The sequence below is a fragment of the Nocardioides sp. Root190 genome, from assembly GCF_001428565.1.
GTDB lineage: Bacteria > Actinomycetota > Actinomycetes > Propionibacteriales > Nocardioidaceae > Nocardioides.
In genome coordinates this window covers 55911-264401 of sequence record NZ_LMIA01000011.1, presented here as the reverse complement: position 1 = coordinate 264401, position 208491 = coordinate 55911, and the positions used below count along the sequence as shown (strand labels likewise).

Below are 208491 nucleotides of genomic sequence, written 5' to 3'. Positions count from 1 at the left end.
GGCGTCCCGCACCGACAGCGGCATGGTCGGGCGTCCCGCACCGACAGCGGCATGGTCGGGCGTCCCGCACCGACAGCGGCATGGTCGGGCGTCCCGCACCGACAGCGGCAGATGCCTTCAGTACGGATCTACGACCCATAACCCTTACGGAACGCGGGGACAGTACGAGCGAGCGCCACGGCCCACCGAACGAGGAACGGCAACCAGAAAAACCCGATCAAGACGAGAAGTGCCAGCCACTTCCAAGGACTGCCCACGATCAAGAGAACTGCGACCGCCGCCAGGAGCGACATTCCAAGCCACCACGGGCCGTCAAGAATCGGAGAACGGCTTCCGGCCTGAGCGTCGTAAACCTCGCGCGCAAGACGCTTCATTCGCGAGGCGGGCTGGCGCGCTGATTCGGACTCCACACCGCAGATCGTACGTGGGCCGTGCTCAGGGCCAGCATGACCGCGGCGCGGCATGGTCGGGCGCTCCACCCCGACAGCGGCAAGTCAGCGCGATTCAAGCGAAGGCTTCACCGATGTTGAATTGGGCGCCGCAGGCAGGGCATTGCGATGAGCCGAAGTAGAAGCGAAGGCTCTGGGCCACCGCTGTCCGTCCGTGGATGGTGGCGAGGTTCCAAAGCCGTGCCTCAGGTGTCCCGGCAGCCGGTTCAATGGCCACGACGTCTCGATTTCCATCGTCCGCGCTCCAGGTCGCAACCTTGGGTGGAACCTCATCCAACTGAAGGAGCAACTCGTCCGCGCACTGGTTGCAGGTGAGGGGCGCTTCGCCATCTGCGAGGTAATTGAGCGTCTGCTGCCAAACGCCCAAGTCCTCGAAAGCCGCCAGCGCTTCAAGTGCGTAGATGAACTCGGTGTCGCTCTCCGCCAGCGGCAAAGCGGCCTCCGCGATGTTCCGCAGTTGGGAGATCTCGGTGACGAAGGAGGCGCGCACCTCGTTCGGGTCTCCTGGGCCGTCTGTGGAAGCGAGGATCGAGCCTGCCAACTGGAGTCCTGGCATGTAGCCACGAACCGGGAGCCGCGAACACATGTCAGCTAGAAGCGGGACCGCCGCGTAGCTCGCGCTGTACACCGTTCCTTGGTGACGCAGGTGACTCCATGCGTCGTCCCAGGCGGGCCCGAACTCGACGCCAGATTCCTCCGCAGCAGCAAGCAGCGCCGGAACGCGCTCAGCCGAGCCATACGCGTCGCGAAGTTCCTCCCATTTGGCCATGCGCCGATGGAATCACGAAGCGCCCGACTCTCGGCAGAACCGCGCCATCCGCGGCGTGGTCGGACGCCTGCACGTGCAGCCACGTATTCCTCTAGGCGCCGTTCAGGATTCCGGTGGCGTCCCGGCCGTGGCACGCTGTCGACATGTTCTTCTGGTTCGAGACACCCGAGTCTGGAGCGGGATGGGTCTTGTGGAGTGCTCTGCTGGCGGTACAACTCTGGGCCGTCATCATCGTCATCCGCGATGTGCGTGGCAGCAAGCTCAACGCGTGGCACATCGCAGCGCTGGCGTTTCTTGTCATCGCGGGACCAGGCGGCACGTTGATGTTCCTTCTGGCCCACGGGCTCCTTGAACGCCGTGACAGACGCAAAGCCCAAGCAGCCGCCGCCGCGTCACTCTGACGCAAACCGGCTCACCCGGATGGTCGGGCGTCCCGCAATGAGCGCGAGCTGGCGGCCGATCTCGGAGAGATTCGACGACGCTGCTCAGTCGTCGAACGCGAACCCTGAGTCCTCGGCTTCGCGTATCACAGTCGCGACCTTCTCTCCGTCCCCCAAGTAAGGTTCGATCAAGCTCTGCAAAGCATCGAGGGCCGGGCGCTCGCCGTTAGCGGCGAACATGCCGCCTTCGGAATCTAGTTCCAGCTGTTCCGCAATCTCTGGAGCCAGGTACTGAACCATGCCCTCCCAGAAGTATCCGTTCGGCTCATGACCGGTCTCGACGATTGCCTCGTCTGCTGGGAGGTCACCGCAGTAGAACGTCAGGCTGAACGCTCCGTCGATCTCATGGATCGTGATCTGACTCGACACGATCTGGATCCTCGCAGGGCTCTCCGCGATTGTGTTCGGTTCGCCAGAATCACTGCACGCTGACGTGACACGTTGAATCGCCCCGGGTCTCGTGGAGCCTCCATCAGAACCGCGGCGATTCAGATTGTCCCGACTCCACTTCGACTGACCTGGCCGATCAAGTTCACACCGACAGCGGCATGGTCGGGCGCTCCGCCCCGACAGCGGCAGATGGGGCGGATGGCGCTACTCGCGTGGCCGTTTCCGGATCTCTAGAATCTCCCTGAACGCACGTACGGGATGTTTCGCTGGCCACCAAGGGTCTTGAATCGCGCGCACCATCCGCGTCATCACCTCGGGCGGAAACACCGCCCTGTCGCTTCCCAGAGCCTCTGAGAGTCGTGACTCCGCTTCGTCCGGTGGCAGGCTTCGGATCTCTTGGCGAACCGACTCGATCCCAGCACGACTACGGCCGGCAAGCGCGGCGCCGTATTCGTCGGCCGACGAGGTGGCGTGGGTCAGCTCGAGTTCCACCACCTGGGACCTTCGGGTGCGGGCTTGGAAAGTCCGGCGTGAAAGCGCAGTTGAGCCTTGGTCTCGGGCGACAGGCCTGCGCTTGCTAGAAGTTCCTCGATAGCAGCCTTCTCGCTGGGCAGCGGGCGCTGGTAGACCGTTGCCGCCCTGTACTGCAACCACTTCAGCAAGTCGCTTTCTGCGAGACCGCTGAGACCAGGGTCGGAATCTTGCATGGCTTCAAGGTCGCCCCGAACGCGGCTCCACGACCCAAGGCCCCGTCGCACGAGCCAAGCCGCTCGCCGCACGTTGGGCAGCTCGGAGGAGGCTGCCTCGTTCAAGTCCGAGTATCGAACCGACCCGTCCTTGGACAGTTCGGCAGCGACGTACTTGACGACCGCCGGCGCCTCGTCATCGAGGAGGTTGAAAAGAACCGTTTTCGATGGTCCTGGCTTCGGCCACAGCTGCAGGCCAGCCATCCGCACGCGCGCCTCACTGCTCTTGGACTTGGCCAAGGCTTCGTCGATGCCGAGTCGCTGACCTGTCTCGCTGAGACCGCTGAGGACCTGCGCAGCTTCTGCGTCCGGCGGATCCCCTTCCCAGCGGAGGCGGTAATACGAGGCGGGATCGTGGCCAGCCTGTCGATACCGCCACTGAGCGGCCTCGCGGACCCGGGGCGAGCGGTCAAGAAGGCGGCGCTCGAGATCTGCTTGGTTCATGACGGCGGCCGGAAGGTCGAAAAGTGCGATCAGTCTGCCTTCGACATAGCGGCCGTGGAGCAGGACATCCTTGGCACGCCCCGGGTCGAGCTTCACCAAGTGTTGCGAGAGCAGCCGACGAGACCACTGATCGGTTTCTCCCTCCACAGCGAACACAAGGTCTTCCCCCTCAAGCTGGCCTCGCGCCAGTACCTCGCCATAGGCGTAGCGACGCACGCGAATGTCAGTGGTCTCCAAAAGCCCCAACGCAAACGCCGGCCCTTCCAGCGACTCGAGCCGCGCGAGGAACTGGCTCAGAGCCGATCCACCGTGTGCTCGCCCTGAGACCCTCAGCAGCAACCCCACTACATCCCGGGCGTCGGTGACGGAGGCGCGGGCAAGAAGTGCCTGACGCGCCGGGGTACGAACCTCTGAAACGTGATCGGTCGTCCGCAGCATCAAAGCGCGTGTAGCCAGTGGAGCCGAACGGCCCGCCAAGGCTCGGACCGCTCGCTCGCGTAGATAGCCGTCGCGATGGAATGAAGCCACCGTCGCGACGACGAGGTAGTCCTCGACCCTCGTTCCCACAGTCCACCCCTGCCCAAGTCCAAGGTGAGGTGGCCGGGACCAGGAGACAGTTCGAGCAATGTCGTCCAGTCGAATGAGGTCCGATGGCTCAAGAGCAAGCAACCACGTTTCGGCATCGGTGAGGTCATCGAGCGTGCCACTCAGACACTGAGCTGCAAGTCGCGTCGAAGCTGCGTGCAACTCCGGCTCGGACATCATTGGTCGATCCTGACCGATACCCCGCGCGGACGCGAACGGATTCACACGTTCGACCGCAGTCGCTCGCCGCTGGCTCATCGGAGCAACCCTGCGCTTTGCGACAGTTCGGATGGACCCCTCGGCGTTGTCAGGTAGGCAAGGATTAGAGAGTTCCTACCGACCTTGAGCGACCTTCCGACTCATATGAACTGGCTGAGGTCGCGATCCTGACAGCCGTACGAGAAGGCCGAGCTCACGATGAACTTGGGGCAGCGGCCAGCCCGTCGCGGTGAAGGCTGCTCTGAGCGACTCATCCCCAGGAACAGTCGACCTGGTGGGGGCTGCAGAAATGCACCGGCACCCTGCTGAGGAACCCGACTCAACTCTTGCTGTCTGGGTCGCGCAGGTCTCGTGACCTACTGCTCGACCCCCTTCTGCATGAGCGCGCGCTTGCGGTGGACACGAGCGTGGCTTCCGCTAGTGGCGAGTGGGATCTGATCCTGGCGCTTAGCCTCGATCCACCGATGAGGTCGGTCGGGTGAGCGCGTCGTGAAGTGAGAATGCCCTTACGTACTGGGAAAATCGGACTTCTTCAGGGACCGATTCCACCAAGTACGAAGGGCATCTCGTAGATGCAACTGTGCCACACGTCGGCTGCGACCTCGGCGGTGTTCGACGATCCGAACCTCGTGTCGTCAGCCGGGCTGGTCCCGGTCCTCACCCTGGCCCGGTCTGCTGGCCTCCAAGAGCTGGTCCAGCAGCACCTCACGGTGCCGACCGACAAGGGCGCGAACGCCGGGCTGAAGGTCACCTCGCTGGTCGCGGGAATGGTCGCCGGCGCCGACTCCATCGACGACATGGCGCTGCTACGCCACGGCGGGATGAGCCGGGTGTTCGCCAACGCCTACGCGCCCTCGACACTGGGTTCGTTCCTGCGGACCTTCACCTTCGGCCACGTCCGCCAACTCGACGCCGTCGCCACCCGGTTCCTGACCCGGCTGGCCGATTGTGCACCGCTGCTCGAGGCATCCGCGGACACTGGTGAGCGGGTGATGGTCGACATCGACGACACCATCATCGAGGTCCATGGCTACGCCAAGCAGGGCTCTGCCTACGGCTACTCCGGGGTCCGTGGGCTCAACGCACTGCTGGCCACCGTCACCACCAGTCGCTCTGCGCCAGTGATCGTGGCCCAGCGGCTTCGGAAGGGATCGTGCGGCTCACCGCGCGGCGCCAAGCGGCTGATCGCCGACGCGCTGAAGACCACCACGTCGATGTCTGCGGCCAGGCCGTTGGTGCGCACCGACTCCGCGTTCTACGGTGCCGAGGCACTCAACGCCGCCCTGCGTGCCGGTGCCGATGTCTCGGTCACCGTCCGGATGGATCCCAAGGTCAAGGCCGCCATCGCGATGATCGCCGATGACGCGTGGACCCCGATCGAGTACACCGACGCTCTCTTTGACGAGCAGACCAACATCTGGGTCTCACGTGCCGAGGTCGCCGAGGTCCCCTTCATCGCGTTCACCTCGAAGAAGAAGTCCGAGCAGGTCACCGGGCGGCTCGTGGTCCGTCGGATTCCCGACCTCAACCCGCCCAAGAACGATGGGCAGGCCACGTTGTTCGACACCTGGCGCTTCCACGCCTTCTTCACCACCACCGAACCCCGCGAGTACGACACCGTGACCGCGGACAAGATTCACCGCGGCCACGCGATCATCGAACAAGTCCACGCCGACCTCAAGGCCTCCGCGCTCGCGCACCTGCCCTCGGGCAAGTTCACCGCGAACGCAGCTTGGCTCGTGCTCGCGGTCATGGCGTTCAACCTCACCCGAGCCGCCGCGACCATCACCGGCCCCGCACTGGCCAAAGCCACCACCGCCACGATCCGCCGCAAACTGATCGCCGTCCCGGCCCGAATCGCCTCCTCGGCACGCCGCGTGATGCTGCACCTCCCGGCCGCGTGGCCCTGGGAAACCGCCTGGAGCGACCTGTTCAACCAGACCTGCGGACCACCGCCAGCACCGACGACCTGACCACCCCGCCGACACGGCACGACGAACAACCCGGAACAACCTGGCAGCGAGGCCAGACAAACAACCACGCCCCGACACCCCAAGACCCGTCGTCAGCGACGGCGACCAGTCAGTCCCTGCTCATCGGTGGATCGAGGCTTAGAGTTGGTGTCTGTCCTAGATCGGGGTTGACGTGAGTCGCAGTCCGGTGATCGCGCTCTGCGCTGCCATGCTCGTACTGGCAGCGTGCAGTCCTGAGGAAGCGGGGGGAATCGCCCTCTCGGTGAGCGAGGGAGACGTCGTGGCGCACGTCGTGATCTGCGACGGAGAGCTCGACGGCGTGCTGGTCCAGACGGTCGAGGAAGATGTCCTCGACACATCGTTTGAAGTGCCCGCCAAGCGTGACCTGGACGCGCGACTCGCGTCGGTCAGCAGCATGACGGACCTGCTTGAGCCGGGGGAGGTCTACGAAGTTTTTGGCTATTCCGGCGACAACGCATGGAATGCCTATGGCCCAGAATTCACCCTCGAGGAGCTGACGGGGCTGAAGGCGGGGGAACTGCTAGTTGAGGGCGGCGTGATCACAAAGCCCCTGGACTCCTGGCGTGATGAGACCTGCTGATGACGGCGGCCAGTCTTAACTGTCACGCCGGGCGTCCCGCCACGACAGCGGCATGACCGGTCGCGCCTAGTGCTACTGCGATCGCCTCTGCTGGAGCCTTCGGGCCATCCGCGCGACCTGCTTCTCAGCGTCGTCCGAGGAGTCCATCAACTCGACGACCGCCAGGCACAGGAGTCGCTTCAGCACCGCACGGGGAAGATCATCGACCGTCTCAGCAAGAGAGTCCTCTCCACCGGCAAGTTCCGTGTGGCAGAGCATTGCCAGTTGCTCATCGACTTCGCGCGCTGCTATGGGGCCCAACCTAGAGCCGACATCGGCATGGTCCGGACGCCCCGCACTCGAGATGAGTGCGGTCGCCGGGTCTTATCTCGGCGGCACGAAAGGCATCGCGCGCCGGAGATTGTGCTGCGAGGATCGGGTCATGAGCGACTTCGACGAGCGCACCGTCATCGCTGTTGGCGGCTGGGATGGCCGCCTCGCGGTGGTGCGCGCCGTTCGGACGCTGGGCGACCGCGCGGCGGCAGTGGTTGACGCTAACGGCGACGGCGCGGATATCAACCTCGAGCATTTCCGGCGCGAAGCCGGGGTGTGGCAGTTGTGCTCCAGCGGAGGTGGGGCGGGCGACTGGGGTCGGGGCTGGTACGACGGGGTGTGGGCCGAGCACGACCGCGATGAGAATGGCTGGTGGCTGACGTTGGAGCCCGGCCCCGCCCCCGACGATTCGCCTGGCGACCTCCCCGGAGGAAACGGCGATTGGTGGGCCTACGTGCCCGGGAACTGAGTCGATCGGGAGTGACCCGTCTTGATGCCTCATCGGCAAGCGTGCGTGCTGCCCTAACAGCGGCATGGTCGGCGTTTCCTAGACCGAGGTGGACAATGACTCGGTGAGCGAATGCCCCGGATGCCGATTCAGGCTGGTCGAACAGAATCCATCGGAGTGTCCTGACTGCGGTCTCAGCTTCGAGGGCGGTCCAGACCTCGCTTTCACAAAGGAGCTGCGCCGGCTGACCGACCGCTGGCGCACCCCTCCCGAGGACTTGATGTTCGACCCACCGGAACACGGTCACCCGCTAATAGCCTGGATGGATATCTGCGCCGCGGATGGCTCAGGGTCGGTGCTCACAGTCGGCGTTCACTTCGATGGTGGATCGATACGCGGCGACAAGCTGCACAATCAGCTGTTTCACCTCCCAGCCACCCCAACTGACCTAGCGATCCATCAACAGGGACCGCCCGATCTCTTGGCGGGAATCGCTGCATCCTGGTTGTCGAAGATTGCCGACCGCCCCTTAGTTCGCTACGAATGGGACACGAACGAGCGCGTGGAGTACCGGGTTGTTCTAGCCGCAACTGGTGCGGGCCTCAGCGAGACGCGCGACTGTCCACCTCCGGGTACGCGGCCCGACCGGATCTCGCCTGTTCCTGTGCGCTACTAGGACCGGTCAGTCGCAGTCCCATGCTCAGCGGCACACCCATCGCGAGTCCGCACCGACAGCGGAATGTGAGTGCGTTGGGTCAGAGTACTTTCCTGAGGCGGCGGGCGTGATGCCTCAATGGCTGGGGTCGAGCACGTTGCTCCTCCAGGGTCAGCAGAGCATCGTCTAAACCTTCTCCGGGCGCGCCTTGGTCCAGCCACTTCAGGGCACGCTCGGCCCAGTAATCCGACGATTCCACGGCGTAGCGGATCAACTCACGCGGGTCGTAGGCCAGGACGACGTCGGGGTCGTATGGCGACTCCAGGTCGACAAGGTGCGGGAGCAGCGGATGCTCGGGTGACGACACGGCACAGAGTGTTCCACGCGCACGCACATCGGCAGGTCCCCACGAATCGAATCGCAGCATGATCCCCGTCTGCGAGCGCACGGGTCACGGTGTGCGCGGACGTCTGGGAAGATGTGCACATGGTCGAGCACCTTCGTCTGGTCAAGTACAGGCGTCCCATTGCTCTTGCCTTGAGCATTTCAGCGACCGTGTGCGCCGTCCTTGCCCTCGCGGACTCCCTCGAGTGGACAGATATCCCAGGCGGAGAGTTCTTCATGCTCGCAACGACTCTGCTCCTGACTGCCACATGGCTGTTCCGCGACGTCTCAAGCCGGTGGCGAACACCAAAGATCACCAAGACGAAACGCTGACAACGACACTCCCGCTCATCGGCATGGTCGGGGATCCCCCGGTGCAAAGGCGTCCGCACCTCTTCACACCTGAGCTGCGGAACCGCGCCCCTGCGGTCCGGCGATGCTGCATGCTGGCGCGATGGATGAGGTTCTGACCGATGCGATAGCACCGGTGCTGCGTGACCTCGAGAGTGCCGGCATCGAATCGCCGCAGATCAAGGCAGGGAGCTGGGTCGACGAGCCAGATATCGCATCGGCGACGCTCCTGAGTCCCGACGGCGGTCGGACCGGTGTGAGCTTCTCGCGACTGCTTTCGACGGTCGAGCGCGTCGCCTCGACTGCTGACCAAGTCCAGGCTTGGGTGATCGAGGAGCAGTGGACCGGAGGGTCGACGAACTGGCCGCCCTGTCCGCGTCATCCTCGAAATCACCCGATGACGGTTTCGATTCAGGGTGCGGTAGCTGCGTGGACTTGCCCAAAGGACAACGTCGTGGTCGCACCAGTCGGTGAGCTCTGATGCGTCTGATCCGCTTCGCAAGACTCTGAAGCGGTCGCTTCTACAGCGGCATGGTCGGGAAGGTTCGCTGGGATGCGGGTGGTTCGTCGATGCACCACGCTGTGCGTATGGAACTTCGGGAGTACGTCGGATTCATTTGGATTGATGAGGAGCCCGGCCGCCGGCTCCGGGTGCTGGCTTCTTCGCTTGAGGACGCCAGAGCACAAGTAGTTGCCGAGTTCGGAGAGGGTGTCATCTCTTTGCACAACGAGGATGACGCTGCACGACCGCGGTAGTTCGGGATGGGAACCCGCTCACCAAGGGCGGGCGTCCCGCCCCGACAGCGGCATGTCGGGCGCTCCGCCCCGACAGCGGCATGAGCGGACGGGTCACGTCACTGCATGGCCGCCGGTGACTACGCTCGGGACATGCCATCCAATGCGCCTGAGTGGGAGCGGTACGAGCGCGACCGCAACTGGCTGTGGGGCGCCGTTCACGAGCTTCCCGCGGGCGTCTTGTGGGGAGCCACCGGAGCCACTGCGGCGGAGTGCGCCGAGATGATGGCGGGCCTGGAAGAGTTCGCGAGCGTATGCGAGCGCTTAGGCCTATCGGAGGATCACACTGCATTCATCGAAGGCTGCCGATGGCACTTCGAGCACTACCCGCACTACCTCGGCCGGCGCCGGCACTTCGTCGACTATGCGACCTACGTCCAGGACCGCAAGGGCTCGCTGACTGTGCAGCTCCCCACCGCGCCTCGACGTTGAACCTTGCGCATTAATGGTCCGCCAGCACGGAACGCGGCAGAGTCGGGCGAGCGTAGCCGGTCTCAGAGCGGCATGTGGGTGCGGGATCACCAACCGAGCGAGTCCGTTGCAGAGTCACAGCGCCTTAGCGCGCAGATACGGCGCGACTTCCCAGTCTGCGGAGGTCCAGTAGCGAATTCGGTCCGGGGCTCGCGATGCGACGATCGCAAGAAGCCCATCTAGAACACCAAGATCGTAGGCCGAGTCTGATCGTCTGGCGTCACACGCGGACTCGAGAACCAGGTCGATGTACTCCTCGACGATCCATCGGGGCCATGCGCCGCTGTAGTGCTGGTGAAAGAAGGCGACGAAGTCCGGTAGTCGCTCTTCATCTGCTTGGCAGATTCCCCAGTCTTGGCTGTCCCAAGGCGGCAGGCTTAGAGCCTGTTCGAGATGCTCACGTGACGTCTCTGGGCCGAACATGCCTGGATCCTACGAGCGGGCAGCGGCTGGTCGGGCGTTCCGCCCCGACAGCCTGAGCCCGCAGGCATGAGCGGGCGTCTTCGAACTAGGGTCGGACCATGGCAGTCGAGCGCGGTCCGCACGACGATCCCTCGTTGTCCGACGACGAGCTGGTCACACAGCGAACAAAGTGGTTCCAGTCGTACATCGCACAGCAGAACGTATTCGCTGGCCAGCCCGGCGGCCCGTACTCGTGTCCGTGCTGCGGCCACTTGACCTTGGACGAGCGCGGCGGATACGAGATCTGCGAAGAGTGCGGCTGGGAGGACGACGGTCAAGACGATCACGATGCCCACGTTGTGAGGGGCGGCCCCAACGGACCGACCAACCTGGCTGACGCCCGCGTCGCTTACGTCGAGGCGGGCGGCACGCGCTTACAGCACCGGCCCCCGGCCGATCCGATCTGATTCGCAAACGGTGACCGCTGTGCTCTGACAGCGGCATGACGCGGGGTCATGTCAGTATGCGGCGCGTGGACATAGACCCGGAGTCCTTCGTCGGTCGCACCCTGACGGGCATGAGCAGTTCGTGGCACGAGTTCGAGGGGAGCCGTTCACCGGAGCCTGTCCATCTCTGGCTGTTCGTTGACGGGCTCGGGTCGCTGCGGTTTCACACACGGGACGGCTTGGTCATCACACGAGACGGCCCGCACGTGGCCTACGACATGGGCGAGCATGGGCGAGTTGTAGTGGAGCCCTCTGGCCCGCAGGCACTACTGGAACGTGTAGGTGAGCGCATCCGGTCGGTCGCACGACTCCACGCGTCACCACCGGGAATGACGGCGGGAGTGCTGCTTGAGTTCTCTGGCGGCTCGGTAGGCATCGCAGACGTAGGCGACGAACTCGTTGTCGCATCCTGGCCCGACGAGACGTGGTCGTCGCGGGACGTATCTGTACTGGGAGACTGATCCCCGACCCGCACGCTCATCGGCCCGAGCGCGCACGGACAGCGGCGACTTGTTTCATTGACCTCAGGTCCGGGTCTGGCGATCAGGGCCTGGGGACCTCCCGGCGATGACGCGGACGCGGGCTGAGAAGCCAACCTGACGCCATCACCATCAGACCAAGTAGAGCGACGATCATGCTCAACGCTCTCGCAGGAACACTGAGGTCAGTTGCCCAGATCGCGAAACTGAATCCCACCGAAGCAACGGACGATCCGTAGACCAAGCCGCCGAGGATCGGCCGACCATGCCAGGTGCCGAGGGCACGAAGGTACGAGTCTCGGACGATTGGCGTCCAACGGCGGGCTGACGGGTTCATGACGCTCTCGAATGTAGCTGGTCGCGAGACGAGCAGCCGCAGATCCGGGCGGAAAGTAGCCACCCTCAACGCGGCATGGTCGGGCGCTTGCGTTCCGACAGCGGCAGATCCGAGCGGATTCGAGAGGACGTCAGCGGCCGTAGTGCCGCGCCCGATGCACTGCAAGGACAGCGGCAACGATGGAGCGAATCGACTCCGCGTCGCCGGCCCAAGGCTCATCTGGACTCGGTCCGGGATTGAAAGTGACTCCGAGCCCAACCTCAGCAGGCATCTCGACAATCGTCGCGTGCCAGGTCAGCTCAGTGCCATCGGGCTCTCGAAGAGTTACGGCGTAGGCCTCGGACGCTTCAACCGCCTTCACACTCTCAAGCTTCGGGTGCGTCATTCCGCTCGGCATAGAAGCAGGATAGAACGGAGCTCCCGATCCGCGGTGCGGGCGGGAGCACGTCAGGTTGGTTTGCAGGCCTGGCGTTCGGCCAGTCGACGACGACGCCTCTGGATCTGCCCCACGAACTTGCGGCGCTGGTCAGGGACATCGTTTACATCTTCGAGTTTCTCGACCAACCTGTGTCTGTCGCTGTGCTCTTGCGCAGCCCAAGCGGGGCTCGGCTCGTCGATGGGCTCATCGAGACTCGCGATGGCATCGCGTCGCTCCTGTGCACGAGTCCTCCGACTCGCAAACGGCAGAGCCGAACTAGCGCGTGACGACTTCGGCAGCATTCGAGCATCATCGCACCGTCGCGGCTTGACGGCCTGAGCCCGCAGGCAGGACCGGGTGACATGACCTGGCGGCTCGTGCCTGAAGACCCCGCATGCCGGGCTTGTTCGTGGGCCCAGATACGGCGCCATGCCTGACACCACAGTGGACCATGTTCCGCTTGGACCTGTCAGCACCCAGCGCCCGCCTTGAACCCGGCAGGCTCTGTCACCCGGTGCCGGGGGATGCGACCAGCTACGTTCAGGGGATGGTTGACGGCCGCGAAGATCCGAGTTGGTGGCGGTTCGCTGTCGCGCTCGTCGCCATTGCGGCGGGTCTGACTTTCATCTTCAGATCTGATTTGGAGACATGGCAGCGCATCGCGTGGGCGGTTGAGGCGTCGATCGCATTGCCCTTCCTAGCGACGGCAGTTCGGCGTCAATGGCGCCTCGCCCGGCAACCCCCCGATGGGCTCCGGATTCCTCGTTGGCGGCGAGGCGGCGCGCGCAGGCGAGTCGACTAGCGACAACTTTAGGGCCGCGTGATGGTCGCCCATTCGCCTGCCCAGATCTCGCGGCATGAATCCGATGCTCGGCCACCTGCAGCGGCGTAGCTATGCACTCGCGTCGGGGGTCAAACGACCAGTAGGCGGTCCCCGATGCTGACCTGATAGCTCTCGTAGCGCGCCGAGGAGTCGAGGACCTCGATGACTGAACCGTCATCGAACTCGAGTCGAATGGTGCCGTCTGTAGGGACTGACGCGAAGACGACCGCGTGGCCGAGAAGCGGAAGCAAGGCGGCAGCGCCATCGACTGCTTCGTTGAACGTGGTGGCATCGCGGCCTGAGGGGGTGACGATGTAGTCGCCTTCGATCGAGACCGAGCAGGGCGTGTCGCCTGAGAAGGCCAGTTGAACCTGGTGCCGACCGAAGCCGAGGAAGGTCAGCTTGCAACCGTTCAGGGGGCTCAGGTCGGTCTCAGGACTCAGTCCGTACATGCGGTCATGTTGTCAGGCCGTGCGCCCGACTCTCGGCATGGTCGGGCCGGATCTGCGAGCATCTTTCACATGAGCGACGCGCCAGAGTTCGTCTGGGTCTTCCACGGCGATGGAGCACGGCACGCGAGCGGTGTCTTTGTCGGGAAGGGTGAGGCTCTCGCGTGGATTGAGCAGCACGGCTTGACGGGTCTGCTCACGAAGTATCCGGTTGGCGTTGGTGCCTATGACGACGCCGTCGCGCTCGGGCGATTCAAGCCGAGCCGCGACCACCATGGGACACCGCAGCACGTCGCCGCCTTCTCACCGGGCCACACCGAGCATGTACACGTGGCCAACGGCCACGTCGACGACGGACGTTGACCTCCGGGGCTGTTCCGCCCGGCCTTCGGCATGTCCGTGGGCGTTGGGTGCGGATTGAAACTGCGTCGTTGAGTGCCGAGATCTGCACCCTGGTCGGCTGGGGACCAATCGGGCTGCTGACGGACCCGCTACGTCGCGCCGGAGCCATGGCGACCTGAGGGGTCTAAGGAGCTGATCGGCATTGATGCTGCGACATGATGCTCGGTGTGAACGATGCATTCCGCGGTGATCCTTCGGTTGCCGTCGTCCCAGTCGACGGGTTCGTCACAATGGTGCGGTTCGATGGACAGTCGCCTGTCGTGTGGTGGGGTGCTGGCCCAAACGACACTGAACGGCTGGCAATCGAGGGTCGCCGTATCGCGGTGTGGAGCAGCCCGGAGGAGTGTCTTCGCACGGTTCTCGACCGCGGTTGGAGTCTTGCAGCGGACGATGACGGCGTGGACAGCACCGAGGTCACCGAACTTGACTTCGAACCAGCTCAGGCTTGGTTGCGCGGATCGTCCAGCTTTCTGGATCCTGACGCGGGCCTCAACATGTGGAACTTCGCTATCGATGTCTCGGCTTCCTTAAGAATGCTCTTCCGGCAGCGCGGACAGGTTGCCAACCGCTGCCACGACAAACTGACAGCGGCAAACATTCCTTGGGCCTGGGGGCTTGAGTCCTACGTGCCGCGCTGGACACCGGCCGAACTTCGGGTTCTCCGACGGGTGCTCGGCGAAGCTGTCCACGTCATCAGGTCGGGTCTCAGCAAACCCCACTGATTGACGGCGTCCTCGCGAGGGCTTGTCATCTGTGCCACAACGCTCCGACAGAGGCATGGTCGGGCGCCGTGATCCAAGACGGTGAACGCAGAGCCACAGTGGGTTTCTCGAACCGGGTCAACCCAGGGCAGTGAGCCGCTCGTGGACCTCGCTCATGATTTCTCGGGCCTCTTGGTTCCCGGCTTCCGCCGCCGAAGGCTGAGCCGCCGGTGATGGGACGTCCCTTCTGACCCCGATCTCGAGTGCCTGCCGCGAAGGACGAGAGATCTCGTGCGGGAATCCGCTGTCCACGCCTGGGGGGCACCAAAGGACAACGACGTCTATCGACCGGCGCCCGAGCTCCTTGCGGAGTTCTTGCCACAGGCGTTGCTGACTGCAGATCGCGGCCGCCTTGAAGACCCGCAAGAGGAACTCATCGGACATGAATGGCCAGTCCTGGACATCGGCACCACCGGCAAAACCTAAGTCGACCCTGATCCACGGCGATCCGTCCCGCTGAAGGCTCGCGGCTTTGCCGGAGAACAGCATGGGGTCGACTGTGCCAACCACACGTCCAGGATGGTCTACGGCCTCCGCGAAGCCGAGCCCTAGAACCTCGGCGCCGGCCTGATAGAGGTTTCGTTCATCCATCTTGTGACTGAAGGTCTTACGTCCGGCCAGCGCCAGGTATTCCACGGCACGGTCCACTGAACTGGGGTCGAATGTTGTCTTCCCGCCACGCCGGCTAAATAACTGCTCCACTTCATTGCGCAGGCCGGACTCTGCGGCAACCGTGTGCAGCTTCCGGACTTCGTCCTTGAAGGTTGCCACGCTGCGGAGACCCAGGGAGGCAACGAAGGCGCCAATGTCGGCGATGTCCTCGTCGCGGTTCATCCCGCCGGCCAACGAAACGGCAGTCCATAGAAAACGAAGGTCGGCCACACGCTTCGAAAAGGCTGCCATCTTGCACTGTCCTTCGTCTCGTGGTGGCTGAAGGGAAACACTGGCACAGCGCGGTCATTACGATGGCGGGATCGCGCACCAGCACATTAGGGCGTTTCGTCCCTGACCGCGGCATGGTCGGGCACTCCTGAGGCAAGATGCGGTCATGGCCCTCACCGCCCCGGAGTTCGTCTCCCGACTCTCGTCACGGGTGCCCGAGTCCTCGGCCACCTTGCGAGAGCACCTTGACGAGCAAGAAGGTGAACTGCTCCTGCACCTGCTGGTCGGAGACTTACGTCGGCTGGCGCTCGCCTGGTTCGGAGAGGGCAAGACCGACGCGCTCGCCCGCCTCCTTGATGAGGTGGACACGGCGCTTCGCGAGGGCGACGAGTACGTCGAGAACGCCGTTGCCGTGTCGTTTGTCGAAGACCTCGGCTTCTGGGAAGCGGAGATGCAGCCGTTCATCGAGATCCTGCCGGGCGAGTTGGCGTAAGAGGTTGAGCGGCAGCGGCGCTTCAGAAAGTGACCCGCCCGCCCATCGGCATGAGCGGGCACCTCGATCCTTCAATCCCCAATGGATCTATACCGCGCGACCTTGCCTTAGTCGTCGAGAGAGTGAAGGCGGCCGGCGTTGCTGGACCGAACGGAAGGCAGCGCAGTCCCAGACCTTGACTAGGCAGATTCCTCAGCTTCAAGACTCGGCGACAGCGGCAGTCCGGTTACCCAGCCCAGGACTTTCGCATTGACCCAGAGGTCGAGGCCCAGATGCCGCCCGAACAGCGTCCACACGAGGCTTCGGTCGGCCACGGATGTCCCGGCGCGTCCAGATTCGTCTACGCCGCCTCTACAGCCCCGCAGCCTCGATCCCCGCCCAGATTGCTGACGAATGCGGACGAACAGCGGTCGACGAACGCCGAAGGCGGCTCCCGGATCTCTCCGGAAACCGCCTCTGACCTGCTACTTCACTTGTAGCGGGGGCAGGATTTGAACCTGCGACCTCTGGGTTATGAGATCTACTCGCGGCCGAATTTTGCGCGTGTCATTGAGCGTGAGAGTTTGGTAAACTCGCAGGTCAGAGGCCAGTTTGGGCCCCATGCTCGTCCTTGGTCATCCAGCATCGTCCGGGCCGGGTTTGCGTACGAATGGCGTACGAGCAGGTTCCAGTTCCACCTCGGGAGGTTCCAACGTGGCATGGGTTATTACGCGGCAGGGACCGCGCGGAATCCGGTACACCGGTACCTATCGCGACCCAGACGGACGCACGCGCTCGGCTGGCTCCTTCAGCACCCGTCGCGACGCGCTGCGCGCTGCCAACCGCGAGGAGCAGAAGGTCCTCGGCGGGGCCTGGCACGACAACACCCAGGGCGACATCACCTTCCGGGACTACGTCGAGAAGGAATGGCTGCCCAACAAGCAAGTCGAGGCAAGTACGCGAGCTGCCTACATCTCCTACCTCGACAAGCATTTCTACCCCTTGTTCGGGCAGCGTCGCCTCAACAAGATCTCCCCCGCTCTGGTCCAGGACTGGGTCACTCAGGCCAAGGCCGACGGGCTCGCACCGCGATCGATCCGCAAGTACCACGTGTTCTTATCCTCGGTCTTCGGCCGCGCTGTGAAGGACCGCGTCCTGGTCTACAACCCGTGCGACCACACTGAGCTCCCCAAGGTAGTCACGGCCAAGGCCCGCACCCTCACTCCCGGTGAGTACGAGCGTCTCCAGTCCGCGCTCCCTGCCCAGCACCGGCTGATGATCGAGACCTTGATCGAGGCTGGATTGCGGTGGGGTGAGCTCGTCGCGCTCAAGCCCCGGCACATCGACTTCCTGCGCCGCACCCTGGACGTGGAGGAGACGATCGTCGAAGTTTCCAAGAAGCACTCCCCCACCGGGGAGCGCTACCTGGCCAAGCCCTATCCCAAGGACAACGAACCCCGCACCTTTGGTGTCCGGCAAGCCTGGCTCGACACGATCGCCGAGCACATCAGGTCCAAGGGCATCGGCCGCGACGAACTGCTGTTCGCGACCTCCGCCGGCACACCCATCTCACGGAACACCTTCCGCACCAGGGTCTGGCTCCCCGCGGTGAGGGCCAGCGGAGTGGACTTCCCCGTGCGCGTCCATGACCTCCGACACGCCCACGCTTCCTGGCTCCTCGCCGGCGGGGCAGACCTCAAGTCAGTCATGGAACGGATGGGGCACTCCCAAATCCAGACCACGCAGAGGTACCTGCACACTCTCCCCGACACCGACCAGCGCAGCCTCGACGCACTCACGCGCATCCAGAGCAGGGATACATGAGATGACTCCGACGATGTCACGTCGGTGTTGCGTCGACCGGGACACGTCGTCGGTGCGGTGCGAGGCAGGCAAGGATCTGCAACAAGGACGGTGTCCGAGTGTCTGGAGCAGGCCTTGGGCTCGAAGCATTTCTGGCGCATCTGATCGCTCGACGTCAGTTGTCTCCCCTATGTGAATGTCAGCGACGTCGCCGCCGGAGGAAACCATGAACGACAAACTGCTCTACAGAGTCCCTGAGGTCGCCAGCTACCTAAGCATCAGCCGCTCGAAGGTCTACGAGCTGCTGAAGTCAGGTGCACTCACGTCCGTACATATCGATCGCACCCGCCTAGTCCGAAAATCAGATCTCGAGGCGTACGTCGATTCGTTGGCGGTCGCGTCGTAACAAATGCGTTGGGCCCGAACCCACGTCTGTCGGCGACGCTTGAAGCCCTGCACAAATGCCAGGTGCGACCACCAGGCGAAATGCAGTCTATGCGCGGACTTCCTGGACGGGGTCGGGATCCAGGCGGTCAAGCGGCCGCGGGCTTCATTGCCGGCCAGTTCGCCACCATCCCGTGAACGCGATCGTCTGGTTGTCGGAGTGCCTCGCTCCACACGGTCAAACCCTCCCGGCGGGCGCCATCGCTCTCAGGAGCACTGACAGCCGCTGTTCCCCTTGAGACCGGCAGCCGCTACTCAATCGACATGGGTGCCGCGGGCACATTGACGGTCCACGGGTGACTCAGGCCACGATCTGCTTGCGCAACACGCAGAGCGTCCGGGCCAGAAGCGCCGAGCGGTCGTCGGCCCTGGTCGCGACCACGAGGTCGATCCGGGCACGGGTTGCCAGTGGCCGGTGGACCGCGCCCGCAACGACAAGTTCGGAAACCGGCTCGGGAACGATTGCCACACCCAGCCCCGCAGCCACGAACGTCACCAGGGTCGACGTCTCCGCAACCTCGTGACGGATGACCGGCTCGAAGCCCGCCTCGCGACACAACCCCACCACGGCGTCGTACATCGCCGACTTCCCATGGCCCGAGTGCACGATCAGCCCCTCGTCGCGCAGATCGGCGACGCGAATCCGGCTCCGAGTTGCCAGCCGGTGTCCGTCGGGTAACGCGACGACGTACTTTTCCTGCCTCAGTACTTGCTCCGTCAGGTCCGCATGCCCGGCAGCATCGCCCGACGGCCGCAGCAGGGCAAGGTCTATCGAACCGTCGCGGAGAGCAACGACTTGGTCCGACGTCAACATCTCGCCCCGGAACGCGAAGTCCACGCCAGGCAGTTGCGCGCGCAGCGCTCTGGCCAGCGCCGGAAGCAGGGAGTACGTCGCGGAACCGACACAACCGATCGCCAGCCGACCCTCCAACCCCTGCCCGATGCGCTGCGCTTCCGCCCCCGCCGCGTCGACAGCCTGAAGGATCGCGTGCACGCGGACGAGATACGCCTCGCCCGCGGGCGTCAGGTCGACGCGTCGGGTCGTCCGGTGCAACAGGTCAACTCCGAGCTCACCCTCGAGCTGCCGGATCTGTTGCGACAGCGGCGGCTGGGCCATGTGCAACCTGGCCGCCGCACGACCGAAGTGCTTCTCGTCTGCCACGGCCTGGAAGTAGCGCAGGTGCCGAAGTTCCACGCATCAAGACTCGCACAGTCCTGCTCGCCGCGGAATCATGACTTTTCGATATGAGTGGTCTTCAAGCCGATCGGAGTGTCAGAACGCGTTCGTCGTCGCGACCCAGCAGTTCACGGGCACCTGCAATGTCGCCAGAGGCCAACCGTCGACGCACCTCGGTTGAGGAGCAACGCTGCCCCGCAGCCTCCACCAGGTCCACGGCATCGACCGCGAATCCGTGGTTGCTGCCCAGGCCCATGAGTCGGGCGACGTCACCCTCGCCCCCACGACCGCAACGGAAGTTGTCGCCCACGACGAGCAGCCGGATGCCCAGGCGGTCGACCAACCCGTCGGCCACGAAGTCGTCCACCGACTGAGCAGCGACCGAAGCCGTGAACGGCAACACCACGACCGAGTCGATGCCGAGCGACAGTGCATGACGAACACGGTCGTCGATTGCCATGAGCTGCCGGGGCGCGGCCCCCGGAGCGAGGACGACGAGTGGATGCGGGCTGAAGGTCACCAGGACCGCAGGAAGACCTAGTCGCTGCGCGTGCCCGACGGTACGACGGACCAGAGCCGCGTGACCACGATGGAAGCCGTCGAAAACGCCCATCGTGACGACCGACCCGCGCCGGAAGGTGCCATCGGTGGGCCAGCCGAGGAATCCCTGGTCGTTGGCGAGGACATCGGCAGCGTGATTCATCATGACGGTCTCCGGGAACTGGAGGACCCGGTGGCCGACGCGCTGGACGCATCGGCCACCGGGACGGGTGGGGTCAGGCCTCGGACTGGGGCTGCAGTTCGAAGTCGTAGTTACTGCGGCGCACTCCGCTGCCGTCGTCTTGCGGGTCAATGACCAGCTCGGGTTTGGTGGCCTCGGCGACGTCGGAATCCAGCCAGTCGCCACGGGCGAAATAGAGCTGGGTCGTGATCGGCCGGTGTCCCTCGGCCCGCACCTGGATGTGCAGGTGAGCGGGACGCCACGGATGCCAGCCAGCCGCCTCGATCATCTCTCCGGTCGGGCCATCGGTCGGGATCTGGTAGGGCGCCGGCTGGATCGTGTTGATCTCGAACCGGCCCTCGGCGTCGGTCACGACAACGCCGCGCAGATTTCCGTTCGGCACATGCGGGGCGAAGCCCGAGTAGTAGCCGTCGGAATCGGCGTGCCAGAGGTCGACCTCGGCACCTCCCAGCGGAGAACCGTCGATGTCCCGGACCTGACCGGAAAGCACCAGCGGCGGCCCCTGCTCATCGTCTCGCCGGGGCAGTTGGCAGGTGCTCCCCAACTTGACCTGGTCCGGCAGGTAGTAGGGGCCTAGAATGGTCCCCTTCGTCCCCTGCTGGGAGCTCGCAACCTGCTCCTCCACGGCATGTTCCACGAACACGTCCATGAATAACGGCCACTCACCGCCGTCCCCGACCGCCATCAGCCACGCCTTGGCGGCCTGGAACTCGGGATAGGTGACGTCGTGTTCCGCGATGGCGTCGTGCACGCCCCGCAGGACCGAGGTGACGATCGCGGCGACCCGCTGGGGCGGGGTGTCGGCGACGTCGCGCGTGGAAGCAGCGGCCTTGAAAGCCTCACTGGCATTCGCGCCCGAGTCGGCGGCCGTGGGTGACTCCTGCATGGTGGTCATCTCGAACTCCCTCAGTTCCGGTTGAGGATGCGGCTGACATCCGTGGGGTTGACGAGGTCCGGGACTGTCCAGCCGTTCAGGTCGTACTCCGACATCATTGACTCGGCGAAGCCCTTCATGGCGTCGGTCTCCCCTTGAGCTTCAGCGGCGAAGAGGATCTCGGCCTTGACGTTCTCGTGGTTGCCGGAATAGTTACGTTCGTAGAGTTCGTGGCGCCCACCAAACTCGGTGCCGACGGCGTCCCAGAGCGCCTTCATGACCTTGACTCGGTCCACGGCGTCGTAGCCGTTGGAGCCGCGGACGTACTTGTCCAGGTAGGGACGGATCTCCGGGGTCTTGAAGTCGACCGCGTTGGAGTTGAGGTAGATCAGGCCCGACGCCACGTCCTGCATGATGATTTCCTTGACCCGCGGGTAGGCCTCGATCATGAGCTGGCGATACACGAGGCCGTAGTCGAGCTTGGGCAGGACTGTGCCGTTGGGGCCTTCGTCCGGGTTCAAAGCCATCGCGTCGGCCAGGGCCCGGAAGGCATTGCGGTAGCCGATCACCTCGCCGACACGCGTCTGGACGCCGCGGAAGTCCTTGCTGCCGGTCGCCTCCAACGCCTTGAGAAGCAGCCCGGCGATGAAGTCGAGCTTCACCGACAGGCGAATGCAGCCATGGAAGGTGAACCGAGGGATGAACCCGGACTGCGGGAAGAACCCGTTGATCTTGTCCGGGTCGCCGTACGCGAAGACGTTCTCCCAGGGGACCAACACCTTGTCGAAGACGAAGATGGTGTCGTTCTCGTCCATCCGGCTCGAGAGCGGGTAGTCGAACGGGCTGCCCATCACGTCGGCCTGCATCGTGTACGACGGTCGGCAGATCAACTTAACGCCGGGCGCATCCATCGGCACTGTGCAGACGATCGCGTACTCCTTCTTCTTTATCGGGAGTCCGTAGTGCGCAATGAAGTTGTAATTGGTGATCGCCGACCCCGTCGCCACGACCTTGGCACCGGAGACGACCAGCCCCGCGTCAGTCTCCTTCTCGACGCGCATGAAGACCTCGCCGGCCTCATCGGGCGGCAGGTTGCGGTCGACCGGCGGGTTGATGATGGCGTGGTTCCAGTACAGGAGTCGCTCCTGGCTCTCCTTGTACCAGCGCTTCGCGTTGTCTTCGAACGGAGCGTAGAAATCGGAGTTGCCCCCGAGCGTTCCGAGGAAGCTGGCCTTGTAGTCGGGACTGCGGCCCATCCAGCCCCAACTCTGGCGGGCCCATGCCTCGATGGCGTTCTTGTCCTGCACCAGGTCGGCGGAACTGTGCGGCGCGCGGAAGAACGGGTGGGTGTACCCACCGTTGCCAGTGTCGGTCGGCACGGCCAGGACTCCCGTGCCCTTGACGGCGTCCTCGTGCAGGGTGTCGTAGAGCCGGGCGGTCATGCGCACCGGATTGCGGAAGGCGGGGTGTTCGGTGACGTCCTTGACACGTTCGCCGTAGATCCAGATCTCGCGATCGTCCCGGATCGACTCGATGTATTCGTCGCCCGTCATCGGTCGAATGTCGTTGAGACCTTCCTCGACGGTACTGAGGCTGCGGTCCTGTGTGGCGGTCATGAGCGTTCCCTTCGGTGTGGATGGTGATGAGAGTGGTCAGGCGGAGGTCGGCATCGCAGACGACTTGGACAGGGGGGTGAAGACCGCGGTGGCGTCGAACCAGCCGCTGTCGGGGTTGTCGATGGATCCGGACCAGACGACGCCGGTTTCGAGTGGGCTCAGGTGACGGAAGGCGCCGCCATGGAACAACAATGGGTCGCGACCGGGGATCTGCACCTCGGTCACCTCACCGATGATGATCAGGTGGTCACCACCGTCGTACGTCCGCCACGGAAGGCACGAGATCGTGGTGGCCGTCCTGTCGAGCACTGGCGCGGTAGGGCCTTCCAGCCAAGCGGGCGCTTCCTCGGCGGCGCGTCCGGCGAAATGCCAGGCGACGTCGAGTTGGTCAGCGGCCAGGACATTGATCGCGAATGGCTTGCCGTTGAGAAACTCACACGCCTTTGAGTGGCGCGCGAGGGTGACCTGCGCAAGCGGCGGGTCCAGCGAGACAGCCGTGAAGGCGTTGACCGTCGCGCCATGCGGTTCGCCGGCGGCGTTGGTGCAGGTGACAACCGTGACACCGGTGGCGAACTGGCCAAACGCGTTGCGCAGTTCTCGCGGGTCCATCTCTTCCACCTCCGTGTACGCTGTGCGTACATTGCGCACGCTTTGCGGTCACCTGACTGTGTCTGTCGTCACAGGGCGGCGTCAACGGGTGAGAGCACCCCCATCCATACCCAGATCCACCCGATCGGAAGGCCACACCTATGAGTGCCGCGCCCGGTGTTGGCAACGACCGCGACTTCATCCAGAGCATCGAGCGCGGCTTCGCCGTGCTCCTCGCCTTCGACGCTGACCTCCCGACCCCGACACTGGCCGAACTGGCGACGCGGACCGGGTTCTCACGCCCCGCGGTGCGCCGGATCCTGCTCACCTTGCAGAAGCTGGGGTACGTCGCGTCCCAGGGTTCACGCTGGTCCCTTACCCCGCGGGTGCTGACGATCGGCCAGCACTACGCCGCCACTCACGGCATCGTCGAGGTGGCCCAGCCGCACCTGATGCGCATCGCCGAACGCACTGGTGAATCGGCCTCCCTGGCCCAACTGGACGGGAGCGATGTCGTCTACGTTGCACGCGTCCATGTCCGCCGCGTTCTCAGCCTGAACGTGGACGTCGGGACCAGGCTCCCGGTACATGCCACGTCGATGGGACGCGTGCTGGCGGCGTACGCCGACTCCGCGATCGTCGACCGCATCGTCGATGCCGGGCTTCCACGGCTCACCGAGTGGACAGTCACGGACCCCGTTGAGTTCCGCGACCGCCTCCACGACGTACGCCGTGCCGGCTACGCCATCGTGGACAGCGAACTCGAGGACGGCTTCCTCTCCGCTGCAGTGCCGGTCCGCGATGCGATCGGTGACGTCGTCGCCGCCCTGGCCTACTCGACGGCTCGAGGTCGACAGAGCGTCAGGGACCTCGAGGCAACGGTCATCCCGGTGTTGTTGGAGGTCGCCGGCGACATCGCCAGTGACCTGTCCACCCTCCCGGCGCGGTCGCAGCGCCTGCGGATCGAGGGACGCGACGGGTTCTTCTGAGGCAGCGCCTCAACTGGTTGCCTGCTGCTCGGTGGCCCAGATGGCCACCTGCGTGCGCGAGGAGAACTCGAGCTTGGCCAGGATTCGCTCGACATGGCCATCGACCGTTCTGTGCGAGATCACGAGGCGCTCGGCAATGGCACGGTTACTCAGGCCCTCGGCAATCAACCGGGCGACCTCGGTCTCTCTCGGAGTGAGGAGACTGTGGCCCGGCTGCGTCACGGCGCCACTCGGCCGTCCGCCGAGGGCGAGTTCCACAACGTCGAGCTTGCCCAGATCGGCGTACGTCGACCGCAGCCGCTCAGCGTCAACCGGCCCGAGCCGGGCGTCGATTCCTGCTGCTTCCCGGGTACTGTCAGCCAGGATGTCCGGCCCGAATGCGTCGATGGTCGTGCCGAGCTGCCGCCACACCGACTGGGCGCCGCCAGCCAGTTCGGCCGCGCGATGCACGTCTCCGGCGTCGACCGCCAACCACGACATCAGCTCGACGGTGAGCGCGATGCATATGCCGTCCTGGAACGCCCGCTGCAGGCCCAGGGCAGCGACGGCTGCCACTCGTGACTTCTCTACCTCTCCGCGGTGCCACTGGCACAGGCCAGTCACCCACAGTGAGTAGGCCCGGCACCACTGCTCGTCGTGCTCCTCGCTGAGTGCCAGCACCCGGTCGCAGGTGGTCAGGGCGGCCTCTCTCGCTCCATCGTAGGTCTGCGCCATGGCCAGTTGGAACAGGGCCGTCTGGGCAGCTGCCTGGTTCCCGACGCGTTCGAAGACCGCCACCGCTGCCTCGTAGGAGGCAATTGACGCGGACGTTTCGCCGCTGAACAGCTGCATGAGGCCGGTCCAGTGGTCCGCATGTGCGACCAGCACATCGTCGTCGAGGTCTGTCGCAACTTCTCGGCACTCGATCAGGAACGCGGCAGCCGCGCCGCGGTCCCCCTGGATGAGCGAGACCCACGCTGCCACCCAAAGGGCTGCGCCGCGCTCCGGCGTTGGCCGGGGGTCGAGTTGCAGAATCCGCTCCAGCCATCGTCGACCGTCGCTGAGGAAGCCACCGGCGATCCAGTGATAGCGCAACAGGGACCCAAGCTCCGCAGCTCGCTCGCCCTCCCCCGGCGTGCTCGTCGACCAGGCCAGGGCGGCCAACAGGTTGGCATGGTCCACGCGCATCGCGGCCAGCGCTACGGGCTGGCGGGGCCCGCACCAGTCGCGCACCATGACGGCGGCGCGTCCCAGGTAGTAGTCCCGATGACGGCGGTTGGCCTCGTCGACCTCCTCGAGCTCGGCGAGCCGTCGGGCGCCGTACTCCCGCATGGTGACCAGCATCCGGTAGCGCATGGCGGCGCCTCCCAGCTCCGAGGTGACGATGGATTTGGCCACCAGCCGGTCCATGAGGTCGAGCACGTCGACAGGATCCAGGTCAGCGTATCCACACACCGCTTCAACGGCGTCAAGGTCGAAGGTCGCCGGGAAAACCGACAGTCGGGCCCACAGCCGACGCTCGGGCAGTGAGCAGAGCTCGTGGCTCCAGTCGACCAGATCCCACAACGTGCGGTGGCGAGGAAGTTCGGCCCTCAAGCCTGTACTGAGCAACTTGAAACGCTCATCCAGGCGGTCAACGACCTGTTGCACCGACAGGGTCCTCAGGCGCGCGGCGGCGAGCTCGATGGCCAGCGGCATACCGTCGAGTCGCGTACACAGTTGCACGACCGCCGCGCGGTTCTCGTCGTTGACGGCGAAGTGGGGAAGGAAGGCACGGGTCCGTTCTACGAGCAGACGTACGGCCTCCGCGTTGTCGGCGCCACGACTGCCCCGGCCGTCGACCGCAGTCAGTGCGAGGGGGCCCAGCGGGAAGATCTGCTCGCCCGCCAGACCCAACGGCTCGCGACTCGTGGTGAGGACGGTGAGCCCGTCCACCGCGTCGAGCAGGTGGGCCAGCAGCTCAGCCGCCGCCCCAAGTACGTGCTCGCAGTTGTCGACCAGAAGCAGGAGACGGCGGCCCATGAGGTGGCGCGCGATCTGTTCGGGGACGGGCCGAGTGGACTGGTCCGTCACCGCGAGCGCCGTGGCTGTCGCGGAGGCGACCTCGGCCCCATCACCCAGCGCAGCCAGCTCTACGACGGCCACCCCGTCGGGGAAGGCCCGAGCCGCTCGCGCGAGGATCTCGGCCGCCAGCCGCGTCTTCCCGATTCCCCCCGTTCCCGTGATCGTGACGAGTCTCGCCGCCCCCAGCAGGTCTCGCACTTCGCGCAGTTCCTGGTCCCTGCCGACGAAGGTCGTGAGCGAGTGCGACGAGGTCATGAGCGCGAAGGCTACGCCTGAACACCATCGAGTGGGGTGAGCAAGGGGGTGATTTCCCCCGCGCCGAGTTGCTGTGACCGCCGTCACTGTAGGGCGTCGGATCCGCCGTACTCGAGGAGACCACCATGACCAGCACCGCTGCCCCCGCCGCCGACCACGACGTCATCGTCGTCGGCGCGGGTTTCGCCGGCATCTATGCCATCCGCAAGTTCCGCGACCAGATGGGGCTCAATGTCCACGCGTTCGACGCGGCCAGCGACGTCGGCGGAACCTGGTACTGGAACCGCTACCCCGGAGCCCGCGTCGACATCGAGAGCGTGCACTACTCCTACTCCTTCGACGACGCCCTCCAGCAGGAGTGGCACTGGAGTGAGCGCTACCCCGCGCAACCGGAGATCCTGCGCTATCTCAACCACGTCGCCGACCGCTTCGACGTCCGAAAGGACGTCTCGTTCAACACCCGCATCACCGCAGTCACCTGGGACGACGAGGCCAGCCTCTGGCGCGTGACCACCGACGACGGGACGGCACACACGGCCAGCTTCTTCGTCTCGGGTGGCGGCACGCTGTCCGTGCCGAAGACGCCGGACTTCCCCGGCATCGAGACCTTCGCAGGACGAACCCTGCTGACAGGCAACTGGCTGGAGGACGTCGACCTGACCGGACAGCGCGTGGGCATCGTCGGCACCGGCTCGAGCGGCATCCAGGCCATCAGCGAAATCGCCAAGGTGGCCGCCAGCCTCACCGTTCTGCAGCGCACTCCAAACTTCGCCACCCCGATCGGCAATTATCCGACGAACCCCGCCGAGGAGGCGGCCGAGAAAGCGAAATACGCCGACCTGCGCACGGCATCCCGCAACCACTTCCTGGGTGTCCCCTACTCCGATGTCCAGCCGTCAGCGCTCGCGGTGAGCGCTGAGGAGCGCCGCGCGATCTTCGACGACCGCTGGGATCGGGGTGGCTTCCGCCTATTCATCGACAGCTTCGAGGACGTCCTGCTCAACCAGGACGCCAACGACACCGCGGCCGACTACATCCGGTCCCGGATCCAGGAACGGGTCGCCGATCCGGCCACCGCCGACCTGCTCTGCCCGACGACGTACCCCTACGGCACCAAGCGCCCCCCATTGGAGACCGACTACTACGAGGCCTTCAACCGGGACACGGTCTCGCTGGTCGACGTGGCCGCCAACCCCATCGAGGCTGTCGTACCGGAGGGGGTCCGCCTTGTCGATGGCACTGTCCACGAGTTCGATGTGCTCATCCTGGCAACTGGCTTCGACGCCTGCACCGGCCCACTCCTTGCCATGAACATCACGGGTCGGGACGGCGTACGCCTTGCCGACGAATGGGCCGACGGTCCACAGACCTATCTCGGCCTGACAGTCAGCGGCTTCCCGAACCTCTTCATGGTGACCGGACCGCAGAGCCCGTCGGTGCTCTACAACATGCCACTGGCCATTGAGGACCACATCGATCTCATTGGCGACACCATCACCTACATGACCGAACACGGTCACTTCGTGATCGATGCCAGCAAGCAGGCGCAGGACCAGTGGGTCGCCGAGACCAACGCGATCTCGCAGATGACCCTGCTGCCGAAGTCGGCCTCGTCCTGGTACATGGGCGCCAACATTCCAGGGAAGCCGCGGCGCGTTCTCGTCTATCTCGGTGGCGCGCCCCGCTACCGCGCGATCTGCGACAACGTGCAGGCCAACGACTACCGCGGCTTCCGGTTCGCCGGGAGCTCGCGTGAGTTGGGCAGCGCAGGCTACTCCCGGGCCCTCGACCCCTCGGTCATGTTCATCGTCCAGGCACTCAAGGACCAGCAGTTCGGCGGATTCCGTGCGGCAGGTGTCGAAGGTTCCCGTGCGGTGGTCGGGTCGTTCGTCGATATGCAGGCTCCCAAGAAGGCGGTGGCCCGGGTGACCGAGGCGGCGTACGGTGACCACCCTGATCAGAAGGTGCGCATCTACACACCGACCGTCAGCGACAGCGCTCTGCCAGTTCTGGTCCAGGTACACGGTGGTGGCTTCGTTGGCGGCGACCTCGACGTGGCTGAGGAACCGGCCATGGATCTGGCCTCCCGTACGGGCGCGATCGTCGTGTCCGCGACGTATCGTCGTGCGCCGGAGGACAGGTTCCCGGCCGCCCACGACGACGCTTACGCGGCCCTGCGGTGGACCGTCGACAACATCGCTGACCACGGTGGCGATCCCGCCCGCGTCGCTCTGGGTGGGGACTCCGCGGGCGGCACGCTCGCTGCTGGTGCCGCCCTCCAAGCGGCCAGGGACGGCATCAACCTAGCCGCCCTGTTGCTGGTCTACCCGCTGGTCAACGCAACGATCTCGACGCCCTCGCGTGCAGAGTTCTCGACCGGGTATGTCATCGAGCTCGATGATCTGGCGTGGTTCGGTGAGCAGTACGTCTCGAGCGCGGAGGACGTGACGGACCCTCGCCTGGCGCTGGACACGGCCGATCTGTCGGGCCTCCCGCCGACTCTGGTGCTCACCATGGAGTGCGACACCTTGCGTGACGAGGCCGAGCAGTTCGCTGATCTGGTCAACGCGGCCGGGGTGGAGGCACGGTCAGTGCGCTTCGACGGCCTCGCCCACGGTGTCTTCTGGATGTCGTTGGCCGTGGCTCGCGGCAACGACGTAAGGCAGGCTGCGGCTGACTTCCTGGTTGGGCAACTCAGCCCGGCCAAGGTGGCAAGTCTGGTCTGACGCCCGCTGCAGCGTCACGTGGGGCTGAGACCCGGGGAACCGGGTCTCAGCCCCAGGCGGAATCCAGCAGGTCGACCAGCGGGCCACGTTCGATGGGCCTCGGGTTGGGGTACGGCGAGGCGATCACCCGGTCGGCGATCGCGATCATCCTGTCGTGCGGAACCCCCAGTTCGCGGAGCGTGGTTGCCCCATGATGGCTGCGAGCAAAGTCCTCGACCACCACTACCGGGTCACCACTGACAACACGTGACAACCGCGCGGCCACGCCGGGCGTGTGCGGCAGGTTGAAGCGCATGACGTGGGCCAACAACAGTGCATGCAACTCAGCATGCGGGAGGTCGAACGTGCCGCCGAGGGCGTGCGCGAGTTGATGGTGGAGACCCATCTGGGTCTGGGCGAGGCAGAGCCCAGCGAGCCATGCTCCGGTCTGCAGCCGCCGTCGGGCCTCGATGTCACGCAGGTCAGACAGCACGAGCGGCAGGGCGCCGAGGATGCGCTGGACGGACTCCGTCGCGAGGGCGTCACTGACCGCCGTCGCGTCAGGCGCCCAGAGTGCCTCGACCGAATGTGCGACCGCATTGAGCGAGCTGGTGAGGGTCAACCCGGCCGGCAGCGAAAGCGTCAGCTCAGGGTCGTAGACAACAGTGCCCGGCAGGAGTGTGACGTCGCGACGCGTGGTCTTCACCCCGTCCCGGGTCTCGCCCAGAACGGGAGTCACTTCCGAACCGGCATACGTCGTCGGTACGACGACCTGGGGCACGCCACTACGAGCCGAAACCGCCTTGGAGAGTCCGATCGCCGAGCCACCCCCGATCGCAACCACCGCGTCGACGTTGTCGGAGCCGACCTCGGCCATGACCTCGTCAGTCACCTCGACCGGGGTGTGCACTGCTGGTCGGTCGAAGCGCATCACCACCCGTTCACCGAGCGCACCCACCACTGTGTCCGCGACGGCAGTTGCGGATCGCGACGCTATGAGGAGCACGCGCGTGCCCCCAGCCCGCTCGACCTCGTCGGTGACCCATCCCAATGAGCCCGGACCGATCACGACCCTGTTCGCCGGCGTCTCGTGGATCCTCACCATGGACGCGACTCTCTCACGCGCACAGATTCAGACTCAACCAATATGGATGTCGCGAAAATCGATACTTCTCCATATTGGTAGTAGGGCTTAGCGTCATTGGCATGCCCGACATCGTGATCTGTGAGCCGATCCGCACGCCCGTAGGCCGCTACGGCGGTGCGTTCGCCTCACTCTCGGCGGTCGACCTTGCGTCGCACACCCTGCGCGACCTTGTCAGGCGCACCGGACTCGGCGAAGGTGATGTTGATGACGTGATCCTGGGCAACTGTTATCCCAGCGGCGAGAACCCGGCCATTGGACGGATCGCGGCCCTCGACGCCGGCCTCGGCACCGAGGTCCCCGGACTCCAGCTCGACCGCCGCTGCGGCTCCGGCCTCCAGGCTGTCCTGTACGCCGCCGGGCAGGTCGCCACCGGCGCCGCCCGGGTGGTGGTTGCGGGCGGCGTGGAGTCAATGTCGAACGTCGAGCACTACGCCCTGGGGCTGCGCGCGGGCGTACGGAGCGGTGGCGTCGAGCTCATGGATCGACTGGTCCGGGCGCGCGAGACCGCCGGCGGCAAGGACCACCCGGTACCCGGAGGGATGCTCGAGACCGCGGAGAACCTTCGGCGCGAATACTCCATCTCCCGCGAGGAGCAGGACATGTTTTCGGTGCGCTCCCAACAGAGGGCCGGCGCCGCGCAGCACGCCGGCGACTTCGCCGACGAACTCGTGCCCGTGACTGTCCCCGGCGCTCGGGGCAAACCGGACGTGATCGTCGACCGCGACGAACACCCCCGCCCCGGGACCACGCTGGAGCAGCTCGCCGCGCTGCGACCCGTCCGGGGCAAGATCGATCCGGAGTCCACCGTCACGGCCGGCAACGCGAGCGGGCAGAACGACGGGGCCGCCATGTGTGTGGTCACCACGCGCGAGGAAGCCGACCGTCGCGGACTCCGTCCCCTGCTGTCGCTCAAGTCGTGGGCCGTTGCTGGTGTGGGACCCGAGGTGATGGGCATCGGTCCGGTGCCGTCCACGGCAGCCGCCCTCGCGAGAGCCGGTCTCACGCTCATCGAGATCGACGTAATCGAGCTCAACGAGGCCTTCGCCGCCCAAGTGCTCGCCTGTCTGCGTGAGTGGAAGATCGACGCAAGCGACGACCGGCTGAACCCCAACGGTTCCGGCATCTCGCTCGGCCACCCGGTCGGCGCCACGGGCGGTCGGATCCTCGCGACCCTCGCCTACGAGATGCAGCGCCGCGAAGCCCGCTACGGCCTCGAGACCATGTGCATCGGTGGCGGCCAGGGACTCGCCGCCGTCTTCGAGAGGATTTCGGAATGACCGCCGTCGCGGTCCACTACGTCATCACCGGCGCAGCAGACGCGCCCGTCGTGGTGCTGTCCAACTCCCTCGGCTCGACGCACACGATGTGGGATGCCCAGGCTGACGCGCTCGCAGAACACTTCCGGGTGTTGCGCTACGACACGCGCGGTCACGGCCAATCCCCTGTGCCCGTGGGCCCCTACGACATCGACGACCTCGTTGACGACGTGGTCACGCTGCTCGACACCCTTGGGGTCAAGCAGGCCCACTTCGTCGGCCTGTCACTCGGCGGCATGACGGGCATGCGCCTCGCGGCTCGCAACCCCGAACGTGTCGACCGGCTCGTCGTCCTGTGCACGGGGGCGCATCTCACCCCGTCGAGCGGCTGGACCGATCGCGCCGCCACGGTCCGCGAGCACGGCGCCGGTGCGGTGGCCGAGGCCGTCGTCCAGCGCTGGTTCACTTCGGCCTATCTCGACGCCCATCCCGACGTGAAGACGACCTGCGAAGAAGGCGTCGCCGCCACCGCCGCCCAGGGCTACGCGTCCTGCTGCGAGGTCATCGCAGCAATGGATCTGCGCCCCGACCTCCCCACGATCACGGCACCCACCCTGGCGATCGCCGGTCGCGACGACCCGGCCACGCCGCCCCCCTCGCTGCAAGAGATCGCGGACAACGTGCAGAACGGCCGGCTTCTCGTCGTACCGGACGCGGCACACCTGGCCAACGCCCAGCAACCCGAAACCATCACCCCGGCGATCATCGCCCACCTGACGGGAGCATCCTCATGAGTCTCGACAAGGTCGTCCCCAACGCCGCTCACGCGGTCGCCGACATCGCCAGCAGTTCGAGCCTGGCCGTCGGAGGCTTCGGCCTGGTCGGCATTCCCTGGACCCTGATCGGCGCGCTCCTTGAACAGGGGGCCGACGACCTCACCGTCGTCTCCAACAACTGCGGCGTCGACGGTGCGGGCCTCGGACTGTTGCTCGAGCACCAGCGGATCACCCGGGTCATCGCGTCGTACGTCGGCGAGAACAAGGAGTTCGCCCGGCAGTACCTCGCCGGTGAACTGACCGTCGAGCTCACCCCCCAGGGAACCCTGGCCGAGCGGATGCGCGCGGGAGGTGCCGGGATCGGCGCGTTCTTCACCCCCACCGGCGTCGGCACCATGGTCGCCGAAGGTGGGCTGCCGTGGCGCTACAACGCCGACGGCTCGGTCGCACTCGCGTCGGAACCCAAGGAAGTACGCACCTTCCACGGCACCGAGATGGTGCTCGAGGAATCGATCGTCACCGACATCGCCCTCATCCGCGCAGCCAAGGTCGACCGCGCCGGCAACTGCGTCTTCAACGCCTCGGCCGGCAACTTCAACATCCCGGCCGCGATGGCCGGGCGCCTGACCATCGTCGAGGCCGAGCAGATCGTCGAGGTCGGGGAGATCGGACCCGACGACGTTCACCTGCCCGGGGTGTTCGTCCAGCGGGTGGTCGAACTGACCCACGACGAGGCCACTCACAAGGAGATCGAGAAACGCACCACCCGACCCCGAGAGGAGACGCTGTCATGAAATGGACTCACGACGAGATGGCCGCCCGCGCCGCCCTCGAACTCAACGACGGCGAGTACGTCAATCTGGGCATCGGTCTGCCCACGCTAATCCCCGGCTTCCTGCCCGACGACTCGACAGTGACCCTGCATGCAGAGAACGGCATCCTCGGAGTCGGACCCTTTCCCTACGACGACGAGGTCGACCCCGACCTCATCAACGCCGGCAAGCAGACCGTCACCGTGCTGCCCGGAGCCAGCTACTTCGACTCCTCCCTGAGCTTCGCGATGATCCGCGGCGGCCACATCGACACCGCGGTCCTGGGTGGCATGCAGGTCGCCGTCAACGGCGACCTGGCCAACTGGATGGTTCCGGGATCGATGGTCAAGGGCATGGGCGGCGCGATGGACCTTGTCAGTGGCGCGCGCCGGGTGATCGTGTTGATGGAGCACACCACCAAGAAGAGCGCCCACAAGCTGCTCGCGGCCTGCGATCTGCCGCTGACGGGCCGCAGAGTCGTGTCCCGGGTCATCACCGAACTGGGCGTCCTCGACGTTGCAGGTGACGCCTTCGAGCTGGTCGAGCTCGCGCCTGGCGTGACCATCGAGGAGATCACCGAGAAGACCGGCGCACCGGTTCGAGTCCCAGCCGGAGTCTGACCTGCCCTTCTACCGACGCCTGGCGACGAGGACCCGGCACGGCGGCTGATCAGGTCGGGCCTACCGCGCCATTCCTCCAACATTGATCGACCTGGCCTCTCAATCATGCCCAACTGCATCCTTGTGTCGACTCAATATTGAGACCTACCTTGAACCAAAGGCCGTCTGCGCGAGGAACGCACCATCCCGACATCAACGGAGGCACTCATGGAGTTGCGGCACCTGCGTTACTTCTCCGCGGTGGCGGAAACCCGTCACTTCGGCCGCGCCGCCGAGCGTCTCCACATGGCCCAACCCGCCCTGTCCCAGTCGATTCGCCAACTCGAGGCCGAACTCGGGACGCCACTGTTCGTGCGGACCACACGTCAGGTACGACTCACTCCGGCCGGCGAGTTCCTGCAAGCAGAGGCGACCCGCATTCTGGCCGCGGTGGAGGACAGCGCACGCGGCGTGCGACGGATCGCCGAAGGCCGTCAGGGCCTGGTCCGGATCGCGTTCACCGGCAGCGCCGCCCACACCCAGCTCCCCCGCGTGGCACGGGTTATCAAACGGGTGCTCCCCCGCCTGGCGCTGGAGATCCACGCTGACCTGTTGACTCCCGCCCAGGTCGACGGGCTAATCGATGGCAGCCTGGACCTTGGCGTCCTTCGCCCTCCAATGGCGACCCGCGAGGGACTCCGCCTACGCACCATCGCGTCCGAGCCTCTCGTGCTGGCCGTCGCCGCCGATCACCGACTTGCTACGGAGCCGGTGATCTCGATGACCGATCTGCGAACCGAGCCGTTCGTCCTGTTCGCAGGCAACAGTTCCGCTGTCAACGAAGCGGTCCTGCGCAGTTGCCACGAAGCCGGGTTCGTGCCGCACCGCGAACACGAGGCAGCCGGGATCTCCGTTCAGCTCCCGTTGGTGGCCGCCGGCCTCGGCATCGCACTGGTCCCAGGGTCGGTGCGGGCGGCCCCGCTCGCGGGCGTCGCCTTCCGCGACGTCACCGACGCGGCAACTGTCGATCTCGCCCTCGCCTGGCGCGCCGACGAAAGCAATCCCGCCGTCCTCGCCATCCTCGACGCCCTGGATGCGCCCGGCGTGTTTTCTGCTTCCCCCGTCCCCACCCCTTCGGAGGTCAACCGATGAAGATCACCCATGTCGAGGCGATCCCCTTTGCAATCCCCTACGCCAAGCCGTTGAAGTTCGCCAGCGGTGAGGTGCACGTCGCCGAGCACGTGCTGGTCCGGGTCACTACCAACGACGGCGTGGTGGGTGTTGCAGAAGCGCCTCCGCGGCCCTTCACCTACGGCGAGACGCAGGCTGGAATTATGGCCGTGATCGATGGCATCTTCGCGCCGCAAGTGACCGGTCTCGACCTGATGGAACGCGAGCAGATCCACGCACGCCTGAGCCGCACGGTGGGCAACCCGACCGCGAAGTCAGCCCTGGACATGGCGCTCTGGGACGCGATGGGCCAGTCGCTCGGCTACAGCGTCACCGAACTTCTTGGCGGATTCACCGACCGGATGCGGGTCTCCCACATGCTCGGATTCGACTCGCCAGCCGCGATGGTCGACGAAGCAGAACGGATGCGCGACACCTACGGAATCTCGACATTCAAGGTGAAGGTCGGCCGCAAGCCCTACCACCTCGACACCGCGGTCGTGCGTGCGCTGAGGGAACGGTTCGGCGACGACATCGAGTTGTACGTCGACGGCAACCGGGGCTGGTCCGCCTCCGAGTCCGCCCGCGCCATGCGCGAGATGGCCGACCTCGGCCTGACACTGGCCGAGGAACTCTGCCCAGCCGACGACGTCCTCGGACGGCGTTGGCTCGTGGAGCAGATCGACGTGCCCTTCGTTGCCGACGAATCCGTCGTGACACCGGCCGAAGTGACCCGCGAGATCCTCGGCGGTTCGGCCACCGCGATCAGCATCAAGACCGCCCGCACCGGCTTCACCACCAGCCGCCGTGTTCACCACCTGGCCGAAGGACTCGGCATCGAGGTCGTGATGGGCAACCAGATCGACGGCCAGCTCGGGTCGCTTGCCTCGGTCGCCTTCGGCTCCGCCTTCGAACTGACCTCGCGTCGCGCCGGCGAGCTGTCCAACTTCCTCGACATGACCGACGACCTGCTGGCCGAGCCGCTCGTCATTCGCGGCGGCGAGCTCGCCGTGCGTTCCGCACCCGGGCTGGGCGCCGTCATCGATCCCGACAAGCTCGCTCGCTACCGCCAGAACTGAAACCTCTCACCCACCACCTCACCCCAAGGAGCACCCTGATGAGCACGACCGTCAGCGAGACCGGCACCGCGACCGCAGCAGCTTCCGGCGCCAGCGCCACCGAGCGCTTCCACACCGACAAGTCGCCGTATGACGCGGTCAAGGACGTGCCCTGCGAGCGGGTGGACCTGCTTGCACGCGAGGTCCTCGACGCCCTGTACGCGACCGTCCGCAAGCACAAGGTCACCTATGCCGAATTCAACGCCCTCAAGGCATGGGTGATCAGTGTCGGCGAGGACGGCGAATGGCCGCTGTTCCTCGACGTGTGGCTTGAGCACGTCGTCGAGGACGTCAACACCGAGCACCGTGAGGGCAACAAGGGTTCGATCGAGGGCCCCTACTACGTTCCGAACGCACCGGAGCAGGGCGCCGATGGCACCGTCCCCATGCGCGCGGACGAGAGCGGTACGCCGCTGCTGTGGACCGGAACGGTCACCGCGACCGACGGCAGTGTCCTGGCGGGTGCGAAGGTCGAGATCTGGCACGCCGACAGCGATGGCCTGTACTCGCAGTTCGCTCCCGGCATCCCCGAGTGGAACCTGCGCGGCTCCTTCACGGCCGACGAGAACGGTGGATTCCAGATCCACACCATGCAGCCGGCGCCGTACCAGATTCCCACCGACGGCTCGTGCGGCAAGCTCATCGCTGCGGCAGGCTGGCACGCCTGGCGCCCGGCTCATATCCATGTGAAGGCCTCTGCGCCCGGCCACGAACTGTTGACCGCCCAGCTCTACTTCCCCGGCGACGAGCACAACGACGACGACATCGCCTCGGCCGTCAAGCCCGAGCTGATCCTCGCCCCGCAGACACAGGCCGATGGAAGCGTGACCGTGGCGTACAGCTTCGTGCTCGACCCCGAGAGGGGCTGACGGATGCTGTACCACGTGCGGATGGATGTACGGATCCCGCTCGACATGGATCCCGGGGTCAAGGCCGACCTCGTCGCCCGCGAGAAGGCCTATGCCCAGGACGTCCAACGCTCGGGCCGTTGGCCGCACCTGTGGCGGATCGTGGGCAAGTACGCCAACGTGTCGATCTTCGACGTCGAGTCGAACGATGCGCTGCACGACGTGCTGTCGGGGCTGCCGCTCTTTCCCTTTATGGACATCATTGTCACCCCGCTGGCCACGCACCCCAGCGACATCAACACCTGAGCCGCCGGGGTCCAATAGCGTCGGTCCGGCTTGACGAGCAAGCCTGGTCGTGACCGACAGGGCCGGCCACGACAGGTGCGCGACGTCGAGTTCGACCTTGTGCGTGAAGGTCCGCCAACTCCGGCTGTTCTCCCGGCGGATCGTGACCTAGCGCGGCAGCCCACCAGTCGAGCTGGACGCAGACTCCGTTTCAGCGGGCGTCGAGCCCCGACACCCGGATGCCGGAGTGGATCTTGTACTTCCGGTTGATCGCGATGAGTACGGCGGTGAAGGGCTCCAGCACACGGGCGAGACGGAGCTTGCCGCCGTCGATCCCGGGGCGGCCGGTCACGGCAGCGGCGAGGTCGATCGCGACCTGCTTGCCCTCGACCGAGTCGCCGACCACGATGACGTCCTCGTCGAGGAAATCGTCCTCGCTCCACAGGCCGATCGCGGAGACGTTGTGGAACGCACCGACGACGGTCGCCTCGGGGGCGAGCTCCTGGGCCGACTCGGCCGCCGATCCCTCGCCGCCGTTGATGACCTGCCCGTGCGCGCCGCGCTTGTCGAAGGCCAGCGGGTTGACGCAGGAGATGACGGTCTTGCCCGCCAGGTCCAGGGACGCGACGAGGTCGTCGTGGCCGTCGTACGGGACGGCCAGCAGGACGACGTCGGCGGCGGCGATCGCGTCGGCGTTGGTGGCGCCGCGCGCGACACCCGCACCGGCCACCCCCACGAGCCGCTCGGTCACCTCGGTAGCGGAGGCCTCGGCCTTCTCGGCAGCGCGTGAGCCGAGCACGATGTCGTGGCCGTGGCGCGCGAAGCGGTAGCCCAGGCCCTTGCCCTGGGGACCGGTACCGCCGATGACGGCAACGGTATAGCGGTGTGCCGGATGACCGCCGGTGCCAGGAACTGACATAGAACCAATCTCCTAGAGGATTGACCAGTCGCGAGCCTGGCTGATGTCCAGTGAAGCCGTGCCGACCACGGATCTGTTGCGATCCGCCTCCCGAAGCACGGCCACGCACGACCCAGACAATCGGACCAGCTCATTCAGCGCCGTCGCACCAACTTCCAGGACCGCCCGTATTGAGATCAGGCCGGTCTCCGTAGCTTTGTGTGCGACCTCGTGGCCTTCTGCGCAGTCGTACCATTCACGCTGATCAATCATCTTGGGCATGCCCCTTTCCCAGTATCAGGTCAGCGCAGACCTCACCGATCAGGAGCGCGGTTGCGTAGGTGTTAGCAGCTGGAACGACTGGCGTGATCGACATGTCCGCGACACGCAGGCCATCCACGCCCCGAACCCGGAGCTGCGGGTCGACCACGGAGTCCTCGCCGACACCCATACGGCACGTGCCTCCGTAGTGCTTGCCTGAAGTGACGCCAGCACGGAGCGTCTGCTCCCACGACGCGTCATCGTCGACACTCAGGCCCGGAACCAGCTCACGAACGACGTGCCCCGCAAGGGGTGGCTGACTAGCGATCTCTCGCATCTTCCGGCACGCGAGGGTCAGGTCCTGAACATCTTGCGGATCCTCGAGGTGCTCGAAGGAGATCATCGGGAGCTGACGAGGATCCTTCGACTGCAGCTTGATCTCGCCCCGCGGGCGAGCCCGCAGAAGTCCGACCCGGACAGTGATGGCACTCTCCGCCATCATCGACATCTTATGGCGCCCGCGTCCGTTCTCTTTCCGAGCGAAGATCCCGAAGGGCGAGAAGATTGCCCCGTAGTCGACCCGCTCGCCCGACAGACCGCCAAAGAGGACGGCGTGCCCGAAGGACGAGGTTGCAGAGCCCGTGCCTCGAAGCACCAGGTCCAGCCCACCCTTGATCACGTTGGCGGCGTTGAACTCGCGGTTGAGAGTGGGCACGTCGACCTCGAACACCAGCGCGTAGTAGACGTGGTTCTGCAGGTTCTTGCCGACTCCGCTGAGGTCGACCGCCGCCGAAATGCCAACGGACGTCAAATGGTCCCGAGGTCCGATCCCCGACCTCATGAGAAGTGCGGGCGAGCCGACCGCACCGGCACTCAGGACGACCTCGCGGTCGCAGAGGCTCCTGACTTTGCGCCGGCCGGACGTGTACTCAACGCCAGCGGCTCGGTTGCCCTCGAGAATGATCCGTTCTACCGTCGCTCCAGTAACGATCTTCAGGTTCGGCCGTCGGCGGGCCGGGCCGAGGTAGGCGCGAGCCGAACTGTGTCGAAGCCCGCGCTTCTGGGTGACCTGCCCCAGAGCGACGCCAGCTTGAGAATGTCCGTTGTAGTCCTCGTTCAGGACGTGTCCGGCTGCCTCGGATGCTTCGATGAACATCGACGTCGTCGGGTGGCTGACTCCTGGGAAGTCAACGCTCTGGGGCCCGTCGGAGCCGCGCCAAGCACTAGCAGGACCGACGAACGACTCCGATCGGCGGATGAAGGGAAGCATTGACTCCGAATCCCAGCCCTTGTTACCGAGCTCAGCCCACTCGTCGAGGTCGTCGGCGTTCGGGCGCGCCCACATCATGCCGTTGATCGCACTCGAACCGCCGAGGACCTTGCCGCTCTCCCACTCCTCGGTGCGACCATTGAGAGACTTCTCGGGTTCTGCGGGAAAGGCCCAGTCGTACTTGTCGCTGAGGCGGGCGCGTCCTGCGGGGATGGTGAGGTAGGGGCTGAGACCGCGCCCCCCCGCCTCGAGGAGCAACACCCGATTGGCGGGATCCTTGCTCAGTCGGTTAGCCAAGACGCAGCCGGCTGATCCACCACCCACAACGATGTAGTCGAAGACGCCATTCGTCCGGGGCGAACTGTGCTTGTCAGTCAACGCGTACCTCACTGGTGTTCTGTTGGGATCTACGGAGAGCATCGATGATGTCCACCTCGTCGAAACCACCAGCGGTGATACATGCGCTGGCAACATCGATGTCCTCGCGCTCAGCACCACTGATGCCCAGTCCACCAACCAGGACGCCCGACCGGAACAGCGGGAACCCACCGGCGATCGTGACGAGTCCCGGCGGCAGCACCGCACCGGCCATCGGTCCGGACGGCCTCATCAGGCGCGCCCAAGCATGGGTGGTCTGCCGGGTGCTGGCAGCCGTCTTAGCCTTGCTGATGGCCAAGTCGAGCGAGAAGAGCATCGCGTGGGGCATTCGGTAGAGAAGGACAACGTTCGCGCCGTCATCAACGATGCAAATTGACATCGCCACATCCAGACGCTCGGCGCACTGGCTGCCGGCGTTGAGGACCTTAGTGGCGTCCTCGGTCGTCAACGGATAGTTCGCGGGCAGCGGCCGAGTACCCGGCTTCCACCGATCAAAGTCAAAAGACACGAGCATCCCTTTCACCCCGTGAGCGGATCTCTGAGGCTCTGTCAGCAAAACATGTGACGACTGCTACGCAATATATATCAAGCGCTTGATCGAAGATCAAGGTCGCGAACCGCCTCCTACCCAGGCCTTGCCAGGGATGCGGACTCGCACGAAGCGGACCGCGAGACGCTCAGGATCACCGCGATGGTTCAGCGACAACGGTCCCTACACCCTCGCCGAGATCGGGCTCATGCAGGCCGACATCATCCTCAACGGCCTCAAGGTCGACGCGGGTTCATGAGGCGCAGCCGCCCGGCCCAGGTCTCGCCGCAACAAACGGCTCTTAGACCCAGTCGTCAAGGATGTCGGAAACAGCCTCGTCCGCGGTGGAAATCGCAGCCGGCCCACCGTAGATCATCCCCCACTTGATCGCGTCCAGAATGTCGAGCTTGGTCATGCCCAAGCCCTTGCCCATCAAGACACCTTCTCGGATACCTGGCGCAAAGCCCCGGGTAACGTTGAAGTGGGTCAGCAGATAGGGCAGGTACTGCGCCGGCGAGACCTTCAAGGCGAACTCAAAGCGACTCCGCTGGGCCTTCAAAAGATTCGGCTGATACTTCCCCAGAAATTCGACGTACCGAGGAACCTCACCCAGCACTCGCAAATTCCAATCGCGGATGAGGTCGAGTTCACCCGACAGCATGTCCGGATCGGTGAAATCAAGACCAGTGGACAGTAGGTCCGGGTCATGGTTCCAATGATCGGGCCACGGGAGACCTGGAGAATCCGAGTCATCAAACGCTTTGAGATAGTCGAGCGTGGACGTCCCGGCGTACCGCAGTCCCTTCGGTGCCGCGTGAATGAACGCCACGGCAATCGTGTCGATGACCTCGTCCTTGGTCGCTCCGTTCTTCAGAGCATGAGTCGACTCATAAAGGATCCCGTCCTCATAACCCTCCACGCAGTAGTAGTGAAGGAAGGCGAGCACGCTGAACGGCGCGTCCAGCATCTTGGGGTCGGGACTCTGACGAGCCTGCATCCGATATCGCTTGAGCGGGTCGGGCCTCAGCTGCAACCAGAACTCGAAAGCCGGCAAGACGCTGCCCTTGTTCTCCGCATACGTGTTGCGGAATGCCTCGATCTCATCTGGCGTGGTCACATCCGGACTCGCGATGTTCCAGCCCTTGTCCATCAATTCCATAGCATTTCTCCGTTCATCATTGGTTGGCAACTCCCCAGTCCGGCGGCGCCCCGGATCGCTAACTGGACTCGGGTAGGGCGTCGCCCGTCAGAATCTCGAAGCTCGGATATCCAGCTGCTCGCTCTTCCGCCAGTCGCTTGCGGTACCTCACGGCGCCGCCCGTATAGATGAGGACCCGCGGCTTGTCGCCACCGTCGACGTTCAGGTTGTAGCCGTTGAACCAGGACTTCGTCTTCGTGAAGAGAACCTCCTGATTGACCTCGCGCACGTGCTCGACCCAAGCCAACTCGGCCTCGCGATTGGCTCGAACCTCCGTCACGCCGTTCTCGCGGATGTAGATCGCAAAGTCGGTCATCCAGGCCACGATGTCTTCAATCCCGCGCGGGAAGTTCGCTGCGACAGAGCCCGACTGAGGCCCGACGCAGGTCAGCAGATTCGGGAACCCGGTGGTTTGCACACCAACACAGGTCTCCGGACCGTCTTTCCATTTGTCGCGGAGCTTGAGGCCGTTCTCCCCCACAAAGTCGATCCGGTCGAATGGTCCAGTCACCGCATCGAACCCGGTGGCATAGATGATGACATCGAGCTCGATGTCCTCAGCCGTCGTAGTGATTCCGGACGGTGTGACCCGTTCGACCGGGGTCTCCATCAAGTCGACCAGTCGGACGTTTGGGCGGTTGTAGACCTCGTAATAGCGCGTTTCGAGAGGCACTCGCTTGGTCCCGAACCCGTGGTCGTGAGGAATGAGCTTCTCGGCCACTGCAGGGTCGTCGACGCGCGCGCGGACCTTGGCGGCGATGAACTCCGAGAGCTCGGCGTTCGCGTCCTCGTTCATGAGGGTGTCTCGGAAGTTGCCGAGCCAGATTCCAAAGCCTGGAGCTCCATAGAGCTCCTCCCACCACGCAAGACGCTCCTCACGGGAGACATCAGTGCTGATGCGGCGGTCTGGACGGTGCAGAAATCCGTTGGGCGAGTTGAAGCAGCGCTCGAAGATCTCATCGTAGGTCTCCTTGAGCTGGGCCATCTCCGGCTCGGAGATGGGGGCATTGCCCAGGGGCGCGCACCAGTTCGCGTCTCGTTGGAACACCGTGAGCGTCTTGACCTTGTCCGCAATCGTAGAGATCACCTGGACCCCCGTTGCGCCAGTGCCGACCACGCCGACCCGCTTTCCTGCGAGATCGAGCCCAGCGTGGGGCCAGTCGAAGGTATGCAGCGAGGTCCCCCCGAACGTGTCGCGGCCCTCGAAGCGTGGCACGGTCGGCGCAGACAGGAGACCCATGGCCGTCATGAGGAATCGCGTCGTGAACGTCGCTCCCCCGGCAGTCGTCACCAGCCAACTGGGATTGTTCTCGTTGTAGACCGCCGAGACGACGCGACTGTTGAACTGGATGTGCTTCCGTAGCCCGAACTTCTCGGCCACGTGCTGGAAGTAGCGCAGGGTCTCCGGCTGGGCGGCAAACCTCTCAGACCAGTTCCACTCACCGAGCAGTTCCTTGTCGAAGGAGTACTGGTAGGTGTAGCTCTCCGAGTCGAACCGGCACCCGGGGTAGCGGTTGTTGTACCAGGTCCCACCCACGTCCGAGTTGGCTTCGAGGGCAGTGGCCTTCGCGCCGATCTCCAGCAGTCGGTGCAACTGGTAAAGACCACACACGCCCGCCCCGATAATCAGGAACTCGTAGTCCAGGCCATCGTCCGACCGAACCTTGTCAACCACGTTCGCATCCTCCGTCATCTCAACGTCCTATCGTCCGGTTGGATCTCGCCATCGCTGCCGCCGTCTTCACTGTCAAGCGCCTCCACGTCCAGGTGCCGCGCGCCGCCCGACCCTCACAACGACACGTACACGTTCTTCGTCCGGACGAACTCGAGCAGTCCCTCTTCGCCACCTTCACGTCCGAATCCGCTGTCGCCGCTTCCCCCGAACGGCACGGACGGCGCGAGGGGATTGATCCCGTTGACTGACACTGATCCCGCCTTGAGCGCCCCAGCCATTCGATGAGCACGTCGCACGTCGTTGGTATGCACGAATCCCGACAGCGCATACCTGGTGCCATGTGCAATCGACAGTGCCTCTTCCTCGGAGTCGAACCTCAGCGCACTGAGCACTGGGCCGAAGATCTCCTCTCGGGCGATCTTGGCGTGAGGGTCCACATCCCCGAAGATCGTCGGTTGCAGGAAGTAACCGTCTTCGAACTCGCCGCCGAGGCGTGCGCCTCCGGTGAGCAAGGTCGATCCACCAGACGCCGCGGCCCCGTCGATGATCGACGCCACCCGGTCTCGGGCACCCGAGCTGATGAGTGGACCCATCGCGGTGGCGCGGTCGAGGGGATCTCCGATCTTGACCGACTCGACAACGGAGACGACACGGTCCATGAAAGCGTCATAGATCCCGTCCTCGACCAACAGCAACGTCGGGAGCAGACATCCTTGGCCGGAGTTGACGACAGCCCCGTACATGCCGGCCATGGCAGCTGCCTTCTCGATGTCCGCGTCCGCACACACGATGTTGGCGGCCTTCCCGCCCAGCTCGAGAGCAACTGGGGTCAAGTTGACCGCCGCTGCCGCCATGATCTTCTTGGCCGTCGCCGTGCTTCCCGTGAACGACACCTTGTCGACACCAGCGTGCGATACGAGGGCGGCTCCAGTCTCCGGTCCGCCGGGCACGATGTTGACGACGCCCGGCGGGATGCCCACCGCTTCACAGAGCTCCGCGAAACGCTGGACCTGGAATGGAGCAAGCTCTGGCGACTTCACGACGACGGTATTCCCCGCGGCCAGCGCGGGACCGATCTTGCGACAGGTCGCGACCAGCGGACCGTTCCAGTTCACCATGGCCGCAACTACCCCGAACGGCTCAGGAACTGTGTAGTTGAGTGCGTCGCCGGGATAGCTGGGGATGACGAGGCCGCTCAGTTTGTCCGGCCAGCCCGCGTAGTAGTCGAGGAAGTCAGCGCCCCGTAGCGCCGCGGCGCGGACGGTCGCCCGGGTGTTCCCGTTGTCTAGCACGCCAAGAACTTCGAGGTCATCGATGTTCGCCTTGATGGCGTCAGCAAGAGAGCGGAGGAGCGAGCGTTTGACATCAGCCGGTGTCGATCGCCAACCAGCCAGGGCCGCCCTCGCGGCTGAGACCGCGTCGTCGACCTCACTGGAACCCGCGATCACGAGTTCACCCTGGACCTCCCCGGTTGTCGGGTTCCGGTGCTCCATCGTGCCCGAGGCGGTCGAGGACACCCAGTTCCCACCGGAATAAATGGCAGCTCTGCGGAGCGTCTTCTCGGCAAGATTCCGGTGCAAGTCGACATGCGCCCGAGAGTGCCCGCTGGCCGTCATTGAGCTCATCACTCGGTCCCTCCGTATCTGTCAATTCCTGCTGCCACTGGGTGTGCGGGTCGCACGTTCTGTCCCTTGGGGGCAATGCAATGCAACCAATAATCGATCAAGCGCTTGATTGAATCTAGGCCGACGTCGGTTCCACGTCAAGCCCTGCTCGATGGCACCGGGACGAGCCTCGGTCACGGCCGGACTTTGTGCTGCTGTGTGGCTGCCCTACAGTCGCGAGCTCGTGTCGGAGCGGCTCCGGACATACTCAGCCACCTGATTGAGGGCCAAGATCGTGAGAACGAGGAGCGCGGCCGGCACCAAGACCAGGTGGGGATCGGTTCGGAGCGCCTTCTGTCCTTCGGAGATCATGTTTCCCCAACTTGGCTGGGGCAACTGGACCCCGAGGCCCAGGAAGCTCACCGACGACTCGGCGAGGATCAAGACGCCGACCACGACGCCGGCGTAGGCGATCATGCTCGTCAACACGTTGGGCACGATCTCTAGGAACACCACCTTGCGGGGCGATGCTCCCAACCCTCGTGCTGCGAGGACATACTCCAGCGGAGCTACCCGAAGGGTGTTGGCCCGCGCCAGCCTCGCGAAGAGAGGGACGGCGACAATTGCCAGCCCCAGGGTCACACTTCCCACTCCGCCGCCAATTGTGGCCCCGACAACGACCAAGACCACGATGCCCGGGAACGAAAGAAGTGCGTCGATCGCGATGCCAATGGCGGTGTCGACCTTGCCCCTGAAGTAGCCCGCGGCGACGCCGATCGCTAGTCCGATCAGCAGGGCAGCTGCCGCCGCCCCGATCCCAGCCGCCAGGGACGCACGGGCCCCAAAGATGGCGCGGGCCAGCATGCTGCGTCCGAATCCATCAGTTCCGAGCGGCTCGCCGAGGCTCTGGAGGGGCGGGACGCGGATCCCTACCTCCGCATCGACGGTGGGGTCTTGGAGCGGCAGGAAGTCAGCAGCCAACGCGAGTAACACGACCAGGGCGATCCACGAAACGCTGAGGATGAGTCCGATCCTTCCCGGTTGGACCGCAGCGCCCAAGACTGCCCAAACGCGTCCTCGGCGGGCCGGGACGAGCTGCGCACCGTCGGCCTGCCCCAACGCACTCATGATCGGACCCGCGAACGTGGGTCAAGGAGGCCGTACATCATGTCGACCGTCAGGTTGGCGACAAGGAAGATGAAGGCCAAGAAGAGGACGATGCCCTGCAAGGTGATCAAGTCTCTATCTCCTACTGAACTGATGAGCAACGAGCCCACGCCCGGAAGGACGAATACCGACTCGACGATGACAGTGCCGCCGAGCGCGCGAGCGAACTGAATTCCCGCAACCGTGATGAGCGAGAACGAAGAGGGACGAAGGACGTGTCGGGTCATGATGCGACGTGTCGACAGACCCTTGGCTCGCGCAAGAGCAACGAAATCCTGTTCCAGGGTGCCGATCACATCAGCGCGGAGAACACGGAACACGACCGCCATCTCGGCGAAGAAGATCGTAAGGACTGGGAGTATCGCGTTTCTGAGATTTCCCGACGGATCCTCCGACAGGGGTATCCAACCCAGGACGGGGAACCAGCCAAGCCGTAGGGCAAACACAAGGACGAAGAGAATCGCGAGCACGAAGGCCGGCACCGAGGTCATGGCGGTCGTGACGTTGAGGCACAGTCGATCGAAGCGACCACCAGCCCTGAGCGAGCAGAACATCGCAAGCGGAACAGCGACGGCGAACGACAGGATCGTGGCCAGGAGCGCCAGCTCGAGCGTGACGGGAAGGCGCTGCCAGATGGCCTCCGCGACCGGCTGCTTCGTAACGAACGAGCTTCCGAGATCGCCCTGAAGAACGCCGCCTATCCAATGCAGATACCGGATGTAGACCGGATCGTTGAGTCCGTACTGCTTTGCGACCGCGTCTACTACCTCTGGCGTCGCGTTCTCGCCCGCAAGGAAGGCTGCGGTATTGCCGGGGACAAGATCAAGGATGATCGAGGTCAACATCGTCACAATGATCACGGTTGCCACGAAGCGCGCGGGGCGACCGAACGCCGCCAAACGGAGCCGATTCATGACTGCCCTCCCGGCGTTCCAGCGGCGGGCGCGGTCGCGCCGCCAAGCGGGAAATGGCAGGCCACGAAGTGGCCGTCATCGATCATGCGTATCTCTGGCTCCGTCGTCCCACAAATGGCTTGCGCACTCGGGCATCGGTCGCGAAACCGACACCCACGAGCGGCGAGGTCATCGGGGGTGTCGCGGTCGCCCTGGCCTTGCACGTCGACCTCAGTTGGCGACTCCAGGACCTCGCCAGGACCATGCTCGAGGTTTGCGGCGTCGAGGAGCGCACGAGTGTAAGGATGGCGAGGCTTGTCCGTCAGCGGGCCGCTCGGACCGATCTCGCAGAGCTTGCCGAGATACATCACGGCAATCCGGTCGCTGATGTACTTGACGACCGCGAGGTTGTGCGCAATGAAGAGCATCGTCAGCTCGTAACGCTCCCGCAAGTCGAGCAGCATGTTCAATATTTGCGCTTGGACAGAGACGTCCAAGGCGGATACGGCTTCGTCGCACACCAGCACCTCAGGCTCCATCACCAAGGCTCGAGCGATGCTGATCCGCTGACACTGGCCGCCGGAGAACTCGTGTCGCCGGCGCTTGGCCTCAGGCTGGTAGGGCAAACCGACTGCCTCCATCACTTCACGGACCTTCTCGGCTCGTTCCGCGCGGGTGCCTTTCTTCCAGACGTCCAAGCCCTGGCCGATGATCTGCTCAGCCGAGCGGCGTGGGTTGAGACTCGAGACTGGATCCTGAAACACCATCTGGAGATCGCCGCGGACTGTCCGCAACTCCCTGCCCCGTAGCCTGGAGATGTCATTGCCGCCAAGGCGAACCTGCCCAGCGGAGATTGGAACGTGTCTCACCACGGCTTTGCCAAAGGAAGACTTGCCGCAGCCCGACTCCCCGACGAGCCCGAGGGTTTCGCCACGCAAGATGTCCAGGCTGAGATCAGAAACGGCGGTGAACTTCGAGCGCCCGCCGACCGAGTAGGTGACGTCGAGATGCTCGACCGACAAGAGCGCTTCCTTTCGCAAGTGCGCGGTCCCGCTACCGGCCATTCTGAGCCACCTCCGCCTTCAGATCGGACACCGGAGCGCCCGGTAGTACTTCTTGAATGACACGCTTCGACAAATTGAGCGGGTGCCAACATGCAAAACTGCGATCGGCGTCGGGGACCGAAATCAACGGGGGCGCCTCCTCGCGGCACTTCTGGCTCGCGAACTCACACCGCGTCACGAAGCTGCACCCCGGCTGCTGCTCGCTCAAGGACGGCGGACGCCCCGGAATCGAAGCGAGCCGGACACCATCAGCAAGATCAAGCCTCGGAGTGCAGTTCAGCAACGCCGCGGTGTAAGGCATGTGCGGTGCGCGCAGTACGGCTGAAGCCGGGCCCGTCTCGACGATCCGTCCCGCATACATGACCGCCAGATGGTCGGCTCGATCGGCCACGACGTTGAGGTCGTGCGAAACCAGAATCATCGCCATGAAGAGGTCTTTGCGCATCTCGTCGAGGAGATCGAGCACACGGGCCTGCACAGTGACGTCGAGTGCAGTCGTCGGCTCGTCAGCGATCAGCAACTTGGGTCCGCAGGCGACTGCAGTGGCGATCATGACGCGCTGGCGCATGCCGCCCGAAAGCTCGTGGGGATACTGCATCGCTCGCGCCTCGGGGTCACGAATGTGGACTGCCTCCAGTAGTCGAACCGCCTCGACACGTGCATCACGGCGGGACAGTCCCTTGTGGACGCGGAGACCTTCGGTCACCTGGGCCCCGAGCCTCATCACCGGGTTCAGCGCCGTCATCGGGTCCTGGAAGACCATGGCCATGTCAGTCCCGAGCAGGCGTCGGCTGTCCTTGTCCGGCATGGACAAGATGTCGCGCCCCTCGAAGCGGATCTCGCCTTCGGTGACGACGTTCGCGCCTGCAATCAGTCGCATGATGGTTCGGGCGAGCACCGTCTTGCCGCTGCCCGACTCGCCGACGAGGCCGAGCGTCTGACCACGCATCAGCCGGAATGACACTCCACGTACGGCACGCACCGTTCCCCGGGTCGTTGCGAACGTGGTCGAGAGATCTACGAGTTCGAGAAGCGGACTCGAAGTGGTGCCCCCAGCCGATTCCTTGTCTAGCGACGCCACGGTGCTGCCTTTCCCTCAGATCGTGCGCTGTTTTGGGCCGGTTCACATGCTGACGGTGATTTCGAGCGGTCTTGTGAAGACAACCTTGGTATCCGGGACACCGAAGCCTAACCCTAGAATCAATCAAGCGCTTGATAAGCAATGTAACAGCGGTCACTTTGCCGGTCAAGGCCTCCTTCTCGGGAGTAGGGGCGCAAGCACTGACATGCCGTCACCACTGGCTTGGTCCGTGTCACCGCACAACTCGAGGACGACGCACCACTGCCCGGGAAGTGCGCATGTGCGCACTTCCCGGGCAGTCCCTTGCCGCGTCTACATCACCCCGAAATCACCCGATCGAGATCTGGGCCGGGTCAGGCACCGACGGGTTGATCATGGCGTCGACTCGAACCTCGTTGCTGGCAACAACGGACTTCTGCGCATAGGTCAACCCGACGAAGGCGGCTTCTTCCATCAGCCGGGCGCCAATCTCGTTCAGAGCCTTCTTGCGCTCGTCTTGATCGGCATACCCTCGTCCGGCCTCGAGGAGTTTGTCGAGCTCGGGATCCGAATAGTTCTGCGTGTTCGCCGCTCCTCCTGTCGACCACTTGTTCAGCCACTCCTCCACGAAGGTCCCGGGATCCGCGCTGTTACTGATCACCATGTCGAAGTCCTTCGCACCACGGGCGCTGACATAGGCTGCGACCGTTTTCTTATCGATGCTTATGTCGACATTGTCGAGCCGGTTCCAATTCTGCGTGAGAGCGCTGACCTGGTCCGCGGCCTGGTTGTCCGGGGAAAGGACCGAGCCCGTAATGGAGTCCTTGCCTGTGTCCTGGAGGTACTCGTCGATCAACTCCTGAGCCTGCTCGAGGTCGTTCGTCTTCTGGACCACGGCGGGGTCGTACAGAGATGACCCTTCCGGAAACAGGGTCGTGACCGGAGTCGCGAGCCCGGACTGCGCCTTATCAGAAATGTCCTTCGGATCGGTCGCGAGGACTAGTGCTCGGCGCACCCGCACGTCGTCGAACGGCGCCTTGGCCACGTTAAACGAGACGATCACCTGCTGCACGTCCGGCAGGAAGATGTGCTGCCCGCCCGCATCCGTGACGCGCTGTTCAGCCGGATCGGGGAAAGGTTGGTAGGCCATGTCCGCAGCTCCACTCACCACCGCATCGGCGTTGGTGCTCGCGTCAGCACTGAGCTTGAAGGTGATGCCGTCCAGGTAGGGCCTTCCCTCGTCCCAGTAATCCTTGTTGGCCACCAGTGTCATGTGGTCGCCCTGCACCCATTCCTTCAGTACGAAGGGACCCGCAGCGGCGAACGTCTCGACACTGGAACCGAACGCGTCCCCGCTGGACTCGACGACAGCCGGCGACGGAATCATGCCAAGCGAGGTGAACGCGAGGTCGTTGTAGAGGGCCGCACGGGGGTAACCAACGTCAACCTGAAGCGTCAGGGCATCCTCGACGGTGTAACTCTTGAAGCTGGTCAGCGTCGAGATCACGGGAGACGCATTCGCCGGAACCTTCTCGTGATCCCACCATGCCTTGATGGCCTCAGCGTTGAACGCCGTGCCGTCAGAGAACTTCAGGCCTTCGCGGAGTTTGATAGTCCACACGGACTTGTTCTCGTTCGGCGTCACCGACTCAGCCTGTCGGAAAATCGGGTCTCCTGACTTCGGATCGACCTGGACGAGGCTGTCGTACAAGGCGCTGTACTGGGGCACCAAGGCGCCCGTGTAACCCTTGGGATTCAACGTTGGCGGCTCACCCACAACGAGCCAGTCGAGCGTTCCGCCCTCCTTCGCAGGGCCGTCCTTCGAAGGGCCGTTCCCGCCGCCGCCGGATGGCCCCCCGCAAGCCGTGGCGACTACGAGCAACATCAGAGCGCCGACGACTGCGATCAGCCTCGACCGAAATCTGTGGATCATACGTGTGTCTCCTTGAGTGAAAGATTGGACTTCTTAGGCATCCCGGTCGGGGCAATGAGACCTGCCAAAACCCAGAGAATCAAGCAAGTGCTTGATAGATTGCCACGATAGTGGCTGCCGTCACATGCCGATGTCAATGGTCAAATCTGCCCATGGTCAGCAGACGCATGACGGCGAGACTCCGCGCCCCGCCGGGCGCGCCAGAAGACCGCCCCACAGGCAAGACGGCTGGCCCAGGAGGTCGGTTTCGGGGGTCGGGCGGATCAGAACGATGCGCGCCGGAAGAACAGCGCCCCGAGGAGCGGACCGAGCACCTCTCTTCGAAGAGTCGCTTCGATCGAGCATCAACACCGCGCACGGCGGTGCATCGTCAGGGCGACGAGATTGGACCCCGATCTCACCGACAGCCGCGTCGGCGCTCGACGGGACCCGTTCGTCATCAACAGGCGCCTTCGCGACGTTAAACGTGACGATGACCCGATGGACGGCGGGCAGGTTGATGTGTTGCCCGCGCGGCCACTACAGGGGACTGTCGATGTCCGCCGCTTTCAAGATCTTCTGCGCGCGCACCACCAGCGGGCCATCAATCATGTGGCCATCGATCTCCGGCGCGGACCGCCCATCGGCCAAGGCAAGGGCGTAAGCCTCGAGCAGGTGGAGCGACTCCGCTACCTCGACATCGCTCGGAGCGAAGGCGGTGTTCGCGAGTGCCGCTTGATGGGGGGTGACGCAGATCTTGCCAGTGAAGCCGTAGGACTTCCCCTCCATGGCGTCGCTGATGAACGCAGCGTCGTCCCGGATGTCGGTGACACCCTTGTCCGCGGAATGGATACCGCGGTTTGCGCAGGCAAGAGCGATCCTTGATCGGGCGTATTGCAGTTCCAGCCCGCCGGGGGTACGGGTCATCCCGACGTCTGTGGCGTAGTCCTCTGACCCGAAGTAGATACCTATCGCATTCTGGCTGTGGTCGAGGATGGCTCCAATATTCTCCACCGCCCACCCGGTCTCGATGCCCCAGAGGATCGGAAGTGGACTGCCCAGGTTCGCGAGCCCGTTCTCGATCTCGCGAACTTCGGCCACTGTGCGGATCATGGGCACCACGATGCCGTCGATCTCGGAACCAGCCGCCGCGCGAAGGTCTTCGGCGATCCACATCGACCCGGGAGCATTCACCCGCACGAACAAGGAGTCCAGGAGGCCCTCTTCACGGAGGAAGCCAACTGTTTCGACCGTCATCGAGCGGCCGAGATCCTTCTGGGAGTCTGGGACGCCGTCCTCGAGGTCGATGACTTTCACGTCGGCATCGAAACGACCGAGCTTGCGAGAAATCGGCAGATTCCCGGCCGCCAGGAGCAGGCTGCGGATCCGAGGGAATTGGTCCTTCGGTGTCATGGCTGCTCCTCGCGGGTCACGCTGTTGACAGCTTCGCGAATCAAACCCATGGTGTCTCGGCCCTGATCAAGGCTGGCCCACCCGAACCCGAACACGATCCGTTCAATTCCGATCGTGATGGCCTGTTCGAGGTACCCGGCAAGGTACGCCGAGCCCTTCTCCTGCAGTTGCCGCGCCGACACGGCAAGGTTGAGCGAGTAGTCGAACGGCTGCTCCGAGCGCTCACTGGTCGGCCTCGCACTCTGGATCTGCGAAACGACGGCCCGCAGCATCTCGAGCGATTCCGCGTCGACATGGGCCGCGCCGTACCAGCCGTCACAGCGTTCGACTGCGCGACGGATGGCAGCCTTGCTGTTTCCACCGCCTAGGATTCGCAGCGACGACGAAGGGATCGGAAAGGTCCTTACCCCCTCTTCAAGGTGGTAAGGCCCGTAATTCCCGCCAGCTGGACTACCCGTCCAACAATCTCGCAGCACGTCGATAAGTCCGTCGAGCCGCTTGCCGCGCTCATCCCAAGGAATGCCCAGAGCCGCGTACTCCTCAGCAAGCCAACCAACTCCTACCGCCAACTGGATGCGTCCGGACGACAGCCGGTCGATCGTGGCGAGTTGCTTTGCCAACAGCACCGGGGGTCTCAGTGCGGCGACCATTGTCCCGATCCCGACCCCAACCCTGGTCGTCGCAGCCAAGATGGCCGACGCCGTGACCGTGCTCTCGTACCAGTCCGCATCAGGAGGAAAGAACGCGACACCCTTCGACAGATACGGATAGGTCGAGTGCATGTCACGGTTCAACGCGACATGGTCACCAATCCACACCTCGTCGAAGTCGGCGTCCTCGACTGAACGAGCCATGTCCAGAACGTCCAGTTCGAGCCGGGGATTGCCGAAAGCAGGTACGCCGATTCCGAATGTCGTTGATGTCATGCAAGCTCCTCCAGGTCGGCGGTGGCGTCTCTCAACGCTCGACGCAGCGTCTTGCCGGCGTCGGTCTTCGGAAATGCGTCAGATGTGACGAAAATGTTCTTGGGAAACTTGAAGCGGGCGAGTTCGCCAGCCGAGTGCTCAGAGAGAGCGCGAGTGGTGAGCACCGCACCGTCGGAGAGACGCACCACCGCCCTGACACTCTCGCCCCATGTGGGATCCGGCGCTCCGAAGACCACGCACTCGAGAACGTCAGGGTGCGTCAGGATCGCCGCTTCGACCTCGGCGGGGTAGATGTTGTATCCGCCCGAGATGATCATGTCTCCGCTGCGGTCCGCCAGGATCACGCAGTCGTCCTCATCCATTCGACCAATGTCGCCCGTGTGGTACCAGCCGTCGCGGAGGACGTTGGCCGTAGCTGCGGGGTTGTTAAGGTAGCCATCTAGCAGGAACGGTCCGCGAACGACCAACTCCCCTGTTTCGCCACGGGCGACAGGCTGTCCTTCGAGATCGAGGATTGCGGTCTCCACCCATGGCATCGCCCACCCGCACGCCGGGCCGCGCGCCTTTGCCACGTGGCCGACATGGGCGGACTTCGGCAGACCGATGATCAGGCTGGGCGCTTCTGTACTTCCGTAGCCTTGGGTCAAAACTGGTCCGAATCGGTCGAGGGCCGCATCCAGGACGCCTGCCGCCATTGGCTCGCCCCCGTAGACCAAGGTCTTCAGGGAAGAGGCATCTGCAGTGCTCAGTGCCGAGGCCTGGGTCATCAGCATGTTGACCTGCGTCGGCATCAGTAGGACGTTCGCAACGTGTTGCTCCTGCACCGCGTTCAAGAAGTGATCTGGATCCCACTTCTTGAACGGAAGATGCGTGACGCCGTAGAGCGAGTGTCCGATGATGTTGAATGTGGAGACGTGACTGAACGGAATGACGTGCATCAGGACGTCGCCGGGGAGTACCGGGTCTTCCCACGAGTTGTGGACAACGTTGCCCAAGCTCGCCACCACCATTGCCTGGTGACTCGACACCGCGCCCTTCGGGCGCCCCGTGGTGCCGGACGTGTAGCGAATCTGGAATGGGTCCGTCGGCAGCAGATGCGGTCGAGACGACTGGCTGCTCGCCCGAATCAACAGCTCTTCGTACTCCAGTGCCTCCGCATCCCCGGGGGCGTCGATCGCGATCAGACGTGGACGTTTGGCCACGCCTTCTTCTTCAAGACGAGCAGCAATGCCGTCGAGCAGAGAAGCTTCACCGATGAGGACGTCGACATCGGCGTCAGCGAGGAAGTAGCAGTGCTCCGCCGGTGTGTTGCGGACATACAGCGGCACCTTCACAAAGCCGCCGCGGCCACAGGCGAACTCCACTTCGATGTACTCGGGGCAATTGGCTGCAAGGATGCCGACCCGTGCACCTTTCTCGTAGCCCAGACCGTTGAGCGCGTTGACCAGGCGCCAAGAGCGATCGGACAGTTCGCCGTACGTCCGCTTCTCTCCTGCTTCGGTCATCACTGCGACCCGATCACGATGGCGACGGCACGCGCGATCAACCAACTCCGCGACCGTGAGTGCTCCCCATTCGATCATGAACATTCCTCCGTCTTCATCACATGGACCTCGCCAGGTACTCCAGCTCCGACCGAAACTGCGGGGCCGCAATTGCGATCAAGCGTCTTGCTCGGTCAGCGACTGAGGCTGCACGAAGATCTGCGACGCCGTGCTCCGTAACGACGAAGTCGACGTCAGATCGCGGCGCCGTCACCACCGGTCCTCCCAGTCGCGGCACAACCCGGCTACGGGTGCCGTCACTGCTCGCGGCGCGCATCGCGATAATCGAGCGACCTCCTTCGGCTTCGACGGCACCCCGCCCGAAGTCAGGTAGGCCACCGATCGCGCCGATGTAGCGGTCGCCGGCGTACTCGGAGTTCACTTGGCCGTAGAGGTCTACCTCCAGCGCGAAATTGATAGCGGTGAAGCCTGCGATCTGCGCCAGAGTCCTGATGCCGTTGGTGTACTCAACCCGCCGGACGGAAAGTTCTGCGTTGTGGTCGGCCCAGACATAGGTCTCCCGGGAACCCATGACCACCGGCGTGACCACCAGACCCTGGTCGATCGGCTTCCGCGAGTTGGTCACGACTCCGCGGCGCACGAGGCCGACCAGACTGTCGGTCAGCAGTCCTGTGTGAATGCCGAGGTCACGATGGTTCGTCAGTGATTCACAGATGGCGGTCCCCAGTCCGCCGACGCCAACCTGAATGGTCGCTCCGTCATGGACGAGGCCGGCCACGTGGGTTGCCACCTCTCGGTCACGAGCCGACGGCAGAGCGTCAGGAAACTCGACGAGCTCTTGTGAGTAGACGACCGAGGCAGCAAACCGCTCCGGCCTGATCCTCGTATCGCCTTTGGTCACCGGCATCTGGTCGTTGATCTGGGCGATGACGATCGCGCCCGTCTCGATCGCCGCAGGAAGGTAGTCAGCGTTGACTCCCAAGGAGCAGGTGCCATCCGGTTGAGCGGGCGAAGCCTGGACCAACACCGCATCGACGGGCATCCGTCCAGTCCTCCACAGCACCGGAATCTGAGAAACCGGGACCGGAAGCAGGTCGAGAACGCCGTCCTTGAACAACTCGCTGTTCGTGCCCAGGGCCCCCGTTGAAAGGAAGCGCAGGTGATCGGCGTGCCGCGATGTCAGCGTATGACTGAGTGACATCCCTCGATATACGGTCGCGCCGGTAATGCGGTCCCGCGAACGCGCAACCTCGGCGGTCAGGAAAGTCGGCTCACCGGCGCACTGGCCGACGACAAGGGTGTCGCCCGCGTGAAGACCGGCAAGTGTCGTTGACATCGGGCCTCAGTCCAGCGTGTCGTAGTTGAAGATCTCAGTCGAAGGAACCAACGGAGTCAAACTCGGTCGAAGTGCTGCCAGTCCGCCGCTAATCAGATCGTTGGTGGTCCATCCGCCGCTGCGGACAGCGCGGGCGACGGGCCTGATCTGGGAGTACGCGATGATCTCGCTCCCCCGGACTCCAAAGATCTGCCCCGAGATGTCTGAGGACGTCGGGTCCACCAATGCTGCAACGAATGCAGCAATTCGCTCGGGCTTCATCGACGACAGCTTCGCCAATCGCGGGTCGTCGTCCGGCAAAGTCCCCGCCATACGGGTCAATGCAAACGGCACGACTGTGTTGGCCGTGACCCCGTGTCGCTCCAGTTCCAGGGCGAGAACCTTCGTGAAACCCACGACGCCGGCTTTCGCGGCCGCGTAGTTTGCTGATCCGATATTGCCGATGATCCCCGCACTCGAAGACATGGTGATCACCGATCCAGACTCCGCCTTCTTAAGATGCGGTAGGGCTGCTCTGGTGACGAGGAACGTCCCGCGGAGGTTGGTGTCGACGACGACGTCCCAGTCGTCGTCGGAGATGTTGGCAATCGTGTGGTCCCGGATCACCCCTGCGCAGTGGACAACCACATTGAGCGAACCGAAGGACTCGACAGCCAGAGCGACCATGCGGTTTGCGCCGTCGGGGTCGCTGACCGATGACCGATCGATGACCGCTTGGCCACCTGCCGACACGATCGCCTCGACTGTGCTTGCCGCGCCGTCATCAGCGCTCGGGCCTCCCTGAAACGTCGTGCCCAAGTCGTTGACGACAACCGCGAAGCCCTGCGATGCCAGCTCGATCGCAGTGGCTTGTCCCAGCCCGTTGCCGGCGCCGGTCACCAGGGCAACTCCGCGCTGCGCGCGAAGGCTCATCGCACTGCACCTCGGCGCATCGCCCTGCGCTGCGACTTCTCACAAGCTCCTGCCGTTGCCTGATGATCAGACAAGAACGAAATCAGGGCGGAACGGGCAGTGGGGGGACGCATGTCACTGATTATCGTCACGGCAAGGGCAACCGGTCAAGCGCTCGATAGAATTTTCTGTCGATGCGCTTCGGCTGCGGCTCAGCCCGTGATAGCCACCAGACCGACAGCAAGAACCGCTGCAACCGCTGCGGTCTCGTCGTTATCGGAACTGTCACCGGTGACGCCCACGGCGCCGATCAGGTGCTGTCCGTCTCGGATGAGCACTCCCCCGGGCACGGGGACAAGCGCGCCCCCGATGGCCGACGTCGCTGCGGCGATGAAGTAGGGCTGTTGCTCTGCCCGGGCCATAAGCGCCCGGGACCCGACCCCGAGCGCCAAGGCGCCGTGGGCCTTGCCGTGGGCGATCGCGAACCGCCCAATCGACGACCCGTCTTCACGTTCGCCGGCCACCACATGTCCACCGGCATCGAGCACGACCACGGTCACCGGATTGAGACCTTGATCGGCCCCAGCCTCACGGACAGCGGCAATGATCGCACGGGCGGTCTGGAGTGAAAGTGTCATGGTCGTCCTGTCGTCTTGTGGGTGATCCGGCGGCGGTGCAGGATCGGTTCGGTGTATCCGCTCGGCTGAGCCTTGCCCAGAAGCACGAGATCGCGTGCTGCACCGAAAGCGTCTCCGTCGAAGCCCGGAGCCATCGGCAAATATCCCGTGGCATCGGCATTCTGAGCATCGACAACGACCGCCATCCGACGGAGCGACTCCTCGACCTCGGCCTCGGTGACAACGCCGTGCAACAGCCAATTGGCGACGTGCTGCGAGGAAATCCGGCAGGTCGCGCGATCCTCCATCAACGGGGTGCCGTGAATGTCGGGCACCTTTGAGCAACCGATGCCCGCATTGACCCAGCGTACGACGTAACCGAGCGTTCCCTGGATGTTGTTGTCGAGCTCGACCTGCCGGTCCGCAGCGGGCCAGTCAGCCGGATCTCCCACGGGGACGGCGAGGAGGTCCTTAAGTGTTGAGCGCACCTGGCCGATCAGGTCGCGCTGGCGGTGCAGCACGTCGACCTGGTGGTAGTGAATGGCGTGGAGCGTTGCGGCCGTAGGTGAAGGCACCCAGGCACACGTCGCCCCTGCCTGCGGATGGCTAACCTTTTGCTCAAGCATTTCTGCCATGTTGTCCGGCGCGGCCCACATGCCCTTGCCGATCTGCGCACGACCCTGCATTCCACACGCGAGGCCGACGTCGACATTGGCGGCTTCGTAGGCGGCGATCCAGACCTCGCTCTTCATGTCGGCCTTGCGTACGACGGGGCCAGCAAGCATCGAGGTGTGGATCTCATCGCCGGTGCGATCCAAGAAGCCTGTGTTGATGAAGGCGACACGATCACGGGCGGCGTGAATGCTGGCCTTCAGGTTGACGGAGGTCCGTCGCTCCTCATCCATGATGCCGACCTTGATCGTCAGCCGTTCCATGCCGAGCGCTTCTTCGACGCGGGCGAACAGTTCACACGCAAAGGCGACCTCCTCAGGGCCGTGCATCTTGGGCTTCACGACGTACATCGACCCTGCCCGGGAGTTGCCGCCGGCGTGCGGGCCCCGCAGGTCGTGCAGACTGCCGAGTCCGGTGACCAACGCATCGAGGATCCCCTCGGGAACTGGATTGCCGTCGGCGTCGAGGACGGCGTCAGTGGTCATCAGGTGACCGACCTGGCGAATGAACAACAGCGAGCGGCCGTGGAGGGTGATCGCGTTTCCCAAAGGACCCGTGCAGAAGCGGTCGGAGTTCATCGATCGGGTGGAGGTGACACCACCCTTCGAGACCTGTTCGGTCAACGAGCCCTGCATCAGTCGCAGCCAGTTGCGATAGCCGAGCACCTTGTCGGCACCGTCGACAGCGACGACAGAGTCCTCAAGATCCATGATCGTGCTGACAGCTGACTCAAGGACAAGATCCTTGACTCCCGCAGCATCTGTGGCGCCGATAAAGTGCGTGCGGTCAATCTGGATTTCAACGTGCAGACCGTGGTTCACCAGAACGACGGCCTCTGGTTCGCCAGCGGAACCACGGTGCCCGACGAACTGCGTGCGGTCAGCCAAGATCGCAGCAGCGTCGCCCAGCATCACGACCAGATCGCCACCGACGACGGCGTAGGCATGGGCGTCAGCGTGCGAACCCTGGGCGAGAGGGAAGTGCTGGTCGAGGAAGCGGCGCCCACGACGCACGACTTCGTCGCCACGCACAGCGTTGTACGAACTTCCCTTTGCCTTACCTGCTCCCTCATCAATCACGTCCGTTCCGTAGAGGGCGTCGTAGAGCGAGCCCCAGCGGGCATTTGCTGCGTTGGTCGCGAAACGGGCATTGAGCAGCGGCACGACAAGCTGAGGGCCGGGCTGGCTCGCGACTTCACTGTCGACCCCCTTCGTTGAGATCGCGAAGTCCTCGACGGTGTCGACGATGTAGCCGATCTTTCGCAGGAAGGCTTCGTACGCCCCTGACTCAGGTACACCCGGACTCTCCCGGTGAAAGGCATCGATCTGACCCTGCAGCTCGTCTCGTCTCTCGAGGAGTTCACGATTGCGCGGGGTCAGATCAGTGAAGATCCGATCTGCTTCGAGCCAGAAGGTGTCGGGGTCGATCCCGGTGCCAGGCAGTGCCTCCTCCGACACAAACCGCTCGAGTTCCGCGGCGATGTCCAGACGTCCGACACGAACACGTTCATTCATGAGCACTCCCACCTCTTGCAATTATTTCCGAATTGTGGAAATCTATATCTGCTGAATGAAATTACGGAGGGAAGAGCCGGTTGTCAACCGATGCGGGGAGGGCCAGGTCCATCGGGGGCGTCCAATCGATCCATCGCGCACTCGACCTGCTGGAGATCGTGGCCGCCGCAGGTGGCCATCTGTCCATCGTCGAGATCGGCGCGGCATCGGCGATACCGTTGCCGACGATTCACCGATTGCTGCAGACCCTTGTTGATCGCGGTTACGTACGTCGTCTTCCCAACCGGGAGTACGCGCTAGGCTTTCGTCTGGTCCCGCTCGGGACAGCTGCGACGGCACTGGTCGGTCCTGATACTCAAGACGTGCTCGCCGACCTCGTCGCCGAACTCGGCGAAACTGCGAATCTTGCGATTGTCGCTGGTGACCATGCCCAGTACGTCGCCCAGGTCCCGTCACCTCACACGATGCGGACGTTTACCGAGATCGGGCGATCGGTCGAGATGCACTGCACCGGTGTCGGCAAGGTCCTGCTCGCGCAGCTCAGCGAGGCACAGGTTCGGCGGGTCGCAGCGCGGGTCGGCTTGCCTGCCTACACAGAACACACCTTGACGAACGAGGATTCTCTTGTCGAGGCACTCGCAGACATTCGCGAACGGGGCTGGGCTGAGGACTCCGAGGAGCAGGAGATGGGTGTTCGCTGCATCGCTGTTCCAGTGGCCGCACCAGGGCAATCATGGATGGCCGTGTCGGTTTCCGGCCCCGTTATCCGCATGACAGACGACCTCGTCGGCCGCGCAGTTCCCCTCTTGCAATCGGCTGCCGTCCGCCTCGGCGCCCAGACAACGTGAGCTGACGCGCCAGTCCCCAGCAGGCCACGTGGGCCAGCACCATGCGGGAGTGAAACCGGCCCAAAGGGTCGTAGACGACCGCGATGTCACCGGCGCCGAGCGCACGGCGAACCTCCGTCGCGGAGCACTGCGATTGCCGCGCCGTACAAGGTCAACGTCGGGCGCCCTGGTGAATCGGGCTCCGCAGGATCGTGACGAACCCCGACGACCTCGAACCGCGAGGGGCCGCCCTCTACGGCTGCTACCTCGCAGCGTGGCCTTCGCCTCCGCCGGGTCACGGCTGGACCACAAGATCTGTCGCATGCTCGGCGGCATCTTCGGCCTCCCCCACGCCCAGACACACGCCGTCGAGCTCCCGCCCGTTTTAGCACTCTCAACACCCCGGCGATTCCCGAGATCGCAAGCCGCCTCGCCGTTCTGCTAGGAGGCTCGACCGGCAGCAGGGAGGTACCTGTGGCTCTGGCGGCCGCCCTGACGGGCTACGGCTGAGCGATGGTCTCTCAGGCAGGCATGCCAGCGCCGACGCCGGTCCCTGTCAACGAGGTCAATATTCCGCGGGAGTCCCGCTCACCCACACCCGAAAAGCGAGAACCGGCGGATCAGAGACGACCTTGCTGGCACCTGCTGCTCTGGTGGAGTTGAGAGCTTGTTCGGGCAGGACATCCCGGACACATCTCGCAAGACCTGCCGACGGCCTCAGGCGATGTCGAAAAGCACGGCTTACCGACCAGTCTTGGAGCGCCGTCGATACGGCTGGTCATCATCGCGGTCAAGATCCAGGGACGCACCTTCACCGAGATCATCAACCCGCGGCAACGAGCGATTCCAGCGAACGATGAAGGACTACCTCGACGCTCAACCCGAACATCCACCACGATCGGCGAACTGCAGGGTCTGCTGCACCATGGATTCGGTGGGGCGTCCTACGTAGGTACATGGATAGGTATTCACGCGGTTTCGGTCGACAACCCCTTCAGCGACGATTCATTGAGTCCACAGCAGTTCTGGCACCGACCACGGTGCGAAGTTGGACTGTCAACGCAGCTCATGCGAACGCGCGACGAACGGATCCGGATGTCATCGATCAGACTCGACGCGCCCCCCAACGAGTTCGACAAAGCAGAGTCGAACCCTCGGCCTCGCGTCGGGATCGGAGTCCGTGTGATCGTGGGCGTCACGCCCGTGGCCGAAGGCAGGACGCAACTCACCGTCAGCCTTCCAGACCGCAGCCTGGAAACACTCGACCTAGACAACGCCCCGAACCCGTCGGCGGCCGAGAGCGAGATCCCGAGCGGGTCGTGGCCGCTAGCTGTCCGAATTGATGTCGACCACGCGGAGGTCGCAGGTGGTTGCTTGTGCACCTGCCTCATCAAGACCGAACGTGGCCCCCAGCGGATCCAACTCTCCGTCGCGGCCGGTCTTGCGCTTGTCGCCGCCGGCCGCCACGGAATCATCTGCGCTTTGCCCACAGCCCGCTCGTCTCGCGTCGCTCCGGATTCGAGCAAACTCACATCGACCAACCCGCAGGTGGGGACGTGGAGATAGATCTCGGAGCCGCGATCATCCGGCTGGCCATTGGACCAATGATCGTGCTCCACGGACTAATCAAGGTCTTCGGGCATGGCGGAATCAACGGGACCGTTCGATGGTTCGACAGCATTGGCTTTCGCCATGCAGCCCTGCACGCGCGGCTCGCTGCGGCCACCGAGGTGGTCGCGGGCCTACTGATCACTACTGGCTTCATCACGACCGGGGCAAGCGCTGCCTTCGTGGGACTGATGACCGTTGCCATCGTGACCGACCATCGGGGCAAGGGCTACTTCGTCTTCAAGGGTGGCTTCGAGTACGCGTTGCTCACGGCAATGCTTGCAGTCGCCATGGCGTCCATCGGGCCCGGCGCCTGGTCCGTCGATGCGACGCTGGGTCTCGATCTAAACGGTCCCTTGTGGGCGCTCGGTGCGGCCACTCTTGGAGTTGCTGCAGCTCTTGGCCTCCTCGCAACGTCGTACCGCCCCTCGAGGAACGAATGACCATGCCGCGATCCGACAGCGCCACACGATCTGCCCCACGCCACCGAAGGACGGCTTTGGCGCGTGAGCCCGCGTCACCATTGGTTGGGCCTGGACACGGCTGGGGTGACCCCGCATCGCCCCGAATCTCCGCGCTCGGCGCGCCGACGCTCGCGCACGCCAAGAAGTCTGTCGGGCGGCACCGCACCGACAGACGATCAGATCCGTTGGCTGCGAAACGAGCAAAGAGGACGAACACGTGATCATTGTCAACGTCAACACCAACGCCGATCCCGCTTCGTTGGAGGTACGCCATGCCGCTGCCGGCGAATGGGTTGTCGACCGAACCGCCATCGCAAAGTATGGAGATGGGCTCTTAGCTGTCCATGAAGGGCGTGTGGTTGGCGCCTATGTCATTCTCTCGCACTCATGTCGGGGACAGCGAACTACCTTCAAGATCCAAGAGTCATCTCGACTAGGCTTCTTGATTGGCCGACCGCTATTCATCAACCCTTCCGTTAACTCGGTGGACCACGCACAGTTCCTCGACACGGACTTCCTGTGCAATGACGCTTATCGCCACACCAATGTGGCGTACGAACGAGGGCGTCGACGCACGTCCCCGCGGGTCACCGCAACCCTTGCGAGGCGACACCCGCACGGTCCCGATCGCCCAAGAGCCTTTGGCGATCGGTCACCCAAGCCCGCGTAGGCCGACGCCATTGCCGCAGCGGTACTCAAGTCTGCGTCGCCCTCGGTGCGGTTTGCTGAAGTCGGGTCCTCGGCCAGACTCAACGCCGCAGGCAAGCAGCTTGCCTCTGCGGTCCTGGATCTACCTGCTACATACGCACGGCCGTCTCGAGCATGGGCCACCCGACCACGTGAAGAATGCGCCTGCGACTTTTTCGCCTTCAGGCGAACTTCGCGGCGCCCTCATCCCAGCCAAGATCGTGGCAGCTGTCGTCGCTTCTCTGTCAGGGACAAGCCTCCGAGGGCCAGGGCCCTCACACCGTGCAAAGTTGCGGGGAGCTAGCATGGCTACGAGATGACCGAATCGTTCGCCAATCGGCGAAACAGCAATCTGCCTGTCGACGTCACCACTTTCGTCGGACGCCGACAAGAACTTGCCGCCGTACGAGTCCAACTCCAGCGCGCCCACCTCGTCACGTTCACCGGCATGGGCGGAGTCGGCAAGACTCGTTTGGCCCTGCGTGCAGCTTCCGCCGTTCAACGCGCATTCCCCGACGGTGTCTGGCTGGTCGAGTTTGCGGGCCTCGACGACCCTAACCTTGTTGGCGAATCGGTGGTCGCTGCGTTGGGGGTCGTAGAGCAAGCGGCAGACTGGTCCGTCGCCGCAATTTCGGATCTGATTGCCGAGCGACGGATGCTGCTGGTTTTGGACAACTGCGAACACGTTCTCGACGCGTGCGCGGTGCTGGCCGATACCTTGCTCAAGACGTGTCCCAACATAAAAATCCTGGCGACAAGCCGCCAGCCGCTACGCATCCCGGGCGAGCACTGCGTCGAAGTTGAGCCGCTCGCGCCGCCCGGGCCCGATGCAGAAGCCTCACTCGAGACACTGGCCCGCAACGAAGCGGTTGCCCTATTCGTCGAGCGAGCTTCTGCAGTGCACCCCGACTTTCGCCTAGACCAAGGCAACGCCCAGACCGTCGCCAGCATCTGTCGACGAGTGGATGGTATTGCGCTCGCGATCGAGCTTGCAGCAGGCCGTCTTCGCGCCCTGTCAGTGGAGCAACTGCACGCACGACTGGACTCCCGGTACGACGTGCTCGCGGGCGGCAGCCGGACCGCTCTGCCACGCCAAAAGACGATGCGCGCGCTGATCGACTGGAGTTTCTCGCTGTGCACGCCAGCAGAACAGAGAGTGTGGGCTCGCCTCTCCGTATTCGTCGACGGGTTCAGCCTCCTCGCCGCCGAGCAGGTTTGCGCTGACACGGACGACCCGACGGAAACGGTATTCGAGCACCTTGAGGGCTTGGTTGACAAGTCGGTCGTAACGGCCGATCGAACTACGGGAGACACCCGATACAGGCTCGCGGAAACACTACGCGAGTACGGCGCCGACCGACTCGACGAGTTCAACGAGAGGGTAACCACGCGGCTGCGGGCACGGGATTGGTGTGGCCACCTGGTCGACAGAATGTTGACGGACTGGTTCAGTCCGAAACAACCGGAGTTGCTTCAGACCCTGCGGCTCGAACACGGCAACATCCGCGTCGCACTGGATTTCTGCCTGACCACGCCAGGCGAAGCCACACATGGACTGATCATCGCCTCTCGCCTGCGGCACTATTGGATGGCCAGCGCGCGATCCACCGAAGGCCGCCACTGGCTCGATCGACTCCTCGCTCATGATCCCCAACCGAGCCCCGAACGTCTCATGGCGCTGTGCACATGCGCACATCTGACGAATGGCCAGACCGGGAAACTTGGGGCCGTCGACCGCATGCTCAACGAGGCTGCGTCCCTTGCCCAGGACCTAGAAGATCCCCGGGGCTCCGCTTATGTGGCTCAGATGCGCGGCCTGGCCATGCTGTTCCGAAGGGACTTCGACCAGGCGGTCAAGGAGCTCCGTTGGGCCTCGGACGCGCACAAGCACCTCAACGACCAAGCCTCAGCAGCCTATGACCTTGCGGTGCTGGCCTCGGCCAAGAGCGCCAATGACGAGTCTGACGTGCAGGAGGTGCTCCATGAATGCCTTAGTCTATGCGCCGCTGCAGGCGAGGCTTGGATTCGTTCCTTCGCCCTGTTCACCTCGGGCGTCGAACGATGCAAGGCTGGCGACTTCTCCGGCTCAGTTGATGCACAGCGAGAGAGCCTCATGCTGCGCAAGGGACTCGACGTCCGAAACCTGATGGCGCTCAATATCGATGCGCTGGCTTGGGTGGCAGTTGAACGAAATGATGCCGAGCGCGCGGCGAGGCTCTTCGGTGCGACCGAAGCCATCATGTGCGACGCGGGCGGCACGCTCGTGACGCAAGGCCTGTCGGCACCCATGCATGAGACGTACCAAAGCCGAGCGCAGGCAGCACTGGGCCATCAGGGCTTCCAATCCGCGTTCGAAGCCGGCCTTCAGATGCGCATCGAAGATGCGATCGACTATGCCCTCGATGAGCGAGCTCTGCCCGCCGAACGAACGGATAAATTGGCTGGACCCGCAGGCACATCAGTTCTGACCGCGCGCGAGTTTCAAGTTTCGCACCTGATCGCGCGCGGTCACACTAATAAACAGATCGCAGCCGCTCTCGTGATCTCCCAGCGCACCGCAGAAGCCCATGTGCAGAATATCCTCAGCAAACTCAACTTCACGGCGCGCACCCAGATCGCGAGTTGGATCACCGAGAACGATTCGGACACGGGCTCGACCAGGCCAAGGCCGAGATAGGGGTCGCCCGCCTTCGACGTGATCGACTTCGAAGGCGGGGACCGCGGGTTGGGATCGACGGAGAGCTTCGATCATGTCCACGTCGTCGAAGCCACCAGCGGTGATGCATGCGCTGGCAACATCGATGTCCTCGCGCTCAGCACCACTGATGCCCAGCCCACCAACCAGGACGCCCGACCGGAACAGCGGGAACCCACCGGCGATCGTGACGAGTCCCGGCGGCAGCACCGCTCCGGCCATGGGTCCGGACTGCCTCATCAGGCGCCCCTTTCAGCCGGTGAACGGATCTCTGAAACTCGCCAACAATACCAAGCGCTTGATTGAGATCAAGGTATGCTCGCTGAGGACACAGCCACAGGCAGGTCCCCTGCAACCCCGCGCGGCACTCGAGGCCCGTCAGGCCGACACCTCACACCTATAGGATCTCCAAATGCCGAAGAAGGTTCCTCTCGCTCAACCCACCACGGGAGCCGCAGCAAGGGCTAAGCGCATCAAGATCTTGCAGGTGGCGGTAGAAACGTTCGCAGAGAAGGGTTTCCACGCCAGCACCACCAGACAGATCGCTGATCGTGCCTCTATGCAGTCAGGCAGCCTCTACTACCACTTCGCCTCGAAGGAAGAGATGGCGATTGAAGCAGTGTCCAACTACCTGAGAACGCTGACGGCAGGATACGAAAGTGCTATCTCGACAGACACTGCTGCTATCTCGAAACTTCGAAACTTGTTTCAAGTGTCACTCGAGACGTCCGAGCGGCATCGCAATGAAGTCGTGATTCTATATCAGGACTGGCAGGCACTGAATTCCATCGACCCCACGTTGAGTGAGCAGATGGATCACGTCGAGAATATCTGGTGCTCAGTGATCCGTGAAGGCGTGGGCAGTGGCGAGCTCCGTGACGACCTCGACCCGCGCGTCATGTATCGCACGATCATGGGCGGCCGCGATGGTTCAGCGACAACGGTCCCTACACCCTCGCCGAGATCGGGCTCATGCAGGCCGACATCATCCTCAACGGCCTCAAGGTCGACGCGGGTTCGTGAGTCGCAGCCGCCCGGCTCCCGCCTCGCCGAAACAACGGCTCTCAGACCCAGTCGTCAAGGATGTCGGAGACAGCCTCGTCCGCGGTGGAAATCGCAGCCGGCCCGCCGAAGATCATCCCCCACTTGATCGCGTCCAGAATGTCGAGCTTGGTCATCCCCAAACCTTGCCCATCAACACACCTTTCTCGAATGCCTGGCGAAGCCCCGGGTAACGTTGAAGTGGGTCGCCAGATAGGGCAGGTACTGCGCCGGCGAGACCTTCAAGGCGAACTCAAAGCGACTCCGCTGGGCCTTCAAGAGATTCGACTGATGCTTCCCGAGAAATTCAACGTACCGGGGAACCTCACCCAGCACTCGCGAATTCCCAGTGCCGCGCGCGCTCGCGGCGCCGTCCGGTACTGCGCTGGTGTTCGCGCCGAAATAGACCTACGGCGACAAGTCGTGGGCAAAGACTGGCTCAGCGCGCTGGCGCAACCACACGAACGGCCAGCCGCCGACCCGCGATCCCCGCCGACGCCACCCTGCGTTTGCGGCAAGACCGGCGAGCGGAGGAGGAAGCGGATCCTGCCTGGCACGACCCGCGAGGGACCTACGTCGGAGCCACAGGTTGACCGCAGCAACCCGACCTGCATAGTGCGGTCACCGACCTGACGATCCGCGACGGTGCAAGAGTGCGACCTGCCGAACAGCCGCGGTGACCAACGAAGTCACGAGGCACCGGGTCTCGCGTCCGTCTGCGACCCAGCCACGAGACATGCTGGGGCCAGACTGATTTCGAGAGTGGAGCAACTCGCAGTCCACGCGATGGCAAGGAAGGCGCGGTACCGCCGGTCCCAAATCGACCGAGCGGCCCGCGCCGGTGCCGAAGAAAATCGGGCGCCCTTAGACGACGGTGGCTACTTATATGCCTTGAACCGGAACACCCTCTCGGCATTCCCTCGCAGGATCGCGTACTGCGTCTTTTCGTCGAGGCCGTCGAGTTGCTTACGGGCAAAGTCGATACACGTTGGCCATGTCGAGTCGGAGTGCGGATAGTCCGTCTCGATCATCACGTTGTCCACGCCGATCGCCTGAAGGTTCTGGACTCCGGTGACGTCGTCGATGAAGCATCCGTAGACGTGCTCACGGAACACCGCACGCAAGTCTAGGGTCATAAGGTCGACCTCCAGTTCTCCGACGTTCTTCACCTTGCCGCTCGCAAGGTCGTAACGGACGTCCCCGTCGGATGCCCAGAACCGCTGCTTGTCCAAGACCTGTTCGGCGCGCTCCAAGAAATACGGGATCCAGCCGATTCCACCCTCAGAAAGCGCGATTTTGATTCCAGGAAAACGCACGAAAACCGGTCCGAACAACCAGTCGAGCAGCGTTCCACTGCTCTGGGCGCCGATTGCCCAAGACATGCTCGAGAGCTCTGGGCTGTCTTCACCCATGCGCATGCGCGTACTGGAAGATCCCTGATGCATGCACACAATCATTTGCGTGTCCTGAGCAGCCTGCCAGACCGGATCCCAGTATCGCCCGGCATCGTGAATACTCGGCAAACCCAAAGGTACGGGGTTTTCAGAGAAGCAGAGCGCACGTGCACCCTTTGCGGCACAGCGTTCAATCTCCTTGGCCGCGGACCGCGGGTCCCAGAGCGGGATAATGATGAGCGGGATGTAGCGGCCGGGAGCTGAGCCACACCATTCATCAATCATCCAGTCGTTGTACGCCTGGACGCAGATCATTGCCAGTTCCTTGTCCTTCGCTTCATAGAAGACTTGGCCGCAGAACCGCGTGAACGACGGGAAACACATCGATGCGAGAATCCCCGCTCGGTCCATGTCTTCCAAGCGAGCGACCGGGTCATAGCATCCGGGCCTCATGTCCGCATAGGAAACTGAATCCAGGGTGAACTGCTCCTTCGAGAGTCCCGCAACAGCCGCCAGCCCCAGCGTCGAGACTCGCTTGTCTTCGTACGTCCAGAACTCCTGACCGTCCTTGCGCACGATCTTGGGGGCGATGTCCTTGTACTTGGATGGCACCCGGTCTTGCCAGACATGCGGAGGCTCCAGTACATGGTCGTCCACTGAGACGAGCCAGTTGAGGTCGAAGGCTTCAGACATTTGCATTGCTCTTTTCGCGCGTAGGGGCCGTTAACCAAGAGGGGGCGCCGAATCAGTCAAGATCAATCGAGCGCTTGCTTCACTTTGCGTCACGGTCACTCTGGGGTGCTTGCACTGCTGTGACCTCATGAATCGTCGCTGAAGGGGTTGTCGATCGAAACCGCGTGAATACCTATCCATGTACCTACGTAGGACGCCCCACCGAATGCATGCTGCAGCAGACCCGACCTTGATCGCACAGACGTAGAGTCTCCCTTCCCGCGTGGGGTGTTCTGCGATGTCCCAGTGCCACACTTTGTTCGGTCCATCGGCCGTGAGCCCGTGCCGGACAACACCGTGTTTGTCGACGACGGCGAGCGGTCGTCATGCGGCGCAGGGCCGGTCGAGCCAGCCTTGGTGCGCTTCTTGTGATGCGACGTGGTGATGCCAGCGATGCGGCAGAGCCGGTGCACGCGGTTCTCCCTGACGGTGATGACGTGCTCGAGGTCGAGCTCGTCAGTGAGGAATCTGTAGCCCAGCGTGGCGTCGTCGCCGTGCAACTCATATGGGACATCCATGAGGTGCGCGCTGTCCCAGTCACGTTGGCACACGGGGTCCTTGAGCCACTTGTAGTACCCCTAAGCCGTCAGACCCAGGACCCTGCACGCCACCGCGACCGGCGCCCTGATGAGGGCACCGGTCGCGGCCATTTCACGGACGAGCGGGCAAGACTATTCCCCGGCAGGTTCGCCTGGGACAGATACGCAGCGGCCCGACGCAGGACCTCGTTCTCCTGCTCAAGGAGCCGGATCTGCTTCTTCGCTTTTGCCGAACTCGACACGGTCGGCGTCAGTGAGACCGGGACGGTCACCCGTCCTCGATGTCGGCCTTCTCGTCCAGTTCGTCAGCGAGCCCTCGGAGATCCCGAAGTCCTTCGCCATCTGCGCCAACGGGGCCTGGCCCTGACGGGCCACGGCCACGACGTCGTCGCGGAACTCCTTGGGATACAGCTTCGGCATTGACGATCCCTTCAACGATCTGAGCACAAGAGTTCCAGACTGCCGACTCCACCGAACCTGGGGCATATCAAGGCATCAACCAAACTCAGGGCAGCCCCATCCTCTAGTAGCCCAGGGTCTCAGGAAAACCGAGTTGCTAAACCTGCCGGCGACATCGACTCCGCCATCTAGCCGCGATTCTCACTGTTTCGGAGCAACACTGCCGATCCGAGGCCTTCGCGAGGACGCGACTGCTCCGCCACCGGAACTGCGCCTTCACAGAGCGTTCAGATTATCGCTCGCCCTTGCAGACTGATCGAGTGGAGAGATAACCCCAACTAGAGTCTCGGCGGCTGCCTGAGCCCACACAGAATGACCTCGGCCTGCATCGCGCCAATCTCGCGGAGACTGAACTCCCCGTCGTGGCGGTACCACCGGGGGACCCACGAGATTCCACCCATGATTGTACGGTAAGCAATCCGGGGCTCGACCTCGGCGCGGAGTTCGCCGAGCTCGATCCCCTTCTCGATGACATCGCACCAGATGGTCTCAACCCGATCCATTTGCATGGGAAGCGATTCATCGGTTGCGCTGAGGATCTGCCAATCTTGGTAGAGGATCACGACCTCGTCATGATGACGTTCAGTGATCTCAAGGGATAGGCGAAACAACTCGCGGAGCAGGTCAACTGCACTCTGCTGTGTTGCCAACGCTCGTTCGTACTGACCAATGAGATCGGTCAAGTAGACAGATACGACGTCTACAGCCATGTCCTCTTTGGACTCAAAGTAGTAGTACAGGCTGCCCGACTGCATCGAGGCCCGGTCCGCGATTTCCCGCGTCGTGCTCGCGTGCACACCCTTCTCGGCGAAGGTCTTGGCGGCTGCCCGCAGGATCGCCTCGCGCTGGTCGGGCCGCCCCCTGGTTGAGGCGGGACGTGGTCCGGCAGTTGACCTCTTTGGCACGTGGGAACCCTAACGTGGATGCCGCCCATTAGCACCCGACGAAGGACAGAAGCTCGCGCCTCATGTGCCTCGCGAGAAGGGAGGGCACCTGGTCGACACTTGGGGTCCGGAGTGGCTGCCCGCCACTAGTAGAAGGAAGGTCACGTCGGCTGGTCGATCGATGCCTCACCCACCGGCACGACGCTCGGCGCGGGCGTCCCGCAGCTTGCGCCGCATGAGCTTCCCGCTGGAAGTCGTGGGTAGGGCCTCGACGTAGTGGATGGCTCGTGGCACCTTGTAGGCCGACAAGTACCTCCGGCAGTGTGACAGCAGCGCTTCAGTGTCCTGCACGTGACCGTCGGCAAGAATCACATAGGCGTGGGCGACCTCGCCCTTGATCTCGTCCTGCTCCCGCCCGACGGCGACGAGGGAGACCGCTGGATGGCCGATCAGGACCCGCTCGATCTCCGCTGGGTAGACGTTGTAGCCGGCGGTGACGATCAGGTCCTTGAGACGGTCGACAACAAAAAGATGGCCCGAGCCGTCGCGGGTCGCGATGTCGCCGGTATGGAGCCAACCGTCAGGTTCGATCGTCTCCGAAGAAGCCGTGGGATTGTTGTAGTAACCCATGGTGACGATCGGACCACGCACCAGCAGTTCGCCCGGCTCGCCGGTGGCGCACTCCCGCCGGGCGTCTTCTGGGTCAGCCACCTTGATCTCGATGCCGGGAAGTGCGACGCCGATCGATCCGTGGACATTGGGCGCATGTACCGCGTGGGTGGTGCCCAAACCGGACAGCTCAGTCATGCCCCACAACTCGATCAGGGGAGCGCCACTGCGCTGCTCCCAGGCATCGATCACGGACTCGGCGATCGTCTGACCCCCGACGGTGCTTCGGGTCAGGGACTCGAGGTTCGCCCCATCGAGGCCGGGGTCGGCGAGAAGCAGGGCGTACATCGCAGGCACGCCTTCGAACAGGGTTGCCCGGTACCGGCTGATTCGCTCCAGAGCGCCAGCGGGGTCGAACCGCGTCATCAACACCACGGTCCCGCCGACCAAGAAGGTGCCGTTGATGGCCACGTTGCCGTACACGTGCGGCGCGGGCAACGCGGTCACCACCACGTCGTCGGAGTTCCGGGCGTGCATGGTAGCGGTGTAGGCACAGTTCAGCACCAACGAGCGGTGCGACTGCATCGCACCCTTGGGATGGCCTGTGGTCCCGGATGTGTAGGCGATGCAGGCGAGCTCCTCGGGCTCGACGGGGTGTGGACAGAACTCAGGGTCGTCGTCGAGGGAGAGGAAGTCACCGAAGGGCTCCGCGGCGTGGACAGTGTCGTCGAACGAGGCGACAAGGCGCAGCGATGCAACTTCGGCAAGTGCGGCGCCTACCGCGTCGAGTCGCTCACCGGAGGCAAGAAGGGCCGAAGAGCCGGCGTCGGACAGGACGAAGACAACCTCCTCTGCCGTGAGCATGACGTTGAGCGGGTTGACGACCGCCCCGGCCTTGAGCGCTCCGTGGTAAGCAACGATCCACTCCCATCGATTCTGGGAGAAGATGGAGACCCGATCACCCGGATCGACGCCGCGGTCGCGAAGGGACCTGGCCACCCGGCTCGACTCGCGGTCCAGTTCGGCGAACGTCAGGCTCCGCGTGTCGGTGATCAGCGCGACGTGGTCGGGGCGGAGCGCGGCGAGCCGCGGCAACAACTGGCCCAGTCCGTCAAGCGGGGCAGTCGCTGGGTTGGCGGCGTGGGGCCGGACCGGCGTTTCCAGCATTGTGAAGCTCCTAGAGATCGAGAGGGGCGTATGCCCGTTGTATCCCGCCAGAGGTGGAGTCCATCACCTCCCGATGGAGGGGATCACGGACGCCGCCGCGCGGATCATGTTGCAAATCCATGCCGACATGATCATCGGCTTGGGGTGGATCCGAGACCGGTCAGGCATTGGCCACGGTCAGAGGACCGGGCAGCACACATTGTGTGCCCCGATCACGAGTGACATCCCCGCCGCCATCGTCGCGTGCGACGCCATGCCCGTGGTGCGCGAAAGCGAAAATGGCAGCTTCTGGGCCCCACCGCCAATGGACGACATGCGCCGTAGGCGAACACCACGACAAGCCGCCACAAACCAGTGGCCCGCTGCCACAGCGAACGCTGCGCCAAGTACCAGCTCAGGGGATGGGAGCCAGTCTGATGCTCCGGGTGCGACCGTCGACGAGGCCGTGTCCGGCAGCTTGGCCATGGTTGCATCGTGGGCGTGCGCTGCGTGGTCGTGGCAATGCCCTGAATGGCCGCTTACTTGGCTGCCGGCAGTGGACGGAGCGTGGCGCAAATGAGAATCCATGCTGATGTTCATCCGGGCCATCGCGGCCATCATCCACGCGTGGTAAGCGTTGAGCATCCGGTGATGCGGCGTCGACACGGCGAGCTTCAGGAACATGCCACACGCCACGAGGAAGAAGACCATCAGAGAGACGGTCGGCAGGTCGGCACCGGCGGGCCAACCCATCGCGATCAATCGCGATCGACATGGCCACGTGGAAGGCATGGGCAACCCGCCTCCACAAGCCTCCATGGCTGGCGGCGAGAAGGTACAGACTCGTCGCCGAGCCCATGGTGAATGAGGGTTGTCACAAACCATCTGAGAAGCAAGTCATCAAACATGGTGGCTCGTATTTTCTGCTCGAGATGGGCGTACGAACGCTGCGTCGTGCGAGACGAGGGCGCTGAAAGCGAGGTGTGACCGGCGTCATTTCGGTTGTGCTCTTGAGTAGTTGGCGGTCGCAGCAACTGCGGGTAATTCGAATCTCCTAGCGCTGGCGTGGGCCCCGTCGTCGGTCTGGTTTCGACCGCGTCCTTTGGCGCCACTCACTTGCCGTGAACCAGGTCCGAGCTCATCCCGGCTGCTTGCCGCCCGTCGGGCTGGTGACAGCGTGGGTCCACCGCAATGCGCGATGGTACGTGTCAGAGCAGCCCACGCCGATAGGCCGATGCGATGGCCTCCGCGCGATTACGCACACCGAGACGTTGCATCGCCTCTTGCCAATATGCCTTGACCGTCGTGGCCTGCAGGTTCAACTCGGTCGCGATCTCGATCGTCGTCATGCCCGTTGCAACCCGTACCAGCACGTCTTGCTGCCGCGGCGTAAGCAGAGCAGTGATCGCATCATCCTCATCCAGCCGCGTTCCGACGGCGGCCGAACGGATGATTGCGCGGAGCCGAGCGGGCGCGGTGTCCTTCGAGACGGTGGCCACGGCACCGGCAGCCCGAGCGGCGCGCACGTACGGATGGGAGGGATCCGCAGTGAAGAGAACGATGGCAGCGCCGGGCGCGGCCCTCAGAAGATCCCGAACTGCCACGACGACGTCAGTGTCAGGGATGCGCACGTCGAGAAGCACCACGTCGGGCCGTGCGCCAGCGACAGCGGCGACGGCTTGGTGGAGCGTGGGAGCTGCGCCGACGAACTCCAGGTCCGGCTCGTCGTCCAACGCCCAGCCGACGCCTTGAGCGACGACCGGGTGGTCGTCGACGACGAAGACGCGCGTCAAACCGGGATCCTGGCTCGGACGGTGAATCCGACGTTGTCATCTCCCTGATGGTCAAGAGATCCCCCGAGGCGCGCGATCCGCTCCTCGGCTCCTCCAAGTCCCACCCCGGGGACGAGATAGGCAGGGGCGGGGCCGTCATTGAAGACGGCGACGGCAACCTGCCCAGGAAGGCCGGAAACGGTGACCGTGACGCGGGATGCCTTGCTGTGACGTTCCACATTGGACAGCGCGATGCCGACAAACCGCGTCACCGCCTGCATCCGGGCGGCATCGAGTCGCGGAACCCGACCGAGGAAGAGTGCGAGAACGTCGAAGCCGGTGCGCCGCTCGAAGTCATCGACTATGCCGGTCACCTCAGCACAGACGTCGTCGGTGGCGCTCTGATGCCATCCGCTGACCAGGGTGCGCACCATCGTGCTGACCTCCGCGAGCTCTTCCTGAAGGGCGCCGACCTCAAGCCCAACCTCGGTCTCCCCTATCCGGCGTTGCAGCCGCTCGGTGCGCGAGACGAGGGAGAAGAGCAGTGCGCCGACGCCGTCGTGCAGCTCTTCGCTGACGCGCCGGCGCTCGGCGAGCGCAGCCGCCGTCGCGTTCGCCCTGGCAGCTCTTGCAATCGCCAGGGCATTGCTGGCTCGACGGGCGAGCTGCTCGACGTCGCTGATGACCCGGTCACCGAAGACTCCAAAATCACGGCTGCCGACGGAGAGGACACCAAGGACGGCGTTGTCCACGCTGAGCGGTGCCGCAATCATCCGCCGGATGCGCTCAGCCTCGATGACGGAGTCGAACTCGTGGGTGATCGATGACGCGGCGACGTACTCATCGACCCAGTGCACGGCCGCCCGTTCGAAGACGTTCCCGGTCAGGCCCTGCCCCGCGCCGACCGAGAGCTCGGGAAGCTCCGATGTGCGCTCGCCCAGGACCTGTTCAATGACCAGGCCGCCGTCCGGTTCAGCCAGCGCGACCCAAGCCACGGACGAACGTTGGCCAAGAGCATCGAGAGCACCCCTCAAAGTGAGGGTGAGCGCGGACCCCGGATCAAACAGCGACCGGACGTCCAGGAGCGTGGCCAAGAGAGGATCGCTGGCCATGCCACCGTCCGTGTCCACTGGACCTCCTGTCCTCGCTCGTCGCGCGGGACATTCCATGTTAACCGCGCGAAGGTGGCGACATCACCCCCCTTTTGGAGGTGACCCCGGGGGGATCGGTTTCGGACGATGGGCAACCAACTGTCGGCGAGGAGCACGATGGAAACTCTGAACGCCACTCGGAGCGCGATCGCGGCGTCATGGTCGCGTGTCGCGAGAAGCGGACTGCGCCCCGACGGCGACGTCGAGGCGCCCGTGGTGGACGCCGACACGCAGAGCCGGTTGGTCCGTGCGGCAGCACCCGTCATCGATGACCTCGCCGAGCAGTTGGCCGACGCCGAGGTCGGGCTGCTCCTCGCCGACCGCCAGCAACAAATCGTCCTGCGCCGATTCAGCGCACTCGCCGTCGGGCGCGCTCTCGACAGCGTTGCAGCAGTGCCGGGTGCTGTGTACAGCGAGCAGTACAGCGGCACCAACGCGATCGCAACCGTGTTCGAAACGGGACGGGGCGAGTTCGTCGTCGGTGAGGAGCACTACCTCGACCGCCTGCAACGGTTCCGGTGTTACGGACATCCGATCCGGCATCCCATCACCGGGACCCTCGAGGGCGTTCTCGACATCACCGGCATCGCACAGGACTCGCAAGGCGTGCTCAGAGCCCTGGTGGTGACAGCCACTCGTGCCATCGAGGGCCAGCTCCTGCTCTCCAGCCCGACCAGCCACGTCCGCCTGCTGGCGGCGTACCAGGCACGAGCAGCACGAAGCCGGCACGTCGTCCTCGGCATCGGGCACGACATCGTCCTAGCCAACGGTCGGGCCAGCGCGTGGGTCGGCGAGTCGGCCGCCGCTGAGCTTCGCGAGCTGTGCCGGCTCGGACCCGAAGACAAGAACCGAGAATGGACGACCACAGTGTCCACTGACATCGACGAAGCCCCCGCCGAGGCGCGGCTGATACCCGTCGACGGCGCCCCCGGATCATTCGTCGTGGAGATCTTCGTCATGGGCGCTCTGCCCATCCCGCGTGGCGGTTCTGCCGTCGCGCCGCCAGCGCGCGAGAGCGGGAACTCACGCAGGCTGAGTCCACTGGAAGCAGCCGAGGTCCAGCTGATCTCGGAGAGCATGGAGCGGCACAAGGGAAACAAGTCCCACGTCGCCGAGGAGCTCGGAATGGGACGCAGCACGCTCTACCGGAGGATGCGCACCCTCGGACTTCGGTACTGAGCCTCGCCATCGCCCGTGGTGTGTGTCACATCGACACAGTTGAGGGGCGGCGCCGATTCCTACGGTGGAGGAGTCGGCACCGGTGCCGGCACGGACATCACTGGAGGACACATGACCCTGACCGAGGTCACCCGAACCGCAGCCAACTTCGACGATTCATGGACGATGACGATCGACGGCCGACAGGTCGCTGCGGACACCACATTCCCCGTCTACAACCCTGCCACGGGCGAGGTCATCGCCCAAGCGCCGGACGCCACCCTGGCCCAACTCGACGACGCGGTTGCGGCTGCTGCCCGAGCATTCGTCGGCTGGTCGGCCACGCCCATCGCTGAACGACAGGCAGCCGTGGCAGCCATCGGAGACCGCATCGACGAGCACGCCGAGGAGCTCATGGCTCTCCTGACCGGCGAGCAGGGCAAGCCACGCGCGGGCGCGGAGTGGGAGGTCTACGGATCTGCGATCTGGTGCAGGGAGATCGCCACCCAGCGCCTCGAGATGGAGACACTGGTCGACGACGGCGAGCGTCGCGTGGTCACCCGCTACACCCCGTTGGGGGTTGTCGGCGCCATCACGCCCTGGAACTTCCCCATCCTGCTCGCAATTTGGAAGATCGCACCCGCACTCGTTGCCGGCAACACGATCGTCGTGAAGCCGAGCCCCTTCACCCCGCTCACGAGCCTGAAGCTCGCTGAGATCGTGCAGGACCTCCTCCCGCCGGGGGTCTTCAACGTGGTGACCGGAGGCGACGAGCTCGGCAAGGCGATCTCCGCCCACCCCGACATTGCAAAGATCGCCTTCACAGGCAGCACCGAGACCGGTCGCCATGTCATGGCGTCCGCTGCAGCGACCATCAAGCGCGTCACCCTCGAGCTCGGTGGCAACGACCCTGCCATCGTCCTCTCGGACGTTGACCCTGCCGAGGTCGCTCCGAAGCTCTTCTGGGCGGCGTTCCAGAACAACGCGCAGTTCTGCAACGCGTCGAAGCGGCTCTACATCCACGAGGACGTCTATGACGCGGTTCGGGACGAGCTCGTCGCCTTCGCGCGGACCGTCAAGGTGGGCAACGGCGCCGAGGCCGACACCGACCTCGGCCCCATCCAGAACGCTCCGCAGTTCGAGAAGGTGAAGGAGTTCTTCACCGACTGCCACGCCAAGGGCCACACCTTCGCGCTCGGCGGCGAGATCGACGAGAGCCAGGAGGGCTGGTTCGTGCCGGTGACCTTGGTGGACAACCCGCCGGAGGACTCGAAGCTGGTCACCGAGGAGCCGTTCGGTCCGATCCTTCCGCTGCTGAAGTGGCGTGACGAGAACGATGTCATCGCTCGCGCGAACGACACCATCTGGGGCCTCGGTGCGAGTGTCTGGGGCCGCGACGACAAAGCGACTGAGCGCATCGCTCGGCAGATCGAGGCCGGCACGGTCTGGATCAACGAGGTCCACCAGTACTCGCCGCACCAGGCCTTCGGCGGACACAAGCAGTCCGGCATCGGGTGCGAGAACTCCCTCCACGGCCTGTACGAGTACACCAACTGGCAGACCATCACCCGCGACCGCTCCAACGCGGTCTGACCCGAAGGAAACATCTCCATGACCAATGCAACCGCGGCCGTACTCCGGACCGCCAACGGCCCCCTGACCCTGGAATCGGTCGAAACAGGCGCCCTCAACGACGACGAGGTCCTGGTCCGGATCGTCGGTGTCGGGATCTGCCACACCGACATCGGGGTCATCGGGGCCCCCGGCGAGGGCCAGACGCCCATCGTGCTGGGTCACGAGGGCGCGGGGATCGTCGAGGAGATCGGCGCCTCCGTCACCACGGTAGCCGTCGGCGACCGGGTCGCTCTGTCGTACGCCTTCTGTGGAAAGTGCGACGTCTGCTCCCGGGGACTGCCGATGCACTGCCGCGAATTCATCCCGCGCAACCTGATCGGCGCACGCATTGACGGAAGCACGCCTTTGGCTGCTGACGGCGAACCCGTCCTGGGCGCATGGTTCGGACAGTCCTCGTGGGCCACGCACTCGGTGACCACCGAGCGCAACTGCGTTGTCGTGGGCGACGACGTCCCGCTGGAGCTTCTCGGCCCCTTGGGCTGCGGCATCCAGACGGGTGCAGGCGCCGTGCTCAACACCCTGGATCCCGACCCGGGCTCATCCATCGCCGTGTTCGCCGTGGGCTCGGTCGGGCTCGCTGCCGTGCTTGCCGCGAAGGCCGCCGGCTGCGAGCCCATCATCGCGGTGGACCTCGACGACGCCCGGCTCGAGCGAGCGCGTGAGCTTGGTGCCACCCACACCGTGAACTCCTCGAAGGAGGACCCGGCGGCTCGGATCGTAGAGATCACCGGTGGTCTCGGCGCTCAGTACAGCGTCGACTGCATCGGCCTGCCTCAGGTCGTGCGCGCTGCCCTGGAGTGCTTGCAGACGCCGGGCGTGTGCGCCTCCGTCGGGTTCCAGGGCCTGCCCAACGAGATCACCCTCGACCAGGGGCATCTGTTGTTCGGGCGCACCCTGATCGGTGTGATCGAGGGCGACGCAGTTCCCGGCGAGTTCATCCCCAGGATGCTGGATCTCTACCGCGAAGGCCGCTTCCCCTTCGACCAGCTGATCACGACCTACCCGTTCGCCGAGATCAACAACGCCTTGGAGGACGTCCACCACGCCAAGGTCACCAAAGCAGTGCTCACGTTCGACTGATTCGCGACCACCAGAGTCAGATGCGGCCTCCGACCGAGCTCGACGCCCGGTCGGGGGCTGTCGTCGTGACGCCCGGGCGCTGCCGCACGTCGCGCTCGGACCGAGGTAACCGCCCGCGAGGGCCTCTGTCTGCGGTGGCAATGTGGCAAATGTCGGGCGGTCAAGTCCCGTGGCGTGGTGTACGAAGTTGATCCTCCGGTTGGGCGTGTTGGTCAGGCCGTAAGGGCCTGGAGTTCGGGTTCGGTCACCTCCTCGACGACGGGTGCGGTGTCGATGGCTTTGGCGCGGGCGAGGACGTCGAGTCCGAGGTAGCGGCGGCCCTCGACCCACTCGTCGTGCTGCTCGGCCAGGACCGCGCCGACGAGGCGGATGATGCTGGCCCGGTCGGGGAAGATCCCGACGACGTCGGTGCGGCGGCGGATCTCGCGGTTGAGGCGTTCTTGGGGGTTGTTGGACCAGATCTGTCGCCAGATCTCCTTGGGGAACGGCGTGAAGGCGAGGATGTCGGCGCGGGCGTTCTCGAGGTGCTCGGCCACGGCGGGGAGCTTCTCGTGAAGGGCGTCGACGACGCGGTCGAACTGCGCGTGGACCGCCTCAGCGTCGGGCTGGTCGTAGATCGAGTGGAGCAGTGCTTTGACCCAACCCCACGAGCTCTTCGGGGTCGCGGACATCAGGTTCGCGGCGTAGTGGGTGCGGCATCGCTGCCAGCCGGCGCCGGGGATGGTCGCGGCGATCGCTGCGGTGAGTCCGGCGTGGGCGTCGCTGGTGACGAGTTTGACCCCGGACAGGCCGCGGGCGGTGAGGTCGCGGAAGAACGCCAACCAGCCGGCCCCGCCTTCGCTGGAGGTGACCTGCACGCCAAGGATCTCGCGGTGCCCGTCAGCGTTGACGCCGGTCGCGACGAGCACATGGACCGGCACCACGCGCCCGCCTTCACGAACCTTCAGCACGAGCGCGTCAGCGGCTACGAACGTGAACGGGCCGGCGTCGGTGAGCCGCCGGGTGCGGAACTCAGCCACGTGCTCGTCGAGTTCCTTGGCCATCACCGAGACCTGCGACTTGGACAGGCCGGTGATGCCGAGGGTCTGCACCAGCTTGTCCATCCGCCGCGTGGAGACGCCGAGGAGGTAACAGGTCGCCACGACCGAGACGAGCGCCTGTTCGGCGCGCTTGCGGCGTTCGAGCAGCCACTCGGGAAACAGGCTCCCTGTGCGGAGCTTGGGGACCGCGACGTCGAGGGTGCCGACGCGGGTGTCGAGGTCGCGGTGGCGGTAGCCGTTGCGGGAGTTGACCCGATCCTCGGATCGCTCGCCATAGCCGGCGCCACACACCGCATCGGCCTGGGCACCGAGCAGCGCGTTGACGAACGTGGTGAGCAGATCACGCATCAGATCAGGGCTCGCCTGGGCCAGCTGCTCGTTCAGGAAGCGGGCAGGGTCGATACTGGGCACAGCGGTCATCGTTGGTGTCCTTCTTCGAGTTGGTTGTGAGAGATCACTCGAAGGATTCACCCGGTGGCCGCGCCTACGTTGGAGGCACGCGCTCACTCAGGTCCGTCGTACACCACTCTGCTGGACTCCACTTGTCGGGCCGGACCCATCGAGGTTGCGCGGTCGGTCATCGAACGAAACGGATCGCGCGGATCGACATTTCTGACCGCCGTGACGCCCGGGCGCCGCATCCGGTTGACCGGAACCTCACCGCAAACCGCGCCCAACCAGCCCGGGCCGTCGGCTTCACCGATCGCGATCACATGCGCCGCTTCCGGCGGCATTGAGTTCGTCGAACGTCCATCCCCGATGGATCGACCGGCTTCAGCGGGTTGCTGGCCGGCCGACTCGCTCGCCGACCTCAACGGTCGTTTTTCGCCTTCGTCCGGTTCCCATCCGAAACCCTGGCGGGATGTCGAAGGAGGCACACTCGGCCCGGTCGATCCCTCCACCCGCCCTTCACGTGGCGCTGGTCAGTGTGCAAACGCAGCTAGGTGTCGGCGCGCGATATCGGAGCCGAAGAGTTCAGCGGACAGCGCAACCGCGCCCTCCATCCGGTCATCGAGGTACATCAACGCATCAGCGTTCAGCAACCGTTTAGTCGCCTCGAGTCCTTGGCGTTCTCCGGCCGTCAGGCGCCCGACAAGGTCGTGCACAGTGTCGTCGAGCTGGTCGGAGGGCACGGCGTGAGTGATCAACCCGCTCTCCAGGGCCCTCCGGGCACCGAAGGTCGCGGCGGTCAGAAAGGAGGCGCCCACCTGGCGCGGGTCCATCCGTGACAGCACGCTGAGCGAGATCACGGCCGGAGTCAGTCCGAGTCGGACCTCGGTGAAGGCATAGGTCACGTCATCCGCCGCCACCGCCAAATCACAGGCGGCGACGATTCCGAGACCTCCGGCCCTCACGGGGCCGTGCACTCGGGCCACGATCGGCAGTGGGTGAGCCAGGATCATCCGGATCAAGTCCGCCAGCCGATGCGCGGTGGTCTCCATCCCCTCGCGATAGGCCTCCGAGAGGTCAGCCCCGGCACAGAACGCCCGCCCTTCGGCGCGCAGGATGACGGCGAGTGCGTCGTCATAGGCAGCGGCTTGGAGCGCGAGCCGCAGCTCCTCCAGCAACTGGGCGGAGAGGGCGTTGCGGTTGCGGTCCGAGTCGAGCGTGATCACCACATGGACGCGGTCGTCCGTGACGACACGGTCGTAGCCGACGAGCCGGGTCACGACCCGGCTCCGACGTTCGCTTTGGCGAAAGAAACTGTCATCGTCATGGTCACTGCCTTGGTCGTAGACTCAGCGGATAACTCCTTTCTCTACGCGGCTCGCAGTCCAGTCAAGGAAGTGGCCGCCAACCGGATGCAACCGGGCGTCGACGTCCGCTCAGTGGATGTGGCATGGGTAACGACGAGGCACGAACATCCGGTGTGGTCGACAAGGTCGCCGCGCTCCTGCGCGCCCTGTCCCAACACGAGTCCGGCAGAACGACCACCGAGGTCGCGACCGCGACCTCGCTACCCCGTGCGACCGCGCATCGACTGCTCGAGGCGCTTGCGGCGGAAGGTCTGGCGGATCGCGATACCACCGACGGCCGCTGGCACCTCGGCCCTGAGACCTACGTCCTCGGCATCGCCGCCGCGACACGGTACGACTTGACGAGCGAGGCACGGGCGAGCGTGCATCGCCTTGCGCGGGAGACGGGCGAGAGCGCGTTCTTCTCGGTCCGCCGCGGAGACGAGACCGTCGTCCTCCTTCGCGAGGACGGCGCCTTCCCCATCCGCTCCTACGTGCTACACGAGAGCGCACGCTTTCCGCTCGGCGTAGTCTCTGCGGGCCTCGCGATCCTCGCGCACCTCCCTGAGCGCGATGTCGAGGCATTCTTTGCCCGCGCCGATCTCACCGAGCCGTGGGGCCTGCAGCACTCGGAAGATCAAGTCCGCAAGCGCCTTGAGGCCACCCGCCAATCTGGCTGGTCACTCAATCCTGGCCACGTCGTGGAAGGTTCCTGGGGCATGGCAGCGGCCGTGTTCAACAAATCCGGCCGCCCCGAGTGGGCGTTGACCATCACCGGAGTCGAGCAGCGATTCCGACCTGAACGACAGCCGATGCTGGGACGGTTACTCCTCGAAGAGGCGCACCGGTTATCGCGCCTGGCCTGATTGCTGCAAGCTGAATCAGGGATTCAGGTCCACATTCGGTCGACTTAGCGCCAACTGCAGATCCGGTGCGCTCGGCGACTTACGCCGCAGCGGCTGACTAACCGCGCGACCAGCCCCCGTGAAACAACGGCTCCCGACACGAAGCCCACCTTGGTTACGAAGCGCGCGCTCCGCGTTGAAGGGGGCGTACGCCGCGAGTCGTCCTCCTCGGCGTCACAGCCCGGATTGTCGGAAGACATGGCACGCCTGTAGGCCGCCCGCGAGGAGCGGACGGCCTACAGATCACTGAGTGCGGCGCATTGGATGCGCCCGCCGGTCCAGCCGACTGGCCCGGGTCAGATCAGTACCCGCGTGCGCCCTCCGCGGATAGCCGGAGGCGCCGAGCGGTCAGTCACTCCGCCGCCAGTGTTCGCGGACACGATCAGTTCGCCATCCACACCTCAGCCGGATCGGGAACCCCGGGATTGACCATCGTTTCGGTCTTGACCTTGTTGCTTGCGAGGACGGATTGCTCGGCATAGGTGAGGCCGATGAATGCCGCGTGGGAGAGGAGATTGGCCCCGATCTCGTTGAGAGCTTCCTTGCGGTCCTCAAGATCTGCGTAGCCTCGACCGGCCTCGAGCAGCGCGTCCAACTCCGGATCAGAGTAGTTCTGGACGTTGCCGGAACCGTCGGTCGACCACTTGGTCAGCCACTCCTCAACGAAGTACCCCGGCTGAGCGGAGTATCCGATCGTGACCTGAAAGTCGCTCGCCGAGCGCGCAGTGACGAAGGCGGCGACGGTCTTCTTGTCGATCTTGATGTCGACCCCATCGAGTCGGTTCCAGTTCTGCACCAGCGCAGAGACCTGGTCAGCGGTTTGGTTGTCGGGGGTGAGGACTGATCCAGTGATGGAGTCGATGCCCTTATCAGCGAGGTACTCGTCAAGGAGCGTCTGCGCAGCAGGAAGGTCGTCGGTCTTTTGGATCACTGAAGCGTCGTAAAGGACTGAGCCCTCAGGGAAAAGCGTGGTCACTGGCTTGGCAAGACCAGACTGGGCCTTATCGGAGATGTCCTTCGGATCGGTCGCCAAGGTCAACGCTTGACGAACCCGTTCGTCGTCGAATGGTGCTTTGGCAACGTTGAACGTGATGATGACCTGTTGATCGTTGGGCAAGGAGATGTGCTGACCGCCCGCATCGACCACCCGCTCCTGCGCTGGGTCTGGAAACGGCAGATAGGCCATGTCGGCGGAGCCGCTTGCGATCGCATCGGCATTCGTGCTGGGGTCCGTACTGGTCTTGAACTCAAGCTCGTCGAGGTAGGGCTTGCCCTCGTTCCAGTAGTTCTCGTTCGCTTCGAGCAACATGTGGTCACCCTGGACCCACTCCTTCAAAACAAACGGCCCGGCCGCTGCGAAAGTCTCGGGACTCGAACCGAACGCGTCGCCAGCCGAGGACACCATCGTCGGTGACGGGATCATTCCCAACGACGTGAACGCAAGGTCGTTGTAGAACGCCGCGCGTGGGTAGCCGACATCGACGGTCATAGTCTGGTCGTCAACGACCTCGAAATTCTTGAAACTCTCCAGGGTCGATAGCACCGGGGAGGCGTTGGCGGGCACCAGTTCGTGATCCCACCAGGACTTGACTGCTGCGGCATCGAAGGGAGTGCCGTCAGAGAAGGTCAATCCGGGACGAAGCGTGATCGTCCATGCCGACTTGTCCTCGTTGGGCACTACCGACTCCGCTTGACGAAAAATCGGTTCACCGGTGCGCGGATCGATCTGGATCAAACTGTCGTAGAGCGCGGCGAACTGGGGAGTAAATGCACCAGTGATGATTCGGGGGTTCAGCACTGAGACGTCACCCGTCATGAGCCAGGTCAGCTTTCCCCCCTGTTGCGGCGGCCCCTCTGGACCTTCGCCGCCTTCCGTTCCGCCGCCGCAGGCGGCGGTCAATGTCAGGATCACTGCCGCGAGAACGCCCGTGACGCTCGATCGGTAGCTACGTGTCATGCGGGTTTCTCCTTAGCGAACTGGCAACTCGTCGAGCTGCCGAATACGGCGTGAGTACTAGAGAGGCGCACCTTCCAGTGTTCAAGCAAGCGCTTGATAAGCGAATGTAGCATTCGTCACACTCGGTCGTCCATGGCCATCCTTCCCTCAGTTGCTTGTCCACCGGATAAACAGACCTGACCGCGTCAGGTCCCTGCACGGTCCGACCAACCCTGGCCACGCGCAGCGCCGAGTGCACTCATCGTCGTTGCTTATTGCGGTGTCTCCTCAGCGCCCCGGGGCCGGTCGATCGGAGTTCGGCTGGGTGCGCAACTGGTCGCGAGGACGACCGATGGGCTTTGGTACGAAGGACTCGTCAACCTCGCGGGCCATGTCACGCAGCTGGGTCTGGTGCCGCTGCCACTCTCGAGGGTGAATGCCGTCCCGAAGGGCCGAGGCAACTACTGCCGCCATGGGATACGGGGGGTCGGCTGGAACTTGATCGAGCGCACACCACGCCTTCGCACCGTCACCGCGCATCCAGCAGGCGAAGCCGAGCAGGGACGCGGGTGCTGCGCGAACTTCGTCGGGGCTGCGGCGGGTGAGATCACTCCAGATTGCTACGTGGGCGCTGGTGTTCTCGGCACCGACGTCGTCCCATAGCGCGTCACGGGTGCTGAGCGTTTCCAGGGCCACCAGCATCCGGGCACCGTCGGCATCTGAGAGTCGGTTGCCGTCGGCGTGGAACTGGTCGAGCCGGCCTAGTGCCCACTCGTTCTCCGCCTCCGGGCGCCCGGTCCCTGCAGCGGTTCGCGCCGCAGGAATCAGTCGGGCAATTGGTGCCCGGTTACCGACCAGGGAGGCCACGAGGGCTGCCCGGCTGACTGCGGGCTGGGCGACACCGGCCAGCACGGCCGCAGCAGCGATGCGCTCGGCAGCCGCATGCGTGTGCGAGCCGGTGGCACCGCTGTTGAACTCTCGCCAGCGATCGCCATCGGACCACAACCGGAGGTGAGTAGTGATGCCCAGACCCGCAAGACGGTCAGACAGGTCCTCGCTGCCCAACCGTGCGAAGAGGCGGCCTTCGGTGAAGCAAAGAATTGCCACACGCGCACCGGGGCGGGCGTGGCGACCGTAGGGACCGCTCAGTGCGTTCCACACCTTCTCCCGGTCCAATGTCGACTTCGGCATGTCGACGCGGGTGACCGGCAACCCGGGATGGAGGGGAAGCAGCACGATCGACTCCTCGGGGTTGAACCCAAGGAGGTGCGGCACCGCGGCCAGCAGTTCATCCGGTGAATTCACGACCAGGTCCATCACGCACCTGCTCCCCCAGGGTGAGTGCCTGCCGCTGCGCTTGGCTCGTCAGTGAAGTCCAACTGCCGCAGCCGCCTGGCCTCACGCATAGTCAGGGACTCGCCGCACCATTCGACGGCCTCGCCTAACGACAGGCCCTCCACCTCGGTCAGCCCTCGCAACGCCGCCCCGGCGCGGTTCTCCGTTTCGGACACGGCCGCGTCTCGTTCGCCGATCGCGACCATGACCTGCTCGGCGAGTTCGATGACCCTCCGTTCGCGTTCGGCGCGTTCAGTCCGTCTTTTGTCGGCCATCTCGCGTGCCGTACGCCGTGCCTGCTGTCTGATGGTCTGCTGACTCATCCGGTCCTCACTTGTCTCCGAGGCAAGCCCACCTGGGGCTCTGACAGTCACCTAGGACACCGCCCGGCTTCTGTGCGATCACGAATGCCACGGATCTGTCTTCGCACCAGCGCGAATCAGCCCTGCGATCCCAGTCACCCGCTGCCGTAGAAAGGCGTACGCCTCGCCTTCACCGACCTCGTTCAGCGTCCCCCCAACTTTTTGAGATCGACGAAGTGCCACACACCTAGTGCATTCCCGGTACAGCCACCCGTGTGTCCACTCCAGGTTGACCACGGCGAACGCCCGGGTTGGCGTCTGAATTTCGATCGCAGCGCACGCGCTTCGGCCCCTTGTTGGGGGTGACGATGAGCCTCCACAAGCTGACCGCGGGGTCGGGGTACGACTACCTGACTCGTCAGGTCGCAGCGATGGATGCCACCGACAAGGGCCACACCGGGCTCGCGAGCTACTACACCGAGAAGGGCGAAACCCCCGGGGTATGGGTCGGCTCCGGCATGGAGGGACTCGAGGGGCTCGACGCCGGAGACATCGTCACCGCCGACCACATGCAGAGCCTGTTCGGCTCCGGCCACCACCCGCTGGCCACCCAGCGAACCAAGGAACTGGACCTACGCATCGGCCGCCCGGTCAGCGAGGCCGGCGTCGAAGTCAGTGTCGACCCACCGACCAAGGCGGACTACAAGAAGGCCGTTCGCTTGGGCACGCCCTACAAGGTCTACGACAACGACATCAGCCCGTTCCGGATCGAGGTCGCCAAACGGATCGCGGCCATCAACGAGGCCGCCGGCCTGCCCGGTGACTGGCCCGTCCCCGCTGCTGACCGGGCCAAGGCCCGCACCGAAGTCGGCACCGAGTTCTTCCGTGCCGAGCACGGACGTGACCCCGCCGACGCCCGCGAGCTGGCCGCCGCGATCGCCAAGCACTCCCGCCCGAAGACCAACGCGGTGGCTGGCTACGACCTGACCTTCTCCCCGGTCAAGAGCGTCTCCGTGCTGTGGGCGATCTCCGACCCGAAGACCGCCGCGGTGATCGAACGCTGCCACCAGGCGGCCATCAAAGACGCGCTGGACTTCATCGAGAAGAAGGCTCTCTTCACCCGCGAAGGCACCAACGGCGTCCGCCAGGTCAACGTCCGCGGCCTGATCGCCACCGCGTTCACCCACCGCGACTCCCGCGCCGGCGACCCCGACCTGCACACCCACGTCGCCGTGGCGAACAAGGTCCAGACCCTCTCCCCCGACGGCACCGGCAAGTGGTTGGCTATCGACGGCCGGCTCATGTTCAAGGCCAAGGTCTCCGCCTCAGAGACCTACAACACCGCGCTCGAGCGACACCTCACCGAGGCGCTCGGCGTCCAGTTCGCCGAGCGCCCGAACATCGATGCCCGCAAGCGCCCCATCCGTGAGATCACCGGCGTCGATCCCGAACTGAACACCCGCTTCTCCAAGCGCCGCGCCAGCGTCGAGGCGCGCCGCAAGGAACTCGCGACGGCCTTCCAGGCCACCCATGGCCGTCCCCCAACGCCCGTGGAGACCATCCAACTGTCTCAGCAGGCGACCCTGGAAACCCGCGAGGCCAAGCACGAACCGCGCACCCTAGACGAGCATCGTCAGGCCTGGCACCGCGAAGCACTCGACGTACTCGGCACCCCGCAGCGCATCGACAAGATGATCGACCAGGCGCTGAACCCGAAGGGCGCCGGCGCACCGCGGGCCGACTCGGCACGGTTCGCCAAGACGACCAACCGGATCCTCGCGACGATGGAAGGCGCCCGGTCCACCTGGCAGTACTGGCACGTCTACGCCGAAGCCCAACGTCAGGTCCGGACCGTGAGTGTGCCTTCCGACCAGGTCGATCAGGTGGTCACGATGCTCGTCGAAGACGTGCTCGAGAGCCAGTCCGTCCGCATCACTCAGCCGCTCGACTCCATCATCGAACCGGACGAACTCCGCCGCGTCGACGGCTCCTCGGTCTACACCGTGGGCGGCGTCCATCTGTTCACCTCGAGCAAGGTACTGGCTGCCGAGCAGCGCCTGGTTGAGGCCGCCGGCCTCCACGACGGGTACGCCGTTGAGTCCTCATCGGTTGACCTGGCGCTGCTGGAGTCGACCGCCAACGGCATCACCCTCAACGCCGGACAGGCCACGCTGGTGCGCGAGATGGCCACCTCCGGCGCCCGGCTGCAGCTGGCGATCGCACCGGCTGGCTCGGGCAAGACCACCGCGATGCGCGCCCTGGCCAGCGCCTGGACTGATGGCGGCGGAACGATCATCGGACTCGCGCCCTCCGCCGCGGCCGCCGACGCCCTGCGGTCCTCAATCGAATGCCAGGTGGGCTCTCAGATCGACACCCAGACCGACACCCTCGCCAAACTCACCCACTCCCTCCATGAGGCCCGCGAAACCGGCACTCCGCTCCCCGACTGGGTCGCCGACATCGACTCCTCCACCCTCGTGGTCATCGACGAGGCCGGGATGGCCGACACCCTCTCGCTGGATACCGCGGTCGCCTACATCCTCGAGCGCGGCGGCAGCGTCCGCCTGATCGGTGACGACCAGCAGCTCTCCGCGATCGGCGCCGGCGGCGTACTCCGCGACATCCAGGCCACCCACGGCGCCCTACAACTGAGTGAACTTGTCCGGTTCAAGGACCCCGCCGAGGGCGCCGCTTCTCTCGCTCTACGCGAAGGCAAGACCGAGGCGCTCGGCTTCTACCTCGACCGCGACCGCGTCCACGTCGGCGACCTGGCCACCATGACAGAGAACGTCTTCACCGCTTGGCAGTCCGACCGTGCCGAGGGGCTCGATGCGATCATGCTCGCCCCCACCCGCGACCTGGTCAGCCAGTTGAACCAGCAGGCCCGCGCCCACCGCCTCGAAGAGATCGCGGCCGCCGACCCACCCAGCCCTCTCGCCAACGGCCCGGTTCGCCGGCTCGCCGACGGCAACGAAGCCTCGATCGGCGAGCTGATCATCACCCGCGAGAACGACCGCCGCCTGCGAGTCTCGGCGACCGACTGGGTGAAAAACGGTGACCGCTGGAACGTCCTGGAGATCCACGACGCCGGCGACCTCACCGTCCAACACACCGGTCGCAATGGGCACGGGCGCATCGTGCGGCTCCCCGCCGACTACGTCGCCAAGGCCACCGAGCTCGGCTACGCGTGCACCGTGCACACCGCTCAAGGCGTCACTGCCGACAGCATGCACGGCCTGGCCACCGGCACCGAGTCGCGCCAGCAGCTCTACACGATGATGACCCGCGGTGCGCACGCGAACCACGTCTACCTCGAAGTGGTCGGCGACGGCGACCCGCACTCGGTCATCCACCCGACGCTGGTCCGGCCCCTCACCTCCACCGACATCCTCGAACAGGTGCTGGCCCGCGACGACGCGCCGCGGTCCGCGACCAGCCTGGTCCGTGAGCAGGCCGACCCCGCCATCCGGCTCGGCGAGGCCTCCCAGCGCTACCTCGACAGCCTCTACGTCGCGGCCGAGGACCTGCTGCGCCACGACACGATCACCGGCATCGACGGCGCCCCGGTCAACGCGGTCGACGCCTTGGACAACGCGGTCGAGACGCTGGTCCCCGGACTCGCCGACGAGGCTGCCTGGCCGACCTTACGAGCCCACCTGCTGCTGCTCGGCGCGGCCGGCGAGAACCCCGTCGACGCGCTTCGGGCGTCCGCTGGCGACCGGGAGCTGGGGAGCGCGCACGACCGTGCCGCGGTCCTGGACTGGCGCCTGGACGCGTCCGGCCTGCGCAACGCCGGCGCCGGACCGCTGCCGTGGATGCCCGCGATCCCCACACGTCTGGCTGAGGACCCGCACTGGGGCGCCTACCTCTTCCAGCGCGCACACCTGGTCGAGCAGGTCGCCGACCAGGTCCGCACCCGCACTACCGACCAGACAGAGAAGGGGGCGCTGCCGGCGTGGGCGCAGAACGGCCTGCGGCCCGAACCCGCCACGATCGCCAACGTCGAGGTCTGGCGGGCCGCCATGCAAGTCCCAGTCGACGACCGCCGCCCGACCGGTGCACCGCAGCTACAGAAGGCCTCCGCGACATGGCAGCGACGCCTCAACCGGTCGGTCACCGGCGATCACACGCCGGCGCTCAAGGAATGGCGCCAGCTGCTCTACTTGCTCGCCCCGCAGGTCCGCGACGACGAGTTCACCCCACTCCTGGCCGAGCGGCTCGCCGCGATGTCGCGCGCCGGCGTCACCGCCCACGACCTGCTCCGCACGGCGACCGCGCCCGACAACCCGGCCGGGCCGCTGCCCGACGAGCACGCCGCGGCGGCCGTGTGGTGGCGCATGGCCCGTCAACTCACCCCGGCCGTTGCCGCCCAGATCGGCGACGGCTCCCACGGCGAGAGCGTCACCACCGACTGGGCTCCGCGCCTCTCCGATCTGTTCGGTCCCGAGCGGGCCGCGAGCATCCAGGCGAGCATCTGGTGGCCCGCACTCGTCGCGAACGTGGACCACGGCGTGCAGCGCGGCTGGCAGGTCGAGGCCCTGCTGGGCGCCGGGCGGGCCCAGGCGGATCGGGCGAGCGACGGCGGGGATGACCCGCTCGATGGGGTTGATGAGTGCCAGGCCCTGGTGTGGCGGACCTCGATCGCACTCGAGACCGCCCCCGACGAGCACGCGCACGCGCACGCCTTCGACGAGCCGCCCGCAGACCTGTGGGACGGGACCGAGCCGGACCCGGCAACGCTCGTCGACCACGCCACCGACCCCGACTGGGCCGACTGGCCGCTCGCCGACGACCCGGTCCCGTACGACGAGCACCTTGTCGACGCTCCCGACAAGCACCTGGCCGACGTCGTCGCTGGCGACCTGGTCGACGTCGTCGCTGGCGACCTGGTCGACGTCGTCGCTGGCGACCTGGTCGACGTCGACGAGGACCAGTTCGTCGAGCCCGACCTGACGCTGGCCGCCTACATCCGCGACCGCAGCGGCAGCCAACTGGGCCTCACCGACGCCGACCTCCGGCTCATGTACCAGCGGGCCGACGACTGGCACTCCTCCCCCGTCTCACGTGAGCGCATGCTGCAGATCAACGACATGACACAAGCCTTCTTCGAGGCCCGGTTCCAGTCACCATCGGGCTCGTGGGGCCGCGACTACCTCACCAGCCGGTTCGGCGTCGACCTCGCCGGCAACGAGCGGTTCCGTCCCGGCCAAGCGCCGGCCGGGTGGACCAACCTGGTCGACCACCTGCGCGGCCGCGGGGTCAGCGACGCGGAGATGATGGCCACCGGCGTCGCCACGGAGGCCAGGACCGGTCGCCTCATCGACCGGTTCCGCGACCGGGTGATGTTCCCCGTGATCCACGACAACAACGGACAACACGAGGTGCTCGGCTTCGTCGGCCGCCTCCGGCCCGACCTCACCGACGCCGACCAAACAAATGGCAAGGGCGGACCGAAGTACCTCAACACAGCCGACACCCCGCTGTTCCACAAGGGCGCCCAGCTGTTCGGTGTCATCGACGAACTGCTCGCCGAAGGTGCGATCCCGGTGATCGTCGAAGGCCCGATGGACGCAGTCGCCGTCACGATCGCCAGTCACGGGCTCTACCTCGGCGTGGCGCCGCTCGGCACGTCCCTGACCGACGAGCAGGCCGCCCAACTGGCCTTGATCGGACGCGATCCGATCGTGGCCACCGACGCCGATCTCGCCGGCCAGGTCGCGGCCGAGCGGGACTTCTGGATGCTCACCCCGTACGGCATGGATCCCGGCTTCGCGCGGTTCCCCGACGGCCTCGACCCCTCCGACCTGCTTGCTCAGCGCGGGCCCGCCGCGCTCACGGCCGCGGTGGCCAGTGGCCAGCCGGCATTCCGCTCGCTGGGTGACCAGCTGCTCACAGAGCGGCTGGACAACCTCGCCCAGGAGCAAGCACAGCTGGCCGCCGCTCGGGTCATCTCGGCACGACCCAGCCGCTCCTGGGAGCCGGGCGTCAACCAGGTCCGGGCCCGCCTACAGCTCTCGCAGATGCAGGCGCGACGCGACCTGCGCGACGCGGTCAAGACTTGGGATGCCGACCCGCGCCAGGCCTCCCTGGCCGAGCTCCACAAGAGCAGCGAGGTTCGCGCACGGCTCGCGGCCGCGGCCGGAATGGCCCCGTCCGAGCGGTGGGCGCCGCTGGCTCGCGAGCTCGACCCGCGACTGCTCGAGCAGGGCGACTGGCCAGTCACCGCGGCAATGCTGCAGCAAGCCCACGAGCAAGGCCAGGACGTCGAAGCCGCGACCCGCGGGCTGGTCGCAGAGAAGCCGCTGGGCAACAACCCCGCACGCGACCTCCGCTACCGCATCGTGTCTCGCCTCGAGATCCCGATCGACCCGCCCTCGCCCCTCGACACCTCCACGGTTCGCCAATCCCACAAGGCGGATCCTCCTTGGTCAAGGCCGACTGGCGATCGCCGAACGCCACCGACCCGTCGGCGATGAGCGGCGTACATCGCCACGCCAATCGCCGGCCACGAGCGAGCTGCATAGCGCGCAGAATCGCCGCGCGAAGGCGCGGCGCTCATGAGCAAGATCCTGCCCGAGACGGTCAAGGCCCGACGGCAGGGCGCGATCGCCAAGCCGTAACAGCGCGCCTCGCCAACCGCCAGCCTTCACTCCAGGATGGCAGCGCCCCTCGACCGCGCCAAAGCCGCCTCGTACTCGCGCATATCGAGGGCCAGGACAGTCCCCAGCCTCTGCAACTGATCGAACAAGCGGATGGCGAAGTGGATCAGTTGGTCACCCTCGCTGCTGAAGGTGAGCGCGATGGCAGGCTCGCCACTCTCGCCATCGACGGGGACTGGCGTGGAATCGAAAGTGACCGTGTCCAGCGCGATCCCGAGGTCCAGCGAACCGTCACCACCGACCTCGGGAAGATGCTCGTGCAACTTCGCGATAGATCCCTCGTAGGTGGTCCATCCGGAGTGGGCCGTCAGGATCCCTCCGATGACGTGCTTCTCGGCTGGATCCGTCGCCCTGTAGACACCCCCAGCGTGCTTGATGGCGGCGGAGGTGCGGTGCAGCCGACGAACCGACGCAACCTTGGCTTGGGCATAGGCGAGGTAGGTCGCGTCCAGCGTGGGCTTGACCTCGAAGACCGCGTAGACGCCCTCCACAGGCACGAACTCGACCTTGTCCTTCGAGCCGAACCACATCGGCGAGTACTGCTTGTCGTAGACCGCGACGTCGATCTGATCGCTTATTGCGCCACGGCTGTCGATGGCGAAGATGGGGCCAACCGCGTAGCGGGCGGGCAGGAAGTCGCTGAGCATCTCCACCCAGTCGACCTCCGAGTGGTCGCCCAAGGTTCCGGGGTGGCCGGTGACAGATCGGATGCTCGCGTGCGAGTTAAGTAGACGCTCCTGCTGAAGTTGGAACGCTCTCGGAAGGTCGAAGACGACCTTTTGTTGGACCGCCGGCTTGGGGGTCTTGGGCTCTTCAGTCACGGTGTTTCCTCGACGAGTAGAAGGGGCGTGGTCCTGGCGCCGCGGCGGTCTACGACCCAGACCAGAGCGAGCGCTGCCTCGTCCTGGCCCAGGTCGGTCATGCGCCCGACGATGATGCTGATGAAGGTGTCGAAGCCGAGGTCGGGATCGGCGAGGTGCCTTGCGTAGGCGGCCATGTCGGTCTCGCTCGGAGTTGGTGGGCTGTAGGGGTGCGTATGCCATTCCCCGAGCCAGATTGCGCGGTCGTGGTTCCACGCCTGGTCGGCGAGCGTTTCGGCATGCGCGAGGTCGCGGCTGAACGCCAGTGGCTCCCTGGTGGCGGCGGGGCCGGGGCCTCCCGCGAGAGTGATGCGACAACCCGCCCTGCTCTCGTGGCCGAGGAGGATGCCTCCCGTCTCCAGGATCGGGCCGCCGAGCCGGACTTCCTCGCCGATAGCGTCGAACGACTTCAAGGTGATCTCCACCCTGAACGGCTCGGCCTCGCCGGAGGTTTCGTCGGTGAACGCGTCGTTACCCGCGGTGGTGGCGATGTCTCGATCAGTACCGCCGTCGATCGGGCGGACCTCGTCGTCGGTCATGCTGCGGTGCAGGTCGGGCAGGTCTCGCGCGGAGCGGGAACGTCGCCCCATTGGATCTGTTCGGCGTGCACGACGTCGAACGGTTCTTGTGCTCGGTCGGCCGACGGCCGGAGCCCGATCACCGCATGATCACCGGGGAGGCGGTGCGAGAGGTCACCGAACCGACTCTCCAGCAACGTCGCGACGGTCGCCTTCGCTGCCAGGTTTCCTACGAGCCACAGGTCGGGGCCGACCGCGGTCATCGGGCGGTGCGGGTTGCCGGTGCCGTAGTCCCGCTCTTGGAGGACCTCGACGTCCATGCCGTCCGCCGCTGCGAGCGCTGCCCGGTGGCAGAGCAGGCATCCGTACCTGGCGCCCGGGCGCAGCCGCAGGATCTCGCCTACCGCGCCATCCTCAAGTACGCACGCCAGCACTGCGGGGATCCCGGCTCGGCTCGCGAGGTGCGACACCACGCGGCGTGCTGCGATGCCGTCGGCGGCGCAGACCACCGCGTCGAGATCCCGAAACAGGGGGCGCATGAGATGCGCCTGAACAGCAACGTCCTCCAGGTGCCGGTGCACCACCGTTTCGGGCCATCGATAGCCGAGGTGCGCGTGCATGGCGTCGACTTTCCTGCGCCCGACCGACTCGGGCCCGAGGACGTGTCGGATCTGGTTGTGCCACAGGAACCAATCCGGATCGATGAGGTCGAGGGCCCCGATTCCATACCCTGCGAGATTGTCGGCCACCACGCCGCCGATGCTGCCGACACCGACGACACCGACCCGCATCGTCGCGAGCGAACGGACCGGCCACTGCGGGTCGAGGCGCTGGACCCCGATCTCGGTCGGCTCGATGGCGAGATCAACCGGAATGACCCGTTCACGAGTCACGTGCCAGCCTGCGTACTCGGCAACGCCAGCTTCGCGCCACTCGTCAGGGATGTCAGGCTCGTGGGTGATAAGTAGAAGGGCCCCGTCGCGTGGGTCGCGGACAAGCGGGACGGAGTCGCTGAATCCGTCGAAGGTGTACTGGGCCCCCGGACGGTTTCGGAGGTTGTAGTGGAGAACGTTGGTGCCGCAGGGAACATTTCCCAGCCACTGTCCAGCCGTCTGATGCCCCTCGGGCTGTCGTAGCGCCGAGTAGGTCCGCGGCGCCTTCGGATGCCGCCAATTGTCGGGGCCGACCTCGACACCCGTGATCACGAAGATGTCGTCCGTCGTAGAGCGGGTGGCGCGAAGTTCGCCGCCGCGAGCGGCGGCCTGCGATATGTAGTCACGAGCGTCAGCGGGGATGACAATCAGCGTCACGCTGCGCTCCCTTGCTCCGGCCCGGCATCGAGCGGCCGCGTCGACGGCTCAGATCCTTCGGGAGCACTCTCCCTACTCACCGGCGGCGCATCCAGGTCTGACGGCCCAGCGTCGTCCTCCGCCAGGCGAGCGGCCGCCGGGGCCACGAGGTGGTCGAGGGACGAGTCGTTCACGATGCCGCACTCGGTCATGGCTTCGACGACGCCCGCCTTCATCAACGCGTACTCGACCCGCCACCCCGCAGCCTTGATGAGCAGATCAACGAGACTGGTCTCGGGCTCCCACGCGCCGAGGGTCTGCATCAAGCACAGACTGGCGTCCGGCGCGACATGCCACGTGTGCTGACTACGCTCGAAGATCTCGGGCTCAGGATCCATCGGGACGATCCGCGGCGGAAGCATCGGATGGGCGGCCGAGCACCAGACGGCGCACGCGAGACCCTCCGGCACGAGATCGGCCAGCCCGTCGGGCTCGTCGCGGTCGAAGGGCCAGACCGGCAGGCGCCCGATCCACAGCCCGTGGTGCTCGAAGCCTGGTTCGTCGCCGGGACCGGCCGCGAAGGCCAGGCCGGGCGCGAACGCAGCGATCTCGTCGAGGTCGCGGTGCAGCCGAGCAGGCTCCGCTTCGTGCCACCAGATTGGCGTCAGATCTTTCGTGGCCTTAATGCCCGAGCCGCTTGTGTCGGGCTGGCTCATCCCTGCGGGCTGTCCTTGATCGGGCGCCGCTTGGGCGTCGTGTCGGGCTCGGTTCCTGGCGCGAACGGCAGGACGCCGGGGGCGGGGTTGGGACCGGCCGGCTTCGAGGGAGGCGGCGAGGGCGGCTTCGGGAAGCCGTCACCGAAGATCTCCCGCCACTTGGTGAGAGCCTTGTGCGTGTCGTTGTTCGACTGTGCGGCGACGGCCTCGCTCGCGAGGTCAGCCGCAGTGCGCAGGCGCTTGCCCAACTCGTTCATGTCCAGGTCGGGCTGGATCGCGCCGCACAGACCTGCCGGGTCATCGATCTCGATCAGGCACTCGACACGGTACGCCGCTGCGACAAAGAACGCCTTCAGCGCAGTCGGTCGGTTGTTGCCGTTGGGCATGTGGTCGAGAGCGAGGATCTCCATCACCAGCGACTTGATCTTGATGTCCTGCTTGGAGCCCCAGTCCTTGAGCATGCGGACGAGACCGGCGAACCGGTTCCACTCGGCATGCTTCTTGGCGACCTGCTCGATGAGTTCCTCGGGGTCGGTGTAGATCCACTCCTTGCTGAGTGCCTCAGGGACCAGGAGCTTTCCCTCGCGGCGCAGGGCAGGCATGGCGTCCACGGTGAACGCGTTGTCGTCGTCGGGGTCATCGAGGAAGCACTTGACGGCGTGATTGCGGGGCTTCGCGAGGCGGACCTCCTGGGCGTCGGTGCCGTTGGTCGCACCGAGCATCTCGTTGACGAGGGCCCGGGTGTGGTCGAGCGCGGCCGCCGCAGAGTCGCCGGGCTGGCCCCAGTCGGGGTGCTCGTTGCCGTCGTAGACGATGATCGTGTCGACGTCGTTGATCGGATCGCGGTGGGTTCCTCGTCGAAGCGATCCCGAAGCGATAACCTCCTTGACGTCAACGCGTTTCTCGAACGAGGTCTTGAAGAGGTCGCGGCGTCGGCGCGCCTCGACGACCTGGGCGTCCTCGGCGTTGACGTGGGCCTGGTAGTCGTCGAACGATCCGTTGACGCTGCTCATCGGACCGATCCGGGGAGGTGGGCCGGGGCGGCGTGCGGAGAGAGACCGGACGCAGTCCGGCAGAGGGCAGAGACGGAGTGGTACACGGTTTGGGTTCCTGTCATCGGTGGTGACGGGACCTGGCCGGATGACGACTATCTCCCAGAAAATTGCTCCCGATCTACCACGAGAACGGGTCGGTGTGCCTACACTGCAAGCGACCAAGCAAAACGGTGTGGGCCCTGAGATCAGACGTACGTCGACTCAGGGCCTACGTCTTTCTGCGGCATGTGAAGTTGTGTCCTCTACACGATACGGCCCGGGACCGACGAACTGAGTCCGTCACCATCGCGCATCCGGCTAGTACTTACACCGCTGTAGTTATCCACAGGCTACACCCAGCCATGTCCGCGCGGCACTAGATGTTGTGTCCAGGTGCTTGTAAACCCCCAGATGTCGGCGACCCTCCACGTGGGGCCGGCATTGCTTGTGGATGATCGCTACGCAGTCCCATGAGCCCCTGCCGGGGTCTGCTGCACGACTCGATGCCAGCGGACCTAGCTGTGATGCCCATTGCGCCGCTCGCCGGAGTAGCCGGTCGTATCACGATCCGGCGCCATTACGTCAGGGCTGCGCCCGCGCCAGCTAGCCCGCGCTGGTACTCGGTCCAGCCAGGCCCTACGTAGGTGAAGATGGCCACGACGCTGAAGAGGCCGGCGACGCCGTCGGTCAACTCCGCGACAACGGATGGCGCGTAGTCACTGGCGAAGGGCGCGCCAGCGATTACCAATATCAGGACCGCGCACCAGATTGCGGCGGTTCCGCGGATGGTGGTCGTTGCGTCGGCGAAGCCGGCGCCGGTGAGCCCTTGCGCGGTTAGTCGGGAGACCCATTGCACGGCAAACCAACTCCCGACTAGCGGCGGCAGAAGAGCGAGCGCGGATATGACCTCTGACGACGTGCGGGCCGTCATGGCCACGGTCACGAACGCAGCAGAAGCGCCGACAGCGGCGACGCCGTAAAGAGCGCAATGATTTCGGCGTCGAAGCTTGAGAAGCGTGACGTGAGAAGTCGCCGCTGCGACCCCGGAAATGACAGTGATCCCGGCGAAAGGGGCAGCACCTTCGAAGCGGCCCCCCGCCAGGAACACGATGGTGCAAACAAGACCGCAGAGGGTCGTATAGAGCATCAACGAGACGGCGGCGCGTCGCCGGAGGCTCAGGGCATTCCACCGGAGGCGATTTCGCGCGCCATCGGCGAGATCAACCAACGCGCCCCGCCGTCGTTGCAGCCGAGGATGGTGGATGCGGTTGTTGTTGACGTTGGACACCTTCAGAGACTCTCATCGGGCACCGACACTCGTTCGGCCCTGCTGATTTGCGGGCCTCCGCAGCGCCCAGCGGCGACCTGGTTGAACCCGGCGATACCGCCGCGTCTGCATCAGGTCGAACCGCAAGCACAGGCCGAGGTTCGCTCGGCGTCGAGCCGCCGCTTGCGGCCGCGGTCCCGGGTTGGGCAAATCTTGTCTGACCAACGATTCGTTTAGTCGGCCTTCGGGCACTGGTCGCGGTCGAAGCTTTCGCGGAGGCGGATGAGTTCCCGGGTTTCGGCTTCGTACCCGGGCTTGTCGAGGTTGCGGAAGGCTGACCGGTCTACGCCGGGTGGGTTGAACCTGTATGCGGCGTTGTTCAGTGGGACACCCGGAGTTCCTCTGCGCATCTGCTCCTCGACTTCTCGCATGATTCGGGTGAGTTCGGGGTCGTCGGTAGCGTCCAGGGTCCGGTCGAACAGGCCCATGTCGTCGTTGGTGACGGGTGGGGTGCCGGCTTCTTGTTCGTCTTGGCGTTTGCCTTCGATGTGTTCGCCGAGGCGAAGCTGCCAACCGATTTGGTGGACGCGGGAGATGACGTCGAAAAGGGTCGCTTCGTCGACGACGTCGGTGGGTGCCATGACTTCGCCAGACTTGGACAGTTCGACGTAGAAGCCACGCATCTTCAACCGGTCTTGCTTCTTGGACCAGGTGCGGATGGTGCCGAGATAGGCGGCGTTCACCGTCGGGTCGGAGGGTTCGGTGCCGAACCAGTAGAGCTCCTCGACGAGGAAGTCGTGGACCTTCTCGAGCTTGCGGTGGTGGCTGCCCCACAATCGGTCTAGGGCTTCGCATCTGAACGGTTCGCCGTCAGGAGCCCTGGTCATCTGGACGCGGCGTTCGTGGACGGCGATGGCTTTGCCGGACTCTTCCATCCCGAGGATGGAAAGCGATCTAGCGAGCGGCACCTGGCCCTGTTCGAGAACGGTCAAGGCGGTGGCGAGGAGGGTGTCGGCGTTCGAGAGCAACGCATCCACAAGCTCAACCACCTGGGTCGGCGTCAGGTCTGGGAGCTCGCGGATGTCCATGAGTCCAGTTTGCCGCCGCCCCCGACAACCGTCTGTAGCACCGGGCAGGATGGGGGTGTGCCCGACGCCGCGGAAACCGAACACCCAAGACCGACCGACTCGACGGTGCGCGAGCTGTACGCACACGCGTTCTCGTGCGCGTACGACAGGTGCGGCGAGTGGTTGTACAAGCAGGTGGAGGGTTCAGCGGAACGGGTCCTGAATAGTCGCACCGCCCACATTCACGCCCGCAGCCCTGGCGGTCCACGGTGGTTGCCTGGGATGTCGTCGGTTGACAACCGGGCACCGGAGAACCTCCTGTTGATGTGCATCGCTCACTCGTACGAGATCGACACCGACGAGACACGGTTCCCGCCCGCACTGCTCCAGGAGTGGCGGGTGGCGCAGGTGCGGGAGTACGAGGAGTTCCGTCAGGGCTGGGTCCTCAGCGACGCCCAGGTGGCAGAGATCATCGAACTGTCCTTCGGGTCCCCAGTGATTGCCGCACCAGTCATCACCGGAATCGTCGAATCAGTCGAGATGGCTGTCCTTCGGGCCATCTCCACCCGCAGCGGACCGGCAGGTGCTGCTGCGGTTTGGTGCGGCTACCGGAACCGCATCCGAAGCTCCATGATGGGTCGCGACCCTGTGACTGGGGAACGCATGTACGCAGAGCCCGGACGCGCGGACAGGGAGCGCTACGCAGCAACAATCCTTGGTCAGCTCAACGCCGTCCGAGGAGAGCTCGAACCCCTCACCGACGACGTCCAGGCCAAAACCGCGACCGCCCGCCACATCAACACCGCAACCGCACCATGGTGCGACTGGGTCACCAGATCTGCCGAAGAGCTCCTCGCTGCAGCATCCCACTGGCCATGGGAACCGCCTTACGAAGACAACGAACGTCTCAACGAGGCGGTCGCCGAACTCCGCGCATCTGCCAGCGCGCTCGCAGCAGCCCTACGCGGCGAGAACCCCGACCCTGCACCGGAACCCCCGGCCGAAGACGCACCGGATCCCACCGCCGTTGCGTTCGAGGAAGCAAAGGCACAACACCTCGAAACCCTCGAACGAGGCCGCGCCCACGCCCACGTCACAACCAACCCCTACAGCCAGGCCCTCCGAACCGAAATCGCAGATGCCACCGGCAACGTCGTCTCAATCTGGCCGGTCTGGCACGTCCACGAGTACCGCCTCGACACCGCAGCCCTAGTCGCAGCCGCCCTCACCAGGAACGCAACCGACGACGAAATCGTCGCAGCCATCACCGAAGACCAGGCACGCCGCCCACTCGCAGTCGCCACCGCACTACTCACCGAACTCTGGCGCGAAATGAACGACACCGGTCGAACCGACCTCGCCAACCAAGTCCGCGAAGCACTCCTCACCGAACTACGCACGCACGACTGGACCAGCGAAGAAGGCTGGACCGACAACACCATCAACGGCCGCTCCATGTTCGACCACTGGACCCACTGGACCACCCCAGACGAACCCAAAACCGTCCTCACAGATGCCCTCATCGCCTTCCCCGAACGACTCGAAGACATCGTCCGCGTCGGCGGAGATTGGATTCAGCACCACCAACAAGCCTTCGGCGAACCCGGCCCCATCTCCGCCGTGCTCGAGTACCGCGACAACCTCCCGACCTGGTTCCCCACCGCGGCCGTCATCACCACCGCAGCCACGCGCTACCCCCACGTCGACCCAGCCACCTCGAGGTTTGACCGCGGCTCCGGTCCCGAGGCACCACCCATCGAAGGCCTCATCGCCCAAGTCCTCCGCCTCGCCAACGAAACCGAAACCCTGTGACCGAACTTGTAGCCGCCCTTTACATCCTCGGCGCCGCACTCACCATCTATGGCGTCACCGCCGCCTACCTACGAGCGAAGAGGCGAAAGGCCGACTACGACGCCGTCAAAGTCCGCAGCGACCAACTCGAAGACCCGACCTTCACCGACATCTACGAAGCCGGTAAAGGCGAAGATGCAACAATCGCCCCCACTCTCAAAGCCCAGGTTGACCGAAACCAAGACGAGATCTCGAACCTCCTAGCAAGCATCGGCGTCACCGACCCTCCACCAAGCTGGGAAGACATGCGCTTCCCCGCCGAGTACTGGAGCCGCCGCGCAGCGCTCTCCGACGCACTCCTTGTGTTCAAGACCGACGGACTCCTGGCACTCTCGGGGGTCGTGATCTCGACGGTCGCATCGGTCATGTCGCTCTACATCTGAACCCGACCATCGAACAGCGCTAGACGCCCGTGTTACCTGACGTTTTTTGACGCTCCCTGAGCGTCCGGAGCCGGTGTCCGCGCCGCCGATCGGTCCCTGAACCAAATGGTGCGAGCGCGTGCGAGCATTCACCTCGTGAACGAGTTGAGTTTCGTCGTCGCTGACAATGAAGGCAGCGTCGAACTCATACCTGTGGTTGACGGCGTCTCACTGATGCCGCTTGTCGGCGAGTACGAGTCGGCCCACGGAATGAGGCCGTCAAGTGGCTACTGCGGTCTGATCCCCGCGCACTTCAACTTCGGTGACCTGAGGACCTACTACCTCGGACAAAACGACCGCCAATGGCCAGGCACGGGCCGCATGTGGTTGCTGGGCTGTGACTGCGGCGAAGTTGGGTGCTGGCCCCTCGAGGTCACGACCACGGTCGAGAACGGTCAAGTCACGTGGACAAACTTTCGGCAGCCGCACCGGTCCGCTTGGGACTACGCCGAGTTCGGACCCTTCATTTTCGAGGAGAACCAGTACCGGCATGCCGTCGCGGGTGCCGCCTCGGCTGCCTCGACCTGAGTGCGCTCGTCTGCCGCATTCCGCTCGGATCCAAGTTGCCCAATGCGCCGCGTGAGGGGGCCGCTGGTTGGAGGCCCTGTACACCCGAACCAGCCACCCGATCTGCTCCCAGTCGGTACCGTCGCCAGGTGCCCGCTTCCTCAGACGACAAGCAGATGCGGCTCCGATATGCCGGCACCTGTCGACTCTGCGGCACCACTGTGGAAGCCAGGGTTGAGGCAATCTATGAGCGGACGACCAAGACAGTCCGCTGCCTCTCCTGCTCCCCCACCGCCGCAGATCCTGATGAACCCAGCCCGGCCCCGGAGATCGAGCAAGCCCGGCCGCAGGCCGACGGGGCACCGCCAGCCGATCTCGGAACGGCAGGCGCGTCAGCCCGGCGTGAATACGAGCGCCGTCACGCCAAGCGCGAGGAACGCGTGCGCAAGAAGCACCCGAAGCTGGGCGGCTTCCTCCTCGCGATCACCAACGACCCACAGTCGACAACCGCTTGGGACACCGGAGCGCTCGGCGAGGAACGCCTCGGCCAACGCCTCAACGAGCTCGCCTCCGAAAGCATCCGTGTCCTGCACGACCGCCGCATCCCCGGCACTCGCGCCAACATCGACCACCTCGCCGTCACCCCGACCGGGGTGTATGTCATCGACGCCAAGCGCTACGTGAACAAACGACCGTCCCTGAAGGTCGAGGGCGGGCTCCTGCGGCCACGCACCGAGAAGCTTCTGGTCGGTGGACGCGATCAGACCAAACTCGTCGACGGCGTCCTCAAGCAGGTCGCCCTCGTCCAATCCATCGTCGGCGACCATGTGCCGGTGACCGGGGTTCTGTGCTTCATCGAAGCGGACTGGCCACTGATCGGCGGAGCGTTCGCGAGCCGAGGTGTCGAGGTGCTCTGGCCGAAGAAGCTGTACCCGCGCCTGTCCACCGAGGGCCCGCACACAGCACAGATTTCTGGACTTCACGAGTTGCTGGCGTCAGCCCTTCCCGAGGCATGACGTCACGAGTAATCAAGGTCCGCGTCGTTCCGCCGCGTTTGCCGAATCAGATTCGGGGACCCTTCTCCGTCCGAGTACGGGGCTGAGCACCAAGCGGGCCGTCAAGAATCTCGCCGGTGTTCTTGTCGACCTCGGCTAGGCGCGGCCGGAAGACCGGCCCGGGCTGCTCATTCGCGTGTAGGTAGACGTGCAGGGCGCCGATGTCGTTCGCGAAGGCGTTCTCACGCTGTTGAGTGCTGGCTTCGCCCAAGTGCTCGTTGTACCGCGGCCTGTTCGGCCAGTTCTTGTGCTCGTCATCGCAGTGAGTGCGGAGTCTGTTCCGCATGCGGTCCGTGAACATCGGCAGGGCGTAGCGGTGCCACTCCTCGAGCGCGTCGCTCGTCATCGCTAGACCAGCCCGCCGGCGCTGGTCGGCGAGGACTGCGATCTCGTGAACCAGGTGCGGGTGCAGGGGCCAGCAGCTGGGGATGAGCCCCGCGAGGTCCCAGGTGTACTCCCGGTTGAGCCAGATCACGACGTCATCGAGCCACTCCCACAGATCGTTGCGGAGCTCGGGCTGCAGGCAGGTCGCCGGCTCCCAGGGCCGCGGCAGCAGCGCGTGGTTGCCGAGGGCCTTCTTGTACTCCTCGGTACCGTTGATGGCCTTGTGGATTTCGCTGTAGGCGAGCCGGACTTGGTCCCCGGGGACGGGGAACGGGAAGACCATCAGTGTCGGTTGCGCCCGGTGCGTCTGCTCCTCGGCGGTCACAGTTCACTCCTTGCGTGGTTGGTTTCGTCTTCGACGAAGCCGAGACGACGTGCCTCGACGAGCGCGGCAGTGGCGCGGGCCTCGGGGGTGATGACCATGCGCCGGTCGTTGGTCAGGCGCTCGCGCAGCGCCCGCTGGTCGACCAACAGGCGCTGCCCTGCCTTGCCTTCGATGCAGCGGTGCAACTTGGCGATGATCGGTTTGCCGTTCTCGGCGATCACCAGGGCTTGGCGTTCGGGCAGTTGCCGGACTTCTTCGGGCCGCATGATCGCGATGTCGGCACCCTCGTACCCACCGCCGCTGCCGCGGTGCGTTCGTCGGCCGATCCTGACTTGGCCCAGGAGGTCGGAGATCTCTTGGTTGAAGGCGACGTCCTTGGAGCCGCCGAACATCGCCAGAGTGTTGGTGAGGCCGAGCAGTGCTCGGGCCTCGTGCTCTCCGAAGATGCTAGTCAGCTGGGGGCGGGTCTGGGCGGCCCAGATGAACGAGAGGCCTAGTGCACGCTCGTTGGCCATCCGGGTGCGCAGAGTCGGTAGCGGTGCGGTCGAAGGCAACTCATCGAGCACCGAGACCAGGGGCGGGCACAGCCGGCCTCCCCACGGAGAGCTGCTGGCCAACTGCAGGCCGGTGTCCAAGACGTGTTCAGCAACGGCGGTCATCAGGGGGCTGGCCGAGGCGTACGGGTCTTCGCGTCCGAGTAGGTAGATGGTGCCGCGGCGGCGGATCACGTCGGCCAGGTCCGTGGCGCAATGGCGGTGACTGGGCACGCAGCGGCGTCGGATGTCGGCCTGGAAGAACAGCGACACCGCCTGCTGCACCGTGGTGACGGTATTTCCGGCCGTTCGGTCGTCGCCGTTCAGCGCACCGTGTAGGAGGCCGTGCCAGAACGGCTCGGCGTGGGTGTGGCGGCGCAGGATCTCTATCGGCTGGCTGGCTGCGGTGGGGTTGGCGACCCACTGCAGGACGTCCTCGAGGGTCCTACCGGTCAGCGCCGCGGCGTGGAAGTAGCCCTGCAGCACCTTGGCGGACTCGGCAGCGTAGAACCTCGCAGCATCGTCGCCGGTCCCGCCTGTGATCGCGCCCTTGACGGTGCCGGCGGTGAACGCCTTGGCTCGCCGCTCGGCAACCTTGGGGTCGACGCAGCCGGCGATCGGGTCCCAGATCAGCTCGTCGACAACGCCCTCGGCCAGGCCGAAGGGGTCGAGCACCACGCAGGGGCGGTCGTCGCGGGAGCGTTCGGTAAGGCTGAGCAGCAGGTCCTCGACCTTGGTCAGTGTCACCAGGGCGGCGCCCGGAGCGCCGAGCAGAGCCGGGGTGAGCAGGTCGAGGGTCTTCCCAGAGCCCTGCGGGCCGATCACGCCGGCTGTGCGATCCCACGGCACCCACAGCTCGCCACCTCGCGGCTCGTGCGCGTGACCGATGCGCCATCCCACGTCTAAGGGGTGGAATCTGGGTGTCAACGGTCTTCCTTCGTTCGGCGGCCGTCCAGGAGCCACGGGCTGAGGCCGTGGCCCAACTGCGGGCCGGGTTGCTCGGTGAGGTCACCTGCGGTGCGCTGGACCGGTGCCGTGGCTCCGGGGGCGTGCTTGCCGTAGAGATCCGGGCGGACGATGCCAGCGACCTTGCGGAGCCGGGTGACGCCGAGCAGCTTCTCGGCCTCGGTGGCGGTCGCCATCCCGCGCATTCGGCCCGGGCCCCAACGCTGGTAGGCCCAGACGCCGAGCCAGATCGCCGCCACCAGCAGAGCGAGCTCGGTCAGAGCGAGGCTGCCCCAGACCAGACCGCGGCCGGCCAGGTCGTCGGGAGCATGCGTGGGCAACCCGGCGTCAGCGTGGCCGCCCAGAACGCCGGGCAGGCTGGTCCAAAAGGTGGTGCCGATTGGCGAGGGGAACGCGCCGGCGTTGGCGTCGGGCCATGTCCATCCGGCACCGGCGACCAGGTTGGCGACTGATCGGCCGAACTGGACGCCAATCACGATGACGAACAGGGCTGCCAGCGTCACCGCTAGGGGGACCTCCCAGGTCCACGGGTAGGGGTCTCGTCGTCGCTCGCGCTGCACCGGTCTGACCACCTCCAGTGGACGTAGGTCGGGATTTGCGGGGCCGTCCTGGTCACCTAGGTCTCGTCAGGGCTCCGGTGCGATCACCCGGCCATCAGATCGGACGGCTCGAACGCGATGCGTTCTCTGCGAGCCAGGTCGAGGGGTCGACGTTGTCGGGACCGTAGATCGAGCCGTTCTTGAGGTGGACCTCGAAGTGGAGGTGGCAGCCAGAGACGTTGCCCTCCTTGCCGACCCGGCCGATCGGTTCGCCGGCGGCGACTGTCTGGCCCCGGCTCACGGTGACGGTCTGCATGTGGGCGTACCAGGTGGTCAGGGACCCGGCGCCGGTCGTGACCTTGACCAGCTGAGGTCCGGCCCAGGAGCGCTGGGTGGTGACGATCTCAATGGTGCCTGCGTGGGCGGCATAGACGGTGGTTCCGCAGGGTGCGGAGAAGTCGGTGCCGGTGTGCCACTTGGACCAGTAGGGGCCGGTCTCGTGCCAGTTGTGGTTGTCGGTCCCGATGTACTGCGCGGGCACCGGGTCGACGACCTCGTCGCAGGATGCGCCCTCGAGGCCGACCGGTTGGACCGAGGCGCCGGGTTTGACGTTGATGTGGACATGGTCGAGGTGGTTCTCGGTAGCGCTCCCCCGGTCCTCCATCGACCGCCAGCCCTCGCCAGCGCGGGCGACCGACCAGATCCGCTGGTGCCAGATGATGTAGTCGATGCCGAGCTTGCCGGCATTGGCCTTGGCGTAGCCGGCGAGGCCGTCGCCCTGCGCCTTGCTCGAGGTCATGAAGTCAGCTGCGAGGCCGGCTGGGTGACCGTTGGGGTCGGTGGCGCTCTCGCGGTAGCCACCGACGGTCTTGATGTCGAACATGGGGCCAAGGATGTTGACCAGCCGGGTCAGCTGCGGCTTGACCGGCCCGAGGTTGTACTTGGCCTTCGCCGTGTCGGATTCGACTGCACACCCGGCGCTGCTGCCGGCGGTGGTGGCGGTCACCAGCGGGTGGTCGGCGATCTTGCTGGCCTGGGTACTGGTGTCAACCGCGGCGCTGGCCCAGGTGAGGTTCGCGCCGTAGACATGGTCGATCGGCGCGTCCTTCTTGGGCTTCTTGCAGGGCTCGGCAGAGCCGCCGAAGGCGTTGCTCAGCTCCGGGGTCAGGGCGCAGTGCGAGGCGTTGCTGCCGTCCTTGCCATCGTTGAAGTCGCCCAGGATCACCGCAGGGGTGCCGGTGCCGGCGAGCTCGGTCATCGTGGCCAGCTGGCGACGAAGCGCCTCTTGGCGGTGCCCAGCGGCGTTTCCTTGAGTGTTGGCCGGGTTGTGGATGCTCCAGACCCAGATCACCTGCCCGGCGCTGGGGCCGTCTCCTGTGCCGGTCAGTCGCACTAGGGGCATGCCGACGTCCTTGCCGCCGAAGTACGGGATGTCGACGAGTCGGGCGTCGGTCTGCTCCCACTCGTTGCGGTCCCAGATCACGCGGTTCTGTGTCTTCCCGCTGGCCGGGTACATCCCCCACGTGGCCGCGTACTGGTTCTCTAGCGCCTTGGCTTGCGGGCCATGCACCTCCTGGAGGCCGGCGATCGAAACGCCGGCGTTCTCGATCGTGCGCATCGCGCCGGGCAGTCGCTTGTCCCAGGTGTCGTACCCGGGCCGCTCCCCCGCCTTGTCGGTGTGACCTGCGCCGAGCAGGTTGAGGGTGCCGAGGGTGATCGGGTTGACGGTCTCACCCTGACAGTCGGCGGCGTTGGTGGTGGAGTCTTCGGAGTCAGGGCCGGGCAGGTCTGGCAGGTCGCCGCCGAGCAGATCGGTGATGTCGCCGGCGACGTCGGTCCACTGGGCGTAAGCGTCGGGGTAGCTCGAGGCCTGGACGGCCTGCGCGGCCTGCGTGAGTGGCATGTTCTGCCAGCCGGGGATGTCGAGGAGGCCGGGGTTGCCGGTGTGCTGGGCCTGTCCGAAGAACGCACGGGCCGCGAGGACGGGGTCGGTGATCTCGGCCCGGGTTCCCCAGCCGGCCGAGGGTCGCTGTTGGAACAGGCCGCCGGAGTCGCGGTCACCTCCGGTGAGGTTGACCAGCTTGGATTCCTGGATCGCGGTGGCGATCGCAATCTGCAGCCCGGAGCGGGGAATCTCGAGGTCGCGGGCGACCTGGGCGATGGTGATCGCGTTGCGGGCCTGCTCGGCGGTGATGGTCGGGTAGTTGGACGCGAACCGCAGGCGCATCAGTTGGGCGAGCACGTCGCCGGTCGGCGGTTCGGTGGAGCTCCGGGCGGTGTTCGCCGCGGGCACGATCCTGGCGGTGGTGGTTTCAAGGGCGGTCTCCGGGCCGGTGCCGTTCATCGCGATGCGGGCCGAGAGCCAGTGGTGGTCCGAGAGCATCGTGCCGTCCCAGCCTCGTTCGAGACGGGCGCCCTGGTCGTCGGGGAAGAAGATGAAGTCGACGCCGTGGTTGTGCCATCCGTAGCCGGCGGCCTTCATCTTCGCGGCCGCCGTCCATCCGATGTCGGTGTAGGAGGCCTGGGTGTTCATGTCGCCGCCGATGAGCACTGGACCGTGGGCAGCGAGGGAGTTGCGCAGCTGCAGCAGGATGTCCACGCCGGCGCCGTACTGCTGTGGCCGGGTCAGCGGCGGGTTGCCGTGCTGGTTCGGCCAGCGGTGCGGGTTGGTCATGTGGTGTGTGGAGACCACCGAGACCACCTCCTGACCACCGTGGCCGTCGGCGCGGCGCAGCATCACCCATGTCGCGAAGCGGTCCCACGTGACCGGATGCCCGTCGTAGAAGGTCTTGTCGTCGTCGACGAGCTGGACCCGGCCGCCGTTGACCTTGGTCCAGGTCGAGCTCTTCCAGAGCACGGCGTTGCCCATGGCCTGCTCGGCGCCGTCGCCGGTGCCGGCCGGTTCCGACACCCGGAAGGCTGAGTAGCCGGGGGCGGCGGCTTCGATCTGCTTCAGGCTCCAACCGGTGGCCTCGTTGAGGGTGACGAAGTCGGGGTTCTTGGATAAGACCTTGGGCATGGAGGCCCGGAACCCGTCGAGGCCGGAGCGGCGCGGGATGTTGGCCTGCGCCATGGTGATCTTGCCTTTGACCGGGCCTCCCACCGGGCCGTCGATGACTCCGAGGTTGCCGAGGTCGCCGAGTGGGGTGGTGGGCGCGGTGCCCTGACTGCTCTGGGTGCGGCACTCAGCCGCAGCTCCGGTGCTCATCGCGATGATGACTGCGGCGATCAGCGGCACGCTGGTCAGTACCGCGAGCAGCGAGAGCGTGGCGAAGAGGAGCTTTTTCACGGGGTCGATGGGCGTCTAGGACGCGGCTGTCTCGAGGGCTTGGTTGGTCCACGTGAGTTTCTGCTCCAGGGGGTGGAGGACGGTTTGGACTTTGTAGGTGGTTTCCCCCACGCTCCACAGCGCGCGGCCCTTGACTTGGCGGGCCCATCCGGTGACCAGGTCCTGGGCGATGGCGCCGAGGCCGAGCATCGAGTCGAGTTCGCGGGCCACCTTGGGGTTTTGTCCGCCGAGGATCTTGACGTCGGCGAGGTCGAGCAGGTCCTTGGCGATGGTGGCTGCCTGAGAGCCGGCGTCGCCTGCCGCGAGGAGGTCGGATGGTTTGTGGGCGATGGCAAATTGGATGTCGCCGCCTCGCCCGGCCATGCCTCGTGAAAGTCGTAGGTCGGCATCGAAGGACTTGACGGCTTCGGGCCCCAGCCGCAGTTGGCGCCATGATTCGTCGCGTACAACGATGCGTAGGTCGCCGGGCTCGGCGGTCTCGCGCATGCCGCGTCCCCAAGAGTTCAGGCACAGCAGGGCGATGCCCACTGCCTCGTCGCCCAGGTCGTCGAGTCGCGACAGGCTCAGCGACTGGATCGGTGCTCGCCAGTCGATCTCTATGTTGGTGTGGTCGTCGAACAGGCCAGCGAGCACGCCTTTGACCAGTTGGCCCAGGGCGTCGCGGAGTGTGCGGGTGTGATCGAGGAATTGTTGCCGGCTGGCGTGCCGGGACGTGTTCACCAGGTCATTGGTGGGGTTGTGGAGCAGGTGCCATAGGTGAGGGATCGTTGTCTCCCGCAGCGTGGTGGTGCCCTCGCTGTAACCGGTCAGTGCCTCGAGCGCGGTTTGGACGACGTCGGCGTCGGTGGGGCCGAATGGAACGTGGCTGGTTCCGATCCGCATGGAACCGACCAGGCCGCGTACGAGGGTGAGCCATCGCCCGAAGATGATCGTTGCCCTCCGGCGTGCTTCCGCTGCTGGAAGGTCATCCCACCCCTGGCCGAGCGGCCCCATGGCGAGTGGGTTGATTCGGGTTCGCATGCCGGGGCCGATGGCGAAGGGTTCGACCCCGTAGAAGCGGCACAGCGGCTCGTACTCGTCCTTCGGATCGCCAAGGATCAGGGTCCGGTATCCGAAGGGCATCATCCGGCCGCAGAACGCTTTGACCGTCGCTGACTTTCCGGTGCCCGGCTTGGCGAAGTAGAAGATGTTCGGGTTGGTGACGGGGATCGCGTCGTTGAGAACCCACCCGAAGGGATCGCAGTAGAACGACCCGCCGCTGCCCTCGTCGATGCCCATCTGTGCCCCGGTGGGCGGAAGCGCTGGGGCTTTGATGAAGGGCCAGAAGACCGGTGCCTGGTCAGAGGTCATCCGGTAGGTGTGAACCGGTGTCGTGGCTGGTGTCCAGCCACGTCCGGCTCTGGCCGCTCCTCTCCTGGGTGCGTAGTTGAACAGCCGCGGCGACTTACCGGCCGAGCGGATCGGGCCAGGCGTGGTCGGCAGGTCGTGTCCGAAGTCCGAGAGCAGCGCAGCCACGTCGCGACCCCCATGCCCACGACGCCGGGTCGTGGGCGCTGGCGTGGCGTTGTTTGATCGGGTCATCAGGCGTCGCCTCGTCGTGTCAGGCTGATGCCCATTGGGACTGTTGAGGCAGCGAACGCGACGTCTTGTGCGAGGTCCAGGCGCAGGGGTGCGAACCCTGCGCGGCGCACTGAGGCATCGAGTCGGCGTCCGAACTCGGTGATCCGCATGGTTTTGGGCACGGTGACGGTGCACACCGCGTAGGGGCGGGTGAGGGCGTTGCCGCTGGCGAGCTTCGCGTCCATGCCGCGGGCCTTGTTCGTCTGTTCACGCTGTTGGGCTCGGGTCTTGCGTTTGGTGGCCTCGTTCAGGCTTTCGGCGATGTCGGCGGCCCATTCGGCGTTGCCGGATTGTCGGTTGGCCTTGCCCTCGGCGACGATCGGGAACGCGACGAGGAACGAGCGTCGTTCGCCTTGTTCGTTGGGGGTGAGGATCGGTGCGAGGGCGCCCATCACCGCGCCCCGGGTGGGAAGTTTGATCGTCGCGGACACGCTGTTCCAGGCGTCGTGGCTGTAGTGCCGAACGGTGGCGTCGGCACCCGATGGGCCGGCCAGGGCCCAGGGGACGTCGGCGTTGACGTTGGGGTCCTTCTCGCGCAGTGCGAGCGCTTCGACGATCCCGGCACGATCGCCGGGTGCGAAGCCGGTGCGGCACGCCAGGGCGAGTTCGGGTGAGGTGAGCCAGCGCACCGATGTCATGCCCAGTGGGCCGCGTAGCTGTGCCTCGACTTCGCCCATGAGGAGGTAGAGCTCGCGGCTGCGACCCTCGAGGCCGCCGCCTGATTCCTTGGCGGTCTTGGCGATCTTGGTTTCGGGGACGACGATCGTCACGAATGTCTCGGTGCGTACCGAGGCGCTGGTGAGGCCGAGTGCGATGTCGCTGTTGATCCGGACTGCGGCTGCCGGCGCGCTGGCGCGACTGTGTTTGTCGACCCAGACTTCGCGCTCTGCACCGTCCTCGGGGACGGTGCGAACAAGGATCAGGATCTCGTCGATCTTCTCGGTGCGGCGCGCGACGTCGATCAGCTCGGCCAGAGCGTCGCCGTACCGGCGTCGTTCCCCGCCGTCCTGCATGCCGATGCCCGGGTGAACAACGGCAGCGGTGAGCGCCCAGGTCTTCCTCGCCTGGTCCTGGAGGACGGCGACTCGTTCGAGCTTGGCACCGTGGGGCGGCCCGTCATGGATCTGGATGCCTTGCAGGGCTCCGGGCAGGTCAGGGGCCTCAAGGTCAACGACAGCTCCCCTGGTCGCGTTGGCACGCCACCGGGTCCAGCCCAGGAGACCGCCAACCGCGAACGCGGTAGATGCCAACATCCAGCCTGTCGCCGAGCGACCTCGGACCGGAACGACGGTGACAACGACGAGGAGCAGCCACCCGATGGCGAAGACCAGCATCGAAAGCCACGCCTGGCGGCTCAGCGCCCAGAAGGCGGGCAAGGTGCCCAGAGCGAGGGCCATGAACTGCCCGCCGGTCAGGCCGAAAAACCAACCCAGACGATCCCGCTGGTAGTCGGAGTACGTACTCATGTCATGCCTCTCTTGTTGCTCGTCTAGACCGCGACCGGCGGTACACCGCCAGCGCCGGCCGCTGCTCCGCCACTCGATGCGCCGCCCGCTGCTCCGGTGCCGCCGGATCCACCAGCGGACGCAGGAGTGGGCGCTCCAGTGGATGCGGGAGTGCCGGTTGCGGGACCCGCAGGGCCGCCCGAGGGCACGGCGGGTGCGGGTGGGGTCCCGGACGGGTTTGCACCTGTGCCGGTACCGCCTTGGAAGTCGTCCTTGTCGCTGTCGGAGAAGTTGGACTCGCTCGGCGAACCACCGCCGGATCCTCCCCCGCCGGACTCGCCGCTGCCGCCGCCGTTGTCGCGGGCCAGATCTGGCCCGTAGGTGCTCTCACCGACGCCGGCCTGATTGGTCACGTCGCTGAACAAGGAGGCGCCCTGAGATCCCAGGCCGGTCATCACGCCGAGGCCTTTCGACATCGCCTGGCCGGCGGGTCCGAGGTTGCCGAGAACACCTTGGGCGGACTTGTTGAACCGCGCGCCGGTGGCTTCGTCTGCGCTTTGCTCACCGCCGGATCGACCGTTGGCGTCCGTTGCCGAGGCAGCGGTTGAGGAGCTGCTACCGCCGGCGCCACCGAGGAGGCCTTGGACACCGCCGACGGCAGCCATGCCTTGACGGAAGGAAGCCCCCGAGGGGCTGTTGGGGTCGACGAACGCGAGCATCTTGAACAGCGCCATGGGCGCGACAACGCTGATCAGGATCAGCATGACCGCGGGAAGTGCGGTGCCGACGGTCTTGGCCGTGTCGTCCGCCAGATGTGCAGACACACCGCTGGACATCTGCACCCCGATGCCCAGCACCATGACCATCAGGACCGGTGTGAAGGCAGCAGCGTGGAACCAGCGCAGCGACTTCCAGAACCAGGCCCGGGTGAACTCCGAGACAAGGCCAGCCGCGGACAGTGGACCGGTGGCGGTCAGGATCAGCAGCGCCGCGGCGCGAGCCAGGTACACGAGGATGTGTCCGATGGCGGCGATCCACAAGAAGACGCCGAAGAAGGCCAGCACCGTCGCGACCGTGGCGTCGCCAATGTCTTGGGCGCCCAGACCATTGAGGGGATCCCAGTCGGGCCAGGTGTTGACCTTCAACAGTGCCTTCATTAGGCCATGGGTCAGAGCCGAGCAGGCTGCCACGATCGTGACGCAGTAGCCGAACCAAGAGGCGCAGACGACAACGAACTGGCCGCAGCCGATCATCGCTCGGGCCAGACCCTTGCCTTCGCGTTTGAAGGCAGTTGCTCCCAGCTGGATCATCACGAGGATCACGACCAGTCCCAGTGCCAGCCACAACATGTAGGAATACACGTCCCTACCGGGGCCATCACCGCTGAGATCTGGCGTCATGAAGTACTCGCTGAACGTGAGCACAATACGAAGAACGAACAGGCCGGAGTTCCAGATCGCCAACATGGCCGCGGTCCACGCATCGGCGGCAGCCTTCGCGATCACGTCTCCGATCGCGGCGAACGGGTTGGGGATGTCGCCCAGACCCGGAATGCCGCCACCGAGCAGATCGGACATATCGGGAATCACCCCGGGCAATCCGCCAGGCAATCCGCCGGGCAGGCCTCCCCCGTCACACACGCGAACCAATCCACAAGCCGCGTTGAGTCCACCCGTGACACCGTCCGCGAGCCCTTCTGTCACGTCGTCAGCGCACTTGGTGGGCTTGGTCGCGCAGTCAACGAGCTCGCCGCCGATGTCGCACAAGGAATCAGGTCCCGGACAACCAGCAACCACCCGAACGCCCTCAGGCGTGGGGGTCTGGGTCCTATCGGCGGCGGGTGCGGCGGCGTGCATCCGCGTCGGTCCCACGACGGTGGACGTGTCAGCAACGGCGGACCGCGGCGAGGCGGCGGCAGTCGCTGGCAGCGTGGGCGCGGCACCGAGCAGTCCAGTGATCAACAGGGCCGTGAGAACCGCGATCACGACTCGCCTCAGCACGTGGCCGACGATCCGTCCTCGCGCGTGGCCGGTGTCGCTGCTCACGGTGACTCCGCGCTGAGGGAGATCCAGCCGTCCGCGAGAAACCGCGGATCCTCGGGGCCAACGGATGCGGGGAGACCTTGCGTGCTCAGGCGTTCAAGGTCGGCGGGTGCTCCCTGGACGACCTTCCAGTCCCCCTTGATCCACTTCACGAACTGGATGCCGGTGTAGTACCCGTCGCGGGGTTGTCCGGCGACCGTGGTGAACGTGATGTAGGACAGCATCGAGACCGCGTAGTAGTCGGGCCCGAGTTCCTCGAGTTGGTAGGCGATCGGGCTCATCGCGTAGGAGGCCGGCGCGGACGGCTCGCCGGTCTTGGACACTCCTGCTTGTTGTCGGCGAAGTGCAACCGATGCGCGGATCCGGTCCGCGAAGTAGCTGCGGTCCTCGTCGGCGACATAGATGTCGGTGAGGGCAAGTGCTTGGTTCACGTCGAATCCGGTTTGGGCATTGGTCACGGCCACCTGCAGCGCAATGGCACCGAGGTCGGAGTAGGGGAACTTCACCGGGTGCCCGTCGATCTGGTCGCTCCCTCCGGGGAGCATCACTCCGCCCTCGGGTGCCTCGGCCGGCGCGAGGTGGGCGATTGCGTCGGTGCGGGCCGCTGTTGAAGGGCTGGTTGGGTTGCTGGCGGAGTCCGCGTCGTCTCCGGCGCCCAGCCAGACGGTTGCTGCCGCAAGGGCGGCGAGCACGATCAGGCCGATCCATTGCCGCGGGATCGTGGTGGCGTTGATCTTGGTCATCGCACGTCCCCCTTGCCGTGGGTCGATTCCGGGTCGACGGTGGTGTCGGTGGTGTTGTCGGTGACCCAGGGACGCCATCCGGCTTGCTTGGCCAATGCCGTTCCGGGCCAGGTCGCGGGAGCGGGGGCTGGTGGGGTGCCGGGCGCGATCATCCAGCGACCACCGACCCACTGCATGCGCTCGCAATGGCCGAATCCGATCTGAGCCTCGGTTCGATAGGAAGCGGTGACGCGCATCAGGACGCAGACCGTGACCCAGTCGGCACCGTCGGTTCCTTTGACCAGAGCGGCCGCGGGCTCGAGCAGGACCGAGGAAGCCGGGTCCTTGACCTCTCCCATCTGGGTGCTGGCCAGGAACGCGCGAACGCTGGCGGCGATCCACCAGTCCTCGACGCTGACGCCGCCCGGCAGGGCCCAGGCGTTGTAGACCTCGGCTGCGGTGCTCGGGCTCATCGCCTGGAGAACGGCAAGGTCGAGCTGAGCGAGCTGGGCGATGGCGCCCTCCGGGGTGTGTGGGAATCCTGTTCGGATCAGTGCTGGGCCCACAACGCCAGTCCCGGCAGGGATGCTGATCGCCCGACCCGGTTCAGTGGTGGGTGGGCTGGGGAAAGCAGCCCCCTCGGGAACGTTCAACATCGGCTGGGCCGCGATCTCGTCGCGACGAGCAGCGCCCTGGGCAACACCTGACCGATGGTCTTCGCCGGTCGCCACGCTAGTGTCCGCGGCGGTGTCTGCACCGATACCGCTGGCGCCGAGGTAGATCGCATAGCCGAGGCCGGCGACGAGAAGCGCAGCCACGAGGACAGCGGCCACCAGGATCGCGAGGAGCCGGCCGCGGCTCCATCCGCTGACATCGACTGGTGTCGTCGTGGGTGCGTGGCGCATCAGACGCAGCCCTTGCCGAGGATGCCGTCGAGCATGCCGGGCACGACCAGATAGGCGATGGCGCAGCAGAAGATGACCACGAGCGAGATGACGCCAACCTTGGAGGCGTGGGGCATCGAGAACAGGCGCCCGGCAACGATCGCTCCTACGCCCACGAACACGCTGATCGCGAAGAGCGTGATCACGCCCCACAACACGTAGCTGGTGATCTCGTTGACGGGTCCGGTTGCCCCGGGAGGTGCCTTGGGGCACACCTTCGCGGCAGCTAGGGAGGCATGAGCGAGAACGTTCACGGGTGGTGCCTTTCGGATCGGTATTGCTCATGTGAATGGGTGTCGGGCACGGAGATGCGTGCTGCTGCCGTGAGCACTGCCGTGGGAATCGGTCGGGTGTCCAGGCCACGTATCTGCAGGTCGCGATCGAGGGGGACTTCGACGAAGCGATCACCCGAGAGCACGTGGCGGACGGCGGCGCCGCCGGCCTGCTCGACACCCTTCGGCCACTTCTTGCGGCGGGGGCCGAGGACCGCGACGGTGATCTGATCGCCCAGCCGGTCGCTCTGCCGATGGCCGAGGGCTGCGAGAACGCTCTCGAGACGCCGGACGCCAGGGATCGTCGCTGCAGCGACGAGGACCACGTGGTCCGCGCCGCGGGCCGCGTCAGCGAGCCAGCAGTCGGTGCCCAAGAGCTGGCTTGCCTCCCAGCCAATGTCGAGGATCGTCAGCTGGTGCTCTTCGCCGGTCATGATGGGTGCAGGTATGTCGCTGGGGCCGGTGAACATGTCGATGGTGCGCTCGATCAGGACGTGGTCTCGTCTGCCTTGGCGCCAGCCGCTCGCCTTCAAGCCGAGTTCGGCGGTAGCGGCAGAGGCGAGACCAGAGGTTGTCGCCGAGCAGCACTCCAGAACACGGACAGGGTTGGGGGCGTTGAGTGCCATCGCCAGGGCCAGGGTGCTGGCCCCGACTGATCCGCCGCAGCCGAATACGGCGACGGTCCTCTCCCCGGTCGCTGGCACCCACTCGATGTCACGACTGTTTGGGACGCTGACCTGGGGCTGTCCGGACCGGGGCGGGTTGCGGAAGTGTCCTTCGTCGAGTGCCTGCCATGCGCGCTTGAGTTCCTCCAGGGAATGGGGGCGCCGAACTGGCGTCGCGGTGCTCACGTGGCCTCCCGGAGCCTGCGAAGTTCGATGGCTCCTCGGATCTCGCATGGGCTCAGCGTCGCCAGAGTGTGCTTGGCCTCCTGGGCCTGCTGGAGCTGTTCGACGCATCCGCTCAGTCGGCGGATCGCGTCTGCCTCGCGGCTCGCGATCTTGAACAGTTCCGCGATCTGCTCGTGGCTCCGGGGCCCCGGCGCCGAGTCGCTCTCGTCGTGGATGCTCGTCATGGGCTTCACCACCTCCAACCGACTAAGACAGTTGCGGTGGCTGCGGCGATCACCGTCCATAGCCGAACTGCCCCGGTGCGGCCGCAGCGAGGGCCCTCATGCTGCGGGCTGCGTGACGGCGCACGGTGGCCTCCGCGACACCGACACGTTCGGCCGTGCGGCGCGAGACCTCGGTCGCCAGTAGTCCTCCGCAGCCCCTGCTCAGGTTGCGGGTTGGGACCCGCGATGCCTCGTCGACGACAACCAAGAGCAGTCGTCGGTCGGTGGCGCTGATGACGTCGCGGGAGCACGCCCAGTCCAGCAGTTCGAAGAGTTCGGCCTCGGCGTCGTCAGAGCCCTCTTCGCTCGTGTCGGCCAGTCTCAGGGTCCGCTGACTCAGCATGCTGGGCACGTGGTCGGCACGGGAGTACGAGTTTCCGGGGTCGGCCGTCGGTCGATCGCCGTAGGAGAAGATTTCGATGGGTGTGGTGTGGGCCCAGGTGCGATCGGATCGGCAAACCTGGACGAAGTCGCCGAGTTCCTTCAGGACGCCGTACTTGGTGCGCATCATGATGTTGGAAGCGACCTTGGTCAGTCGACGCCACGGGAAGGTCCGGATCTCGATCCACAGTTGCGCCGCGACCAGTTCGTTGATCCGTGTGCTCAAGGACCCTGAGCAGTCGAGGACCGGCTGACTGTCCTCGGGGGTCCAGCCCTTCGTCGGAAGGGACAAGAGCCAGCCGGCGAGTTGGCAGGCACCGGGCAGGAGGCACTTGGCAAGTGCTGCAGCCGCTGCGACTTCGTCGCCGCCGTCTGGGGCTCCCCGCATCGCCAGGGCAAGCAGGACCTGGTCTGCGGCTGCTCGCTCGACAGTGGACAGCCACGCACGAAGATCATCGAACTGCTCCACGACATCGAGGCGCGGATCTGAACGAACCCATTCTGGCCACCTGTTACGGGCCACGTCGAGCAGTTCGCTGTCCTCCTCGATCCCAAGCTGGTCTCCAACGCTCATGGTTGTGCGCTCCTTTCCGTCGGTGTCTTTGGCACGACGGAAAGGTCGCTAGGGGGCGTCCCTCGTTGCGTCCCCCCGGGCGGGATCTGGGCGGGGGGACCCACACGTTCTGGTCACATCTGCGCAGGTCAGAGGGCGTCCCCCCGAAAGTTTGAGGTCGATGCCCGGGGCTCTGGCAGGAAGGTGTGGTGGCTCGCAACAGTTCCTTGCCGAACCTCCAAACCGGCGCCTCGTGACAGGCTCAGCGGGACCGTGTCTGGGTTCGTTCACGCAGGCGATGGGGCGTCAGGAGACTCCGTGCACATCCGCTGGAGGCCGAGGATCGCGGCACCGGGTTGGGCCGCTGCGATCCACTGAAGTCGATCGGGCCGCTACCGGAGTGTCAGCTGACGGCGGTGGGGGTGCGCCCTTCTCAGGGGGCGCGGCCGGCCCACGACTATCGGTTTACGAACTTGGTTGTTGTGGTGCCTGGCGGCGGCGATCGGCGAACGAACGCGCGGCTGCCAGTTGCTCCACGTCGGTGCGCCGGAACCACAGCCGGCGCCCCTGGCGACGATAGGGAACCCGGTCCTCGGCAGCGAGCTGCTTCACACGGCTGACCGATAGACCGAGAACGATCGCTGTCGTGGCTGCGTCGAGCCAGACCTGCCCGTCCCTGGGCGGTTGTGAGAGGGCGGCGCGCTCGGCCTGGGCCTCCAGCCGTTGTACGGCTTCCCGCTGCGTTTCCGTGGTCAGCTGGGCCCGTTGTTGGGCGAAGGCTTGGACAGAGTGGCGGTCGAGCGATGCCGGCCCGCCGCGTTGACGGTTGGGTGCAGTCCGGTGAGCGATGTCTCCTCGGGCTACGGCTTTCGTGATGGTGCCTCGCGCGCATCCCACGATGTCCGCGGCTTCGGCGTAGGTGATCCATCGAGCGTTCTCGCCAGCACGTCTCTTGGCCTCGCGGGCAACCGATGCCCTGTCGAACCAATGGCGGCCCTCGCGTTGGACTTTCGTGATCGCGCCTTTTCGCGCGAGCCAGTGGACAGTGCTGGGTGTCAGGCCCAGCATGACTGCGGCTTCACGGCTGTCCACCAGGTCGCCCGAGATGACGCTCATGGCGACCAAGGATCGCAGTCAGTGGCTTTCGAGCAAACCCCGTCGGCCAGTGCCGCTCCGTGGACCAAGGTGACCGCCTTTAATCAGGCTGTCGACCAAGTGAGGCCGAGGATCCTCAGGGCTTCTTGGAACTCAGGGCTCTCGGGGGCGAGTGCGTGGTGCTCGATCGCCTTCAGCGCCCGACTGGTTGACGGGTCAGCGGCTCGCTCGAAGATTGCCCACAACGCGAGGTCGTCGCCGTGTCTGGATGCGAACGTGACGCCGTCGATCTCCGTGGTCGCGTGCAGGTAGGTGGCCACCGACTGGGTGAGTATTCGCGGCCGCCCGTCCTTGAGTGCGGCCGCGTCGAAGTCGTGCAGTTTGAGCACGTGAGCGAGCGCGACGAACTGCGGTCGCAGTGCCGCGATCGACTCTGCGGCGGTCACCGCGCAGAAGCGGCCGGTCAGCGTTGCACTTGCCGCCGACCTGGGCTCCAGCCATGCGTAGGAGATATCGCCGGCTCGGGCGGTCGGATGCATCGCGGCATCCTCGTCGTCCTCGACGATGTCGTCGACCTCGAGCGCGAGAGTGGGGTCAGGTCGAAAGCCAGCGAGGACCTCGAGCAGGCAGGCCAAGAGAGTCGAGCCGGCGTAGATGGTCCGGAAGTTGCCCTGGTGGTCATCCCACCGGCCGCCGAATCGCCCGTCTGCGCCGGCCCATTCCCACCCGGCCCAGGCCCACGGCTCGGGCTTGAAGCCGACCCGCCAGACCTGCTCGTCCGCGGCGACGATGACCAGCTGCGGCGAGGCGCTCGGCTCCGGTGTCATCCTGCGGCGGCAAACGCGCGCGCGGCCGCGAGAACGTTGGGGCCGACCTGCTCGAGGTCACCCTCTCGCAGGAGCCGTGCGGGGGCGACATCATCGAGGCGAGGGTTCATGCCCTGGAACCACGCTTGGACCACGGGCGCCGCGTCCTTGCTGCGCAGCAACGCTGCGATCCGGTAGGCCATCCGCAGGCGGTTGAGCACGTCCGTCGACGGGGTGCGCTGATCGTCGGCATCGGCCCACTGGCGCACCGCGCGGGTCTCCTGGACAGATCCCAGATAGGCAACCAGCTTCGCGCCGAGCAGTTCGCGCAGCCGCTCCACGAGTTCTGGAGCGGCCAGACGAAGTGACTCTTCGTACGCTCGCAGGTCGCCGCGTGCGATCGTGCTCTGGGTGCTCATGGTTGCCAGTGTGCCACCTGAAACAGTCAAAATCTACCTACCAATCACAGCCTGAATCACATCACAAACCACACCCATGATGACCGGACATGAGTCGCAAGGCCCCACGCATCGCATCAAATGAATCAATCACCGTCGCAGCGGTCTCAGTCAGCTGGCCAGCCACCGGTGGTTGCGGATGATCTCTCGAGTTCGCTCGGGGAGGTCGTCGGGGGCTTCGCCGTCGTCGGAACGGTTGCAGACGTCGTCGATCAGGATTCGTTCGGCTTCGGTTTGGTTTCCTTCAGCCTCTTCGACCCGGACTAGGCACAGTTGGGCGACTTCCTCCTCGGGGACCGCCATGAGCGCGATCTCGGCCGCGGCCCGTGCTCGGCGCAGGTCGCCGTTTGCGAGGCTGCCTGTGACGACGGTGAGCGCAACGTCCGCGATCGCCTTGACCAGGTAGAGGTCATGCCGTTCCCCCTGGAACAGCCATGCCCATCCTCCTTCTCTAAGGTGCGAGAAGGGGTGACCGGAGACCAGTTCGAGTGCGCATGCGAGGTCGTCGAGGCCCTCGCTGCCGCCGCGGGCCTGGCCACGCACCAGGAGGCGTTTGAACAGTTCGAGGTCAACCAACAGTCCGTAGCTGACTTGGTAGACGTTGACGCCGCGCGTCATTGCCGCGGGTGTCTTGTCCGCGTGCGGGAGGTAGGGCTCACCGGTTTCGGGGTCGATGCCCATCCACTCGCGAACGAGGTTGACGTACTTGCGCACCTTGGCGACGTCGTTCCAGCCGATCGCCTCTTGGAGTTCGTCGCGCATCGCACCGTGTCGTCGCCGCAGCGCCAAGAATGCGGCGATCTCAATGCACAGCGCCTGGTACTTGTCGCGAGGCTTGCCGCGGGTTCGCAGAGTGACTTCTCCGAGCAGTGACAGTTTCGGTCGCGACGAACTGCGGTCAAACCAGTCGGCGAGGTCCTGATCGAGATTGGGGTCGGCTTCCTCGATCTTGCTGCGGACCTTGGTGGGCACCGTCGGTGCAATGGCGTCGATGTCCGCTCTGACGAGCGGTGCATCGAGGACGTACACCTCGTCATCACCCTCCAGCAGACTGGCGACGGGCTCCTCGGCATCACTCGGTGCGTTGCGGGAAACGGTGTACTCACGCCGCAGGCTGCCGGCCTGATCGGCGTAGGCCTCCCAACCGTCGGTGACACCGGCGTCGACGGGCGCCTCGACACTGACGAGGTCTTCACAGTGTCGGTAGAGCATCGCGCACCCGGCCGCCTCGTCGCTGGTGAGGCTGACGGCGACCAGGTCGAGTCCGTGGCGTTCGAGTTCCATGCGACCGCCGCTGGTGATCCGGACGTTTGTCCCCATTGTGGGCTCGCGGTGTCCGGCCACCACGACTGCGGTTCCGGTGCGTCCGCGGTGGTTCTCTACCAACGCCACGAGCTCGCCCAGCATCGAAGGGACGACACTGGCTTCCTCACTAGTTGCGTCATCGGCTAGCTCAACGAGAAGGAGTCGCGCTGGCCATACGTCGTCGTCGACCTGGCCGGTGCGGGCGGTATGCACGTCGGTGTCGTGGCGAGCGGCGCGGTCAACGGTCCCGACTGCGGCAGCGAGCGTGTCCCTGACGATGTCGGCCGCGGTTCCGGGCGGGTGGTAGGTGATCCGGTCTCCCAATGCCTCGGTTTCGGCGGCGATCCCGACACAGTCAATGGTGACCGACCGCGACCAGGGGTTGACTGCCAGTTGGGCTGCGAGGTGGCGGGCGAAGTCGTGACCACGGCGGGTGTCGCCGACAATGTTGATCGTTCCGAGCTCTTCGCTGTTCAGCAGCCACAGGTGTCCCTCATCGGACTGCCCGACGGTGACCAACAGGGGGTAGGGCGCTTCGACCCACCCGGGTTGCGGGCCAAGCCTCTCGACGTCAACGTCCGTCGTGCAGGTCCAGTGCGTGCGGTCCGGGCTTCCCAGCCAAGGCTCAGGCAGGTCCGCGGGCGCGCTCAGGTGCAGGCACACCTCGTCGTCTCTCACCTGGACGGCGGCTACCGGTGGCATGGTCGTTGAGGCGTGGTGGGCGTGCGCTGCGAGTCGGCGCAGTGCCTCGTCCATGAACTCGATCGTGGCGGCCGCGGGCGCGCCTGCGGCGGCGATGGTCATCTCGGCTGGTGCAAGGTCCGGTGGCGGCGCAGCGATCGAATGGCCGGGTCGGCGTGCCCGGAACTGTGCGTTGCGTCGTTGACGCAGGCCGAGGAACAGTGCCCCGGCGAGGAGCACTCCCCCGCCGGTGAGGCCGGGGAGAACCCAAGGCGCGTCGAGAACCTGTCCGTCACTGTTCTCGTCATGGTCGTCGTTGTGGGCATCCACGTCGGCGACGGACTGATCGATGTCGGTGTTGGGCACCGTCCGTTCCTGAGGCGGTTCAGGTTCGTCAGGAACGACGACGCCGGGATCGTCCGTGTCGGGGCTCTGCCGATGGCCCTCAGGCAGCCTCGGCGCATCCGGGTTGTCGTGGGTGCCGGGGATCGTGACGGTCCAGCCGACAGCGATCACGTCGGGGTCGACCAGACGGCGTCCGCCGGGCTGTTTGATCGTAGTGCTTGCGGCGAAGATCTCGGGGTAGGCGGCGGCGTCGCCCATCTCCTCGAGCGCAATCCCCGAAAGGGTGTCGCCAGGCTGGACCACGACCTGATGCTCTGTCCTTGCCGCACTGGCCGACGCAGCCGGGTCTGCATGAAGGTTGGGATTGACGTCGGCGTCTGCGGGAACCTTCAACTCCCACCCGGGGCGGATCTGGTCGGCTGCAGAGAAGACCGTGCCGTCGTTCATGGTGTGGCCCTCGTTGAGGGCTGCGATCTCGGGCCAGCGCTCACCGTCGCCAAGAACCCGGTCTGCGATTCCCCACAATGTGTCCAGTCGCACCACTGGCACGGTCTGTGAGTGGGCCTCGAGTCGGCGGGCAGTGTCGGCGACGTGGTCGATGGCTTTGGCCGAGTGGTGTGCAGCACTGTGGATGCCGGGGGTACCGGGGGTGCCGGTCAGGGAGGCGGACGCGACCAGATCACCTGGTGGCACCGACGTGGCGACGTCGGCCCCGCCCCACAGGACCGACCCCGTCGGCACGACGGCCACGACCACGGCGGTGACAAGGCTGCGGGCGACCTGCTGCTGGATTCCGAGGGCAAAGCCCGTCGGCAGCTGGATCTGGTCACCAGAAATGGCAGCGACCGCCTCGACGAGGATGCAGCCCACGAGCTGTGCCCAGAGCACCCACACGATGGCCGCGAGGAGCCCGACCAGCGCCGAATCGGTGAGCTGTCCCGTCAAGGTGATGCCTTCATCGGGCCAGGGGTTTCCGATGAATGTCGCCAGCGCGACCGGCGGTCCAAGGGTCACCGCAAGGAGTGCAACTCCTGCACCGAGTGCCTTGATCAGTCGCATTGTTCTGCCTTTCTCCGCTTCATGCGCTCTGTGGTTCTCGGCGAAGAGAAGTACGCATGGGCCGTCTTCATTGGTGGTCCGGCCGTTCGTCAGTCGTTCTCATCGATCGACTCCGCGACGGCGGTGACTTCGACAGGCAGGTTCGGCACGCCGACCGCGGAGAGCATCACGGTGTCCGACGTCGAGGTCACGGTCACGCTGACCTCGCTGCCGTTGACCGAAACCGTTCCCTGGGCGCCGACTGAGCGCAGGTAACTCCTCGCCGCGACCGCCGCACGCTCGGGGTCGACGCGCACCGTGCCGTCGCGCAGCGCTCCTACAGCGAGCGCGTCGGCGCCGGCTCGCGCTGCCTGCTGGGCCTGCGTCATTGCCTCGCGGCGTGTGCTGAGCGCGTAGCCGCCGTCGATGACCAGCCCGGCGACCGAGAAGAGCGCGGTGGTCAGCAAGACCACGACAAGGGCGGAGACACCGCGCTGGTCGAGGTTCCTCATACGGTCCCGCAGCACTGGCCGCGCAGTGTCGAGGAGGCGGCGGATCCGTCGGGTAGCCCTGATCATGAACGAAGGCGCGGTCGTGGTCGTCATTCGGCCCTCCACGTTTCGATCGGCACGACTGCCGTTGCGGTGTAGACCTTGGACCCGGGGAAGCCGGCCATGGCGACGTCGCTGAGGTCGGTGGTGCAGCTGACGGTCACCGTGACCTGCCCGCCTGGCTGGTAGCTGGACAGGTCGGTGGAGACCTGCAGGTTCGTGCACGAGACGCCCTGCTCGCCCAGTTCGTCGTCGGCGGCCTGCCTTGCGGCGGCTCGCGACAGCTCGGTGTTGCGTTCCAGGGAGGCGGCTCTTGCGGCCGAGGAGGCCACTGCTTCGACTTTCTGGCTCGCGTGCGCCATGCGTCCGAGGCCGACCACGAACAGCAGGATGGTGATCAGCACCGGTGTGATGAGCACGAACTCCATCGCAGCGACACCGCGCTGGACGCGCGTGCGGCTAGCGGCTGCGGTTCGGCCGAGGATCCGCCACATTTCAGTCATCCGCCGGCGGCACGTAGCGCTCCACAGGCCCGGAGGCCGTCTCCTGGATCTGCAGGGCGAGCCCGGGGATCGGGATCAGCGACAGCGCTGTGCCGCGGACCGTGACGCTCGCCGTCTGTGTCCCCCGGTTCACCGAGACGGATCGCCCTTGCAGGGTGCTATCCCCCAGGGCAGACAGGTAGTCCTCGGTGACGCCCTTGGCTGAGCCCTCGGTGCCGTCGAACGCGCGGGCTGCTGCCGCGCCTTCCTGGGCGGCCTGCTCGGCCACGTTCTTGGCGTGGAAGTAGAGCCCGAACTGCACGATGGCCAGGAGCGCGAGGAAGAGCACCGGCGCGATCAGCACCATCTCCAACGCGGACGCACCGCGCTGGTCTCGCCGGCAGTTGCCGGTCGCTCGCCCTCTCATCACGCTCACCCCAGATTCTCTGTATCAACTGGTCACTGGGTGGGGATGGAGTTGGCCTTGCTGACAATCTTGGCGACGACGATCGCGCCCACGGCGATGACGCCACCGGCGATGATCGCGCCCAGGATCACGTACTCGGTCGAGACAGCACCTCGTTGGTCGCTGCGTCGGGCATGCGCCAGCCGCGACACGATGGTGGCCTCGATGAACGTTCGGAGCATCAGCAGCTCGGTCATGGGTTGGTTCTCCTTCTCTGGTTGGTGGTGTTGTTCTGGGTGGGCGGTCATGCCGCCCGATCAGACGGCCCCGACTTAGACGGCACAGTTCGGCGGCCCAGTTAGACGGCTAGGACGGCGTACAGGGCTGGGAAGCCGATGAAGACGAAGAACGCCACGGCGAGGACGACCTGGGCGATCTGCATGGACTGGTCGGCCTTGGCGGCTGCGCCCTGCTCCTCGGCCAGCTGACGGCGTCTCAGCGTTTCGGCTCGGGCCGCGAGGGTCTCCTTGACCTTCGACCCGTCCTCGGCGACCAGGGTGAGCGCGCCTCCCAGTTCGGTGAGGTCGCGAACCGCGGTCCGCTCCCCCAGGTCGGTGAGGGCAGACCAAGCGGTCTCGCCGGAGTAGCGGGCTTTGTCGATCGTGTTGCGCAGCAGCTCGAAGCTCCAGCCGGAGAAGATCCGCGATGTCGACTGCAACGCCTCCGGTACGCCGCGGCCACCGGACATGGACATGTGGACCTGGTTGAAGAACACTGCGAGCGCGCGGCGCAGGTCGGCGCGTCGCTCCTCGGCTTCTTGGGCGATGGTCAGGTCCGGGACGATGAACAGGACGGTCGCGGCCATGACACCGAACACCGCGGGGATCGTGAACGAGGGGATGCTCCCGGTCGCTGTGAACACGAGCGTGGTCAGCGCTGAGGGCAGCAGCAGCCCGATCAGCGCGAACACGCATTTGCGAAGCAGATGGTGCTCCAGTGGCCGCTCGAGCAGTTCGAGGTTGGCGCGCAGCTTGTCGAAGGTGAACCCGCGTCGGGCGAACCCGGTCACGAGTCGGCGGCCGAGCCGCTCGGACAGTTGGTCCTCCATCGACTGTTCGGCTGCCCTGGCCTGCCGTGAGCGGTCTCGCTCCCATCGGGCGAGGTTCTGGGCCAGCGAGGGCCGCGGCGGCCAGATCGCCAGCGCGAGCAGCACCAGCGCACCGCCGAACAGGCAGCCCAGGACGATTCCGAGTGTCATCGCGTGCCACCCCCGAGTGCGCCGTGCTGGGCGAGTTCGAGGGCCGCACTGACTTGGTCGACGTCGGCGAGGAACCGCTCCGGTGGCTTGCGGACGGCCGCGGCACGGATCCACATCAGCCCGGCGCCGAAGATCGCGATGACGATCGCCAGCACCAGCTGACCCGTCACGGTGGAGTACGGCGCGACGAAGTCGCGGGAGAACACGGCAAGGCTGCCCGCGAGGACACCGGTGACGGCGAGCACGATGGCGGCGCTGCGGCGCAGCACCTTGCGGCCCTCCTCGACCTTGCGGCGCATGTCGATCTCCTCGCGAGTCGATCCTGCGAGTTTGGTCAGCACGTCGACGAGACCGGGTCCGCGCAGGCGGGAGTTGAGGACTAGCGCCGCGATGACCGGGTCAGCTGAGGCGTCGTCGATCTGCTCGGCGAAGTCGGCCAGCGCTTCGGGCAGCGGGACCTGGACTCGCATCTGGCCCTCCAATCGGCGAAGGGCCGGGGTGATCACTGGCGGCGCAGTGGTGAGGGAGTGTCGGATCGCCTGCTCGAGACCAACCGCGCCCGCGGTCGAGTCCCGCAAGGTCTCGGTCCACACCGCCAACGCCTCGAGTCGCTCGAGCTGACCAGCTGCCTCTTTGGCTGCGCCGAACATGGTCGGCCACAGGTAGATCACCGCGGTAGATGCGATTGCTGCCACCGGCCACCGGGTCAACAGCGCCACGAGCAGCCCGACGCCAAGCGCGCCGAGCAGACGCCGACGAGCCGCACGCCCGGTGAACAGGCCATTGTTGCGGCCATTGCGGGCGCGGGGCTGCGGCCGCCAGCCGGTCAGGGTCGCGATGAGGAACAAGACGCTGAGGCCGAAGATGACGCCGAGCCCGATGCCCGTGATCGCCGAGAGGGACATGTGTCTTCACCAGGCCTTGGCGCCGGCACCGCCGGGCATCGTCCAGCCAGCGGCGGCGAGTTCGTCAAGCCGGGCAGGTGGGGTTCCGGTCCACTCCGCGTGGGCGCCGGCGCGGGGCACAGCGAATATCTCCGAGGAGAGCACGCGGCCCTCGTCGTAGCCGTTGACCTCGAGCACCGTCTCGATCCGCCGGTTCCCCGATTGCAGGTCGCGTTTGATGAACACGATGTAGTCGAGTGCGCCGGCGATCAGGCGGTAGGTGGCCTCGTGGGGCAGCCGCTCCTCAGCTTGGATGGCATAGGTGGCCATCCGGTCGAAGGCATCGCGTGCGCTGCGGCAGTGGATGGTCGAGAGGGACCCGTCGTTGCCCTGGCTCATTGCGTTGAGCATGTCGATGATCTCTGGTCCGAGTACCTCGCCCACGATGACCCGATCGGGGTTCTGTCGCAGCGTGCGGCGCACCAGCTGGCGGATCGTCACCGCACCCAGGCCTTCAGCGTTCGGGATCCGCTCCTCGAACTCCACGCAGTTGGGGTGCGACTCCTGGTTTTTCCGCAGAGCGAGCTCGCGGGCCTTTTCGATGGTGACGATCCGCTCCCGGGGATCGATCGCGCTCGCGTGTGCCCGCAGCAGGGTGGTCTTTCCCGCCTTGGTGGCGCCGCCGATCATCACGTTGAGGCGCGCCCGCGTCAGAGCTGCCAAGAAGTCAGCGACTTCGACGGTCATGGTGTCGTTGCCGATCAGGTCCTCGAAAGTGAGCTTCTCGAACCTGTGTCGGCGGATCGCGATCGAGGGCCGCTCGGCGACACTCATCACCGCGGAGAGCCGTGACCCGTCGCGCAGCTGAAGGTCGAGCTCGGGATTGGCCTCATCCCACGGTCGGGAGTTGAGGCCGGCATAGGAGGCCAGTGAGGAGATCAGCTTGCGCAGCTCTTCGTCGCTGCTGGCCACCGGCGCGGCGGGCTCGGCGTACGCAGCGCCGGCGCGAGTCACCCACACTTCGTCGCAGCCGTTGATGTCGATCTCCTCGAGATCCTTGTCGTCGAGCAGCGCCTGCAGGGCGCCGGCCGCGAACATTGCCGCGTAGACCGCCTCGCCGAGTTGCTGCTCCACCGTGGTGTCGAGTGGAGCCTGGCCGCCATCCATCCGCTGACGCGCGTGCTCACTGAGCACGTCGGCGATCAGTTTGCGCGCGTACTGGCGCTCTGCGATGCCTGCCATCTCGGTGAGGCCGTCGTTGCGGCGCCCGACCTGTGTCGTTTGCAACCGGAGGCCGACCTCGCGATGGATGCGGCGGACCAGATCGTCGTCGAAGCCTGCCCGTCCGGGAGTCGCTGTCATCAGATCATCACCTCGGAAGGCGCCAGCGACGCCGCAAGTGCGCGGCCGGCGCGCACCAACAAGGTGCGGTTCATCCGCCCTTCGGGCCGTTCGCCGTCCTCGATGCGAGCCAGGGCAGCCGCATCGACTGGGATCGACCGCGCCCGCTCAAGCGGAACACCGGACCGGACGAGCCAGTCGTCGACGGCCGCCCGGTCAGCGGCTGAGGACGAGTCGGGCCCAACGATCGCGGGCACGATGCGTGGTGCCGCGTGGGCACCGGAGATCGCGGCGGCGACCTCGGGCACTCGGTGCACCAGGTGCATCGCCGAATCCAGCCGAGCGGTGGCGACCATCAGCGTGACGTCCGCGGCCTGCGCGATCGGCATCGTCGCACTCGCCTGTTCAAGGCGTCCGAGGTCGGCGATGACATCGACCGACGCCGCGCGGCACGCAGCGGCGATCGCCGGCCACAGTCCGGTCAGCCCTCTGCCCTGGGTCGCGGACTCGACGCCCTGAACGAGGTTCACGCCACCAGCGAGTAGTTGGGCCTGGCTGAGTAGCGCGTCGCTGTCTGGTGCACCTGCACGGACAGAGGCGGCAAGGCGCACAATCCCGCGGTCGGAGTACGGAGCGCCACCGTGAGCTGCCTTGCACCGGTAGGCCAAGTCACCACCGGAGGAGTCGGCCTCCAATAGCACCGTCGGTCGCGGCCACACAGCGGCGAGGAGGAGGGCGAGCGACGTCGCGCCCGGGGATCCCTTCGCGGATCCGATTGCGATCAGCATGGCCAGGTCACCGCCTACTTCTCGGCCGCGGCGGTCTCGACGACCGCGACCCGACCGGCAGTGGAGTAGGCAGCGATCCGGGCGGCGTCGTTGGCCGGCACGACCAGGGTCAGAAACACCGCACCGTTGGCGGTGGTCTCGCCGTCGACGGCGTAGACGAGCACGTTGGCCGCGAGGATCTCGGGGCTGTCGATCGCCGACTCGACCTCCTTGGATCCAGTCCCCGACGCGTCAGCACCCGGGACCGCGACAACCGAGACGGTGTCGCCCGCCTCAAGGCCCGCGGCAGGGACGCGGGTCGGGTCGAGGGACAGGCCGATCGATGACTCCCCCACTCCCGGGGTCGGTGTCGAGGTGACCATGGCGTCGGTGAGGACCTGCTTCTCGACCAGATCGACCGCGGCGGTCTTCCCGACCACCTTGTCGATGTCTGAGACGGGGATCGTGTTGGCCACTCCGGAGACCGACACCGAGACAAGGTCGTCGCGTTCGATGACTTGGCCCTTGGCGATCGACTCCCCCACCGCCAACACCGAGGCCTTCTTGCCGGCGTTGAGGCCATACGCGGCGACCGCCAACCCGGTGCCGATGACCAGGAGCGCTGCCAGGACGACCAGTCCCCAGGACCGGCTGCGGTGCTGCCGCACACCCGGCATCGCCATCCGGCTGCCGGCCAATCCGTTGCCAGCGGCGCCAGGTCGACGCGTCCGTTCACTCAATGTGGTCATGCCCGAGTCCTTCCGCAATGCCTGTCTCTTGCTACGGCACTCTCTTGTTCACGCTTTGCCTCTCGTTGACCTCGATCGCTGCCGCGCCTTGCAGACTTGGCACGTCGCCGAGATCACCGTTCGGCAGAGTGCAGGCACCCGAACATGTCCAGGTCGCGGCGTAGATCAGCGTCGCTGTGATCGGATACTTCTCGTCTGGCTGGTCATCCGACAGTTTCGAGAAGGTGTAGGAGCAGGTCGTCTTGGCTGTCGAGGGCATGCCCTTGATCCACTCGCGGCCAGCTGAGTAGCACGACGTTGTCCCGGCGGTCAGGTCCCAATCGACCCGCTTCGGCGCAGCAACGACGGTGACTGATGTGTTGCCTGCGGTCACCGTGAGTGACAGGTCGCGCCACTGCGTTTCGGGGATCCAGAGCCAGGTCTCGAGCCCGACGTACGTGGCCAACGGCGGCGCCGGAGCCAGCTTGATGTCCGGCGTCTCGAGTTTCAACTGGTCCAACGCACTCTGCGCAAGCGCGCGCGGATCCGGCAGCGGCTCCGCACCATTCGCGACGAAGAACGGCACTTCACCGCCGACCCCGTCCTCGGCGCAGTAGTAGATCTTGCCTTCAGAAGGATCGTGATCGCCCCACTCCGGGTCATCCGCCGGAGGCTGCGGTGACAGCGGCGCCGCATAGCACCCTTGGGACGAGAACCAGACACCAAGTTCGGTGGTGCAGGGGATCACCTTCCCATCGCGCCGGCAGGTCGTGGGGCCGCTGCCACCGCCGTTCTCACCTCCGCCGCCCTCGCCGGGGCTGACCACGGGAACGCAGATCACGCCGCCCTTGGGGCCGGGAGCGGGTGCCGTCCCGGCCGGACAGTCACCGGCGGCAGCGGAGGCGGAGTGGACAAGAGCGAGACCAACTGCGACGAGCAGGCCCGCGAAGATAGTCGCTAGGGCTCGCATTTCTTAGGCCTCGTCTTGGATGTCTCGTCATGCAGTTCGTAGATCAGCCAGCCGTGGCCCTTGGGCTTCGACAGGGCGATCGTGCGGAGGCGCGGCTCCGTTGCCCATTTCTCGGCTTCGATGACCTTGCCGCCCTGGGTCGCTGTGCCGGTCGAGTAGTTGACGCACTGCTCGATCGTGACGCTCAGGGCGGTGCCACTGATCTCGATGGCCTTCGACCAGTAGACCTCTGCCTGCCCCTCGGTCTTGACCTCCACCTCCTCGTAGGTCTTGAGCTGCGCATAGACGACTCGCCAGACTGGGTCAGGGAAGTACTCCTTGAAGAGGTCCTCGGCCCGGGGGGTGGCTTTGCCTGCGGCCCAGACGGGCTCGGATCGGTTGAGGTAGGACTCCCAGCGTTGGAGCGCGGCGTCGTACCCCGTGAGTTGCTTCTCCGTGTAGGCGTCCCGCCAGGCCGTCGCGGTCGGCGTGGGCGTCGGTGCGGCTGACGTCGTCGAGTCGGTCGCTTTAGGCTCGGGATCCTTGGTGGCATCGCTGCAGGCGGCAAGTGCCCCGACCAGAGTCAACGCGGCAAGGGTGCTGAGGGTGCGGCGAATCATCGGTCGGACCTCCCGAGAAGGACGTTCTGATCTGGGTCGAGGGTACGTCCGCATCCCGGTGGAAGACCATCATTTGTGCCTGACGGCTTCCATCGCCCCACCGAGCCGCGCGGTGGCGCTGGCCGCAAAGCGCCGGCGGATTGAAGACAAGCCGCGAGGACTATCTGCTCCATCGCTTCCACCTTCCGCTCGCAACCTGCTCGGCAATTTGTCCACCGTCGCTCTACAAGGTCTCGCCATGACCCGCTGCGATCACGGGCAGCAGGCCTCGGGAACTCCCTCCCGAGTAGGCGCAGCTGGTGACCATCACGGTACCCAGCCAGACGGGTCAGGACTTCGGTGAAGCGAGAGGTCTGTGGACAACCACGTCTATCCACAGGCGACGCCCGGACGCAGCGCGCTCGTGGTCAAGATCGGTAACACTCGCTTCAGCCACACGGTGTGGAAGGAGAGTCACGATGAACGGCGACAACAAGCTCGTAGCAACGCAGCACGCTGAAGCGGTCTGCGATCACATCCACGGCCTCAACCGGGCCACCCTTCGGGCGAGCGGCCAAACCCCGTCTCAGACAGCCGACCAGGTGGCTCAACTGGCGGCAGCCGCCGCCGCGCTGCCCCAAGCCTTCGCTCAGCTTTCAGCGCTGCTCGAGGAGGCGATGGCAAGCCAGGTTCTCAGCATGGATGCGGAGAGTTTGGATGCGGATCCCGCGATGGCGGTGGGGGTTGCTCGCCTACATCTCGACGAAGCCCGCAGCTACGCGGTGGAGCTCTACAAGCGGCTCGATGCCGCCCACCAGGCGACCGCTCACATCGTCAGCGCCGGCGTCTGCGACAGCGATGACCCGACGCCGCGGGACCACGGTTGATCTACGGACGCGACTGAGAACAACGAGCGATCGGCGCTGATCGCTCGAGCCGATCGCTCCTCCTTTGGTGACTGAGACATGTCCAGTCCACCAGGAGGCACCCATGAACGAGCCCACCGACGCATCCGGGCGCGAGCCCAATCCCGACCCCGTCCAGGACGTCCGCGCCCACCTCGAACTGGCCCTGGCCGCCCTCGACAGGCTGCGCGAAGTATTGCCACCACCGCAGATGACGCGCGCGCCTCATGGCGAAGCTTGGGAGTCGGCATGACCGCCTCCGACACCGTGCTGCAGGCCACCGAGGCTGTCGTCGATGCCGAGCGGGCCATTGGGCACGCCCGCCGGGTCGTCGACGACCTCCGCACCACCATCGCTTCTGCGCTCCGTGTGCTCGAGGACGTCGAACTCGACGCAGCCAAGGCCAGGCTCACCGATCGCCGCGACTTCTATCTCGGTGCCGCAGTCGAACATGTTGGGCGGTTGCAGTCCCGTGTCGTTGACCTGCCGCATCAGACCAACGGGTTCTATGGCTACCTCACGTTTGCGGCCTCCTCGATCGCCGACGCACGCGACCATCTCAACCAGCCCGAATCCTCGAGCCTCTCCCTCGCGCGCGAGGTCGCCCAGCTGAGTACGCGGGTCGCGGTTGTCGATGAACTGATCTCGGTCGCCAAGCCGATAGCGCGCCTGGTTACCCGTCACGTCGACAGCGCGCTGGCCGCCTGCGAACAAGTCACGCAAGCGACGTTGCTGGAATCGATGGGCCTTGAGCGAAGCATCGAGACCGCCGGCAGGGAACTCAGCCGCGCCGACGAGGATGTTCGCGTCCTCGGCGACGTCGTCGACCATGCGGAATCCAACGCACGACAGGCCTCCCGTCTCGCTGGCGAGATTTCCGACGATGTCCAGCGACGAATGTCCCAGCACCGCCGGGATGCGGCGCCCAGCGCTTCAGTCCTGGACGTCCGGTCCCCGTCGCGCTGATGGCGACAGGTGGCGGCATGCAGTTCCACCGGGCAGCCCGGCGCCGACGCTCGGCTTCGGCTGGTCAGCGGGAACGACAGCGCACCGCCGCAGACTTGGCACCGGATGCCGGCCCGTCCAACGCCGCAGACGGCCGAGTGATCGCCGCGCAGCTGATTCGGACCTAGGAGGACAGAGGACGTGGCACAGCAGGTGCCTGTCCACGGATCGTTGGGAGAACACCATGAGCGACGACGCCAGGCACGAGGACACCGAGAGGTGGCAGCGATGACTACCACGATCACGCCGACCACCCTCAGCAAGTCGACCGTCCGGTGGGTCGATTGCTCCCACAAGCTCGGCCCGCTTCCGTGCCTCAACCACAAGCAGCACACAGGCAACGGCCGCCGCTGCATCCACCACTCCACCTCGGGCTTCCAAGACGACGAATAGGTCCTGAGACCCAAGTGGCTCAACCGGGAACGAGGTACAGCCGCGGCCGCTCATTCGGTGTCGGCGCCGACTCGAGGCGGCGCAGCCGCTCCAACGTGAGCGGATACCCGAAGCGTCGAAGCACCTGGATCAGCAACCCGCCCAGCCCTAGCTCGACCACGAACTGGTCGGCAGCGATCTCCGCGCGAGTTTCGATCGCGCGGCCAGCCGCCGGCACCAGATAGGTCAGGGCAATGACCGCCCCACCCAGAAACCCCGGCCACACCCGGCCTTCGGCGACTGACTGCGCCACGCAGATCACGCCCACGACGCCACGCAGCGCCCAGGCAGCCCGGGTGAGTGGCAGCCAAGCAAATGTGCGACCGACACTGCGAAACGTCGCGATCACGACCCGCCACGGCGCTGTGGCCAGGAGTACCGCAAGCTCGAGCCGCGGCTTGAGCGCCCGGCGTCGACCGACGGCATGTGCCAGCACCGCCTCGGCTTCTGTGCCCGTGATCCCACCGCAGTAGAGCGCCTCCACCAGTCCCAGCGTGACGACCAGTGCCCGGTGCCCGATCGCCACCACCGCTGGTGTTTGCGGATCCTGCACGCGCCGCACGAACACGGGCCCGACGTCAACGCCACGAGCACCCAGTTCAACAAGGGCCGGAGCCAACACCTGGAACTCGGGTGCCGTGGCCAGTCGGGACCGGGTCAGCATCCTGATCGCCACGACCTCGAACTTGCCCAGCGCCAGTGCCCCCGCCGCGGCGATTGAGGCCAGGAACAGCACTAGGCCCAATGCAGGCGGGAGCAGCGCGCACATCACCACGTCGAGGACGAAGCTCACCAGCAACGCAGGCCCGCGGATCACGAACTTCAGCATCGTCATCGGGACCGTCATCTCGACCACCTCCATCGGTCAGTACCTCGTGCGAATCCCCCATTTGGCGCTGGGTGATCGTCCGACGACCTCCGCGCGCCTTAGGTGAACGACACCAGTTTGTGCCCAGCCCCCGACACCACCCGGAGTTATCCACAGGCCCCGTCCACCCCAGGCCGAAGGACCGGCTGGGTGTGGGTTCATAAAGCACAGCCCTGAGCCGCCTCCGGACCAGGCATTGCGAAAGGAAGCGTTTCGTGGACAGCCCCGTCGCCGATGACACCTGGGGCCGCCTCGCCTCCATCTCTCGCCTCCTCGACCAGGCTGCCGCCCGGCTCTGGGCAGGGGCAAAGCTCGATGTCGCGTGGCAGTCCCTCGGTCTCGGCGTCTATCTGGCAGGTGCGCAGATCGGCTCGCGCCTCCCCGAGGGTTACCGACTGCCCGATGTTGACCAGAACGACCGCGATCCGCAGAGCGCACTGCAGTTGCTGACGGCCGCGCACGAACTCACCCGATCGCTGCCAGCCCATCGCGTCGATCTGGTCAATACCTCTCAGTTGGTGGTCGACCTGTGTGACCTGGTCCGGGAGGCACGCGACCTTGGATGCTGACCGCCTCCGCGATTTTGCCGACGTCGACGATGCGCTCTTCGACGCCACGGAAGTTCCGCTCACCACTCGCGACATCCGCACCGTCGGCGAACTTCTCCACGACGTCGACGACACCGCGCGTCGCCTGCTGATGGACGTTGCCGGCGAAGACGCGGGGCGCCTTCTTCAAGCCTGGCCCGGCCTGGTCACCGCGGCTGCGTCGGTGTGGAGCAGTCTGCCCGGGCAGGGATTCGGGGCAGGCGCGCGCACCCGCGACGAACCCATCACCCGCCTTGTCTCCCTCGCGGACACGATCACCAAGAAGTTGCGCCACAGCAGTTGGCCACCGGCCAGCCCGCCCGATCCGCGCATCGCTCAGATGACCCAGACCCTCGGCCACGCAGGCGATCTGGTGCACCGATACGGCCCCGACATTCCGATCCAGCGCGCCGATACCTTCCGCGACCTCGAGGCAGCGCGCGCTCGGATCATTCACGCCCTGTACCTCAGTGCACACGCCGTCGGCGTCTCTCTGCACCAGCACGGCCACAACCTCTACGCCGAAGCGCTCGGCACCGATCGCCCCGTCGCGCTCAACCCACTCCAGTCCCCCTACGCAGTGGCGTCGACCACCGCGTGGATCCACCGCATGGCGGTCTCCGAGGCGGCCGCCGGCCGATATCTCGACGGCCGGTTCACCCGAGCAATTGCCGGGGAAGTCAGACCACCGATCGAGGACGACGCGCGGATCGCCCGCGCTCTCGCCGGGTGGGACATCCAGGCCCACCGCACACTCGCCTCCGACGCCTGGAACACCAACATGGTCCTCATCACCAGAACCCAAGGACTCATCGCCGGAGCCGCGATCGTCATCCTCGAGGCCGCACAGCTCGCCGGCCACATCAGATCCACCGACCGACTCACGCCAGCAATCGCCGAGGCGGGCCAGGCGTGGAGCAACCTCGCCAGCCGCTGGGGCGACCTGACTGCCCCCGACGCCCGGCTGGACCCCGACCTGATGCGCGCCGCGGCAGAGGTCCGCGCCGCATTGCGCGAACTCACCCACGACACCACGACCCTGGCCAGCCTCAACACCATTGCGACGAGGCCCGGGCTCGAACTCGCCGCCACCGCAGCACTCCACGCACATGAGTCCGCATCCGAACTCGCCTACGTCATAGCGGACAAGGCCGAAGCGCCCAACCTGACCGGCCCCGCTCGAGAGTTGTCCATCCGAGCCCACAACGAAGCCGAGGCCGACCTCACCTCCCCTGGAGAGGACGTCGTCTGGGTCTCACCCGACGACATCCGAGCCCGACGAATCGTTCCCGCACCCCAACCCGTCATCGACGGCCTCCGACGGGCCAGCTTGAGCACTGTCCACGCGTGCACCACCGCAGCATCGGTTTGCGTCGCTCACTACAAGGCGCCCCACACGGGCGTCCTGCAGCACGCTTCGGGCGCCCGTGTGCGTGCGCCGGAAGAGCCTCCATCGGGCGAGCGCGTGCCTGCTGAGCGACGCAGGGGTCGATGAGGCCGTAGCCGAGCCGACCGGCGGCTTCCGTACCGAGCCCTGCACTCCTCCGGGTGCTGACTTCCGATCTCGCAACTCCCCGTCGTACCGGACGCCTATGGACGTCTTTCGCCGACTGGGTGTTTTCACGCGCAGTGCCCCGTGCCGGGATCCAGACGCGTCTGGGCGTAGCCGCGCCCCGACGGTCGATTGCCGCTGCACGCGAGCCGACTGTGCCGCGCGCATGCCGGGGGCGTCGTCGCAGGCCGCCCGTCATCTGTGGACATCAGTGGAAGGACGCTGCGGGGTAGCGAAAATCCGGATCTGTCCACGGTCGTCCGGTCGCATCCGTGCTGATTCGGACCGCGCCCACGTGGCAACGCTTGCGTACGAATTGCGTACGAGACGTCCTCGGAGATGCAAGAAGCGGTTCCCGGATCTCTCCGAAAACCGCTTCTGACCTGCACTTTTACTTTGTAGCGGGGGCAGGATTTGAACCTGCGACCTCTGGGTTATGAGCCCAGCGAGCTACCGAGCTGCTCCACCCCGCGCCGGTGATGTGAACATTACGGCACAGGCCCAACCCGGCCAAATCGACAACGACAGCGGCCCTTCGGCCCCTGAGGTCGGTGGTTCCCACACCCACAGAGAGCGCACAGGAACCTCAGAGGTTCGCGACATCCTGCTCCGGCCTACTGGTGGTCGTTCACACGATCGACACCAGGAGTTCAGTTCATGCCGACCTATGCCTTGTACGTCGCCGACGTGATCGCCATCGCGATCCTCGTCTTCGGCCTCTTCCTCCCCCGCCACCGCCGTCCGGAGCTGGTGGTCGCGTTCCTGACCGTCAACGTCGGAGTGCTCGCGGTCTCCGCCGCGCTGAGCAGCTCGACCATCGGCGCCGGACTCGGCTTGGGGCTCTTCGGCATCCTGTCGATCATCAGGCTGCGCTCCGAGGAGCTCGCGCAGAGCGAGATCGCCTACTACTTCGCCGCCCTCGCCCTCGGCCTCCTCAGTGGCATCGACCAGTCCCCGACCTGGGTGGACATCGCACTCATGACGGCCGTCCTCGCTGCGGTCGCGATCGGCGACACCATCATGTCCACGCGGCGCACCGAGAGCCAGCAGCTCCTGCTCGACCGGGCGATCACCGACCGGACCGCGCTCATCGCGCACCTCGAGGGACTGCTCGGCGCGGAGGTCGTCTCGGTCTCCGTCCTGCGCACCGACCTGGTCGACGACACCACGCTCGTCGCGGTCCGCTACCACCCCGGCACCTCGACCGAGATGGTCCCGCAGCACGGCATCCCCCAGCAGGAGATGCTGCGATGACCGTCGAACTGACGCCCACGCGGTCCGTCGACGAGCTCGCTCCGATCGGCCTCGCCGAGCTGGTCGAGCGGGCGGAGCTCCTGACCCGGGTCGATCGCAAGTACGTCCTGCCGATCCACCTCCTCGACACGCTCCTGGCCGCCCTGCCCGCCGACGCCCAGGTGCTCGAGATCGAGGGGCGGCGCCGATTCGGGTACCGCTCGACGTACCTCGACACCCCGGACCACCAGAGCTACCTGGTCGCCGGGCGCGGCCACCGTCAGCGCTGGAAGGTCCGCTCCCGGACCTACCTCGACACCCGCGACTCGTGGCTCGAGGTGAAGACCCGCACCAGCCGGGGGCACAACCTCAAGCAGCGGATCCCGCACCCCGACGCGGAGGTCAACGGCGGCCTCACCGTCGAGGGACACCAGTTCGCGGCCGGGATCATCGGCCGGAGCACCAGTGCGCTGCGGCCGGTCATCGTCACGGCGTACCAGCGCACCACCCTCTTCCTGCCGCAGTCCAGCAGCCGGGTGACGATCGACGTCGACCTCGGCTGGACCTCGCTGGCCTCGGGACGCGACCTCGACCGACCATCCCTGGCCATCGTCGAGACCAAGACCGGGTCCACGCCCTCCGAGATGGATCGCCTGCTGTGGCGACACGGCCACCGACCGATCCGGATCTCCAAGTACGGCGTCGGCATGGCCGCGCTGCACCCCGACCTGCCGCGCCTCAAGTGGCACCGCACCCTCCACCAGCACCTCGGCGTCCACCGCGCCGCCTGAACCGACCACACCGAAGGAACGCCCCATGAACCTCCAGCCCCTCCGCCGCCGGATCGCCGCCGCGGCGAGTGCCGCCGTCACCCTCGCTGCCCTCTCCGCGTGCGGCGCCACCGCCGACGACGCGACCACTGCCGGGACCAGCCTCGCCGCGGCGACGGTCTCCAGCATCGAGGCGACCCATGCCGACGCCGACGACGGTGAGTACGACGCCGCGGACGCCACCACGATCACGCTCACCGACAGTGCCACCGCCGTCGACGGCGAGGGCGCCGCTGTCGACGGCGACGTCGTGACGATCACCGCAGCCGGCACCTACGTCATCTCCGGCACCCTCACCGACGGCCAGCTCGTCGTCGACAGCGCCGGTGAGGGCAAGGTGGAGCTGGTGCTCGACGGGGTCGACATCACCTCGGCCACCACCTCCCCCGTGGTGATCGCCCAGGCCGACGAAGCCGTCGTGATCCTCGCCGACGGCGCCAACAACACGCTGGCCGACGCGGCCGCCTCGGCAGCAGACGACGAAGAGGAGGACGCACCCACGGCCACCCTCTTCTCGCTGGCCGACCTCACCATCGCCGGCACCGGCTCCCTGACCGTCGACGGCGCCAGCAACGACGCGATCGCCAGCAAGGACGGGTTGGTCATCCTCTCCGGATCCATCGACGTCACCGCCGTCGACGACGGCATCCGCGGCAAGGACTACCTCGTCGTCGAGGACGGCGAGATCACCGTCTCCGCGGGCGGCGACGGCCTCAAGGCCGACAACGAGAGCACCGAGACCTCCAGCGGAGCGACCAAGGAGCTCGGCTGGTTCCAGCTCGACGGCGGCACCGTCACCATCGCCGCCGGCAGCGACGGCGTCGACACCGTCGGTGCGCTCAACGTCGCCGACGGCACGCTGACGGTGACCAGCTCCCTCGAAGGCCTCGAGGGCAAGCAGATCACCATCGCCGGCGGCACCGTCGAGGTGACCGCGAGCGAGGACGGCCTCAACGCGACCACCACGAAGACCGACACCGAGGACGCCGACGACGCCGACAGCGCAGCCGGAGCCCAGCAGCAGGGACCCGGCGGCGGTGGCGAAGCGGTCCAGGACGGCGTCCTGCTGACCATCAGCGGCGGAGAGGTCCACGTCGACGCCGGGGCCGACGGCCTCGACACCAACGGCAACGCCACGCTGACCGGGGGCACCGTCGTCGTCGACAGCGCTGCCCGCGGCGGCGGCGACGGGTCGATCGACGCGAACGGCGAGGTCGTCGTGTCCGGCGGCACGCTCATCGCGGTCGGCGGCCTGTCCACCGCCCCGACCACCACCTCACCGCAGGGCTGGATCGCCGCCACCCTCTCCACCACCGCGGAGGCCGGCCAGGAGGTCTCGGTGCTCGACGCGAACGGCACCGTCGTCGCGTCGTACGCCGCGACCCGCTCCACGAGCGCAGTGGTCGCCAGCTCCGGCGACATCACCACCGGTGAGAGCTACAACCTGGAGGTGGACGGCACCGACGCCGGGACCGTCACTGCGGGCGAGTTCACCGGCGGTGGCCCGGGTGGCGGCGGTGGCGGCGGTTTCGACCGCGGCCGCCCCTGACCGCGCGAGCCGACAGGGCTCAGCGACCGGCTGGTGGCCGTTCGCGAGGCACCGGAGCAGCCCAGCCCCGGCGCAGCGCGATCAGTCGCCAGCCGATCGTCACGGCGGCGGCCGGCCCGACGATCACGGCAGGCTCCAGCCCGAGCTCGATGCCGGTCGCCGCCACCGCAGCGCCCGCCAGGGCAGGGATCGCGTAGAGCTCGCCGTACCGGAAGATCACCGGCACCCGCCCCACCATCAGGTCCCGGATGATGCCGCCGCCGACGCCCGTGACCATGCCGAGCGCGGCCGAGGGGACCGGTCCGAGGCCGTACTCCTGGGCCTTGACCGCCCCTGCGACGCAGAAGAGTCCGAGCCCGCAGGCGTCGAAGACGTTGATCACCCGCTCGAGGCGTTCGACCGCGGGGTGCCACCAGAAGGTCACCAGTCCCCCGACGGCGGGGACGAGCAGGTAGCGCCAGTCCTCGACTGCCGGCGGCGGCACTGCGCCGATGACGACGTCGCGGATCACACCGCCGCCGAGACCGGTGGCCATCGCGAGCACCACGACACCCACGATGTCGAGCTGGTTGCGCACCGCGACCAGGCCGCCGGAGACGGCGAAGACGAGGATGCCGATCAGGTCCAGGGTCAGCAGCACGTCGGGCACTCCGCGTCAGGCCGAAGGTGGTTCAGCGGGCGGCGCGGCGGCGGGCGACGGCGCCCATCGCGGCGCGACCCGCGCCCCGCACACCCGAGGCGAGGAAGGTCGGCCAGTCGAAGTAGTCGCGCCACAGGACGATCTTCCCGTCCCGGACCTCGAACGTGCCACACACCCAGAACTCCATCGAGAAGTTCTTGCGGCGCAGCACGTCGACCCGCTCGGTCAGCACCACCGGACCGTTGGCCGCGATGTTGACCATCTCGACCTCGAACCCGGTGCCGAGCCGGGTCATCGCCCGCAGCTGACGGCGCACGGCCTTGCGGCCACGCGCCGCCGGCAGCGGGACGTTCTGGTAGATCACGTCGTCGGCACAGAGGTCCACCGCCCCGGCGGCGTCCATCTCCTGCAGACGCCCCAGGAAGCGGTGGACGACCTCGATCTCGGCCGACATCGCCGACTACTCCGCGTCGCGCTGGTTGGCCAGGCTGACAGCCCTGTTGACCGCTGCCTCGGCCTTCTCCAGTTCGGCCGCCCACTTCACCGTGTCGTTCGCAGCCTGGGCCGTCTCCGCAGCCTTGAAGGCTGTGTCGGCCTCACGCAGCGCGGCGGCGATCCGGTCGTCCAGGGAACCGTTCGGCTCCGGGTCCGGCTCGGGATCGCCCGGCTCACCCGGCTCCGGGTCCGGCGTCGGCGTCGGCGTCGGGGTGTCGTCCTCGAGGTCGACTCCGAGTGCGTTGCCGAGCGCGCCCACCAGGCTGTCGGCGATGCCGACGTCCTCGCCGTACTTCACCACGACGAACTGCAGGATCGGGAAGCTCGACGTGCCCCCGGTCCGCTGTGCGTAGACCGGCTGGATGTAGATCAGACCGTCCTGGACCGGCAACGTGAGCAGGTTGCCGAACCGCGGCGGGGTGGCGCCCGATACGCGGTACTGCTGCAGTGCGTCGGCGACGGCCTTCTCCTGCTGCATCTGGTTGGCGACCTGGCCGGGGCCGGGGGTGTTCGCGTCGGTGACCTCGAGCAGCCGGAGCTTGCCGAAGGCATCGGAGGTCGCGTCCGAGTTCACCTGGAGGTACGACGCCAAGGTGCTCTTGCGGTACGGCACGAAGACCGAGGTCAGCGACCAGTCGTCGGTGCCGCCGACACCCGTCGAGAACAGTCGGTAGGGCGGCTGGAACACCGGACGGGAGGCGTTCGGGTCCTCGGGGACGTCCCAGCGGTCGTTGCCGGAGTAGAACTCGCCCGCGTCGGTGACGTGGTACTTCGCCAGCTGGTAACGCTGGACCTTGAACAGGTCCTCGGGGTAGCGCAGGTGCTTGGCGAGCTCCTCGCTGATCGCGGACTTCGGCTGCACGGCGTCCGGGAAGACCTTCATCCACGTCTTCAGGATCGGGTCGCTCTCGTCCCACTGGTAGAGGGTGACCGTGCCGTCGTAGGCGTCGACGGTCGCCTTGACCGCCGAGCGCATGTAGTTGATCTCGTCGGTCGGGATCGCCTGGAGACCGGTCTCCTGCTGCTGGGAGTCGTCGATCATCGCCTCGAACGACTCGCGCTGCGAGTTGGGGTACTTGTCGGTGGTCGTGTAGCCGTCGACGATCCACTGGACCCGGCCCGACACCACGGCCGGGTAGGGGTCACCGTCCAGGGTCAACCAGGGCGCGACCTTCTCGACCCGCTCGACCGGCGTGCGGTTGTAGAGGACCTTCGACTTGTCGTTGACACGACCCGAGAGCAGGAAGTTCGGCTCACCGAACTTGATCGCGTACATCAGCTGGTTGAAGGTGCTGCCCACCTTCACCCCACCCTTGCCGTCGTACGTGGTCCGCTGGTCGCCCTCATCGCTGTTGGTGTCGGCCAGACCGAGCTCGACACTGTCCGCACCCTCGCCCGACTTGCCGACCACGGAGTACGTCGGGCTCTTCTCGCCGAAGTAGATCCGCGTCTCGAACTCGCCCGCCTTCGTCAGGGCGTTCCCGCCGCCGCCGTCGTCGGTGCGCACGCCCTCGGCCCACACGATCTTTCCGTTGACCTCACTGGTGGACAGTCGGTTCGCGTAGGCCGCGATCAGACCCTCACCGTGCGTGTAGACCGTGTGCAGGTTGGACCAGTTCTGGTCGCCGGAGTTGATGCCGCTCTGGTCGAGCTCGCGCACGCCCATCACGAGCGGGACCTGCTCGCCCTCGATCTCGTAGCGATCCACGTCGAGCACGTTCGGCAGCGAGTAGTAGGCCCGCAGTGCCTGGCGCTGCTGGAAGGTCTCGCGAACCTGCTGGGGATCGACGACCGGGGTGTTGGTCAGCTGCGCGAGGACCGCCTGGCCCTCCGTCAGTCCCGTGTCCCCCGTCGGCACACCGCGGTACTGCTCGGTGTCGATCTCGTTGAGCTCGTAGGCCTCGAGGGTGGCTTTGATGTTGGCCTGGAGGTAGGACTTCTCCTTGTCCGCCTCCGACGGCTTCACCTGGAAGCTCTGCACCATCGCCGGCCAGATCATCCCGAGCAGCACGGCCGAGAGCGCGAGGAGCGCCAGGCCGACGGAGGGCAGCTGCCAGGTCTTGCGCCAGATGTTGAGGAAGAACAGCACGGCACAGATCAGCGCGACCCCGACGAGGATGTTGCGCGCCGGGAGCAGGGCGTTCTCCGCCGTGTAGTTCATGCCGGTGAAGAGCCGGTGGTCCTCGGTGACCAGGTCGTAGCGGTCGAGGTAGTAGTCGACCGACTTGGCCAGCACGAAGATGCCGAGCAGGACCGAGAGCTGCACCTGGGCAGCGCCCGAGAGCCGGTCGTGCGACTGCTGGAGGCGGATGCCGCCGTACAGGTAGTGGACGACGGCCGTGCCGATCAGCGCGACGACGGTCGCGGCCATCATGAAGTCGACGACGAAGTTCCACCACGGCAGGTGGAAGACGAAGAAGCTGATGTCCTTGTTGAAGTAGGCGTCGTCCTTGCCGAAGTCCTCGGCGTTGCGCCACAACAGGAAGGTGCGCCACTGACCGATCGCGGAGGTGCCGGCGAAGATGCCGACCACGAGCGCGACGCCGGCCAGGAGCCAGCCCCGGATCGGGGTGACGGCTTCGCGGTAGCGCTCGACGCTGGCGTCAGCGGGAGCCATCCGGAACATCGGCCGGAAGCGGTGCGCCAGGTGCATGTTGGCGGCCACGATCGCCGCCATGAGCGCGCCGAAGCCGACGAAGAGGCCGACCCGGGTCCACAGCATCGTGCTGAAGACCTGGCTGTAGCCGACCTCCTTGTACCAGAGGCGATCGGTGTAGATCGACGCGAAGGCGGTGAGCAGGAAGAAGCCCACCACGAGCACGACACCGGTGATGACCAGCGCACGTGCACGCCGGCCGGGACGCTCGGGCGCAGGGCGATCCGGGTCCTCGTCGAAAAGATTACTCATCGTTGCCACCCATCGGCTCGTCGTCCGCCTCGTCCAGCGTGCCACGCAGGAGCTCGATGAGCGCCGGCACCAGGTCTGTTCCGCCCATCACGGCCATGTCGTTGTCCTCGCTGCGCATCCGCAGCGCGCAGTAGGCGGCGCCGTGGCGGGTCACGGCGGCCACGATGCGCACCTCCTCGGCGTCGGGGTGGTCGCGGGCGAACTCGATCGCTGCGTCCCGGTCCTCCGGCACCTGTCCGTCCGCCGCCGGCGGGAGCACGAGGCGCTCGACCACCGCAGCACAACCCACGACCATGTCCGGCCACACGATGCCCGGCAGCACCTCTTCGAGCTCCTGGCCCTCGGGCAGCTCCTCCTGCTCGATCGGGGTCAGCGAGCCCCGTTCGCGCGGTGAGTCGAGGCCGAGCTGGGCGGCCAGGGCAGGCTCCTGCTCGACGAGCTGCCCGGTGTCGACCAGGGCGTACAGCCGGGCGGGCTGGTCCCAGCCCGACCGGGAGTGGTGCCTCTCGACCTCGAGCACGGCCGTTGCCAGGGCCGGGTCGACATCCAGCTCGTAGTCCATGGGGCTCACTTCTGTTCGTGCGGGTTGCTGGGGCAGCAGGTCAGGTCAACAGGTCGGCAGCTCGGCGTCGCGGTCGTCGGCCCACTTCTCCAGGGCCAGACGGGACTCGTGCATCGTGGTCGCCTTGACCAGACGCAGGTCGGGGTCCAGGTCCTTCACGTCCGGGCAGTTGGCCTCAGGGACCAGGAACAGCTCGGCACCGGCGTCCTCGGCTCCCGCGATCTTCTGCGCGATGCCGCCGATCGGGCCGACGGAGCCGTCCGGCAACAGCTCACCGGTGCCGGCGATGGTCGCTCCGCCGGTCAGCGAGCCGGGAGTGAGGGTGTCGTAGATGGCGAGCGAGAACATCAGGCCGGCGCTCGGACCGCCCACCGTCGGGTCGACGCGGAGCTGGATGCCGAACGGGAACTCATAGCCCAGGCCCAGCGAGATCCCCACACGTGGGGACCCCTCGAGCTCCTCCGGCTTGACCCGCACGGTCAGCTCGTCCTTGCCCCGCAGGATGCGGAACTCGACGTTGGACAGGTCCGCGTGCTTCTTGACCGCGTCCACGACGTCCTGGCTCTTGGTGACCGGGACCCCGTCGACCTCCTTGAAGATGTCGCGCACCTGGAGCTTGTCGTAGGCCGGTCCCTCGGCATTGACGGCCGCGACCTGGACCGCCGCCCGTACGTCGTGGCCCAGCTCCTCCAGCGCGATGGCCTTGGCGACGTCCTGCGAGGTCGTCATCTGGATCGCGCCCTCGGCCTGCTCGGCCTCCGCGGACTGCTCCGGCGGGTGCACGACGTCGTACGGCACGACCGCCTTGTCGGGGTCCAGCCACCGCGCCAGCGCGTCGCCGAGCGTGAGGCGGTCACCGTTGGAGGTGGCGATCACGGTGGTGAAGCGGATCTGGCCCTCGTCGTAGTAGACCTTCTGGCCGTCGACCTGCACGAACTCCGCCTCGTCGGCGTCCTTGCCGAGGATGTCGAAGGTCGGCCCGGGGCTGTAGGAGGCGTACGGCAGCGGAACCGACAGCGCGATCCCGCCGAGGATGAGCGCCAGTGGTCCCGCGATGCACACGGCGATCAGGCGCTGGCTCATGGCGCCTACCTTCTCAGACCGCGCCAACGTCGCCGCGGGTGAGGGTCGTCACGACGCGCGGCGGTCCCGGGTGACCTGCTCGTCGGGCGTGTCGTCCGAGGCGAGGGTCGGCTCGACCACCACGGGCTCGACGACGTCCGGCTCGCCGGACCCCGGCAGCACGACGGGGCGGACCTTCGAGGGCCGCAGCGCGACACCGCTGGCCGGGTCCACCTCACGCGGCGGTACGGCGTACCCGGGGCGGGAACCCCGCTCGCGGGAGAGCGCCTCGCCGAGCCGGCGGGCGGCCGTGTCGCGATCGACCTCGCCCCGGCCCTCCCTGCCCCACCAGCCGACCCACACCATCGCGAGCGTCGTCGCGGCGGCGGCGGGCAGCAGCCAGAACAGGATCTCCACTCCACGACCTTAGGTCGGCCGTGGGCGCGGATCGGTCAGGACACGCGGCGCACCGCCGGTTGGGGCGACCGGAGCCGCTACGGGCTGCCGACCCACTCGTCGCTGCCGTCCGCGAAGCGCTGGTGCTTCCAGATCGGCACCTCGTCCTTCAGGGTGTCGATGAGGGCCCGGCTCGCCTCGAAGGACGACCCCCGGTGCCCCGCGGTCGTCGCGACGACCACCGCGAGGTCGCCGATCGCGAGGTCGCCGACCCGGTGCACGGCGGCGACCCCGGTGACGTCGTACTCCTCCGCGACCCGGTCGCAGACCTCCTGCAGCCGCTCCAGGGCCGAGGGGTGCGCGGAGTACGACAGCCCGCTCACGCCCTGGCCGTGGTCGTGGTCGCGGACCCGGCCGACGAAGAGCACCAGGCCGCCCGCGGTGGCGTCCTCCAGGCTGTCGAGGACCTCGGTCACGGACAGTGGCTGGTCGGAGATCGCGACGAGCCGGACGCAGGGGTGTGCCATGGCTCGACTCTAGTGATCGATGTCCGGGGAGGCTCAGGGCTGTCCCCGAGACCACGGGTTGGCGATCGGGCGTAAATTCGGAGCATGACCAACAATCCGGGCGACCCGGGTGACGACCAGCCGAACCCCTTCAAGGGCACGCCGTTCGAGCAGATCTTCGGTGCCCTGGGCGGAGCGTTCCCCGGTGGAGCCAACCCGCTCGGAGCCCTCGGCGGCGCGGGCGGGATGGCGTTCATCCAGCAGCTCCAGTCGCTGATGCAGCCCCACGACGGTCCGCTCAACTGGAACGCCGCGAGCGACATGGCCCGCAAGCAGGTCGCCCAGGCCTCCGACCCGTCGGTCAGCCAGCGTGACAACGACCGCGTTGCCGACGCCGTCCGGCTCGCCGACCACTGGCTCGACGTGGCCACGGAGTTCCCCTCCGGCGTGAGTACGACGGCCGCGTGGTCGCGCACCGAGTGGCTGGTCGAGACCCAGCCGGTGTGGAAGGTCCTCGTCGACCCCGTCGCAGCGCGCTCGGTCACCGGACTGTCCAGCGGACTCCCCGAGGAGATGAAGGCCGCGGCCGGACCCCTCGTCGGGATCATCGGCCAGGCCGTCGGCGGCATGCTCGCCATGCAGGTCGGACAGGGCCTCGGTGCGCTGGCGGGCGAGGTGCTGACCGCCTCCGACATCGGGCTCCCCCTCGGAGCCGCCGGCAAGGCCGCACTGGTCATGAGCAACGTCCGCGCGTTCGCGGACGGACTCGACGTCAGCGAGGACGACGTCGTCCTCTACCTCGCGCTGCGCGAGGCTGCCCACCAGCGTCTCTTCGCCCACGTCCCGTGGCTGCGCGAGCACCTGCTGGGCGCGGTCACCGACTACGCCCGTGGCCTCGAGATCAACGCCCAGCAGATCCAGGACCGGGTCCAGGAGCAGCTGCGCGGCATCGATCCCACCAACCTCGAGTCGGTCCAGGGCCTGCTCGAGGGCGGACTGTTCGACCCGCCGCAGACCGCCGCCCAGACCGAGGCCCTCTCGCGCCTCGAGATCGCGCTCGCCCTCGTGGAGGGCTGGGTCGACGAGGTCGTCGGCCAGGCCACCGAGGAGCGGATGCCGAGTGCCGCCAAGCTCCGCGAGGCCGTGCGCCGCCGTCGGGCCGCCGGAGGACCCGCCGAGCAGACCTTCGCCGCACTGGTCGGTCTGGAGCTGCGCCCGCGCCGCCTGCGCGACGCCTCCACCCTGTGGGGCGGGCTGCGCGCCCGGTCCGGGGCCGAGGCACGCGACGGCGTGTGGATGCACCCCGACCTGCTCCCGACTGCGAGCGACCTCGACGACCCGCTCTCCTTCCGCGAGCAGGCCACCACCCCGACCGAGCTGTCCGAGGACGAGTTCGACGCCGAGCTGCGCAAGCTGCTCGACGGCCCCGAGTCGCCCGACTCGGACTCCCCCGGGACCGGCCCGGACCCCGCCGCGGAGTGAGCGGACTGCACGCCGACGCCCTCGCCACCCTGCGGGAGTGGGCGGCGCCGAACGCTGCCGAGGAGGAGCTGCGGGTCCGGATGGTCCGGCACCTGGAGTCCACCCCCGACGGGATGTGGCGGGCGTCGTACCCGAACCACCTGACGGCGGGCACGCTCGTCATCGACGCCACCGGCGAGCGGGTGCTGCTCAACCTGCACCGCAAGGCCGGACGGTGGTTCCACTTCGGCGGTCACGCCGAGGAGGCCGACCCCACGCTGGCGTCCGTCGCGCAGCGCGAGGCGCACGAGGAGAGCGGCATCGACCGTCTCGACTTCCACCCCGTGCCGTTGCAGCTCGACGCCCACCTCGTGCCCTTCTGCGACCCGCGTGGCGAGGTGAGCCACCTCGACGTCAGGTACGCCGCCGTGGCGCCCGCCGACGCCCGCGAGATCGTGAGCGTGGAGTCGCTCGCACTGCGTTGGTGGCCGGTGGACGGCCTGCCCGAGCTCGAGCCGCAGATGCACGACCTGATCGCCCGCGCCCGGGGCGTGCTCGTCTGAGCCGTCAGTCGACCGCGTCGCCGGCCGGGAAGATCTCCTCGGACGGTGGACGCGGCAGCCGCGACGCGTCGGACCAACCGGCCAGGTAGCCCTTGGCCTTCTCGGCCGCCGGGTAGTGCGCCACCCAGCCCCAGAACTTCTCGTCGTGGTGGGGCTCGATGAGGTGCGCGAGCTCGTGCACGAGGACGTAGTCGATCACCCACTCCGGCATCCGCTGCAGGCGCTCGGACAGCCGGATCGTGCGATCACGCGGCGTGCAGGAGCCCCAGCGGGACCGCTGGTTGGCCACCCAGCGCACCGATTCCGGCACCGCCAGACCACCCAGGTAGGCGTCGCTGAGCTCGCGGGCCCGCTCGGCGAGCGCGTCGTCGTCCCACCCGCGCGGTGCCGCGGTGCGCAGCTCCTTGCGCTCGACCCGGGCCACCATCTTGGTCACCCAGGCCCGCTCCTCGGGGGCGGTGAGGTTGTCCGGCACCAGGACGACGATCTTCTCGCCCTCGCGATAGGCGGACACCGTACGACGTCGGCGACCCGACCGTCGTACCTCCACCCGCGGTTTGCTCCGCCCAGCCATGGCCACGACCCTACGACCCGATCCCGCTGATTTCCGGGACCCCGGAGGCAGGATCTGCCTGCCCCGGTGGACCGCCGATCAGGGGCGCGCCCAGTCCAGCAGCTCCTCGACGGGCCAGGTGTTGACGATCCGGTCGGCGTCGATGCCGGCGGCCTCGGCCCGCTCGCAGCCCAGCACGGGGTAGTCGAGCTGACCCGGCGCGTGGGCATCGCTGTCGATCGAGAACAGGCACCCGATGTCGCGGGCCAGCTCCAGCAGGCGGGTCGGCGGGTCGCGACGCTCCGGTCGGGAGTTGATCTCGACGGCCACCCCCTCCTCGGCGCACGCCTCGAAGACGGTGCGGGCGTCGAAGCGCGACTGGCCGCGGGTGCCGCGGGCACCGGTGACCAGTCGGCCCGTGCAGTGGCCGAGCACGTTGGTGAAGGGGTTGCGGACCGCAGCGACCATCCGCCGGGTCATCGCGTCGGGCTCCATGGCGAGCTTGGAGTGCACGCTGGCCACCCGCACGTCCAGACGCCCGAGCATCAGGTCGGTCTGGTCGAGCCGGCCGTCGTCGAGGATGTCCACCTCGATCCCCCGCAGCAGCCGGAAGCCCGAGCCGGCGAGGTGCTCGTTGACCGCCGCCACGACGTCGAGCTGGCGGGTGAGTCGCTCGACCGACAGGCCGCGCGCGATCTTCAGGCGGGGTGAGTGGTCGGTGAGGACGAGGTAGTCGTGACCGAGCTCCATCGCGGTCATCGCCATCTCCTCGATCGGCGATCCCCCGTCGGACCAGTCCGAGTGCGAGTGCAGGTCGCCCCGCAGGTGTGCGCGCAGCTCCGCTCCCCCGGAGGTGAGCGGGGCGCCGTACTGCTGCTCGGCCTCGGCGAGCTTGTCCGGCAGCCTCCCCGACGCGGCCTGGCTGATCACCCGGGCCGTGCTGCCGCCGACACCGGGCAGGTCGGTCAGCGTGCCGGCTGCGGCGCGCGCGGCGACCTCGTCGGGCGTCAGCGCCAGCACCGCGGCCGCAGCCCCCCGGTAGGCCTTGACCTTGTAGCTGTCCGCACGGGCGCGCTCGAGCAGGAACGCGATCCGACGCAGTGCGGCGACCGGAGTGCCGTCGTACGGCTCCTCACTCATGTGACCCGCCTCACGTTCACGTTGTCGATCAACCTTTTTTCTCTCCACAACCAGTGGAGGAACCACGGAGCACCATTTCCGCAGGTCATCGTGCCGTACGGCGCCCAGCGGCGTCCGTGATCCACCGATTCATCCACAGGTAACCCACCATTCCCCCGCCTCCATCCACCGACAGGGCCGATCATCCACAACTTTTTCCACAGGCTTGTCCACAGGAGGTCGACCAGTCGGATTGACCGCGGTCGCCTCGCTGCCTAGCGTCGTCCCCGACGAGGCCCCCGGGCCCGCAGCACCTCGCTCGCAAGGGGAAGGCAAGCGAGGCGCAACGCGGAACCGGGGGCTTCGCCGTGTGGCCATCGGCCCGGGCCGAGTGTGTCCGGTGGGACCGGGAGCGCTCACCGATCCCGGAAGAGCGGCGCCCGCTTCTCCTGCGCCGCGGCGATGCCCTCGAGCAGGTCCTCGGTGGCCAGGGTGACCGGCTGCGCCAGGCCCTCCCACTCCAGGGCCGACTCGATCGAGGCGTGCCCCCGCTGCAGCGCCCGCTTGGTGAGGCGGGTCGCGATCGGCGCGGCCGCAGCGATGTCGGCCGCGGTGGCGAGCACGTCGGCCAGGAACGAGTCCGGCTCGCCCACGCGCGAGACGAGCCCGAGGCCCAGCGCCTCCTCGGCGTCGACCATGCGTCCCGTGAGGAACAGGTCCCGTGCCGCGGCCGGTCCCACCACGTCGGGCAGCAGGTAGGTCCCGGCCATCCCCGGGTGGATCCCGAGCTTCGTGAACGGGACTCCCATCCGCGCGCCCCGAGCGGCGTACCGGATGTCGCACGCCAACGCCATGCACAGGCCCGCGCCCACTGCGGCGCCGTTGATCGCGGCGATCGTGGGCACCTCGAGCTGTCGGATCGAGAGCCAGGCCCGGTAGAACGCCATCATCCGCGACCTCAGCTGGTCCACCGTGGCGTCCGGCTCCGAGGCCAGCCACGCCAGGTTCCCGCCGGAGCAGAACGCCTTGCCGGCACCGGTCACGACCACCGCCCGCACCGACGGGTCCTGAGCGAGGTGCTCCACCGCCCTGACCCACGACGCCGTCATCTCCTCACTCATCGCATTGCGCAGGTCGGGCTGGTCCAGCACCAACAGCGCCACCCCGTCGGAGGGCCGCTCCAGCCTCAGATGGCTCAGATCCGGGCCGTCGGGCGAGAGAGAAGAATTCGGGGCCGTTTCAGACATGCGGGGCAGGCTACTGCGACTCCGGGGCGGCGTGCCGTAGGGTCAGGGAGGTCCGGAGCCCGGCTCCGGACCCCGGCGGGCTTCCCCCAAGGTCCCCGTCGCGACGACCGATCAAACAGATTCAGCAAGGAGGCCGTCATGGCGGAGACCTGGAGCGGCGAGTTCTACTGCGTGAAGTGCAAGGCCAAGCGTGAGGCCTCGGGTGAGGTCAAGGTCAACGAGAAGGGCACCCGGATGGCCAAGGCCGTCTGCCCTGAGTGCGGCACGAACCTGAACCGCATCCTCGGCAAGGCCTGATCCAGGCCTGAGACCGAACCGTCGCGGGCGGCACCACGAGTTGGTGCCGCTCGCGGCGTTCTTTTTGCCGCGGCCCACCTCGAGCAGGTCTCAGCGCCTGTGGAGGAGCGCAGCGAGTCCCGGCGCTCCGGTGCGAGGCTGCTGGCATGTCGTCCACCCACGGGAGTGCCCCCGTCGCGCTGCGACCCGGGACGCCCGTCGTCGCCCGGTCCCCCGGCGTCCTCCAGATCGGCATCGAGCCCCCAACGCTCTGCGTTCCGGACGAGCCGGCCGTCCGCGAGCTGCTCGACGACCTGACGCGCCCCGGCGGCGCCACCGGCACCGATGCCGCCACGGCACTCCCTGATCCCGCACGGGACGTGCTCCAGCGCCTCGAGGCGCTCGGCCTGCTGATCCGGCTGCCCACCGCCGTCCGCGTGGCGGACCCGACCGATGTCGTCCTCCGCGCCCAGTTCGGCCCCGACGCCGTACGACGCCGGGCGAGCCGGGACGCGGCCGCCGTCGCGGTCCGGTGCGATCCCGCCACCGAGCTGGTCCTGGGACCACTCCTGGAGAGGGCCGGGCTGAGCCGCGCCGAGCTGAGTGACCTCGATGCCGCGGCGCACCTCGTGGTGAGCACCGGACCGGTCGACCGGGAGGTGCTCGATCACCTGGTCCGCGGCTCCGTTCCCCACCTGCTCGTGACGGGCGATGCCCGGCGCCGACGGGTGGGCCCGTTCGTCGAGCCGGGGCGCACGGCGTGCCTGCGCTGCGTGGACGCCCACGAGTCCCTCAGCGACCCACGCAGGCCGCTCGTCCTCGCCCAGGCTGCCCGGGCGGCCGTCGACAGTCCGCCGCCGCTCGACCCGGTCGTGGAGCAGCTCGTGCTGGCCTGGGCGGTCCGCGACCTGGTGCGCCACGTCGAGGGCGACGAGCCGAGCACCTGGTCGACCACCGTGGACGTGGCGCCGGGCGGCGCGCCCGAGGTGACCCGGTGGGGCCGGCACCCGGAGTGCGGCTGCGCCTGGGACGTGCTCACGCTGATGGCGTGAGGGCCAGGACCTGCCCGGTCACCACCACTCGCAGTCGAGCTTCGCCTCCAGCGAGCGCAGGTTGGCCCGGGAGCACTCGTCGCAGTAGCGGCGTACCCGCCCGCGCTCGAGGGACGTCGACCACGTCAACGGCGCGTCGCCGTCCGCGCGACGCCCGCAGAAGTCACAGGACACGGTCATGGACCTCAGCCTAGGAGCGCGCGCCCCGGGTCGACCGACGTCGTGACCGAATCGATGCCGAAGGGAGACGGCGTCATGACGAAGGGGCCGGACCCGACGGTGGTCGGTTCCGGCCCCTTCTGTTCTTCACCCGCGATCAGGTGATCCTCGTGAGGAGGTCCTCCGAGGACGTGCCATCTGGGTGGCTCCGCAGTGCGGAGCCTAGAGAGCGCGAGCGAGGGCGAGGCGAGCCTGCTGCGCTGCCCGCTCGGCCTTGCGGCTCAAGCGGCGGGCGCGGGCCATACGGGTGGCCTCGCGCAGCTGCTGCGCCTCTCCCAGGCGCGCGGACATCTGCGCGCGTGCCAGGTCTTCGTTCATCAGGTTGTACATGGTGGGAATCCTTGTCAGTAGGTCTGTCGTGAAATCTGGTGATCTGCTGCGATCACTTCGTTACGGGTTCGGTTCAGGCTGCTGCGTCTTTGCGCGGCCGGCCCCGGGGCCGCTTGCGCGGGATCACCGCGCCGGCCAGGAACAGCTCGCCACCCCACACACCCCACGGCTCACGCCGCTGGAGTGCGCCGGACAGGCACAGCTGGACCACCGGGCAGTCCAGGCACAGCGCCTTGGCGGACTCGACATCCGACGGCGACTCGGCGAACCACAGCTCCGCGTCGTTCAGCCTGCACGGCAGCAGCTCGTCCAACGTCGGCTCGAGAACACTGGTCGTCATCTGCTTTCACCTCCTCTTCGATGACCTGATCGCGTTGGTCGTTTTCCTTGTGGGGATCTGCGACTTCGCGCTCTCAGGTCGTGAGAAGCACAAAGGCCGCGGATCCCGGTCTTTCGGGTTCCGCGGCCTGGAGGCTGCCGAGCTGATTCAGATCAGTTCGGTGGACTCCAGGCTGGTGAACCCGGGACGCGGGCGACGATGGCGTCGCGGTTGCCCATGTAGGCGGGGATGCCGGCGTTGACGCGGTCCCGCTTGACGGCGGTCGGCTCGCCACCCGTGGCGCTGCCAGCAGCTTCGAACGCGGCAAATGCCGGGTGCGTCGCCGTCAGGCGCACGTCGAAGCCCTGGACCTCGAGGGTCGCGAGAGCAGAGGTGGCGCAGTCGAGCGCGAGCAGGGAAAGCTGCCAAGCGGACGTCATCGGGATGATCGTGATGTTCTTCATGTGTCGCCACCTCCTTCGGTGCCATGTGGGGCGCCAGCCGTGCCAGGGCTGTGATGCGCAGCGGATGTTGTCTGACGACCGTAACGGTCGCGTATCAGGCCGTGCAAATCATTTATCGGAGTTTTTTCAAGGATTTTCTGAAACGAGTTCGAGCACCGCTTCGCCGTACTTCTCGATCTTGTTCGGACCGACCCCGCTGACCTTCCCCAGCGCCGTGATCGAGGTCGGCTTCTGCTCCGCGATCAGCTCGAGCGTGGCGTCGGTGAACACGACGTACGCCGGCACCGACTTGCCGTCCTCACCACCCTCGCGCGCGGTCTCCAGACGCCATTGCTTGAGCCGCTCAAAGAGCTGCTCGTCGTAGCGCACCGGGTGGTGGGAGCACCGGCCCCGCTTCTTCTCGGCGGCGCTGCCGAGCGGCTGGAGACAGTCGCGGCACCGCGCCACCTTGGTCCGTCCCTTGGTGGCGTGCGGCTGCTGGGAGGCCGGCAGCAACGGGAGGAGGAAGCGCGAGGGCGAGCGACGGGCGGCCTGCCCGGGGTTGCGCGCGGCGGACCAGGAGACGCTGAGCTCGCTGCGGGCCCGGGTCATCCCGACGTAGAGCAGACGGCGCTCCTCCTCGACCGCGCCCGGGGGCGCGCCCTCCTGGCTCGCGTAGGTGATCGGCACCGTGCCGTCCTGCACGCCGCAGCAGAACACGGCGTCCCACTCCAGCCCCTTGGAGGCGTGGAAGGTCGCCAGGGTCACGCCGTCCGCGGTCGGCGCGTGCTGCTCGGCCGCGCGACGGTCGAGCTCGTCGACGAAGGTGCCGACCGAGGCCTCGATGCCCTGGGCGGAGGAGAACTCCTCGGCCTGGTCGACCAGTGCCTGGAAGGACTCCCAGCGGTCGCGGGACTGGCCACGGGTGGTGGGCGGCTCGGCGGACCAGCCCATCCCGGCCAGCACCGCCCGCACCACCTCGACCCACGGACCGCTCGCATCGGCCTCGCCGGAGCGCGCGGCGCCGCGCAGCCGGGTGACCGCCTCGCGGACCTCACGGCGCTCGAAGAAGCGCGCCGCGCCCCGGATGACGTAGGGGATCGCCCGGTCGGTCAGCGCGTCCTCGAAGGTCTCGGACTGGGCGTTGATCCGGAACAGCACCGCCATCTCGCCGTACGGCGTCCCGGCCCGGTGCAGGCGTGCCACCCGGTCGGCCACGGCCTTGGCCTCGGCCACCTCGTCGGACTCCCCCACGAACCGGACGGCGGACCCGGACGGCTGTTGGGAGCGCAGTTCCACACCAGCGCTGGTGGTCCCGGCCAGGAGCTTGTTGGCCTCGGAGACGACCTGCGGGGTCGAGCGGTAGTTGCGCACCAGCTCGATGGAGGTGGTGCCGTCGTACTTCTTCGGAAAGTTGCGGAGGTAGGTCGCATCGGCGCCCGCGAAGGAGTAGATCGTCTGCGCGGGATCGCCCACGACGCAGAGCTCGTCGCGGCCACCGAGCCAGAGGTCGAGCAGTGCCGACTGCAGTGGCGAGACGTCCTGGAACTCGTCCACGACGAACCACTTGTACTGCCGACGCACCTGCGCCGCGACGCGTTCGTCGGTCGCCAGCAAGCCTGCGGTGAGGAGCAGGACGTCCTCCATGTCCATCCGGCCCTGGGAGCGCTTGACGTCCTCGTAGGCCGCCATCACCCGGCCGATCGCCTCGGGCGTCTGGTCGGAGACGCCGCGTCCCTTGGCCGGCGCGATCCGGGCGTAGTCGTCGGCCCCGACGTTGCTGACCTTGGCCCACTCGATCTCGGAGGCGAGGTCGCGCAGCAGGGCCTGGTCGGTGCGCACCCCGATGGTCCGGCAGGCCGCCGCGAGCATCCCGATCTTGGACTCGGTGAGCTCGGGCAGCTCGGTGCCGTGGATGTGTGGCCAGAAGTAGCGCAGCTGCCGCAGCGCCGCGCTGTGGAACGTGCGCGCCTGGACGCCGGGCGCCCCCAGGGTCCGCAGCCGCTGTCGGAGCTCGCCCGCCGCCCGGGTGGTGAAGGTGACGGCGAGGACCTCGGTCGGGGCGTAGACCCCGGACATCACGCCGTGCGCGATCCGGTGGGTGATCGCGCGGGTCTTGCCCGTTCCCGCGCCGGCGAGCACCCGCACCGGCCCGCGCAGGGTCTCGGCCACCTCCCGTTGCTCGGGGTCGAGGGCGGAGAGCAGCTGCTCGATGGGCTGGGACACCGCGGACATCCGGTGGAACAACTCCTTCACGGGCGTGGTTGGGTGAGAGCACCGACTGTGCCGACACAGGACGTGGCGAAACAGACCCTAGACGCCGGAGGCGACACTTCGATGAGCTCCTTCACGATGTACACCACACCGTGGTGCGGCTACTGCAAGCGGCTCAAGAGCCAGCTCGACCGTGAGGGCATCGCCTTCGACATGGTCGACATCGAGCAGCAGCCCGAAGCGGCCGCGATCGTGGAGTCCGCCAACAACGGCAACCAGACCGTGCCGACGCTCGTGTACGCCGACGGAACCGCTCAGACGAACCCGAGCATCGCCCAGGTCAAGGCCAAGCTCGAGTCGCTCAGCGCCTGAGCCTCACCAGCTGCCGGGCAACTGTTCGCCGTACCACGACTCGATCAGCGACCGGCTGATCGAGACACCGCCCGGGAGCACCAGCGATCCGTCCTCGGCGCCGGCCCGCATCTGCTCGCGGGTCACCCACTGCGCCTCCTCCACCTCGGCGTCGTCGAGGTGGATCTCCTCGCTGACCGCACGTCCGTGGAAGCCGATCATCAGGCTCGACGGCAGCGGCCACGGCTGGTTGCCGAAGTACTCGACGTCACCGACCACGACGCCGGTCTCCTCCAGCACCTCGCGGCGTACGGCGTCCTCCAGGGACTCCCCCGGCTCGCAGAAGCCCGCGAGGGTGGAGAACCGGCCCTCGGGCCAGGTCGCACCGCGGCCGAGCAGGCAGCGCTCGTCGGGACTGCCCGGCTCACCCGCCGTGATCAGCATGATCACTGCCGGGTCGGAGCGAGGGAACTGCGGCTTGCCGCAGCTCTGGCAGACCTGCTCGTGCCCCGCCGCACGCGGCACGAGCACGCCACCGCACCGCGGGCAGTGCCGGTGCGCCCAGTGCCACTCGGCGAGCCCGAGGGCGTGGAAGACCAGCGGTGCCTGCGCGACCGCGTCACCCGACAGGAACGCCAGGAGGCCACGGAGCGGCAACCAGCGGTCCGGCTCGGCCTTCGCGAGGTCGCCGGGGACGATCACGCCCCACCAGGTGTTTCCGTCGCGCTCCCCGAGCAGCAGTCGTACGCCGTCGGGCGCCATCTCGCTCGGCACCCACTCCAGGCCCTCGGCACCCGGGCGCACCCGGGTCCCGGAGATGACCAGGACGCGGCTGGTCGGGTCGGCCCACCGCTCGTCGAGCCAGGCCTCGTCGGAGCGGTGCAGTCCGAGTCGTTCATGCGGGTCGGCGACGAGCGAGAGGTGCGGGTGGGTCACGTCCGCGAGCCTAGATGAGCACGTCCAAGGGCTGCCGCACGGCTGCTGGGCACCGTGGGTCGAACAGGCCGCCCGCGGCCGTGTCGACACGGCCCGCCGCGGTGCAGTCGACCTCGACGGCCGGGTGGGTGCACCGGGTCATCGGGTCTCCGGGGCTACCTTGGAACATGGACGCCACCTCGCTGCGAGCTGCCCAGGCACCCCTCAAGGAGCGGTACCGGTCCGATCCCGGCACCGCCAGGATCCCGAGCTCGGCGCGTGGTGACTACCGGGACACCGAGGTCACTGCGACGGTCGACGGCTTCGCCGGGCCGATCCGCGCCGGTCTCCACACCGCGACCGGTGGCACCGGCGAGGACGCGTGCTCGGCGGACCTCCTGCTCGAGGCGGTCCTTGCCTGCGCCGGTGTGACCCTGCGCGCGGTCGCCACCGCGATGGGGGTCGACATCCGCTCCGCGGAGCTCGCCGCCGACGCCTGGTGGGACGCGCGCGGCACGCTCGGTGTCGATCGCTCAGCACCGGTCGGGGTCCGCGACATCGAGGTCGTGATCACCCTCGACACGGACGCGTCGGACAGCGATCTCGAACGCCTCGCCACGGCGAGCGAGCGCTACTGCGTCGTCGGCCAGTCCCTGGCCCAACCTCCCCGGATCGTGGTCCGGCGGGCCTGAACCCACCGCCCGCAGTCTCCGCCCGCCGTCTCAGCTCGCAGTCACCGGTCGGGCTCACCCAGCAGGCGCTCGATGCCCGCCCGGTCGGGAAGGTCGTCGTGGACCACGAGCTGCCCGGAGCGCACGTAGTGGAAGGCGCCCCGCACCTGATCGATCGCGACACCGTGCAGCTCGGCCCACGCCAGCCGGTAGAGCGCGAGCTGGAGCGGATCGGCGTCCTGCCGATGGCTCGTCTTCCAGTCCACCACGAGGACCGAGCCGTCCGGCTCGTCGTACACGGCGTCGATCCGGCCGCGCACGACCTGGCGGGACCCGTCGGGCGCCGTCAGCACCAACGCGAAGGGCGCCTCGATCGCTGTCGGGACCCGCGCAGCGAACGGTCCCTTCTCGAAGGTCGCGATGAGCTCCTTGAGGTCCGAGTCGTCGTCGATCCCGGCGTCGGCGCGTCCGGAGAGGTCGTCGGGCTCGAACAGGCCCTGCTGGCCGAACCGGGCCTCGACCCACGCGTGGAAGCGGGTTCCGAACCTGGCAGCCGGGGCCGGAGGCCGCGGCATCGGCCTGGCGAGCTCGCGGGCGAACGCGGCCGGGTCGTCACGCAGACGACTCAGTGCGGTCGCGGGCAGGGACGCAGGCAGCGGCACCTCGACCTGCAGCACCCGCTCGGAACGCGCCTCCTCCAGCAACCGCTGGATCTCGTCGTCCCAGCGCTGCACCACGGGATCCTCGGACGGCTGCGGCGGGCCGGCAGCACGCACCGCCTCGGCCGCGGCGGCCCGGCGGACCACCTCGGGCGTGTGGTGGTTGATCGGCCAGTCGAGGTCCGGGTCGAGACTGGCGTACGGCGACGGCTCGTCGTCAGGTGCCTCGAGCCAGGCATCGGGCTCGGCGCCCCAGGTCGCCATCGCGTCGCGGGTCGTCGCCAGGTAGGCCGAGGGACCGACGCCCTTCTTCAGGCCGGGACGGAAACGCCAGCACGAGACGAGCAGCCGGTGCCGGGCGCGGGTCCAGCCGACGTAGCCGAGGCGCAGCTCCTCGAGCCGCTGGTGCGCGCGGCGGTCCTCGTCGTACTCCTTGATGCCGGCGGCGGTGTGTGCCCGGAGCTGGGGCATGTCCCTCGCGTCACCGCGCAGGGCTGTCGGCAGCACCCCCGGCGTCGTCAGGGAGGTCGGCCGCAGTCCGGTCACCGGGAACTTCTTGTCGCTGACGCCGGGGATCAGCACGACGTCCCACTCCAGCCCCTTCGAGCGGTGGACGGTCAGCAGCTTCACCGAGTCGGCCTCGGTCGGGACCGCGACGTCGAGGCCCTGCCCGGTGTCGTCCTCCGCCTCGAGCCAGGACAGCAGCGCTCCGAGGTCGGTCCGCCCGTCGAGCCCGGTGAACTCCGAGACGGCCTTGACGAACAGGTCGAGGTTGTCGCGCCGGGCGGCGGCGGCAGGGCTGACCGAGGACGCCAGCTCCACGTCGATGCCGGTCACCTCGATGATGCGGCGGACCAGGTCGAGGACCGGCTCGCCAGCAGCCGTGCGGAGGCGGCGGAGCTCGGCGGCCAGCAGGACGAACCGCTCCCGAGCCTCGGGCGAGTAGTCCGCCTCACCGGGCGACTCGAGGGCGTCGCACAGCGCCGGCACCTCGATCGGATCCCCCAGCGCCACGGCCTGCGCGAGCTGTTCCTGGAGCTCGTCGGGGCGGGCCGGGCGTCCGCCCGCCAGCTCCCCGGCGCGGCTGCCGAGCAGCGCGAGGTCCCGCAGGCCGATCTGCCAGCGGGGTCCGGTCAGGAGGGTGAGCAGCGCTGCATTGGCGGTGACGTCGTGGATCAGGGTCAGGCTGGCCAGCACCTCGGAGACCTCGGGCAGGCGCAGCAGACCCTTGAGTCCGACGATCTCGACCGGGATCTCGACCGCCGTCAGCGCATCGAAGACGTCCGCGGCGTGCCGGTTGTCGCGGACGAGGACACCGATCTTCGCCCAGTCCGTCCCGCTGGCATGGGCGGCTGCGACCTCCTCACCGAGCCAGACGAGTTCCTCGTCGTAGGTGTTGTGCACCCGCGCGCGGACCTCCCCCTCGCCCGCGTCCGGCTTCGCCTCCAGCCGCACCACACTGGGACTCGCGTCGAGCAGCGGCTGCGCGAGGTGGTTGGCCACCTCGAGGATGCGCCGGTCCGAGCGACGGTTGGTCGCGAGCTGGTACGTCGGAGCCGGGCCGTCGGCCAGCGGGAAGTCGAGGTTGAACTGCAGGATGTTCGAGACCGAGGCACCCCGCCACCCGTAGATCGCCTGGTTGGGGTCGCCCACCGCCATCACGGCGTGAGCGCCGCCGAACAGCCGCCGCAGCATCAGCGCCTGGGCGACCGAGGTGTCCTGGTACTCGTCGAGCAGCACCACCCGGTAGCTCTCGCGCTCCCCCGCGCCCACCTCAGGGTGCTCGTCGGCGAGGCGCGCCACGAGGGCGATCTGGTCGGAGAAGTCCATGAGCCCGAGGTCGGCCTTGAGGGAGCGGTAGCCCTCGACGAGACCGAGCAGCTCGGTCCGCCTGTCGATCACGGTGATGGCGTCCTGCAGCGGCTTCTTCGCCCGGCTCGTGAGCAGCTCGGTCGAGAACGCCTGTCGGTCCCGGCGGTCCTGCTCACGGACCATCTCCAGGCTGCACAGGTGCTCGGACATCTCCGCGTCGAGGGACAGCAACGCCTTCACGACGGTGTCCGGGTGGTCGCTGAGCAGGTCGATCGGCGCGTCGTACCTGCTGATCGCCCGGGCGGCGAGCTGGAACCGCTGGGCATCGGCGATCAGGCGCGTGTCCGGCTCGTGACCGATCCGCAGGCCGTGCTCGCGCAGCAGGTTGGAGGCGTAGGAGTGGTACGTCGCGACGGCGGGCTCGTCGTTCTCGTCGTCGACCGGGCGGAGCCCTCCGAGCAGGCCGGCGCGTTGCAGCGACTCACGGATGCGGTGCTGCAGCTCGCCGGTGGCCTTGGTGGTGAAGGTCAGCCCGAGCACCTGCTGGGGCTCGACCAGGCCGTTGGCCACCAACCACAGCACCCGTGCCGCCATCACGGCGGTCTTGCCGGACCCGGCGCCGGCGATGATCACCGCGGGTTCCAGGTCGGCGGTGACCGCGGTGAACTGCTCCTCGCTGAAGGTCCAGTCGACGCCCATCAGGTCCCGGAGCTGGTCGGGGGTGGAGTACTTCACGACAACACCGATCCGGTCGAGAACGCAGGGCAGATGGGCTGGAAGGAGCAGTACCGGCAGTGGCCGTTCTGCGGACTCGCGGAAGGGCGCGCGGCGAACTCCTCGGCACGAACGGCGGCCACCGCGCGCGTCAGTTGCTCCTCGATGAACTCGGGCTCACCCTGGCTGTCGATCCGCGGCAGGTCCTTGCCCAGCCGGAGCTGGACCAGTTCGGCGCCACCGGCGCCTGCGCCGTCCGGGACCCCCTCGACGTCCGCGAGCGCCCCCGCGTCGACGGCGAGCTGGTAGAGCCCGAGCTGCGGGTGCTCCAGGATCTCCTGCTTGGTCGGGCCGTACTTGCCGGTCTTGAGGTCCACGACGACGACGTCCCCCGCCTCGTCGAGCTCGAGACGGTCGGCCTCGCCGGTGAGCGTCACGCTGGTCCCGTCGGGCAGGCTCACCGTCGCGCGGACCTTCTGCTCGGTGGCGATCACGACGCGCGCACCCGGACGCGTGTGCCACGACAGGAAGCGCCGCAGGCAGTCCTGGATCGCCTCCCGCTCCCGGGCCGCACTCCACGGCGTACGGAACTCCATGCGCCCCCAGACCTCGTCGACGTGGGTCATCAGCTCGTCGAGGTCGGGCTCGACCTCCTGCTTGTGGAGCCGGTCGGCGAGCGCGTGCACGATCGTGCCGAAACCCTGGTTGGTCGAGCTGACCCGCGATCCGCCGGCCTCCCTCTCGAGGAACCACTTGGCCGGGCACTCGAGGAGGCCCGACAGGGCACTCGCCGAGAGCGAGATCGGCCGGTCGTCCGGACGGATGGGTACGACGCTCCGCGTGGCCGAACGGAGGCCCCACCACGAAGACGGGTCGGCGTAGGGCGCCACCGGACGCCCGCCGACCTCCGCCCCGGCGAGCAGGTGCAGCCGTTCGGCGGCCGAGGTCCGCAACGCCTCGGGGCTGTCGGGGTCGGCGACCACTCGGCGCAGCTCGGCGACGATGCCCTGCAGTGACAGCGGTCGGCGGGGCCGACCGACCACGTGCCGGACCGACGGCTGCTCGGCGTCGCCCGGCTCGAGCTCCTCGAGGAAGCGCGACGGCTGTTCGCCGTCCGGGTCGCTGGAGCGGACGGCGGTGACCACCAGACGGGTCCGCGCCCGGGTGACGGCGACGTAGAAGAGTCGGCGCTCCTCGGCCAGCAGCGCGCCGCGGGTCGGGAGGTCCACCAGTCCGTCGGCACCGATCCGGTCAGCGCCCAGCAGCGAGCCGCGCAACCGCAGGTCGGGCCAGCCCTGCTCCTGGACGTGGGCGATCGCGACCAGGTCCCACTCCAGCCCCTTGGCGCGGTGGGCGGTGAGGAGGCGGACCGAAGCTCCTCGCACACCACGCTCAGCCAGGGTGTCCCCCGGGACCTCCTGCGCGAGGAGGGTGTCGAGGAAGGTCTCGACCGCGGTGTGGTCGCGCTGCTCCTCGACCCGGGCGACCGCCTCGAACAGTGCGCACAGCGCATCGAGGTCACGGTGGGCCAGACGGGCGGCCGGGCCGCCGCGAGCGATGGCGGCGGTGAGCCGCTCCTGCCACGGCGAGGCATCCCAGAGCGCCCACAGCACGGCCTCGGCGCTGGCACCGTCCTCGAGCAGCTCCCGAGCAGCGGCCATCCGCGCGCCGAGTGCGGTCGCGTCGGCGTCGAACACCGCCGCGCGCAGCAGCTCGCGAACCGGCCGGTCAGGCTCGACAGCACGCAGGCGTCGGGTGAGCGCTCGGACCTCGGTCGCGTCGAGTCCCCCGAGGGGCCCGGCGAGCAGCTCCTCGACGCCTTCGCCCTCGGGGTCGGCCACCGCGCGCAGCGCTGCGAGGAGCGAGGCGACCGCAGGCTCCTGCACCAGCGGGATCTCGTCGCGCGCGATGTCCACCGGGACGCCGGCGGCAGCCAGGCCGCGGCGCAGGGCCGGCAGCGACGCCCGCCCGGACCGGACCAGTACCGCCATGTCGTCCCAGGACATCCCGTCCTCGAGGTGGGCGCGCCGGAGCATGTCGGCGAGGTGCTCGACCTCGGCCCGCTCGGTGTCGAAGGTGCGGACCTGGACCAGCCCGTTCACCTCGCTCTGCGAGCGCGGAGCCAGGAAGGCGGAGCGCACCTCCGCGGGGATCGATCCGTGCAAGGGGAGGCGCGCCGCGATCCGCTGGGCCGGCCCGAGGATGTCGGCCCCGAAGCGCCGCGTCGTCTGCAGCGCCACCACGTCGGCCGGTGCGCCGTCCGCCTGCGGGAACTGGGTCGGGAACTCGAGGATGCCGCGCACCTCGGCGCCGCGGAACGCATAGATCGACTGGTGCGGGTCGCCGACCACGACCAGGTTGCGACCGTCACCCGCGATGGCGCGCAGCAGCGCGACCTGCCCCGGGTCGGTGTCCTGGTACTCGTCGACGAAGACGTGCTGGAACCGCGCCCGGAGCTCCTCGCGGTGGTCCTCGGCCTCGATCCGGGCCCGGCGAATCAGATCTGCGTAGTCGGTGGCGCCCAGGCTGTCGAGCGAGTCGAGGTACTGCTCCAGGAAGAGCCCCGCGGCGACGTACTCGTCCAGGTCCTCGGCCTCGCCCAGCGCGCGCAGGTCGTGGCCGTCCAGGCCCTTCTCGCGGGCCCGCCCGATGACGGCATGGACCTCGCGGGCGAAGCCGCGTGTCGCCATGGCCTGCCGGAAGCGGTCGGGCCAGCGGACCGACTCGGGGTGATCGGTGAGCAGCTCGCGCAGGACGACGTCCTGCTCGGGCGCCGAGAGCAGCCGGAGCGGAGCCTCGTAGAGCTCTGCGGGGGCGTAGCGGCGCACCAGGGCATAGGCGAAGGAGTGGAAGGTCGAGCTCAGCTGCTGCCCGGTGGTGCGGCCGAGCCGCGCGCTGACCCGGTCCCGCAGCTGGTCGGCGGCCTTGCGCGAGAAGGTCAGCGCGAGGACCGAGTCGGGATCGGCACCACGGCGCTCGATCCGGTCGACGATCGCCTCGACGAGGGTCGTCGTCTTGCCGGTGCCCGGTCCGGCGAGCACGAGCAGCGGCCCGCCCGGGTGGTCCACCACGCTGCGCTGGTGCTCGTCGAGCTCGGGCGCCGGCCCCGGAGCCGGCGCCTGCTTCAGCACGTAACGGCGCTGCCCGCTCCCCTGGTCCACGGGCGTCACTCAACCATCCCGTCCCGACAGAATCCGATCAGGCCTGCCAAGCCACTCTCAGACCAGCTCGAAGTCGGCGAAGTCGAAGCCCGGCGAGACCAGACAGCTGACGAGGGCGTCGGCATCGGAGACCAGCGTCCGCTGCCACACGTCCGCCGGGACCAGCGCCTGCAGCGTCTCCACCCCGACCACCAGCCGCTCCCCGGGCTCGGGCGCCGACCCGCTCCCACCGAGCTCCACGGTCACCGTCCCCCGGTGCGCCAGCCAGATCTCGTCGGACCGCACCCGGTGCCACGCCGAGGACTCCCCTGCCGGCAGCAGGAAGTGGATCAGCGTCGCCGTGGGCCGCACTCGGCCGTCCGCGAGGGTCACCGTCGTGTCGGCCGCCCAGGTCCGGCGGTACCAGCCACCCTCCGGGTGCGGCTCGAGATCCAGCTGTACGGCGAGCGGCGGCTTCTCCATGCGCCCAGTCTGCCGTCCGGGCTCGCCCCTGGAAATGGACGAAGGGCCCTCGTGAGTATGAGTCACAAGGGCCCTTCAGGTGACCAGTACTGGTGACGCTCCCGGTCGACCCACTGGCTGCTCGGATCCCACGAACCTCGTCACCCGGCTCGCGCGGCCGGCGTCCCCGTGAGGGGCCGCCTCGCCAGCACCCCGAAGGGTTCCGGCCTGGCCGTCTGGATCCTCGCCTTCCGGCGGATCCCGCTCTCCCGGAGGAGTGCGTGGGAGAAGTTCTACGCCCGTCCGACGACTGTTGGCAAGGGGTTTGCCCTTTGTTTGACAGCCTTTCTCGCTCCTCCACCGATCGTCGGCGTGTCCTCCACAGGAAGCCGTCCCCCCTCCACAGGTTTCCCCTCGTCGTCCCCACCTTGGGGACTCACCTGTGGAGGAACGAGGTCCGCCACCGGGTCGGTCGACTGGGCTCACGAAACTGCCTCTGGGCACACGGAGTTTCATGCGCTCAGGGGCAGTTTCACCGCCTGGGCGGTGAAACTGCCCCCGCCCGCCGCCCCATTCCCGCCCGGGGTGAGTACGCATGCTCAGCGGGCCTGAGTCCCGAACCGATGCCACGGGGCCGCCGCGTCTGGCCCAATGGAGACATGCGCTACGCCGATCCCGCCCTCTGCCCCGACTGCCGGTCCTCCTTGCCGTCGGGCGTTCCCGTGTGCCCGACCTGCGATCTCCTGGTCCGGCACCCGCTCGCGGTCGACCTCTTCCGGACGCTGCGCCGCGCCGACGAGCTCGTCGTTGACCTGCGCGCGGCGACCGACGCGTTCCACGACCGACCCACGGCCGTCGAGGCGGGCGTGCCTGAGGCGACCCGAGTGAGCAGCCTCGGTGGTCCCCTGGTGCCGCCGAGCGCCGACCCGCTCCCCAAGCTGGCGCCGGTCGGGGTGGCACCTCCGCCGCTGCCGCCGACGTCGTACCCGCCTGCCGACGGCCCGCGCCCCGAGCGCAGCGGCGTCCTCGTCTCCTCGGTCCCCAAGATCCTGCTGGGCCTGGGCGCCTTCTGCCTGCTGGTCGCCGCGGTCATCTTCCTCGCCGTGTCGTGGTCGGCGCTCGGCGTCGGCGGGCGGACCGCGGTGCTGGGCGGGTTCACGCTCACGGCCAGCACGTCTGCGTTGCTGCTGCACCGGGCCGGCCTCCGTGTCGCCGGCGAGTCGCTCATCGTGGTCGCGCTCGGGATGCTCGCGCTGGACGTCTTCGGCGCCGGGGCCGCCGGATGGTTCGGTGCGGGCGGTGACGGTGGCATCACTCTCGCGGCCGGCCTGGTCGTCGCCGTCGCAGCCGTCGTCCTCTCCGTCGTCCGGATCGGCGACCAGCCCCGCCTCGTCGCCCCCCAGGTCATCGCCGGCATCGCGTTGCTCGTCGGGTACGCCGGCGCGGTCGACACCACCGACCACCGACTCATCGCCGGCCACCTGCTGACGGGCGCCGCGATCCTCACCGTGCTCGTCGGCCGCGCTGTCGGCCTCCCGGTCCTCCAGTGGTCGACAGCCGCGGCCGGCGCCATCGCCTGGTTCGGAGCTGCCTCACTGGCGACCTCGCAGGCACTGATCGATCCCGATCTCCACCGGCTGTGGTCGGACGGCAACGGGTGGTCGCTCCTCGTCACCGCTTCGGCGATGCTCGTCCCCGGCCTGGTCGTGCGCCACCAGCACCTTCTCCTCGCCGGTGCGAGCTGCGCGGCCATGGTCGTCACGGTCGTGCTGACCCTGCCGAGCGTCGACACCGATGCCTCCACCCTCGGGATCGTCGCCCTCTCCGTCACCGCCGCCTGGGTCGTCGGCCTGGCGGTCCTGCCGCGGCTGGTCCGGGTCATCGCGATCGCCCCTGCTGCCGCGGGCAGCCTGATCCTGATCGGCCTGTCCCTCACCACGGCCGCCGTCGCTCTCGTCCGCTGGGCGGAATCCACTCGGACCGCCTACGCCGAGCCCTTCGACCTGATCCTCACCGGGTCCGATCCGGCCACCGAGCCGCTGCTGCTGGTGCCGTCGGTCCTCGTGGTGCTCGCGTTCGTCGCCCTTCTTCCTGCTGACCGCGGCCGCTCCGCCCTGGCCGTGTGGGCCCGGGTCGCGGCGATCGCGGTCGGTCTCGGCGGCGCCACCACTCTCACGTCGTACGACGTGGCGCTGGCCCTGCCCGTCGCTGTCCTCGTCCTGACGGCGGCTGTCAGCACCACCTTCGCGTTGACGACCAAGGGCGCCCAGTCCGTCTGGTTCGCGGCGAGCGCCGCTTCCCTGGCGGCCGTCGCGAGCATCGCCGCCCTGCCGAGCGACGTGCTCGGCGCCGCGGTCGGTGCAATGGCCTGCGCGGTCGCCCTCGTCCTCGCGGTGATCGGCCGCGAAGCCGGAACCCGGGTCGTCGGCCGGCTCGCCGTCTCCCCCCTGGTGGCGATGGGCGTCGCCGCCGCTGTGCACGTGGCCGGAGGAGACGCGGCCTGGGTCTCCCTCCCGGTCCTGCTCGCCGTCGGTGTGCTGGCGGTCGCGTTCGCCAGCGAGGACGTCGAGATCCCCGCTGCCCTCACCGCGTCGGTACTGTTCCCGGTCTCGCTGGCCGCGACCGCCGACCCGGGCGGCTACACCGCGCTGTGGCTGGCCGTCCTGGGGTTCCTCGTGTGCGCCACCGCGCTGGTCAACAAGTCCCGCCGCGGACTCGCCTGGCTCGGGGGCGTGCTGCTCCTGCTCGCGACGTGGGTGCGCCTGTTCGACCTCGACGTGTTCGAGCCGGAGCCCTACACGCTGCCGCTGGCCGCAGGCCTGGTCGCCCTCGGCCTGTGGCGGATGCAGCACTCGCCCGCGGTCGGCACCGCCGAAGCACTTCTGCCTGGCCTGCTGCTCGCCACCGTCCCCTCGCTCCTGTGGGTGCTCGACGACCCGGTCTCGCTCCGCGCCCTGGTGCTCGGCGCCGCCTGTCTGGCCCTCACCGTCGCCGGTGCCGCCCTTCGCTGGAGCGCTCCGCTCCTCGTCGGCGCGAGCATCGGCGCAGCGATCGTGTTCCGCGAGCTCGGGCCCTATGCGGGCGACTTCCCCAAGTGGGTCTGGATCGGGCTGGCCGGTGCTCTGCTCACCGTCGTGGGCATCACCTGGGAGCGGCGACTGCTCGAGGTCCGCAAGGCTGTCGGCCTCCTCGGTCGGCTCCGGTGACGGAGGATGTCGCGCGACCTGCTAGACATCAGGGCATGGCTACCACTGCACTCGGGGGCAACCCCGTCAACACTGTCGGCGACCTCCCCGCGGTCGGCGCTGCTGCGCCCACCTTCGAGCTCGTCGGATCCGACTTCGCCGCCGTGTCCCTCTCCGAGGGTCAGCGCGCCGTGCTCAACATCTTCCCGAGCGTCGACACGGGCGTGTGCGCCGCGAGCGTGCGGAAGTTCAACGAGCTGGCCGCCGGCCTCGAGAACACGACCGTCATCAACGTCTCGCAGGACCTGCCGTTCGCGCAGGCCCGCTTCTGCGGCGCCGAGGGCATCGAGAACGTCACCACGGCCTCCGGCTTCCGGACGTCCTTCGGTGACGACTACGGCGTGAAGCTCGTCGACGGCAAGTTCGAGGGCCTGCTCGCCCGCGCGGTCGTCGTCGTCGGCGCCGACGGCAACGTCCTGCACACCGAGCTCGTCCCCGAGATCGCCACCGAGCCCGACTACGACGCGGCCATCGCCGCGCTCGGCTGAGCTCAGTCCCCCGTCACGGGATCCCAGAAGGCCCGTGACAGGTCGAGGCCGCCGCTGAGCTTCAGCGGCGTGCCCTCGGCCAGGTAGGCACCACGGGCCCGGTCGCCGTGGCTGGGCGGGAGCGTGCCATCGGCGCGCACCACCCGCCACCACGGCACCGGGCCGCCGTACCTCGCCATCACCGACCCCACCTGGCGCGGCCCGCCTCCGACGACGGCCGCCAGCGCGCCGTACGTCGTGATCCGGCCGGCCGGGATCTGCTCGACCAGCGCGAGCACCGCTTCGACGTACCCCTCGTCCACGGGGCCATTCAACACGTCCCGGACAGGTCCGCAGACGACAGGAGCCCCGTCCGGCGAGGACGGGGCTCCTGTGTCGAACCTCAGTAGGTGGGCTGGCTCGGGTCGATCTGGTTGACCCAGGCGACCACGCCGCCACCGACGTGGACGGCGTCGTCGTAGCCCGCGCCCTTGACGATCGCGAGGCACTCGGCCGAACGCACACCGCTCTTGCAGTGCAGCACGAGCTGCTTGCCGGAGTCGACCGACGGCAGCTGTCCCAGGGCGGATCCGTTGAGGAAGTCGCCCTTCGGGATCAGCACGGCACCGGGGATGTGGTTGATCTCGGCCTCGGCGGGCTCGCGCACGTCGACGAGGACGAAGTCACGGCTGCCCTCCTCGCGCTCCTTGATCATCGAGGCGAGCTGGGTGACGCTGATCGTCGCGTCGACGGCCGCGTCGGCCGCCTCCTCGGAGATCGCACCGCAGAAGGCGTCGTAGTCGATGAGGCCGGTGACGGTCGGGTTGTCGCCGCACAGCGCGCAGTTGGGGTCCTTGCGGACCTTCAGCTTGCGCCACTCGAGCTCGAGTGCGTCGTAGATGACGAGCTTGCCGATGGCCGGGTCACCGGCGCCGATGAGGAGCTTGATGGCCTCGTTGACCTGGATCGAACCGATCGAGGCGCACAGCACACCCAGCACGCCGCCCTCGGCGCAGGACGGGACCATGCCCGGCGGCGGCGGCTCGGGGTACAGGCAGCGGTAGCAGGGGGCGTCGTCGGCCATGGTCGGCGCGAACACCGAAGCCTGGCCGTCGAAGCGGTAGATAGAGCCCCAGACGTAGGGGATCCCGAGGAAGTAGGCCGCGTCGTTGACCATGTAGCGGGTCGCGAAGTTGTCGGTGCCGTCGACGATCAGGTCGTAGCCCTTGAAGACCTCGAGGACGTTGTCGTTGTCCAGGCGCTCCTCGTGGAGGTTCACGGTGACCAGCGGGTTGATCTCGAGGATCGACTCCTTGGCCGAGAGGCCCTTGGCCTTGCCGAGGTCCGACATGCCGTGGATGACCTGGCGCTGCAGGTTGGACTCGTCGACCTCGTCGAACTCGGCGATGCCGAGCGTGCCCACACCGGCCGCGGCCAGGTAGAGCAGGGCGGGGCTGCCGAGGCCACCGGCGCCGATGACCAGCACCTTGGCGTTCTTCAGCCGCTTCTGACCGTCCATCGCGACGTCAGGGATGATCAGGTGGCGGCTGTAGCGGCGGACCTCGTCGATGGTCAGCTCGGCGGCCGGCTCGACCAGCGCGGGAAAGCTCACGGGGTAACTCCTGTAGTTGTCCGGTCCAGAGGGGGTGAACGTCTCGGCGGTAACGCTGCGGCCCGCCCGGGTGTTCCCTTCCTCCCATGGTCCCTGCCGGTCCAAGTGCCGGACGCCACGTCCCACCGTCTGGACCACGGGGTCGCCGCAGGGGTACCTCTCCGGCCGGATGGCTACCAGCGAGTAGGCTCACGGCGTGGTGACCGAGCAGTTCGACCTGGACGAGACACGACGGCGCGGCGTACGGCTCCCCCGCCGTGAACGGCGCGCGCAGCTGCTGGCTGCAGCCCTCGAGGTCTTCGTGGCGCAGGGCTATCACGCCGCCGCCATGGACGACATCGCCGAGCGGGCGGGCGTGTCCAAGCCGGTCCTCTACCAGCACTTCCCGGGCAAGCTCGAGCTGTACCTCGCGATCCTGGACGCCGCGTGCGACGCGATCATCGACAACTGCCGCAAGGCGCTGGCCGCGACCCACGACAACAAGATGCGGGTGGCAGCCACCATCGATGCGTTCTACGCGTACGTCGGCCACGACACCGGTGCGTTCCGGCTCGTCTTCGAGTCCGACCTGACCAACGAGCCCGCGGTCCGCGGCCACGTCGACCGGGTGACCACCGAGTGCGCCGACCTGATCGCAACCGTCATCGAGGACGACACCTCGCTGCCCCCGGCAGCCTCCCGCCTGCTCGCCGTCTCCCTCGTGGGAATGGCACAGGTCAGTGCCCGGTTCTGGATGACGGACACCGACGGTGGTCTCGCAGGTCTCACCAGGGACCAGGCGACCACGCTCGTGTCCGGCCTGGCCTGGCGCGGGATCGGTGGGTACCCCCTCATCGACGAAAACCCCGAGTGAGGCAGGGTCCAGCGACTCGACCGGGTCCACATGGCCGGCGCTGGGCCTGCTGACTAGTCTGATGAGTGTCGACGGACCGCGAGCGCGGCCGTCCCCCGAACGAGGAGTGTGTCCATGACCGTCGAGGTCAAGATCGGCATCCAGAACACCGCCCGCGAGCTCGTCATCGAGGCCGACAATTCCAACGACGGCATCGCCGCGCTGGTCAACGAGGCCCTCGCCGCCGACAACGGCGTGCTGACGCTCACCGACACCAAGGGCAAGGTCACCGTCGTCCCCGTGGCGAAGCTCGCCTACGTCGAGATCGGCCGCAGCACCTCGGGCCAGGTCGGCTTCCGCTCGTAGTCCACGAGCGGAGTTCCCCGCGGGGAACTCTCGGCGCCACCATGGACGTTTGACAGGTGAGCGGGCACCATCGGTGGTGACCCGCTGGGGTCGTCCCTGACGCCTGGGAGGTACGCCGTGCTGCAGTTCCGATTCGCCGCGCTGAGCGACACCGGGCGCGTGCGCGAGCACAACGAGGACTCCGGTTTCGCGAGCCCCTACCTGCTCTGCGTGGCCGACGGCGTCGGCGGCGCGGCAGCGGGCGAGGTCGCCTCGGCCACCACGACGTACGTCCTGAGCGCCCGGGTGCTCGCCCACCCCGGACTCGAACCGGGCCGGCTGCTGCGGGCGGCGACCCGCGAGGCGCACGACCAGCTGGCCGCCGGGGTCCGCGCCGACCCGCGCCGCACCGGCATGGCCACCACCCTGACGGCCGTGCTCACCGACGGGGTCCACACCGTGCTGGCACAGGTCGGCGACTCACGTGCCTACCTGCTCCGCGAGGGCGCGCTCTCCCAGCTCTCGCACGACCAGACCATGGTCCAGGAGCTCCTCGATGCCGGGCGGATCACCGCCGAGGAGGCGAGCCGGTCGCCGTACCGCCATGTCGTGCTGCAGGCGGTCGACGGCGACCACACGCCGGAGCCCGTGGTCGTCCCGCTCGACCTGCGTGCGGGCGATCGCCTGTTGCTGTGCAGCGACGGTCTCAGCGACGTGCTCTCGCCGGCCGCTGTGCAGATGATGCTGGCCCTCGACGCACGCTCGATGTCGACCGAGTGGCTGGTCCGGGCCGCCCTCGATGCGGGCTCGCGCGACAACGTCACGGCGATCGTGGCCGACGTCGTCGATGCGCCGGGCATCGTCGGTTCCGGGCTGCTCCTCGGCGCAGGGCTCGACCTGGCCAACGTGGTGAATCCTGCCGCGGTACGTCCGCTGCGCTCCGCCTGAGCTGCCCCGGCTCTGCCCCGAACGTCCGCGCGGACGTCGGCGCAGCCGCCTACACTGGCAGGGTGAGCGTGAAGCGGGTCTACGAGTACGCGCGCCTGTGGGTGCCGTTGTACGACGCCGCCACGCTCGCCGTCACCCGCCCCGTCTACCTGATCGAGGCGGCCGACGGCTTCGAGGGCATCCCGGCGGAGAAGAACACCACGCTGATGGGCCTGTTCGACGAGCTCGGTCGCCACGGCTGGCGGATCGAGGGGACCGCACTGCGGGTCGACCACCCGTCCCCGGAGTTCCAGATGCTGATCGACGCCACCCTCGACGAGGCCGACCACGCCACCCTGCCCGCCGAGGTCGCCAGCGCGGTCGGCACCGGCGGCGACCCGGCCGGCGTGGTGACGGAGTTCGACGTCTACGCCATGCGTCGGCGCAGCGACGGGTGAGGACCGACCACGACGCGTAGGCGTCTCAGCCGGCAAACAGGTCGCCGTGCTCCTCGACCCGCTCGAGCACCTGCGCCATCGAGAACTGCTCGAGCCCGAGCGGATCCTCGGCGCCCGCGGCCACCTCGTCCCAGGTCACCGGTGTCGCGACCTGGGGTCGCGGAGTCCCCCGCAGGGAGTACGGCGACACGGTGGTCTTGGACCCGGCGTTCTGCGACCAGTCGAGGAAGACCTTCCCCCGCCGGCGCGACTTGGTCATGGTCGCGGTGACCAGGTCGCCGCGGGCGCCCTGGAGCTCCTCGGCGATCTCCTTGGCGAGGGCGCTGGTCTCTTCCGAGCCCAGCGCGTCGGCGAGGGGCGCGTAGAGGTGCAGGCCCTTGCTGCCGCTGGTGACGGGGAACGTCTCGAGGCCCCGCTCGGCGAGCGCGTCGCGTGCCAACAACGCCACCTGGCAGCACTCGTGCAGGCCGGCCGGTTCGCCCGGGTCGAGGTCGATCACGACCCGGTCCGCGCCAGCGGGCTCACCGTCGTCGTCGACCGTCCACTGGTGCACGTGCAGCTCGAGGGCGGCCAGGTTGACCGCCCACACCAGCGTCGCGAGCTGGTCGACGATCGGGAAGCGGAGGGTGTCGCCGTGCCGGCTCGGGCCGCGACTGCCGGTCGTCGGCACCTCGACGGTCCGCACCCAGCTCGGCGTGCCCGCCGGAGCGTTCTTCTCGAAGAAGCTCATGTCGCCGACGCCGTGGGGCCAGCGGATCCGGGTGACCGGACGGCCGGCGAGGTGCGGCAGCAGCACCGGGGCGATCCGTGCGTAGTAGTCGAGCACCTCGCCCTTGGTGGTGCCCGTCTGCGGGTACAGCACCTTCTCGAGACTGGTGAGACGCAGCGTGCGTCCGTCGACGTCGACGTGCACCTCGGTCCGTTCGTGCTCCGGCTTCTTCGGCATCAGCCCTCCCCCGTGGCCGCGAGGTCGTCAGGGGTCACGTCGCTGCGCACGCCCTGGAACGACGGCTGGCGCAGCCGCGCGTGCCCGAGTCCGTGGGTGTCGACGTCCACCACGATCACTGGCTCCACCCAGGTGGTGCCCTCGGCGTCGGTCCGCGGCACCTCGTCGACGAACGGACTCTCGGTCCGGACCAGCGGGGCGAGGAGATCGGCCAGGACCCGCGACTGCTTCGGGCCGATCCCGCTGCCGACCCGCCCGCGGTAGGCCAGCCCGTCGGCGGTCGGCTCGCCCACGAGCAGGGCCGCGAGCCGGCCACTCGTCCCGGTCTGCGATCGCCAGCCGCCGACGACGTACGACGCGCGGTGGCGGTGGGCGAACTTCAGCCAGTGCGGGCTGCGCTCCCCCGGCCGGTAGGTCGAGCTCCGGCGCTTGCTCACGATTCCCTCGAGCCCCTGTGCCCGGGTCGCCTGCAGCAGCATCGCCCCGTCGTCGTACTCCTGCGGGACCTGCCAGCCGGCCGCCGCGAGATCCAGGTCGGCCAGCATCCTGCGGCGCTCCTCCAGCGGCAGCCCGCAGAGGTCCTGGCCTGCGAGGCGGAGCAGGTCGAAGACCATGAAGGTCGCCGGGGCGCGCTCCGCCAGCCGGGCGACGGTCGCGGCCCTGCGGACGTGCATCCGGTCCATCAGGACCCGGAAGTCCGGCACCCCACGCTCGTTGAGCGCGATGATCTCGCCGTCCACGACGGTCCCCGCCTGGAGCCCCGGACGTCGGGCGACCTCCGGCCAGGCCGGCGTGATGGCGTTGCCGTTGCGGCTGACCAGCCCGACCGCGTCGGCCCCGACCGTGGCGAGGGCGCGGATGCCGTCCCACTTGACCTCGTGGGACCACTCCTCGCCGGGCGGGACGTACGTTCCCGGCGAGGCGAGCATCGGCAGCAGGGCAGGCACGTCTCCCATCATGCCGTGAGGATCTGCGCGACGACGTGCTCCGCGATCGCCAGGCTGGACGTCGCCGCCGGCGAGGGCGCATTCCGCACGCTCACCACGCCGCCGTCCCGGTCGATCCGGAAGTCGTCGACGAGGGAGCCGTCGCGATCGACCGCCTGCGCGCGGATGCCGAAGCCCGCCCGGACCACGTCCTCGGCCCCGATCGACGGGACGTAGCGCTGGGCGCTGCGCATGTAGCTGCGTGTCGACAGCGATCCGCGGACCTCGCGGACGCCGGTGCGCCAGTGCTGTCGGGCCATCTGCCAGGTGCCGGGCCAGCTCGCGATGCTGGCGACGTCGGCGGGACGCACCGCCGAGCGACGGTAGGAGTCGCGGTGCAGCGCGAGGACGGCGTTGGGGCCGACCTCGAGACCACCGTCGACCCGGCGGGTGAAGTGCACGCCCAGGAACGGGTACCTCGGGTCGGGAACGGGGTAGACCATGCCCCGCACGAGCTCCTGCTTGCCGGTGGCGACCGCCATGTACTCGCCACGGAAGGGCACGATGCGAGGCGCGGCAGCACCGCCGGCCAGCCGGCCGAGCCGGTCTGCCTGGAGCCCGCCGCACAGCACCAGCCTGTCGACGTCGTACGACGTCCGATCGGTCAGGACCCGGATCCGGCCGGCCTTCTGCTCGATGCCTGTCGCCCGGGTGGAGGTGTGGACCTCGCCCCCGGCAGCGACGACCTCGCCGGCCAGCTGGTCCGCGATTGCGACGTAGTCGGTGATCGCCGTCTGCGGCGAGTGCAGGGCGGCGAGACCAGCCGCCTGCGGTTCGACCTCACGGAGTCCGGCAGCATCGAGGCGACGCAGCCCCGGCACCGCGTTCTCGCGAGCGGTGCGCTCCAACGCCTCGAAGCGCTCCAGCTCGGACCTGTCGACGGCGACGACGACCTTGCCGCACTCGAGGTGGGACAGGCCGTGCTCGGCGCAGTAGTCACGCAGCAGGAGGCGACCACGGGCGCACAGCTCGGCCTTGAGGCTGCCCGGCCGGTAGTAGATGCCCGCGTGGACGACCCCGGAGTTGTGACCCGTCTGGTGAGCGCCGACCCGGTCCTCCTTCTCCAGGACCAGCACGCGGGCGCCCGGCCGCCGCAGGAGGAGCGCACGCGCCACGGCGAGCCCGACGATGCCGCCGCCGACGATCCCGAACGACTGGTCCACCCGCACATCGTCGCAGCCCGCACTCCCCACCGCTGTCGGCGCGTCGGCGTAGGCTTCGACCATGCGTGCGATCTGGAAGGGTGCCGTCTCGTTCGGCCTCGTCAGCGTCCCGGTGAAGCTCTACAGCGCGACCGAGAGCCATGACGTGTCGTTCCGGCAGGTGCATGCCAAGGACGGTGGCCGGATCAAGTACCAGCGCGTCTGCGCGATCGACGGCGAGGAAGTGCCGTACTCCGACATCGCCAAGGGCTTCGAGACCGAGGACGGCGAGATGGTCGTGCTCACCGAGGACGACATGGCCAACCTCCCGACGACCTCGTCGCGCGAGATCGCGGTCGAGAAGTTCGTGCCGGCCGACCAGATCGACCCGATGCTGTTCGAGAAGTCCTACTACCTCGAGCCCGAGGGCGCGGCGGCCAAGCCCTACGCGCTGCTGCGCCAGGCGTTGCTCGACTCCAACCGGATGGCCGTGGTCACGGTCGCGCTCCGGCAGCGGACCACCACCGCGGTGCTGCGGGTCCGTCCCAGCGAGACCGGCGACGTGATTGTGCTCCAGACGATGATGTGGCCCGACGAGATCCGCCAGCCGGACTTCAGCGTCGAGGCCGGCGACGTCAAGGATGCCGAGGTGAAGATGGCCCAGATGCTCATCGAGACCCTCTCCGGCGACTTCGATGCCTCCGAGTTCGAGGACGACTACGCCGACGCGGTCAACGCCGTGGTGAAGGCCAAGATCGAGGGCGGTGAGGTCCAGCGCACCGAGACCTCGGCCAAGACCGGCGGCGAGGTCGTCGACCTGCTCGCGGCACTGCAGCGATCGGTCGAGGCCGCCAAGTCCTCGCGGGGCGAGACCGACAAGCCGGCGAAGAAGTCGGCAGCCACGAAGGCACCGTCCAAGAAGACCGCCGCCAGGAAGAGCCCGGCGAAGAAGGCGGCCGCCAAGAAGACCGCCGCCAAGAAGACCGCGACCAAGAAGGCTGCGGCGAAGAAGGCCAGCTGATCAGTCGACCGCGGCCTCCGCGCGGTTGATCAGTCCCTTGACCGCGTCGATGGCCCGGATCCGGCCGCTCAGCACCGGTGAGCTCAGGTCCGGCAGCAGCGCCGTGGGGATGCCGATCAGCTCGGCATCGTTGTTGATGGCCATGCCACCCGAGTTGCCGGGTGCGATGCGGGCATCGGTGTCCAGCTCCGAGCGCGGCCCGAGGTCCGGGTCGTTGATGATCGTGGAGATCACGCCCGTGGTCACGGTGATCGAGTCCTCGGACCGGGCCACCGCCGGGAAGCCGAGCACCGTCACGTCGTCGCCGGCCCGCAGGTCTCCGGAGGAGCCGACGGGGACCGTGGGCAGGTCGAGGTCGTCCTCGAGATCGCTGCCGTCGGCGTTGGCGTAGACCTGGATGACCGCGACGTCGAGGTAGCCGTCGGTCTGCACGACCCGGGCGCGGAACTCCGCCGGGGAGTTCGTGTCCGTCATGCCGTCGGTCAGGTGGATCAGCAGGAACTCGGGGTTCTCGATCTGCACGCTCTCGCCGTACTGCTCGACCAGACCGGGCGACTCCGGTGCGGCCACGTGGGCGTTGGTCAGGATCAGGCCGTCCTTGCGGATGATCGAGCCCGACCCGCCGTAGCTCAGCTGCTGGCCGTTGTTCAGGGACCGGCTGTCGGCCGTGATCTTCACCGTGGCCGCCTTGGCGATGTCGCGCTCCGCGTCGGTGAGGACAGCCATCGAGGTGGTGGTGCCGTCGTCGCCGTCGCGCCCGATCAACCAGGCAGCGCCCAGCACACCGGCGATCAGGACCAGCCCAGCCGCGATCGCGCCGATCACGACGAGCCTCCTGCCCCATCGGCGTCGGGCGATCCGGCGCTCCTCCTCCGCTGCCGACAGGATCGGGACCAGCGTCAGCTCGGGACCCGCGACCGGGTGACCGAGACGCAGTGCGACCCGCTCGTCGAACCTGCGCTCGGTGATCTTGCGACCCTCGAGGTAGGTGCCCTCGTTCGACAGGTTGGTCCAGGACCAGCCGCCGGGGTGGGCGTCGACCCGGCCGTGGACCCGCGAGCAGGCCGGGTCACCGATCACGACGGTGCAGTCGCTGCGGCGTCCGACGGTGATCTGCGCGGGATGACGGAAGCGGTGCTCGCGCCCCTCGGCGACCAGCAGCAGGTCCGGTCCGGTCCGCTGCGCCGGCGGCCACGCGGCAGGGCCGCCGGCAGGACCGGGCGCACCCGGGTGCGGCGCCGCCGGCTGCGCGGCGAGGATCTGGGTGGCGTCGTTGCCCGCGACCGCGGGCGGCAGGCCAGGGGCACCGGGAGGGCGGGCGCCGGGGTACGCCGGCGGCGGCACCGCAGGCGCGACCGGGGCCGGCCCCGGGGTGGGCGGCCCGGCGACGGGCACCCCGGCGGCAGGAGTCTGCGGGGCGAACCGCTCGGTGCCCGGCACGGCAGCGGCTGGCGCGACCACGTTGGTCGCGGGGGTCGCCGGCGGGACGGCAGGAGCCGACGGGGACGGGATGCTCGTCGGCTCGTCGAGTGAGCCGGGCGCCACGATCGGCGGCGGCGGGGCGGGAGCGCTCGGCGTGGCCGTGGCGTCGTCGTACTGCTCGGCAGGGATGATCGTGAGCTCCGCACCCGGGGCCCGCGGTCCGCAGCGCACCGCGATCCGGCGCTCGATGCCGTAGTCGGTCACCCGCTCCTCGTCGACGAAGGTGCCGAACTGGCTCCCGGTGTCGACCAAGGTCCACGTGCCGTCCCTCATCTGGAGCTCGGCGTGCTGACGCGACACCGATCCCGCCGTGAGCACCACATCGGCCTCGATCGCGCGACCGATGCGGTAGACGGACTTGCCGTCGAGTCGCAGGACGCGTCCATCGACCTCGACCACCAGAGCAGACATGAACGGCACCTTATGCAGTCGGGGCGGGAGTCGGCGCGCTCGGGCGGCGAACCTGCACGGTGGAGTTGCGGATCTGGATCCGGGCACCGTCGACGAGCTCGATCGTGCGGTCGGGCTCCAGCAGGAAGCTCTGGCCGCCGGGATAGCTCACCGGCCACGAGAAGTCGGAGGCGTTGTGCAGGCCCCATCGATCGCGCGCCTCAGGGTGCTGACGGATCTGGGCCAGCACGGTCGGGTGGTCGATCCCCGAGGTCAGGTGGTCGGAACGGATCGTGGTCTGGGGGCCGACGGCCACGGTGCGGCGCCCGACCTGCAGGAGGTAGGGCGGCTCGACCTGGGTCTGGTCCTGCCAGCAGGTCACCGGCCCCTCGCCCGGACTCCAGAAGTTGGTGGTGCCGCAGGTCGGGCAGGCGAGGATCCCGTCGCGCAACCGGTCCATGGCCTTGATCCACTGCCCCTCGGTGACCCGGGCCGCGGGCTGGTCGAGCCCGTCGACGAACGCCTGGACGAACAGGTCGCGCAGGAACTGGGGATAGATGTTCCAGTACTGCTGCACGATCTGTGCCGGTCGGTTGTCGGTGCGGGTGGGGTGCATGCAGAACTGCGCCTCGGTCCCGAAGTGCGTCATCAGCCAGTGAGCGTCCCGCATCCCGGCATCGGTGCGGGCGCCCTCGAGGGGGTGGCCCAGGAACAGCGCGTAGAAGAGCAACACCGCGAGGGAGTGCCGGTCGGTGTCGGTGTTGGGCAGGGTGCGGTACGTCGTGTCCCGCACCACCTCGGGCGCCATGAAGTACGGCGTGCCGAGCACCCGGCCGGTGCCGTTGTCGATGCCGACGTTGTCGTTGTCGCAGATCAGCACGTCGCCGTTGCCGGGATCGAAGAACACGTTGCCGAAGGAGATGTCGCGGTAGCACAGGCCCCGGGCATGCAGCCGCAGGAAGCTGTAGCTCAGCTGGCGGCAGAGCTCGATGATCGACGAGAACGACACGTCGAGCGGCTGGCCGTCTCGGTCCGCGTTGAGCAGGAGGAAGCTGAGCTCGAGGAAGCGCTGGTGCCGCAGGTGCATGACGTAGCCGAAGCTCGGCTCGGTGGCGACCCTCGCCATGCTCAGCGGCCACAGGAAGCGCTGGTGGGGCGTCCCGATCTCGACCAGCTGCTGCATCTCGTCGTACTGCTGGGCGGTGGCGCTCTCGGGTTTGTACCACTTCAGCGCGAGGGGCTCGCCGGTGTCGCGGCGCACCTCGAACACGTAGCCCTGGCCGCCCTGTCCGAGCAGGGAGGTCACCCGGGCTCGTCCCAACGGTCCGAGATCGACCTCGACGCCCTCTGCCAGCACCATGGGTGTCCCCGACCTCCGTGTGTTCGTGCTGCTCGACCAGCCTCGCTCGACCTGCGTGACAATGTATAGCCTCGGCAGATCCGGGGAAGTTGAAACCCGGTGCTGGTGCCCGCGTGAGCGATAGCGTGGACCCGGCGGCAGTTCGACCCGGGAACCACGCAACAACTGAGGAGGGACCGATGAGCGATCGACTCGGTGGCGCACTCGCGCGCAAGCCGCTGCACTTCATCTTCGTGCTCGACGTCTCGGGGTCGATGATGCGCGGTGGTCGCATCCAGGCCCTCAACAACGCGATCACCGAGGTCCTCCCCCATCTCCGTGACGAGGCGCGCGCCAACCCGCACGCCGAGCTGCTGATCCGCGTCCTCGCGTTCGCGAACGAGCCGACCTGGGTGATCGAGGAGCCGACCCCCGTCGACCAGGTCCACTGGACCCGGCTCGAGGCCGTGCCGCGCGGGTTCACCGAGCTCGGCAGCGCCCTCCAGACCCTGGCCGGAGCGCTGGACCACCTCGACGAGAGCAACAGCGCCTTCCCTCCCGCGATCATCCTGGTCTCCGACGGACGCCCCACCCAGAGCAGCGGGATCACGTTCGCGGAGGGCTTGCAGTCCCTGCTCAACAACCGCTGGGGCGCCACCGCCGTCCGACTCGCGCTCGGCGTGGGCCGCGACGCCGACATGCACTCCATGCGTCGCTTCATCGGCGACGAGGACGTCCCGCTCCTGCGCGCTGACAACCCCGAGCAGCTGGTCGAGTACATCGTCTGGGCCTCCAAGGCCGCCAGCAAGGTCGCCTCGCGGCCGATCGTCGGACCGGGCACTGGCGTGGGCGCCGCTCCCCCGAACCCGATCGGTGACCCGATCTGGAGCACGCTCGGATGAAGACCAGCTGGACGACGTTGTCCGGCACGTCGATCGGCTCCGTGCACGTGCGTGATCGCCTGCCGCTGCAGGACGCCGTGCACACGTGGACGGATGCGGCCGCCGGCCACGCCGTCGTTGCCGTCGCCGACGGCCACGGCCACAAGCTCCACTTCCGCAGCGACACCGGCGCCGCACTGGCCGTGGTCAGCGCCGTCGAGGAGCTCCGCCGCATCCTCGCCCCGCTCGCCGACCTGGCCGGGCAGGGCGACCTCGCTGCTGCCACCGACCTCGTGCGCGCCGCGGGCGCGGGTCTGGTGGACACGTGGACCGCGAAGGTCGAGCACCACCTCGCAGCCCACCCCTACTCCGAGGCCGAGGACGAGCTGGGCGCCTCCGCGGACCACCTGCGGGCCTACGGATCGACCATCCTCGCGACGGCCGCCATCGGCTCCCTGGTCGTGTTCCTGCAGATCGGGGACGGCGACTCGGTGCTCGTCTCGGCCCGCGGCGAGGCCTCCCGTCCGCTCCCGGAGGACCCGGACCTGGACGGCCTGCACACCAGCTCGCTGTGCCAGCCCCGGCCCCTGGACGCACTCCGTGTCGCGGTGGTGGACCCCGACATCGAGGACGTCGCCCTGGTCTTCCTCTGCACCGACGGGTTCGGCCGGGCCCGCGTGGACAGCGACGGATGGTGGCGCCAGACCGGCGAGCAGCTCCTGGAGTTCAGCCGCAGCCGCGGGCTCAACTGGATCCACGAGCAGCTGCCCGAGTGGCTCGCCGAGCCCGCCCAGATCGGCGGCGACGACACCACCATGGCGCTCCTCGTCCGCTCCGACGTCGACGGGATCAACCGGCCCGACCTCGCGGACACGGTGCCCGTCCCCGAGTGACCTCGTGGGTGAACCTCGTGGGTGAACCTCGTGGGTGAACCTCGTGGGTGACCCGCGTGAGTGACCCGCAGGATCACTCCTCGTCGCTGGGCCACCACTTCTCGAGCTTCGACAGGTTGCCGTCGAAGCTCCAGGCCACGCCGTAGCAGTTGCACTCGGCCTTGTTCCAGTCCCAGTAGAGCGTGGCGGTGCCCTCGTCGAGGTAGGCGTAGTAGCCGCCCTCCGCCTTGCCCTCGCCGAACTTCCACGTGCCGCCGCCGCCCTGCTTCTTGGCGGCGTCGTACTTGCCCTTGTAGTACTTGCGGTCGTCGGTCATGCCCTTGCGGGTGGAGTAGCGCCCGACGTTGACCACGACGCCCTCGACGTTGGCCTTGCAGGAGCTCTCCTCGGTCTCGCCGGCGAAGAAGGTCCTCTGGCGGGTGCAGGTCGCGACGTCGAGGTTGATCTCGATGAACTCGCGCAACACCTCGTCCGCCGGGGCGGTGGGCTCCGCGACACGCGGCGAGGTGGCGGTGTAGAGGCTGGTCAACGAGTCGATCTTGACGCTGCCCTCACCGGTGATCGTCGCAGACTGCAGGGCGTTGGTGCTGTCCCAGTAGACGAGCGCGGGATCGGACGTGCCGCCCCGCTCGGGGTCGTACTCGTAGAGCGCGGTGGTGCCGTTGTCGGCCGTCAACGTGCCGGAGCGGTAGTCGAGCCGGGCGGTGCGGGCCGCCGTCAGCGAGGCGGCGTCGGCGTAGGTGACGAGCGCGAGCTTGCCCGCGCTGACGGTGCACTCGACAACCTCGGTCTGACCCGTGCCGGGCGTCCCGGCCGCGCAGTCGCTGGCGCCGGCGGTGACGTCGGAGGCCAAAGCGTCGTAGCGGGAGTTGATCGCCTCCAGGTCGACGTCCACCCCGGGGCTCTCGGAGCCGGAGCTCTTCGTGGGGCCGTCGGGGCCGGGGTCGTCGCCACCTGTCGCGAGCACCACGCCCACGATGCCGCCGCCCACGACCACCACGCCCGCGACCGCAGCAGCCACCCAGATCACGGGACTGCGGCGCTTCTTCGGCGGGGCGCCTCGATAGGGATCCGGCTGGTAGCCCTGCGAGGAGGGGTACTGCTGGAACGAGCCGTACGGCGCGGGCTGGGAACCCGGTTGTGCTCCCGGTTGGGGCGCCGAACCGTACCCCGGGAGCACCGTGGGCGGCCCCGGCTGGGCCGGCTGGGCCGGCCAGGCGGTCTGCGGCGGCGACTGCACCGGCGGTCGCGGCGGCGAGGTCGGGCCGGCGGTGGGCGGCGGCATCCGGGTCGGGCCCCGCTGGGAGCGGTGCCGGAGGACGACGGCCTCGGGGACCACGCCGACGGCGTACCCGAGAACGGCAGCAGCCCAGCTCGAGGCGACGAGGTCATCGCCACCGCGCTCGCGGGCCAGGCGTGCACCGGCCTCGTCGACAGCGCGGGACGGATCGGCACCGCCCGAGATCAGCGAACGGAGTGCGGGCAGCACCTCGAAGCGGACGGCGTCGGCGAGCAGGTTGATCTCGCCGGTGCTCGCCTGGTCCTCCTCGAGCACGTCGTCGAGGACGCCGCGGAAACCAGTCGCATCGGACAGCATCGCATCGCCGTGGCGGGTGACGACGTCCTTGATCGCGTCGTGGAGCTCCATGCCGCTCAGCCCTGGACGGCGGAGCCGAGCTCGGTCACCAGTCCGGAGACGCGCTCGGCGACCTCCGAGGCGGTGCGCGGACGGGCCGTGACGTCGGCGTCGAGGCACGCGGCGATCAGCGACCGTGCGTCCGTCGAGAGCTGATCCGACAGCGTGGGCTGCGAGGCGAGGATGGAGCGGACCAGGAGCAGCGGCTCGGTGCCCTTGAGGTCGCCGTAGACACCCTTGCCGGTGATCGCGAAGTGCAGGGAGGCGCCGAGCGACCAGATGTCACTGGCGCGCGAGGCCTGGGCACCGAGCATGATCGCGGGATCGGTGAACTCGAGGCCGATCTGGCCGAGTCCGGTCGTCACCATGCCGGGCGAGAGCAGCTGGGACAGGCCGAGGTCGGCCAGCCGACCGCCGTCCTCGGCGAGCAGGATGTTGGCGGGCTTGATGTCGCGGTGCGCGATCCCGCGCTCGTGCAGGGCGTGGGCAGCCAGCGCGGCGTCGCGGACGGCGGCCACCAACCGGTCGGCGCCGAAGTCGCCGTGCGGGCTCTCCAGCGAGCCGAGCGGCAGGAACTCCATCGCGTAGTAGAAGGCCCCACCGTGGCGGCCGGCGTCGTAGACCGCCACCAGGCGGTCGGAGTCGGCCACGCTGAAGTGCTTGAGCTCGCGGGTCGCCCGCCGGAAGGCGTCGTCGGACGTCGGACCCGCGATCACCTTCACGACGACCTCGTCGGCAGCGACACCGAGTCGCGCCGGCGCGGTGGCGAGGTAATTGGTTCCGTAGTTCGACTCGCCCAACGGGCGCACGAACTCGTAGTCAGCGATTCCCTGCACGCGAATCCTCCGTGGGTCTCGGTCCGGGCGGTGTGCCGCCGGCTCCAGCATGTCACGCTGCCACCGCCCCAACACCGGGAAACCATCGTAATCCGCGACGAACCCTCCAAACCGGGCCCGAGAGGTGCAAGGATTCAGGGCGCGGCACATCGGGTAGCCGGTGTAGCGTTCCCGACGCATTCAGCGATCAAGGAGGCACGTTGAGCGAGCCCGCTGCAGCATCCGTGGTGCCCACCACCGACCCGTCGACGTACCTGCCCTCGCAGCCCATCTCCGGTGACCTCACCGACCAGATGCTGCAGACGGACTTCTGGACCGACGAGCTGGTCGCCGCGGCCGGCATCCCGATCGTGGACATCCCCTTCGTGACGATCGGCGGTGGCATCGGCAGCTTCGTCACGGTCGACTACCTGCGGATCGCCGGCGTGCCGACATCGCAGATGCGGGTGCTGAGCACGCTGGACTTCCCCTGGCAGACCTACGAGTACCTCACCCGGGTCTCGCAGGTCCCGCGGCCCGAGCGGATCCGGTCCGACTCCGCGTCACGGCCCGACAACATCTGGGGCTTCCCGTCGTACGCCGTGAGCGAGGCCATCCAGAAGAAGACGCTCGCACCGCTGTGGAGCGTCTTCGCGGAGCCGATCTTCACCGACTACTACACGCCGAAGGCCGGCCACGTCTTCGAGAACCTCGAGCGCGAGTCCAACCGGATCGCCTACAACGAGATGCTGGTCAAGGGTCTCGTGCGGATCGTGCGACGCCGCTACGGCGGCGGCTACTTCACCATCCTCACGCCTCCGGAGGGTGCGTCGGCGACGAAGCGGGTGGCGTTCCGCTCGCAGTACGTCCACATCGCCGTCGGCTACCCGGGCCTGAAGTTCCTCCCCGAGCTGCAGCGCTACCGCACCGAGAACAACGACTACCGCCACATCGTCAACGCCTACGAGGCGCACGAACACGTCTACGAGCGGCTCGTCCAGACGCCGAGCACCGTGCTGGTGCGCGGCGGCGGCATCGTCGCGTCCCGGATCCTGCAGCGGCTTATGGACGACCGCGAGAAGTACGGCGCGCAGACCAACATCGTGCACCTGTTCCGCACCTACATCAACGGCACCAACGACGGCTACGGCAACGAGGGCGACGCCCGCCCGGGAGGCGGGCGCACCCGGACGTTCATGCGTCGTCGTGGGGAGAACGGCTGGGCCTACCAGGGCTTCAACTACCCGAAGTCGGTGTGGGGCGGACAGCTGAAGGCACAGGTCCGCAAGCTGGACGGCGAGCAGCGGGCCGAGCTCTACAAGCGGATGGGCGGCACGAACACCCCCTGGCGCAAGAGCTGGCAGCGCCAGATGAACCAGGGCCGCCGCGAGGGTTGGTACAACGTCGTCGTCGGCACCGTCGAGGACATGCAGCCCAGCGGCGAGCGGATCCTCAACCAGGTCCGCACCGCCCAGGGTGTCGTCCCGCTCGAGGTCGACTTCGTCATCGACTGCACCGGCCTCGAGGCGGACATCGCCGAGCACCGCCTGCTCAAGGACCTGCTCGACCACGGCGGCGCCAGCCGCAACCCCGTCGGGCGGCTCAACGTCGATCGCAACTTCGAGCTGATCGGCACCGCGTCCGGCAGCGGGACCCTGTACGCCTCGGGCGCCACCACGCTCGGTGGTTACTTCCCCGGTGTCGACACGTTCCTCGGGCTGCAGGTCGCTGCGCAGGAGATCTACGGCGACCTCGCCAAGCGCGGCTTCTGCAAGCGCATCGGCCCGGTCCGCTCGACGCTGCAGTGGTGGAAGTGGCTCGCCGGGAGCGCCCCGTGATGCGGCTCGTGCCACTGCCGTCCGCGAAACTGCGAGGAGATCGCTGATGTTGCCCACCCTGAACGGCCGGCTGCAGACCCGGATCTTCATGCTCGTCGTCTTCGGCTCCCTGGTCACGCTCGTCCTGACGCCTGTCCTGCCCGGCGACCCGGACCACGGGACCACCTTCATCATCCTGGCGACCGTGCTCGTGCTGGGCATCGTGTGGGAGCTGATCTACCACGGCATCCAGCAGTTCCGGTGGGAGAAGGACTGGCCCACGATGTTCGGCCTGATCACGATCCTCAACGAGGGCGCCCTCGTCTGGCTGCTCGTCGACGCAGGCGTCGTGCCCGGCATCGACGAGGGCAGCGTGCCCTTCTGGGCCTTCTTCATCGACTTCTCGGTGATCTGGTTCGTGATCTGGGTGTGGACCAACGGACCCATGCGAGTGCCGCTCATCCGCTGGCGCTTCTTCGGTGGAAGGATCGTGTGACGACCATGGCTGCCACTACTGCTGAGGACTGGTCGCGCGCACTGGTCGTGCCCGGGGCCGGGGACGGCACCCTTGCCCGGATCGGTCCGGTCACCCTCCTGGTCGGCTCCAGCGACGCCGAGGTCGTCAAGCCCTACCTCGAGCACGCCGAGATGGTGGCCGCCAACGGCGGCCAGGGACGTCAGCTGGTGCGTGGCTACGCGCTGATGCTGTCGACCTCCGTCGAGCAGTCCCCTGGTTTCGCCGCGCTGGCACCCCACACCACCGGCCTGGCCGTCTTCATCGACGGTGACGTCACCGTCACCGTCGACGGCGAGGAGATCTCCGGAGCCGACTCGCTGGCCTGGGTCGAGCGTCTGATCCCGTGGCCGGTCGGCTCGGTGAGCGTCGCGCTGGCCGGGAACGCCGTTCCCGCCGCCGGGTCGTCGTACCGCCTCGACGGCGGGGTGGTCCCCGCCGGTTCGTTCGCCGTGCCCGGCGACCTCGCTGCCGCCCAGGAGGTCGACCAGCATGTCAGCCAGGAGGTCGCCCCGATGGCGGCGGCTGATGGCCACGACGGTCACGGCCACGGTCATGGTCACGACGACACACCGGTCCCGACCGCCGAGGACATCCCCGTCGTGGCACCGGCACCGGTGGCCTCCACCCCCGTCGTGCCGGCTCCGGTGGTGGCGGCGCCCGAGCCGCCGGCTCCCCCGGCACCCGCCGCGCCCGTCGCCGGACGCCCCCTGCCGCCGCCTCCGGCGGACGAGCAGGTCAGCTTCCAGTCCGTGCTGATCGGCGACGTCGAGGAGGACATGGACGACTTCGAGCCGCTGCCGATCGTCGACAGCGCCGCTCAGGTCGTCAAGGACAGCCCGCAGGAGCAGGTGCGCGGTGTCTACTGCAAGAACCGTCACTTCAACGACCCACGCGTGCTCTTCTGCGGGATCTGCGGGATCAACATGGTCCAGCAGACGCCGGTGCTCGTGAACGGCGTCCGCCCGCCGCTCGGCGTCATCGTGCTGGACGACGGATCGGTGTTCCAGCTCGACAACCCCTACCTGCTGGGCCGCGACCCGAGTGCGGACGAGCGGATCGCCTCGGGTGAGTTCCGCCCGCTCCCGATCATCGACCAGTCGAACCAGGTCTCCCGGGTCCACGCCCGTCTGGAGATGCGGGGCTGGGACGTCGTCCTCATCGACAACAACTCGACCAACGGCACCTTCGTGCACGTCCCGAAGACCCCGGACTGGGTCCGGATGCCTCCGGGCACCGAGCAGGTCCTCGTCCAGGGCACCAGGGTCCGCATCGGGCACCGCACGCTGGCCTTCAACACGCACGCCGGCGCCAGCAGCTGAGCCCCGACGGCTCAGTCGCCGCCCGCGGCCGCCGATCTCCACGCCCGTGACCTCTCCTGACCGCTACGCCTGGCTCACCGGCCTCCTGCCCGTCACCGGGTGCGTGACGGTGGTGGGGGGCGTCGCGCCACCCGAGCTCGCCCGCCTGTTCGGGGCGGACCCGGATCAGCCGGTGGCCGAGGAGGACCTCGACCTTGACGTCGCGGCCTTCAACGCCGTGACGGGCGGTGCGATCGCCGTCGAACCCAACGGCTACGAGGGCACCCGGTCCGAGGTGCTGCTCCCGGCCTCGCTCGTGGCGACCGGCGAGCGGGTGGCGAGCGTCTACTGGAACGAGAACGTCGGCGTGAGCTTCACCTGCGCCGAGGCCGGCCGCGAGGTCGCGTCGGTCGAGCTGCCGCCGTACGACGAGGACGACCTGGCCGACCTCCCCGAGGATCTGCGGGCCCTGGCGCGTCCCCACCTCGACTCCGACGAGGTGGACCCGGTGGCGCTGGGCGCGGCCATGGTCGAGGCGTACACCGGTCTCGGGTTCGGTGAGCACGACCTCGACCTTGCCGTCCTCGTGCAGATCAACCCGCTCCCCGATGTCGTCGGTGCCGACACGACCGGGACGACCCGGCTGGCGCGGGAGTACCCCCGACTGGTCGAGGAGATCGAGCGGTGGAGCCCCGTGCGGCAGCGGGCGCTGGTGGCCTGGGTGCTCCGCCGCAGCCTCGCCACCGCCGGGGTCCTCGAGGACCCGGACTTCTCGGCGGTGCTCGACTGCATCGGTGTCCTGGCCCCGGATCCGCTCCCCGAGCGTTCGAGGTCCCGCTTCGCCGCCATCGATCGCGCCGTCAGCGCGGAGTCGTCGAAGGACCGGCCGCACGACTGGTCAGGCAGCGAGGGCACCTCGGACCCGGAGTGGGAGGACATCGTCGCCCGGTTGCAGGCGATGGAGCCCGAGGAGGGCCTTGCCGACCTCGGCGACGACGTCCTGGGGTCGGACGACGACACGTTCTCGGAGGGCCGCTTCCGGGCCGGCAACCTGCTGCAGTGGGCCGCAGGCGTCGCCCGGGCCGCCCTGCACCCCGATCCGGCCACGTCGGCCTGGCGCTCCCTGCACGCCGCGATGATGACCATGCAGGCAGCAGGCCGCGTCCACGGCGGCCCGCACCACGCGAGCTTCACCGCCGATCTCCTGGAGCAGTTCCTGCCCGACTCCCCCGCCGCGATCCTCACCCCCAAGCCCGACCCGGTCGACGCCGCGGCCGACCTGCCCACACACCTCCAGCGCGAGCTGGTCGAGTGGGCCGCGCGCTTCTACGCCGAGGTCGCGGGCGTCGCGGAGGACGCCGACTTCGCCGCTGTGCTCTCGCAGTTCGGCTCGGGGCGCCGACCGCACCTGCCGCCGGGCACGGTCGCGCGGTTCTCGCGGATCCACGAGGAGCTGCGCACGGCGTACGAACAGGCGGATCACCGCGGCCGGTCGACCGCGGCGTTCGACGACGTCGCCCTGCTGGCCGAGGTCGCCGAGGTGGTCGAACGCGCCTGCGAGGGAGACATGGCGCGCTCCGCCGCCTTCGTCGTCGGCAGCGCCGAGATGACCCTGTCCCAGATCGAGATCGCCACCGGGCAGGACCGCACCGAGGAGTTCTGGGGCGGGCTCCAGCGCTTCGGCATCGTGCGCTGAGCGCTCAGGCGGGGGTCGACACCTCGCCGAGGGCGACAACCGCGAAGTCGGTGGGCGCGGCGTCGAGCTCGGCACGCACGCTGATCCCGGCACCGCCCACGGGGAAGCCCGAGATCTCGAGGGGTACGGCGGCCAGCGGGCCCGTCTCCTCAGCAGTCTCGACCACGGCGATCCCCCGCGCAGCCAGGGCCGTGCGGGCGCTGGCGATCCGGCGTCCCTCGCCCCGCAGCTCGATCGTCGTTCCCCGCACCACGGCGAGCCGGGCACCGAGCACCGCGGCCGCGTCACCGTCGACGTCGGCGCTGCCGTGCACCACGACCGGCGCATCCGCGTCGGGGACCGGAGTGCCGGCCGAGGCGACGATGACCGGCGACTCGTTGGCGGCCACGACGGCGTCCAGCGCCGGATCGCCGGACCAGGCGACGAGACCCTGCGGTGCGAGCACTCCGACGAGCTCCACGAGGTCCTGCTGCACGTCGGCACTCGGGTGCGCGATGACCCGGACCGGGATGCCCAGGGCCTCGCCGTGGTGGACCAGGACCTGCTGCCGCTCCATGGCGGCGGCCATCTCGGCGAGGTCGAGGGACATGCCGCTGCCGACCTCGAGCGGGCGACCCTGGGGTGTCAGGTCGGTGATGACGATCTCCGCGGGCGAGGCTCCGGCGAGCGCCGCCCGGGCGAGATCGACGAGCAGGCGGTTGTCCTGTCCGTCCTGGGCCAGGACGAGGATCCGGTCGACGGCCTCCTCGCCGAGGGCGGCACGCTCCGCCTCGGCGATGTCGCGCGCCACCCGGCGCTGGGGGTAGGTGAAGCCCAGCAGCGGGCCGGTCATCACCGTGGTGACCAGCGCCATGATCACCATCAGGGTGAACAGCTCCTTGCTGAGCAGGCCCTTCTCGAGACCGACGTTGAGGATGATCAGCTCGGTCAGGCCGCGGGTGTTCATCAGCAGGCCGAGCGAGCTCGCCTGCCAGTGCGGCACCTTCTGCAACCGGGCGCCGACGTACGCGCCGACGTACTTGCCGACGATGGCGACCGAGAGGATCGCCAGGAGCGGGATGATGTGCTCGCTCCCGAGGCCCTGGATGTCGACCTTGAGACCGGAGATCAGGAAGAACACCGGCAGCAGCAGGAGCACCGAGATCTGCTCGAGCCGGACGAGGATCTCGTGGCGGAGCGCTGCGGCCTGCTCGTGCGGGATGATCGCGCCGAAGAGGAAGGCTCCGAAGATGTAGTGGATCCCGAGGACCTCGGTGGTCGCTGCGAACAGGAGCATGCCGACCAGGACGACCGAGAGGATCGCCGGTGTCAGCTCGCCGGCCTTGTGATAGGCCCGGGTGAGGCCGGTCAGGGCCGGACGCACCACGAAGATCGCGATCAGCACGAACGGGATCGCGAGGTAGATCGCCCAGCTCGGCAGGTGGCCGTGTCCCCCGTCGACACCGGCGATCGCCAGCACGACGGCGAGCAGGGTCCACGCGATGATGTCGTCGGTCGCAGCGCAGGCGAGGGCGAGCCCACCCGTCTCGGTGCGATGCATCCGCCGGTCGGTGAGGATGCGCGCCAGCACCGGGAAGGCCGTGATGGACATCGCCGCGCCCATGAACAGCGCAAAGGGCCAGAAGTCGGCTCCCTCGGGCTTGAGGGCCTCCGTCGCATCGCTGGTGACGAAGAGGTGGGCCAGGCCGATGCCGAGGGTGAACGGCAGGATGATCGAGCAGATCGACACCGATCCGGCGACCTTCTCCCGGCCCTTGATCAGCTTGATGTCCAGCTCGAGGCCGACGACGAACATGAAGAGCACCAGGCCGACGCGGGCCAGGACGTCGAGGAAGCCCCGCTGGTCGGTCGGGAACAGCTCGCCGCTGAGCTCGGTGCCCAGGAGGCTGGGGCCGAGCAGCACGCCGGCGGCGATCTCTCCCACCACCGGCGGGATGCCGATCTTGGCGACCGCCGCGCCGGCCAGGCGGGCGACGACGATGATCAGCGCCAGGAGCGCCAGGATGACCGCGATGTCGAGCACGGGGCCCGACGTGGCGCTCGCCAGCATCAGGTGGACGTCAAGCAAGGGATCCTCCTCGGACGGGGTGTGCCCGAGCAGCCTAGGGCGTGTCCACCCATCAGGTCAGGTCGTCTCCCAGCGGAACAGGCGTGCGGCGAGCAGCGTGACGACCACCGCGAAGCCGCCGAGGATCAGCAGGGGTACGACGGCGGACCCGGGGCCCTGCCCCCGGACCATCACGTCGAGCATGCCCTCGTTGAGGTGCTTGAGCGGCAACAGGTCGGACACCCGTTGCAGCCAGGCCGGCGAGCCGTCCAGCGGGAAGAAGGACCCGCTGAGGAAAGCCATCGGCAGGACCAGGAAGTTCGCCAGGTTGACCGCACCCTCCACGGTCTTCGTCACCGCCCCGGCGAGCAGCCCCATGGCCATGAAGCTGAGGGTGCCCATCACGACGAGCGGCAGGGCCATCCACCAGGACCCGGTGAGCTGCAGGTCGAACGCGACGGCGGCCAGTCCGACGAAGATCGTGAACTGCACGAGCGAGATGGCGAGGGTGACGGCGATCCGTGCGCCGACGACGGTCGGGGTGCCGACCGGCGCGAGCTGCAGGCGCCGCAGCAGCTTGGACTGGCGCCATCCCTGGATGGTCGCCGCGGCGCCGAAGGCGGCGCTCATGGCGACGGCCCAGCCGAGGAGGCCGGGCGTGACGAACTGGATGGTGGTCAACGAGTCGTCCTCGACCCGCTCCGTCTCCAGCGCGAACTTCGGCGGCTCGCCGCTCAGGGCGACGTTGGACCCGTCCACGAAGGCGCGCAGCGTGCCCTGCGTGATGGCCGCCTTGACCTGCTCCGTCTGCGTGTAGTGCGCCACCAGCGTGTCGCCGCGCTGCTCCAGCGCCACGTCGGCGTCGCCCTTGCGGACGTCCTCCAACGCTGTTGCCAGATCATCGGTCGTCGTCACCTCGAAGGTGTCCTCGAAGGCCGAGCGCTGCGCATCCGGGAGGTCCTGGACGAACGGGACGGAGCCGACCTGGACCAGGTCCACCTTGGACTGGTCCTGGTCGGCGAAGAGTCCGCCGAACAGGACCAGGAACATCAAGGGGAAGATCACGGCGAAGAAGACCGAGGCCTTGTCCCTGAGGAATCCCCGCAGGATCGCCACGGACAGTGCCCGGAACGGTGAGCTGCTCACGGGGCGGGTCATGCGCGGTACTCCCGTCCGGTGAGGGCCAGGAAGACGTCCTCGAGCGTGCCGGTCTTCACCGAGACCCCGTCGAGCTGTTCCCCCGCCGCGAGAGCGGTGATGACCCCGCCGGGATCCCTGGTCACCAGGACGACGCCCTCGACGCGTTCCTCGGTCTCGATCACCCCCGGCACGGCGGCGGCCTGCTCGACGGTGATCACTCCGGGAGCGACCGTGATCCGGGCGGGTGCATCGAGTCCGCGCACCAGAGCCGCGGGGGTGTCGTACTGCAGGATCCGACCGCGGTCCATCACGGCGACCCGGTCGCACAGGATCTCGGCCTCGTCCATGTAGTGGGTCGTGAGCACCACGGTGCGGCCGCTGTCGTTGATGGAGGACAACAGGTCCCACAGGTTGCGCCGTGCCTGCGGATCGAGTGCCGCCGTGGGCTCGTCGAGGAACACCAGCTCCGGGTCGTGCACCAGCGCGCAGGCGATCGAGAGCCGCTGGGCCTGACCGCCGGAGAGGTCCTCGACCCGGGTGTCGGCCTTGTCCGAGAGCCCGACCCGCTCGAGCCACTCGTCGGCGGGACCGGTGCCGACGGAGTACAGGCTCGCGAAGGTGCGGATCTGCTCGCGAGCGGTGAGCCGCTCGAAGAACGACGAGGCCTGGAGCTGGACGCCGATGCGCGACTGCAGGCCCGAGTTGCGCGGCCACACCGACTCGCCGAAGACCCGCACCTCACCTCCGTCAGGACGGCGCAGGCCCTCGATCATCTCGAGCAGGGTCGTCTTGCCAGCCCCGTTGGGCCCCAGCACACCGACGAACTCCCCCTCCCCGATCTCGAGGGAGACTCCGTCGACGGCCGTCAGCTCGGCGTACCGCTTGGTCAGGTTCGACAACTCAATGGCAGGCATCGAGGTCGACCCTAACCCCTGTTGGTGAACCCTTGGTGGACCGTCGTGGCTCAGGCGAGGAGCCCACGCACCACGCGAAGGCCGACCGAGACCTTGGCGATGTCGGTGGGCTCGTCGGTGCACACCGCGGTGAGCGCACCCACCGCCTGCTCGACCACGCCACCCGCCGCGGCCTCCCACACCGCGACCCGTCGCGCGGCCAGCTCCCGGGCGTCCTCGTCCGGCTCGGCCGCCAGTTCCGCGGTCGTCGCGAGGACCTGGCCGGTCAGCTGGACGTGCACGGCGTGCAGGTCGTCGCGCAGCGCGGCCCGCGCCATGGTCTGCCACTGGTCGGCACGCGGCAGGTCGACGATGCGCTGCTGCAGCGAGGAGACCAGGAGGCGCTCCCCCAGGGCGAAGTGCACCCGGGCGACCTCGGCCGGCTCCAGCTCCTCGCGCTCGGCGATCTCGACGACCCCCAGCAGCGAGTACGCGACGTCGTACGACGCCACGCGTGCCGCGAGCTCCGCGGGCACCTCCTGCGACTCGAGCGCCTTGCGACGGGCTTCGTAGGAGGCCAGCTCCGCTCCGGTCAGCAGCGTCGGCAGCTCGAGCATCGTCTCCTGCACCGAGGTGGCGAAGAGCTCGACGTTGCCCTGGCTGTCCAGGGGCGGACGCCGGTTGGTGACCAGCCAGCGTGACGCACGCTCGACCAGGGTGCGCATCTCGACCCGCATCCGGGTCTGCACGGCCGCGTCGAGGACGTTGTCGTACTCCTCGAGCTCGCGGCGCAGGTCGAGCGAGGCGAAGATCTCGCGGGCCACGAAGTTGGCCCGGGTGAGCTCGGCAGCGCTCGCCCCGGTCTCGGCCACCAGCCGCGGCCAGTAGGTCATCCCTGCTCCGTTGACCAGGTCGTTGACCACCTGCGTCACGATGATCTGGCGGCGCAGCGGGTGAGCACCGATCTGGGCCTGGAAGCCGGTCTGCACCGGCACCGGGAAGTAGGACTCCAGGTCCTGGACCAGGTAGCCGTCCTCGGGGAGGTCGGAGGCGAGCAGCTCGTCGGCCAGCACGATCTTCGTGTAGGCCATCAACACGGCGAGCTCCGGCTGGGTCAGTGCCCCGCCTGCCTCCAGGCGCCGCTTGACCTCGCGGGTGGGCGGCAACGCCTCGATCTCGCGGTCGAGCAGACCCTTGGTCTCGAGATGGTGCATCCACTGCTCGTGGACGTGCAGCAGCGACGGTGCGTTCTTCGCGGCATTGGCGAGCGCGAGGTTCTGCTCGTAGTTGTCGCGCAGCACCAGCTCGGCGACCTCGTCGGTCATCGAGGCGAGCAGCTCGTTGCGCTGCTTGCCGGTCAGGTCACCGTCGAGCACGACCCGGTCCAGCAGCACCTTCAGGTTCACCTCGTGGTCAGAGGTGTCCACCCCGGCGGAGTTGTCGATGAAGTCGGTGTTGATCCGGCCACCGTCGATGGCGTACTCGATGCGTCCGCGCTGGGTGCAGCCGAGGTTGCCCCCTTCCCCCACGCACCGCACCCGGAGCTGGCCGCCGTCGACGCGGATGGCGTCGTTGGCCTTGTCGCCGGCATCGGCGTGGGTCTCGGTCGAGGCCTTGACGTAGGTGCCGATGCCGCCGTTCCAGAGCAGGTCGACGGGTGCGAGCAGGATCGCCTTCATGAGCTCTGCGGGCGTCATCCGCTCGACGTGGCCCGCGATGCCCAGCGAGGCGCGGATGTGGTGGTTGATCGGGATCGACTTCGCACTGCGGGCGAACACCCCGCCGCCCTCGGAGATCAGCGACGTGTCGTAGTCCTGCCAGCTGGAACGCGGGAGGTCGAAGAGCCGGCGGCGCTCGGCGTACGACGTCGCGGAGTCCGGCTCGGGGTCGATGAAGATGTCGCGGTGGTCGAACGCGGCCACCAGCCGGATGTGCTCCGAGCAGAGCATGCCGTTGCCGAACACGTCGCCGGACATGTCGCCCACGCCGACGACGGAGATGTCCTCGTTCTGGCAGTCGATACCCATCTCGCGGAAGTGGCGGCGTACCGACACCCAGGCGCCCCTGGCGGTGATCCCCATCGCCTTGTGGTCGTAGCCGACCGAGCCACCGCTGGCGAACGCGTCGCCGAGCCAGAAGCCGTAGTCGGCGGCGACACCGTTGGCGATGTCGGAGAAGGTCGCGGTGCCCTTGTCGGCAGCGACGACGAGGTAGGAGTCGTCGGCGTCGTGACGGACCACTAGTCGCGGCGGCACCGTCTCCCCCGCCACCAGGTTGTCGGTGACGTCGAGGAGTCCGCGGATGAAGGTGCGGTAGCAGCCCACCCCCTCGGCGAGCCACGCCTCACGGTCCGAGGAGTCCGGGAGCTGCTTGGCGTAGAAACCGCCCTTCGCCCCGACCGGGACGATCACGGTGTTCTTCACCATCTGCGCCTTGACCAGTCCGAGGACCTCGGTGCGGAAGTCGTCGCGCCGGTCCGACCAGCGCAGGCCGCCGCGGGCCACCGCACCGAAGCGCAGGTGCACCCCCTCGACGCGCGGCGAGTAGACGAAGATCTCGAAGCGCGGCCGGGGCTCGGGAAGGTCCGGGATCGCGGAGGGCTCGAGCTTGAGCGAGAGGTACCTCTTCGCCGCGCCGTCCTCGTCCTGGAAGTAGTTGGTGCGCAGCGTCGCCAGCACGTGGGTCAGGTAGGACCTGAGGATCCGGTCGTGGTCGAGGCTGACGACGTCGTCGAGGGCACTGCGGATCTTCGCGACCAGCCCCTCCTCGCGCTCTGCGCGGCCGGCGTCGGCACCCGGGTCGAAACGGGTCTCGAAGAGCAGCACGACCAGGCGGGCCAGGCCGACGTTGTCGACCAGGGCCTGCTCGATCGAGTCGAGCGCGAACGGGCTGTTGCCCTGGCGCATGTACTTCGCGTAGGCACGCAGCACCATCGACTGCCGCCAGGTGAGCTGCGCGCGCAGCACCAGCCGGTTGAACCCGTCGGTCTCGGTGTAGCCGTCCCACATGGCGCGCAACGCATCGGCGAACAGCTCGCGCGCGTGGTCGGGCAGCGCACCGTCGTAGCGCAACCCGAAGTCGTAGACGTGCGTACGACGGTCCAGGCCGGCGAGGGAGTACGGGCGCTCGTCGACGACCTCCACCCCCATCGAGGACAGCATCGGGAGCACGCCGCTCAGGGAGAGCGGCTCACCCACCCGGAACACCTTCAGCCGGGCCTCGCCGTCAGCGGCGTCCAGGTCGGCGTACAGGGACTGGTCGATGCCGCTGTCGCCGGTGATCCCCTCGATCCGGCCGAGGTCCACGGCGGCCGTCCGGGCGCTGAAGTCCTCCTTGTACGCCTCGGGGAAGGCCTCGACGTAGCGGCGACCGAGCAGGGCGCCGACCTCCTCGCCGTACTCCGCGATGACGGCCTGGAGGAAGTCCTCCTGCCAGGAGCGCGACGCCTCGATGAGACGGCGCTCGAGGTCGGCGGTGTCGACGTCGTCCGGGATGAGCTGGCCCTTGGGCATGTGCACGACGAAGTGCACCCGGGCGGTGGTGGACTCGTTGATGCTGACGTTGAACTCGACGTCGTCGGGAGAGATGCTCCCCTTGCCGATCTGCTCGGCGAGGATCCGCACGAACTTCTGCCGGACCCCCGTGTTGTAGCGGTCCCGGGGCAGGTAGAGCAGGACCGAGAGGTAACGGGCGTAGGTGTCGCGGCGCATGAACAGGCGGACCGCCCGGCGCTCGCGCGCCTGCATCGCTGCCTCCACGATCGGTGCCAGCTCGTCGACAGGCGTGTGGAAGAGCTCGTCGCGTGGATACGTCTCGAGCGTGTCGAGCAGCGCCGCCCCGTCGTGGCTGCGGGCGTCGTGGCCACCGCGGCGCAGCACCTCGGCGACCTTCTCGCGCAGCAACGGGATCTGCAGCAGCGACTCGGTGTAGGCGGCGCTCGACAGCAGACCGAGGAAGCGCCGCTCCCCGACGACCTCTCCGTCCTCGCCGAACGTCTTCACGCTGACGTAGTCGAGATAGGCCGGACGGTGGACGGTCGAACGGGAGTTGGCCTTGGCGAGGACCAGGAGGGTCTTCTCACGTGCCTTGGCCTTGACCGCGTCGGGCAGTCGGCTGAAGGCGATCGAGGTCGTGCCCTCCTCGGCACGCTCACGCAGGATGCCCAGGCCGCTGCCGGCGACCGGACGCAGCACGTCCTCCTCGGCGTCGGAGTCGGGCAGCGCGTGCTTCTCGAGGACGTACTCGCGGTAGCCCAGGAAGGTGAAGTGCTCGTCGGCGAGCCATTCCAGGAGGGCGCCGGCGCGGCGTACCTCCTCGGCGTCGAGGGGCGGCGGGTCGGACTCGAGGCCGGCGACCACGTCGGCGACCTGGACCTGCATCTGCGGCCAGTCCTCCACCGCGGCCCGCACGTCGGCCAAGACCCGGCGGCACTCGGCGGCGACGCGGTCGGGGTCGTCGTCGCCCTCGCCGCCCAGGCGACCGATCTCGATGTGCATCCACGACTCGCGCACCACACCGTCGGTGTCGGTCACCGAACCCGGTGCGGCCGGCTCCACGGACTGCAGGCGGCCCCGGTCGTCACGGCGGACCTCGAAGGTCGGGTGGATGACGGTGCGCACGTCGTGGACCAGGCGCCCCAGCTCCATCGTCAGCGAGTCGACGAGGAACGGCATGTCGTCGACGACCACCTCGACGACGGAGTGACCCGCCGCCGACCAGCCGTGCTCGGCGACCGTGGGGGTGAAGACGCGGACCTTGGCCGTCCCCGGAGCGCGGTCCAGCGCGAGGTGGTGGTGCGAGGCGAAGGCGCCGTAGAGGTCGACGTCGCTGCGGGCCTCGAGCTCCTCGGTCGCGACGTGGCGGTAGTAGGCAGGGAGCATCGCGGGGAGCGCCTCACGTGGCGGACCACCGGATCCCTTCGCGGGTCGGGCCGCAGCCGCGGCCTGCTCGAAGATGCGGTCGCGGTCAGCCCCAGGCACCGAGGGCGGCAATGTCGTCATTGACACGCCCTCAACGTAGGCCCGTCCGGGTGACCTGGACAACATCAGCCGGTTACCCGCCGGTCAACCTCGGACATCGGGACGGGTGCGCCATGATGTCGCCCATGAAGTTCCGACGTGAGCTCGCCTACGAGGCGGGGCCCGACGAGGTGTTCGCGATGCTGGCCGATCCTGCCTTCCGGGAGAAGGTCGGGGCCGCCCAGCAGGTCGTGTCGATCGAGGTGACGATCACCCCGCGGGGTGAGGGCTTCGCCCTCGTGAGCGACCAGCTCCAGAACACGGCGGGCCTCCCGGCGATCGCCAAGAAGATCGCCGGCGACAGCACCCAGGCGATCGTGCGCGAGGACTGGGCCGGGCCGCGGTCCGGGACGATCGAGATCACGGCCCCGGGCAAGCCCACCAGGGCCGTCGGCACGATCCGCCTGCAGGCCGCCGGGGCGGGCACGACGTACGTCCAGGAGCTCGACGTGACCGTGAAGGTGCCGCTCGTCGGCGGCAAGCTGGAGAAGGTCATGGCTGACAACATCGACAACGGCCTGTCCGTGGAGCACTCCACGGGCATCGCCTGGCTGAAGGGAGAGCGCTGAGATGGCAACGCGACTTGTGCACGAGATGGTCTACGAGGCCCCGCTGGACGAGGTGGCAGCGATGCTGGCCGCCCCGGAGTTCCGGGAGGAGGTCTGCCGCAACCAGCGTGCGACCCGCCACGCCGTGGAGATCACGGGCGCCGTGGGCGACCTGGAGGTCCGCGTCGAGATGGACCAGCCCACCGACCGGGTGCCGTCCTTCGCCAAGAAGATCGTCGGGAGCTCGACCACGATCGTGCAGACCGAGACCTGGCGGAGCGCCTCCCAGGGAGACATCCACGTCACCATCCCCGGCAAGCCCGGCGAGATGAAGGGCACCGCGGTCCTCGTCGAGAAGGACGGGATCACGACCGAGACCGTCACTCTCGACGTCAGCGTCAAGATCCCGCTGGTCTCCGGCAAGATCGAGGAGCTGCTCGCCAAGCTGCTGGGCAGTGCCATGCGGGCCGAGGAGCGCACCGGCAAGGCCTGGCTCGCACGCCAGGGGTGAGGCCCACCCGGACGGCATCACCCACACCTGACTAGGGCGCGTCTCCCGAGGAGTCGTGTTCCGCCTGGTGCTCGGCGAGTCGACGCTCGTCGGCGACCTCGGCGCGTCGACGAATCGCGATCACGATGCCGAGCACCACGAACGGGCCGAAGGCCAGGACGATCGTGGCGATCTGCTCCACGGGGTGCAGGGCGCCGAGGTGCTGCGGAATCACGGTGTCATCGTCGCATTTCCGCAGGTCCGTTCAGGCGCCGCCCTTGCCCCCGGACCTCGGCTTGGTGGCGCGGCGCCCACGCGGTGCCCGCTGACGGGTCGCGGAGGACAGCTCGAGCAGCTCGTCCAGCGCCTCACCGAGGCACACGCCCAGCAGGTCGGCGTCCGGGATCCAGTCGCGGTCGGCGGTGAGTCCGTAGTAGACCCCTCCGTCGTACGACGTGACGCTGATCGCGAGCGGGTGGCCGGCCGTGAGCGGCGGCACGGGATAGCTGGCGAGCATGCGGGCGCCCGCGGCGTACAACGGCGCCTGTGGACCGGGCACGTTGGTCACCGAGAGCTGGTAACCACGGCGGAGCTCGGTCGAGGCGACCCTCGAGCCGATGGCGTGGAAGGTCGTCGGGGCGAAGCCGGCCACCCCCGCGAGGCGGTTGGCCGCGACGCTGCGGCCGGTGTCCTTGTGCGCCTGGAAGGAGTACGACACCTGGTGGAGTCGCACCACCGGGCTCGGCTCGCCGATCGGGAGGTCGACGAAGTGGGCCGCGATCTGGCTGCCCAGTGACGTGGCCTCGAGCTCCTCGTCGATCACCGACACGGGGACGACGGCACGAACCTGTCGCAGCCCGCCCATCGACTCGGAGCGGGCCATCAGCCAGGCTCGCAGGGCACCGGTCACGGTCGCCAGGATCACGTCGTTGACGGTGCCCCCGTGGGCCTCGCGCACCTTGCGGTAGTCGGAGAGCCGGGTCTCGACGGTGACGATGCGACGCTGCTGCGAGAGGGGGCCGTTGATCACGCCCCGGGACTTGGTTCGGCGTCCGGTGGCGGCGGTGACGAACGACCTCGCGCGGGTGCTGCGCCGGTCGGCGGTGCGGGCGAGCGCGCGCGAGCCGGTCCGGACCGTGTCGAGCAGGGAGGACGGGTCGGTGAGGTTGTCGCGGACCGCTGTGCTGAGCAGGCGGCCCGGGTTCGGCGCACGGCGCGGCGTCCAGTCGTCGGGGTCGAGCTCGCGGGCCTCGGGGTGCAGGTCGAGGAGGAGCTGGCCGAGATCGACGGTGTGGACGCCGTCGACGAGCGCCTGATGGGTCTTGGTCAGGACGGCCACGCGGCCTCCCTCGAGACCCTCGACGAAGTAGGTCTCCCACAGTGGGCGGGTGCGGTCCAGGGGGCGGGACACGATCCGCGAGACCAGCTCGAGGAGCTGGGCGGGCGTGCCGGGGCGGGGCAGGGCCGAGCGCCGGACGTGGAAGCCGAGGTCGAACTTCTCGTCGTCGACCCACACCGGGTTCGCGAGGTGACCGGGCACGCCCTGGATGCGCTGGCGGTAGCGGGGAACGAACGCGATCCGGTCGCGGATCAGTGCGACCAGGCGGGCGTGGTCGAAGGCGTTGTCGCCGTCACCGGGCTCGAAGATCTCGATGGTGGCGTTGTGCAGCGGAGTCTCCGGCGTCTCCTCCTCGAGGAACGCCAAGTCACGCGGATGAACCCGATCCACCACGTCGATCTCCAGCCTGTGCGCGGACCCCTCCGGCGGATCGACGTCCGGCCCCATCCGGACGCCTTGGGGTCACCGTGAGATTCTGGCAGACAACCAGGAGCAGGGCCTGCAAGGTCCACGAACCGCGCTCCGCGACCGAGGAGGATCCATGCGACGCGCAGCCGGCGCCGTACTCATCAGCTTCGCCCTGCTGGCCACCACGGCCTGCGGCGGCGGGGACGACAGGACGAGCACGGACGAGCCCGTCGTGATCGACATCGCGATCAAGGACGGCGAGGTCGACCCGAGCGGCGATCGGGTCGACGTGGGCGCCGGGCAGCCGGTGGACCTGGTCGTGACGGCGGACGTCGCAGGCACCCTGCACATCCACTCGGACCCGGAGCAGGAGCTCCCCTACGACGCGGGAACCACGACGATCCCGATCGCGATCGACCGACCCGGGGTGGTGGCCGTGGAGTCCCACGAGCTCGACCAGGTCATCGTCCAGCTCGAAGTCCGGTGATCCCCGGCGTGAACGGCACCGTCGAGGCGCACGGCATCGGCGGCCAGGCCGACCTGCCCATCTCGCTCGGACTCGCCGTCTCCGGCGCCGTGGCGGCGCTGGTCATCTCCTTCACCGTCCTGGTTCTGGCCTGGCAGCGTCCGAGGTACGACGACGGCCCGCGCCGCGAGCGGCTGGCGCCCGCGCTGCTGGACGGCCTGACCCGCTCGGCATGGTTCCCGGTCGTGCTGCGCACCGTCGGCGTCCTGCTCGCGGGCTTCACCATCCTGTGTGCCGTGGCCGGCCAGGACACGCTCACGAACCCCTTCTTCGGGATCTTCTACGTCTGGTGGTGGGTGGGACTCGTCTTCGCCTCCGCCCTGCTCGGCCCGGTGTGGCGCGCGATCAGCCCGGTCCGCACGCTGAACGCCGCGATCGCCAGGCTCGCCGGCAGCGATCCCGACGTCGGCCTGGTGGCCTACCCCGAGCGCCTGGGCCACTGGCCCGCGGCACTGGGGCTCTACGCCTTCGTGTGGCTCGAGCTCGCCTACGCCTACCCGACCGAGCTCGGCTCGGTCCGGTTCTGGTGCGCGGCCTACCTCGGCGTGATGCTCGTGGGTGGCGCCGTGTTCGGCAACCGCTTCTATGAACGCGCCGACCCGTTCGAGGTCTACTCGTCGCTGATCGCGAAGCTGTCGCCGTGGGCGCGCAACGACGAGGGCGCACTCGTGCTGCGCAGCCCGCTCGCGAACCTCGCGACGATCGAGCCGCGGCCGGGCATGGTCGCCGTGGTCGCCGTGCTGTTCGGCAGCACCGCCTTCGACTCGTTCCGGGAGTCGACCTTCTGGGTGAAGACCTACCAGGACGCGAGCATCAGCAAGGTCTGGCTCGACAACGGAGCCCTGCTGGCCTTCGTGCTCATCGCCGGCCTCCTGTTCGCCGCGGGGAGTGCGCTGACGCCGTCGGCCGGGGAGGTGCCGCGCAAGGAGCTGCCGCGCCGCTTCGCCCACTCGATCGTGCCGATCATCCTCGGCTACATCCTCGCCCACTACCTGACGCTCTTCATCGACGTCGGCACCCAGACCCTGGCCCGGGCGAGCGACCCTCTGGGCAAGGGGTGGGACCTGTTCGGCACGGCTGCCGTCGAGCCGTCGTACTGGTTCTCCTACCACCCGTCGGTGCTCGCCTCGATCAAGGTGCTCGCGGTCGTGATCGGCCATGTCGTCGCCGCTGTCGCCGCCCACGACCGCGCCCTGATGCTGCTGCCCAAGCGGGACCAGATCACCGGCCAGCTGCCCCTGCTGGTCGTGATGGTGTCCTTCACCGCGGGCGGCCTGATGCTGTTGTTCAGCGCGTAGACCCGGCCATCGCGTCGAGCAGGACGCCGATCGCCCGCGTCAGCGCGCCGTCCCCCGACTCCACCAGCAGGCGACCGCTGACCAGGGCCCGGTCGACGGCCGGTTGGTCGTCGGGCAGGAAGAACACGCCGCGGCTGGGCCCGAACCCCGCGAGCATCGCGACCACGTCGGCCTCCCGCCAGCCCAGGGTCGGGCGCATCCGGTTGACCACGATCCACGGGACGAGATCCGGGGCGAGGTCGTGGGCCTCGGTGACGGCCCGGGCGAGCCGGGCGAGTCCGACCGGGTCGGCGGACCCGACGAGGACCAGCTCGTCGGAGGACTCCAGCGCCTCGCGGGTGAGGTCGTTGCGGCCCGGTCGGCCCAGGTCGGTGGCCGGGTCCGGCTCGATGCTGAAGCCGGTGTCGAGCACCACCTGGGAGTCGCGGCGCCCGCGATCGGCCAACGCCGCGAGCACACCCGGGCGGACCTCGGTCCACCGGTCGGGCCGCGGCAGCCCGGTGATGACGCGCAAGCGGTCCGAGAGCCGTCGCTGGATCGTCGAGAAGCGCTCGTCGTGGCTGCCGGCAGCGACGAGTCGGGCGCCGGCCAGCAGTCCGGACACCTCGTCGAGGATCCCGAGCTGCTGGGCCACCGCCCCGCCGTGCGGGTCGGCGTCGACCAGGAGTGCGTCCAGGCCCCGTCGGGCCAGCTCACCGGCGAGCCCCGAGGCCACTGTCGTCCGGCCGGGCGCTCCCCCGGGGCCCCAGACCGCGATCACCCGCCCCGGCTGCCCCGCAGAAGCTCCCAGCGGCACGTGGGCGACCTCCAGCGGAGCCGGGACGGTCGTCCCGGCCGGCAACGCCGCCACCACCTCTGCGAGCTCCTCGATCCGGGCCGCGTCCAGCACGGTGCGGACGCCGGTCTGCTGTGCGCGGGGTTGGGCGGCGCCCGGGTCGGCAGCCACGCCGATCACCCGCACGGCGTACCGCCCGAGCTCCTCGACGACGTCGTGGTCGAGGCCGGCGAGCTCGACGCCCAGGACCGCCACGTCGGCCTGACCGGTGCTCGCCGCCGCGATCAGGTCGGCCACGTCGACGCAACGCTTGAGCACCACGGTCGATGGGTGCGACCGGAGCACGGCCAGCGCCGTCGCCTCCCAGGCAGCGCCCGTCGAGACCAGGAGGACGACGTGCACGGCGCTCACGAGCGCTTCAGGATCCGGATGACCGGATCGTGCAGGGACCCGAGGAGTCGTTCGAAGTCGGCAGCACCCTCCTCGGCCACGGCCACGACGATCTGCCGGGTCCCGGAGACCGCGAAGGTGTCGTCGAAGGCGGGCGCGGCCACGACGGTCACCCGGCTCAGCGCCGGGCCGTCCGGCGCCTCGTCGGCGGCCCCCGGCTCACGATCCGCGGCGCCGGCACCGTCCGCCACCCAGACGTCGACCACCGAGCCGGTCCCCACGTCGGGCGGCACCCGTTGCGGGTCGACGGCCAGCGGGACCTGGAGCATGGGGTCCTCCGTGGCCTCCCCGACCGCCGATCGCGCCAGCAGCTCACCGGCCCCCACACCGCGGGTCAGCACCAACCCGTCGGGCACGGGCTCGTCGGCGGCGAAGTAGCGCTCGACCGAGTCACCGGCGGCGAAGCGCACCCGCTCCACGACCAGGTCGTCGCCGGTCAGGGGCGTCCCGCTGCCACGCTCCGACTCGACGGCCCACACCGCGACCGTGTCGTCAGCGGCGGCCATCAGGCGCGCGCCCAGCACGACGGAGCCGGCGACCAGCAGGACGCCGATCCACAACCTCGGGTCACGCCAGCCCGGCCGGGCCACTCGCGTGGCCTGCGGCGGGACGGACGTGCCCGGAGAAATCCCGAGATCTCTTCGCACGGGGTCATCATGCAGGCCACGGGCCCGCCCCGTCACCTGCTCCTCCACAGCTGGCGCGGGCCGGAGGGTCACGACCGGGGCCGTGGATGCAACGATGTGCCCATGGCCGACTCCCCCCGGTTCCTGACCCTCGCCGACGTGGCCGAGGTGCTGAACACCTCCAGCGCCCAGGTCTACGCGCTGGTCCGGCGCGGGGAGCTCGCCGCGATCAAGATCGGTGGCCGGGGCCAGTGGCGCGTCGAGGGATCACGCCTCGAGGAGTACATCGCCGACCAGTACCGCCGCGCTGAGCAGTACGTCGTCGAGCACCCCTTCGAGGACTCCGACGCCGAGGCCTGAGGACCGGGCGGTCCTCAGCCCGTCTCGGTCTCGCCGTCCAGCGTGACCTCGATCTTCTGCTCGTCAGAGCCGCGTTCGACGGTGAACTCGATCGTCTGTCCGGGCTGGTAGGTGCGGATGGCGACGATCAGCGCGATGCCGTCGACGACGCGCGATCCGTTCACGTGGGTGATCAGGTCGCCCTTGCGCAGACCGGCTTCCTGAGCAGGGCTCTTCGCGATGATCTCGTCCAGCTCGGCGCCCTCGCCGGTGGGGATGCCGCCGGTCTTCACCTTCGCGCCGATGACGGGGTACTGCGACTTGCCGGTCTTCAGGATCTGGTCGGCGGTGACCCGCACCTGCTCGACCGGGATCGCGAAGCCGACCCCGATGTTGCCGGCCTCCTTGTCGACCGAGCCGCCCCCGGCCGTGGCGATCGCAGAGTTGACGCCGATCACCTCGCCCTTCTGGTTGACCAGCGGGCCGCCGGAGTTGCCGGGGTTGATCGCGGCGTCGGTCTGCACGGCGTCGATGAACGACGAGTCGTCGGCCGAGGAGCCGGTCGTGACCGGACGGTGGAGGTAGCTGACGATGCCCGAGGTCA

General features: G+C 67.4%; 186 protein-coding genes, 1 tRNA gene and 2 pseudogenes (1 of these 189 cut by a window edge). 69 read left to right on the top strand and 120 right to left on the bottom strand.

Annotated features, from left to right (window positions below; all coding sequences use genetic code 11):
* Positions 1-504 precede the first annotated feature (504 nt).
* Positions 505-1218 (bottom strand): hypothetical protein, encoded by a 714-nt coding sequence (locus ASE01_RS24530; RefSeq protein WP_157537526.1) that lies wholly within the window; start codon positions 1216-1218, stop codon positions 505-507.
* Between the two features lie 143 nt (positions 1219-1361).
* Here ASE01_RS24530 and ASE01_RS18360 point away from each other — a divergent pair, with 143 nt between their 5' ends.
* The gene (locus ASE01_RS18360; protein ID WP_157537524.1) at positions 1362-1619 is read left to right on the top strand and encodes a hypothetical protein; all 258 of its coding nucleotides are present in this window, start codon (positions 1362-1364) and stop codon (positions 1617-1619) included.
* 84 nt (positions 1620-1703) lie between these two features.
* Here ASE01_RS18360 and ASE01_RS18355 read toward each other — a convergent pair whose 3' ends face one another.
* Together ASE01_RS18355 and ASE01_RS18350 are read right to left on the bottom strand one after the other, a co-directional pair.
* The gene (locus tag ASE01_RS18355) at positions 1704-2027 is read right to left on the bottom strand and encodes an Imm51 family immunity protein (protein ID WP_200958904.1); all 324 of its coding nucleotides are present in this window, start codon (positions 2025-2027) and stop codon (positions 1704-1706) included.
* A gap of 497 nt (positions 2028-2524) precedes the next feature.
* Positions 2525-3676 (bottom strand): hypothetical protein, encoded by a 1152-nt coding sequence (locus ASE01_RS18350; protein WP_157537522.1) that lies wholly within the window; start codon positions 3674-3676, stop codon positions 2525-2527.
* A gap of 938 nt (positions 3677-4614) precedes the next feature.
* Here ASE01_RS18350 and ASE01_RS18345 point away from each other — a divergent pair.
* The 3 genes from ASE01_RS18345 to ASE01_RS18330 all read left to right on the top strand — a co-directional run bounded on the left by ASE01_RS18345 (position 4615) and on the right by ASE01_RS18330 (position 7397).
* Positions 4615-6015 (top strand): IS1380 family transposase, encoded by a 1401-nt coding sequence (locus ASE01_RS18345; RefSeq protein ID WP_056755696.1) that lies wholly within the window; start codon positions 4615-4617, stop codon positions 6013-6015.
* A 280-nt stretch (positions 6016-6295) separates the two neighbouring features.
* Positions 6296-6616, top strand: a complete 321-nt coding sequence (locus tag ASE01_RS18340; protein ID WP_157537520.1) for a hypothetical protein — start codon at positions 6296-6298, stop codon at positions 6614-6616.
* A 421-nt stretch (positions 6617-7037) separates the two neighbouring features.
* Complete coding sequence (locus ASE01_RS18330; RefSeq protein ID WP_056755687.1) at positions 7038-7397, top strand: hypothetical protein; 360 nt, start codon at positions 7038-7040, stop codon at positions 7395-7397.
* Positions 7398-8131: 734 nt separating this feature from the next.
* Here ASE01_RS18330 and ASE01_RS18325 read toward each other — a convergent pair.
* Positions 8132-8398 carry a hypothetical protein gene (locus ASE01_RS18325; RefSeq protein WP_056755684.1) on the bottom strand — a complete coding sequence of 89 codons (267 nt, stop codon included), beginning with the start codon at positions 8396-8398 and terminating at the stop codon, positions 8132-8134.
* 471 nt (positions 8399-8869) lie between these two features.
* Between ASE01_RS18325 and ASE01_RS24525 the strand changes: the two genes are divergently transcribed.
* Together ASE01_RS24525 and ASE01_RS18315 are read left to right on the top strand one after the other, a co-directional pair.
* Complete coding sequence (locus ASE01_RS24525) at positions 8870-9247, top strand: hypothetical protein (protein ID WP_157537519.1); 378 nt, start codon at positions 8870-8872, stop codon at positions 9245-9247.
* A 407-nt stretch (positions 9248-9654) separates the two neighbouring features.
* Positions 9655-9993: a hypothetical protein gene (locus tag ASE01_RS18315; RefSeq protein WP_157537517.1), complete on the top strand. Its 339-nt coding sequence runs from the start codon at positions 9655-9657 to the stop codon at positions 9991-9993.
* 114 nt (positions 9994-10107) lie between these two features.
* Here ASE01_RS18315 and ASE01_RS24520 read toward each other — a convergent pair whose 3' ends face one another.
* The gene (locus tag ASE01_RS24520) at positions 10108-10455 is read right to left on the bottom strand and encodes a hypothetical protein (RefSeq protein WP_157537515.1); all 348 of its coding nucleotides are present in this window, start codon (positions 10453-10455) and stop codon (positions 10108-10110) included.
* Positions 10456-10553: 98 nt separating this feature from the next.
* On the opposite strand from ASE01_RS24520, the gene ASE01_RS18310 reads away from it, so the two are divergent.
* Positions 10554-10901 (top strand): CPCC family cysteine-rich protein, encoded by a 348-nt coding sequence (locus ASE01_RS18310; RefSeq protein WP_056755677.1) that lies wholly within the window; start codon positions 10554-10556, stop codon positions 10899-10901.
* Between the two features lie 65 nt (positions 10902-10966).
* On the top strand, positions 10967-11401 hold the full coding sequence (locus ASE01_RS24515) for a hypothetical protein (protein ID WP_157537513.1): 435 nt from the start codon (positions 10967-10969) through the stop codon (positions 11399-11401).
* 1685 nt (positions 11402-13086) lie between these two features.
* Here ASE01_RS24515 and ASE01_RS18305 read toward each other — a convergent pair.
* Positions 13087-13449, bottom strand: a complete 363-nt coding sequence (locus tag ASE01_RS18305; protein ID WP_056755674.1) for a DUF6188 family protein — start codon at positions 13447-13449, stop codon at positions 13087-13089.
* A 69-nt stretch (positions 13450-13518) separates the two neighbouring features.
* Between ASE01_RS18305 and ASE01_RS18300 the strand changes: the two genes are divergently transcribed.
* Entirely contained in the window at positions 13519-13809 is a 291-nt protein-coding gene (locus ASE01_RS18300) for a hypothetical protein (RefSeq protein ID WP_056755671.1), read from the top strand.
* Positions 13810-14015: 206 nt separating this feature from the next.
* Complete coding sequence (locus ASE01_RS24510; protein WP_157537511.1) at positions 14016-14570, top strand: hypothetical protein; 555 nt, start codon at positions 14016-14018, stop codon at positions 14568-14570.
* A gap of 117 nt (positions 14571-14687) precedes the next feature.
* Here ASE01_RS24510 and ASE01_RS18295 read toward each other — a convergent pair whose 3' ends face one another.
* The gene (locus ASE01_RS18295) at positions 14688-15512 is read right to left on the bottom strand and encodes a hypothetical protein (protein WP_157537508.1); all 825 of its coding nucleotides are present in this window, start codon (positions 15510-15512) and stop codon (positions 14688-14690) included.
* Positions 15513-15657: 145 nt separating this feature from the next.
* On the opposite strand from ASE01_RS18295, the gene ASE01_RS18290 reads away from it, so the two are divergent.
* The 3 genes from ASE01_RS18290 (at position 15658) to ASE01_RS25600 (ending at position 18172) form a co-directional block, all read left to right on the top strand.
* Positions 15658-15984 (top strand): hypothetical protein, encoded by a 327-nt coding sequence (locus tag ASE01_RS18290; RefSeq protein WP_056755664.1) that lies wholly within the window; start codon positions 15658-15660, stop codon positions 15982-15984.
* 693 nt (positions 15985-16677) lie between these two features.
* On the top strand, positions 16678-17787 hold the full coding sequence (locus tag ASE01_RS18285; RefSeq protein ID WP_056755662.1) for a tyrosine-type recombinase/integrase: 1110 nt from the start codon (positions 16678-16680) through the stop codon (positions 17785-17787).
* A 175-nt stretch (positions 17788-17962) separates the two neighbouring features.
* The gene (locus ASE01_RS25600; RefSeq protein WP_056755659.1) at positions 17963-18172 is read left to right on the top strand and encodes a helix-turn-helix domain-containing protein; all 210 of its coding nucleotides are present in this window, start codon (positions 17963-17965) and stop codon (positions 18170-18172) included.
* A 339-nt stretch (positions 18173-18511) separates the two neighbouring features.
* Here ASE01_RS25600 and ASE01_RS18275 read toward each other — a convergent pair whose 3' ends face one another.
* From ASE01_RS18275 to ASE01_RS18255, 5 genes are all read right to left on the bottom strand, one after another.
* Complete coding sequence (locus ASE01_RS18275) at positions 18512-19405, bottom strand: LysR substrate-binding domain-containing protein (RefSeq protein WP_056755656.1); 894 nt, start codon at positions 19403-19405, stop codon at positions 18512-18514.
* Between the two features lie 61 nt (positions 19406-19466).
* On the bottom strand, positions 19467-20093 hold the full coding sequence (locus tag ASE01_RS18270) for a hypothetical protein (protein WP_056755653.1): 627 nt from the start codon (positions 20091-20093) through the stop codon (positions 19467-19469).
* A 70-nt stretch (positions 20094-20163) separates the two neighbouring features.
* A complete protein-coding gene (locus tag ASE01_RS18265) occupies positions 20164-21024 on the bottom strand; it encodes a dioxygenase (protein ID WP_056755650.1) in 861 nt (286 codons plus the stop codon).
* 11 nt (positions 21025-21035) lie between these two features.
* Entirely contained in the window at positions 21036-22619 is a 1584-nt protein-coding gene (locus ASE01_RS18260) for a 4-hydroxyphenylacetate 3-hydroxylase family protein (protein WP_056755647.1), read from the bottom strand.
* Positions 22620-22655: 36 nt separating this feature from the next.
* Positions 22656-23228, bottom strand: a complete 573-nt coding sequence (locus ASE01_RS18255) for a flavin reductase family protein (protein ID WP_056755644.1) — start codon at positions 23226-23228, stop codon at positions 22656-22658.
* A gap of 140 nt (positions 23229-23368) precedes the next feature.
* Here ASE01_RS18255 and ASE01_RS18250 point away from each other — a divergent pair, with 140 nt between their 5' ends.
* Positions 23369-24196 (top strand): IclR family transcriptional regulator domain-containing protein, encoded by an 828-nt coding sequence (locus ASE01_RS18250; RefSeq protein ID WP_056755641.1) that lies wholly within the window; start codon positions 23369-23371, stop codon positions 24194-24196.
* Positions 24197-24205: 9 nt separating this feature from the next.
* Here the strand turns inward: ASE01_RS18250 and ASE01_RS18245 are convergent, their stop codons facing one another.
* Positions 24206-26494, bottom strand: a complete 2289-nt coding sequence (locus ASE01_RS18245; RefSeq protein ID WP_056755639.1) for an ATP-binding protein — start codon at positions 26492-26494, stop codon at positions 24206-24208.
* A gap of 125 nt (positions 26495-26619) precedes the next feature.
* Between ASE01_RS18245 and ASE01_RS24085 the strand changes: the two genes are divergently transcribed.
* Positions 26620-29220, top strand: a complete 2601-nt coding sequence (locus ASE01_RS24085; protein ID WP_082606205.1) for a flavin-containing monooxygenase — start codon at positions 26620-26622, stop codon at positions 29218-29220.
* A gap of 46 nt (positions 29221-29266) precedes the next feature.
* On the opposite strand, the gene ASE01_RS18235 is transcribed toward ASE01_RS24085, so the two are convergent.
* Complete coding sequence (locus ASE01_RS18235; protein ID WP_056755638.1) at positions 29267-30304, bottom strand: maleylacetate reductase; 1038 nt, start codon at positions 30302-30304, stop codon at positions 29267-29269.
* Between the two features lie 101 nt (positions 30305-30405).
* Here ASE01_RS18235 and ASE01_RS18230 point away from each other — a divergent pair, with 101 nt between their 5' ends.
* From ASE01_RS18230 to catC, 8 genes are all read left to right on the top strand, one after another.
* Positions 30406-31623 carry an acetyl-CoA C-acetyltransferase gene (locus ASE01_RS18230; RefSeq protein WP_056755635.1) on the top strand — a complete coding sequence of 406 codons (1218 nt, stop codon included), beginning with the start codon at positions 30406-30408 and terminating at the stop codon, positions 31621-31623.
* Entirely contained in the window at positions 31620-32396 is a 777-nt protein-coding gene (gene pcaD / locus ASE01_RS18225; protein ID WP_056755631.1) for a 3-oxoadipate enol-lactonase, read from the top strand. The genes ASE01_RS18230 and pcaD overlap by 4 nt, the downstream gene beginning before the upstream one ends.
* A complete protein-coding gene (locus tag ASE01_RS18220; protein ID WP_056755629.1) occupies positions 32393-33172 on the top strand; it encodes a CoA transferase subunit A in 780 nt (259 codons plus the stop codon). Before pcaD ends, ASE01_RS18220 begins: the two co-directional genes overlap by 4 nt.
* Complete coding sequence (locus ASE01_RS18215) at positions 33169-33810, top strand: CoA transferase subunit B (protein ID WP_056755627.1); 642 nt, start codon at positions 33169-33171, stop codon at positions 33808-33810. Before ASE01_RS18220 ends, ASE01_RS18215 begins: the two co-directional genes overlap by 4 nt.
* Positions 33811-34017: 207 nt before the next feature.
* A complete protein-coding gene (locus ASE01_RS18210) occupies positions 34018-34941 on the top strand; it encodes a LysR substrate-binding domain-containing protein (RefSeq protein WP_056755624.1) in 924 nt (307 codons plus the stop codon).
* Positions 34938-36038: a mandelate racemase/muconate lactonizing enzyme family protein gene (locus ASE01_RS18205; RefSeq protein WP_056755620.1), complete on the top strand. Its 1101-nt coding sequence runs from the start codon at positions 34938-34940 to the stop codon at positions 36036-36038. The genes ASE01_RS18210 and ASE01_RS18205 overlap by 4 nt, the downstream gene beginning before the upstream one ends.
* Before the next feature lie 38 nt (positions 36039-36076).
* Positions 36077-36946, top strand: a complete 870-nt coding sequence (catA, locus tag ASE01_RS18200) for a catechol 1,2-dioxygenase (RefSeq protein WP_056755617.1) — start codon at positions 36077-36079, stop codon at positions 36944-36946.
* Between the two features lie 3 nt (positions 36947-36949).
* Positions 36950-37231, top strand: a complete 282-nt coding sequence (catC, locus tag ASE01_RS18195; RefSeq protein WP_056755615.1) for a muconolactone Delta-isomerase — start codon at positions 36950-36952, stop codon at positions 37229-37231.
* Between the two features lie 190 nt (positions 37232-37421).
* On the opposite strand, the gene npdG is transcribed toward catC, so the two are convergent.
* The 3 genes from npdG to ASE01_RS18180 form a co-directional block, all read right to left on the bottom strand.
* On the bottom strand, positions 37422-38129 hold the full coding sequence (gene npdG / locus ASE01_RS18190; RefSeq protein ID WP_056755612.1) for an NADPH-dependent F420 reductase: 708 nt from the start codon (positions 38127-38129) through the stop codon (positions 37422-37424).
* Positions 38130-38373: 244 nt separating this feature from the next.
* On the bottom strand, positions 38374-40059 hold the full coding sequence (locus tag ASE01_RS18185; RefSeq protein ID WP_235536092.1) for a GMC family oxidoreductase: 1686 nt from the start codon (positions 40057-40059) through the stop codon (positions 38374-38376).
* Positions 40010-40531: a GlcG/HbpS family heme-binding protein gene (locus ASE01_RS18180; RefSeq protein ID WP_235536097.1), complete on the bottom strand. Its 522-nt coding sequence runs from the start codon at positions 40529-40531 to the stop codon at positions 40010-40012. The genes ASE01_RS18185 and ASE01_RS18180 overlap by 50 nt, the downstream gene beginning before the upstream one ends.
* A gap of 130 nt (positions 40532-40661) precedes the next feature.
* On the opposite strand from ASE01_RS18180, the gene ASE01_RS24505 reads away from it, so the two are divergent.
* Entirely contained in the window at positions 40662-40805 is a 144-nt protein-coding gene (locus ASE01_RS24505) for a hypothetical protein (protein ID WP_157537506.1), read from the top strand.
* A 42-nt stretch (positions 40806-40847) separates the two neighbouring features.
* Here ASE01_RS24505 and ASE01_RS18175 read toward each other — a convergent pair whose 3' ends face one another.
* The 15 genes from ASE01_RS18175 to ASE01_RS18105 all read right to left on the bottom strand — a co-directional run bounded on the left by ASE01_RS18175 (position 40848) and on the right by ASE01_RS18105 (position 59993).
* Positions 40848-41705: a hypothetical protein gene (locus tag ASE01_RS18175; RefSeq protein WP_056755603.1), complete on the bottom strand. Its 858-nt coding sequence runs from the start codon at positions 41703-41705 to the stop codon at positions 40848-40850.
* A gap of 58 nt (positions 41706-41763) precedes the next feature.
* On the bottom strand, positions 41764-43437 hold the full coding sequence (locus ASE01_RS18170; protein WP_056755601.1) for a flavin-containing monooxygenase: 1674 nt from the start codon (positions 43435-43437) through the stop codon (positions 41764-41766).
* Between the two features lie 95 nt (positions 43438-43532).
* Positions 43533-45044 (bottom strand): aldehyde dehydrogenase family protein, encoded by a 1512-nt coding sequence (locus ASE01_RS18165; protein ID WP_200958903.1) that lies wholly within the window; start codon positions 45042-45044, stop codon positions 43533-43535.
* Between the two features lie 207 nt (positions 45045-45251).
* Positions 45252-46082 (bottom strand): ABC transporter permease, encoded by an 831-nt coding sequence (locus ASE01_RS18160; RefSeq protein WP_056755761.1) that lies wholly within the window; start codon positions 46080-46082, stop codon positions 45252-45254.
* 65 nt (positions 46083-46147) lie between these two features.
* Entirely contained in the window at positions 46148-47104 is a 957-nt protein-coding gene (locus ASE01_RS18155) for an ABC transporter permease (RefSeq protein ID WP_056755598.1), read from the bottom strand.
* On the bottom strand, positions 47101-48105 hold the full coding sequence (locus tag ASE01_RS18150) for an ABC transporter ATP-binding protein (RefSeq protein WP_200958902.1): 1005 nt from the start codon (positions 48103-48105) through the stop codon (positions 47101-47103). Before ASE01_RS18150 ends, ASE01_RS18155 begins: the two co-directional genes overlap by 4 nt.
* Before the next feature lie 31 nt (positions 48106-48136).
* Complete coding sequence (locus tag ASE01_RS18145) at positions 48137-49111, bottom strand: ABC transporter ATP-binding protein (RefSeq protein WP_200958901.1); 975 nt, start codon at positions 49109-49111, stop codon at positions 48137-48139.
* A 445-nt stretch (positions 49112-49556) separates the two neighbouring features.
* Positions 49557-51092: an ABC transporter substrate-binding protein gene (locus ASE01_RS18140; RefSeq protein ID WP_162260315.1), complete on the bottom strand. Its 1536-nt coding sequence runs from the start codon at positions 51090-51092 to the stop codon at positions 49557-49559.
* 567 nt (positions 51093-51659) lie between these two features.
* Positions 51660-52532 carry an HpcH/HpaI aldolase/citrate lyase family protein gene (locus tag ASE01_RS18135; protein WP_056755590.1) on the bottom strand — a complete coding sequence of 291 codons (873 nt, stop codon included), beginning with the start codon at positions 52530-52532 and terminating at the stop codon, positions 51660-51662.
* Positions 52529-53458 (bottom strand): LLM class flavin-dependent oxidoreductase, encoded by a 930-nt coding sequence (locus tag ASE01_RS18130; RefSeq protein WP_157537504.1) that lies wholly within the window; start codon positions 53456-53458, stop codon positions 52529-52531. The genes ASE01_RS18135 and ASE01_RS18130 overlap by 4 nt, the downstream gene beginning before the upstream one ends.
* On the bottom strand, positions 53455-55041 hold the full coding sequence (locus tag ASE01_RS18125; protein WP_162260314.1) for a class I adenylate-forming enzyme family protein: 1587 nt from the start codon (positions 55039-55041) through the stop codon (positions 53455-53457). Before ASE01_RS18125 ends, ASE01_RS18130 begins: the two co-directional genes overlap by 4 nt.
* Before the next feature lie 19 nt (positions 55042-55060).
* Positions 55061-56299: an acetyl-CoA hydrolase/transferase family protein gene (locus tag ASE01_RS18120; RefSeq protein ID WP_056755581.1), complete on the bottom strand. Its 1239-nt coding sequence runs from the start codon at positions 56297-56299 to the stop codon at positions 55061-55063.
* A gap of 6 nt (positions 56300-56305) precedes the next feature.
* Positions 56306-57211: an SDR family NAD(P)-dependent oxidoreductase gene (locus ASE01_RS18115; protein WP_056755578.1), complete on the bottom strand. Its 906-nt coding sequence runs from the start codon at positions 57209-57211 to the stop codon at positions 56306-56308.
* 191 nt (positions 57212-57402) lie between these two features.
* Positions 57403-57828 carry a GlcG/HbpS family heme-binding protein gene (locus ASE01_RS18110; RefSeq protein ID WP_056755575.1) on the bottom strand — a complete coding sequence of 142 codons (426 nt, stop codon included), beginning with the start codon at positions 57826-57828 and terminating at the stop codon, positions 57403-57405.
* Positions 57825-59993, bottom strand: coding sequence for a malate synthase G (locus ASE01_RS18105; protein WP_056755759.1), 2169 nt, complete (start codon positions 59991-59993; stop codon positions 57825-57827). Before ASE01_RS18105 ends, ASE01_RS18110 begins: the two co-directional genes overlap by 4 nt.
* Before the next feature lie 80 nt (positions 59994-60073).
* Between ASE01_RS18105 and ASE01_RS18100 the strand changes: the two genes are divergently transcribed.
* The 3 genes from ASE01_RS18100 to ASE01_RS25295 all read left to right on the top strand — a co-directional run bounded on the left by ASE01_RS18100 (position 60074) and on the right by ASE01_RS25295 (position 66256).
* Positions 60074-60841 carry an IclR family transcriptional regulator gene (locus ASE01_RS18100; RefSeq protein ID WP_056755573.1) on the top strand — a complete coding sequence of 256 codons (768 nt, stop codon included), beginning with the start codon at positions 60074-60076 and terminating at the stop codon, positions 60839-60841.
* A gap of 1535 nt (positions 60842-62376) precedes the next feature.
* Positions 62377-62871, top strand: coding sequence for a DoxX family protein (locus ASE01_RS18095; RefSeq protein ID WP_056755572.1), 495 nt, complete (start codon positions 62377-62379; stop codon positions 62869-62871).
* 1024 nt (positions 62872-63895) lie between these two features.
* Positions 63896-66256: an ATP-binding protein gene (locus ASE01_RS25295; protein ID WP_082606201.1), complete on the top strand. Its 2361-nt coding sequence runs from the start codon at positions 63896-63898 to the stop codon at positions 66254-66256.
* Positions 66257-66418: 162 nt separating this feature from the next.
* On the opposite strand, the pseudogene ASE01_RS25595 reads toward ASE01_RS25295, so the two are convergent.
* Positions 66419-66496 (bottom strand): annotated as a pseudogene (locus tag ASE01_RS25595) (hypothetical protein); the annotation flags it as partial.
* Between the two features lie 190 nt (positions 66497-66686).
* On the opposite strand from ASE01_RS25595, the pseudogene ASE01_RS25590 reads away from it, so the two are divergent.
* Positions 66687-67181, top strand: a pseudogene (locus ASE01_RS25590) (TetR/AcrR family transcriptional regulator); the annotation flags it as partial.
* Between the two features lie 1012 nt (positions 67182-68193).
* On the opposite strand, the gene ASE01_RS18085 reads toward ASE01_RS25590, so the two are convergent.
* From ASE01_RS18085 to ASE01_RS18055, 8 genes are all read right to left on the bottom strand, one after another.
* Positions 68194-69402, bottom strand: a complete 1209-nt coding sequence (locus tag ASE01_RS18085; RefSeq protein WP_056755756.1) for an amidohydrolase family protein — start codon at positions 69400-69402, stop codon at positions 68194-68196.
* A gap of 125 nt (positions 69403-69527) precedes the next feature.
* The gene (locus ASE01_RS25585; RefSeq protein WP_414858537.1) at positions 69528-69959 is read right to left on the bottom strand and encodes a transposase; all 432 of its coding nucleotides are present in this window, start codon (positions 69957-69959) and stop codon (positions 69528-69530) included.
* 219 nt (positions 69960-70178) lie between these two features.
* On the bottom strand, positions 70179-70400 hold the full coding sequence (locus ASE01_RS18080) for a transposase (protein ID WP_056755564.1): 222 nt from the start codon (positions 70398-70400) through the stop codon (positions 70179-70181).
* Between the two features lie 317 nt (positions 70401-70717).
* Positions 70718-71344 carry a TetR/AcrR family transcriptional regulator gene (locus ASE01_RS18075; RefSeq protein WP_082606199.1) on the bottom strand — a complete coding sequence of 209 codons (627 nt, stop codon included), beginning with the start codon at positions 71342-71344 and terminating at the stop codon, positions 70718-70720.
* 165 nt (positions 71345-71509) lie between these two features.
* On the bottom strand, positions 71510-73099 hold the full coding sequence (locus ASE01_RS18070) for a class I adenylate-forming enzyme family protein (RefSeq protein ID WP_056755557.1): 1590 nt from the start codon (positions 73097-73099) through the stop codon (positions 71510-71512).
* 177 nt (positions 73100-73276) lie between these two features.
* Positions 73277-73831: a DUF5134 domain-containing protein gene (locus ASE01_RS18065; protein WP_056755553.1), complete on the bottom strand. Its 555-nt coding sequence runs from the start codon at positions 73829-73831 to the stop codon at positions 73277-73279.
* A gap of 455 nt (positions 73832-74286) precedes the next feature.
* On the bottom strand, positions 74287-74871 hold the full coding sequence (locus ASE01_RS18060) for a response regulator transcription factor (protein ID WP_056755549.1): 585 nt from the start codon (positions 74869-74871) through the stop codon (positions 74287-74289).
* On the bottom strand, positions 74868-75962 hold the full coding sequence (locus ASE01_RS18055; protein WP_162260313.1) for a GAF domain-containing sensor histidine kinase: 1095 nt from the start codon (positions 75960-75962) through the stop codon (positions 74868-74870). Before ASE01_RS18055 ends, ASE01_RS18060 begins: the two co-directional genes overlap by 4 nt.
* Before the next feature lie 156 nt (positions 75963-76118).
* On the opposite strand from ASE01_RS18055, the gene ASE01_RS18050 reads away from it, so the two are divergent.
* The 3 genes from ASE01_RS18050 (at position 76119) to ASE01_RS18040 (ending at position 79874) form a co-directional block, all read left to right on the top strand.
* Entirely contained in the window at positions 76119-77180 is a 1062-nt protein-coding gene (locus ASE01_RS18050; protein WP_162260312.1) for a helix-turn-helix domain-containing protein, read from the top strand.
* A 111-nt stretch (positions 77181-77291) separates the two neighbouring features.
* On the top strand, positions 77292-78752 hold the full coding sequence (locus tag ASE01_RS18045) for an aldehyde dehydrogenase family protein (protein WP_056755536.1): 1461 nt from the start codon (positions 77292-77294) through the stop codon (positions 78750-78752).
* An 18-nt stretch (positions 78753-78770) separates the two neighbouring features.
* Positions 78771-79874 (top strand): NAD(P)-dependent alcohol dehydrogenase, encoded by a 1104-nt coding sequence (locus ASE01_RS18040; protein ID WP_056755533.1) that lies wholly within the window; start codon positions 78771-78773, stop codon positions 79872-79874.
* Positions 79875-80086: 212 nt separating this feature from the next.
* Here the strand turns inward: ASE01_RS18040 and ASE01_RS18035 are convergent, their stop codons facing one another.
* Together ASE01_RS18035 and ASE01_RS18030 are read right to left on the bottom strand one after the other, a co-directional pair.
* Complete coding sequence (locus tag ASE01_RS18035; protein ID WP_056755531.1) at positions 80087-81334, bottom strand: IS256 family transposase; 1248 nt, start codon at positions 81332-81334, stop codon at positions 80087-80089.
* A 503-nt stretch (positions 81335-81837) separates the two neighbouring features.
* On the bottom strand, positions 81838-82584 hold the full coding sequence (locus ASE01_RS18030; protein WP_082606195.1) for an enoyl-CoA hydratase-related protein: 747 nt from the start codon (positions 82582-82584) through the stop codon (positions 81838-81840).
* Between the two features lie 170 nt (positions 82585-82754).
* Between ASE01_RS18030 and ASE01_RS18025 the strand changes: the two genes are divergently transcribed.
* Positions 82755-83516: an IclR family transcriptional regulator gene (locus tag ASE01_RS18025; RefSeq protein ID WP_056755528.1), complete on the top strand. Its 762-nt coding sequence runs from the start codon at positions 82755-82757 to the stop codon at positions 83514-83516.
* 421 nt (positions 83517-83937) lie between these two features.
* Here the strand turns inward: ASE01_RS18025 and ASE01_RS18020 are convergent, their stop codons facing one another.
* The 3 genes from ASE01_RS18020 to ASE01_RS18010 all read right to left on the bottom strand — a co-directional run bounded on the left by ASE01_RS18020 (position 83938) and on the right by ASE01_RS18010 (position 87149).
* A complete protein-coding gene (locus ASE01_RS18020) occupies positions 83938-85512 on the bottom strand; it encodes an ABC transporter substrate-binding protein (RefSeq protein WP_082606194.1) in 1575 nt (524 codons plus the stop codon).
* A gap of 267 nt (positions 85513-85779) precedes the next feature.
* Positions 85780-86808 (bottom strand): DUF4192 domain-containing protein, encoded by a 1029-nt coding sequence (locus ASE01_RS18015; RefSeq protein ID WP_056755519.1) that lies wholly within the window; start codon positions 86806-86808, stop codon positions 85780-85782.
* A complete protein-coding gene (locus ASE01_RS18010) occupies positions 86808-87149 on the bottom strand; it encodes a hypothetical protein (protein ID WP_056755517.1) in 342 nt (113 codons plus the stop codon). Before ASE01_RS18010 ends, ASE01_RS18015 begins: the two co-directional genes overlap by 1 nt.
* A 347-nt stretch (positions 87150-87496) precedes the next feature.
* On the opposite strand from ASE01_RS18010, the gene mobF reads away from it, so the two are divergent.
* On the top strand, positions 87497-93604 hold the full coding sequence (mobF, locus tag ASE01_RS18005; protein ID WP_082606215.1) for a MobF family relaxase: 6108 nt from the start codon (positions 87497-87499) through the stop codon (positions 93602-93604).
* Between the two features lie 170 nt (positions 93605-93774).
* On the opposite strand, the gene ASE01_RS18000 is transcribed toward mobF, so the two are convergent.
* The 7 genes from ASE01_RS18000 to ASE01_RS17970 form a co-directional block, all read right to left on the bottom strand.
* Positions 93775-94608, bottom strand: a complete 834-nt coding sequence (locus tag ASE01_RS18000) for a DUF6602 domain-containing protein (RefSeq protein WP_056755513.1) — start codon at positions 94606-94608, stop codon at positions 93775-93777.
* Complete coding sequence (locus tag ASE01_RS17995; RefSeq protein ID WP_056755510.1) at positions 94605-95186, bottom strand: Mov34/MPN/PAD-1 family protein; 582 nt, start codon at positions 95184-95186, stop codon at positions 94605-94607. The genes ASE01_RS18000 and ASE01_RS17995 overlap by 4 nt, the downstream gene beginning before the upstream one ends.
* The gene (locus tag ASE01_RS17990; protein WP_200958900.1) at positions 95183-96475 is read right to left on the bottom strand and encodes a ThiF family adenylyltransferase; all 1293 of its coding nucleotides are present in this window, start codon (positions 96473-96475) and stop codon (positions 95183-95185) included. The genes ASE01_RS17995 and ASE01_RS17990 overlap by 4 nt, the downstream gene beginning before the upstream one ends.
* Positions 96472-97170, bottom strand: coding sequence for a hypothetical protein (locus tag ASE01_RS17985; RefSeq protein ID WP_200958899.1), 699 nt, complete (start codon positions 97168-97170; stop codon positions 96472-96474). Before ASE01_RS17985 ends, ASE01_RS17990 begins: the two co-directional genes overlap by 4 nt.
* Positions 97167-98183, bottom strand: a complete 1017-nt coding sequence (locus ASE01_RS17980; RefSeq protein WP_056755508.1) for a nucleotidyltransferase domain-containing protein — start codon at positions 98181-98183, stop codon at positions 97167-97169. The genes ASE01_RS17985 and ASE01_RS17980 overlap by 4 nt, the downstream gene beginning before the upstream one ends.
* Before the next feature lie 598 nt (positions 98184-98781).
* The gene (locus ASE01_RS24495; RefSeq protein ID WP_157537502.1) at positions 98782-99492 is read right to left on the bottom strand and encodes a hypothetical protein; all 711 of its coding nucleotides are present in this window, start codon (positions 99490-99492) and stop codon (positions 98782-98784) included.
* Between the two features lie 212 nt (positions 99493-99704).
* Entirely contained in the window at positions 99705-100559 is an 855-nt protein-coding gene (locus ASE01_RS17970) for an AbiV family abortive infection protein (RefSeq protein ID WP_056755499.1), read from the bottom strand.
* Between the two features lie 57 nt (positions 100560-100616).
* Between ASE01_RS17970 and ASE01_RS17965 the strand changes: the two genes are divergently transcribed.
* From ASE01_RS17965 to ASE01_RS17950, 4 genes are all read left to right on the top strand, one after another.
* A complete protein-coding gene (locus ASE01_RS17965; protein ID WP_157537500.1) occupies positions 100617-102350 on the top strand; it encodes a hypothetical protein in 1734 nt (577 codons plus the stop codon).
* A complete protein-coding gene (locus ASE01_RS17960) occupies positions 102347-102772 on the top strand; it encodes a hypothetical protein (protein WP_056755490.1) in 426 nt (141 codons plus the stop codon). The genes ASE01_RS17965 and ASE01_RS17960 overlap by 4 nt, the downstream gene beginning before the upstream one ends.
* Before the next feature lie 135 nt (positions 102773-102907).
* A complete protein-coding gene (locus ASE01_RS17955; RefSeq protein ID WP_157537498.1) occupies positions 102908-103339 on the top strand; it encodes a hypothetical protein in 432 nt (143 codons plus the stop codon).
* A gap of 128 nt (positions 103340-103467) precedes the next feature.
* Complete coding sequence (locus ASE01_RS17950) at positions 103468-104334, top strand: nuclease-related domain-containing protein (RefSeq protein WP_235536091.1); 867 nt, start codon at positions 103468-103470, stop codon at positions 104332-104334.
* Between the two features lie 46 nt (positions 104335-104380).
* Here the strand turns inward: ASE01_RS17950 and ASE01_RS17945 are convergent, their stop codons facing one another.
* The 28 genes from ASE01_RS17945 to ASE01_RS17810 form a co-directional block, all read right to left on the bottom strand.
* Positions 104381-105082 carry a hypothetical protein gene (locus ASE01_RS17945; protein WP_056755480.1) on the bottom strand — a complete coding sequence of 234 codons (702 nt, stop codon included), beginning with the start codon at positions 105080-105082 and terminating at the stop codon, positions 104381-104383.
* Complete coding sequence (locus ASE01_RS17940; RefSeq protein ID WP_235536090.1) at positions 105079-106515, bottom strand: type IV secretory system conjugative DNA transfer family protein; 1437 nt, start codon at positions 106513-106515, stop codon at positions 105079-105081. The genes ASE01_RS17945 and ASE01_RS17940 overlap by 4 nt, the downstream gene beginning before the upstream one ends.
* A 23-nt stretch (positions 106516-106538) precedes the next feature.
* The gene (locus ASE01_RS17935; protein WP_056755473.1) at positions 106539-107084 is read right to left on the bottom strand and encodes a hypothetical protein; all 546 of its coding nucleotides are present in this window, start codon (positions 107082-107084) and stop codon (positions 106539-106541) included.
* 151 nt (positions 107085-107235) lie between these two features.
* Entirely contained in the window at positions 107236-110409 is a 3174-nt protein-coding gene (locus tag ASE01_RS17930) for a peptidoglycan DD-metalloendopeptidase family protein (RefSeq protein WP_056755468.1), read from the bottom strand.
* Positions 110410-110424: 15 nt separating this feature from the next.
* Positions 110425-111924 (bottom strand): ATP-binding protein, encoded by a 1500-nt coding sequence (locus tag ASE01_RS17925; RefSeq protein WP_235536089.1) that lies wholly within the window; start codon positions 111922-111924, stop codon positions 110425-110427.
* A 65-nt stretch (positions 111925-111989) separates the two neighbouring features.
* Positions 111990-113495: an SCO6880 family protein gene (locus ASE01_RS17920; RefSeq protein WP_056755460.1), complete on the bottom strand. Its 1506-nt coding sequence runs from the start codon at positions 113493-113495 to the stop codon at positions 111990-111992.
* 23 nt (positions 113496-113518) lie between these two features.
* A complete protein-coding gene (locus ASE01_RS17915) occupies positions 113519-115519 on the bottom strand; it encodes a type IV secretion system protein (protein WP_157537495.1) in 2001 nt (666 codons plus the stop codon).
* The gene (locus ASE01_RS17910; RefSeq protein ID WP_056755452.1) at positions 115516-116259 is read right to left on the bottom strand and encodes a hypothetical protein; all 744 of its coding nucleotides are present in this window, start codon (positions 116257-116259) and stop codon (positions 115516-115518) included. Before ASE01_RS17910 ends, ASE01_RS17915 begins: the two co-directional genes overlap by 4 nt.
* Positions 116256-117143 carry a hypothetical protein gene (locus ASE01_RS24490; protein WP_157537494.1) on the bottom strand — a complete coding sequence of 296 codons (888 nt, stop codon included), beginning with the start codon at positions 117141-117143 and terminating at the stop codon, positions 116256-116258. The genes ASE01_RS17910 and ASE01_RS24490 overlap by 4 nt, the downstream gene beginning before the upstream one ends.
* On the bottom strand, positions 117143-117436 hold the full coding sequence (locus ASE01_RS17900) for a hypothetical protein (protein WP_056755447.1): 294 nt from the start codon (positions 117434-117436) through the stop codon (positions 117143-117145). Before ASE01_RS17900 ends, ASE01_RS24490 begins: the two co-directional genes overlap by 1 nt.
* Positions 117433-118080 carry a hypothetical protein gene (locus ASE01_RS17895; RefSeq protein WP_162260311.1) on the bottom strand — a complete coding sequence of 216 codons (648 nt, stop codon included), beginning with the start codon at positions 118078-118080 and terminating at the stop codon, positions 117433-117435. The genes ASE01_RS17900 and ASE01_RS17895 overlap by 4 nt, the downstream gene beginning before the upstream one ends.
* Before the next feature lie 221 nt (positions 118081-118301).
* Positions 118302-118529 (bottom strand): hypothetical protein, encoded by a 228-nt coding sequence (locus tag ASE01_RS17890; RefSeq protein ID WP_056755437.1) that lies wholly within the window; start codon positions 118527-118529, stop codon positions 118302-118304.
* Positions 118530-118578: 49 nt separating this feature from the next.
* Positions 118579-119523, bottom strand: a complete 945-nt coding sequence (locus tag ASE01_RS24485) for a hypothetical protein (protein WP_157537490.1) — start codon at positions 119521-119523, stop codon at positions 118579-118581.
* A gap of 444 nt (positions 119524-119967) precedes the next feature.
* Positions 119968-120618 (bottom strand): helix-turn-helix domain-containing protein, encoded by a 651-nt coding sequence (locus tag ASE01_RS24480; protein WP_157537489.1) that lies wholly within the window; start codon positions 120616-120618, stop codon positions 119968-119970.
* 83 nt (positions 120619-120701) lie between these two features.
* Complete coding sequence (locus ASE01_RS17875; RefSeq protein ID WP_056755426.1) at positions 120702-121424, bottom strand: RES domain-containing protein; 723 nt, start codon at positions 121422-121424, stop codon at positions 120702-120704.
* Positions 121421-121822: a hypothetical protein gene (locus ASE01_RS17870; RefSeq protein ID WP_056755424.1), complete on the bottom strand. Its 402-nt coding sequence runs from the start codon at positions 121820-121822 to the stop codon at positions 121421-121423. Before ASE01_RS17870 ends, ASE01_RS17875 begins: the two co-directional genes overlap by 4 nt.
* A gap of 150 nt (positions 121823-121972) precedes the next feature.
* Positions 121973-125251 (bottom strand): LysM peptidoglycan-binding domain-containing protein, encoded by a 3279-nt coding sequence (locus ASE01_RS17865; protein WP_082606191.1) that lies wholly within the window; start codon positions 125249-125251, stop codon positions 121973-121975.
* 89 nt (positions 125252-125340) lie between these two features.
* A complete protein-coding gene (locus tag ASE01_RS17860; protein WP_056755417.1) occupies positions 125341-125742 on the bottom strand; it encodes a pilus assembly protein TadG-related protein in 402 nt (133 codons plus the stop codon).
* A gap of 89 nt (positions 125743-125831) precedes the next feature.
* A complete protein-coding gene (locus ASE01_RS17855; protein ID WP_162260310.1) occupies positions 125832-126209 on the bottom strand; it encodes a TadE family protein in 378 nt (125 codons plus the stop codon).
* Positions 126210-126276: 67 nt separating this feature from the next.
* Positions 126277-126690, bottom strand: a complete 414-nt coding sequence (locus tag ASE01_RS17850; protein ID WP_235536096.1) for a TadE/TadG family type IV pilus assembly protein — start codon at positions 126688-126690, stop codon at positions 126277-126279.
* Positions 126691-126722: 32 nt separating this feature from the next.
* Complete coding sequence (locus ASE01_RS17845; RefSeq protein ID WP_056755405.1) at positions 126723-126926, bottom strand: hypothetical protein; 204 nt, start codon at positions 126924-126926, stop codon at positions 126723-126725.
* A gap of 101 nt (positions 126927-127027) precedes the next feature.
* Positions 127028-127927 carry a type II secretion system F family protein gene (locus ASE01_RS17840; protein WP_056755400.1) on the bottom strand — a complete coding sequence of 300 codons (900 nt, stop codon included), beginning with the start codon at positions 127925-127927 and terminating at the stop codon, positions 127028-127030.
* The gene (locus ASE01_RS17835; protein ID WP_056755397.1) at positions 127924-128832 is read right to left on the bottom strand and encodes a type II secretion system F family protein; all 909 of its coding nucleotides are present in this window, start codon (positions 128830-128832) and stop codon (positions 127924-127926) included. The genes ASE01_RS17840 and ASE01_RS17835 overlap by 4 nt, the downstream gene beginning before the upstream one ends.
* 6 nt (positions 128833-128838) lie before the next feature.
* On the bottom strand, positions 128839-130173 hold the full coding sequence (locus tag ASE01_RS17830; protein WP_056755394.1) for a CpaF family protein: 1335 nt from the start codon (positions 130171-130173) through the stop codon (positions 128839-128841).
* Positions 130173-130940, bottom strand: a complete 768-nt coding sequence (locus ASE01_RS17825) for a hypothetical protein (protein ID WP_157537486.1) — start codon at positions 130938-130940, stop codon at positions 130173-130175. Before ASE01_RS17825 ends, ASE01_RS17830 begins: the two co-directional genes overlap by 1 nt.
* A 14-nt stretch (positions 130941-130954) precedes the next feature.
* Positions 130955-131668: an SAF domain-containing protein gene (locus ASE01_RS17820; RefSeq protein ID WP_157537484.1), complete on the bottom strand. Its 714-nt coding sequence runs from the start codon at positions 131666-131668 to the stop codon at positions 130955-130957.
* A 31-nt stretch (positions 131669-131699) separates the two neighbouring features.
* Entirely contained in the window at positions 131700-132473 is a 774-nt protein-coding gene (locus ASE01_RS17815; RefSeq protein WP_157537482.1) for a hypothetical protein, read from the bottom strand.
* 131 nt (positions 132474-132604) lie between these two features.
* Positions 132605-133216, bottom strand: a complete 612-nt coding sequence (locus ASE01_RS17810; RefSeq protein ID WP_056755379.1) for a hypothetical protein — start codon at positions 133214-133216, stop codon at positions 132605-132607.
* A 458-nt stretch (positions 133217-133674) separates the two neighbouring features.
* Between ASE01_RS17810 and ASE01_RS17805 the strand changes: the two genes are divergently transcribed.
* The 3 genes from ASE01_RS17805 to ASE01_RS17800 all read left to right on the top strand — a co-directional run bounded on the left by ASE01_RS17805 (position 133675) and on the right by ASE01_RS17800 (position 135066).
* Positions 133675-134082 carry a hypothetical protein gene (locus tag ASE01_RS17805; protein ID WP_056755375.1) on the top strand — a complete coding sequence of 136 codons (408 nt, stop codon included), beginning with the start codon at positions 133675-133677 and terminating at the stop codon, positions 134080-134082.
* A gap of 103 nt (positions 134083-134185) precedes the next feature.
* Complete coding sequence (locus tag ASE01_RS24475) at positions 134186-134353, top strand: hypothetical protein (protein ID WP_157537480.1); 168 nt, start codon at positions 134186-134188, stop codon at positions 134351-134353.
* Positions 134350-135066, top strand: coding sequence for a hypothetical protein (locus tag ASE01_RS17800; protein ID WP_056755371.1), 717 nt, complete (start codon positions 134350-134352; stop codon positions 135064-135066). Before ASE01_RS24475 ends, ASE01_RS17800 begins: the two co-directional genes overlap by 4 nt.
* A 451-nt stretch (positions 135067-135517) precedes the next feature.
* On the opposite strand, the gene ASE01_RS17795 is transcribed toward ASE01_RS17800, so the two are convergent.
* Positions 135518-136399 (bottom strand): hypothetical protein, encoded by an 882-nt coding sequence (locus tag ASE01_RS17795; protein WP_056755368.1) that lies wholly within the window; start codon positions 136397-136399, stop codon positions 135518-135520.
* A 221-nt stretch (positions 136400-136620) separates the two neighbouring features.
* Between ASE01_RS17795 and ASE01_RS17790 the strand changes: the two genes are divergently transcribed.
* Both ASE01_RS17790 and ASE01_RS17785 read left to right on the top strand, forming a co-directional pair.
* Positions 136621-136974 carry a hypothetical protein gene (locus ASE01_RS17790; protein WP_056755365.1) on the top strand — a complete coding sequence of 118 codons (354 nt, stop codon included), beginning with the start codon at positions 136621-136623 and terminating at the stop codon, positions 136972-136974.
* Positions 136964-138487 (top strand): hypothetical protein, encoded by a 1524-nt coding sequence (locus tag ASE01_RS17785; protein WP_157537478.1) that lies wholly within the window; start codon positions 136964-136966, stop codon positions 138485-138487. Before ASE01_RS17790 ends, ASE01_RS17785 begins: the two co-directional genes overlap by 11 nt.
* Positions 138488-138943: 456 nt before the next feature.
* Here ASE01_RS17785 and ASE01_RS17780 read toward each other — a convergent pair.
* A tRNA-Met gene (locus ASE01_RS17780) sits at positions 138944-139017 on the bottom strand.
* Between the two features lie 184 nt (positions 139018-139201).
* Between ASE01_RS17780 and ASE01_RS17775 the strand changes: the two genes are divergently transcribed.
* From ASE01_RS17775 to ASE01_RS17765, 3 genes are read left to right on the top strand one after another with little or no spacing between them, the layout of a single operon-like run.
* Positions 139202-139798, top strand: coding sequence for a DUF4956 domain-containing protein (locus ASE01_RS17775; protein WP_056755359.1), 597 nt, complete (start codon positions 139202-139204; stop codon positions 139796-139798).
* Positions 139795-140568 (top strand): polyphosphate polymerase domain-containing protein, encoded by a 774-nt coding sequence (locus ASE01_RS17770; RefSeq protein ID WP_056755355.1) that lies wholly within the window; start codon positions 139795-139797, stop codon positions 140566-140568. The genes ASE01_RS17775 and ASE01_RS17770 overlap by 4 nt, the downstream gene beginning before the upstream one ends.
* Positions 140569-140593: 25 nt before the next feature.
* Positions 140594-142156, top strand: coding sequence for a carbohydrate-binding domain-containing protein (locus ASE01_RS17765; protein ID WP_056755351.1), 1563 nt, complete (start codon positions 140594-140596; stop codon positions 142154-142156).
* A gap of 19 nt (positions 142157-142175) precedes the next feature.
* Here the strand turns inward: ASE01_RS17765 and ASE01_RS17760 are convergent, their stop codons facing one another.
* From ASE01_RS17760 to ASE01_RS17730, 7 genes are all read right to left on the bottom strand, one after another.
* Positions 142176-142796, bottom strand: coding sequence for a trimeric intracellular cation channel family protein (locus ASE01_RS17760; protein ID WP_082606213.1), 621 nt, complete (start codon positions 142794-142796; stop codon positions 142176-142178).
* 31 nt (positions 142797-142827) lie between these two features.
* Positions 142828-143250, bottom strand: a complete 423-nt coding sequence (locus ASE01_RS17755; protein WP_056755343.1) for a limonene-1,2-epoxide hydrolase family protein — start codon at positions 143248-143250, stop codon at positions 142828-142830.
* Between the two features lie 6 nt (positions 143251-143256).
* Positions 143257-146199 carry a UPF0182 family protein gene (locus ASE01_RS17750; protein WP_082606190.1) on the bottom strand — a complete coding sequence of 981 codons (2943 nt, stop codon included), beginning with the start codon at positions 146197-146199 and terminating at the stop codon, positions 143257-143259.
* Positions 146192-146761 carry a PPA1309 family protein gene (locus ASE01_RS17745; protein WP_056755336.1) on the bottom strand — a complete coding sequence of 190 codons (570 nt, stop codon included), beginning with the start codon at positions 146759-146761 and terminating at the stop codon, positions 146192-146194. The genes ASE01_RS17750 and ASE01_RS17745 overlap by 8 nt, the downstream gene beginning before the upstream one ends.
* Positions 146762-146806: 45 nt before the next feature.
* Entirely contained in the window at positions 146807-147844 is a 1038-nt protein-coding gene (locus tag ASE01_RS17740) for a PDZ domain-containing protein (RefSeq protein ID WP_056755332.1), read from the bottom strand.
* A gap of 48 nt (positions 147845-147892) precedes the next feature.
* Positions 147893-148240, bottom strand: a complete 348-nt coding sequence (locus ASE01_RS17735) for a hypothetical protein (protein WP_056755327.1) — start codon at positions 148238-148240, stop codon at positions 147893-147895.
* Positions 148241-148317: 77 nt separating this feature from the next.
* Positions 148318-148746, bottom strand: coding sequence for a molybdenum cofactor biosynthesis protein MoaE (locus tag ASE01_RS17730; protein WP_056755324.1), 429 nt, complete (start codon positions 148744-148746; stop codon positions 148318-148320).
* A gap of 84 nt (positions 148747-148830) precedes the next feature.
* Between ASE01_RS17730 and ASE01_RS17725 the strand changes: the two genes are divergently transcribed.
* Positions 148831-150207 carry a zinc-dependent metalloprotease gene (locus ASE01_RS17725; RefSeq protein ID WP_056755321.1) on the top strand — a complete coding sequence of 459 codons (1377 nt, stop codon included), beginning with the start codon at positions 148831-148833 and terminating at the stop codon, positions 150205-150207.
* Complete coding sequence (locus ASE01_RS17720) at positions 150204-150749, top strand: NUDIX hydrolase (protein WP_235536088.1); 546 nt, start codon at positions 150204-150206, stop codon at positions 150747-150749. Before ASE01_RS17725 ends, ASE01_RS17720 begins: the two co-directional genes overlap by 4 nt.
* A 4-nt stretch (positions 150750-150753) precedes the next feature.
* On the opposite strand, the gene ASE01_RS17715 is transcribed toward ASE01_RS17720, so the two are convergent.
* From ASE01_RS17715 to ASE01_RS17705, 3 genes are all read right to left on the bottom strand, one after another.
* Positions 150754-151323, bottom strand: coding sequence for a M48 family metallopeptidase (locus ASE01_RS17715; RefSeq protein ID WP_082606189.1), 570 nt, complete (start codon positions 151321-151323; stop codon positions 150754-150756).
* Positions 151324-151401: 78 nt separating this feature from the next.
* On the bottom strand, positions 151402-152442 hold the full coding sequence (locus ASE01_RS17710) for a PHP domain-containing protein (protein WP_056755315.1): 1041 nt from the start codon (positions 152440-152442) through the stop codon (positions 151402-151404).
* 395 nt (positions 152443-152837) lie between these two features.
* Complete coding sequence (locus ASE01_RS17705; RefSeq protein ID WP_056755311.1) at positions 152838-153668, bottom strand: enoyl-CoA hydratase/isomerase family protein; 831 nt, start codon at positions 153666-153668, stop codon at positions 152838-152840.
* 138 nt (positions 153669-153806) lie between these two features.
* On the opposite strand from ASE01_RS17705, the gene ASE01_RS25050 reads away from it, so the two are divergent.
* Positions 153807-153965, top strand: coding sequence for a DUF5679 domain-containing protein (locus ASE01_RS25050; protein WP_200958898.1), 159 nt, complete (start codon positions 153807-153809; stop codon positions 153963-153965).
* A 146-nt stretch (positions 153966-154111) separates the two neighbouring features.
* Entirely contained in the window at positions 154112-154996 is an 885-nt protein-coding gene (locus ASE01_RS17700; protein ID WP_056755306.1) for a hypothetical protein, read from the top strand.
* 18 nt (positions 154997-155014) lie between these two features.
* Here ASE01_RS17700 and ASE01_RS25045 read toward each other — a convergent pair whose 3' ends face one another.
* The 5 genes from ASE01_RS25045 to ASE01_RS17685 all read right to left on the bottom strand — a co-directional run bounded on the left by ASE01_RS25045 (position 155015) and on the right by ASE01_RS17685 (position 158542).
* Complete coding sequence (locus tag ASE01_RS25045; protein WP_200958897.1) at positions 155015-155176, bottom strand: hypothetical protein; 162 nt, start codon at positions 155174-155176, stop codon at positions 155015-155017.
* A 201-nt stretch (positions 155177-155377) separates the two neighbouring features.
* Positions 155378-155545, bottom strand: coding sequence for a hypothetical protein (locus ASE01_RS25040; RefSeq protein ID WP_200958896.1), 168 nt, complete (start codon positions 155543-155545; stop codon positions 155378-155380).
* A gap of 73 nt (positions 155546-155618) precedes the next feature.
* Positions 155619-155885, bottom strand: coding sequence for a WhiB family transcriptional regulator (locus tag ASE01_RS17695; protein WP_056755303.1), 267 nt, complete (start codon positions 155883-155885; stop codon positions 155619-155621).
* 152 nt (positions 155886-156037) lie between these two features.
* On the bottom strand, positions 156038-156328 hold the full coding sequence (locus tag ASE01_RS17690) for a hypothetical protein (protein ID WP_056755299.1): 291 nt from the start codon (positions 156326-156328) through the stop codon (positions 156038-156040).
* Positions 156329-156454: 126 nt separating this feature from the next.
* Entirely contained in the window at positions 156455-158542 is a 2088-nt protein-coding gene (locus ASE01_RS17685) for an ATP-dependent DNA helicase UvrD2 (RefSeq protein WP_056755296.1), read from the bottom strand.
* 102 nt (positions 158543-158644) lie between these two features.
* On the opposite strand from ASE01_RS17685, the gene ASE01_RS17680 reads away from it, so the two are divergent.
* On the top strand, positions 158645-158893 hold the full coding sequence (locus tag ASE01_RS17680) for a mycoredoxin (RefSeq protein ID WP_056755293.1): 249 nt from the start codon (positions 158645-158647) through the stop codon (positions 158891-158893).
* 3 nt (positions 158894-158896) lie between these two features.
* On the opposite strand, the gene nudC is transcribed toward ASE01_RS17680, so the two are convergent.
* On the bottom strand, positions 158897-159808 hold the full coding sequence (nudC, locus tag ASE01_RS17675) for an NAD(+) diphosphatase (protein ID WP_056755289.1): 912 nt from the start codon (positions 159806-159808) through the stop codon (positions 158897-158899).
* Positions 159809-159975: 167 nt separating this feature from the next.
* On the opposite strand from nudC, the gene ASE01_RS17670 reads away from it, so the two are divergent.
* Positions 159976-160479: an OsmC family protein gene (locus ASE01_RS17670; protein ID WP_056755285.1), complete on the top strand. Its 504-nt coding sequence runs from the start codon at positions 159976-159978 to the stop codon at positions 160477-160479.
* Between the two features lie 41 nt (positions 160480-160520).
* On the opposite strand, the gene ASE01_RS17665 is transcribed toward ASE01_RS17670, so the two are convergent.
* The 3 genes from ASE01_RS17665 to ASE01_RS17655 are packed head-to-tail and all read right to left on the bottom strand — an operon-like array spanning position 160521 to position 167266.
* Entirely contained in the window at positions 160521-163664 is a 3144-nt protein-coding gene (locus tag ASE01_RS17665; RefSeq protein WP_235536087.1) for an ATP-dependent DNA helicase, read from the bottom strand.
* On the bottom strand, positions 163661-166804 hold the full coding sequence (locus tag ASE01_RS17660) for an ATP-dependent helicase (protein WP_235536086.1): 3144 nt from the start codon (positions 166802-166804) through the stop codon (positions 163661-163663). Before ASE01_RS17660 ends, ASE01_RS17665 begins: the two co-directional genes overlap by 4 nt.
* 57 nt (positions 166805-166861) lie before the next feature.
* Positions 166862-167266 carry a cupin domain-containing protein gene (locus tag ASE01_RS17655; protein ID WP_056755277.1) on the bottom strand — a complete coding sequence of 135 codons (405 nt, stop codon included), beginning with the start codon at positions 167264-167266 and terminating at the stop codon, positions 166862-166864.
* 638 nt (positions 167267-167904) lie between these two features.
* Here ASE01_RS17655 and ASE01_RS17650 point away from each other — a divergent pair.
* Together ASE01_RS17650 and tpx are read left to right on the top strand one after the other, a co-directional pair.
* Positions 167905-170451 carry an SCO7613 C-terminal domain-containing membrane protein gene (locus ASE01_RS17650; RefSeq protein WP_056755272.1) on the top strand — a complete coding sequence of 849 codons (2547 nt, stop codon included), beginning with the start codon at positions 167905-167907 and terminating at the stop codon, positions 170449-170451.
* 35 nt (positions 170452-170486) lie between these two features.
* On the top strand, positions 170487-170978 hold the full coding sequence (tpx, locus tag ASE01_RS17645; RefSeq protein WP_056755268.1) for a thiol peroxidase: 492 nt from the start codon (positions 170487-170489) through the stop codon (positions 170976-170978).
* 2 nt (positions 170979-170980) lie between these two features.
* Here the strand turns inward: tpx and ASE01_RS17640 are convergent, their stop codons facing one another.
* Positions 170981-171280, bottom strand: a complete 300-nt coding sequence (locus ASE01_RS17640; RefSeq protein WP_200958895.1) for an MGMT family protein — start codon at positions 171278-171280, stop codon at positions 170981-170983.
* An 80-nt stretch (positions 171281-171360) separates the two neighbouring features.
* The gene (moeZ, locus tag ASE01_RS17635; RefSeq protein WP_056755265.1) at positions 171361-172569 is read right to left on the bottom strand and encodes an adenylyltransferase/sulfurtransferase MoeZ; all 1209 of its coding nucleotides are present in this window, start codon (positions 172567-172569) and stop codon (positions 171361-171363) included.
* Between the two features lie 196 nt (positions 172570-172765).
* Here moeZ and ASE01_RS17630 point away from each other — a divergent pair, with 196 nt between their 5' ends.
* From ASE01_RS17630 to ASE01_RS17615, 4 genes are all read left to right on the top strand, one after another.
* Positions 172766-173422, top strand: coding sequence for a TetR/AcrR family transcriptional regulator (locus ASE01_RS17630; protein ID WP_082606184.1), 657 nt, complete (start codon positions 172766-172768; stop codon positions 173420-173422).
* 114 nt (positions 173423-173536) lie between these two features.
* Positions 173537-173767 (top strand): DUF3107 domain-containing protein, encoded by a 231-nt coding sequence (locus ASE01_RS17625; protein WP_056755262.1) that lies wholly within the window; start codon positions 173537-173539, stop codon positions 173765-173767.
* A gap of 117 nt (positions 173768-173884) precedes the next feature.
* Positions 173885-174694, top strand: coding sequence for a PP2C family protein-serine/threonine phosphatase (locus ASE01_RS17620; RefSeq protein WP_056755260.1), 810 nt, complete (start codon positions 173885-173887; stop codon positions 174692-174694).
* A 62-nt stretch (positions 174695-174756) separates the two neighbouring features.
* A complete protein-coding gene (locus tag ASE01_RS17615) occupies positions 174757-175131 on the top strand; it encodes a hypothetical protein (protein ID WP_157537474.1) in 375 nt (124 codons plus the stop codon).
* 25 nt (positions 175132-175156) lie between these two features.
* Here ASE01_RS17615 and ligD (ASE01_RS17610) read toward each other — a convergent pair whose 3' ends face one another.
* From ligD (ASE01_RS17610) to lhgO, 3 genes are read right to left on the bottom strand one after another with little or no spacing between them, the layout of a single operon-like run.
* On the bottom strand, positions 175157-176077 hold the full coding sequence (gene ligD / locus ASE01_RS17610; protein WP_056755254.1) for a non-homologous end-joining DNA ligase: 921 nt from the start codon (positions 176075-176077) through the stop codon (positions 175157-175159).
* On the bottom strand, positions 176077-177024 hold the full coding sequence (ligD, locus tag ASE01_RS17605; RefSeq protein ID WP_235536084.1) for a non-homologous end-joining DNA ligase: 948 nt from the start codon (positions 177022-177024) through the stop codon (positions 176077-176079). The genes ligD (ASE01_RS17610) and ligD (ASE01_RS17605) overlap by 1 nt, the downstream gene beginning before the upstream one ends.
* A gap of 8 nt (positions 177025-177032) precedes the next feature.
* Positions 177033-178226 carry an L-2-hydroxyglutarate oxidase gene (lhgO, locus tag ASE01_RS17600; protein ID WP_056755736.1) on the bottom strand — a complete coding sequence of 398 codons (1194 nt, stop codon included), beginning with the start codon at positions 178224-178226 and terminating at the stop codon, positions 177033-177035.
* Positions 178227-178287: 61 nt separating this feature from the next.
* Between lhgO and ASE01_RS17595 the strand changes: the two genes are divergently transcribed.
* Positions 178288-179226, top strand: coding sequence for a Ku protein (locus tag ASE01_RS17595; protein WP_056755251.1), 939 nt, complete (start codon positions 178288-178290; stop codon positions 179224-179226).
* Here ASE01_RS17595 and ASE01_RS17590 read toward each other — a convergent pair whose 3' ends face one another.
* Both ASE01_RS17590 and ASE01_RS17585 read right to left on the bottom strand, forming a co-directional pair.
* Complete coding sequence (locus tag ASE01_RS17590; protein WP_082606182.1) at positions 179227-181119, bottom strand: FHA domain-containing protein; 1893 nt, start codon at positions 181117-181119, stop codon at positions 179227-179229. It abuts the gene before it with no gap.
* A gap of 10 nt (positions 181120-181129) precedes the next feature.
* Positions 181130-182458, bottom strand: coding sequence for a protein kinase domain-containing protein (locus tag ASE01_RS17585; RefSeq protein ID WP_056755245.1), 1329 nt, complete (start codon positions 182456-182458; stop codon positions 181130-181132).
* A gap of 179 nt (positions 182459-182637) precedes the next feature.
* Between ASE01_RS17585 and ASE01_RS17580 the strand changes: the two genes are divergently transcribed.
* Both ASE01_RS17580 and ASE01_RS17575 read left to right on the top strand, forming a co-directional pair.
* Positions 182638-183339 carry a vWA domain-containing protein gene (locus ASE01_RS17580; protein ID WP_056755242.1) on the top strand — a complete coding sequence of 234 codons (702 nt, stop codon included), beginning with the start codon at positions 182638-182640 and terminating at the stop codon, positions 183337-183339.
* Positions 183336-184211 (top strand): protein phosphatase 2C domain-containing protein, encoded by an 876-nt coding sequence (locus tag ASE01_RS17575; RefSeq protein WP_056755239.1) that lies wholly within the window; start codon positions 183336-183338, stop codon positions 184209-184211. The genes ASE01_RS17580 and ASE01_RS17575 overlap by 4 nt, the downstream gene beginning before the upstream one ends.
* A gap of 73 nt (positions 184212-184284) precedes the next feature.
* Here ASE01_RS17575 and ASE01_RS17570 read toward each other — a convergent pair whose 3' ends face one another.
* Together ASE01_RS17570 and ASE01_RS17565 are read right to left on the bottom strand one after the other, a co-directional pair.
* The gene (locus ASE01_RS17570) at positions 184285-185859 is read right to left on the bottom strand and encodes a hypothetical protein (RefSeq protein ID WP_056755236.1); all 1575 of its coding nucleotides are present in this window, start codon (positions 185857-185859) and stop codon (positions 184285-184287) included.
* Positions 185860-185864: 5 nt separating this feature from the next.
* Positions 185865-186683, bottom strand: coding sequence for a protein kinase domain-containing protein (locus tag ASE01_RS17565; RefSeq protein ID WP_056755233.1), 819 nt, complete (start codon positions 186681-186683; stop codon positions 185865-185867).
* A gap of 200 nt (positions 186684-186883) precedes the next feature.
* Between ASE01_RS17565 and ASE01_RS17560 the strand changes: the two genes are divergently transcribed.
* From ASE01_RS17560 to ASE01_RS17545, 4 genes are read left to right on the top strand one after another with little or no spacing between them, the layout of a single operon-like run.
* Positions 186884-188500: a hypothetical protein gene (locus tag ASE01_RS17560; protein WP_200958894.1), complete on the top strand. Its 1617-nt coding sequence runs from the start codon at positions 186884-186886 to the stop codon at positions 188498-188500.
* Between the two features lie 46 nt (positions 188501-188546).
* On the top strand, positions 188547-188975 hold the full coding sequence (locus ASE01_RS17555) for a hypothetical protein (RefSeq protein ID WP_056755225.1): 429 nt from the start codon (positions 188547-188549) through the stop codon (positions 188973-188975).
* A 5-nt stretch (positions 188976-188980) separates the two neighbouring features.
* Positions 188981-190315 (top strand): FHA domain-containing protein, encoded by a 1335-nt coding sequence (locus ASE01_RS17550; protein ID WP_157537473.1) that lies wholly within the window; start codon positions 188981-188983, stop codon positions 190313-190315.
* Between the two features lie 46 nt (positions 190316-190361).
* A complete protein-coding gene (locus tag ASE01_RS17545; protein WP_056755219.1) occupies positions 190362-191990 on the top strand; it encodes a hypothetical protein in 1629 nt (542 codons plus the stop codon).
* A gap of 4 nt (positions 191991-191994) precedes the next feature.
* On the opposite strand, the gene ASE01_RS17540 is transcribed toward ASE01_RS17545, so the two are convergent.
* From ASE01_RS17540 to ASE01_RS17525, 4 genes are read right to left on the bottom strand one after another with little or no spacing between them, the layout of a single operon-like run.
* A complete protein-coding gene (locus ASE01_RS17540; protein WP_056755216.1) occupies positions 191995-194058 on the bottom strand; it encodes a cation:proton antiporter in 2064 nt (687 codons plus the stop codon).
* A 57-nt stretch (positions 194059-194115) separates the two neighbouring features.
* On the bottom strand, positions 194116-195183 hold the full coding sequence (locus ASE01_RS17535; RefSeq protein WP_200958893.1) for an ABC transporter permease: 1068 nt from the start codon (positions 195181-195183) through the stop codon (positions 194116-194118).
* 8 nt (positions 195184-195191) lie between these two features.
* The gene (locus ASE01_RS17530; protein WP_056755210.1) at positions 195192-196091 is read right to left on the bottom strand and encodes an ABC transporter ATP-binding protein; all 900 of its coding nucleotides are present in this window, start codon (positions 196089-196091) and stop codon (positions 195192-195194) included.
* A gap of 50 nt (positions 196092-196141) precedes the next feature.
* Positions 196142-201049 carry an NAD-glutamate dehydrogenase gene (locus ASE01_RS17525; RefSeq protein WP_235536083.1) on the bottom strand — a complete coding sequence of 1636 codons (4908 nt, stop codon included), beginning with the start codon at positions 201047-201049 and terminating at the stop codon, positions 196142-196144.
* Between the two features lie 125 nt (positions 201050-201174).
* Here ASE01_RS17525 and ASE01_RS17520 point away from each other — a divergent pair, with 125 nt between their 5' ends.
* Both ASE01_RS17520 and ASE01_RS17515 read left to right on the top strand, forming a co-directional pair.
* Positions 201175-201657 (top strand): DUF2505 domain-containing protein, encoded by a 483-nt coding sequence (locus ASE01_RS17520; protein ID WP_056755203.1) that lies wholly within the window; start codon positions 201175-201177, stop codon positions 201655-201657.
* A 1-nt stretch (position 201658) separates the two neighbouring features.
* A complete protein-coding gene (locus ASE01_RS17515; RefSeq protein ID WP_082606180.1) occupies positions 201659-202147 on the top strand; it encodes a DUF2505 domain-containing protein in 489 nt (162 codons plus the stop codon).
* Positions 202148-202178: 31 nt separating this feature from the next.
* On the opposite strand, the gene ASE01_RS17510 is transcribed toward ASE01_RS17515, so the two are convergent.
* Together ASE01_RS17510 and ASE01_RS17505 are read right to left on the bottom strand one after the other, a co-directional pair.
* Positions 202179-202361, bottom strand: coding sequence for a hypothetical protein (locus tag ASE01_RS17510; protein WP_056755198.1), 183 nt, complete (start codon positions 202359-202361; stop codon positions 202179-202181).
* Positions 202362-202391: 30 nt separating this feature from the next.
* Positions 202392-203831: a WS/DGAT/MGAT family O-acyltransferase gene (locus ASE01_RS17505; RefSeq protein WP_235536081.1), complete on the bottom strand. Its 1440-nt coding sequence runs from the start codon at positions 203829-203831 to the stop codon at positions 202392-202394.
* A 175-nt stretch (positions 203832-204006) separates the two neighbouring features.
* Between ASE01_RS17505 and ASE01_RS17500 the strand changes: the two genes are divergently transcribed.
* Entirely contained in the window at positions 204007-204360 is a 354-nt protein-coding gene (locus ASE01_RS17500) for a hypothetical protein (RefSeq protein ID WP_056755195.1), read from the top strand.
* Between the two features lie 8 nt (positions 204361-204368).
* Positions 204369-205697, top strand: a complete 1329-nt coding sequence (locus tag ASE01_RS17495; protein WP_056755731.1) for a hypothetical protein — start codon at positions 204369-204371, stop codon at positions 205695-205697.
* Here the strand turns inward: ASE01_RS17495 and ASE01_RS17490 are convergent.
* Positions 205687-206883 carry an AAA family ATPase gene (locus tag ASE01_RS17490; RefSeq protein WP_056755192.1) on the bottom strand — a complete coding sequence of 399 codons (1197 nt, stop codon included), beginning with the start codon at positions 206881-206883 and terminating at the stop codon, positions 205687-205689. The genes ASE01_RS17495 and ASE01_RS17490 overlap by 11 nt on opposite strands.
* Positions 206880-207569 (bottom strand): hypothetical protein, encoded by a 690-nt coding sequence (locus ASE01_RS17485; RefSeq protein WP_157537471.1) that lies wholly within the window; start codon positions 207567-207569, stop codon positions 206880-206882. The genes ASE01_RS17490 and ASE01_RS17485 overlap by 4 nt, the downstream gene beginning before the upstream one ends.
* Before the next feature lie 102 nt (positions 207570-207671).
* On the opposite strand from ASE01_RS17485, the gene ASE01_RS17480 reads away from it, so the two are divergent.
* On the top strand, positions 207672-207908 hold the full coding sequence (locus tag ASE01_RS17480) for a helix-turn-helix domain-containing protein (RefSeq protein WP_056755189.1): 237 nt from the start codon (positions 207672-207674) through the stop codon (positions 207906-207908).
* Between the two features lie 14 nt (positions 207909-207922).
* On the opposite strand, the gene ASE01_RS17475 is transcribed toward ASE01_RS17480, so the two are convergent.
* A protein-coding gene (locus ASE01_RS17475; RefSeq protein WP_056755186.1) for a S1C family serine protease crosses the window boundary here: on the bottom strand, positions 207923-208491 show its 3' end. 898 nt of this gene lie beyond the right edge of the window; only the last 569 of its 1467 coding nucleotides appear in the window; the start codon falls outside the window, past its right edge — the gene reads right to left on this strand; its stop codon occupies positions 207923-207925.

Coding starts and splice junctions, on each gene's coding strand:
- ASE01_RS18290 (WP_056755664.1), top strand. CDS start 15,658: ATGGCCCTCACCGCCCCGGAGTTCGTCTCCCGACTCTCGTCACGGGTG.
- ASE01_RS18215 (WP_056755627.1), top strand. CDS start 33,169: ATGAAATGGACTCACGACGAGATGGCCGCCCGCGCCGCCCTCGAACTC.
- mobF (WP_082606215.1), top strand. CDS start 87,497: ATGAGCCTCCACAAGCTGACCGCGGGGTCGGGGTACGACTACCTGACT.
- ASE01_RS17515 (WP_082606180.1), top strand. CDS start 201,659: ATGGCAACGCGACTTGTGCACGAGATGGTCTACGAGGCCCCGCTGGAC.
- ASE01_RS18175 (WP_056755603.1), bottom strand. CDS start 41,705: ATGGAATTGATGGACAAGGGCTGGAACATCGCGAGTCCGGATGTGACC.
- ASE01_RS17570 (WP_056755236.1), bottom strand. CDS start 185,859: ATGGAGCTCCACGACGCGATCAAGGACGTCGTCACCCGCCACGGCGAT.
- ASE01_RS17500 (WP_056755195.1), top strand. CDS start 204,007: ATGCGACGCGCAGCCGGCGCCGTACTCATCAGCTTCGCCCTGCTGGCC.
- ASE01_RS18210 (WP_056755624.1), top strand. CDS start 34,018: ATGGAGTTGCGGCACCTGCGTTACTTCTCCGCGGTGGCGGAAACCCGT.
- ASE01_RS25585 (WP_414858537.1), bottom strand. CDS start 69,959: ATGGATGTCCCATATGAGTTGCACGGCGACGACGCCACGCTGGGCTAC.
- ASE01_RS17865 (WP_082606191.1), bottom strand. CDS start 125,251: ATGCGACTGATCAAGGCACTCGGTGCAGGAGTTGCACTCCTTGCGGTG.
- catC (WP_056755615.1), top strand. CDS start 36,950: ATGCTGTACCACGTGCGGATGGATGTACGGATCCCGCTCGACATGGAT.
- ASE01_RS25600 (WP_056755659.1), top strand. CDS start 17,963: ATGTCAGCGACGTCGCCGCCGGAGGAAACCATGAACGACAAACTGCTC.
- ASE01_RS17855 (WP_162260310.1), bottom strand. CDS start 126,209: ATGGAGTTCGTGCTCATCACACCGGTGCTGATCACCATCCTGCTGTTC.
- ASE01_RS17890 (WP_056755437.1), bottom strand. CDS start 118,529: ATGACGAGCATCCACGACGAGAGCGACTCGGCGCCGGGGCCCCGGAGC.
- ASE01_RS24520 (WP_157537515.1), bottom strand. CDS start 10,455: ATGTTCGGCCCAGAGACGTCACGTGAGCATCTCGAACAGGCTCTAAGC.
- ASE01_RS18310 (WP_056755677.1), top strand. CDS start 10,554: ATGGCAGTCGAGCGCGGTCCGCACGACGATCCCTCGTTGTCCGACGAC.
- ASE01_RS18120 (WP_056755581.1), bottom strand. CDS start 56,299: ATGTCAACGACACTTGCCGGTCTTCACGCGGGCGACACCCTTGTCGTC.
- ASE01_RS17715 (WP_082606189.1), bottom strand. CDS start 151,323: ATGGCTGGGCGGAGCAAACCGCGGGTGGAGGTACGACGGTCGGGTCGC.
- ASE01_RS18040 (WP_056755533.1), top strand. CDS start 78,771: ATGACCAATGCAACCGCGGCCGTACTCCGGACCGCCAACGGCCCCCTG.
- ASE01_RS17740 (WP_056755332.1), bottom strand. CDS start 147,844: ATGAGCCAGCGCCTGATCGCCGTGTGCATCGCGGGACCACTGGCGCTC.
- ligD (WP_056755254.1), bottom strand. CDS start 176,077: ATGCCGAAGAAGCCGGAGCACGAACGGACCGAGGTGCACGTCGACGTC.
- ASE01_RS17685 (WP_056755296.1), bottom strand. CDS start 158,542: ATGTCCGCGGTGTCCCAGCCCATCGAGCAGCTGCTCTCCGCCCTCGAC.
- ASE01_RS17585 (WP_056755245.1), bottom strand. CDS start 182,458: ATGGTGCTGGCAGAGGGCGTCGAGGTCGATCTCGGACCGTTGGGACGA.
- ASE01_RS25040 (WP_200958896.1), bottom strand. CDS start 155,545: ATGTACAACCTGATGAACGAAGACCTGGCACGCGCGCAGATGTCCGCG.
- ASE01_RS17850 (WP_235536096.1), bottom strand. CDS start 126,690: ATGAGAGGGCGAGCGACCGGCAACTGCCGGCGAGACCAGCGCGGTGCG.
- ASE01_RS17995 (WP_056755510.1), bottom strand. CDS start 95,186: ATGACCGACGACGAGGTCCGCCCGATCGACGGCGGTACTGATCGAGAC.
- ASE01_RS18025 (WP_056755528.1), top strand. CDS start 82,755: ATGGGTAACGACGAGGCACGAACATCCGGTGTGGTCGACAAGGTCGCC.
- ASE01_RS17745 (WP_056755336.1), bottom strand. CDS start 146,761: ATGGACTACGAGCTGGATGTCGACCCGGCCCTGGCAACGGCCGTGCTC.
- ASE01_RS17595 (WP_056755251.1), top strand. CDS start 178,288: ATGCGTGCGATCTGGAAGGGTGCCGTCTCGTTCGGCCTCGTCAGCGTC.
- ASE01_RS18350 (WP_157537522.1), bottom strand. CDS start 3,676: ATGCTGCGGACGACCGATCACGTTTCAGAGGTTCGTACCCCGGCGCGT.
- ASE01_RS18080 (WP_056755564.1), bottom strand. CDS start 70,400: ATGCCGAAGCTGTATCCCAAGGAGTTCCGCGACGACGTCGTGGCCGTG.
- ASE01_RS18015 (WP_056755519.1), bottom strand. CDS start 86,808: ATGGACCTGGTCGTGAATTCACCGGATGAACTGCTGGCCGCGGTGCCG.
- ASE01_RS18250 (WP_056755641.1), top strand. CDS start 23,369: ATGAGTGCCGCGCCCGGTGTTGGCAACGACCGCGACTTCATCCAGAGC.
- ASE01_RS18085 (WP_056755756.1), bottom strand. CDS start 69,402: ATGTCTGAAGCCTTCGACCTCAACTGGCTCGTCTCAGTGGACGACCAT.
- ASE01_RS24475 (WP_157537480.1), top strand. CDS start 134,186: ATGAACGAGCCCACCGACGCATCCGGGCGCGAGCCCAATCCCGACCCC.
- ASE01_RS17680 (WP_056755293.1), top strand. CDS start 158,645: ATGAGCTCCTTCACGATGTACACCACACCGTGGTGCGGCTACTGCAAG.
- ASE01_RS18035 (WP_056755531.1), bottom strand. CDS start 81,334: ATGACCGCTGTGCCCAGTATCGACCCTGCCCGCTTCCTGAACGAGCAG.
- ASE01_RS18155 (WP_056755598.1), bottom strand. CDS start 47,104: ATGAATCGGCTCCGTTTGGCGGCGTTCGGTCGCCCCGCGCGCTTCGTG.
- ASE01_RS17860 (WP_056755417.1), bottom strand. CDS start 125,742: ATGAGGAACCTCGACCAGCGCGGTGTCTCCGCCCTTGTCGTGGTCTTG.
- ASE01_RS18345 (WP_056755696.1), top strand. CDS start 4,615: ATGCAACTGTGCCACACGTCGGCTGCGACCTCGGCGGTGTTCGACGAT.
- ASE01_RS17765 (WP_056755351.1), top strand. CDS start 140,594: ATGAACCTCCAGCCCCTCCGCCGCCGGATCGCCGCCGCGGCGAGTGCC.
- ASE01_RS17875 (WP_056755426.1), bottom strand. CDS start 121,424: ATGACACCGGAGCCGAGCGCCTCGCCGCAGCTGGTCATCGTCGCCGCG.
- ASE01_RS17775 (WP_056755359.1), top strand. CDS start 139,202: ATGCCGACCTATGCCTTGTACGTCGCCGACGTGATCGCCATCGCGATC.
- ASE01_RS17985 (WP_200958899.1), bottom strand. CDS start 97,170: ATGAGCCAGCCCGACACAAGCGGCTCGGGCATTAAGGCCACGAAAGAT.
- npdG (WP_056755612.1), bottom strand. CDS start 38,129: ATGTCAGTTCCTGGCACCGGCGGTCATCCGGCACACCGCTATACCGTT.
- ASE01_RS18135 (WP_056755590.1), bottom strand. CDS start 52,532: ATGACACCGAAGGACCAATTCCCTCGGATCCGCAGCCTGCTCCTGGCG.
- ASE01_RS17910 (WP_056755452.1), bottom strand. CDS start 116,259: ATGACCAAGATCAACGCCACCACGATCCCGCGGCAATGGATCGGCCTG.
- ASE01_RS18070 (WP_056755557.1), bottom strand. CDS start 73,099: ATGCTGGAAACGCCGGTCCGGCCCCACGCCGCCAACCCAGCGACTGCC.
- ASE01_RS25295 (WP_082606201.1), top strand. CDS start 63,896: ATGACCGAATCGTTCGCCAATCGGCGAAACAGCAATCTGCCTGTCGAC.
- ASE01_RS18330 (WP_056755687.1), top strand. CDS start 7,038: ATGAGCGACTTCGACGAGCGCACCGTCATCGCTGTTGGCGGCTGGGAT.
- ASE01_RS24485 (WP_157537490.1), bottom strand. CDS start 119,523: ATGAGCGTTGGAGACCAGCTTGGGATCGAGGAGGACAGCGAACTGCTC.
- ASE01_RS17830 (WP_056755394.1), bottom strand. CDS start 130,173: ATGACAGCGACTCCCGGACGGGCAGGCTTCGACGACGATCTGGTCCGC.
- ASE01_RS17845 (WP_056755405.1), bottom strand. CDS start 126,926: ATGACCGAGCTGCTGATGCTCCGAACGTTCATCGAGGCCACCATCGTG.
- ASE01_RS17820 (WP_157537484.1), bottom strand. CDS start 131,668: ATGACCACATTGAGTGAACGGACGCGTCGACCTGGCGCCGCTGGCAAC.
- ASE01_RS18170 (WP_056755601.1), bottom strand. CDS start 43,437: ATGACGGAGGATGCGAACGTGGTTGACAAGGTTCGGTCGGACGATGGC.
- ASE01_RS18110 (WP_056755575.1), bottom strand. CDS start 57,828: ATGACACTTTCACTCCAGACCGCCCGTGCGATCATTGCCGCTGTCCGT.
- ASE01_RS17555 (WP_056755225.1), top strand. CDS start 188,547: ATGTTGCCCACCCTGAACGGCCGGCTGCAGACCCGGATCTTCATGCTC.
- ASE01_RS18130 (WP_157537504.1), bottom strand. CDS start 53,458: ATGACATCAACGACATTCGGAATCGGCGTACCTGCTTTCGGCAATCCC.
- ASE01_RS18315 (WP_157537517.1), top strand. CDS start 9,655: ATGCCATCCAATGCGCCTGAGTGGGAGCGGTACGAGCGCGACCGCAAC.
- ASE01_RS17920 (WP_056755460.1), bottom strand. CDS start 113,495: ATGAGTACGTACTCCGACTACCAGCGGGATCGTCTGGGTTGGTTTTTC.
- ASE01_RS18305 (WP_056755674.1), bottom strand. CDS start 13,449: ATGTACGGACTGAGTCCTGAGACCGACCTGAGCCCCCTGAACGGTTGC.
- ASE01_RS17840 (WP_056755400.1), bottom strand. CDS start 127,927: ATGACACTCGGAATCGTCCTGGGCTGCCTGTTCGGCGGTGCGCTGGTG.
- ASE01_RS18245 (WP_056755639.1), bottom strand. CDS start 26,494: ATGACCTCGTCGCACTCGCTCACGACCTTCGTCGGCAGGGACCAGGAA.
- catA (WP_056755617.1), top strand. CDS start 36,077: ATGAGCACGACCGTCAGCGAGACCGGCACCGCGACCGCAGCAGCTTCC.
- ASE01_RS18205 (WP_056755620.1), top strand. CDS start 34,938: ATGAAGATCACCCATGTCGAGGCGATCCCCTTTGCAATCCCCTACGCC.
- ASE01_RS17755 (WP_056755343.1), bottom strand. CDS start 143,250: ATGTCGGCCGAGATCGAGGTCGTCCACCGCTTCCTGGGGCGTCTGCAG.
- ASE01_RS18010 (WP_056755517.1), bottom strand. CDS start 87,149: ATGAGTCAGCAGACCATCAGACAGCAGGCACGGCGTACGGCACGCGAG.
- ASE01_RS18270 (WP_056755653.1), bottom strand. CDS start 20,093: ATGATGAATCACGCTGCCGATGTCCTCGCCAACGACCAGGGATTCCTC.
- ASE01_RS17700 (WP_056755306.1), top strand. CDS start 154,112: ATGTCGTCCACCCACGGGAGTGCCCCCGTCGCGCTGCGACCCGGGACG.
- ASE01_RS17575 (WP_056755239.1), top strand. CDS start 183,336: ATGAAGACCAGCTGGACGACGTTGTCCGGCACGTCGATCGGCTCCGTG.
- tpx (WP_056755268.1), top strand. CDS start 170,487: ATGGCTACCACTGCACTCGGGGGCAACCCCGTCAACACTGTCGGCGAC.
- ASE01_RS17805 (WP_056755375.1), top strand. CDS start 133,675: ATGAACGGCGACAACAAGCTCGTAGCAACGCAGCACGCTGAAGCGGTC.
- ASE01_RS17520 (WP_056755203.1), top strand. CDS start 201,175: ATGAAGTTCCGACGTGAGCTCGCCTACGAGGCGGGGCCCGACGAGGTG.
- ASE01_RS17895 (WP_162260311.1), bottom strand. CDS start 118,080: ATGGCACTCAACGCCCCCAACCCTGTCCGTGTTCTGGAGTGCTGCTCG.
- ASE01_RS17750 (WP_082606190.1), bottom strand. CDS start 146,199: ATGAGTAATCTTTTCGACGAGGACCCGGATCGCCCTGCGCCCGAGCGT.
- ASE01_RS18230 (WP_056755635.1), top strand. CDS start 30,406: ATGCCCGACATCGTGATCTGTGAGCCGATCCGCACGCCCGTAGGCCGC.
- ASE01_RS18265 (WP_056755650.1), bottom strand. CDS start 21,024: ATGACCACCATGCAGGAGTCACCCACGGCCGCCGACTCGGGCGCGAAT.
- ASE01_RS24525 (WP_157537519.1), top strand. CDS start 8,870: ATGGATGAGGTTCTGACCGATGCGATAGCACCGGTGCTGCGTGACCTC.
- ASE01_RS17480 (WP_056755189.1), top strand. CDS start 207,672: ATGGCCGACTCCCCCCGGTTCCTGACCCTCGCCGACGTGGCCGAGGTG.
- ASE01_RS17550 (WP_157537473.1), top strand. CDS start 188,981: ATGGCTGCCACTACTGCTGAGGACTGGTCGCGCGCACTGGTCGTGCCC.
- ASE01_RS17730 (WP_056755324.1), bottom strand. CDS start 148,746: ATGGCACACCCCTGCGTCCGGCTCGTCGCGATCTCCGACCAGCCACTG.
- ASE01_RS18055 (WP_162260313.1), bottom strand. CDS start 75,962: ATGGCCAGCGATCCTCTCTTGGCCACGCTCCTGGACGTCCGGTCGCTG.
- ASE01_RS18260 (WP_056755647.1), bottom strand. CDS start 22,619: ATGACCGCCACACAGGACCGCAGCCTCAGTACCGTCGAGGAAGGTCTC.
- ASE01_RS17690 (WP_056755299.1), bottom strand. CDS start 156,328: ATGAAGAACATCACGATCATCCCGATGACGTCCGCTTGGCAGCTTTCC.
- ASE01_RS18115 (WP_056755578.1), bottom strand. CDS start 57,211: ATGAGCCTTCGCGCGCAGCGCGGAGTTGCCCTGGTGACCGGCGCCGGC.
- ASE01_RS17670 (WP_056755285.1), top strand. CDS start 159,976: ATGGACGCCACCTCGCTGCGAGCTGCCCAGGCACCCCTCAAGGAGCGG.
- ASE01_RS18065 (WP_056755553.1), bottom strand. CDS start 73,831: ATGGGTTGGCCCGCCGGTGCCGACCTGCCGACCGTCTCTCTGATGGTC.
- ASE01_RS17970 (WP_056755499.1), bottom strand. CDS start 100,559: ATGGACATCCGCGAGCTCCCAGACCTGACGCCGACCCAGGTGGTTGAG.
- ASE01_RS18220 (WP_056755629.1), top strand. CDS start 32,393: ATGAGTCTCGACAAGGTCGTCCCCAACGCCGCTCACGCGGTCGCCGAC.
- ASE01_RS18125 (WP_162260314.1), bottom strand. CDS start 55,041: ATGATCGAATGGGGAGCACTCACGGTCGCGGAGTTGGTTGATCGCGCG.
- ASE01_RS17795 (WP_056755368.1), bottom strand. CDS start 136,399: ATGGAGGTGGTCGAGATGACGGTCCCGATGACGATGCTGAAGTTCGTG.
- ASE01_RS18045 (WP_056755536.1), top strand. CDS start 77,292: ATGACCCTGACCGAGGTCACCCGAACCGCAGCCAACTTCGACGATTCA.
- ASE01_RS24480 (WP_157537489.1), bottom strand. CDS start 120,618: ATGAGCGTCATCTCGGGCGACCTGGTGGACAGCCGTGAAGCCGCAGTC.
- ASE01_RS17810 (WP_056755379.1), bottom strand. CDS start 133,216: ATGATTCGCCGCACCCTCAGCACCCTTGCCGCGTTGACTCTGGTCGGG.
- ASE01_RS17695 (WP_056755303.1), bottom strand. CDS start 155,885: ATGACGACCAGTGTTCTCGAGCCGACGTTGGACGAGCTGCTGCCGTGC.
- ASE01_RS18180 (WP_235536097.1), bottom strand. CDS start 40,531: ATGCTCGTGTCTTTTGACTTTGATCGGTGGAAGCCGGGTACTCGGCCG.
- ASE01_RS18020 (WP_082606194.1), bottom strand. CDS start 85,512: ATGACACGTAGCTACCGATCGAGCGTCACGGGCGTTCTCGCGGCAGTG.
- ASE01_RS17825 (WP_157537486.1), bottom strand. CDS start 130,940: ATGCTGATCGCAATCGGATCCGCGAAGGGATCCCCGGGCGCGACGTCG.
- ASE01_RS18140 (WP_162260315.1), bottom strand. CDS start 51,092: ATGTTGCTCGTAGTCGCCACGGCTTGCGGGGGGCCATCCGGCGGCGGC.
- ASE01_RS18295 (WP_157537508.1), bottom strand. CDS start 15,512: ATGGCAGCCTTTTCGAAGCGTGTGGCCGACCTTCGTTTTCTATGGACT.
- ASE01_RS17530 (WP_056755210.1), bottom strand. CDS start 196,091: ATGCCTGCCATTGAGTTGTCGAACCTGACCAAGCGGTACGCCGAGCTG.
- ASE01_RS17625 (WP_056755262.1), top strand. CDS start 173,537: ATGACCGTCGAGGTCAAGATCGGCATCCAGAACACCGCCCGCGAGCTC.
- ASE01_RS24490 (WP_157537494.1), bottom strand. CDS start 117,143: ATGCGCCACGCACCCACGACGACACCAGTCGATGTCAGCGGATGGAGC.
- ASE01_RS18165 (WP_200958903.1), bottom strand. CDS start 45,044: ATGAGCTCAATGACGGCCAGCGGGCACTCTCGGGCGCATGTCGACTTG.
- ASE01_RS24505 (WP_157537506.1), top strand. CDS start 40,662: ATGCGGACTCGCACGAAGCGGACCGCGAGACGCTCAGGATCACCGCGA.
- ASE01_RS17725 (WP_056755321.1), top strand. CDS start 148,831: ATGACCAACAATCCGGGCGACCCGGGTGACGACCAGCCGAACCCCTTC.
- ASE01_RS24530 (WP_157537526.1), bottom strand. CDS start 1,218: ATGGCCAAATGGGAGGAACTTCGCGACGCGTATGGCTCGGCTGAGCGC.
- ASE01_RS17800 (WP_056755371.1), top strand. CDS start 134,350: ATGACCGCCTCCGACACCGTGCTGCAGGCCACCGAGGCTGTCGTCGAT.
- ASE01_RS17770 (WP_056755355.1), top strand. CDS start 139,795: ATGACCGTCGAACTGACGCCCACGCGGTCCGTCGACGAGCTCGCTCCG.
- ASE01_RS18105 (WP_056755759.1), bottom strand. CDS start 59,993: ATGAATGAACGTGTTCGTGTCGGACGTCTGGACATCGCCGCGGAACTC.
- ASE01_RS17710 (WP_056755315.1), bottom strand. CDS start 152,442: ATGAGTGAGGAGCCGTACGACGGCACTCCGGTCGCCGCACTGCGTCGG.
- ASE01_RS17655 (WP_056755277.1), bottom strand. CDS start 167,266: ATGGAGAAGCCGCCGCTCGCCGTACAGCTGGATCTCGAGCCGCACCCG.
- ASE01_RS24085 (WP_082606205.1), top strand. CDS start 26,620: ATGACCAGCACCGCTGCCCCCGCCGCCGACCACGACGTCATCGTCGTC.
- ASE01_RS18235 (WP_056755638.1), bottom strand. CDS start 30,304: ATGGTGAGGATCCACGAGACGCCGGCGAACAGGGTCGTGATCGGTCCG.
- ASE01_RS17980 (WP_056755508.1), bottom strand. CDS start 98,183: ATGAGCAGCGTCAACGGATCGTTCGACGACTACCAGGCCCACGTCAAC.
- ASE01_RS17650 (WP_056755272.1), top strand. CDS start 167,905: ATGCGCTACGCCGATCCCGCCCTCTGCCCCGACTGCCGGTCCTCCTTG.
- ASE01_RS18050 (WP_162260312.1), top strand. CDS start 76,119: ATGGAAACTCTGAACGCCACTCGGAGCGCGATCGCGGCGTCATGGTCG.
- ASE01_RS18300 (WP_056755671.1), top strand. CDS start 13,519: ATGAGCGACGCGCCAGAGTTCGTCTGGGTCTTCCACGGCGATGGAGCA.
- ASE01_RS17705 (WP_056755311.1), bottom strand. CDS start 153,668: ATGTCTGAAACGGCCCCGAATTCTTCTCTCTCGCCCGACGGCCCGGAT.
- ASE01_RS17580 (WP_056755242.1), top strand. CDS start 182,638: ATGAGCGATCGACTCGGTGGCGCACTCGCGCGCAAGCCGCTGCACTTC.
- ASE01_RS17835 (WP_056755397.1), bottom strand. CDS start 128,832: ATGTCCCTCTCGGCGATCACGGGCATCGGGCTCGGCGTCATCTTCGGC.
- ASE01_RS18185 (WP_235536092.1), bottom strand. CDS start 40,059: ATGCTCTCCGTAGATCCCAACAGAACACCAGTGAGGTACGCGTTGACT.
- ASE01_RS17590 (WP_082606182.1), bottom strand. CDS start 181,119: ATGTCTGCTCTGGTGGTCGAGGTCGATGGACGCGTCCTGCGACTCGAC.
- ASE01_RS25045 (WP_200958897.1), bottom strand. CDS start 155,176: ATGACCGTGTCCTGTGACTTCTGCGGGCGTCGCGCGGACGGCGACGCG.
- ASE01_RS18255 (WP_056755644.1), bottom strand. CDS start 23,228: ATGGACCCGCGAGAACTGCGCAACGCGTTTGGCCAGTTCGCCACCGGT.
- ASE01_RS18360 (WP_157537524.1), top strand. CDS start 1,362: ATGTTCTTCTGGTTCGAGACACCCGAGTCTGGAGCGGGATGGGTCTTG.
- ASE01_RS17870 (WP_056755424.1), bottom strand. CDS start 121,822: ATGAGCACCCAGAGCACGATCGCACGCGGCGACCTGCGAGCGTACGAA.
- ASE01_RS25050 (WP_200958898.1), top strand. CDS start 153,807: ATGGCGGAGACCTGGAGCGGCGAGTTCTACTGCGTGAAGTGCAAGGCC.
- pcaD (WP_056755631.1), top strand. CDS start 31,620: ATGACCGCCGTCGCGGTCCACTACGTCATCACCGGCGCAGCAGACGCG.